Consider the following 196171-nt stretch of genomic DNA (forward strand, 5'->3'; position numbering starts at 1 on the left):
TGACTTTTTATTTGCAGGCTGAAGTAACGAGAATGCGACGCGCAGTTTTCAAAAACGCTCCCCTAGTATCTATAACGCAAGGGGAGCGTCTATTTTCAATTAGTTCGCTTGTTCTGATAATCGAGTTTTGCTTAAGCTCTCTCCCAGCGGCCTCCCGGGGCTGAAGATATAACACAATAAGCAATATTCAAACTTGAGGTTCCAGCTTTAATATACGAACGACAGGACCGTCCACACTCTAAAGTCGAATATGTAATCATCTGCGTATTATTTGGAGTATAGTGATATGGGGTTCCTCCAGCAGGATTTGAAATTGTTTTTGTAATATCATCATACTGGAATCCCACCTCTGGTGAATATTTGGATGTCTGCATTAAACTACTTGCTTTCATAGAGGTTCCGTAGTTCAGTGTTGTTTCAAACCAATTAATTCGTACCTTTAATGCCTGACGGTCATTTGTCACGGATACTTTCATGGTTGCATAAATGCTGTACTGGCTAAGCTGCCCCGTATTGCTTACAATATCAGTGATTGCTACTCTTTGCTGATGCTCGTCTACAATCAACAAACCCGTTGAAATAATATCCTGCTCGCTGCCATTTTCATCCACTACCTGTGTGATTGACAAATAATCATCCGGCTTTGCATCAATGGCGCGGGTCTTCATCTGTTTTTCCTGATATTGTTCAATTGCAACCTTAATTACGTCACTTTCATTCGTGATGTGATTGTTTAAAACCTCTTCATACACTCTGTTTTTTAATTCTGCATTTGTTTCTGCTTTTACTTTGGATTACAATTTCGCTTCCAAATCCTTCTTCACCTACCCCACCATTTACAACAACATCTCTTCCTACAAATCCTGATGGTGGTCAAAGTTAATCAAATATTTTATTTGTCTTGACATAACTTTCCATTAACTTATAATTTGTTTGCATCTTATATAATCTTAAAAGATCTAAATCCTGTTTAAAATATTTCTTGCACTTTACATCTTTTTGTGCTTCTAAAATACAAGCCTCAACCATTAATGAAGTGTGCAATGATCCTCCTTTTCCGGCAAATAATGTCTGTTGAATTCTTTTTCGACAGACACCTATTGCTTTTTCAAAATATCCCAATTCTTCCAACGCCATCCCATAATTTCCCATACTCATACCCCAATCTAAGATGTGAAATACAGGTTTAATAAAACTTTTTTCATATTGTCCCACTAAAAATTGATATATTTCCAATGCTACTTTATAATCCTGTTCACCCCAATAAATCAATGCCATTTCTGTCAAAATACTAACTTCCTCTGTATTTAAAACATATTCTATTTTTTGTCCTTCTTCAACTTTAAGTGACATAGCAAGTAATTCTTTTAATTGTTTTATAAATTGTTCCGTATATTCTGCATTTTCCTTATATTTTACTTTTACCCTTTCTGTTTCAATATATTGGTAATTTTTCATCAAATTACAGTCTAATTTTTCTTCAATTTTTGAAAGTACCTTTTCTGCATTTCCATACTCTTTTCGATGAATAAACTTCGAAAATTCAATCTTCAACTCCAGCGTCTCATACTCTTCCACTTGAATCCCCGTCTCAATTCTATCCCCACTCCTTCCCATCTTCTCCATCATCTGACGTAGATTTCCGCTTCGTGGTTTCTGATTTCCGTTTTCGATTCTTGCCAATGTTTCCTGCGCACAAATGTCTTCACTCAGTCCTTCCTGTGTAAGTTTTGCCGCATTTCTTGTTCGACGTATCAATTCTGCATCAATCTCGAAATTCCGAACCACATGGTCAAACAGACGGTAATTTTTAAAAGAAACTTTATAATCACTTTCCAATTCCAGAAGGCTTGCACGTTCCTGTCGCAGCAACCCAATAAATTCTGCGTTACTATTTTCTTTTTCCAGAATCTGCGCATACTGCTCCAGAATTTCCGGCATATAAAGCAGTTTCCCTTCTTCTCTCAAGTTTTCTAACGCCGTTTCTGTTATCAATTTTAAATAAGTATCCGCTTTTCCATCTCGGGCTGTTTTTTCTATTAACAATGCAGCATATGGAATTACTTTTACTCGTTCTGTCCTCTCAAAGTTTTTCTGAAAGATCTCCTCTACTAACTCCTGAAGTTCTTTCTCTCCTCGTTCACGATCTGTACCAAAACAGACTTCCCATCGAAATAGCAGAAGTTTGTATTCCTCTGCACTTAAAATCCCTGTCTTTCTCTGTATTTCCGCTTCTGGCATTGTCTGTACAATTGCCTTTTCCAAATGTTCACATACTGTCTCTACTGATTTACCACGAAGCCATGCAATCTGCGCATATTCCTGCTCAATGAACTGCTGATGCAGCGGCTCCTTTGCTCTTTTATTCTTCTCATATTCAAGCAGACATTGTTTTGCTTCTTCCCATTTTTTTTGACAAATTTTCTGTTGTATCTCCTGACGCAATTCATAGATATTGTAAATGTCCCTTGGCAATATATAAGTGAGCCTCTCCACCGATTTTCCCAACCGTCCCATAATTCGATCAATCAGAAAAAAATCAATTTCCTGCTGATCTGCTTCAATTCTTGCATATTTTGACACAGAAGAAATACCCAGGCATAATTGTTTTTGTCGTATTCCTTCTTTCTCTCGTAATTTCCATAGTAATTGACCAATTCCTTGCATCTGTTTCCCTTTACTGATTCCTTTTTCTATGTTATTTTTTGTGACTTTTATTATGATTTTAAAATTGTATTTACAGCAAGAGAAATTATCACCATATTTTAATTTGATTTTTATACAAATCCACGTTTTCTATTTTTATAAGTAAAAAAGTGTAATTTTTCCCTTTTTCATACGTATAATATACTTTGAATTTATTTTCATATTTTTCTTTTGTAAATGGTGAATAACCCGTCAACTTCCTGACATCTCCAAAATCTGGGATAATGGTGTGTAGAGTGTAAAAAGTGTGTTTCACACTTTTTACGAAAAACACCACAGGAGGTATTGATCATGAACACCAAGTTAGCCACCAGACAAATCCGATTGAACGAATGGGCTGCAATTATAAAAGACTGCAAAGCCAGTGGCCAGAAAGTTGATATTTATTGTGAACAGCACGGGTTATCCAGAGATGCCTATTATTATTGGCTGCGTAAAGTAAAAGAAGCAGCTTTAACACAGGCTGGTTTTGTAGAACTTCCTGCTCTGACATCAGAACAGATACCAGCCAAAACAATTGAAAAAGGAACCTCTGCATTTGAAACTCAGATGATTATTAAAATAAATGAGATTGAGTTCTATATGAACGAAAACTCGTCATCAGAACTGATATCCAGAATGCTGGAAATCATACGTCATGCTTAATGATGCTTCCGGCTTCCAACACGTTTACTTATGTACCGGATATACGGATCTCCGAAAAGGAATTGATGGATTGATCTCTATTGTTACCGGAACATTTGGCCTGGATCCAACCGAAGCGGGATCCATCTTTCTGTTCTGTGGACGCAGAAATGACCGGATGAAAGTCTTACTCTACGAAGGCGATGGCTGGCTTCTATGCTATAAAAGATTTACCGATGGAAAACTTCAATGGCCAAGAAGTGAAAAAGAAGCCAGAGACCTTACCCCTCAACAGTACCGATGGCTGATGGAAGGACTTTCCATTGAACAGAAAAAAGTAATACACAAGGTGAAACCAGAGCTTTATTAGTTCTGTTTTATATATGTACATTGACAGTTTTATAAGTTATCTAAATTTCCCTGAAATGCCTGAAATAAAGGGTTTTTCAGTGCCATCTGTGGTATAATGGATTCATGGAAAACATTACTTTAACCCTGGACGAACTGAATAAGATGCCGAAGAATGCCATAGCATTGCTGTACATACAGATGAGCGAAAGCTTTACGATTTTATCTGCACAGAGCCAGAAGATCCAGGATCAGAATGAAAGGCTGATCCATCAGATTGAAGATCTTCAGGAACAGATTGCAATCCTGACACAACAGCGTTTTGGAAAAAGAACGGAAACTGACAAACAGGTTATGGGACAACTGTCGTTTTCTCTTGAAAACATGTGTGTCCTGAATGAAGCAGAGGCACTTGTAGAAAACGGTATTCCTGATGAACCTGACATTGAAAAAGTCGTTGTCCGCAGAAAGAGAACCAAAGGAAAACGTGACCTGAATCTTCAGAACATCGAAGTTGAAGTGATCAACCACGATTGTTCCGAAGAAGAATTACGGGAACACTTTCCAAAAGGATGGCATCCTATGGAAGATGAAGTATATAAAGAACTTCAGTATATTCCAGCCAGATTTAAAGTATTGGAACATCATATCAAAGTATATGCCGGGAATTCTGATTGCGGCAGTTTTCTGCGTGCAAAAGCACCGGAACGTCTGCTGGCACATAGTATTCTTACCCCGGAACTGGCAGCTGCCGTGTTTAATGCAAAGTATGTAAATGCGGTACCTTTGAACCGTCTTTCTGAAGAATTCCTTCGAAATGATGTCAACATTCCGCGGCAGGATATGGCAGGATGGATGATCCGTCTCAGTGAGTATTATCTGCAGCCGGTTCATGATCTGATGAAAGCAGAGATTATGGAATCCCACCATATCCATTGTGATGAAACACCATTTATCATGCCTCAGCACAGCAAGGAATATATGTGGGTGTTCCATTCTCCTGGTGGAAGCGATACCCATCCACTCTTCCTATATGAATATCTGGGTGGCAGAAGCGGCGAAGTCCTGGAAAAATATCTATCTGGATATCAAGGGACACTCGTAACCGATGGTTACCAGCCGTATCATACGCTTATGAAAAAAAGTGATAGGATCCAGGTGGCCGGATGTTATGCTCATGCAAGACGGAAATTCACAGAGATCATAAAAGCTGTGAAGAAGAATACGCCGCTCACGCCAGGACAGGCAGTTGCTGCTGAAGCAGTCAAACGGATCGACGCGATGTATCATTTGGACAACATGTATAAAGAATCATCGGCAAAAGAGAGATTAGATAACAGACAGCGCTCTGTAAAGCCTCTTGTCGATGCCTATTTTGCGTGGCTGAAAACATTACAGGGAAAATCAAACGCAAGCTCCAAGTTAAAAGAAGCAATCAATTATTCGATCAATCAGGAAATATACCTTCGAAGATTCCTGGAAGATCCGCTTCTTCCGCTGGATAACAACGATGCAGAGCGTAGTATCAAGTCTTTCTGCGTTGGAAAACATTCCTGGCATATCATTGATTCTACAAAAGGAGCCAAAGCGAGTGCTCTCTTATACAGTATTGCAGAAAGTGCCAAGGCAAACAGCCTGAAACCATACGAGTACTTCTGCTACCTGTTGACAGAACTTGTGAAGTATCCACGAAACGATGTTCCAACAGAGGTGTTAAAAACTTTAATGCCATGGTCTGAAGAACTGCCGGATCACTGTCGAAAAACTAAATCAAGGTAAAGCTCAGTGCCAGCCTTCGGGCTGGCATATCTTTTTCGGGAGGACGAGTTATTTACCATATACTTTCTTTTAAAATAAAATATGGAATTGCCCTAAATCAAGGCAATTCCATGCATTATAATTTATCTTTAGTATGGAACCCTCCCATTCTTTACCCATAGCAAAGTAAAGCATCGGTGCATGCAGCAGCAGGCTGTCATATCCCATCAACGCCATCGTTTCTGTCAATGCTTTGACCTCATCGGATGTTATGAGCGGAAGCCGCAGCGCCATCAGCCCAAAGCAGAGCGAATATCCCAAAAACACAGCCAGAAAGCCGTCATTAACACATGGGAAAAACTATAAACGCTGCTATGTACCCGCGGTAAAATACAGTTGATATAATTTTTCTGCACATCCTCCCAGTAACTGAGCGCGAACGGCAATACGACAAGAATTGTATTCGTCACCAGAAATGCACTTACACCGCCGCGCGCATTCACCAGATAATAAACCGAGCAGTTTCCTCCTGATCCTGCTGCTTCAGGGTAAATGCTCAGGAAGGTAAGTACGGCAATAAAGGCAATTGCGAGATAAAATTTCCACGATTTTATCATTCTGCTGAAATCGGAATGCAGCATTCGAAAAAAGACCATTTTTTTGTTCACCCCCGTCTCGTATGAATGTTCCATGATACCATTTTTATATTTTCATGATAGCGTAAACGCCTGAAATAGTTTATGACGTTTTCTGAAACTTTGAACAAAAAACTTTTTATTCATTTTATCAAGTTGGAACTTTCTCCACCAGATCTTCTACCGTACATACTAATGCCCGCGCAATCTTCAACAAGGTCTCTGTCTGCGCCTTGTTAATATCCTTTCTTCGCTGTTCATACTGCTGAATGGTCCGAACCGAAACACCTGCCTGCTGTGCCAGTTCACTCTGACTTAGATTTGCAAAAGTACGCAATTCTTTCAAGTTTGTCTCCGGTTTTGCTTCACGATATAATTCATTCATTTTATCTACAAACTGACGAACATCCATTTCATGATATGGCGTGTAGAGCATTCGCACTTCAGTTACAGGAATAGCCTGGTTTATTTCCGCAAAAGACAAACTGGTACTCCACTGATAATAGGCCAACGCCCAGCCTGTCCAATATTCAGGGCTGCGATCGTAAGAATAAGAGGGGGCTTGTTCCGGCTTTGGTTCCCCTGCTTCCTGTAATACTTCATATGCAATTTCAACTCCCGACATTCCCGCTACCACAGAACAGTCACCTCGTTCAAACCGTGACGCTGTATTACTCATACAAAACCACTGCCATACAGTTTCCAACGGCCGTTTTAAATCATTGACCATATAATCCAGCATGCAGGCAAGATTTTTTTGTGCAACAGAAAGATATAATTTATCGTAAGCGTGGATCATCTGGTTTCATCTCCTCATCTAAAATTGTGGTGATATATAAATCACCCCGCTGACGGCGGTTTCGTTCCAGATCAAAATATTGCCGACGCGCCATATGATCACGGGATGCTTTCCTCTTATACCATTCCTGCACACTTGCAATCTCATACCCTGTAAATTCCAAACGTTCAAATGCTCTTCTGCTTTTTAAAACAAACTGCTGGCCCAGTTTTCCCAGACGCATTGCATTACTCAACTGACGGTAAGAAATTGCACCATTAATAAAATCCGCTGCAAAAGAAAAATAGCTGTCGTCAGCACGATATCCAATGATAATATCTGCCTTTTCATAATCAAGATGAAAATTTTGTAGCAAATATTCTTTTGCTTCTGCCGCCAACGGTGTGGATGCATCAAATTCTCGATTTTCCAACAAAATCGTAAGCCAATGGAGCATTGTATAGTCGCGCATATTCAAATTGAGAACTTTCAATCCATCACATTCAATCTCATATCTATTTGCGTAACCATTTTTATCCGCACTGACACCCCATTCTTTGGCCATATTTTGGTTTTCTGTACAGTAAAATCCAACACCATAATCATTATAAATTTTTCCATAACCATATTTCGGCCGTTCAATAATATGATCCGAACCATGATAAACTGTTTTTTTCATTTTACCACCTCTGCTTCAAATTATACTCCTAAAGGCGTATAAAAACAACAAATAGAAAAATTCGGATTCAGAAAATACGTTTGAAAGAACTTTTGACATTTTTACAAAAGCGTGATGCTATGATGTCGAAAAAGAGCTCTGCCGACAGACGGTCAGCCTGTTTACTAATTATGTCAAAAATGGTCGCCTAGTTTGCAGACAGGGGTGGCTATTTTTGCGTCTTACCCTTATTTTTTCTCCACCATACGCTTCCTACAACAACTCCTCCCGCCAGCACAAAAATTATTTGTTTTCTCGAAAGCCTCCATCCGAATAACTCAACTCTTACTTCCTTCGGCTGATACGAATACCCCATCAAAATTCTGTTATCATCCCCCGTCCCCACCGACGCATGGCAGTATGTGGTTCCCATGAATTTCATCGCAGATCTCGGTGTTCCCAGCTGGCTCCCGGAATAGCTGGCGCCATTTAGCTGTTGATTGTTTGCAATAAGATTCCCACTGACTTCCCAGTCGCTCATTGTTCTGTCCTTATACCATAAGGTTCCGCCAAATTCATACGGTCTTATCGCCTCTCCCAACAAAAACGAAAAGCTGTCGTTTCCACAGGGTTTTTTGTTCTCTGCAAATTCATAGGTCGGATAAATATAAATCGTCGAACCAATTTGAAAGGCTGATGCATAGAACTCAATCCATTCGAAATCTTCCTCTCTTCCATTCATCGCCTGTTTTCCTACATCGATTTTCATATACTCAAATTTTCCATCCCCATTTTTTAAATCATCGACGATAAACTGCTTCACATGCTCATCCAGCTTTTGTATCTCATTCTCTGGCATCCCTGTTTCCTGCAAATAAGCATCGTAATCAGAAGGAACCTTTTCCTCTGCCTTCACATAAGATACCCCCGCATACAATGACAGTCCGCAACAAAGTAAAACCAGAAATAACGTCCGCATTTTTCTCATACAACGCTCCTCCTTCCTGTTGTCATATTCGATAAACCCGTTCAAATATTCTCTCTTTATCATTATATTATCATAAGATTCAGAATCTTTATATGACGTTTTCCTTAACTTTTTAAAACGCAAAAAATCCCTCCCCACACATCACGCATGGAAAGGGATTTCTCTATTTACTCTATTTTTCTTTTAATCCATCAGCAGATCTCCGCCCCTGCCGGCATTGCTTTTTCCGGGGTCATGAGGCATACGTTGCCTTCGGCGTCTTCTGCGCAGAGGAGCATTCCTTCAGACATCATGCCTGCCAGTTTGGCCGGTTTCAGGTTGGTCAGGACCATAACCTTCATTCCGATGGTATCTTCCGGTTTGTAATATGCTTTGATTCCGGAGACGATCTGTCTTGTCTGGCTTCCGACTTTGACCTGGAAGCAGAGGAGTTTTTTCGATTTCTTCACCGGTTCGCAGGAGATGATCTCACCTACCTGGAACTGCATTTTTCCAAAGTCTTCGAACGTAATCTCTTCTTTTGGCTCTACATCTACAACAGCTTCTTCGGCTTTTTCCTCTTCTTCTTTTGCGGCAGCCATAGCAGCTTTCTGTTTTGCCTGGATCACTTCTACTTTTTCCATCACTTCTTTGACGTCGAGTCTCTGGAACAGGATCTGCGGCTGATCGGTTACCTGATTGCCCGATGTATACAGTCCGAACTGATCCAGCTCTTCGTAGCTGCGTTTCTCTGCATTCAACTGAGCCAGGATCTTCTCGGTGGTCTCCGGCATGAAAGACTCGAGCAGGCATGCGCCGATGGTGATGCTCTCTACCAGGTTGTACAGAACTTCTTCCAGACGGTCTTTCTTTGCCTCATCCTTTGCCAGTGCCCACGGCATCGTCTCGTCGATGTATTTGTTGCAGCGTTTGAACAGACCAAAGATCTCAGTCATTGCATCTGCCACACGCAGCTCTTCCATCTTTGCAGCAACTTTTGCTTTTGTTGCGGTAACGACTGCTTTCAGATCATCATCCACCTCTTCTGCTGCGCCGGTCTTTGTCACAACGCCGCCGAAGTATTTGTTGCTCATGGAGATGGTACGGTTTACCAGGTTTCCAAGAGTATTGGCAAGGTCGGAATTCATACGCTCAACCAGCAGCTCCCAGGTAATGACACCGTCGTTCTCAAACGGCATCTCGTGCAGAACGAAGTAGCGGACAGCGTCTACGCCGAACAGGTCTACCAGATCGTCTGCGTAAATCACGTTTCCTTTGGATTTACTCATCTTGCCGTCGCCCTGCAGCAGCCACGGATGACCAAATACCTGTTTCGGCAGCGGCAGATCAAGTGCCATCAGGAAGATCGGCCAGTAAATGGTATGGAAACGGATGATGTCTTTTCCGATCAGATGCAGGTCTGCCGGCCACAGCTTGTTGAACTGCTCGGAACTGTTTCCGTCACAGTCATAACCGATTCCAGTGATGTAGTTGGTCAGTGCATCCAGCCATACATAGGTAACGTGCTTCGGGTCGAAGGATACCGGGATTCCCCAGGTGAAGGAGGTTCTGGATACACAGAGATCCTGCAGTCCCGGAAGAAGGAAGTTGTTCATCATCTCGTTCTTTCTGGAAACCGGCTGGATGAATTCCGGATGAGTGTTGATATAATCGATCAGTCTCGGTGCATATTTGCTCATCTTGAAGAAATATGCTTCTTCTTTTGCCGGCGTAACCGGGCGTCCGCAATCCGGGCATTTTCCGTCTACGAGCTGGGACTCGGTGAAGAAGGATTCACACGGTGTACAGTAAAGACCTTCGTAATATCCTTTGTAGATATCTCCCTGATCGTACAGTTTTTTGAAGATTTTCTGTACCTGTGCCTCGTGATCGGCGTCGGTGGTACGGATGAATTTGTCGTAGGACGTATTCATCAGATCCCAGATTCTCTTGATCTCGGTGGATACGTTGTCTACGAATTCTTTTGGCGTGATACCTGCCTCTTCTGCTTTCAGCTCGATCTTCTGGCCATGCTCATCGGTTCCGGTCTGGAAGAATACATCGTAGCCCTGCTGACGTTTGAAGCGGGCGATGCTGTCCGCGAGTACGATCTCGTAGGTGTTTCCGATGTGCGGCTTGCCGGATGTGTAGGCAATCGCCGTGGTGATATAATATTTTGGTCTGATTTTTTCCATTGCTTTCATTTCTCCTTTCAAATAAAAAAACTGCCTTATTCCGCTCTCTTGTAGTCGGAAGAAGACAGGTTTGTTTACCCGTGATACCACTTCTTTTCGTCCCTGCCTCACGGCAGAAACCTCTGCAGGTACATGTGCTATACCTCTCCGCTGTAACAGGCGGAACCTGTCGCAGCCTTACCGTTTCAGATTGTTGTTCTCACGGTTCGGTGCGCCTCTCGGAAGCCATGTTCGATCTGCCGCTCCTCCTCCCCTCTCAGCCTGCAAAACCGGAATAGTTTTCGGGGGTGTTCTCTGTAAATTCGCACATGCAGATGTACTCTCTTCGTCACTGTGTTTTGTTTTTATGCACTGGTTTTATGCTAACACATTTACATCAATTTGTAAACCGCAAAAAAGCCCGCCGTACGGGGATTTTTTCATATTCTCCCCATTCGGCGGACCTTTCATTCATCGTAACAATTATCTGTGGTTTGCTTTGATCACAGACATTGCTGCTTCATCTGCTACAACTGTCAGATCGTTGTGAAGCTGCAGGATGGAAGCCGGAACCTGCGGAGTAACCGGTCCGTACAGAACTTTGTCGAGGATCTCTGCTTTTCCTTCGCCGCTGACGATCAGCAGAACTTTTCTCGCCTGCATGATGTTCTTGATTCCCATGGTGTATGCCTGGGTCGGAACATCCTCTACTTTTTCAAAGAAACGTTTATTTGCCTGAATGGTGCTCTCGGTCAGGTCAACGCAGTGTGTCTCTTTCTCGAATGCTGCGCCCGGCTCGTTGAATCCGATGTGGCCGTTGTTTCCAAGTCCAAGAAGCTGCAGGTCAATGCCGCCGACGCTGCGGATGATTTCGTTGTATGCTGCACATGCTTTTTCGCTGTCCGGCTCCAGTCCGTTCGGAACGAAGGTGCGCTCTTTGTTGATGTTGACATGATTGAACAGGTTGGTGTTCATGAAGTAACGATAGCTCTGATCATTCTCCGGAGAGAGTCCTTTGTACTCGTCCAGGTTTACGCTGGTGACATTTGCGAAATCAAGGTCGCCTTTGTTGTACCACTCAACGAGCTGTTTGTAAGCGCCGACCGGGGTAGATCCGGTTGCAAGGCCGAGCACTGCGTGCGGTTTCATGATCACCTGCGCGGAGATGATGTTTGCTGCTTTTCTGCTCATATCATTGTAATCTTTTGCTTCAATTAATAACATTTGTTTTTCCTCCAAATTTCTTCTATATAATAAATTACATAATAACCTGTTTCAGGTTCAGTTCGTCGTCCACCAGAAGTACATGCGCTTTTTTGCCCGGTGCAATGGATCCTACTTCATCGTAGATACCGATGCTCTGTGCCGGATTTCTTGTTGCCGCAAAAATGGCATCTGCCAGCGGAATATCAAACGAAACTGCTTTTCTCATGCAGTCGTACAGGTTCGTAGCGGAACCCGCGATGGTCTCACCGTCGGTCAGGGTTGCTTTTCCGTCTTTCATCCAGACAGCCTGTCCCCCGAGGGAATACGTTCCGTTCGGCATTCCCGTTGCCATCATGGAATCGCTGATGAGAACCATGCGCTCACTTCCCATCATGGAGAAGGTCGCGCGGACAACCGCACCGTGAATGTGATAGCCGTCACAGATCAGCTCCATGCGGCACTCCGGATCGTCGAATGCGGCGCCGATGACACCAGGGTTACGGTGTGCGAACGGCGGCATGGCGTTGTACAGATGGGTGACATGGTGTGCTCCTGCTTTCATGGCAGCCAGCGCGGTGTCATAATCTGCTGTTGTATGGCCGATGGAAACCATGACTTCATCGGAAACCTCTTTGATAAATTCCAGTGAGCCAGGCATATTCGGGGCCAGGGTTACGAGACGGATTTTTCCGCCGCTCGCCGCATTGCATGCGCGGAAGAACTCAGCGTTCGGAGCCACGATGTTCTCCTCTGCCTGTGCGCCTTTTTTGATCGGATCGATGAACGGTCCTTCCATGTTGACGCCGGCGATCACTTCTGCTTCCGGCTCATCTTTGATTGCTTCGATGGTTCCGAAGATTTTCAGCAGATCGTCTTTTGGCAGTGTCATGGATGTCGGGCAGTAAGAGGTAATGCCGTGCGCTTTCTCGTAGCGCAGGATCTCTTTTAAACCTTCCACGTCTCCGTCTGAAAAATCATGTCCGGCAGCGCCGTGGCTGTGTACGTCAACCAGTCCCGGCAGAACCATCATGCCTTTCGCATCGATCACTTCCTGATTGATCACTTCTTCTTTTGTGGAAACGAAACGTTTTCCTTCTATATAAAGATCTTTTTCCGCAAACGTTCCGTCTTCCTGAAATACACGTCCGTTTTTGATAATCATTGTCTTGCCTTCTTTCTTTGATCTGTTCTGATTATAATTTATGTTGATTTTATTTTCAACTATTTTTATATTTTAGAAATTACTTTCACGTCATTAAAGTTCTTTCCATTTTTCCGCCCGCTTTCCCGTGCAATTCACACACAATTGAAAGTTGATTCACCACTCTGCCTGTGATACAATAAAACAAGAACTGATCTGAATTTTTTTCAGATATTTACAGATACCAGGAGGACTTACGTTCCATGGAACACTTTGAAAAATCGATTATTCCTGTCATTGAGTCTGTCTATCCCTCGTTCACTCCCCTGGAACGGACGGTAGCAGATTTTTTTATTCATAATACCGACGAGTCGGATCTGTCCGCGCGCCACGTTTCGGAACTACTCTATGTTTCGGAGGCTTCGCTCTCCCGCTTTGCGAAAAAATGCGGCTACACGGGCTACCGCGAATTTGTCTACCGTTACCAGGAAGGTCTGAACGCCGCACTGCCCGGTACGGACGATCACATCAAACAGGTGCTGAATACGTATCAGGAGCTGCTGAATAAAAGCTACTCGCTCGCCGACCGCGCGCAGATTGACCGCATCTGCCATATTCTCACTTCGAAGCGTCGGGTGTATGTCTACGGTCTTGGAAGCTCCGGACTTTCCGCCCAGGAAATGAAGCTGCGTTTTATGCTTGCAGGCGTGGATATTGAAGCAATTACCGACATTCACATCATGAAAATGAATGCCGTTCTGCTCAATGAGAGCTGCGCTGCAATCGGCATTACCGTCAGCGGACAGACACCGGAGGTGCTGCGTGCGCTCGGAGCCGCAAAGGAAAAGGGAGCCTCTACCATTCTCTTTACTTCCCGCAGCTCCAGCGATTACGATGCCTTCTGCGATGAAGTCCTGCTGCTTGCGGTCAAAGAGCATCTGAAAAACGGCGGCGCAATCTCTCCGCAGTTCCCGATTCTCGTTATGATCGACGTTCTGTACTCGCATTTTCTCACGACCGACAGCGAGCGCAAGGAGGCTTTATATGAATACGCCGTCACCAAACTCCATGAAACGTGATCCCGGCCGCGGCAGCGCGTATCTTTCTTTTCTGAGGAAACGCTGCCGCGATTTCTTTTTCTTCTGCCTGCTCCTCGGCGTTTACGTCGCCCTCATCACCCTCACAGGCATCGGCTGTCCGATCCGTTTTTTCACAGGCATTTCCTGCCCGGGCTGCGGAATGAGCCGCGCGGTACTGTTAATGCTCTCCGGTCATTTTCAGGCGGCGTTTCGGATGCATCCGCTTGTCTATGCCGTGCTGCCCGCAGGTGTCTGGCTCTTCTTCGGGCCGGAACAGACGGCGGGACTTCGGCGTTTTAAAAAGGGGATCATTACGGTGCTTGTCGTACTGCTTCTCGCCGTTTATGCCTGGCGCATTTATTACCACGACCCGCTCCTTTCTATTGACCCCTCTCTCGGGCGCGTGCTACAATGGTTCTATCTTAATTAAAGGGGGTATTTACAAATGAATGTAAAAGACAACCGCAGTTTCTGGGTCTATCTTCTGCTTTCGATTGTCACCTGCGGACTCTACTCGATCTACTTCTGGTATGTTTATGTGGAAGACCTGAACACCATCTTTTACGGTGACGGCGAAGACAGCCCGAACTACATTATTGTGCTGCTTCTGTCTTGGGTTACCTGTGGAATTTACGGCGTTTACTGGCGTTACAAACAGGCGAACCGCATGTACCGCGAATCCTACGACCGCTACGGTGTGACGATTGAGGAAAATGGTTCTGCCATTCTTCTGTGGACGCTGCTTGGCTACCTGACCGGCGGCATCGGCCAGCTCGTTGCCGACTATTTCATGATCCAGAACCTGAATAAGACGGCGCTCGTTTATAATTCACGTGCATATTAAGCAGGGGAGGCGTTTTTTATGGCAACATCTATGGTAAAGGGAAATCCGGTAAAGCTGATGCTCTCGTTTGCCTTTCCGCTTCTCATCGGAAATCTGCTGCAGCAGACGTATAACATCATCGATGCGGCGATTGTCGGCCAGGCACTTGGCCCGGAGGCGCTCGCCAGCGTCGGTGCAAGCAGCAGTGTACAGTTTCTGGTGCTCGGCTTCTGTATGGGAAGCTGCACGGGATTCAGTGTTCCGGTTGCCAAGTATTTCGGCGCCGGAAAGCTTGATAAAATGCGCGATTATATTTTTAATGGTGCTGCACTTGCTGTCCTGATTGCGGCCATTCTGACCACACTCTGCAGTTTACTCTGTGCACCGATTCTGCACCTGCTGTCGGTTCCGTCCGATATCTTCGCGGATGCCTACGCATATCAGCTTGTGATTTTCCTCGGGATTCCGTTTTCGATTCTGTACAATTATCTTTCCAGCATCCTGCGTGCCGTCGGGGACAGCCGCACGCCGTTTCTGTTTCTGGCATTTTCGGCAATCCTGAATATTTTCCTCGACCTGTTCTATATTATCATTCTGCATCTGGGGTGCGCAGGCGCGGCGATTGCGACGATTTCCGCCCAGGCGATCAGCGGACTCTTATGTCTGTTTTTTATTTCCCGTAAGGTAAAGCTCCTGCTTCCGACAAAGGAAAACCGCACTCTGCGAAAGGATGCCGCGCAGGAACTCCTCGCAATGGGCATTCCGACGGGACTGCAGTTTTCGATCACGGCGATCGGCAGTATGGTAATGCAGTCAGCGAATAATGGGCTTGGCAGTGTTTATGTTTCGGCGTTCACAGCTGCTATGAAAATCAAACAGTTTATGATGTGTCCGTTTGATGCGATCAGTACCGCGGCTTCCGTCTTCTGCAGTCAGAATCTCGGAGCCGGCCAGTCAAAGCGAATCCGTCAGGGACTCCGCCAGGGTGTGCTTGTCGGTGTCGGCTATGGTGCGTTTGCAGGTGTCATCATGATTCTGTTCGGACGGCCGCTGACAAAGCTCTTTATTGTCAGCTCTGCTTTCGAAGCAATCAACGCTTCGGCAAAATATCTGCGCTGCCTCGGATTTTTCTACTGGATGCTTGGTATTTTGAATGTCTGCCGTATGGTAACGCAGGGACTTGGCTACTCGGGAAGAGCCGTTTTCTCCGGCGTAATGGAGATGCTGGCACGAACGATTGTCTGCCTGGGATTTGTCGGTGCGTTTGGCTTCACCGCAATCTGCTTTGCGGACCAGGCTGCATGGCTCGCCGCCTGCTGCTATATCGCACCGACATGTCTGTACTGCGTGAAGAAATCCACGAAAATGATTGCGGATCGCGGTGCGAAATAATAACGTTATTTTCTGTCTTACAGCGGCTTCCAGATACTTCTCAGGTTATCGCGGCAATCACCAAAAACTTGTTCCATCACAGATTTTGGTTCATTGCCCGCAAAATCAAGAAAAAGATACTGTTCTGCATGGAATCATCTTCCCCTCAAAACAGTATCTTTTTTCTTGTTTTTTCATCGTTACCGCTCGATTCCATCTCTTGCCGCAAGACCCTTGTCAAACGGATGCTTGATTTTTTTCAGCTCCGAAACATAGTCCGCCCGCTCAATCAGCGCCTCCGACGGTCCCTGCCCGGTCAGAATCACTTCCAGCTTCTCCGGCTTGTGATCCAGAAAATCCAGAAGGAGCTGCTCATCAAACAGTTTGCTTCCAATCGTATAAACCAGCTCGTCCAGAAACAGTACATCGTATTCTTCCTGAACTGCTTTTTCTGTCACTTTCTGAAACTGCTCTTCATAATACCGTTTCTGCTCTGCCTTCTCCTCCGGTGTCATCAGAAACGAAAACTTTATCTTGTCCTGCCCCGGCACAAACGTCACATTCGGCGACAGTAAGAGCACCTTCCGCTCGCTCGTGCTGTTATCTTTCATAAACTGATAAATCAAAACACGGTATCCATACCCTGCCGCACGCGTGCAGAGTCCCATACCACAAGTCGTCTTTCCTTTTCCATCCCCACAGTAGATGTGGACACAGCCTGTCTGTTTTTCCATGGTGAAAACCTCGCTTTTTCTTTCTATGTTCATTTGTAAACAACAGGTAATTCGAAACAAGTTCGCAATCCCAAGTAAAAATTGTAAACAACGGAAAAAGGAGGGCAGATTTTATTCCGCCCCCCAAAAAGGTTTCCTGATTATTTACCGAAATATCTAGCCAGCAGACCAGCGAATGCTTTTCCGTGTCTAGCTTCGTCTCTTGCCATCTCATGCACGGTGTCATGGATTGCATCGAGATTCAGGGCTTTGGCACGTTTTGCAAGATCTGTTTTGCCAGCGGTTGCTCCGTTCTCTGCCTCTACACGCATCTGCAGATTTTTCTTGGTGCTGTCGGTTACGACTTCGCCGAGAAGCTCTGCGAATTTTGCTGCGTGCTCTGCTTCTTCGTAAGCTGCTTTTTCATAGTACAGACCTACTTCCGGATATCCCTCGCGGAATGCTACTCTGGACATTGCCAGGTACATACCAACCTCGGAGCACTCGCCCTCGAAATTGGCTCTCAGGTCTTTTTTGATATCTTCCGGAACATCGGATGCTACGCCAACTACATGCTCTGCTGCCCAGGTCAGATCCTCGCCCTGCTCGATAAATTTCTCTTTCGGTGCTTTACAGATCGGACAGACTTCCGGTGCTTCTGCTCCTTCATAAACATATCCACATACGCTGCATACAAATTTTTTCATAGTCTTTCTTTCCTTTCTTTTTGTTGTGTATTTAATTTTATCATTTCCAATTTTGTGGTTTATAACAGTTTTTTATTTTTGATATTAGTAACTGTTACTGATATTACTTTAACATAAGCTTCCCTTTTTGTCAATGCCTATTTTTAATTTTTTCTTTCTTCCTGGGGATGCTATACGTTCCCCGGGTGATTTTTGCAGTTCTCGCAGATGCCGTAAAAATTCACAGAGTAATCTTCGATCGTACCTCTGAAATTTTCCGCTGCTACGTTCTTGATTTCGCTGATGTCACGCATTGTAAGGTCTGTCACGCAGTGACATTTTCTGCAAATGAAATGGTGATGCGTGGAAGTATCTCCATCGAACCGGTCCGGGCCATCTCCTGTTGTAAGACGCTTGATCTCTCCTAATTCAGAAAGAAGAGACAGGTTCCGGTATACTGTGCCAAGACTGATATTGGGAAATTCTTTCCGTACATCGGTATAGAGCATATCTGCGGTCGGGTGATCCTTTCGCCCCTGAAGGCAGACTTTGATGCTTTCTCTTTGTCTGCTATACTTGAGTGTTGACATAGTTTTTTTCCTTTCGTATCTTTCGATAACAGTAATTGTTATTATATTTATACTATAAGGCTGCTTCTCGCAAAAGTCAAGAAAAAGATCACTACCCTGTCTACACAGATTTCCGTCTGTCCCAAGATCAAAAATTCCCCAAAAACGAGGAGTGCCCAGGAACCTCTCGGTGCCTGGGCTATTATTATGAAAAAATCTTAATTGTGTAGTGATTGCATACACGCTGTTCCTTTGGAACTGAGATAACTATACCAATTAATTATGAACAGATTATGAACGTGCAGTGAATCTTCTGTGAATTTGTACATTTTTTAGAATTATTTTATACTTTCTTTGTGTATTTATCACATATTTTATTTCTAATTCTGTCCCTTACTCTCTACTCTGTCTAGAAATCGTTTTTCTCCGTTAATTTTTCTATTCGTATTGCCCATCCCCGATTTTCCCTGTCATTTCTCTCTCATTTATGTTAAGATTGATGTACAGCCAATGCGGCAGAATGGAGGATTTTTTATGAGTACCGGAAATCAGGAATATATACGAGACATGAACCGCGCCCTGGTTCTCGAGGCAATCGCCAACCATCCGCCGCTTTCCCGCGCAGATCTGGCGAAAATGCTGCATCTGACAAAAGCAACCGTATCCACCATCGTCCAGGAACTGCTCGACCGCCAGCTCGTCATAGAACTCGGCAGCGCCGAAAAAACTTCCATGGGTCGAAAACCGATTCTGCTTACTTTTAATAATCGCTGCGGTTCCATCATCGCCGTCGATCTCGGCGTAAAAAAGATCACCATTCTCACCGGAGATCTGAAGGGAAAATCATGTACTGTAAAAGAATACCCGATTGATCCATCCCTCTCACTGGAGGAATACCTGATTTCCCTCCTCCACAAAACCAAATCCGACCTCCCCAAGACTCCGTGCGGCCTCGTCGGAATCTCCATCGGAATCTACGGCGTCGTCTGCGACGACCTCGTTTTATTCACACCCTACTACGATCTGAAACACTCCAACCTGAAAAACTACCTCGAAGAAGAATTTCAGGTTCCTGTCATCGTAGAAAATGAAGCCAACCTCTCCGTCATCGGCGAAGCCGCCTGCGCAGAGCACTTTAAAAATATGATCTTCCTGAACATCCACGAAGGCGTCGGCATGGGAATCCTCATTGACGGCGAACTCTACACCGGCCAGAACGGCTACGCCGGCGAATTCGGCCACACCATCCTCTTCCCCGATGGCCGGCCCTGCCCCTGCGGCAACCACGGCTGCCTCGAACAGTACATCTCCGAAGCCTCCGTCCTAAACGATTTTGCCGCCGCCGAAGGCTTAGAAAACGTCTCCGTCGAACGCTTCATCCAGTATTACCAGGAAGGCAACCCCAACGCCCTCAAAGTAATGCAGGATTTCACCCACTACATCGGAATCAGCCTGAACACGGTTCTCCACACCTTCAACCCGGACGTCATCGTCATCAACAGCTCCTTCACCAACTACATCCCAGGTCTGATCGACGAAATCACCTCCGGAATCCAGAACCGCCTCCGCTGGTACCTCCACGTCCTCCCGGCTCACCTGCAGGATGTCTCCGTCCTCATGGGCGGAATCAGCCTCTGCTCCCGGAACTTCCTCGGAATTTCCACCTTTAAGCTGCTGGACCTGTAACTCAGAAATAAGTCCCTGTTCAGAGCCCCATCTCGATTCCGCTGCGCTGCATCTTGATGTGGCTTCTCGCCATATGAAATTTCAGAAAAAAGTACTCATTCATGCAAGCATGATTCGCAATTTGTTCTGAAATTTCGCATGGCTCTGAATAGTCACAATTTGTTCATGATTTTTTTACAACATGAACACGCTTTCAACATAATTTACCCGTATACTAAAAGCATAAATAATGAATGCCAACATTATTTACACAATTTTCTTTTTCATATTGCCGATTAGAAAATCGGCTCTCCTTCCTTTAAAAATAAAAATGAAAGAAAGCACTGTTTCGCCAACGGTGCTTTTTTTCATGCCTTTTTCTCATTTTCTCCCATCTTCCTCACAACAATCTCACGCCGATCCGCCCATCCGGGCGGATCCAGACCTCCCCTCCCGCCCCCACTACCAGCCTCGCCGCCGCCCGTCCGTCCTTGCGTGATGCGGCATGGCAGCATTGGAAAAGCGGGCAGGAAAAACCAGAAAAAATGGAGGCCTTTCGAGAGACTGAAATCTGGTGCTCAACACCAGATTTCAAGGCATTCTGAGCTGGGAAAGCATCAGGCTTTCCTGGCGAATAATGCCGGTGTCTGTCGAAAGACCTCCATTTTTTCTACGTTTTTCCCCCGCTTTTCCACCGCTGCCATGCGCATCACGCGAGGGCGGACGGGCGACGGCGAGGCGTCCCCTCTATTTACACAATTCATCCGTCAACCGCGCAAACTCCTGTAAATTCAATGCCTCCCCACGAATCGTAAGCGGCCAGCCGCAGGCTGTGATTGCAGCCTCAATCTCCTCTTTCGAAAAATGCAGCAGCTCCGAATTTTTCAGTCCGTTCGCCAGCGTCTTCCGTCTCTGATTAAACGACGCCCGAATAATGGAGAACATCAACTTCTCATCCTTCGTCTCCACCGGCATCACCTCATGACGCGTCAGCCGGATCACCGCACTTCCAACCTTCGGCCGCGGCATAAAACAGTTCGGCGGCACATTCGCCACAATATACGGCTCCGCATAATACTGCACCGCCAGCGACAGCGCCCCGTAATCCTTCGATCCCGGCCCCGTCTGCATCCGGTCCGCAACCTCCTTCTGAACCATAACCGTAATCGAATCCACCGGCACATGATTCTCAAATAATCCCATAATAATCGGCGTCGTAATATAATACGGAAGATTCGCCACAACCTTGATCGGCCGTCCGTTGTTCTTCTCCTTCGCCAGCGCCGCCAGATCCACCTTCAAAACATCATTGTTGATAACCTCAACATTATCATAATCCGACAGCGTATCCTCCAGAATCGGGATCAGATTCTTGTCAATTTCCACCGCACACACACTCCGCGCAGCATACGCAAGATACTGCGTCAGCGTACCGATACCAGGTCCGATTTCCACAACAAAATCGTCCGGTCCGATACCTGCAGCGGCTACAATCTTATCCAGCACATGTGGATCGATCAGAAAATTCTGACCATACTTTTTCTGAAATACAAAGCCGTACTTCTGCAGTACGGCTATGGTATTCTGCGGCTCCCCGAGCCACGGTTTTACTTTCTCCATAAATTCTCCATGTATTTAGAACTCAAAGTCTTTCTCGTAAAGAATCACGCGGTCGTCCGCATCGGTATGCTTTCTGGACATGCGTCTTCCGAATTTACGGGTTCCCTTTTCTGCATGGGCGATGGCACGATCCACCATATCTTTGACCTGTGAAATCGTCATCGGCTCGCCCTCCTTCTGATTGTTGCCAATCTGTGTATACAGAGCAAGCACACCCATCTCGTCCATCTTGTATCCATTCTCACGCGCATACGTGCGGGCAAACGTAACCAGCTCGTCGTTCGTGAAAACAGGAATCGAAATGACCGTCTCAAACTTCTTCGCAAAATCAGGGTAATTCCGCAGAAGACCTCTCATGCTGACCTTCTCATCCTCGATGATCAGAACCAGACTGTCTGTACGGAAATCCATTGCCTGCGACAGCTTCTCGATCGTCTCCGGGTACATCAGACCGGCACGCTCGATCAGGAGGAAACCTCCCGCCAGCTTTGAAACAATCTGCGCACAGTCCTTTTTGTTCAGAACAGATGCATCCAGACGGGCCATCTTCGTTGCCGGAAGTTTTAAGTCAGCACAGATTGCACGGACGAGATCCTCCGACAGCTTCGTTTTTCCAGTACCGTATCCGCCCATAATGGCAATGTTTCCATGACGGGAAGTACGGTCGCCTGCGTAATGATAAACACCATGCATTGCATCCAGAATCTGGATATCCATGCCTGGAACTTTCGCAAAGTAAGTAAACAGCGCTTTCTGCTCATCACTCAGCTTATCCGGCTGGGTGTCGTTCAGGATGCGGAGTCTTGCCTCCTCCGGCGTCTCCTCGCGGAGCACCTCTTCAATCGATTTCGCAACAGTTCCTTCCGGAATGTTGTCGCGGATCAGCTGAACGGTGGCATCCGTTGTTTTTTCGATGCTCATGTTGATCGTCGCATCGGATACGCGCTCACGCTTTGGCTCGGTCGGAACTTCGATTTCGATTTCCTCCGGGGTAATCTCGATCGGCTGGGTTCCTGCCGGCTCAAACGGATCGGCTGGCTCAGTCTCGGCCGGGGTTTCCGGCTCTGTTTCGCTTTCCGGCTCATCAGCAGGTTCTGCTTCCGCAGTTTCCGGCTCGTCCGGCAGTTCGATTTCCGATGCTTTTTCAGCTTCCTGCACTTCTGCGTTCAGCGCTGCCTGAAGCTCACTAAAATCGATGGTCGGCCGTGTCTCCTCTGCCGGTTTCAGATCCGGGATGACAACCGTTGCATCCATGGACGGCGTCTCCGCCGGTTCTACGGTTTCCTCAATTTCGGCTTCCGCCTGAGCCTTCTCGGCTGCTTCTGTTTCAGCTTCCACTGCTGGTTCTGTAACTTCTGCTTCTTCGATTTCAGCCTCGGCTGCCGGTTCTATAATCTCTTCGATCTCAGCTTCATCCATCGGCTCTGCAGCTTCTTCGGTTTCAGCCTCATCCGCCGGTTCTGTGATCTCTTCGGTTTCCGCTTCATCTGCCGGTTCTGCTGCTTCTTCCGGCTCAGCTTCCGCCTGCGGCTCCTCAGCCGCTTCCCGTGCCTCTGCCTCGGACTCCGGATCCATCGGCTGCTCTGCGGTTTCGGCTTCTGCTACCTGCTCAGCCGGCTCTTCTGCTTCTTCCTCCGCAACTTCCTCCGACAGGTTTGCTGCGGTCTCCTGGAACAGTGCTTCGAGGTCCGGCTCTTCGTATTTCTTCTCCGGCTTCGGTGCTTTCGGCATTACCGGCTCGGCTTTTTCCTTCGGTTTTGGCTGCGGTCTTGTCTTGATCGTCGTGTTGGCATCCGGGGATACCTCTACGTTTACATCAAGCTGCTCCGGCTCCAGATCTTTTACTTCGTACTGTACCGGCTCTTCGCTTGTCTCTTCCTCGACTGCCGTCTCTTCCTGTTTCTTTCCGCGGAAGGAGAAGACATCGCGGATGCTCTTTGCAAGCTCTGCGTGAAGATCGATCGTATTTCCAAGGTACGTCGGCGTGCTGTCTGCATACGCCTGCTCTTCCGGAATCTCCTCGATCGGCTCCTCTGTCTGCTGCAGTGCTTCGTACTCCTGCACCTGCTCTGCATCTGCCTCGGCCTGCTGTGTTTTCTCATATGCTTCGTACGGCGAACCGGCTTCTTTTTCTTCTTCACCGGCCACATACTGGCTCATCACACCGCCGTTTACCGGTTTTACTTCCGGCGTCTCTGCCGGCTCTTTCGTCGCAGCCATTTCACCGGCTCCGCTCTCTCCGGCTAACCGCACTTTAAGTGCTTCCGGATCCTCGGACGGCTCTTCATTCTTTTTGTAGTCAAAACGATGCTCGTATTTGATCTGCTGGGACGGTGACAGCGGCTCGTACTTCATTTTCAGATCCATTGCCTTTGTCACATATTTGCCCTCGCTGAACCACAGGATCAGCTCATCACAGGCATCGATGCATTTCTGCGTCTCTCCGGCTTTGCTGTAAAGGTTTGCCAGTTCATATGCCCATCTCTCGGTAAATTCCCGCTCTTTGTATTCCTCCAGAAGGGAAATCTGCTCCTCAAGCGGCGCTTTCTGTCCTCTTAAAATCTTGTATTTCAGCAGATACCGGGAATTATCGTGACGTGCGACTGCTTCAAACTCGTTGTAAAAGTCAATCGCCTCATCAAAGTCTTTCATTTTTACGGAGACCTCTACCAGGCGGTACAGAATGCCCTTTCCGATGGAGGAACGGTCATACGCCATCAGCAGAATCTTCTTCGCCTCCGGATATCGTTTGTTCGCCTCATAGACATCCGCTACCATGCCGAGCGTGCGCAGACTCTTGACACGCCGCCAGTCAACGGCTTCTACAACTGCAAGTGCCCCCTCATAGTCCTCTTTTTTTACCAGACTGTTCAGCTCTTCCAGCCGGCTTTGATATTCAGCTTTATCCAATCTTTTCACCTCAATACATTTCAGATTGTTTTAGTTCATAGACACGAACAGTGTACCACACTCCCCGTAGAATGTCAAAAGAATGCCTGTTTTGCAGGCATTTTTCGGGATGCAAATCCTTCCAGCGGGCATTAAAAAAAGAACACCCGCCCCTCCGGTTTTTCCCGGAAAAGCAGGTGTCCCCTAACTACTTATATTTGATTCCGATTACTTTCTGACAGTAATCTTGTCCAGATGCCAGATATCATCTACATACTGCTGGATAGTACGGTCGGATGTGAATTTGCCGCTGTGTGCGGTATTCAGGATCGCGCTTCTTGCCCATGCAGAAGTATTTCTGTATTTATCCTCAACACGCTCCTGTGCTGCCGCATAGGACTTGAAGTCTGCCAGGGTAAAGTACATATCCGGGCGCGGAGCATTCTTCGGTGTGAGCAGGGAGTCATACAGATCACGGAACATCATGGTGTCGCCGTTTGAGTATCTTCCGCTGATCAGATCCATCACTACGTTGTGGATGTCCTGATCGTGGATGAAGTAGCTCATCGGATCGTAGGTGTAGTTGTTCTCATATTCGATAACCTGATCTGCGGAAAGTCCGAAGATGAAGGCGTTCTCTTTTCCAACTTCCTCAACGATCTCTACGTTTGCACCGTCCATGGTTCCAAGAGTCAGGGCACCGTTCAGCATGAACTTCATGTTACCGGTACCGGAAGCCTCTTTACTTGCGGTGGAAATCTGCTCGGAAACATCAGCAGCGGCAAAGATCAGCTCTGCGTTGCTGACACGATAATCCTCGATAAATACGACTTTGATCTTTCCTTTGATGGTCGGATCGTTGTTTACCACATCACCAACGGAATTGATCAGTTTGATGATCGCTTTTGCACGCTCATAACCTGCGGATGCTTTTGCTCCGAAGATGAAGGTTCTCGGGTAGAACGGCATATCCGGGTTCTTTTTCAGGCGGTCATACAGATACATGATGTGCAGAATGTTCATAAACTGACGTTTGTACTCATGCAGACGTTTTACCTGAACATCGAAAATGGAGTTCGGGTCTACATCGATACCGTTATGCTCTTTGATGTATTTTGCCAGGCGGACTTTATTTTTATATTTGATTTCCATAAATTCCTTCTGTGCCTGGGTGTCATCTGCCAGCTTAGCGATCTTTTCGATCTTCGGCAGATCGGTGATCCAGCCGTCTCCGGCGTACTCGGTTACCCAGTCAGCCAGGAGCGGGTTTCCGTGAAGCAGGAAACGACGCTGTGTGATACCATTCGTCTTATTGTTGAACTTCTCCGGAGTCATCTCGTAGAAGTCTTTTAAGGTCTGTTTTTTCAGAATCTCGGTATGAAGCTGTGCAACACCGTTGACAGAATAGCCGCCTACGATAGCCAGACGGGCCATATGAACCTGTCCGTCGTAGATGACTGCCATCTGGCGGACTTTCTCTTCATCACCCGGGTACTGCTCTCTTACCTGGATCAGGAAGCGGCGGTTGATCTCTTCTACGATCTGATAGATACGCGGAAGAAGTCTGGAGAACAGGTCAACCGGCCATTTTTCAAGTGCCTCTGCCATAATCGTATGGTTCGTGTATGCACAGGTCTTTGTCGTAATCTCCCATGCCTCATCCCAGCCAAGGCCTTCCACATCCATCAGAATTCGCATCAGCTCCGGAACAGCTACGGTCGGGTGGGTATCATTCAGCTGGAAGGTAACCTTCTCATACAGCTTCGTAATATCATCGTGCTGTTTTTTATATTTTGCAACTGCTCTCTGTACGCTTGCAGAAATAAAGAAATACTGCTGTTTCAGACGCAGCTCTTTTCCTTCGTAATGGTTATCGTTCGGATACAGAACCTCTACGATGGTCTTTGCAAGGTTTTCCTGCTCAACAGCTTTGTGGTAATCACCCTTGTCGAAGGAATCCAATGAGAAGTCCTGAATAGCCTCTGCATCCCAGATAGTCAGAGTATTTACAACGTCGTTGTCATATCCTACGATCGGCATGTCGTAAGGAATTGCATTGACAGACTGGTAATCCTTCTGCACAAAGTTTACGCGTCCGGTAGCCTCATCGTACTCCTGCGCCACATATCCGCCGAATTTTACCTCTTTTGCATACTCCGGACGTTTCAGCTCGAATGGATAGCCGTTTTTCAGCCAGTTATCCGGTACTTCTACCTGATAACCGTCGCGGATCTGCTGTTTGAACATACCGTACTTGTAACGGATACCGCAGCCGTACGCCGGATATCCAAGAGTAGCCAGAGAATCCAGAAAGCATGCTGCCAGACGGCCAAGACCGCCGTTTCCAAGAGCCGGATCTCTCTCCTGATCCTCCAGAAGGTTCAGGTTCAGTCCCATTTCCTCGAGAGCTTCCTGTACCTGTTTATATGCAGTCAGGTTGATCAGGTTATTTCCAAGTGCACGGCCCATCAGGAATTCCATGGACATATAGTACAGAATCTTCGGATCCTGTTCTTCCATTGCCTTCTGGGTTTTCAGCCAGTTATCAATAATAACATCTTTTACTGCATAGCAGACTGCCTGATAAATTTCCTGCTGGGAAGCATCTTCCAGGTTCTTTCTGTACAGCATTTTTACATTTTCTTTCACACTGTTCTTAAAAGTTTCTTTTTTGAACTCGGCGTTTAACATCTGCGTCCTCCTTAATAGCAGTCTGCGAGCGGAGAGCTTGTTTTTCTCCCCGCTCGCAGGCCAATTTCATATTAATGATCGTCGTGAAAACACATCCAAAAATAATCTTAGATACGTTCTACTGCCATGGTAACCTTTTCGGAGTTGATATTCCACTCCTTCTCATAGCCCTTTGTCTCTCCGGTCACGATATCTTCTGCCAGAACTTCAGATTTAATTTCATCACCATGGTTTTTCATGATGTCTACAATCTTATCGTTGTCTTTTGCGTATACACGGATCTTGTCCATAACCTCAAAGCCTGCCTCTTTACGCATAGTCTGGATTTTGCTTACCAGCTCACGTACGAAGCCTTCTTCGATCAGTTCCGGAGTCAGATTGGTATCCAGAACAACAGTGATTGTATGGTCGGATTCGGAAACATAGCCTTCCATCTGTGCCATGTCGATCAGCAAATCCTCCTCTAATAATACAATTTCCTGTCCATCGATGTCAAGTTTAAGTTCGCCGGTGCTCTTCAGCTCTGCCATTGCCTTGTTTCCATCGAGCTCGGACAGTACGGTTTTGATCTTGTTCAGGAGTTTTCCGTATTTTGGTCCTACGGTACGCATCTGCGGTTTGAAGCTGTAGCTGATGAAATCTGCGATGTCATCTTTGAATACAACTTCTTTGACATTCAGCTCGTCCTCGATGATCTCTTTGTAGAATTCGGAAAGCTGGAACTCGCTCTTCACATACATCGTTCCGATCGGCTGACGGTTCTTGATATTGGCGGTGTTTCTTGCGGCACGTCCCATAACGACGATCTCCAGCAGGTCGGCCATATCCTCTTCCATCTTCGGATCGATCCAGTTCTCATGTACCTCCGGGAAGTCACACAGGTGGATACTTTCCGGTGCACTTGCATCGATGCTCTTTACGAGGTTCTGATAGATGTCCTCGGTCATGAACGGAATCATCGGCGCTGCTGCTTTTGCAACAGTTACAAGTGCGGTGTACAGAGTCATATAAGCATTGATCTTATCCTGCTCCATGCCTTTTGCCCAGAAACGCTCACGGGAGCGGCGTACATACCAGTTACTCATATCATCCACGAAGGACTGCAGTGCTTTTGCTGCCTCCGGGATACGGTAATTTGCCAGGTTGTCGTCTACTGCTTTTACAGTGGATTCCAGACGGGACAGCAGCCATTTATCCATAACAGCCAGCTTGTCATACTCCAGACTGTATTTTGTTGCATCGAAGTTGTCGATGTTTGCATACAGAACAAAGAACGCGTAGGTGTTCCACAGGGTTCCCATGAACTTTCTCTGTCCTTCCACGACCGTCTTGCCTGCGAAACGGCTCGGCAGCCACGGAGCGCTGCTGGTGTAGAAGTACCAGCGGATCGCATCGGCACCGTAGGTCTGCAGTGCGTCAAACGGATCTACCGCATTTCCTTTGGATTTACTCATCTTCTGTCCGTTCTCATCCTGTACCAGACCAAGAACGATAACGTTTTCGTATGGTGCTTTGTTGAACAGCAGAGTGGAAATTGCAAGCAGGGAGTAGAACCATCCACGTGTCTGGTCTACAGCCTCGGAAATAAACTGTGCCGGGAACTGTTTCTCGAAGGTTTCTTTGTTCTCGAATGGATAGTGATGCTGTGCGAACGGCATGGATCCGGAATCGAACCAGCAGTCGATAACCTCCGGTACACGGTGCATCTCTTTACCGCATTTCGGGCACTTAATGGTCACTGCGTCGATGTATGGGCGATGAAGCTCGATGTCATCCGGGCAGTTGTCGGCTTTTTCTTTCAGCTCTTCGATGCTGCCGATGCAGTCCTGATGGCCGCATTCACACTGCCATACCGGAAGCGGAGTTCCCCAGTAACGGTTTCTGGAAAGTCCCCAGTCCTGAACGTTTTCCAGCCAGTCACCGAAGCGTCCTTTTCCGATGCTCTCCGGAATCCAGTTGATGGTGTTGTTGTTGCGGATCAGATCCTCTTTTACTGCAGTCATGCGGATGAACCAGGTCTCACGTGCGTAGTAGATCAGCGGAGTATCGCATCTCCAGCAGTGCGGGTAGCTGTGCTCGAACAGCGGCGCATCAAACAGAAGATCCTTGTCCTCGAGTGCCTGCAGAACGGCCATATCTGCTTTCTTACAGAAAGTGCCTGCCCACGGAGTTTCCTCTGTCATCTCACCTTTTTCGTTTACTAACTGTACGAATGGAAGATCGTATCTGTGGCCGACCTTGGAGTCGTCCTCACCGAATGCAGGAGCGATATGAACAACACCGGTACCATCGGTCAGTGTTACGTAGGTATCGCAGACTACATAGTATGCTTTTTTGTTTCCGATTCTCTTCTCAGCGTACGGGAACAGCGGCTCGTACTCTTTGAACTCGAGATCTTTGCCCTGATAATGCTCCAGAACCTCGGCGCCTTCTCCAAGAACGGTATCTACCAGAGCGGCTGCCATATAATAGGTATATCCTTTGCTTGTTACTTTTACGTAATCCTCATCCGGGTTGACGCAGAGTGCAACGTTGGACGGAAGGGTCCACGGTGTGGTGGTCCATGCCAGGATGTATGCGTCCTCGCCTTTTACTTTAAAGCGGACAACGGCAGAACGTTCTTTGACATCTTTGTATCCCTGTGCTACTTCGTGGGAAGAAAGCGGGGTACCGCAGCGCGGGCAGTAAGGAACGATTTTGTGTCCTTCGTACAGAAGACCTTTCTTCCAGATCTCTTTTAATGCCCACCACTCGGACTCGATGTAGTCGTTATGGTACGTAACGTATGGGTTTTTCATATCAGCCCAGAAGCCAACGGTATGGGAGAAGTCTTCCCACATTCCCTCGTATTTCCATACGCTTTCTTTACACTGCTCGATAAATGGCTCTACGCCGTATTTTTCGATCTGGTCTTTTCCGTCCAGACCGAGCTTTTTCTCAACTTCCAGCTCTACCGGCAGTCCGTGGGTATCCCAGCCTGCTTTTCTCGGTACCTGATAGCCTTTCATAGTACGGTATCTCGGAATCATATCCTTGATAACACGGGTCTCTACGTGGCCGATGTGCGGTTTTCCGTTTGCGGTCGGCGGTCCGTCATAGAATACGTAGGACGGATTTCCTTCACGCACTTTCATACTTTTCTCGAAGATCTGATTGTCTTCCCAGAACTTCTCAACCTGTTTTTCTCTCTCGACAAAGTTCATGTCGGTTGAAACTTTCTTGTACATGCTTGTACCTCCTGAAACTTAAGTTTCTCGTTTTATTTGTTCGCGTAAAATAAGAAAAAGCTCCCGCCCTGTAATAGGACGAAAGCTGTACTTATCGTAACCACCTGTTACATACTATCATATGCATTTCCTGTAACGGGGAACGGCCGGCAACTTCTTACCACTGCTCTCCGGCTTTCTATATTTTATGCGCCGGGTACGCAGATTCAGAACTGCAACTTGGAAGTGATGTTCACCTGCCGCTACTTGTACCGGACTCCCACCATCCCCGGCTCGCTTTCCACAGACCGTTCACGCGCAGACTACTGTCTTCGTCATCGTTTTTCATGCCTTATTATAACTAGGGGCTGTAAGCGTTGTCAAGAGTGGAAAGCATATTTTATCGGTTCTTTTCCGCGATTTTACGGGATTTTCGGGGGTGTGCGTTGCTATTTGGATGGGGGAATGGTAAAATCGGGGTATAATCAAAAAACGGAAGGGAAGTGAAATCATGGGAAGATTTGTGAATCCGGACAACAGTGCATTTCAGGTTGCTCTCAATTCCGAAATCTATGTGGACAAAACAGGACTTTTATCGTATACCAACAAAGTTCTGGACACCATGCAGGGCTATATCTGCAACAGCCGCCCGCGGCGGTTTGGAAAATCATTTGCTGCAAATATGCTGGCGGCCTATTACAGCAAGGGCTGTGATTCCAGAAAGATGTTTTCTGGCCTTGCGATCAGCCAGACGGCAGACTTTGAGAAGCATCTGAACCAGTACGATGTGATTCATCTGGACATCCAGTGGTTTCTTTCGAATGTCAGCGATCCGGAACAGATTGTGGCCTACATTACAGAATGTACACTGGCCGAGCTGCGTACCATCTATGCAGATCAGCTTCCGCCGGAAGTTTCCACCGTTCCCGACGCTCTGTCCCGGATCAAAGAGGCGACCGGACAGAAATTTGTGATTATTATTGATGAATGGGATGTCCTGATTCGTGATGAGGCCTCCAACCAGAAAATTCAGGATGATTACATTAATTTTCTTCGTGGAATGTTCAAAGGGACGGAACCGACGAAATATATCCAGCTTGCGTTTCTCACGGGTATTCTTCCGATCAAAAAATTGAAAACGCAGTCTGCCTTAAATAATTTTCATCAGTATTCCATGCTGAATCCAGGCCCGCTGGCTTCCTATATTGGATTCACAGAAGATGAAGTTTCCGCTCTCTGTCAGAAATACGGACAAAATTTTGAGGAAGTCAGACGATGGTACGACGGCTATCTGCTTGGAAATTACCATGTATACAATCCAAACGCGGTAACAAGTCTGCTTCTGGATGGGACATTCCAAAGCTATTGGTCGGAGACGAGCACATACGACTCGATGGTTCCTTTTATCAATATGGATTTTGACGGATTGAAAACAGCAATTCTGGAGATGCTCTCCGGCGCCGCAGTTCCTGTCATGGTTACCTCTTTTAAAAATGACATGGTCAGCTTTGTAAATAAAGATGATGTTCTGACGCTGCTGATTCATTTGGGCTATCTTGCCTACAATCAGCAGACACAGATGGCATATATTCCCAACGAAGAAATCCGCCGGGAGTTTCTGACTGCGGTGACTTCCAATCATTGGAATGAACTTTTCGCTTTCCAGCAGGAATCTGCGGATCTTTTAGATGCTACGCTCGATATGGATGAAAATGCTGTCGCTGCCGGAATTGAAAAGGTCCATGAGGAATATACTTCCGTGATTCAGTATCATAATGAAAATTCGCTCAGTTGTGTCCTCACGATTGCTTATTTAAGTACGATGCAATATTACTTCAAACCCACTCGTGAACTTCCGACCGGGCGCGGTTTTTCCGATTTTGTCTTTCTGCCAAAGCCGGAATACCGATACGATTTTCCGGCGCTTGTAGTAGAACTGAAATGGAACAAGAATGCGAAAACGGCACTGGATCAGATTAAAAGACAGCATTACCCGGCTTCCATTGCATCTTATACAGGGGATATTCTGCTGGTTGGTGTTAATTATGATAAGAAGACGAAGGTGCATGAGTGTCGGATTGAAAAATATTTGAAATCAGGAGAAAAATGATGAAAGTTGTGATTGCAATTGATTCTTTTAAAGGAAGCCTTTCCTCTCTGCAGGCTGGAACAGCGGCCGCCACCGGGATTTATCGTGTCGATCCGAAGGTGGAGACGGTTGTGCGCCCGCTTGCCGATGGCGGTGAAGGTACCGTTCAGGCACTGACCGAAGGTCTTGGCGGACGGCTTGTCTCCGTTTCGGTGACCGGTCCTGCCGGAAAGCAGGTTATCTGCCCGTATGGCATCATCGACCGGACGCAGACCGCCATTATCGAGATGTCGGGGGCTGCCGGTATTACGCAGGTACACGGCGATGAGAAAAATCCGCTGTACACCACAACGTACGGTGTCGGTGAGGTTATCTGCGATGCCATCCGCAATGGCTGCCACCGCTTTATCATTGGAATCGGCGGAAGTGCCACAAATGACGGCGGTATTGGTATGCTACAGGCACTCGGTTTCGGACTGCTCGATGCAGAAGGAAAACAGGTTCCTTTTGGTGCTGTCGGACTGGAATCTCTTACCGCGATTACGGCAGATCACGTTCTGCCGGAACTTTCGGAATGCACCTTCCGTATTGCCTGCGATGTAACGAATCCGCTCTGCGGTTCCAACGGCTGCAGCGCCGTTTTCGGACCGCAGAAGGGCGCGGATGCTGTCATGATCAAACGTATGGACACATTGCTTGCCTCCTACGCCGCGCTCTGCCGGAAAACATTCCTGAACGTTGACGCGGAATTTCCCGGAACGGGTGCTGCGGGCGGACTTGGATTTGCTTTTCAGACGTTTCTTTCTGCTTCACTGGAACCCGGCATTCAGATCATACTGGATGAAACCCGACTTCGTGATGATGTGAGAGACGCTGATCTTGTCATCACCGGTGAGGGACAGCTCGATGGGCAAACCGTGATGGGAAAAGCGCCGATTGGAGTTGCAAAACTGTCAAAAGAATACGGCAAACCTGTCCTTGCGTTCTCAGGCTGTGTTACAAAAGATGCATCCACATGCAACGCCGCCGGAATTGATGCCTTTTTCCCTATTATGCGGAGCGTCGTTTCACTCGAAGAAGCTATGGATGTGAAAAATGCGGCAGAAAATATGGCCGATACGGTAGAACAGGCTTTTCGGCTATTTTTGCTTCAGTAAAGCGGATATTCGCAATCCGCTTCGCTACTTGCTTGATTCGGTTAAAACACAAGACCGTTTTCTCCTGCTTTAATTTTTGCAGGAAGGACAGAAAGCACGCCGCGCTCTCATCGTCTTAATTCCAGCAGATATTCTGTCGTTCCTGCTTCCAGCTGTTTCGTTCCTGCCCACCGAAATCCGTGGCGGTTGTAAAACGCAATGGCACGCGTATTTTTCTCCAATGCCCATAGATGGTCTGCGTCAAACTTTTCAATTACAAAGGTAATCAGCGCGTGGCCGACCCCGTTGTTCTGCAGACATGGATCTACGTATAGTTTACAGATTTCGGTTCCGATAATCGGACTCACTATGTGTTACTACATACAAATCCGACATCTCGACCCATCTTCATACAGAACATTTCGTATTATGCAATCCTGCCCATTTTTCAAAATTATGTTTTCTTTATATTTCATTTTACCGTCCCTCTATCCTCATGTTTTTTGCTATCTGCAGCGCCAGAAACAGCTTGTCCAGATCGTGGTTAGCGGCAGATAATCCATCCGTTTCATAGTTTCCTTCGATCAGCACATCTCCCGCAACAAGAAAATCATACAGTTCAAATCCATAAAAATCACTGATCGCCTGAACGCCTGCGAGTTCCATTTCCACGGCAATGCATCCTTCTTCTTTTCGTTTTCTTACAAGATTTACCGTTTCCCGAAGCATACTGTCTGTCGTCCATACGCGCCCCTGAACGTATGGCAGTTTCCTTTCTTTGAAAAATTCCGCCAGTTTGTCCGTGTTTTTTATTTTTATGTAGTCCTGCGGTTCTGCAAAATAATAGGACAGTCCTTCTCCCCGGTATGCCTCCGTTGGGAGAATAAACTTTCCATCGGTTGCTTCTTTGTCCAGACTGCCGCACGAGCCAAACATGATAAAGACGGATGCTCCTGTTAAATGATTGACTTCGGCAATCATTCCGGCTGCAAGAGCGGAACCAATTGGTGTCAGGTAGAAAGCAATCGTTTCTTCCTCATATGGCAGAGTCCAAACCGGTATATTTCCATTGCATGCTCTTACTTCTGCAATCTGTCGGCATGGGAATTTTTCAAGCATGTATTCATATATTACTTTTGAAAAAATTACCATACATTTTTTTACCAGATGCTGCTTCTCCCCATAAAAATTCTCCAGCTTTACAATCGGCTCGCTGTTGATATCATAAGAATCAATAATCATTCTGTTTCCTCCATAAATTTTATTTATCTTTACCAAAAAGTCCCATATCCACCACCCTTACTGCGCAGACATGAGACTTCCGTTTTTATTTTTGCATTACTTCAATAACACATTCATGTTTCTTCGTTTTTTTATTATAATTGATACCGGCAAGCATTCGAACCACAGAATCTTTCAGGCCATCCATATCCATTTGAATATAAATTTTTAAGGCCTCATACGTTTCCGTCTGGTTCCAATAGGTTCCGAATTTGTGGCGCAGCATGGCTTCTACCACAGATTTCGGGCTATACATGGAATAAATTTCGTCTCCAGTCTGCCGATGCGTAATCAACTGATAACCATCGTACCACGTTTTTGCTTCTTCAAAACTCATCTCATATTTTTCACAGAGGGCAGATATCTCCTGCTCTGTGAAGCCAAAATATTCCGCCAGATCACCGGGATCTGTCATGGAATACTCGGTAAATATATTTAGTGCAGAATAAGAACCATTTTTGTTTGTGAACTTTTCTTTTTTCAGACTTTTCAGCAATACCTTTCGATTATATACATGCGTATTCCACAGTATTTCCATGCTTCTGAATTATTTTCATTAAATCATCAGCCTGCATCCAAACGGTTGCTGTATTATCATTTGGATGAACACCAATTTTATTTCCGACAAATTCCACGTCCATGAAGACTTGAACTCTGTGTTCGGCATCGTTTAGAATACCAAGCGGCGTAACGGCACCGGGTATCAGTTTCATAATATCAAATAATTCCTCCGCAGATGCAAAAGAAAGTGCACGCAGACCACGTTGCCTGCGAAACGCTTTCAAATCTACTCGCTTGTTCCCTTTCATCGTTATCAAATAATAATTACGTTTTTTATCGTCGCGAACAAATAAATTTTTAGCGCCCCACTCTGGATATGGCAAATCAACAGCATCTGCTTCTTCCATATTGAAAACTGCCTTATGTTCCGTAATTTCATACGCTATATTTTGCCTTTTTAAATAATGATATATCTCTATCTTATCCATACTCTTTTATCTCTGTAAACTGAAATTGAAATATGCCCTTATTTTTCATACTTTTCAATCCGGCATTCATGTTCTTTTGTTTTTTCATTGTAGTTAATTCCCACCAGCAAAAGCTCCCCTGCATAGCATGCAACAGACTCCGGATATTTTCTGTCTCTGATCTGATCTAATGCTGCTCTGACGCTTTTGTCCCATTTCAGTTCCACAACAAGCGCCGGGTAATAATTCTGAAACTCCGGCTTTGGAATAAACACAAAGTCTGCAAATCCACGACCCGCGGGAAATTCGCGGATTGGTTTGAAATAGTATTGCATGGAACTCAAATAGGCAATGGACAGAACACTGCTGAGTGAGTTTTCATTGTTATACTGAATCACAGAAGTATATTCCCTGTGAATTTTTTCAATTTCTTTTGCTACTGCGTTTCCATTCATCTGAATTGTATCTTTCAGAAGCTGCTCTGATTCTTTTTGAAATACAATCAACTCATTCCATTTTTTCCTTTTCGTTGCCAGAATCAATTCCTGACGGATTTCCTCATTCGGAATAAAAGCAGTTCTAAATGTCCGGTCATAGGCCAGATATCCAAGGTGAATCAGATACGTCAGCACATCGTCTTTATTGGCGAAGCTAACGGTATCGTTCTGAAAAGAGGTAACATCAACCGGAACATGATCTCCTGAAAGCATTTCGATTACGGCACTTTTCAGGCCATCAAAATCCATATTGATCAGCGGAACAATCGCCTCATAGGATGCGGTTCCGGACCAGTAGCTCTGGAATTCGCCTTCGAGCATCAGGTTCACAACGGCATTTGGATTGTATACATGATATTTCCCAATCTGATAACCGTCGTACCATCGTTTGACTTCTTCAAACTTCTGACCATATACTTCACATAGTTTTTGAACTTCTGTTTCTGTAAAACCTACATATGGTGCAATCGGCCCGGCATGCAGCATCGAATAATCTTTGAAATTGTTCAGCGCCGACTGTGTCTTTTCTTTTTTTACAGGCAAAATACCTGTCAGATATGCCAGTTGAATATATTTTGTCGGCTCCGTCCCTTTGAACATCGCCCGCAGAAAATTGATATATTCTTCCTGTGTTTTGAGATCCGCCGCCTCGTCACGAATCAGAACATCCCATTCGTCTATAATCACAATAAATTTTGTCCCGGATGCCGCGTTGATCCGCGACAGCGCCTCCGGCAGTGACCGGATTTCTTCTGGAAGTATATGGGGATAATATTCTTTTAACTCCGAAATCGTTTTTTCTGAGATATAAGAAACAATCCGCTCCGGTCCGCCTGCCGGTTCCATACACCATTGGATATCCCAGTGGAGCACATCATACTGATTCAGATGTTTTTCAAAATCCTTTGCCCTGCTGATTTCCAGCCCGGAAAACATTTCTTTCGAACTGCAGCCCTTGCTGTAATACGCGGTGAGCATATTTGCCGTAATTGATTTTCCAAACCGCCGCGGGCGGCTGTTGCAGATATATCCCTGCAGAGTGTTCATGACTTTATTCGTATAAGTCAGCAGTCCTGTTTTATCAACATAAATCTCAGAATTTAATGCAACCGCAAATGCTTCATTTCCCGGATTCAGATAACTTCCCATGTAAATCCCTCCCGTCAACATTTTATATGACTCATTATACTTGATCCCTCTGACTATCACAAGGACAGGATTTTCCCACGCAGCTTCCGGTTTTTCACTTTCGTCCTCCTGTGAGAATCCCATACAATTCCGGTCTTCTGTTTTTCAGTCCGCATTTTTCCCGCTTTCTGCATTTCCTGCATTTCGTTGATACTAAAATCAGACATGTTATTATCCTTCATCCTCGTAAATAATGATTTGAAAATATTGTAACTATTCAGAGCCATGCGAAATGGAAGAAAAATCGCGAATCATGTTTACATGAATGAGCTATTTTTCTGGAATTTCATATGGCGAGATGGGACTCTGAATAGTTACAAAATATTATACCCTATAAATGCTTCAATGGTAAACTTTCATTTTGCCGCATAAAAAATACGCGCCGCATTTCTCATCAAAATCATGAGTATGCGGTGCGCAGTTTTTATTTTGCTTTTTTCTTCTCTCTTTTCACAAAAAGACAGACACATACAACAACAAAAACAGCCGTTGCAGCGATCAGTACCGGCCATACCGGCAGTGGACAGACGCCTGCGCTGATCAGTTTCAGTCCCTGGTAAAGTGTGTATACACCGAAAATTGAAAAGATGACAAACGCCAGTGTATTCAGCAGCCCATCCGGTGTCTTGCTCTTTAAGAGATAGCCGACCAGCATTCCGAGAATATCCGCTGCGAACAGTCCGAGAGAACATCCGATCCATACAACGAATGCGGATCCCATACCTTCATTTGCACCAAAGGTGATTGCGGTAAGCTGTGTTTTGTCTCCGAGCTCTGCTACGAAGAACGTACAGAAAACGGCGAGCGGTGCGAACCGAATTTTGGATTTGCCGCCTTCTTCCTCTTCCTCGTCATCATCACCGGAAATGGTGGATGCTGCGAAGTAAAGAAATGCGAGTGCTGCAATCGTCTTAATCAGCCAGTCCGGAATGAATTCGCTGACGAGGCCGCCTGCGAGAACCGCCATTCCATTCAGTACCAGAATCGCGGCTGCGGTTCCCAGGATAATGTCTTTCAGCTTGTACTTCGAAGTAAGCGCAATCAGCATGAGCTGCGTCTTATCGCCCATCTCTGCGATGAACTCGGTAAGAAACACCTTTAGAAATAACACCATTTTCCATTCCCCTTATCTTATAATGATATAAATGGCATATGCGGCATAAAATGCGACCATACAGAAACCTTCGACTCTTCCGATTTTCTTTTTGGTTCCTGCAAAAATCCATACACATACCGTGAATACGATCAATACACACAAATCAATTATATTTTCCGTAATGATGGCCATCGGGCTGATTGCGGATGCAATGCCAAGTACCATAAGAATGTTGAAGATATTAGAACCGATCGCGTTGCCAAGTGCCATATCAACTTCATTCTTTCTCGCAGCAACGATAGAAGTTACGAGTTCCGGAAGGGAAGTTCCGATGGAAACAATGGTCAATCCGATCAGAGTCTGGCTCATTCCGAGATCGCCTGCGATTCTCGCTGCGGCATCTACGGTCACATCTCCGCCGACTGCAATGGCGACTGCTCCGCCGACGATGAACACGATACTCTTCGGAACGGAAAGCAGTTTGATATCCTCATCGGAACCGCCTTCAATTTCGACTTTTTTTCCTTCCCTGTTTGCCTTTAACGCAATCTGAACCATGTAGACAATATAGCCTGCGAAAAAACCAATTAAGATCACGCCGTCCAGGTGACCGAGCATCATACCGGATTTATCGCCGAGTCCGCTAATCCCCAAAACCATTAAAAGTCCGGCGCAGATCAGGGACAGCGGGATGTCTCTTTTGATGGTTTCCTTTGCAACTTCTACAGTAGTCAGTACGGCACAGACACCGATGACAACCATCAGGTTAAAGATATTGGAACCAATGACATTACTGACGGCAAGCTCGTTGTTGCCGGTAAGTGAAGCTGATACACTGACCGCGGTCTCCGGAAGTGATGTTCCCATGGCAACAATGGTCAGTCCGATGATGATCGACGGAACGTGCAGTCTCTTTGCTGCGCTTGAGCTTCCTTCTACGAAAAAGTCCGCACCTTTGATCAGCAGGACAAAACCGATGACGAGACAGACAAGCACAAGAGCAAACGGGGCGTTGTTGATGAAATTTTCCATGTTTTCCTCCTTTGTTTTCCAAGCATATATTCCAAAATAGTATCGTTAACAGAAGCAGGTTTTACTCATTATCCGCAAAAAAAGACTCATGTATATCAAGGAACATCCGATATGCGATACACCGGTGATTCATCGATATACATGAGTCTCATTATTTAAGATTTGCCAGATTATACTCTTTTCTTATAATCAGAATGTTGACAAATCACACATTCGTGCTAACTACTCCCTCATGGAATATTACATTACTTGATAAATACTATCAAATGTCTTCGGGGTTGTCAACAAAATTTGACTTTTTTATCCGAAAGATTTCAGCCCCGCTTACGAATGCATACCAGTCATGGGTGCAGAATACTTTACAAAATATAACAAACCGAATATCCTAAAACGAGAAAAACTTCATTTTCATGATAGTCCATTTTTAGACTGATCTATCTTTTCTATGGTACTCACCTCTCTATTCGTCCTGTGTTTCCATCTCTTCGAGTTCCAGTTCCGTTTCCATCATGCGTTCCAGCAGGGATTCCTGTGTCTGATTTTCTTCGTCTATTTTCGTCTGAAGCTCCATCAGCCGTTCGTAATCTGCGGAAAGTTCCGGGTCCATCATTTCCAGTTGAAGTTCTGACATTCTGCTCTCACTCTCCGCAAGCTGCTCCTCGTATTTTTCGAGCTGCCGTTTTAAGCGGGACAGAATTTTTCCCGGGTTATAATATTTCTTTTTGTCAAACACATCATCCAGCGTCGGAACGTCGGCCGGTTTTCGTACAGCTCCTCCCGCATTTCCCGTTTCTCTGCCCGGCGTCTGCCGTTTGATTTCTTCGAGATACTGTGCATAATTCATTTCGTAAAATTGTACGTCGCTCTCGCCGAACTCCAGAATACCGGTTGCCACCTGGTTGATGAAATAACGGTCGTGCGATACGAACAAAACGGTTCCCTCGTAGCTGGTCAGCATTTTTTCCAGCGCTTCTTTTCCCGCCAGATCCATGTGATTCGTCGGCTCGTCCAGGATCAGGAAATTCGGTTTCGTATAGAAAATCCGGCAGAGCTCCAGCCGCACTTTTTCACCGCCGGAGAGCTGCCCCATTTTCTTTTCGACATCCTCACCGGAAAACAGAAAGGCTCCCAGTGCGCTTCGGACATCGTTGCGAAGCAGGTTCGGATAAAGACTCCAGAAATAGTCGAGCACCGTCTGCTCCGGGTCGAATTTCTGGTTGACTGCTTTGTGCTGATCGAAGTAGGCAAAATCCACGCGGTTTCCAAATTGATAACTTCCGCCCAGTGGATTGATTTCGCCCACAACGGTTTTCAGAAGCGTCGATTTTCCTTTTCCGTTTTCTCCGATGATCACAATCCGTTCTGCTTTTTTGATGACGGCCGAAACCTCGCTCAGGACGGTATCGTATCCGATTTTCAGTTTCTTCATCGTGAGCACATCCGTATAGCTTTCGCGTACCGGATGGAATAAGGCGTGGAATGTCCTCGTGTCAAACCGCCGCGGTTTCTCAATTTTTACCATGTGCTCGATCGCCATTCGTTTCGAACGGGTGGCCGCAACTTTTGTCGGTGTGTTTTTCCATTTTTCAATCCACGCCGTCAGACGCTCGATTTCCTTCTGCTGCGCTTCATAGTCTTTTTCCTGTTTGATCTGTGCTTCTTCTTTTTGTTTCACAAATGCCGAATAATTTCCCGGATACCGTTTGATGTCACCGTATTCGATTTCATACGTCACATCAATCACGCGGTCCAGAAACATGCGGTCATGTGATACAATGATAACGGCATTTTCGTAGCTTTTCAGATAATTTTCCAACCACTCCACTGCAGCGATGTCGAGGTGGTTGGTCGGCTCGTCCAGAAGCAGGATGTCCGGGCGCTGTAAGAGGAGCTGAATTAGGGCAATTTTTGTCTGCTGTCCGCCCGAAAATTCACCGATCGGTTTTTCCAGATCTTCGAGCGCAAAACCAAATTTCTGGAACATCGTTTCCATATCTTTTTTCCAGCTGTACCCGTGCAGACTCTCGATTCTCCGCTCCAGAAAATCGTACTCCGCCAGCAGCTTTTTGTGATCTTCCGTCTCGGCGAGCAGCTTTTCGATTTCCTTTTTTCGTGCCTCGCACGCAAAGACTTCTGAGAAAGCCTTCTCCAGCTCCTCTTTTACCGGCACATCTCCATCGGTAAAATTAATCTGGCGCAGAAAACCGATGTTCTGTTTTCCGCTCATCGTAATCCCGCAGGTCTCGTCGCTGTCCAGATTACTCATCTCAATATCCCCGGCAATCAGCCGCAGCAGCGTCGTTTTTCCACAGCCGTTTCTACCGACAATTGCAATTTTTTCTGTATCGTGAATTTCGAAATTCACACTGTTTAAAATCGTATCCGCGCCAAACTGTACTTTTGCATTTCTGATCTGATATCTCATGTTTTATACCTTTTCTGTTGTGTGAACCTCACAGTCGGTATTTTCACGGAGTCTGACATGTCGAAAATAGTTCGACTGTGACTTACCTCATGTCAGTGGAGGATACCGATTTCTCTCCGCCCGCCACTGCTGTTATGTTTCTTTTAACAATTCATCCCACCGCTTTAGAAGCGGGGGACTTCTTGTCTACTGATGTTAAAATTCTGCTTCCATTATACCGTCTCCGCCCTTCGTTCTCAATGCCAAAAATTTTTCGAATCAAATTTGGTACGCCTGCGGCATAAAAATATCTCTGTTTTACTGATTTGCTCCAGTAAAACAGAGATATTTAACTTCCTATATATTCCGAAAGTCCCTTACGCAAAAATACTACTCATGAGTAGTATATAATATTCTTCTCTTTTTTTCAATGCTGTCTCTTAACAGATTTTCCCAACCAGCACTACAATCCCAGCTGTCACAAGTGCAATGATCAGATACAGAATCGTCGCCAGGCCTCGTTTTGTCAGCACGGTTTTCCATGGTTTTATGTACGGAATCCCTTCCATTCCTTTGATCTCCCATATTTTACTGTGTCCAACCCACACCCGGTCAAGCATAATTCCGTCGAACCAGTTCATCACCACAAGGAAGAGGTAGGATTGGAGATATGCCGTCTTGAAATCGGTGACTTTATTCCAGACAAAAATGATCGCGATCAGCACCACGAACAAAATGATGCAAAATGGAATCATAACCTGCTTTCCTTTTTTCATGACCGCATCTTTGTCGATCAGTCCACGTTTATCGGCTTCTTCTATATATTCCTTTGGATAAAAATAAACACAGTTCATTCCATCATTTCTTACCAGACACTTTACCATCAGAATAAACAGAAGACAGTATAATATGTTTTGCAACAACAGCATCTCACATTCCTCCTCAGACTACCGTTTATGTTTCTTATAGCTTCATGTTAGTTCAGGCTAATCACATTGTCAAGAGGACTTGCTGTTTTTACATTAACACTGCCGCAATGGATAAATTATAATCGTTTATAAAGCAAAAAAAGAAACGAGCAAGTCCTGTCAGGCATAAACCTTACCCAGTGAAAACCCATTTCTTTTTTAGACAATGTCAAAGATACCATACTTCTTTCTCCCATCGAACTTTCTTTACACTCGTCCCTCATTTATTTTACAATTTCTATTTCAGATTGCAAAACTCATCCGCCGTCAGCTCATAGTCGACAGAAGATTCCATTTCCCCCAGCTGATTTTTCCAGGAATTGTAATGGACTGCGGTTTTGCGGAAGCCGAGTTTCTCGTAGACATGCTGTGCTCTTGTGTTTTTGAGGTTGGTATCAAGAAAAATAACGTTGGCTCCCATGCGGAACAATTCTTCTATGAGCATGCTCAGTACAACTCTTCCAATGCCTTTTTCCTGGTAATCGGATTCGCAGATTTTGATTCCGATTTCATATCGATGATTTTCGAATACATAGAAACTCATTTCGCCGATTCGCACATCGTTGTATTCTATGATGAGTCTTCGTCTTGTTTCATCGCTGTCGTCGGCAATCTGTTTTTCAATTTCCGCTGCGCTTGTCCCAAGCCCGTTTGGAAATCCGGCGTGGGCCATGACGGTTCCATCGTTCCACCAGACGGCTAATTGTTCACAATCTTTCTTTTCGGCATTTCTAATGCACAGCTGATTGTATTTTATGTTCATTTCTTCTCTCTTTCTCTGCAATCACTTACAGCTTAGACTCATACCATTCCTCCGCCGTTTTCTCAAATCCGACCGACTGGAACATGCGCTGGCTTTGTCCATTAAAAGAATAAATATTGGCTTTTACCCGCTCCATTCCCTTTTCTCTTGCAAGCTTCAGCATCTCCAGAACGCACCGTCTTCCAATATGCTGATTCTGGTATTCTTTACAGACAACGACAGCGATTTCACTATTCTCTCTCAGCGAAACATCTCCCACCAGCACGCCCTTATATTCTATATAATAGCAGTCACCGTGCGCGGTAAGATAATCATACATCCGATGCAACAGCTCCACATCATACGGCTTCTCCCGGTTGTCCACCTGCCTACACACGTCCAGATCCTGATACCACGGAAGAGAGGCCTCGTCATTCCTGTAATATGGGATCAGCCGGAGTTCATTGTCTATGATTCGTTCGGTCATTTTGGTTTGGCTCCTTGTTTTTTGATCTTAAAGTGCTGCAATTTCCTCTGTAATTTCACAGACACTCTTATTACTCGTATCAATTTTTACCGTATCAAGTACCTGATACATCTGAATTCGTGCAATGCTTTTGTCCATAATCTCTTCCGTACGAATCTTATTTGCGATGTCGGATAATAACCGCTTCCGCAAATTTGCTTCATCCACGATCAGCGAAATTTTAATCACTCTGCATTCTTCCGTGTCCAGCTTACTGACGATTTCATCAACAATACTCTGCTCATGCATCACCCAGCAGAAAATAACGTTTTCATAAGCGCTGCAATGCAGAAAGTTATTCAGCAGATAACAGATGTTGTCCATCACCATCTCTTTCGTCTCATCCGTCACCTGAAACGGATCGGCGTCCCAGCACCAGTCGCCGTCAAGAAAAACGCTGTTCGCCAGATCTTTTTTCAGCTGCTGACTTACCGTCGTCTTGCCAACGCCCATCGTTCCGCCGATCAAATATAATGTTTTCATTTTTCTCTCCCCATAACACGAATGTCCGAAAAAATATCGTTTTCAAAAAGGATTTCAAATCCATCTGCCGGCTGAAATCTGCCATTCAGGATTTCTTTTCCATGGAAGGATATTTTTCTTACTTTGTTTTCCGCATCTTTCACTTCAATTTCACAGTAAGAAAGCAAATATGCACAGATCGCCGTCGCATGAGAAACCACGAGTGCTGTTTCTCCTTCTTCCATCTGTCCGACGATAGAATCGATCGCGGTTTTCATCCGCACCTTCACTTGATTTAACGATTCCCCGCCCGGATTGCGAAAATCGTGATCTTCATACTGTTTCAGCCAGAAATCCTCCCTGGCATCCCCGATCGTTCTTTCATGCAGCTCCTTCACAATGACCGGGTGATCTGCGATGAATTCAGCCGTTTCCATTGCTCTCCGATAAGGTGAAGAAAAGCATCTGTCCACATTTGAAAATATATTTCTTTTTGATACAGCAAGCGCTTTTCCCTCTTCCGATAGAGGAATCTGCTCATTCGGTATATCCCCTTTTTCCGGGATGGAATGCCTCATTAAAAATATTTTTTTCACTTCACTCTCCCCTGCTGTTATTCCTAAAGTTTTTTAATCAAAAACATCTCCATCGGCTTTTTTCCATATCCTTTTTCTGATGTTCCCCAGCGATAAAAAGCATGGTGCAAAACGGAGTATTATCCCAGAAAAGATTATATTGCAGCAATCAAATGTTTCCAGCGGACCTGCTCTTGTGGATATTCTTGATAAACTGATACGAATGGATGTTGTTGCAAAAGAAGCTCCTATTAACGATGAAAATGATGTGTCGCACGGACGGAAGCTTCCCACAGTTCCACCAGCGTTTCCATCCGCGGCATTCTCTCCTGTACTTCATATATTGTTATCTTACTCATCTTCCTTCCACAGCTTTCCTTCTTTATAATGTTTCCTGCAAAGCGCCACATAACTCTCGTTCGATCCAAGGAAAATCTGCGCGCCTTCCCGAACGATTTTTCCGTCTGCGTATCTCGTATTGCACTGCGCCCGTCTTCCGCACCAGCAGACCGTTGGGACTTCCTCGATGATGTCAGCGATTTCCATCAATCTTCTCGAACCCGGAAACAGATGTGTCTGGAAGTCCGCACGCAGACCGTAGCAGAGAACCGGAATCCCATAAAAATCCACGATGTCCGAAAGCGTATCAACTTCCTCCGGAGAAAGAAACTGCGCCTCGTCGATAAGAACCGCATCCACTTTCTTTCCGTGATACCGGTATTCCCCGCTGTCTGCACTCCAGGTCTCTGAAATTTCTTTTAAAAATTCATCCACATATTCCGCCGGTGCCTCCAGCCCGATGCGGGACTTGATTTCATGTTCTCCGTCGCGGTTGTCCGTCCGCGGCTTCAACAGGACAGCATACTGCCCGCGCTCCTCATAATTATAGCGAACCATCAAAATATTAGCAGATTTCGAACTGCCCATCGCGCCGTAGCGGAAATATAATTTTGCCATTGTTTTTCGTCCTTTTGTCTTTTCTTATTCTTTCAGTTCTTTCCGTAAAAACGACTCCTCATCAAGCCAAGTCTCTTAAAAATCATCGCCTTCTATTCCTTCCTCATTTTTCTTTGAATCACCCACCGAACCGCCAGCGTCACCGCAATCAGAACCGCCGCAATTACGCCATCCCGCAGAATCCCTGTATACCACGGTGCAGACCACGTCTCATACAAACCGGGGTGTGCTGTGTAGTCATAATACGTATAAACGCTCTTTCCAAGAAACACGCCAACGACACACCACAGAAAAATTCCGGAAATTTTATGGATTGTTTTCATTGCTCTGCCCCCATTTCTTCTCTATAACAGAAAACTACCGACAAACCTGCTTTTATCGATAGTTCTCTTACCTCTCAAGCACTCAATTTAAGCTTTCCACTCTACACCTGTGCTTTTTCTCCGTCTTTTCATACCCAATTCCCACAGCCAGTATTTTTCCTGTATACTTTTTCTGTTCTGCAAGCCGCGGCACAAATTTTAATGCATACTTCCTGTCTTTGATCTGCTGAATTGCTTCTTCCGGAGTGTGGTCTACTTTTAGTTCAAGAATAATTCCATCTGCGGTCAGATCATATGGATAGAAAATAAAATCCACATACCCAACTCCCGCCTTATCCTCACGCTCTACCCGGTAACTGTCACGCGCAGCCAGGTATACCAGATTGACAATGGCTGACAATTCTGTCTCATGGTTGTACGACAGCAGCGGAACTTCCGTATCGTGCACCAGTTCCAGAATTTTTTCCATCGTATGCGTATCTCCCGCCAGAGTCGCTTTCAGCATTTTCTCGGACTCTTTCGCCAGACGATATACATATCCCAGAGATTCATTCTTCATCAGCAGCTCATCAAACTTCTCCATCAATTCCCTGTTCGGAATAGACACTTTTCCATTCAAATAGCTTAAAAATCCATACACCACCATCGCAGAGTAAATTTCATCTCTCGTAGACAGGTTCATGGAAGTGGCCGCATATTCCTGTATTTTTGCCGAAACTGACTCTCCTGCTGCCATCAGTGCAAGGTCATCCCTGACGTCGGATACATTATTTCGAATGTAATAATAAATTTCATCATATGGACCTGAGCTGGTCCAGTAATTTGCCAGATTGTTAAACTGTAGTGCAAAAACAACGGAGCGTGGATTGTATACCCGCTCTCCCGATTTTGTATAATAACCGTTATACCAGTCTCGCAGACCTTTTCGCGTCACATTTTTTATTTTTCTCTGTTTTTCGCATTCTCTACAGTACCTTTCATACAAATCATCCACTTCGTCATCTGTAAATCCAAAGTATGTTCCGAACATTGGTGAATTTACCATCGTGAACTCCGCAAACATATTCAGTTCCGATCCGCTGGAATATTTCGCAATCGGCAAAATTCCCGTCATATACGATAAAATCACATAGGGACGGTCCTTCAGCAGATTACTTAAAAATGCCACATACTTTGCTTTATCCGCTTCTGTTATAAATCCCCTGTGAAAAATAAAATCCCATTCGTCCAGAACAAAAATAAATTTTTCGCCATGATACTGTTGAAAGATCTCTTCCAGAATATCTCCAATCGCATCTGTTTCACTGGTTTTTGCATCCGGATACGCTTCCCGCAGATCACTGATCAGAAGTTCTTCCACACGCTCGATATACTGTCGGTAAGATTCACAGTTTCTCGGCATTTTACTGAAATCAATCCGAATGACGTTATACTTGTTTTTGTATTTCTGGCAGTCATCCGCTTCTGAAATTTTAAGCCGGTCAAAAAGTTCACCTGAATCAATACCCTTCTGAAAAAACGAGCTGATCATATTGGCCGCAATTGTTTTTCCAAATCTGCGCGGCCTTGTGACGCAAAGATGGCGATTCCCTGCAGCCACATAGGGAAACAGTTCCTGCAGCAGCATTGTTTTATCCACAAAATACGGGCTGCGGCTCTCACTCTGATACAGGGTATACGGTGTCTGACTGTTTAAATAAGCTCCCATTCTGCGCCTCCTCTTTTCATACGTTCCATTATTTTTTATTATAACCGATCCCGCTCTGTTTTCCAATTAAAAAGGCAGAAGAAATGAAACCTTTTATCCCGTTTCCATTTCCTCTGCCTTTCTTACATTTCTTTCCTCTTCTGATTCCTCTTCTTCCGCAGGTTCTCTTTCTTCTGCCGGATTTCCCCCGCCTCCTGTTCGCTGCTGATGCGGATGGTTTTCACGACGAAGAGTTTTCCTTCATCCGAATGTTTCATGCGGGCTTTGCCTTTCAAATATCCGTGCTCCGGGCACCAGGCTACGCAGTAGTAGTTTTTCCCGCCGGCCGAAAACCAGCGTAAGCGTTTTCTTGCCGTTTTCCCGCAGATGCAGCAGTGCGTGCTGCAGACCTCGCGGTCGTGCATGACTTCTTCTTTTGTGTCGAATTCGCGGGAGATGAATTTCGTGTAGCCATTATAGACGGCGTGGATCTCCTCTTTTTTCGATTTCGGGTTCTGATATACGTCGATCGAGTCGTACGCCAGCACAACATCCATATCGATGCGCGCAAAAATGTCGGCCGTATATTTTGCATCCGAAAGCGCCTGATGAAAATGCTCGTCCTTCGGGAGATGGAGGAAGTCGGCGGCGTACTCGAGCGCCCGGCGGCTCTTCATCGTTTCGTACTGGATCGCGAACAGTTTCTGTACATCGTAAAAATGAATCGGCCCGCGGATCAGCGACAGGAGGTTATAAAATTTCATGTTCCGCTGGAGCTCCGTCAGGTCTCCCGGTCCCCAGGTGCCGAACATGCACGCACCGCCGGAGAATGCAAAAAATTCCTGCACGGCCTGCGCAAATGGGATTCCGTTCTGCAGATCCTCTTCTGTCAGTCCGACGACCTCGCGCGTCCGGTGATGGAGATGCTGGTAGACCACCGGTTTTACAATCCGGTGAAACGTTCCCAGCACATTCCGCTCACCATCCATCTTCACCGCGCCGATCTCAATAATCTCAAATGGCAGCTTCGGGTTCTCTTTTCCTTTTCCATAGGGACACTGGTTCCATTCCAGGTCAAAAATCACATAGTCCATTGTATTGTCAATCCTTCATTCTGTGTCGTCTGTCCCTATTATAAATGATTTTGATATAATGAGCAACTATCTGGCAATTCCATTCTCTGCCCATTCTGGCAATTTTCTTCCTGTGCATTACATTTCCCATTCATTTCATCCTGTTCTCTTTCAAACTTAACGCTTCTTTTATTGAAATCCCAGGGTAAATCCGATATAATATTTTTAACTCCGGCCTTCGTTTTTACTCAAAAAAATCACCTGAAAAAGCCGGAAATATTACGAATTTAGATGAGCATCCGATATGAAAACAAAATTAACGCAAAAACAGATTCGATTTCAGGCGCTTCTGCTGTTTTTTATTACATTTTTTCTTGTCGAGCTCTGCGCCGGTTTTCTGTATCAGAATCAGTTAAAGGAAGCAAAGCTGAAAGCTGACTATACCGCACAGACGACCATCGGCCGCGTGAAATCGCAGTTAAACCATTATCTTGCCGAATCCAATCTGATGAAACACATGATTGAAGCCGGTTATACCGTCAATGACGAAGAGTTTTCCGTCCTCTCCTCGCTGATGCAGGACGACCAGAATGTCATCAAAGCACATGAGCTTGCAAAGGACGGCATTGTCACACTGATTTATCCGATGCGTGGAAACGAAGCCGCTCTCGGACTCAATACGCTCGAAAATCCTGCCAGACGGCAGGAGGCCACTCTTGCCAAAGAGAGCGGTGAGTACACCATCGCAGGACCATTTGAACTGCAGCAGGGCGGCATCGGCGCACTGCTTTTTGACCCGATCTACACAACCGATGACAGTGGAAACAAGACCTTCTGGGGCTTTTCGCTTCTCGTTCTCGACTGGGAATCCTTTCTGGATGAAATCGAACTGAATACGCTGGAAGAAGCCGGCTATACCTACGAAATCTGGAAAATTTCTCCGGCCACCGGCGAACACGTTTCCATCGCACACTCCGGTAATTCCCGGCGTTCCGATGCCATGGAAGTTCTCTGCACCGTGCCGAACGACACCTGGCATTTTGAAATTGTACCGAAAAACGGCTGGCTCAGTCTGCTGCAGGTTTTTGTTTTCTTTGCACTCGGGCTCATCCTTTCCCTGCTTGCCTCTATTGGTTTTCTGCAGTTCCAGATGCGCCGCTATAAAGACGAGATTCACGCAGCAGAACTGGAAAAAGCCGTACAGGAAGCACAGTCTGCCAACGAAGCAAAAACACGTTTTCTGTTCAACATGAGCCACGACATCCGAACCCCGATGAATGCCATCATCGGTTTCTCGGATCTGCTGGAAAAGCACATCGACGAGAAGGACCGCGCGGTCGACTACATTGCAAAAATCAAGTCCTCCAGCAGTTTTCTGCTCTCCCTGATCAACTACGTGCTTGAGATGGCGCGCATTGAGAGCGGTAAAGCCTCGCTGAAAATCGAGCTCGGCAGCTACAGCGAGCTGATCAATTCCCTGAATGCAGTGTTTGAGCCTTCGTTAAAAAGCAAAAATCTTTCCTATCTCTGTTACAACACGGTGGAACACGATGCCATCCTCTGCGACCGGACAAAAATACGGGAGATTCTGCTGAATATCATCAGCAACTCCATCAAGTATACGCCGGAGGGCGGAAAAATTTCCGTAAAAATCGAAGAGACACCGGCACCAAGGAAGGGCTTTGCCTCCTACCGCATCACCGTGAAGGACAACGGCATCGGCATGAGCAAAGAGTATCTGCCGCATATTTTTGAAGAATTTACAAGAGAACATTCCTCCACCGAAAGCCACATCACCGGAACCGGCCTCGGCCTTCCGATCGTAAAATCCCTCGTGAATCTGATGGGCGGAACGATCGATGTGGAAAGCGAACTCGGTGCCGGAACAATAACTACGATCTGCCTCACGTTTGAACTTCCGACCGAAGAACAGCTTGCGGCTCACCAGCATAAAGACGAGATTCTCGAGCAGTCCCTGCAGACGCTTTCCGAAAAACGCGTGCTGCTTGCCGAGGATAATGACCTGAATGCAGAAATTGTACTCACCGTTCTGGAAGAAAACGGCATTCACGCCGAGCACGTAAAAGACGGCGCCCTCTGCTTAAAAGCAGTCCAGAACGCACCAGAAGATTATTACAATGTTATTCTGATGGATATTCAGATGCCGAACATGAACGGCTATCAGGCCGCAGAAGCGATCCGTGCACTCCCGGGAAAACGCGGGGAAATCCCGATTGTCGCCATGACGGCAAACGCGTTTGAAGAGGACCGCCGAAAAGCACTGGAATCCGGCATGAACGCCCATATCGCGAAACCCGTTGACGTTTCGGTTCTTCTCGAAACACTTTCCAGGTTTTCATGACCTTTACAGATCCCGATGCACCGCGCCTCTTCTATGGAATTTTAACTTCCATCGACGATCAGAAACCCAAAAACAAATAATATGCATGAAAAAAGGAGCGTTCCCGTAAAGAGAACAGCTCCTTTTTTCATGCGCCGCAGCGGACGCTTTTATTTCTCGTTTTTCAGCAGCTCCAGGTTTTTGGAGATCAGCTCGCATCTCTGTTTTACGCAGTCCGGGGATCTGTGCGGATCCTGCGGTGTGTTGAACAGATAGTCCTCGAGTTTGTCGATTGTGGTAGTTGCTACATGCATTCTTGTATCGCAGGATGCATAGTAGATGTAAACCTCTCCGTTCTCACGCGCAATCGCGCCGTTTGTAAATACAACGTTGGAAACGTCTCCGACTCTCTCTTTTCCAAGCGGAACCAGGAATACACCGGACGGCTCTGCAATGACTTTGGACGGATCGTTCAGATCGGTACCGAAGACATACAGAACGTAGCGAAGGCCTGCTGCTGTATTTCTTACACCGTGTGCAATGTTGATCCAGCATTTCTTACCTCGGATCGGCACTGCTCCAGCACCGTTTTTGGACTCGGTCAGGGTATGATAAATACGTTTGCTGATGATCTTCTCCTCGTCGATGACAGCGTGTGTGATATCATCGCAGAGTCCGAAGCCGATTCCTCCGCCGCTTCCGGTCTCAATGAAACCATCCATCGGACGGGTGTAGAAGGCATATTTTCCGTCTACGAACTCCGGATGCAGAACAACGTTTCTCTGCTGCGGAGAACGTAAGGTTTTCAGGTTGTCCAGACGCTCCCAGGTCTTCAGGTCTTTCGTTCTTACGATACCAGCCTCAGCAACAGCCGCGGACAGATCCGGATCGTTTTTGTCCTTGCTCTCAGAGCAGAACACTCCGTAAATCCAGCCGTCCTCGTGCTGGGTCAGACGCATGTCATAAACGTTGGTTTCCTCTGCGCAGGTATCCGGCAGCACAACCGGGTAATCCCAGAAATGGAATCCGTCGATACCAGTATCACTCTCTGCAACAGCAAAGAAAGATTTTCTGTCATTGCCCTCCACGCGGACAACGAGATAATACTTTCCATTCAGATAAATCGCGCCGGAGTTCATCACAGCGTTGATGCCGAGACGCTCCATAAAGTACGGATTCGTCTCCTCATCCAGATCATATCTCCAGTGAACCGGAGCGAACTCTCTTGTCAGCACCGGATACTCATAGCGGTCATAAATACCGTTGTAAAAATCTGCTTTTGTGTTCTTTCTTGCCACAAGGCGGTCTACCTTGGCTTTTTCCACATAATACTGTTTATTCAGCATCTTTTAACCTCCCAATTACTTCCATACACATACGTCCATTGTGATACGGGCATTTCCACGGTTCTACAATCGGCTCATGAATCGGGCTTCCGTCTGCATTCACGCACCAGAACCACTCAGACCCCTCTCGTTTGTCGATCACATATTCCTTGATGTAGCCCCAGATGTCTTTTGCCGCATCGAGATACTTTGTTTCCTCCGGTTTTTTCTGCCATGCATTTAAAAATCCAACGACTGCTTCTGCCTGTACCCACCAGACTCTTGTGGTATCATCCACACCGCGCTCGCACTCATTCATCAGCGAATGATTTTTGTATGCCGTGTTGTAGATATTTTCCGCAATCTCTCCGGTGATCGGCAGCAGTTTTTCCCGGTAAGCCGGATCGCCGAGCACTTCTGTACCCCGGTCGATCAGCCAGGAAGTCTCGATATCATGGCCATAAGAATACAGATCAATCAGCGTATTCCATGTCCGGTCGAAGAATACTTCCTGACGGCCTTTTTCTTTGTTATATACTTTATCCGCGAAGAGATCCATCATAAAGCGGAGACGGTCACCGGTAAACGGATCCTTTGTCACGCGGTACAGCTCGGTATATGCTTCGAAAACATGCAGCAGCGTATTCATGGTCTTCTCTGCCATGACGCCGTTCTCCGAGAGCTTTTCATTGCTCTCCGGCTTGAAATCGCGGGTAAATGCCTCGAGATAACCGTACTCGTCGGTGCAGTGTGTCTCGATGATCTGCTGCAGCGATTTTGCCAGCTCCAGCGCCTCGGTGTCGCCCGTCGCATCAAAATACGTAGACAGCGCATAAATTGCAAATGCCTGATTGTACGTATGCTTTGTCGTATCGAGCGGTTTTCCGTCGTAGGTGACAGACCAGAACACGCCACCGTACTCGCGGTCCACACACGCCTGTTTCATAAAGCGGTACGCATGCTCCGCATCGGCGCGCAGCTTCTCGTCCTTTAAGGTCAGGTACGCATTCGAGAAAAACCAGAGAATTCTGCTGTTTAAGATGCAGCCCTTCTCATACGTTTTCTGCACGTTCAGATCAAAGTCCTGATAGCCGTAAAATCCGCCGTATTCCTCATCTCTTAAGCCCTCCCAGAACGGAACGATCCGTCCAGTAAGCTCCTGCTTTACTTCCTTTGCCAAAGACTGCATCTTTTCTTTCCTTCTTTCTTATCTTCTTCCAATTTCGGTGTCAGACTCGCGTACGACACTGTTTTTCTTGATATAATCTACAATCAGATCTACGGTTGTGAATGCCAGTCCTACATACGTATCGGCTGCGCCGTAGTAGATCGCGATCTTTCCGGTCTCTGCATCGTGAATGGTTGCGCACGGGAAGGTTACGTTCGGAACGAAGCCTCTCTCCTCATACCACTCTTCCGGTGTCAGAAGGAAGTTCTGGCAGCGGTATTTTACGATGGACGGATTCTCTTTGTCGAGGATTGCGCCGCCGATGCTGTATACATAGCCATTGCAGGTGCCGCTTACACCGTGGTAGAACAGCAGCCATCCTTCGTTGGTCTCAATCGGAGCTGCGCCGCCGCCGATCTTTAAGGACTCCCACCACTCCGGGCTCTTGCTCATGACGTGGCGGTGTTTGCCCCAGTACAGCATATCCGGGCTCTCGGACAGGAAGATGTCACCGAACGGTGTGTGGCCGCTGTCGCTTGGACGGGACAGCATCACGAAGTTGCCGTTGATTTTTCTCGGGAAGAGAACGGCATTTCTGTTGAATGGAAGGAATGGATTCTCCACACGTACGAAGGTTTCAAAATCTTTTGTTTTTGCCATTCCGATGGCTGCACCGTAGAAGTCCTGGCACCAGATGATGTAGTAGGTATCTTCTACTTTTACAAGACGCGGGTCATATGCGTAAACCGGCATGAACGGTTTGCCTTCTTCGTCAACGAACTGGATTTTGTTCTCATCGAAATTCCAGTGGATCGCATCTTTGCTTCTTCCAAGGTAGATGTACGGGATTCCGTTTGTCTGCTCACCACGGAATACTCCGATGAACTCGTCGCCGTACGGCATAACGGCGCTGTTGAAGATTCTTGCTACTTCCTTCACCGGATTTCTTCCGATGATCGGATTCTCGCTGTATCTCCATACCGGTGCACCGGAAAACTCAGCCGGGCCTTCCTGCCATGGCATATTTTTGACAGCATCTCCAATAATTTTAACTTCGCTCATTTTTTGAAACCTCCATGAAAAATATTGTTTGTTTATGAGTTGTACTTTGTTTTTTTAAGTTTCTGTTAGTGGACAGAATCTTGTTTTTTAATTCTTTTTTCTCCGAACCGCCGTGTTTTATCACCCTCACGCCCAGTCCTTTAGCTTAATTTTAACATAGATGATTAATTTTTCAACTGGAAATTACTTAAAAAATAAGTTCCGTTAGATACTGTCAATTTTTAAGTGACTTTGTTGTGTAATATGTACAAAAACGGGGCATTTCAAAATGCCCCGTTTCTTAATTTATAATTCAGTTATAAAAATCAAAGCTTTACGCTCTCTTTCGGCACCAGCTGTCCGGAGACAATTTCCATATTTTTGCCGGATGCCGCGCCGCGGATCTGCTTCAGCGCTTTTTCGAGCGCTACTTTTACCATCGCCTTCGTATTGATCTCATACGAAGTGATCTTGAGATCCGGGAAACCCGGATACAGGTAATTATCGAAGCCGACAACGGAAACGTCCTCCGGCACGGAGATGCCGCGTTTTTCCAGCTCGAGCATCAGAAGGCCGGCGGTCAGGTCGCAGTTGCAGACGAACGCTTCCGGCATCTGTTCCGGGAGATGAATTTCGATCTGGCCCCGCTCATCACGGTCCTCCAGAATCCATTCCGCCGGTGTCACATCGCGGTGTTCCAGAACAGCCTTAGAAAAACCGCAGTACCGATCCATGATACTGCTGGAAAAATGAATCGAACCGACAAAAGCCAGCTTGGTAAGGCCATGCTCATACAGGTATTCCGTCATCAGATACATTCCGTGAAAGTTATCTGCGATCACGGCATCTTTTGCCAGCTCATTGTCGTAGAAATCCAGAAATACGATCGGAAGATCCACGTTTTTCTTCAGATAGTGGATGTAATCGCGGCTCGTGTCTCCCATAAGGATCAGTGCATCGACGGTCTGCTCCTTGGCGATGCACGGCACGATCATCTCATCTTCCATCTCCTGTTTCAGGATCTCCACGGTCACCATACAGCTCTTTTCCGTCGCCGCCAGTGCCATCTCCTGATACATTTTCCAGTAAAATGTCGTATACTCTGCCAGATACCGTTCCGGAATCACCACTCCGATGCAGCGCAGGCTTTTTCCCTGTGTATTTCTCGCTCCGCTTCCCGGCTGGCGGTACCCCATTTCCTTTGCAATTTCCAGAATCCGGGCGCGCATCTCATCGCTGACCCCTTTCTGTCCTGTAATCGCGTTATGCACGGTGACGGCGCTGACGCCCGCCACCTTTGCAATATCTGCCAATCTTACTTTTGCCATATCCGTTGCTCCTTAGTCTACTGCAACAAAGTGATACAGTCTGCTGACGAAATCACCCCAGAAATCTTTCATCCGGAAACCGGCATTCATCAGCATCTCGCCGCTGTAAACCTCATCGGTTCCCTCCAGACAATATTTTTTCGCCGGATCAAAGCCGCGCAGGCGAACCTTGCGGGACGGCATATTTACCTGTGCCAGCACCTGTACGTAAGTTACAAGCACTTCGTTTTTATCCTCAGAAGCTACTGCCCAGCAGTCGGATCTGTGGTTTTCACGGTAGGAAAGAATACGATAATACTCTCCATCGCGGATCAGTTCATGATATTTGTGATACATCGCGGTCTGCTCCGGAATCAGTTTTCTCTCCTCCTCCGGCAGCTTTGTGATATCGAGCTCATAGCCAAATGTTCCGGCCAGTGCCACATGGCCTCTCGTTGTAAACGGAGTTACACGGCCAACCGTGTGGTTCGGGCATACGCTGACGTGTGCACCCATTGAGCAGAGCGGGTAAATGAGGGCGGTTCCCTCCTGGATTTCCAGACGCTCGATCGCATCGGTGTCATCGGAGCACCAGATCTGCGGGCTGTAGTAAAGCATTCCAGGATCGAAACGTGCACCGCCGCCGGAGCAGTTCTCCAGAAGCAGATCCGGGAACTCCTGTACCAGACGCTCCTGCATCGCATACATACCGAGCACGTAGCGGTGGAACAGCTCCTGCTGGGAATCTTTGTCCAGGTAGGTGCTTCCCAGGTCGCTTAACTGACGGTTCATATCCCATTTCACGTATTTGATGTTTGCACTGCGCAGGATTTTTGCCACACATTCATACGCATAATCCTGCACCTCCGGGCGGGAGAGATCCAGCACGTACTGGCAGCGGATCTCAGTCGCTTCTCTTCCCGGAATCTGAATCGCCCATTCCGGGTGCTCTCTGTAGAGATCAGAGTCCGGGGAGATCATCTCCGGCTCGAACCAGATACCGAATTCAAGACCGATTTCATTCACTTTGTCAACCAGATTTTTCAGGCCGCCTTTGATCTTCTCTTCGTTGACAACCCAGTCACCGAGGGAAGAATCGTCTTTATTTCGTTTTCCGAACCAGCCGTCATCCATAACAAGCATCTCGATGCCGTCTTTTTTTGCCTCTCTTGCGATATCGAGGAGTTTATCGGTATCAAAATCAAAGTAAGTTGCTTCCCAGTTGTTAATCAGAATCGGGCGTTTTTTGTGGTTGTACGGGCTGCGGATCATATGTCTGCGATAAAATGCATGGTAGGAACGCGTCATTTTGCCAAGTCCCTCGGCAGAGTAGACCATAACAACCTCCGGCGCCTGGAATTCATCGCCGGCTTTTAAATTCCAGCAGAACTCCTCCTGGTTGATACCCATGACCATACGAACGGTATCAAACTGGCATCTTTCCACCTGTCCGATAAAGTTGCCGGAATATACGAAGTGCATTGCGTAAACCTCGCCGCGCTCCTGATCCGTTCCCGGTGTTACCATTGCCACGAACGGATGCTCCTGATGGCTGGACTCGCCTCTTCCGGAGGAAACGAGCTGTTTTCCGTAACGGAGCGCACCCTGCTGGATGTGGCGTTCTCTTCCCCAGGATCCATGAAGAGAAAGCATCTCAAAGTCTTCGTTGTCCATATCGAGGCAGGCACTGTAGATTTTCTCTACCTTCAGCGCTTCACTGCCTTCATTTTTCACGCGGACACTTCGGGTGATAACGTTTTCTTTTGTAAAAACAGAGTAGGAAAGGACAACAACAAGATCAAGAACAGGATCTTTGCAGGTGATTTCCAGAGTTTCTACTTCGTCCTCGGTTCCAAAAGAAGCCGGAAGACCGGTCAGCGGGCGTTTTCCTTTGAAAATTTCATAGGAATCAAAGAAAATCTCACATCCCATACGGCCCTGTGCATTTCTTATATTCAGACAGCTCTCACGGTAATCGCCGACTCCTCCGGTCGGGTATTCCATTGGAAAACGGTCGAGGAACGAAGATTTCTCTCTCTTATTGACGGACGGGGTGAACGGCGGCTCATCCATGCGGAGCGGATACAGATCCGGCTCTCCGTGCAGAAGGGGTCCGTAGTAAACATGTCCGACGTAGCCTTCCGGGCTCAGGCCGATCACATACGTCGTATTCTCTGTATTTAACTGAAAAAGCTTTTTCTCATCATAATATAAAATCGCCATTTTCTTCTCCTTAGTTCAGGTAAGCTTGATCCGCCGGGCCGATTTTTGTAAAAAAAGACCTCACCCGCCGGGCAAGGTCTTTTTGTATTCACACAGCGTTTAAGCAGTTACCATTGCATTTTTTAATTTTTCCAGTTTCTCGGCTGCATCTTCAAGGGATGTGCCTTTTACGCCGAAATAGAATTTGATCTTCGGCTCAGTACCGGATGGGCGCACACAGCACCATGCGTTGTTTTCCAGCTCATAGTAAAGAACGTTGGAGGACGGAAGTCCGGTCGCGCTCTTCTCTCCGCTTACGAGATCCACTCGTACATCTGCTTTGTAATCGCGTACGGCAAGAACCTGGAAACCGCCCAGCTCTTTTGGCGGGTTCTCACGGAAGTTGGTCATCATGGTCTGGATCTCTTTTGCACCGTCGATACCTTTTAAGGTCATCGTTGCAAGACCCTCTTTGTAGTAGCCGTACTCCTCGTACATATCCACCATGGCATCCCACAGTGTTTTGCCCTGCTGTTTGTAGTATGCAGCAACCTCGCAGAGCATCATAACTGCCACGCAGGCATCTTTATCTCTTGCATATGTCCCGGCCAGGCAGCCATAGCTCTCTTCCAGACCAAATACATAATTGTGTGCACCGCTCTGCTCAAAAAATTTGATCTGCTCGCCGATGTATTTGAATCCGGTCAGAACCTCGATCAGTGCCACGTTATAAGCTTTTGCGATTGCTTTTGCCATATCGGTCGTAACAATCGTCTCAACGAGTGCCGGATTCTCCGGCATGGTTCCGTTCTTGGTGCGCTCACGCAGAATATACTCTGCGATCAGCATACCGGACATGTTTCCGGTGAAGCTTACGTACTCGCCGGTCTTGCTGTCTTTTGCATAAACGCCGAGACGATCTGCATCAGGGTCGGTTGCAAGGATGATGTCAGCGTCTACTTCTTTTGCCAGTGTCAGCGCCAGTGTCCATGCTTTCTCGTCTTCCGGGTTCGGGTAAGCCACCGTCGGGAAGTTTCCGTCCGGCATTTTCTGCTCTTTTACAACGTAAACCTGATTAAAGCCAAGCTCGCGCAGAACGCGGCGTACCGGCACATTTCCGGTTCCGTGAAGCGGTGTGTAGACGATCTTCATATCTTTTGCCGCATCTTTGATGATTTCCGGATGAATGCTCTGCTCTTTTAATTTTGCGACGTAACTGTCATCAAAATCGGTTCCGATGACCTGGAACAGGCCTTCTGCTCTTGCATCATCTTCTTCCATCGTTTTAACGGCAGAAAACTCGGTTACTTTTGCTACCTCTGCGAGAATGTTTTTGTCGTGCGGCGGTGTAATCTGTGCGCCGTCCTCCCAGTATACTTTGTATCCGTTGTACTCTCTCGGGTTGTGGCTTGCGGTAATGACGATACCGGAAATACAGCCGAATTCACGGACAGCAAAAGAAAGCTCCGGTGTCGGACGCAGGGACTCGAACAGATACGTTTTGATTCCGTTTGCATTCAGGCAGAGTGCTGCTTCGCGTGCGAATTCCGGAGACATTCTTCTGGAATCGTGTGCGATGGCTACGCCTTTTTCCTGTCCGTTCTGGGAAATGATGTAGTTGGCAAGGCCCTGGGTTGCCTGGCGTACGGTGTAGATGTTCATGCGGTTGGTACCCGCTCCGATGACACCGCGGAGTCCGCCGGTACCGAACTCAAGCTGACGGTAGAAACGGTCTTCGATTTCTGCCTCATTTCCTTCGAGTGCTTTCAGCTCTTCTCTGGATGCCTCATCAAAATATGGATCATTGCACCATTTTTCATATACTTCTCTGTAACTCATGTTTGTTATCCTCCCTGTCTGTTGTACTTTATTTAACTTAAGACAGCAGACTTTTTCTGGATTTAAGCTCGTTTCATCACAGCTTAAAGTTACCATTTGTTTAGTCTGCTGTCAACTTAAAAATTAATTTATTTTTTCTAATTCTCTTGGTTCCTGATAAAGCTCTTTTAGATCACTGAGAACCTGTACTTTTCCTTTGCGGTCTGCGGTGCTCCAGGCTTTTCGTCAGTTCCATGACAGCCTTCATATAGCAGGCATGATCCTCTCTCAACCGGCCATACCTTCCGCAGCGTTCCGCGCAGACGGTACATCATATTTTTCAGTGCTCCGTACGGATTTTCACTCTTCTCATCCGTCCAGAGTGCTTCGGTTAACTGTTCCAGTGTTACGATATGGTTTTTGTTGCAGATCATATAAACCAGCAGCTTTGTGATTATCGGGGAATGAATCGCTTCCTCGTTGAGGCAGCGTGTTTCATCGTACATGCGGAATCTTCCAGGCAGCTGTACGCGAATCATAAAACATCGTCTCCTTCTAAGAACTCAAGCTCTTTTTCGGTCTGAATTGCCGGCAGTGCACTGTATTTCAGATTCTTTGCCCAGCCTTTTTTCTCCTCGGAGAAGCGCTCGCTGATTCTCTTGTAGACGAGTTCGCATCCTCTCTGGCTGCCGCCCTGCAGCAGAATCACATACTGGGACGGGCTGTATTTTGCAAAGAAATCGGAATGACGCAGGCTGCGTTTCATTACCTCAAGCAGCTTTTCGGACATACGGTCAAGGCGCGGACCGCCTTTTGCCGGGTAACCTTTTCCGTCTGTAATGGTGCACAGCATCAGCCACGGCATCTGTCCGTTCAGCTCGGACATACGGTAAACAAGTCGGTAGCAGTCACGGAATCCGGCGAGGGAACAGAAGAATGCTCCGCCCTTTTCTCCCGGGCTCTCCTGAAGATCTGCCTGTACCTCTTCGATCACGCGGTGTCTGCTGCCCATGCGGCTTCCCAGATAGCGGTACTGCTCCACCAGTTTCTCGCTCGGTGTAACGCCAAGCTCTTCAAAGTAATGTTTCGAGGTCTGCTCGTACAGTTTCATGGCCTCTTTGTATCTCTCCAGGCCGATCAGCGCCTGCATCTGGACTGCCTGCCACTCGTCGAACGGATACAGTTCGGAAGCAACAGAAGTCAGTTTCTGCAGCTCATCGAACTCCTCATTTTTCAGAAGATACTCACTTACTTCTTTCAGTGCATCGGAATATACTTTTTTCAGCTGCGCGCGCTCCGCCTGTACCCACTCTTCCTCGCCGAAATCTGCAAGGAACTCTCCGGTGTACAGCTCCAGCGCTTCGATCATCTGATCCATGCGCGCTTTCTCGTCTGTCTCTTTTCCTGCTTCCAGGATCTTATTTTTGATATCAATCGCATCTACCTCGACCGGCATCGGGCTGGTCCAGTGGTAAACGCCTTTCTGTGTATAAATGTACTCAAACTGCGGAAGTCCTGCCTCGACAAGGCTTCTTTTCAGGCGATGTACGCCGACACGCAGGCTGTTTGCCGCGTCCGCCACATCTTCTCTTCCGTATGTGCTCTCCAACAGTCTTCCTCTGGAAATTCCATTGTCCTTGTTATAGAGGAAAATCTGCAGAAGTCTCATCGATTTTGTTGCCATTGTTTTCCGGAAGGAAATCGGCTGGTCGCCGTACTCCAGGAAAAAACTTCCCATCATGTGTACTTTTAAAAGCGGTAACTGTTCTGTTTGGTTTTTCATTTCTTCGTTCATACTAACTCCTGTATTGCCTGTTGTGCTCTAATCTCTGTTGTCGGTTGCGCTGCGCTCCGCAATCGGCTGCGGTAACGGGCCGGCGGTTCCCTGTTCGTTCATTTCAAAAACAATTACGGACGCCGGATTTCTGTTTTCTATTTTACATCATTTTAATCAAAAATCCTACTATAAAATGTATAAAATATTAACTTTAACACCGAAAAATTCCTGCTTTTTCTTCTTTTGTCTTGTTATCTTTTTGTCAATCCCATCTCATCCGTAAATTGCCCGCATGATTTTAGCCATCAGCCGCCCTGCAGGCGCCGAGAGCACCAGTACTACAGCAAGAGATACCATGCCGCACCCGAGCAGTGCGCGGTTCACAAGTCCCCGTGCTGAGCAGAATCCGAGGCAGAATCCCTTCTTCCAGGGCCAGAACAGCTTTTCCGGTTTCCGGTTGAAAAAATCGAGCACCAGATGGGACAGAAATCCCACGGCAAAATAAGCGGACGCATCCGGGTAGATGATGTCCACGCACGCCGTCAGCAATGCCAGCGCCGCAAATGAATGCATGAAGGAGCGGTGCGGCTGCTGTTTCCCATAGGCGCAGATCAGCAAAAATGCTGCCGTTCCGGCGAGGAGACGCAGCACGCTGCTGTCGCTTGTGAGGCGGCGGTAAATTCCAAGATTCAGTTTATACTCCGCAAGAATTGTGAGCACTGCAACTGCAACTGTTGCCGTAATGATCTTATCGGCATCGCGGTGCGCCTGTGAAGTGCCGACATCAATGTCACTGATCAAACCGCCGATCGCGGCAGCCCCGGCACCGGCCACAAGCGCGGGAACCGTCTGCGGCTGTAAAACAGCAAGTGCCGCTGCTGTTCCAATAAAAAAATGTGTTCTTCCAAGCATTTGTCTGTTTTTTCCTTTCGTAAAATTTCCTTTATCATAGCACATTCCCGCCCTTTTATACAACCATTTGTTCGATTCTTTTACAACCGTATGGTCCTATCAGAATCAAAAAAGAACCTCCTGCGACCGTTCATCGCCGCAGGAGGTTCTCCTCTGTTTCTGCCTTTATTCCATACTATTTTCAGGTTATCTTATTTCACGTTTTTCCCTTCATTGTATGAATTTTCATTTGACATTTATTACTCATTTGAGTTATATCCTTATACTTCATATACCAGTTCACCAGCAAGATACGTCCGGCACACCGGAATGTCTTTGATCGCGCTCTCATCCACCTCAAACGGATTCTGACCCAGTACGACGAAGTCTGCCATCATGCCTTCTGCGATCTGGCCTTTCACGTTCTCCTCGAAACTTGCCTCGGCGCTGCGGATTGTGTAACTGTCGAGTGCTTCCTGTACGGTGAATTTCTGATCCGGCAGGTACGGGCCGACGTGGTCGCGCAGCGTTGTTCTTGTGACAGCGCACTGCATGCAGGCGAGGGCATCCGGCAGCTCTACCGGGCAGTCGGTTCCGTTGCTGACGGAGACGCCGTTGTTCATCAGCGTCTTCCAGCTGTAGCTTGTGCTTGCAAGCTCTTTGCCGACGCGCTCCTCTACGATATGGTTATCGTAATCGAGGAAGATGCTCTGTGCATAAACGTGAAGATGCATTTTCGCGATTTTTTCAAGCTGATCGGCTCTTGTGATCTGGCAGTGCACGATGCCGTGGCGGTGATCTTCTCTCGGGTTTTCAGCAAGGGCTTTTTCATAGGCACTTAACACGCGGTCGAGGCACGCATCACCGATCGTGTGAACTGCAGCCTGCATGCCGTGTGCATTGGCGTAGCCGATCATCTCATCCATGGTTTCCTGGGTGAATACCGGGATTCCGCAGGTGGACGGGTCGTCTGCGTATGGGCGACTGAGGAATGCTGTTCTCGCACCGAGTGCGCCGTCGCCGAGCATTTTCAGCGGTCCGATTTTAAAGCGGTCTGTGCCGATGCCGGTCACATTTCCAGCCTCAACGAAACCTTTTAAGGATTCCAGATCGGTAAAGTTGCTCTGCTCGTAAACGCGGACGGTCAGCTCGCCGGAATCCTCGAGTTCTTTGTATGCCTCGTTGACGGTCTGCCACGGAACGGCGCGGTAAACGCAGTAATCATCACTCTGGCTGCTGGTGACGCCGTAGCTGTTCAGGGCTTTGCAGGCGCTGCGGATCATATCTTTGATTTCCTCTTTGCTCGGCACCGGAATACTGTCGTAAACCGGTTCCATTGCATTGTCGAAGAATCTTCCGTCCGGCTCACCGTTTTCCATACCGATCTCTCCGCCCTCCGGCTGCGGGGTATCTGCGGTGACGCCGAGGAGTTCCAGCGCTTTGCTGTTGACTACGAGGCAGTGGCCGCACGCTCTCGTCGCGCAGATCGGAACTTCGGTTGATACGCGGTCAAGATCGTAGCGGTTCGGCATGCGGTCCACGTCCGTGAAGTAATCCTGATTCCAGCCGCGGCCCATCAGCCATGCGCCGTCTTTTCGCGGATGCTCTTTCTGGAAGGTGTCGAGACAGGCGAGCATATCTTCCAGGCTTTCGGTATGTGCGGCAAGCTGCGCTTTCAGCAGGGAGCCTCCATAATTTAAAAGGTGCATATGGCTGTCGTTAAAACCGCTGCAGACGAATTTTCCGCCGAGGTCTACAACTTTGTCGCCGGCTGCTGCAAGGGCATCTGCCTCTGCGCTGCTTCCGGCGAAAACAAATTTGCCGTCTTCTACTGCAAACGCTTCGACAAGCGGCAGTTTTCCGGTGTAGACAGCTCCGTTTTTGTAAATTGTTTTCATATCATTATCCTCCTACTGTCATCTAAATTTGATTCTATTCTTTTCTGCCCATTTGCGCAATATACAAATTCAGACACGCTATTCTCTTGCGTGTCTGGATTCGCTTTTGAATATTTTTTATTTCGTTTTCTCTTCGTAGAACAGGCAGGCGTTCTTGTCTACCGTGCCCTGGCCGAAGTTTCTTGCTTTGTAGTCTTTCAGCAGTTTGAAATACTGGTTCGAGAGAATCAGGATCACTGCTACGTTGACGAAGGTCGGGATCGCAGATGTGATATCAACGACAGTCCAGATAAAGCCCTGGTTGTTGGTCTTTACCAGATAGATCGTCCACAGTACGCCCGGCAGAGCGCGGACTGCATAGAAGACTTTCATGACGATATCTTTCATCTTGCCTTCTTTTTTATACAGATGCTCCAGAATTGCCAGATAGTAGGTGAACCATCCGCCGGAAGTCGTTACAGTGAAAATGACCATGATGACTGCCAGAAGGATGCTTCCAAATTTGCCGAATCCGCTTGCAAATGCACTTAAAGCAAGTGTTCCGCCGTTCGTTCCGTCGGTCCAGTTTCCGCTTAAGATAACGGAAAGTGCGGTGATCGTACAGATAACCATGGTATCAAAGAATACCTCGAAAGATCCCCACAGACCCTGCTCTACCGGATGCGGTGTTTTTGCGGAAGCATGGATCATTGGAGAAGTACCCCATCCAGCCTCATTGGAGTATACGGAACGCGCCATACCCACACGGATAATCTCGCTGACTGCGCAGCCGGCAAAACCGCCGATCGCTGCTGTTCCGGTAAATGCGTTTGTTACGATGGCTGCAAATACGCCAGGAACGCGGTTGATGTTGATGATGATCATGCCAAGTCCCATCAAGATATAAAGAACGCTCATAAATGGAACGAGCTTGCTGAACAGACTTGCGATTTTCTTCGTACCGCCGCTTGTAACGACATAGGTCAGAATGCAGAGCAGAACGCCCATCACGATAACGCCTTCTACTTTGAAGCTTCCAAGATTGATATTCTCAATACCGAACGCACCGGCTACGACCTGAGATGCGGTCAGGTTGGAAGAGGTTACGAAGAAGGTGGAGAAAATACCGATGCCGAAGATGAGCGCCGGGATCAGCCACAGCTTGCCCCAGTGGCGCTCCTCGCCAAGTCCGCACTCCATGTAGTAAGTCGGACCGCCGTAGTACTCACCTTTTTCGTTGGTGTGACGGTAGTAGCAGCCGAGGGTAACCTCAACCTGTTTTAATATCATACCAAGCAGAGACGAAAGCCACATCCACATAATGGCTCCCGGGCCGCCTGCTGCAACTGCAGTTGCAACACCGGCGATATTACCGAATCCTACGGTACCGCCGATAGCGGTCGAAATCGCCTCAAACGAGGAAAGCATACCCTTTCCTTCACTTGCTTCGTCTTCTTTCTGGAACAGTTTTCCGCCGGTTCTCTTCATAATCCAGCCAAAGTGACGGAACTGGAAAAATCCAGAACGAACGGTAAAGTACAGACCGGTCAGAATCATCAGCGCGATCAGCGGCACGCCCCAAAGGACACCGTCCAGCCAGTTAAGAAATGCTATCATGTCAAAATCCTCCCTTTTTTCTTTTCCGGCAACAGTTTTCTTCAGACGTATCCTGTAACACCCGTTTCGTCTTTCGTTCTCCAACCAAACAGATTTCCACCCCTGGAACCTTTTGTCACGGTTCCAATTGCAGTACAATAAAAAGAGCAGCGGTCTTCACCACTGCTCCATTAAATCTACGTTCATGAAGCAATAGCTCCTCCACCAGTACGGTGAGAGTGCACAGCCTGTTCGACTGTACCCCAACGCAGACAGTTTTTCGGGAACTGCCCCGTTTCGGCGAATGCTCCTTTCCCTGCCCGTCCCAGACCCCGTTGTCTCAGGACAGCTACTCTTAGCCTTCGCGCCTCTATTGCCGAATATGTATATTGACAGGTATTATCATATGTTTCTTTTCGCTACTTGTCAATCGTTTTTTCGACATTATTTTACAAAAATTTTATATTTTCGAAATTTGTCCTGATTTATTTGACTTTCTTGTCTCCCTCTGACGGCTTCAGCTGGTTGAACTTCCACAGACGCTCCATATAGCCGGACTGCTCTTTGGCCAGCTCTTCCACATTCGGGTTGTAAATGATTCCTTTTACCATTCATTCTCTGTCTGTCATACTGTCCTCCTGTCTGCTGTAGGATCTAAATAAGTATCCCTTCCAGATGATCCATCTCATGCTGGCAGATCTGGGCTGGCCAGCCGGTGAATTTCTGGCGTTGTTTTTTCCAGTTCCAGTCGTAGTATTCGATTTCGATGTTCTGGTACCGCTTTGTTTTCCGCACGCCTGGCAGGGAAAGGCAGCCTTCTTCTGTTTCGTAGGGGCCGCTTTTGCGGACGATCACCGGGTTGAACATGATGATGTCGCGGAATCCGGCGTTTACGATGATGATGCGTTTTTTCACGCCGATCATATTTGCCGCCATGCCGACGCATGCCTCGCGGTTTGCTGCCAGTGTGTCCTGCAGATCTCTTCCCACCTGCAGATCTTCCTCTGTCGCCGGGACGGATTTCTGTCCGAGGAAGAGAACGTCTCTCATAATTGGTTTTACCATTTGTGTTTCCTTTCTCTTTCGGCCTTAAAGGCCAAAATCGTTTAATTTTCTATTTGAATCCACATATCGCACGATGTGCATCCGATTACGTTTTTTCCGCCTTTCTGCTCCAATCGTTCTACTGTTCCGCTGCAGAACGGACAGATCCAGTCAATCTGTTTTCCGGCTTTGACGGCCTGCATCATGTTGACGAATTTTGTCGTATCTACATTTTTCGAATTGCAATTCTGCGTCCAATCACCGGAGAGTACTTTTCGCAATTCGCCGTTTTCATTCAGAATAACGGTGTCGCCCTCCTCGATGTTCCAGTCATACAGCATCTGATCCTCCTGGCGGATGCGCGATTCTGTTCCGTTTTCATCTTTCAAAACAACAACTGCCATGACAGGCTCGTCGGCACCGCGCTCCTCACAGCCGAAATCAAGGTCTTCCTCAATTCGCATTACCTGATATTTCATAAAAACGCCCTTTCTTCAAATATAATTCATGCTTTTTTGTATTCCACACGGTTTTTGCTGTTACAAAACTTTTTATTCCTGAATCGTAAAAATCACAACCCGCTCCCGGCTATCCCCGCCCGGAAACAGATCCATACAGTCGATCTCATCGAGAAATTCCAGTTCCGGCACCGTCATCAGATACGAGATATAAGCATCCGACGGGTAATAGAAAAACAGCTGGATCTCCCGCGGATTTTCGTAGTACGATTCCAGCAGTCTTGCCATCGCTTTTCTTAAGATTTCAAGCGAAAACGGGTTAAAAAAATACACCCGGTCCACTTCCGCAGGAACGGGAAAATTTTCGGCGCTCTCCAGCACAAACTCCGTCCGCGCACCAGAGGCCGCCGCCTTTTTGTTTTCCATTGCCTTCGCATAAATCCGCTCATCATACTCCACACCGATGGACTGGCACCGGGTCTGCGCCGATAAGAAGAAATCTACGCGGCCCTTTCCGCATCCGTAATCGAGCAGCGTATTTCCCTTTCGGATCATCCCCGTGTTTGCCATCCGCTCCAGCACGCAGTACGGGGTCGGCTCATACGGATACCGGTACAGATCCGACCGGCTGTCGTCCCGCCCCATTGTGTGGATCTGAAGCAGCTTGTCCCAGCGGTTTTCGTTTTTATCCTCTCTCATCGCCCGTCTCCCGATACTGTTCGAATAATTCCAGATACTCCTGTTCCACCGCATCAAACGGCCGCACCGCGTAGTCCAGCGTGATGTGAAGCTTCGGTGCATCCCCCTCCTGCGGCTCCTCCAGCAGATTCGTCAAATCGTACCACAGCAGATCATTGTCGATCTGTTTCATCATCCGCTGCTCCTCCGCCGTCAGATCACTGCCAAGATATTTCTCATAAATCACCGAAAGCAGATGGTCCTCGATCTCGCGGTACCGCGGCATTTCCTGTTTTAATGGCCGCGGCACGTCCGACATGTAACACTCGCTCGCGTCATGCAGAAGGCACGCCAGCACCAGCCGCCGGGAATAGCCGCGCGCGGCCGCCTCTTTCGCACAGCAGATGCAGTGCTCTCCCACTGACCAGAACGTCGTCACATGGCCGTTTCCGCGGCAGATCATCGGCAGCGCATGCGCAAAATCCTCCACACAGAGCAGTTCCGGAGCGGGATGCACAGGGTCAAAATGTTTTCTTGTATACGTTGTTATTGTGCTCATTCTTTTATCTCACTATATGATTTTACTGCCGGCTGTCCCGCGTGCGGCTCGCCGATGATTTTTTCCATCCAGACCATATCGTACCAGCGGTCGAATTTGTAGCCGCAGTTGTGGAAGGTTCCCACGAGTTCGAATCCGAGATGCGCATGGAACTCGGCGCTGTTTTTCGTCAGATATTCATCCTCGACCTGCGGATAGCCGATGCAGGCGTAGAGGTTCAGAATGCCCATTTTTTTCAGGCGGTCCGCCAGCTCTTCATACAGTCTCCGGCCAAGGCCTCCTTTTCTTGCATTGTGATCGAGATAAATGGTCAGCTCGCTCGACCAGTCGTATGCGGCGCGGCCGACAAAGGCATGTGCGTATGCATAACCTTCGATTTTTCCATCCTGCTCGATGACGAGGTATGGATATTTTTTCATGATATCACGCATGCGGTTCTCAAATTCTTCCAGAGACGGCACGTCCCACTCGAAAGAAATGACGGTGTATTCTACATAGTAAGCATAAATCTCCAGAATGCGTGCGGCATCCTCTATTTTTGCATCTCTGACAGTAATTGTACTCATAATAAACTCCTCCTCTGACCGTACTGCTTGCGTTTTCTGAACTTTATCTTATCACTCCGCTGAAAAATGGACAACATGATTTCCAGATTTCCTTTTTTTCTAAATTTTTCTGTGCTCTTTGCTTTCTTTCCTGTATAATAAAAGAAACAAGACGGATCACTATTTTTCTTCTTAATGAAAGAAAGGAACGTGCCTATGAAAATTTTAAATCTCGAAAACGAAAACCGGAAATTCACCAAGTCCATCGAAAATTTCCACGTCATGGAATATCTCCAGGATTCCAGCGTCTCGCCGATGACTGCCATGGAGGAGTATTACATGAGCAAAATGAATGTGCGCCGCCGCCAGGTTGTCATTGAACTGGACAAGGAGCACTCCGCGATTATCCAGTCCGGTGCGATGCAGTGGATGGGCGGCCATGTACAGGCGACCGCCGGAATCAAAGGGATCGGCGACCTGTTCGGAAAGGCCATCAAAGGCGCCATGACAAAGGAATCTGCCGTAAAACCGGAGTACGTCGGCGACGGATATCTCGTGCTGGAACCGACCTACAAATACATCATTCTTGTGGATGTCGAGAAATGGGGCTCCTCCGGAATGACGATTGAGGACGGCATGTTCCTCGCCTGCGACGGCAGAGTCAAAACCAAACTGACCGCCCGCAAGAGCATTTCCTCCGCTGTCCTCGGCGGCGAAGGCTTCTTCAATCTGAGCCTCGTCGGCAGAGGCGCCGTTGCCCTCGAAAGCAACGTACCTGAGGACGAGCTGATCGAAGTCGAACTCGAAAACGACGAACTGAAAATCGATGGAAACCTCGCCGTCTGCTGGTCCTCCAACCTTGATTTCACCGTAGAGCGCTCCACCGGAACCCTCGTCGGATCCGCCGTCAGCGGTGAAGGCCTCGTCAACGTCTACCGCGGAACCGGCCGCGTCCTCATGAGCCCGGTCGCCCCGACAGATTCCCTGCCGACTGCAACCAACACGACCCAGGCGAACCCCGCTGTGAAGAACAACCTTCCGCCGGAAAATTAAATTCGAATCCTCTCCGCCCCTATGCCTAATACGCATAGAAAAAAGTCAAATTAAACCTCGTTTTTGATTGACACTTTCTTCAAAACATGTTAGCGTAAAATACGCATTTATCTTTACATTCTTAAGAAAAACCATACGATAAAATACATGTTCTGGAGAAAATGATGAATAGAATAAACTGGACTGAACTGAAACCGCAGATTCAGCAGGTCGGGCGATTAAGTCTGCCTGCGATTCTTACACAGATTACTACGATTGCGATGCAATACATTGATTCCGCGATGGTCGGCGCGCTTGGGGCGAATGCTTCGGCGGCGATCGGACTGGTTTCGTCGACGACGTGGCTCCTCAGCGGTACGATTTATGCGGTTTCAGCCGGTTTTTCTGTTCAGGTAGCGCATCAGATCGGGGGAAATCATGACAAGAAGGCAAGGGATGTTGTGCGGCATGGCATCGCGTCCGCGCTTGTTGTGTCGGCTGTTTTGTGCCTGATCGGGCTTCTGATCAGTCATCCGCTGCCGGGGTGGCTCGGCGGTGCGCAGGAGATCCGGCGGAATGCCACGCTCTATTTTATGATGTTTGCCATCATGCTTCCGTTTTCCCAGCTCAACTCGCTGATGTCGTCCTTCCTGCAGTGCAGCGGTGATATGGTGACGCCCAGTATTTTAAATGCCGTCATGTGCGTGCTCGATATCATTTTCAATGCTCTTTTGATTCCGGTTTTCGGTGTCATGGGTGCCGGTATGGGAACGATGCTGGCCTGCGCCGTCATCAGCCTCACGGGTGCCTGGTTCTGTTGTGTCCGCAATCCGCGGCTGCGTCTCCGCCGGAAGGAAAAAACGGTTTTTGATACGAAAATTCTGAAAACTGCATTCAAAATCGGTGTGCCGGTTGCCGTACAGGAAATCGCGATGAACAGCGCCATGGTTGCTGCCACCATGCTGATTGCCCCGCTCGGCTCCATTGCGATTGCGGCCAATTCGTTCGCCGTCACCGCCGAAGGCCTCTGCTACATGCCAGGCTACGGCATCGGTTCCGCCGCGACAACGCTCGTCGGCAGAAGCTACGGCGCCGGAAATTACAAGCTGGCGAAACGCTACGGAAATATCTGCATTGCCATGGGCGCAGTCCTGATGGCCATCACTGGAGGTCTGATGATGATCTTCTGTCCGTTCGTCTTTAGCATTCTGACTCCTGACCCGCAGGTGCGCTCGTTTGCCGCCGAGGTACTCCGCATCGAACTGCTCGCCGAGCCGTTTTTCGGCGCTTCCATCGTTGCCGCCGGAGCCCTCCGCGGAACAGGCGATACGTTTGTGCCAAGCCTTCTGAACCTTGGCAGCATCTGGGTCATCCGCCTCGGTCTCGCGGTGCTTCTCATCACCCCGCTCGGCCTGCGCGGCATGTGGATCGCCATGGCTATCGAGCTCTGCATCCGCGGATTGCTGCTGCTCTACCGCCAGCATACATCGAAATATTATAAACTGCCCGCAGCCTGACTTGGCGGCAGCGTATAGAAAAAGCGCTTATTTGAGATTTCATTCCCGCCTCAAATAAGCGCTTTCTATTTTACCTTATCCCTTGTTTCAATTCACAGTCGGTATTTTCACGGAGTCTGACATGTCGAAAATAGTTCGACTGTGACTTGCCTCATGTCTGTGGAGGATACCGATTTCTCTCCGCCCGCCACTGCCGTTATGTTTCTTTTAACAATTCATCCCACCACTTTAGAAGCGGGGGACTTCTTGTCTACTGGTATTAAAACTGAATCACTTCCGGCTCATCCGTAAAGGAGCTGATCATTGCCGTTGCGTTCTGGAAATTTTAAACGTCTCAACCTCCACAACCCGCTCTTTCCCTCTCGTTCCCCAGATCATCAGATGGACCTTATATTCCACCGAATCCCGTGCATAAAAGAATGGCTCCTCGCGCAGCAATGATGCGCGTTTTCCTTCGGCTTCCAGTATCTTTTTCCGTTTCATTGCCTGCTCCTGGATTTTTCGGATCTGGGTTCCTTCTTCGCCGGTGAAGCGTCGTTTCGGATAATTCTGTGCTTCGCGGGCCAGTTTTTTTTCCAGTAAATCCACGACTTTCGCGTGGCGGCTCGTATGCAGCAGTTTTGCGATCTGTTTTGCGAGGAGTTTTCCCTGCCATTTTTCATAAAGTGCAAGATACCACAGCAGCACTTTATCGCCTGCCTCCGATGCCAGTTTTTTCATCTCCGTAATTGCCTCTTCCGTCGCTTCCCACCACGGGCATGACGGTACGAGATACTGATCCGGCACGGCCGGGTAGCAGCAGAAATTGAGCGGCGGGAAATTGGCCAGCGATGCCAGACGCATTTCTTCCTCGGTGCAGAACGCCTCGCCGAGGTATTCCAGCTTGTCCCGCAGGATCGCAATACGGAACTCAATCTGCCGCAGATACTCGTATCCGTCCACCCAGAAATGACCCGTTTTTCCGTAATCAAACAGATGCACTTCCAGTGAAAGGCGGCTGAAAAACAGCGTGCACACCGTCTCTCCCTGCCGCACGATCAGAACGTACTGCTCCCCGTCTTTTTCCAGTGCAGCATCTATTTCTCCCTCGTATTCCTTCTGATACGTTCCCGTCAGCTCCGCGTCATGAAAAACGAGAAAGCTCTCTGCCGCATCGTTCATCAGATAGACAAGCCAGATCTCCTTTTCTCCTCCACCGTACCGCTCACCCGGAAGCAGCAGCTCGAACTGCCCCTGCGAAAGAAGCACATCCAGCCTTTCCAGTTCCTCGGTCCATGTGATATTTTCTGCAATTTCCATTCCGTGATTCTCCCCTGTTTTCTTTTACTTCCTATGATACACCATAAAAAGGCTCCACTGCAATCCAAAGCAGTAGAGCCCCTTCTCCAAATTTTTCTGTTATTAATCCGTCCCGTTATCCGGCGCATGCCGTCCGCACTTTCTCGTCCAGCGTCGTCTGAATCTCTTTTAAATTCACCGGTTTCGGAATATGCCCGCGTCCGCGCACCGCTTGCGGTCCGTTGCAAAGGTATTTGCTGTCATCGCAAAAATCGGAACATCATTGTCCTCACGCACACTGTTTCGAATTTTTTTCGTCGCCTCGATGCCATCCATCACCGAAATGTTCCATATTTACGCAGCTGGCTGCCATTTTACAGGCCCTGTAGCTTTGCGTCACAGCCTTTCGACTGCTTTGCCGAGATTCTTTTTTTATTTTAATTCATTGCTGTAAGACTCTCTTCTCCTTTCCCATCGGAATATGATATAATGACCTCTGGATTTTGGCAGATTACTGTTTTTAACATTGGAGGTGTACGATGAAATACAGACTCATAACAGAAAACGATTTAGAATATGTTGTCGAAAAAAATAATGAATACTACAACAATGTCGAAGGCTGCTGGACCTATGAAAAAGCCTATAAGAGAATTTATCAGGTACTCACAATGGAAAATTCCTGAAGTAAACTGCGGAATCGCAAGTATGTGTTTCGTCTTGAAAAAGCAGCAAAAATATAGTATAATATTTTTGTTTCTGACCTGGCTGAAACATTTATAATTCTTGTTTCTGTAGCTCAGCAGGATAGAGCGTCCCCCTCCTAAGAGAAAGCCGAGGCATTCCCCAAAGGGAAAAAATGAAAAACAACTTTCAGTTCGAATCTATTCTGAAAAATGCCAAAGGTGACAACAAAGCATTCCCCAATTTGGGGAACGTTCTAATGTTACCAAAGTAAAAAAATCTGTAGATTGACAACTCGAAAAAGAGTTGATAATCTTATATATGGCCGAAGGGAAAAATCCCAGAAACCCAGTAAAATCAAGGGTTTGCGGCATGTGTCGTCATAGCTCAGCTGGATAGAGCACTCGCCTCCTAAGAATATGTTATAACGACCGCCTTTCGGGCAAAGGCGATTGACATTGAGTAAGTTTAAGACTAAAATTGAATAGATTTTAAAGATGTTTCCGTAGCTCAGCTGGATAGAGCGACCGCCTCCTAAGCGGCAGATTGTTCGATTCCTTCGAGCAATGAAAATTGCATAAATCTTAAAAATGTCTCAGTAGCTCAGCTGGATAGAGCACACGCCTCCTAAGAGAAAGCCGAGGCATTCCCCAAAGGGAAAAAATGAAAAACAACTTTCAGTTCGAATCTATTCTGAAAAATGCCAAAGGTGACAACAAAGCATTCACCAAATTGGGGAACGTTCTAATGTTACCAACTCAAAAAAATCTGTAGATTGACAACTCAAAAAAGAGTTGATAATCTTATATATGGCCGAAGGGAAAAATCCCAGAAACCCAGTAAAATCAAGGGTTTGCGGCATGTGTCGTCATAGCTCAGCTGGATAGAGCACTCGCCTCCTAAGCGAGGGGTCGGAGGTTCAAATCCTCTTGGCGACGGGCTTCAAAGCGTTCGAAAATGTTAGCTGGATTAGCTGACAACGAACGCTTTTGTTATTTTCAAATCACGTTCGTGACACGAAATTCCATTCAAAATGATCAATTTCCAGCTAACGCAATCTGATTTTTGTTAGCTGACAGCTAATCAAAATTACCGGTTTGCAAACATGGGTTTTAGGAAGTTCAGCTAACATTTGGGTTCCGCTCTGTTGTCACCCCTTATTCGGGGATGTAAATCAGAGAAAAGGCGGGAAAAGAAACAATCTCTCCCAAACCTGCAAACATGAATTAGCTGAAACAGTATTCAATTCTATTAGCTACAGCTAATGGTCAAACAGCAATGTCTGTTTGGAACTTTACTATCTATAAAAGTTCCAGGCAGGCATTTTTTATTTCCTGAATCCTGGAGGAAAGGAGTCAAGATGACTGAACCAAACAGACAATCAGAAGAAAACGAAGAAAGAATCATAGAAATTGAGATTGAGCGTCTTCGACCGTTCAAAGAGCATCCGTTTCAGGTGAAGGATGATAAGGAAATGTTTCTTCTGCAGGAAAGCATTGAAAAGTATGGAATATTAAATCCGCTGATCGTCAGACCGGTACCGGATGGATACTATGAGATCATATCCGGCCACAGAAGAAAACATGCTGCGGAGAAACTGGGATACCGTAAAGTACCGGTAATCATCCGGGTATTAAGTGAAGATGATTCCATCTTGAGCATGGTAGATTCCAATCTTCACAGAGAACGGATCAGCTACAGTGAAAAAGCTTTTGCTTACAAACTGAAGAATGACGTATTAAAAAGAAAAAGTGGTCGAAAAAAGAGCCAAGTTGACCACAAAACACCAAGAAAGCGGGCAATAGAAATCATCAGTGAAGATTGTGGTGATAGCCCAAAACAAGTGCAGCGTTATATCTCACTGACAAAACTGATACCGGAAATGTTGCAGAAACTGGATGATGAGATCATTTCTTTTTGTCCGGCTGTAGAGATAGCTGCATTAAGTGAAAAAGAACAAAGAGAACTGCTTGTAGCAATGGAGTATGCACAGGCAATCCCATCACTCTCACAGGCCCAGAGGATCCGGCAACTGAGTAAAGAAAAACAGTTGTCACTGGAAAAGATGGAAGAGATCATGTGTGAAGTGAAAAAGGGTGAGATCACAAGAGTGGCATTCACAAACGAGCAGTTGCACAAGTATTTTCCAAATTCTTATACACCGGCAATGATGAAACGGGAAATACTGGCACTGTTGAAATTATGGAAAAAAGAATCATGGGATAGTTAAAGGAGGAAGAAATCATGTGTAAAGTTATATCCGTAGTAAACCAGAAAGGTGGCGTCGGAAAGACCACCACAACCGTAAATGTAGGCATTGGACTGGCAAGAGAAGGTAAGAAAGTGTTGCTGATCGACGCGGATCCACAGGGAAGTTTAACCGCAAGTCTTGGATATGAGGAACCGGATGATCTTCGCATCACACTGGCAACGATTATGATGGATGTCATTAACGAAGAAGAAATCTCTCTGGAAGATGGTATCTTACATCACCAGGAAAATGTAGATCTACTTCCGGCAAATATTGAGCTTTCTGCCCTGGAAGTAACGATGGGAAATGTTATGAGCAGAGAAATGATCATGAAGGAATATATCGATGCGATAAGAGGCCGATACGATTATATCCTGATCGACTGTATGCCAAGTCTTGGTATGATGACAATCAATGCACTGGTCTCTTCCGATTCCGTGCTGATACCTGTACAGGCCGCATATCTGCCGGTGAAAGGACTTCAGCAGCTGATCAAGACCATTCTTACAGTAAAGAAAAGGCTGAACCGGAAACTGGCGATTGAGGGCATTCTGTTGACTATGGTTGATTTCAGAACCAATTACGCAAGGGACATTGCATCGAGAGTACATACAACATACGGAAGCCAGATAGAAGTATTTGAAAATGTGATTCCGATGTCTGTAAAAGCAGCTGAGACCAGTGCAGAGGGAAAAAGCATCTACATGCACTGCCCGAAAGGAAAAGTTGCCGAAGCATATAAGAACTTAACACAGGAGGTTTTGAAAAATGAAAAATAGAAGTGGCGAAAAGATTAAACTGGCAAGCATTGATGAACTGCTTGGTGTGGTAAATGAAGAATCTGCAATGGAGATAGAGATCAGTAAGATCCATCCGTTTAAAAATCATCCGTTCAAGGTGCTGGATGATGAAAAGATGCAGGATCTGGTTGAAAGTGTAAGGATCAATGGAGTACTGACACCGGTACTGCTTCGAATGGATGATAATGAAGAATATGAAATGGTATCCGGTCACAGAAGAATGCATGCAGCACAGCTTGCAGGACTTACAACTATTCCGGCAATCGTAAGAGAATTATCGGATGATGATGCCATTGTGGCTATGGTGGATGCTAACATTCAGCGAGAGGAATTGTTGCCGAGTGAGAAAGCATTTGCTTATAAGATGAAACTAGAGGCAATGAAAAGACAGGGAGTTAGAACAGATTTAACTTTGTCTCAAAATGAGACGAAGTTGAGATCTGATGAAGTCTTGAGCAAGCAAGTTGGGGAAAGTAGAGCTCAGGTTCAAAGATTTGTACGATTAACAGAACTTATTCCGGAACTTCTTGATCTGGTAGATAACAAGAAGCTTCAGTTTACGGTTGCTGTCAATATCTCCTACATCGATAAGGAAGTACAGGGATGGATCTACGAATATATCAGCGACACCGGATTCATCAAACCAAAACAGATTGCAGCACTCAGAAATCAGCTGAATGATGGACCAATCAATCAGATTCAGATGTTATCGATTTTCAATAACTGTGTGATGGCAAAGAAAGTATCCCGGTCTCTTACTTTCTCAGAAAAGAAACTGACAAAGTATTTTCCGGATGATTATACAGCCAAAGATATGGAGCAGGTGATTGAATCATTATTAGAAAAGTGGATGCAGGAACAGTCCTGTTAAGGAGAGAAAAAGCTAAGAAAACAATGTCAAAGAAGTTTAAAAAGAGGACTTCTTAGCAGAAAATGAAAGGAGGAAATTATGGAGAAAAAAATGACATTTAATTATTTTTACGGTACCGAAGCTGATCAGTTCAGCTTCTACCGCATACCAAAAGCATTATTTACAGACAGCTACTTTAAAGATTTATCAAGCGATGCCAAAATTTTATATGGACTGATGTTGGATCGAATGTCTCTTTCCATCAAGAATCAGTGGTTTGACGACAAAAACAGAGCATATATCTACTTTTCCATCGAAGATATCATGGAATTACTGAACTGTGGCAGAAATAAAGCCATCAAATCCATGAGAGAACTGGATGACGAAACAGGAATTGGTCTGATTGAGAAACGTAGACAGGGATTTGGAAAGGTGAATGTTATCTACGTAAAAACCTTTATGCCTGAGAAAACAGATGAGAAAAAATTTGGAGAGGAATTAGAGAAGTTTAAAAAACAAACTTCTGTGGAAAATGAAGAGACTGCAGAAGTTTACAATTTAAACTTCATGAAGTCCCAAAATCAAACTTCTAGAAGTCCCGAAAACAAACTTCAAGAAGTTTACATTTCAAACCCTAATAATACTAATCTTAGTGATACTGAAATGAATGATAATAAATCTAATCATATCATATCTGTGGATGAGAAAAGATGTGATAGCGATAATCGCTCTGAGGATTATCAGGCTTATGAAAACCTTGTCAAGGAGACCATTGATTATGAATCACTGGAAGTAACCCATCATGACGATATGCGACAGGTAGATGAAATCGTGAACCTGATCGTAGAAACTGTGATGTGTAAAAATGACAAGATCTTGATTGCCAGCAACTGGTATCCGGCATCACTGGTGAAGAAAAAATTTCTGATGCTGACCTATTCACATATCGAGTATGTCTTACACTGTATGCGTGGTAACACCACCAAAGTGAAGAACATCAAGAAATATTTATTAGCAGCCCTGTTTAATGCACCGTCTACGATGAACGGGTATTATCAGGCAGAGGTGAACCATGATATGCCAGGACTGGTAAGATAGGAGGTGCACATGTTTATTTTAAAACTTGCTGGGAAAATATTATTACTGCCGGTATGGCTGATCCTTTTTGTGATCGGACTGGCAGTAAAGATGACAGTACAGACTTATGCGGTTGTCAGAGGGATCCTTGGGTTTATATTCACTTTGTTGATTATAGCGACTGCATACTGTTACCATGACTGGGTACAGGTTGCATTTCTGTTTTCGCTGAGTGTAATTCTGTATCTGATCCTTTTTGCAGGAGTCTTCGTAGATACTGTATTGGACATGACAAGAGAATCTATTATTGATTTTATTTTATCTTGAGGAGGATATGAAAATGAGCGAAAAGAATGATTTTATTCAGTTACCACCGATCAAAAAAGACACACCTTCCGAAGTGGTCTCAATGATCTGGCAATATTTGAAATTACCCGAGGAATCCAGAAAGAGGGTGAAAGCAGAGCTGATTAATGTACATGAGAACTGTGGGAAAGAAGATTTTCAGATTCCTAATCTCTATGACATCGTTCCAAAAGAGGAAATCGCAGAATTTGAGGACATCATGCGTAAGATCATAACAGGAATTATTTCTGAGGCCAGTGGTATAGCCACCTGGGTGTATGTGCAGAAATATGTAAAACACAAGACCTTGGATGAGATGCTAGAAGAATGGGCAGGAGCAAGTCAGTTCATCCTTGCTATGGACACTTGGTTTGAAAGATTGATGGCGGATCAATAGAAGCTGTGATAGAATAAAGAAAACGATTTGATGTTCAATTCCACTTATGCTACCGTAATTGAGATGGTAGCTGATATACAAAATAATCAAGAAAATAATATAAAACTTGACACAAGTATCACAAATATAGAAGTAGGAAATTATATAAAAGCATTAGGTTTAAATGGAAATATTATTTATGAAAATAATAATAAAGTTTTTATGCAGAATGTTATGATAAATAAAGTAGAATTAAATATAAGAGTACATGTTTATAATAAAACAAATGCTGATATAACAATTGAACAATTAGTTGCTGGTCTTGACGAAAAGAATAGTAATGAAGTTAAAGTTTTAGATGAGTATACAAAGTGGTTTAAATCGCCGGATGATGTTGGAATGGCTGGAAAATCAAAAGTAGAGGAGTATTTGGGAGATTTAAGGAGTATTATGCAAAACTATGCGAATGAACACCCTGAAATAAAGCTTACAAATCTGGAATCACTTTCGGAAGAACAGTTAAGGGAATTGATAAAGAAAAAAGAAAATTCGTGGTATGTTATTAAGGATTCGATAATGGAGGATTGATTATGAAAAAAATAGTGAAAGTTGGTGTGTTAATATGTTGCTTTATAGCAATAGGCTCTATTTTATATCTGCGATATCTGCAATTTCAAAAGAAGGAAGCGGAAGAAAGAGAATGGGAGATTTGTATAGCTTATAGAAGACAAAATGATGCATTAATTCGCAAGGATGGTCCGCTTCATTTATATGAATATAGTTCATATGAACATATTGATGAAAAGGAGTTGTTTGTTGCGTTACATGTTTATAATATGTCTGACCGTTGTAAAGAAAAGGTCACATTAGAGGATGTAAAAAAGTATTTATCAAGTGAGTTTGATGAGGAAGGGAATTTATATGTCCTAAATAAAAATAATAAAGTGCATGATTACATTGAATGGTATCGTAAAAGAGTTATTACAGATACTGGTATGGACTTTGAAGGCGAACATCAGATAGAACGGTATTGGACACGCCTATCAGAGATTGTGCTCAATTATGTTAGGGAGGGGAATGACTTTCCAAATCAGGATGTCAAGTCATTTTCGTACGAAAAGCTAAAAGAAATAATGAAAAAAGCAGACGATCCATCATATCAAATCAATGATGATATTATGAAAAAACCAATTAATGAGGCAGAATAAAGAAGAAAGTAGGATCATGAAATAGATATGAAAAATTGAATATCTATGGAATTGTATCATCTGTACTTTTGGCAGTTTTATTTAGTGTTGCTATATTTGAAGAAGCTGTAGATGGTTCAATGGAGATGCTAAATTAAGTCCTTTTTTATAGGACTTTCTAAAAAGATATTCAGAAATAACAGCGGTTATTGCTCAAAGTAGAATGTTAGATTATATGAATCAGGAACAAGAAAATCTAAAGAATCATTGTACGATTTCTGCTATTATCTCCTATATTTGTAGAATGAAAGATCTGGGAACAATGATGCATGGAAAATATGTTACTATTTCTTGGGAGGAAGAATGCAAAAAGTATATTGTTAAGTTAACACATACAGATTTTATTAATTATTACAACCCGTTAGGTGTTGTAATTGAAAGTAACCAGAATGCTAAAAGAAATCAAAGATTTGAAATACTATCGTGGAGAAATTCTTATTTTATAGAACACAATTTAGGTAAAAAAACTATTTTAGAGATAGCTGGAGAAAAGAAAACTGATGCAGAAGTACTACAAGAAAAAGTGGCTTCATCTTTACTACTATCTGGGATTGAGAAGGCAATAAATTCGACTTATGCTACTATAATTAAGGTGATAGCAGATATACAGAATAATCAAGAAAATAATATAAAACTTGACACAAGTGTCACAAATATAGAAGTAGGAAATTATATAAAAACATTAGGTTTAAATGGAAATATTATTTATGAAAATAATAATAAAGTTTTTATGCTGAATGTTATGGTAAATAAAGTAGTATTAAATATAAGAGTGCATGTTTATAAATTTAGTAAAGGAGATGGTGACGATGTCAAAAGGAATAAAAGTAAATAATGGGCATGTAAACGAAGTTGCAACTCAAATTGAAACGGCTAAAAGTTATTTTCGTCATGTTCCGTTAGTTCCACAGGATTCTAAGACAACAATTTCAGCGAACAGTAAAAGTAAAGAGGCATACGGATATGCACAGCAAGGAATTGAATTATTAGGGCAGACCTTAGATGGTGATGTTCACAATATAAGAAGTCTGAATCTTAGTTTTTCGCAGTTTGATGAGATGATGGGGAAACTTGCACAACATGGAACTAGATATCCAGTGATTAAAGCCGCCGATGACTAGGGAGGAAAGTTTATGAAAGAAAGTGATTATTTAAACCCGAATGATATAAAAAGCCAATGTGATCAGGCAATCCATAAGCTCGAAAATGATAATGAGACTCTGGATATTGTTTCTAAGAGTGTAACTGCATTTTCTACAGATAATGAAATTAAAAGCGTTTCTTTTGAGAATTTAAAGCAACAGTTGGCCGATTATATAACTGTAATTGATGCAATAAAGTCGGCGAATGCGTATGATATTGCAGAATTTTCAACACTAAAAGATTTGGTAGGAGATGAAGTTCTTGATGGGGCGAATATTCAAAGCCAAATGAAAAAAGCACTTGATAACAAGGAGTTTTATTTGGAAAAAGCAGATGAGTATGAAATGAAAAAAGAGACTTCTAATTCTATCATAGATTTATATTATAGTTGGAAGGTAAATGACTATAAACGATTGGCTGAATCTAGTCAGAAGTTGTATGATGAATGGAAAAGCAAATCAGATAAATATGATGAAATTGAAGGTAGTACAAGTATATTGTTTTCAACGACAAGTAGTCTGCGTGAAGCTATCACAACTGCACTTAATAGTATGAGCGGACGATTTCAAAGTGGAACATACATACCCAGAACAGGTTTCGATTGGAAAAAAATTATGGAGGTGGAATGCTTAAAGCTGGAATCGTGGTTGAAAGCTAAAGAGGAATTAAAATTAAGCGAATCAGAAACTGAGTATTTGAAACAAAAAGGAATTGTTTTAACGACAATGGATATTGCGTGTATAAAACGTACAGAAGGAACAGAATTAGTATTTCTTTCAAAAGATAAAAAAGCGTTGTTTTATAAAGGAGAGATATATACTATTTATGTTCCAGATAATGAAATATCTTTTCAACCTATTTGGAAGTTGGATGGGAAAAAAGAAATCTCAGCAATGGAGTTTGATGCATTAGAGGGAATTTTAGGATTTAGTTTGGAAGAAATACCTAAAGAAGATATATATACAACATCTGGACATAAGGTATTATCAGGAGAATTATCTTCAACAGATCCAAATGTAAAGGCAGCAGCAGGTTTGAGTGCGTTATTAGGGTTAACGCAATTTACACTTTCTTCATTATCCAAAAGCGAAGTGACAGTTATTTTCCAGTCTTCAGAAGGTGGAAATAGAGGCACTATTTGTGTTGGAAATTCAGAAGATAGAGCAACTTTTCAGAACTGGAATTATAATATTCCAATGGATACATATAGAGACTCAGAACCTGGCATTGGAAAAATATGGGCATCAGATTATGCAGCAGGAATATATAAAATAGCTTCGGGAAAAGATGTTCCAAATCCAGACGGAACTTATACGATAACGGGCACTTTGGATGAAAGACATAAAGATACAAATATTTCGGGTTATTTATCATATTCAACGGATGGAAAATTAATGTATACACCGTTAACCTATTCTGGTGATAAAGCATATATTGAATCTGTTGATGGGTTTATGGAGTTTGGCCGAACACAAATTTTAGATTTTAGTGATAAATTATCTACACCATCTTTTGCGGACGAGGATAGTCAGAAATTATTAGAAGAATTATTGAAAGGGGAAAATGAATGATGGAGAAGAATAAAGATATTTTGATTGTAATAATTGCAACGCTTATTTTCGGAGGTGCTTCTAAGATATTAGTTGGAGTTCCATATATGGCATGGGGATATTTTGATCAATTGTTTATAGCAGCATTTATTTTGTGGACATTTTATAGTGCTGCGCTGTATGTAGCTATTAAAATAGAAAACAGAAAAAATGAAAATTATTTAAAAATTGGATTTGTTGGAGTAATGTTTGGTTTAGCGGTAGCATGTTTAAAAATGGGTGTAGATGCTATTATAGAACAATTTGCAAAGTCTGCAAGTAATTTGATTATTACAGCCTTTATGATGGAAATGGGAATCCTTATTTTAGGGAGTATCATTATCTTTGCTTTATATATTTATGTAGCGAAGAAAGAAATTTTATGGAATAAATCTATGAAAAATTATACTTTGGGATTAGGCGGAATTATAGGTATATATTTTGCTGTAATTGTCTATTATTTATGGCAACTCAAACATTGGATGGAAAAATTTTCTGGTTTGGATGTGGTAAAAGAAATTGGGAAAGAGCAGGGTATATTAAATTTGTCAACAAAGTATGCTAGGGAATCGACTATGATGGGGATGGTTGTGTATGTGGCTTTTTTTATAGTTTTATGGATTGCTTTAAAAAAGAATACAGAAAATAAGGAAGCTTAATAAATTGTTGCAACAAAAATAAAGGAGGTATTATGTGAATGAGGTTAATTGCATGTCTGAGGAAGAACTTCGGGCACATTTGAAGAAGATGGAGAAAAATAAAGAGGAATTAAAGTTTCAAGAACAGAGGATTTGGAAAGAAGAAGAGGAGGAAGATGAACAGATTTACGCTGCACTGGTAGGACTAGAACATATGCGGGAATATGCGGGAGAAAATGAGAAGATAATACTCTTGATTGATGAGCAAAAGAGCATTTTAGATAACATAAGATTGAGAAAATCGTTAAGGAAAGAATCGAAGGTGGTGCAAACGAAAAATCTCAAGGCTGCTTTTTCGTTTACACCAACTCCGATTGTTTCCTTAACAGTTTGTATATATCTTTTAAAAGGTATATGATTAAGAAAAACGGCAGGAGGTATCTGAATGAAAGCACATAAATATTGGTCTATCGGTGCACTGATTACAATGCTTGGAACTTTTTATACAGGTTATAGGGGATCAAAAGAAGGCCATAAGTACTTTGCAGCAAGTTCTTTGCTTTGCATGATTATGGCTATTTATACAGGACACAAGATGATTTCTGGTAAAAGTAGGAAAAAAAAGAAGTTTCAGTAGAGAGTGTTGAAGATTAAAAAACAAAATATTTTAATAAATAACGCCGGTGCGGGATTTTTGATATCCAGTACTGGCGTTATTTATTCTACAGGGGCTTGGGGGTGTAGCCACCAAATATATTATTAATTTTGTTCTTCGGTAAGTTTGTTAAGGATCCACTCCCTATTGATAACAATATCCTCATCATCGCGGAGATCTTTGAAATCAGTGCAGTGTGAAGAAGCAAATTCATACATATTGTCAATGTCAACTGCACCAGTGATCTCACCCTTATTAATGATTACAAGAATATTTGTTCCGTCGTCGTCGACAGCAAAGCGCAGTTCATCAAATTCTTTATCAGGATTATTCTCGTGAAGAGAATCTGTCACAAGTAATTTAACAAGTTCCATTATCCTGTCATCTTTACCTGCATCAAAAATCTGTATCTTTTCAACGAGCTGATTTGGTGACGTTACGATTCGGGATAAATATTTTTCAGTACGAAAATCAAACAAAGCATTTTCACCATAAAACATTTCATATGTCTTTTCTACTTCTGATTCAGAAACCAGATAAATCATGATAAGATCTTCCATCTGGTGATAGAGTGTAGGATAGTTTAAACGAAAGGTCTCTCCACAGCTCGGGCAAGTATAAAGGAAAATAGATTTATTAAGTACCTTCTCTTTCATTTCAGGATCCAGTGCAGTATTAATACTGTCCCAGAGCTCAAAATCCCCCTCATGATGGCAGGAAGGACAAGTTACTTTTTCAATATGATGTCTTGACATAAATGTTCCTCCTTTCAGTGAGATAAATCTATAGTTTTCTTATTGTAGAATGCGCTTATCCTTTATTATTTTGCCAGGAAATTACTCTGAATCTCCATCGGCATATGATAAGCCTGGCCTCGTTTTGTCAGGCTGTATAGTTTAAAGCTCATGAGTTCCGGAGTTGCATTCAGAGAACTGCAGAGTCCGAAGTAATCCAGGTCTTCGTTCTGAACCATATCTTCGATCTCCTCATCATCAATCAGAAGATCGGCAGCAAACAGATTGGCCTGGTATTCTGTATTATCCGTCATATTGTAGAGTGTATCATCTTGCATCGGAGCCATTTTCAGCTGGGAACGATGCAGGATGATATGCCCTAATTCATGGGCGGCAACGATCATCTTTTCTTCTTCTGAAAGGAAACTGCTGATCATGACATAGATCGTCTTGCAGCTCATAAAACAATATCCTTTCAGTGTCTTATATCTGGAAGTTTCCCCGACAACAATGTTCATCTGATCCATGATCTCAAAGGGATCCCTGGTGCCATATTTCTTGATTAATTTCTTTGTTTCTGTATATATGTAAGTGTTTCTCAAATAAATCACCTCAAAAGTAAAAAATAAAAAGGGCAGAAATATCCTTGTAACTATAAGGTAACAGATTAGGTGTACAATAATCCCGCCTTCTATTATTTTTCCTCTTGGTTTTTCAGATATTTTTTCGGTGTAAATTTCTTTGCACGTCTTTTGGAATCCAGATAAAGGCTCTGGATCTCATCCATAAAAGCTATTTTATCTTCGTCTGTCAGTGATCCACCAGCAAACATAGCTGCAGCCTGTTCCAGGATCTGCTGAGCCTGTTTGGCACCACGGTTACCAAACTGTTCGGATGCTTCTGTGATAAAAGCTTCATCCTCACTCATGAGATAAGAAACGTCACACTGTAATGCATCTGCCAGTTTCTGATACAGAACATTTTGTTTTGGAAAACGTCCTTCTACTTCCCAGGATCGAATGGTCCTATATGAAACACCAACCATACTGGCCAGTTCCTGCTGACTCATCTTTTTTTCTTTTCTTAATGATCTTACTTTTTCACCGAATGTCATAAACATACCTCTTTCTAAGCCTTGTCTTATAAGTTTCATTAGCCGCCTCAAGGCAAAACGGGAAATGTGTCTCCTGAAAATTAAAAATTAATCTTGACAAAGGGAAATATCTCTCCTATAATGTGAATCACAGATAAGGGAAACATCTTTCCTATAAGATACACAATATTTCCTCTTTTGTCAATGGATATGTGAAATGAATTTCCTGTAATTCAATGAAAACAGGAAGGATAGACAATCATTGATAGTCAAAATGGGATACATGTTACAAAAAGAGGAAAGACGTATGGGAGGTGGCAATGTGAGTCAGGATCAGACTTCTATTATCTGTATTGATCTGAAGTCCTTTTATGCTTCTGTAGAATGCGTAGAACGTGGGCTGAATCCATTTAAAACAAACCTGGTGGTTGCAGATCCGACCAGATCAAAGTCAACAATCTGCCTGGCAATCACTCCGGCTATGAAGTCTCTTGGCATCAAGAACCGGTGCCGAATCCATGAGATACCGGATTGTGTGAAGTACATTACAGCCATGCCGAGGATGCAGTTGTACATGGATTATTCCGCAAAGATCTATGGAATCTATCTACGGTATGTCTCAAAAGAAGATATCCATGTGTACAGTGTTGATGAGTGTTTTATTGATGTGACAAACTATCTGCAGCTTTATCATCTCACTGCAAAAGAAATGGCGATAAAGCTTATGCAGGAGGTTATGGAGGAAACAGGTATCACTGCAACCGCTGGTGTGGGAACCAATCTGTATCTTGCTAAGATCGCAATGGATATCGTAGCAAAGCATGTGGATGACCATATTGGAATCCTGGATGAATTCTCTTACAGAGAGCAGCTATGGGATCATAAACCATTAAGTGACTTCTGGAGGATTGGATCCCGGACTGAAAAAAAACTGGCTGGTTACGGGATCCATACGATGGGCGATATTGCAATGGCTTCTTTAAGATCCGAAGACTGGCTGTATAAGATGTTTGGGATTGATGCAGAGCTGTTGATCGATCATGCATGGGGATATGAAACGTGCCGGATGAGTGACATCAAGAACTATCATTCGGAGGAACACAGCCTTTCAAATGGTCAGGTGCTGATGCGAAATTATTCTTTTGACGAAGCACTTGTGATCGTAAGGGAAATGACAGATAATCTGGTCCTGGATCTGTTTGAAAAAGGACTGGTAACAAGCTCTCTCACCTTATGGATCGCCTATGACCACAGGTATGAGCATGAGGCATCCAAAGGAACCGTAAAACTCGAAAGAGAAAGTAACAGTTCCAAAAAGATCATAGATGCAGTGGAAGATTTATATCTCAGGATTGCAGACAGATATACCGGAATCCGAAGAATCGAGGTGTGTGCGAACAGGGTTGCTCCTGAAAGTTATGTGCAGTACAGCCTGTTTGATGATCCCAAACAGACTGATAAAGAACGGCATTTACAGGAAGCAGTATTGAATGTAAAGCAGCGTTATGGAAAGAATGCGATCATGCGTGGATCCAATCTGCTGGAGTGTTCCACCTATAGAGAACGCAATGAACAGGTTGGAGGACACCGTGCTTAGAGGAGGTGCGAATAGTGCTGGCAAGTGCATATCAACCGTATTTATATTTACCAAGACCGGTTTCCAGGAGACATCCCATGGATGTAGGACGCAGGGCAAAACAGTTTGCTCCATTTGCGGCACTTCGTGGACTGGATGAAACGATCCGGCAACAGGAAATCATTTACGAACCAAAAAGAGATTTATCTGAGGAAAAGAAAAATGAGCTGGATATGAAATTAAGGATCCTGGCATATGGAATGAAGATACAGGCAACTTATTTTCAAAAGTCATGGAAGAATCCATTAATTGGTCAGTACCATACATTATCTGGAACCGTAGAATTTTTTGATCCATCAGTCCACTTACGGATTGATGATACCGAGATCCAGATCCAGGACATCTGTGATCTGACTGGTGATGTATTTGAAACTATTGAAATATCATGTTAATTAATCACAGCGGAATTTTTTATACCGGAAAGAGTGTGTGGTAGCTGGTGGAAGGATAAAAAAAGATGCACAGATCGACAAAGCAGATCTGATCAGAATAAAAATCGTGCTGTTCGTGCAGCTTTGGCACTTACGGAATGGATGGCATGATGCTCATAAGGCGGATTTGATTTCCCTTTGGTCCGTTGAGTAATAAATGGAGAAATATCTTATTGCTTAAAGGAGGAAGCCTATATGGGATCAGGTGCTATTAAATGGCATGTACACTGCTCTGTATGCGGAGCATTTATTGAAAAGAGCGCACAAAGCGATTCAGAAGTGGAGTGCAAAAAATGTCGCAGTACATTGGAGATATTTGTAAAGGATGATATGGTGTCGGTTCGTCCGATCCACATCAGAGATGAACAATTAAAGTCCAGGATGCGGACGTATTCCCGAAAGATGATGAATCAGGGATCATAACAGAATAGAATGAGCTGTCTGTAGTAAGCGTTGGATTTGGCAAGAACCATCAAGAACGCACCAGACAGCAAGAGTTTGTCAAGGAGCTGAACCTGACTGGAATCACTAAGAGCCCGGCAAAACATTTACGGATACACTGCAAGATCAGAAGTATTTTCTGGTTTTGGAGATTGTTGAAGTATTTGTTTTGTCGGGCTTTTTTGACGTATTTCGAAAAATTTTTAAATTTTTTTGTCGTACACCACTGTAAAACAGGCTCTCAGCATTTCGTTATATAGAGGTTGAATTCTTTTTTGCAAAAATAATTGTAAATAGAGATTTTGATAATATGACACAAAGGAGGAAGCAAAGATGACTGAAATCGAATACCAGGAATTTGTAAGGCGTTGTCCTTACGATGCTATGGGCGATTATTCCATGTTTCGCAAACAGCAAACAGAGAATAAATCAGAAGATGCACATAGCAACTGAATAAGCCAGGCAATCTGGCAAACTTAATCTAAACGCAGATATATGCGTTACAAAGGAGTCGCGGACTCCCGTTCAAAAAAAACGGGTGAGTTCGTGACCTCTTGTACTGCAGTTCTTTATGTCTGTGCAGGATTTTTATAAAAGATGGAATGGACCACCCGGAGCCGAAAGGCAGAAAGGTGGTCTTTATGTTGACATTAAAAGAACTGAAAAAAATCGTGAAAGTTGCTGATGTGGAGAAGAGAATCCCAAGCGTGAAATCCTTGAAGGAACACAAAGTTGTAGTAAAGGAAATGATCAATGCAGATACAACAATCTCTGTTTATGATCACGGATATGTACTTTATACAGCAGGAAATCAATCAACCGTATTTCCACTTCATAGTTGTGATGACTATGAATATGTGAGTGTAACTGGCGATAACAAGGAATTCAATAAAGAGTTCTTTGATAATGAAAACTGGTATATCCGTCTGCTGATAGAGGCTGAAGACCGTATGGCATACAGCCAGAGCAAAATCAGCACCAATCATGGTGTATTTTCTAACAGCGATGTTACAGATGATGCGGAGATTATGAGAGGATCTTCAAAAGATTTTGTTGACGATGTTATCGACAGAGAAATTCTGAATGCTTTGATCAAAGAGTTAACAGAGAGACAAAAGACGGTACTCAATCTGGTTTATTTCGAGGAAATGCGTCAGCAGGATGTTGCAGATTATCTGGGAATCAAACAGCAGAGTGTAAATGACCTCCTGAACAGGGCATTAAAAACGATGAAAAAAAAGGCGGAAAACGAAGAATTTTAAAAAAATTTCAAAAAAATTGAATTAGACCACTGTAAAACAGGCTCTGAGCGTTTCGTTATATGAAGGGTTTGCATAGAACACCTTCATGTACCTTGAAAAATGAATAGCCTGCCCGGAGTGATATTTGGTTTGAACATGCATAGAGCGAAAAGCTGCGTGTCTGCCAGAAGAAAACGTATCAGAGATGGAAACTGATATAGGAACGGATCCGGGAAAGAAAACAGGAAAACGCTTAAATCTTAAATCAAAATAAAATGTCTGAATCTAAAAAGAGGATGACAGTAGAAATCATGTGGCGGTATTTGTGACAAACAAGTACCGCCATATATTTGTGCTGTTATCTCAGCTTGTGCTGACTGTCCCAAATAGCGCAAATTTCAGGAAAGGAGGCGATCATCTTCGTATAAAAGATAATATGCAGAAACTAACAGATAACCATACACAAAAGAATCAGAAAGGAAGGATTTAAGAGAATGAACGTGAAAAAGAAAGCACGCAGGGTGATGTCCGGTTTACTGACTGCAGTAACGGTTCTATCGACGGTACTCTCTCCCGCTGTTGCCTATGCTTCTGATGATGCAGGATCTGTAAAAAAGATTCCGTATTATGAGGAGATCAAGGATCAGCTGGATGAAGATGAAGTGGTAACTGCAAAGGATTATGAGATCAAGGTTGGAGACAATTTCGATGTAAAGAGTGATTATACCGGTCTTACGATCCAGGATGACAGCAAAGTAAAAGTTACATTTCAGGAAGCAAAAGATACGGACGGGAATGACTTTTCTACCGATTATGCCAATTCCTATAAGGCAGTCTATTATGTAGAACCACAGACAACGGATCACCCAACCTACCAGATCAATCGAAAGATCGTGGTAAAAGAAGCGGATCAGCAGAAAGATTCGCAGTCAGAAAGTTCTTCTGATCAGGATGCTGGTTCTTCCGATAAGACAGAAACAGAGGATTCTGAGGCTGACTCGTCTACAGAGGAAACTGGTGCTGCTGAAACGGAGAGCAAAACAGAACTGACAGAAAAAGAATTTGATGCAGAGATCGAAGCAACGGAGAATCAGGAGACCGTTGATCCGGAAACAGGGATCACACTCTCAGAGGTTATGCAGGAAGCTGTTGACCAGGAAGTTGCTCTTGCAGATCTTGAAGCAGGCGAAAGTATTACTTTTGATATGCCAATGATGCTTGCTTCCGGTGAAACAGGAACAAAATCAGTCACAGTCACAGCCGGTTCCTGGTACTATTACGCAGATTATGGATTAGGTTCTTATCTGACTTGTCCATATTATGTGAAATGGGGAAGCATCAATGCGACAGCATACTGTGTTGAACCATCGAAAAAAGGACCGGGAAATGGAACTTATACGATCCAGAAACTTGCCGATGGAAAGACACTTGCAAAGGTCTGCTATTACGGAACAAAAGCAAGTGATGAGAATGGTTTCTTCGATGAGAAACATCCGGATTTTCCGGCAGGAAAGAGATTCATCATTACCCATCTTGCAGCAGCTTATGCAAATGGATCCAGTGACTGGGCATCCGGAACTAATGCAACAGGAAAGAACCTGGCAATGGAGCTTTACAATTATTGTGTAAATATGCCGGACATTCCGTCTGTAGATATGAGCTTTTCCGAATCTAATGTAAAGGCTTATGTGGAAGGAAACAGCCAGCGAACAAGTGTGATCACATTCAAAGCGGATAAACTGCAGACGATCACTTTCAAGCTGCCGAAAGGTGTAAAACTTGTAAATGTGACAACCGGTAAAACCAGTGCTGCAGGGGCTAATGTGGAGATTTCCGGTGGTACAAAGTTCTATTTGACAGCACCACTTAATCAGGCAGAAAATGTCAGTGCTACTTTCTCTTCTAAGATGAAAGGAAGTATTGATAAGGAATATTCAGCCTATAAGATCACAACAGGATCTGGAACACAGGACCTGGCTCTTGTTTTCGGTGAAGGTGTCGGAAATGAGAAATATGTGGATTTTAAAGTAACCTGGACAAAAGAATGCAAAGTATCCATTGTAAAGAAAGATCAGGATACAGGAAATGCACTGGCTGGTGCAGTGTACGGGATCTATTCCGATGCTGCATGTACAAAGCTGATCGCAGAGATGCCTGCAACTGATCAGAATGGTGCTTCACAGCTCACAATGGAAAAGACACAGGAAGTTGTTTATCTGAAAGAAATCTCTGTTCCAACAGGGTATCAGATCGATACAAAGTCTTATAATGTGACTCTTGCTATCGGAAAGACAACGACTAAAAATGTAACAGACAAACGTGTAAATGCAAAGCTCAACATTGCAAAACAGGATGCTGAGACAGGCAATGAAGCCCAGGGTGATGCAACACTGGAAGGTGCGGTATATGGTCTTTATGCAAGGGAAGATATTGTTCATCCGGATGGAAGAACCGGAACAATCCATAAGAAAGACAGCCTGATCACATCTCTGACAACGGATAAGAATGGCGAGGCTTCTGTATCGGATCTCTATCTTGGAAAGTATTATCTGAAAGAGCTTAGTGCTCCGGTTGGATACGTACTGGATCCGACAGAACATGATGTGGACTGTACTTATGAAGGTGCTACTGTTCCGACAGTAGAAAGAACTTCTGTATGCAAAGAAACTGTCATCAAGCAGCCGTTCCAGATCATCAAGGCAGCAAACAACGGAAAGACCGATGCAGATCTACTTAAGGGAGTCGGTTTTTCAGCATGGCTTGTCAGTAATCTGAAAGTAAAAGCAGATGGAAGTTATGATTTTGATTCAGCCAGACCGGTCGTACTGACTGCAGATGGCCAGACAGAAATGTTTACCGATGAAAAAGGATATGCAAAATCAATTCCGCTTCCATATGGAACTTACGTGGTAAGAGAAACCACAAGCAAACACAACTATGCACCGGTTGATGATTTTGTAGTGAAGATCACAGAGAATCATCCGGATACACCGCAGACATGGCGAGTGCTGCTGGATAAAGAATTCAAAGCAAAATTAAAGATCATCAAAAAGGATGCAGAAACACAGAAATCTGTACTCTTGGCTAATACTGAGTTCAAGGTATACGACCTGGATAATCAGAAATATGTGGAACAGACAACATCCTATCCGAAGCCAACGGTACACAAATCCTATTTCACAAATGAGGAAGGATACCTGGTACTGCCGAGAAATCTGAAACCTGGTAACTACAGGATTGAGGAAGTGACGGCACCCGATGGGTACACAATATCCAAAAACTATGTGACAGTAAAAGTTGATTCAGATACAGCATATCTGACCGATCCTGTTACAGGAGATGCAGTCATTGATGTGGAATATACCAACGTGCCAGTCAAAGGTCAGTTAAAGATCTATAAACAGGGTGAAGTATTAAAAGGATTTGATAAGGACTTTCAGTATGAAATGACTGGACTTGCAGGAGCAGAATTTGAAGTCTATGCGGCAGAGGATATCTATACTGCCGATCATCAGGTAGATGCAGATGGACAGAGAACTTTGTATTTTGCAAAGGATGCACTGGTGGCAACCGTCACAACCAATGCAGATGGTTATGCAACCGTAAAGAATCTTCCGCTTGGCAGATACTATGTCAAAGAGAAGAATGCACCGGACACTTATGTGTTAAATACTGTGCCGGAAAATGTCGAATTTGCTTATGCGGATCAGGATACTGCAGTGATCGAGAAAGAAATCTCTGTCACAGATGAACGACAGAAAGTATCAATTACTGTCGAAAAACAGGATGTCGAGACAGGCAATACAGTAGCCGGAGCAGTATTCGGTATTTATAACGCAAAAGACATCCAGACAAAAGATGGAAACGTGATTGTCAAAGCAGATACTCTTTTACAGGAAATGACTTCTGATGAAAAAGGTCAGGCAGCTTGTACGCTGGATCTACCACTTGGAAGCTATTATGTAAAAGAACTGAAAGCACCAGACGGATTTGTATTATCTGAGGAAGTATTGAGATTTGATGCTTCTTATCAGGGTCAGGAAGTACAGATGGTGAAATTGAAATCTGCAGTGAAGAACCAGCCAACAACTGTTGAGATCACAAAATCAGATGCAACAACCGGTGTAGAACTGGATGGAGCTTATCTGAAAGTAACGGATAAAGATGGAAATGTAGTAGATAGCTGGACATCTTCCAAAGATGCACCGCATGTGATCAAATATCTGAAAGTGGGTGAGACTTATACCCTCCATGAAGAATTTGCACCACATGGCTATCTGGTAGCCAATGATGTGACATTCACAGTCAAAGATACCGGAGAGGTTCAGAAAGTGGAAATGAAGGACGAGGTACCGGTTGGTGAACTGATCATCAACAAAAAAGGAGAATTTCTGGATTCTGTTACACTGGCCGATAAGGTCAAAGGTGTGGTGGAACACATTTTCAACTATGTAACCGGAAAGCTGACAGATGTTACGTTTGAAGTCTATGCTGAGGAAGACATTAAGGCTGCCGATGGCGTCAGTGACGATTACTATAAAAAGGATGAACTGATTGCAACGATCAAGACAGATGAAACCGGTATTGCAAAACTGGAAAATCTTCCACTTGGGAAATACTACGTGAAGGAAACAGGAACTGCTTACGGTCATGTGCTGGATGGTGAGATCCGTCATGTAGATCTGACTTACGTGGATCAGAATACACCGGTTGTAGTCTATGACAAAGACTGGCAGAACAACCGTCAGAGAGTAGAAGTCAGTGTACTTAAGAAAGAAAAAGATTCTGACCGTACACTGGAAGGTGCTATCTTTGGATTATTTGCCAAAGATGACATTAAGTCTGAGACAACTGGTAAAGTCCTGATCGAAGCCGATGAGATCATTGAGCTGAAATCTACAGATGAAGAAGGAAAGATCACATTTGTTGCAGATCTTCCAATAGGAGCAACTTATTATGTAAAAGAGCTCTATGCACCAGACGGATTCGTAACCAACGATAAAGGAAAAGCATTTACGTTTGAGTATGCAGGTGAGGATCAGCCGACTGTAACCTATGATTTTACCTTTGAGAATCAGCCAACCATTGTAGAATTTACCAAATCCAGTCTGACAACCGGAAAAGAACTTCCAGGATGTAAGCTGAAAGTGGTAGATGCTGATGGAAATATCGTGGATGAATGGACTTCCGGTAAAGAAGCACATGTGATCCGTGAGCTGACTGTCGGAAAAGAATACACACTGGTTGAAACAAAACCTGCTGATGGTTACGTGACAGCTGAAAGCGTGAAGTTCACGATCAAAGATACTGCCGATGTGCAGAAAGTTGAGATGAAGGATGATGTAACGAAGGTGAAAATCTCCAAACAGGATATCGCCGGAAAAGAACTTCCGGGAGCGAAACTCACAATCCTTGATCAGGATGGAAAAGTTGTGGAAAGCTGGACCAGTACAGAGAAAGCACATTACATCGAAATGCTTCCGATCGGAAAATACACTCTCCGTGAAGAAACAGCACCGGATGGCTATCTGGTTGCAAAAGATGTGGAATTCGAAGTAAAGGATACCAGTGTAGTACAGCATGTAACCATGGTGGATGAGGAAAAACCGGCAGAAAAGACACCGGAAGGTGGAAAACCTGTCAGTGATTCACCAAAGACTGGGGATAACACCAATCTGTGGCTGTGGTTTATGCTTCTCGGCATTGGTGCGACTGGTACAGGAGCCCTTGCATTTATGAGAAAAAAGAAACACTAATTAAATAAGAATGAGCGTTCATGGAAACCGAAAGGAATCTGTGGACGCTTTTTTAGATGGGAGAAACCATGAGAAATATCATTATTTTTGTTGCTCTTCTGGGAGCAGCGGCAATATTTACAGTTTTGTATTGTCTCATTGCTGCCGGAAGTCAGGCAGAGAAAAAACTGACAGAAATCATGAGAAAAGAGGAAGAACAGAATGAAGACTAATAAAGATCTGATCATAGAACCAAATGCAGCTATTGAGGGAAGAAAGTACAGCGAAGAAAAGCCATGGTCCTGCAAGTACTGTTACTGGTGGGGAGGCAAAAAGAAAGGCTGTAGCTTGAAACAGTGCCACTATCTGCTTCCGGAAAAGAAAAAAGCAGTAAAAACAACACCATGTGGTGGCTGTCCGTATGGAAAACATGTTCCATGCATCGGATATTGTATTGCCCGTCTTTATTCTGAGATGAAAGGAAAGAAAGGACGTGGGTAATTGCAGGAAGAAGTAAATCAGAAAGTGATCAGCCTGAGCATCCAGGGAGTCAAGATCACTGCCAGTGTGCTAAAAGCAGCCCTTCGGAAGTTCCTGGAAATGGACAACCGCAGGAAACAGAAAGCAACGCAGGTGAAAATGGCAGAAAAGACCGGACGGGCTCAGGAGAAAGGAAGGGAAAAAGCCCGAAAAAAGATTGAAAAGAAAAAGCCACATGGAAAGCAGACTATCAAGCAGCTGAATGCACAGGGAGTACAGCTTTCCAACTTAAAGATCACAGATGAAAATATCAAATCCTTTGACCGTGTGGCAAGAAAATACGGCATTGATTACAGCCTGAAGAAAGAAGTCGGTGCTGATCCACCGAAATATCTGGTCTTCTTTAAGGCAAAAGACGTGGATGTGATGACAGCGGCTTTCCGGGAATATGCCGGAGTAGAACTGAAAAAGAAACAGGTGAAGAAACCATCGGTCAGAAAGAAACTGCAGAAATCTGTAGAAAGAAAAGCAAAGCACCGCCAGCGTGTGAAGCAGAGACAAAAATCCAGAGGTCAGGAACGATGATGCGGGAGAAATTACAGAAGATCCAGGTCAAACGGTTGGTGATCTTAAATCTCCCATATTTCTTTATCTTCTATGTAGCAGATAAAGGATCCTGGCTGTACCGGCATTGCCTGGGAGAAAGCATGGTACAGAGACTTGGCGTGATGTTAGTCAATTTCCGACTGGCATTTTTAAGCTGGCTGCCAAGTATCGCTTTGCAGGATCTTACAGTAGGTGTTCTGGTTGCAGGTGCATTAAAGCTGGTGGTCTACTATCGTTCTAAAAATGCAAAGAAGTTCCGACAAGGTGTGGAATATGGCTCTGCAAGATGGGGAAACAGAAAAGATATCGAACCCTTTATGGATCCGGTTTTTGAAAACAATGTCATCCTCACAGAAACAGAACGTCTGACCATGAACAGCCGACCAAAAGCTCCGAAGTATGCCAGAAATAAGAATGTGATCGTTATCGGTGGTTCCGGATCTGGTAAGACAAGATTCTATGTGAAGCCCAACCTTATGCAGATGACGGATCACGTATCCTATGTGGTCACTGATCCGAAGGGTACGATCATCGTCGAATGCGGGAAGATGTTGGTAAATGGAGGATACCGGATCAAGGTATTAAATACGATCAACTTTAAAAAGTCCATGCATTACAATCCGTTCCATTATATCCGGAGTGAAAAAGACATCTTGAAGCTGGTCAATACCATTATCGCAAATACCAAGGGTGAAGGCGAAAAATCAACTGAAGATTTCTGGGTGAAGGCCGAACGTCTTTTGTATTCTGCACTGATCGGATACATCTGGTATGAGGCACCAGAGGAAGAACAGAACTTTTCTACTCTGTTGGAATTTATCAATGCCAGTGAGACCAGGGAGGATGATGAAGAATTTAAAAATGCAGTGGATGAATTGTTTGAAGAGCTGGAAGCAGAAAATCCAGAACACTTTGCAGTAAGGCAATATCGCAAGTACAAGCTTGCTGCCGGCAAAACTGCAAAATCGATTTTGATTTCCTGTGGTGCCAGACTTGCACCATTTGATATTCAGGAACTAAGAGAAATCATGTCCTATGACGAGATGGAACTGGATATGATCGGTGATCAGAGAACAGCTATGTTTGTCATCATCAGTGATACAGATGACACATTCAACTTTGTGGTAGCAATCATGTACACCCAGCTCTTTAACCTGCTTTGTGATAAAGCGGATGATGAGCATGGAGGCAGGCTTCCCTATCATGTACGACTGCTTCTTGATGAGTTCAGCAATATCGGACAGATCCCAAAATTCGACAAATTGATTGCTACGATCCGAAGCAGGGAAATCTCCGCTTCTATCATTCTGCAGTCACAATCTCAGCTGAAAACAATCTATAAGGATGCGGCTGAGACGATCACGGGTAACTGTGACACCGTTCTTTTCCTGGGTGGAAAGGAAAGTTCCACACTGAAAGAAATATCAGAAACCCTGGGAAAGGAAACCATAGATCTTTACAACACATCAGACACCAGAGGCAGCAACCGGTCCTATGGGCTGAACTATCAAAAGACTGGAAAAGAACTGATGAGTAGAGATGAGCTGGCGGTCATGGATGGAGAAAAATGTATCTTACAGCTTCGAGGAGTCCGGCCATTTTTAAGCAACAAATATGACATCACAAAGCATAAACGGTACAAGGAACTTGCCGATTTCAATAAGAATAATGCGTTTGATGTCGAAAAGTATCTGGCACACCAACTGGTGATGTCGGAAAATACAGAATTTGAAATGTATGAAGTAACCGTAACACAAGAAGATGTATCAGCGATTGAAGCTGAGGAAGGAGAGGATTGATATGAAAGAAAGAATTCGAGCACCCTGCTATTTCAGGTAAGGGTACAAAAAAGGTCTGAATAAAAGGGAAAGGAGTAGAGCCAAACGCTTACAGACCATAAGAAAAAGCGTTTGTTCACACATGATTATGGCTTTTTTTAGCAGTGCAATCAATATCCTTCAGACACTGGTCGTTGCAATCGGTGCCGGTCTTGGTGTCTGGGGCGTAATCAACCTGATGGAAGGTTATGGAAACGACAACCCGGGTGCAAAATCCCAGGGAATTAAGCAGCTGATGAGCGGTGGTGGTGTTATCCTGATCGGAACACAGCTGATTCCGCTTCTGAGTGGATTATTTGGTTAAGAGAAAGGAGTAGAGATCCATGTTCAGTCAGATTTTTGATGCGATTGAGGAATGGATGAGGGAACTCTTAACCGGGATGATCACTTCCAACCTGGACACGATGTTTACTGATGTTAATCAAAAGACCGGTGAGATCGCTACCCAGGTTGGACAGACCCCGCAAGGGTGGAACGGCAGCATATTCAGTATGATCCGGAACTTATCGGATTCCGTGATCATGCCGATCGCAGGTATTATTATCACACTCGTACTCTGCTACGAATTGATTTCTATGCTGACCGAGCGCAACAACATGCATGATATTGATACCTGGATGTTTTTCAAGTACTTCGTAAAAATGTGGATTGCTGTATATCTGGTGAGTAACACATTTACGATCACAATGGCGGTATTCGATGTGGGCCAGCACGTAGTTAATTCTGCGGCCGGTGTTATCACAGGAAGTACCGCCATTGATATTTCTTCGGCATTGACGGATCTTTCCGCAACACTGGAAAGTATGGAAATCGGAGAACTTGTTGTATTGGCGCTGGAAACCCTTATCGCCGGCTTCTGTATGAGAATCCTGTCTGTACTGATCACAGTGATCATGTATGGACGTATGATAGAGATTTACCTATATACCTCAGTTGCGCCGATTCCATTCGCAACTATGAGTAACAGAGAATGGGGACAGATCGGCACGAATTATTTCAGAGGACTCTTTGCCCTGGCTTTCCAGGCATTTCTGATGATGGTATGCGTTGCAATCTATGCAGTGCTTGTTGCAGGTATCCAGTATTCAGATAATCTGAGTTCTTCATTATTTGGCGTTATGGCTTACACAGTGATCTTATGTTACAGCCTCTTTAAGACGGCATCCTTAAGTAAGTCGATATTTAACGCACACTAAATTACAGGAAGGAGTGAAAATCATGGCATATGTCAGCGTACCGAAAGATTTAACAAAGGTAAAGAATAAAGTAGCATTTAACCTGACCAAAAGACAGCTGATCTGTATTGGTATAGGTGCTGCAATGGGAATTCCAAGCTATTTCTTCTTGCGCAATGTGATGGGAAACAGTAATGCAGCAACGGTCATGGTGCTTTTGATGTTACCGGCATTTTTATTTGCCATGTACGAAAAAGACGGGATGCATCTGGAAGATGTTCTGATGCATATGATCCGGGTGAAGTTTCTTCGTCCACCCGTCAGAAAATATGAAACTGAAAACTATTATGAAACAGATCCGGAACAGATCAAGCAGTCTCCGGATACAGGAAAACCGAAAGGAGGAAAAACGGTTGCGAAAAAAGAAAAATAAGAAAACTGTCGCAGATACCGGGTACAAAAAAGTAGACAGAAAAGAGAAAAAGAAAAAAGAAAAGCAGGAAGAGAAACGCAGGCAGAAAAAACTGTCCGTTCAGCAGTCGATCGCTTATAAGGAAATGGGAAAGGATGGAATCTGCAGGGTACAGGGAAAAACGTATTCTAAGTGTATCCGCTTTTATGACATCAACTACCAGCTGGCTCAGAACGAGGACAAAAATGCGATCTTTGAAAACTGGTGCGATTTCCTCAATTACTTTGATGCCAGTATCCATTTTCAGCTGAGCTTTATCAATCATAAAAGCAGCATGAAAGAATTTGAACAGGTCATCCGGATCCGACCACAGGAGGATGCTTTTGATGATGTCCGTATGGAATACGCAAAGATGTTGAAACAGCAGCTGGCAAAAGGAAACAACGGTCTGGTGAAGTCAAAATATATCACCTTTTCCATCGAAGCGGATAATATCCGGGAAGCAAAGCCAAAGCTGGAACGTATTGAATCAGATATCCTGAACAACTTCAAGATCCTTGGAGTTCCGGCATATCCGCTGAATGGCGTGGAACGTCTGCAGATACTGTATGAGACTTTCAATCCGGATATCATGACAGACTTCCAGTTTGATTATGGTTCCATGATCCGGACAGGACTCAATACAAAGGATTATGTGGCACCGACCAGTTTTGTATTCCGAGACAGAAATACGTTCCAGATGGGAAATACTATCGGGGCTGTCTCTTATCTGCAGATCCTGGCACCGGAGCTTACGGATAAGATGCTGGCAGAATTTCTGGATATCGATAAGAACCTGATCGTCAACCTGCATGTCCAGTCTGTGGATCAGATGAAGGCAATCAAGCTGGTAAAAAGCAAAGTGACGGATATCAACCGTATGAAAATCGAAGAACAGAAAAAAGCAGTCCGGGCCGGATACGATATGGATATCATTCCATCGGATCTGAACACGTATGGCGGAGAAGCTAAGCGTCTGTTAGAAGACCTGCAGTCACGAAATGAGCGTATGTTCCTTGTAACAGCGCTCTTTTTAAATACAGCAAAGACCAAACAGGCACTGGACAATGCCATCTTCCAGACTGCCGGAATTGCACAGAAATACAACTGTGTACTGAAACGTCTGGACTATCAGCAGGAAGAAGGACTGATGAGCAGTGTTCCGCTGGGAGTCAATCATATCCCCATCAAACGTGCACTGACCACGACCAGCACTGCTATCTTCGTACCGTTTACCACTCAGGAACTTTTTATGGCAGGAGAATCCCTGTATTACGGATTAAATGCACTCAGCAACAACATGATTATGGTGGATCGTAAAAAGCTGAAAAACCCGAATGGACTAATCCTTGGTACACCTGGATCCGGTAAATCCTTTGCTGCAAAAAGAGAAATCACCAACGCTTTCTTTGTCACGAAGGATGACATTATCATCGGAGATCCGGAGGGTGAGTATTATCCACTGGTCCATGCACTTGGCGGACAGGTCGTACACATTTCACCGACCAGTAAGGATTATATCAATCCGATGGATATCAATATGGATTATTCCGATGATGACAATCCACTTGGAGTGAAATCCGATTTTGTCCTGTCTTTATGCGAGCTGATCATGGGAAGCAGGGATGGAATTGAAGCAGAGGAAAAATCAGTGATCGACCGCTGTCTTCCACTGGTGTATCAGAAGTACTTTGCAGATCCAAAACCGGAAAATATGCCGGTTCTCGGTGACCTGTATGACTGTCTTAGAAAGCAGAAAGAACCGCAGGCCCAGAGAATTGCAACAGCGTTGGAAATCTATGTAAATGGATCACTGAAAGTATTTAACCATAGAACCAATGTGGAATTGAATAACCGTATTGTCTGCTTTGATATCAAAGAACTTGGAAAGCAGCTGAAAAAGATTGGAATGCTCATCGTTCAGGATCAGGTATGGAACAGAGTTACGATCAACCGTGGCATCAAATCTACCAGGTACTATATCGATGAGTTTCATCTTCTGCTCAAAGAAGAACAGACAGCAGCTTATTCCGTAGAAATCTGGAAGAGATTCAGAAAATGGGGAGGCGTACCGACTGGAATCACACAGAATATCAAAGATCTTCTTGCCAGCAGGGAAATTGAAAATATCTTTGAGAACAGTGATTTTATCCTGATGCTGAACCAGGCTGCAGGTGACAGACAGATCCTTGCAAAACAGCTGAATATTTCCCCATATCAGTTGTCTTATGTGACGAATTCCGGGGAAGGAGAAGGACTTCTTTTCTATGGAACAACAATTATTCCATTTAAAGACAAGTTCGATAAGAACTTGAAGCTGTACAGTTTGATGACTACAAAACCGGAAGAAGTTGAAAAACGAGAGAAAGAAATGGAGGCGGAAAAGCATGAAGGAAATCGATAAGATCCGAATCAGGCAGTGGAACCAGGATAATCCTTACATTCAGATGAAAAATCTGGAAAATGCACAGCCTGGATACCGTGTTCATACAGTCAATGATGATCATCATCTGTATGAACTTCCGCTGGAAACACAGAACATTATCCTTGACTGGGTATTCTGGAATTTTTATCCGGCACAGAAAATCTATCCGCATCTTACCAGTGATGATCTGAAAGAAGTTTTGTATAAACGTACCCAGATCCATCTGCACAACAATCAGTTCAAGGAGGCTATGCTGATCAATGGTTTCTGGCCGAGAGATCCGAGTGAATTGAACTGGGTATTTCATATCCAGGCGAGCTCTCCAGCAATCAGGACACAGGCAGATGGTTATCCTGGTATCCCGATTATAGGACGCCAGGAACTGAATGAGTACAGAAAGAAAAGTTGTGCCAGGAGGTGATGACCTATAGCTGGAAAAGAATTTAAAGGCAAAGATAAAAAGGTCGCAAAGATGACCAGGGATGGTCTGACAGAAGAAAATCTTCGTGATGGTAGTGTAAAAGATATCAGTCACAGGAGTCGAGGACGACCGGAAAATAAGGAAGAATTTGTTCCTGAACGGGAACGGAAAAAGGCTGAGAATGAAGATTCAAAATCAGGAAAAGGAAAACGACTGCAGATGGAGAAAATCCGTAAATCTTCTGTCCGGCAGGAAGCTGTTGAGGATACAGTTGAAGTTACACCGGAAGAAAAAGTATCCGGATATCGAAAGAAACTGCATCGTTATGAAAAAATCCCGGATGATAATAATCTGAACAGCCAAAAGAAATCCATTCGGAAGAAACAGCTGCAAAAACAGATGACCAAAGAACAGGCAAAAGCCGGAAGATTATCCTTTGATGATGAAGGAAATCAGATGGTGAAAGGTGCTGGCATGAAACCGGGAGGGACAGCCGGGAAGTACATTGCCACACAAGCTGTTATATCTGGCATGAAAGCAGTCACTTCCGAAGAGGAAGAAACAGATGAAAATGCAGGTGTGGAAAGTGCCAGGCTTGTAGAGCGTGAAACAGAAGCTGCGTTACGTGGTCTGCGTCATGCTCAGATCCGAAGCAAACGAACGGATGTGAAAACCCATCGCAGAGGTTATCGTGAGGCTACCGTAGAAAAGAAACTGAAATTTGGTTCTGCAGAAAGTATGGAAGGAGTCAAGAATGCAGAAACGGTAAAGAAAGCCGAACAAAAGAGACATTTCTATAACCGCTTCTTCCAGAAAAAACGATATAAGGATGCTTACCGAGCAGCCAGAGCCGGAAAATCCGCTGGCAGTCTGGGTGGAGCAACAACCATTGCCGGTGTCGAGAACATGACGGTAAAAGCAAAGATTGCCTTGAAAGAGATCATAAAGCGTAATCGTGCCATGTTCGCAGGCATCGGTATTTTTGCGCTTCTTTTTCTTGTCATAGCGGTATCTCTGGGGAGCTGCAGTGCTTCTATCGAGGGTGCTGGATCTGTGATCGGTATTACAACGTATCCAAGTTCAGACGAGGATATTTATGCTGCCGAAAACAGATATGCTGCTTTGGAAAGTGCCTTGAATCAGCAGATCAATGAGATGGAACGAAGACATCCAAATTATGACGAGTATCAGTACAACATTGCTGAGATTGGTCATAATCCATACCATCTTATCTCGTATCTTACCGCAAAATATGGGGACTGGACGTACTCAGATGTTGAAAATGAACTGCAAGCTCTTTTTGAAGCACAATATCATCTGAATACAGAAGGTCGAACAGAAACAGTGACAGAAACCAGAAATGTTCGAGTCGGAGAATCATTAGGACAGGTAGTGACCAGCGGATATTGTAACTGTCGAATCTGTTGTGGCGTATGGTCCGGAGGTCCAACTGCCAGTGGGGCATATCCTACTGCAAACCATACCATTGCTGTAGATGCATCCAATCCATTTGTGCCGATCGGAACTAAGGTAGTAATGAATGGTGTGGAATACACGGTTGAGGATACCGGAGCCTTTGCACGATATGGTGTGCAGTTTGACGTTTACTATGATAACCATGCTGCCGCTTCTGCTCATGGACATCAGACCTGGGAAGCCTATATCGCAGATGACAATGGCAGTCAGGAAGTAACCGTTACCAGTACAAGCACCAAGAAGATTCTATATGTGACACTGACAAATGGAAGCTTTGATGCTGTGGCAAGAGCCAATCTGAATGCAGAACAGCTGATTATTTACAATGCGTTAAATACGACCTATGGAAACAGAAATTATCTGTGGGATGTAAACAATGTGACCAGTGGATCAGGCGGTAATGGAATGAGCTATGAGATTCCACCGGAAGCACTGCAGGATGAAGAATTTGCCCGGATGATCCGAGAAGCGGAAAAATATCTGGGAGTACCTTATGTATGGGGTGGTTACTCTCCGTCCGGATTTGACTGCTCAGGATTCGTATCTTATGTCATTAACCACTGTGGTAATGGCTGGAACTATGGACGATTGACCGCAGATGGATTAAGAGGCGTATGTACTTATGTATCACCGCAAGAAGCAAAACCAGGAGATCTGATCTTCTTCCAGGGAACGTATAACACATCCGGTGCAAGCCATGTGGGTATCTATGTCGGTAACAATATGATGATCCATTGCGGGGATCCGATCCATTACTCAAATATCAGCACATCCTACTGGCAGCAACATTTCATGTGCTTTGGAAGACTGCCATAAAGGGGTGAACGAAGGGAGGTGAAAGTTTGAATAAAAAGATTAAAAAATATCTGGATGAGATTGTCAAGACAGAGAAAAAGATCGCGGATCTGCAGCAATATCTTAGGGGTGTCCAGGCTGCATTAAAGCAGGAAGAGGACAATGAGATGATCAGGTGCATCCGTGGTATGAAGATGGATAATGATCAGTTATATGATCTTTTGGATGGCATCCAGAATGGAACAGTTAAATTTCAGGTAAGCAGGGAGTCTGACGATGAAGGTTCAGGCTCCTTTGTATTCACAGAAGAAAATAAGGAGGAATATCAGAATGGTGAAATGGAAGAAAATGAATAAGAAAATGGCAGGACTGCTGTTGGGAGTCATGATGCTTTTTACAGCATCAACCACAGCATTTGCCTATGTGGATGAATCGGCAGAGGCATCCAAAGTAGAGACAATTCAGACGGAACAGTCAACAGACAAAGAAGAGAAAAAGGACGAGGCGACAAACACAAACGAGGTGCTGCCGGAAGATGGAACAGACAAGGGAACTGCATTTACGACACCTGGCAATGGTGAAGTCAAGGATGACATTACCGATGATTCCACAAAGGAATTTCTTACGGTTACAACGAAGAATAACAACACTTTCTATATCGTGATCGACCGTAGTGCCACATCACAGAATGTCTATATGTTATCCCAGATTGATGAGAATGATCTGTCCGAATTTCTGGATAAAGACAGCACTGCTACTGTCGTAACACCACAGCCAGATAAATCAAAGGTAGTGCTGGATGAAACAAATAATGAGGATATAGACAAGGAAGCTACCATTGATCCGGAGAAAACAGCATCTGCAAAAACCAATATGGGTGCAATGGCAACAATCCTGATTTTGGCTCTCGGCGGTGTGGCAGCTTACTACTACTTCAAGATCTATAAACCTAAAAAAGAGGAAGATGAGGATGATCAGCCGGAAGGTTTGGAAACAGGTGGACTGGAAGAAGTTCCGGATGAGGAAGAGTCTGAAGACGAAGATTTTGAAGAAAATGAAAAATAAATAAACTTTTTTAGCGGAGGGGGCTGTAAAACATGCTCTCTCCGTTTCGTTATATGAAGGAGGTAATACATCATGTATTTAGTAATTGCAGAAAAACCAAGTGTATCAAGAGCAATCGCAGAAGTGATTGGAGCACAGGAACGAGAAGACGGATATTTAAGAGGAACCGACTGTATGGTCAGCTGGTGTTTCGGACATCTGGTCGAGTATGTTTCACCGGATGCTTACGATGAGAAATTTAACCAGTGGAGATATGAAGATCTCCCGATCATCCCGAAAGACTGGAAAGTTACAGTCTCAGAAGATAAGAAAGATCAGTTCTATATCTTAAAAAGACTGCTCAACAGTCCGGAAATTGAATACGTCGTAAATGCCTGTGATGCCGGACGTGAAGGAGAATTAATCTTCAAACATGTCTATGACTTATCCGGAAGTAAAAAGCCGGTGAAACGATTATGGATCAGTTCTCTGGAAGATTCAGCAATCTTTGATGGAATGCAGCATCTGAGATCCGCAGAGGAATACCGACATCTGGCCGAAGCTGCTGTATGCCGTTCTCAGGCTGACTGGCTGGTAGGAATGAATGCAACCAGAGCTTACACCACAAAGTACTTCAAAAAGCTGACCGTTGGAAGGGTTCAGACACCGACACTTGCCATGTTGGTGGAACGTGCCGGACAGATCAGCAATTTCCAAAAAGAAAAGTATTTCAATGTGGAACTGGATTGTGACGGAATTCCGGCAGTAAAGTCAAAGATCTTTGATCCGGATGAGGCGGAACAGTTAAGAAGCAGATGCCAGGGAAGTGAAGCTATTGTCACTGCTGTAAAAGAAGCCGAAAAGAAAGTAAAAGCCCCAAAGCTTTATGATCTGACCACACTGCAGAGAGAAGCAAACCGTATCTATGGAATGACAGCCAAACAGACATTAGATACCGCCCAGAGCCTGTACGAAAAGAAGCTGATCACTTATCCAAGAACGGACAGTCAGTATCTGACCGAAGATATGGAGCAGACCGCAAGAAATGTGGTACGTCAGATTTATGAGAAATATCAGCTGACAGGTCCTTTCGATCAGCCGGAACAGCCAGATGTGAAGAAAGTCATGAATAACAGCAAAGTGACAGATCACCATGCAATCATCCCAACGATGGAACTTACATCCTGCCATATGGATGAACTGAAATCCTGGGAAGAAAAGATTCTGTTTCTGATCGCAGTCCATACGGTCATGGCAATGAGTAAAGATCACATTTACCAGGAAACAGAGATTGAAGTGGAATGCCAGGGAGAAGTCTTCAAGACAAAAGGAAAAACTGTCCTGCAGGATGGATGGAAAATCTTTGAAAACTGCTTCAAAAATAAGGACCGCATGGCAATAGCAGATCCAGATCAAGAAATGAAAGAGAGGATTCCGAAAGTAACCAAAGGACAGACTTTCTATGCTGTAGCTGCAGAAAAGACAGAACATTTCACATCACCGCCAAAACCATACAGTGAAGATACGCTCCTTGCGGCAATGGAAACTGCTGGGAATAAGGAATTCGATGAAGATACAGAAAAGAAAGGATTAGGAACTCCGGCAACAAGAGCCGGTATCATCGAAAAACTGATCTATTCCCAGTATGCCACCCGAAAAGGAAAACAGATCATTCCAACAGATGATGGAAAAGTCCTTGTTGAGATTCTTCCAGACTTCCTGAAATCTGCAAGTATGACTGCAGAATGGGAAAATCAGCTGCTCTTGATGGAGCATGGAGAAATTGCACCGGAACAGTTTATGACTGGGATCAAAAATATGCTCACCATGATGCTGAATGGATGTGATGCGATCTCCGAAGAAGAAACAAGAAGATTTCAGACCAGAGAAAGCATTGGAACCTGTCCGGTATGCGGCAGCCTGGTATACGAAAGCAAGACCAACTTCTATTGCAGCAACCACGATTGCCACTTTGCTCTCTGGAAAGATAACCGCTATCTGCAGAGCATGGAAAAAACCATGGATAAAAAGATGGCTGCAGAACTTCTGAAAAACGGAAGTGTGCATGTAAAAGACCTGTATTCCAGAAAGAAAAATATGTACTTTGAGGCAGATCTTCATATGGATGCAGATGAAACCGGAAGGGTGAATTTCTCTTTATCCTTTCCACAAAAGAAACCAAAAAACAAAAGCAAAAAGAAATAAGAAAACAGATTAGAGGAGAAAACGAAGAATGAATTTTAATGAATTTGTAAATGAAGTAAAGGACAATATCAAACTCTTTTTACCAAGGGATTATGAGAATGCAGAGGTATCAACGATGGAGTGTCATAAACTGAACCGTGCCTATACGGGACTGATGGTGAGAAAAGAAGGTGAGATGCTTACCCCGACGATCAATCTTAACCGGCTGTATGAAGCATATAAAGCACAGCCTGGCGTAACAATGGAAACTGTATGCAGAAAGATTGCAGATATAGTTATTGAGGCACCGATACAGGTTGATCTGAAAGCTATTTTAAACTATGAAGATGTGAAGGACAAGCTGTTTATCCGTGTGTCATCAGCCGAAGCAAATAAGGAAGTCCTCGAAATTGTGCCACACCAGTTAAAGGAAGATCTTGCAATTACCTATCATGTGGCAGTAGGCAAGAATCAGGATGGATTAAGTTCCATGCTGATTACAAATGAAATGATGAAGGAATATGGAGTGACACAGGAGCAGATTCATGAAGACGCTATGAAAAGTTCACCGCGTGTCATGGTCCCAGAGGTATTAAGTATAGGTGTACTGATAGATGAAATATATCAGAAAAATATTCTCATGCTGACACCAGATGAACGTGAAATGCTGCTAGAAACATTGCAGGAGTCAAGCGAGATGCCGACATTCTTTGTTGTTACGAATACAGAAAGAATTGATGGAGCCGGTGTGATCTTTTATCCGGAATTCATGGATAACATGGGGGAACTTCTGGGAAATGATTTCTTCATTTTGCCATCATCCATCCATCAAATGCTGATCTTGCCGGATGACGGTCAAGTGGATGCGGAAATGTTAAGAGATATGGTAAAAGAAGTTAATGCCACTCAGGTAGCACCAGCAGAACGCCTTACCAATGATGTATATCACTTTGACACAAAGGATCACGTCTTTGAAAAGGCAGACAGGTTCACAGAACGTCAGAAAGAAAAAGAAGCGCAGGTTGCAAAAACAGAGAAAGTTGGAAAAGAACAGCCGGATCAGAAACCGAAAACAAAGAAGCACGATATGGAACTCTAATAAAAAATAATCATCTCATCAACTAATAAAAAGCCCTGCGGCATAAGCACAATGTCGTAGGGCGTTTTTGGAAAGGAGTATTATGACAGAACCAAAAAAAACTACTACTATTCCACTGCCGGTCCAGGGAAAAGATATGGACAGCATTATGCAGTCACTGGAATCCGGTGTGGAAGAACTTTTTACAAGTAACCGCTATCAGGAATTTCTTAAAACCATGGCAAAGTTTCACAATTATTCCTTTAATAATACAATGCTGATCGCCATGCAACGACCGGATGCCACACTTGTTACCAGTTACAAAAACTGGCAGTCCATGGGTAGACAGGTCATGAAAGGGGAAAAAGGAATTACAATCATTGCACCGGCACCATATAAGAAAATGAAGGAAAAAGAGGTTCTGGATGAAAATCAGCGACCAATCATGGGAACTGATGGAAAACCTAAGACTGAAAAAGTGGAAGTTACAGTTCCACATTTTAAAGCAGTTACCGTCTTTGATATTGCTCAGACATCCGGGGAACCAATCCAGACACTAGCACCGGAATTACTGACTGCAGCTGTACAGGATTTTGATTCTTTCATGCAGGCTATTCAGAAAATATCCCCAGTGCCGATTCGATTCGATGAGATCGATGGCAATGCCAATGGATATTATCACAATGCAGACAAGGAAATCGTGATCAAAAAAGGGCTCAGTGAAAGTCAGACCTTAAAGACTACTATTCATGAAACAGCCCATGCTAAACTGCATGACAAGGAAATCATGGAAAGCCTGGGTGTAGAAAAAGACCGTCTGACAAAAGAGGTTGAAGCAGAATCCGTTGCTTACTGTGTGTGTTCTTCCTTTGGTTTGGATACATCGGATTACAGTTTTCCTTATATTGCAGGTTGGAGCAGCAGCCGGGAAATGAAGGAAATGAAAGCATCTATGGATGTGATCCGCAAGACAGCCGGTGAAATGATCGATCAGCTTACAGAAGAACTGGAAATCATTCTTGAAGAAAAACAAAAAACAGAATTACATGAAAAATACGGCATTCTGGTAGATGCACTGGAAGCAGCCGGATACCGCTATGATTATCGGGAAAGCAAACCGGGACATATTGTACTGGCACCGGATGGGACACATGAAATTGCTGGGTATTTGCAGTTTGAATCATGGGAAGATATCAAAGATTGGCTGGAAGATACGATTGCAGAAGGAACGGATATTTCGGAAAGAGTTGATCGGGCTTTGTATCCATTTAAGTTTGATTATACCCTAGAGGAAGAAATGTTCAGAGGGAATGGTGACCGCTATGCGATTTACCATGTGGATGAAGGCACACCGGGAAAACAACATTTATTTATGAATATGACAATGGTCAAAGAAGATGGCATTACAATCGATGCGGACAATTATAAATGTGTCTATTCTGGCAGATTACATGAAAATGAAAAGCTGGATGATTTGTACGCTATGTTCAACGATAATCCACCGGCAGATTATAAAGCACATTCTATGTCGGTCAGTGATGTTATCATTACAAACCGTGGTGGGGATATGCAGGCATATTACGTGGATCGATTTGGATTTGCAGAACTTCCAGACTTTGCAGCACAAAGAGAAAAAATACTCGATATTGTCCCGGAAATAGAAAATGTGGATTATGAAAATGATCTTACATGTATCAGCTTTTATGCGGCTGAATGTGCTGAATTTCCTGTAATGGGTGAAGTACATTATGACCTGACATTACCAGAAGCCTTGGAAGCTTATGAGAAAATCCCATCAGAACGTATGCATGGACTGAAATGTGTTGGCTTTGATCTGAAAGACGGAAGTGATTATGAAGGAATGCAGAGTCTGATGATTGAAGGAAAAATACAGAAAGAATTTTTGAATTCGATTCCTGGATTTAGAGAAAATTCTTATGTGCAAAATGCAATCAGTCGTGTGGAAAAATACTTGGAAGAAAGACATCCAAATGTGGAAAATCCTCTGGAATCCAATAAGAAAGTGGATAACGAAAAAAATATAAGCGAAGAAAAAAACGAGAAGGAGCTGAATATACAGATGAAACCAATACCGAAAAAGAAAAGGGGGGAAATGAGCCTATGAGAAATGTAAACCTGGAAGAAAACGAACTGACTATTACTGCTATCTTCCAGCAGCACACAAAGGAAGAAACAATCCAAACACTGAAAGAAGCTTTGGAAGTTTTGGAACAGGAAGAAAGTGATTCTGAGAATGATGAAATAATTGAGATCATCAATTCTACAGTTGGAAAATTACAGCAGATCGAAGACAAATACTACTATTCTCTGGATCTGAATTATTATCTGAATAACTTGGAGGACGATGCCTATGAAGCTTAATCAATTTGCAGTCTACCGAGTAGATCAGCAGACAGCAGGAAAAGCACTGTGGCATCTGCCATATCAAGAAGCAAGACAGCAGAATGTGTCGATTACTGTCGAAAATTACCGAGTAATCTCGATTCATGAAATGCAGGAAGAAGAAAAAGTCGCTGACATCTGGAAACGAATGAAAAAGCAATGCGAAGTCAGTGACGTACTTGTACTGAACAGGGATGGAGAAATCAACTGCTACTATGTAGATGAGAACTATCCACAGTATCTGGCCGGATTCATTCGTATCAATACATCGGGCGCACTGATCACTATGGAGACTGAGAATTATCAAATTGACGGAAAAAAAGGGAACTGGATTGCAACAGACACCATCATCATCAACGGGAAACAGTTTTATCTGATGGAGCATCAAGTATACCGGGATCAGGCTCAAGGTGTTATCCTGGATGCCTATGGAAAAATGGTTGTCGAAGAATGTAAGAAATTCGACGAAAAAACAAAACAAAAGATCCATAATTACATTCAACAGCAGGCACCGCTAAATTCAGTCGAACAGTTAAAACAAGATGGTAAAATCCGTCTGGAACATTACCAGAAGTTCTACCAGAACGGCACTTATGAACGAAGCAGAGAATCCGGTACCGAAGCCAATTATGATATGGTGGACGGTCTGGTAAATAATCAGAAGAAGAATCCAGAAAAGATCTCTAATGCCCGCAGCAACAAACAGACTCCCAGAAATCAACAGGATGGCAAACCTAAGAAACGAAGATCCGTGATTAAACGACTGCATCAGAAACAGATTGCTATTGCTCGTCGGTCCGGAAAGCCGATACCAAAGTACCTGGATCAGGAAATGGAAAGAAAGCGGGGGTAGAATATGCGAAGGTTAAAGTGTGAAAAAGAAACGATTATTCTGACCAATGAAGATGACGGATTCTATGATGTGTATACCTTCAATCAGAGCTTGCAGAAACGGTTGAGATCCTTTGCTGAGAAGTGTCCGGATGATTGCTGGTTGAAAGGAGCTTCGGAAGATGGCAGTGAAACGTATATGATCAGAAAGGGACGGTTATCATTGAATTTAAGACCACCCTATTCCAAGGATAGGATTCATAAAGCAACCGAACGAATTATTGAAGAACAGAAAGAACAATCAAAGGATTCATAGAATGCGATTTAAGAGAAAAAAGCCTCATGACCATGAGGAAAAATGAAAGCAAAATACGTTAGTTGATAAAGTGTATAGGCTCAAAAGGGAAAGTGCCCTTTTGGGCCTTTTTAATTTAAAATAGTTCTAAAGAACAAGTTAACAATCTGTAGATTCTGTATGTTTTAAAGATCAATCGTTATACTAGTTTTAGACCGAATTATCGTTCTAAAGGAGGTGTCACAATGGATTTAAAGGCGGTTGGTCAGAGAATAAAAGCTGCAAGGGAAGCTAAGAATCTTACACAAGAAGAATTGGCAGCACTGGTAAGCTTAAGTCCAACTCATGTAAGTGTTATAGAGAGAGGACTGAAAGTAACAAAACTTGATACCTTTATTGCGATTGCAAATGCATTAGATGTTTCAGCAGATACACTATTGATTGATGTTGTGACACATTCGGTTACTGGCGTTACGAATGAATTATCTGAAATGATAGAGAAACTACCTAAAGAAAAGCAACAGAGAATTATCAATGCGGTGAGGGCATTGGTGGAATAAATACATGAATAAGAAGATGGAAGGGCTTATTGCTCTTCTTTTTTATTTGGTTTAACGTGAAAATATGATATAGTAGTTCTAAAGACTTATATATAATTCTGAGGAACTTAATAAAATGAAGAAAAATAATATAACACTTGTATTTGTTGCTATCGTTTTTTCGATTATTGTTGGAATGATAATTGGAAAAAGCTTATTAAAGTATAAAGAAGGTGAGCCAGATGTAGTTGGCAGTTTTTCTATGAATAGAGATGAAAATCTTACAGTAGTTGCTAACAGAAAAAATATTTCTGATAAAGAAGCATTTGCAAGACTGCTTTTAAAAATGTACAAAGAGAATTCATTTCATTCAATAAAATTTTCTACAGATCATGGATATGCAACCAGCCTTGATATGACCGTATATTCTTGGAAAGAAGATATCGAAAATGGAAAATCCATTATGCAGATAGAATTTAGACCGATTGAATATGGAAAAGATTATGATATTGTTCATAATCTAGATAAATATGTGCTTTTTATCGATGGAACAGAAATAAAATGAAATATATAGATATGCAGATAAAGCGCAGAAAAAGAGGATTGCTCAACGCAGGATATTTTCAATTATTACCCCAAAAAATGATAAGAGAGAGGCAGCGGAAAAGCCGTTGCCTCATTTCAGTATTATGACACTTAATCTAGTTCTGCCCCTAACTCATACCTCCAATACTCCGCTGCCTCATACTCCCTGGGTTCTGAGAGTACCGGTACGGTAAAGAGTTCAACCGGAACACCGAGTTTTGATGCGAAGAGTTTCATAAGATCCTCTTTCGGTGTTCGGACATCGCTTTCATACTGAGAAATCCGGACATCAGCACAGCTTTCTGGAAATCCAACAGCCATGCCGAGTTCTTTCTGGGTGAGATGATTTTTCTGTCTTAAGTGTTTTAATTTTCTTCCAAATGTAATCATAGTATTATTCTCCTGTACTTCCAAAAGCCCCGGTTCCTCGTTCATTACCAAGGTCCAGGACAAAATCTGCGATCACGACTGGTGTAATCACCAGCTGACCGACGCGTGTGTCTTTATGAATGGTCTGAGAAGATGTGCTTACGTTGCTGATAATGGCATGGATCTCACCACGGTAACCGGAGTCGATCGGTGGAAGTTCGCATACCAGTCCTTTTGCTGCCATGCTGCTTCGTGGAAAGACATATCCGGCAAATCCATCGGGGATGATGAGACCAAATCCAAGTGGAATTCTTGCAACCTCACCTGGTTTTAATACGCAATCATAAGGCATGAATACATCAGCACCGGCATCATTTTCATGTGGCCGGAAGGGATAATGATCTGCTTTCAGACCAAAGTCAATCAGTTTAATCTTTATGGCTGCTCACCTCCCTTCTGATGAGCAATGGATAATCTGCTTTTAAGATATCTGACGGTATCCAAAGTTTTGAAATAGGATTCTGGCAGGACATCTGTTTTTCCATACAGCTTCCTCTCTGACAGAATGGACCGGTCAGATCCGGTGCAAAAAGAATCGGGCTTAATTTGTACAATCTCTGCCAGATCTGTAGCATCACAATCCTTGTTTCATCCGTATTTCTTCTGCAGGTTCTCTGACCGATCATATGCTTCCACTGGTAAGGCGTTGCACTGATGATCAGTACGTTTCGAAGTCCCTGAGGTGTGGCATATCCGGCTGAATCATGATCAATGCCTAAGGCACAGAGTTCTGTATAGTGGTCCAGATCTGACTGACAGCTTTTTTTGTAAATATCCTGGATTTCTTTATCTGCTTTCATGATCCCATATGGAATAGCAAATGCAGCGTGACCGGAATAATTGCTGTACTGCAGAGATGCACTCATGTACTTTACTTCGTTCTGATGCCTTGTGATCTGTGCCAGGAAGCGTCTGCTTGCACCAACAACAGCCACGGTAATGACCATGAATTTCTGTACGGTTGGATGTGGAAGCCCCGCAATGTTTTCTACGGTCTTCTGACTGTAGGATTGATGGTAAAGGTCCATCAGATCTGCCATGCTCTGAATCGTATGACCGTGTTGTGTGAGCCTGGCAGCAAAGACCATATTTTGTTCTGCTTCCCGGATTCCATAGCAGTTTAAGATAGCTGTTTCAATGTGATCCATAGGCCTGTTCCTCCTTTACCAGAGCTTTTAAAAGGATCAGATAATTGATGCAGTCTGTGATTTTTTCATCCCACTGTTCCATGTCAAAATGTAACAGAGTGGAATAACACATATCGTAAAGGGATACGACATGTTTCGACATCATGCCGGCCAGTGCTGCTTTTGGATCACAGTTCTGTAAAGCGGCAGCAATCTTGAATGCACTGAGGCGGTCAATATTATCACCGGTATATTCTTTCTTTTTATGTGCCAGAATATCGGCACACTTTCTCATCTGAAGTTCAAATACAACATTAAATTCTTCTTGTGTCATGTGATAGTTCCTCCTTTGTTTTGTAATAGTTATCGTTCGAGATCTTTGGTTTTTGATTTCACTGGTTCTGGAATCTGCATCTGAAGAATGGCATCAACATTCTGATCGGCAGTGTCCAGATCTTTTAATTTTTCTTTCAAGCTGCTTATTGCTTCTTCTTCGGAAGCTATCTGCTGTTGCAGTTTTTCTTTTTGTAAAGTCAGGGTTTTTAGGCTTGTCATCTTTCCATCCTGATAAAAGGATCTCAGCCAATCTCTGGCTTCTTCATATTTCTGAATTTCTTTCGCATGTTCTTTCCGGTACTTTCCTTTGTACTTTGCATTTGAAAATTGGGAATAAACTTCCTTGTTTGCATAGTACTGTCCGGTGTAGCGGATCTGATCATTGAGAGTCCTTAGATTGGACCGATGCTGAGCAAACTGTGTCTGCATTTCTTTCAATTCCTGCTTTGATGCAAGCAGTGTGTTTTTCAAATCTGACTGCGTATCAAATCCATGTTCCTGCACATAGATAATGGTATTTGCCATTTGCTGCAGATTAGAAAGTTTTACCCGATGAGCATAAGCCGGGCTCTGCATTGCTTTCACATTTGTCTGGAGATTTACAACCAGGCACAGGTGAGATCTGACGTAGAGAATGGCCAATGGATCCTTGCGTAAGAAGGTCTGTTCCAGGTGTTCTTTTCCATATCGTGTTCCAAGTGCACGTTCAGAAATCCGCTTCTGTCGATCAGGATGAAGATAGCTGTATCTGCCACGATGCTCAATCACAGAGATCTGAAATAGTTCCAGAAGTTTAGATTGGAATTCATCAAAATTACTGGAAGTGACAGCACATTCATCAATCGCTTGTCGCAAATATTCTTTCTGCGTAAGGAATACGGTGGATGTTGGTTTGAGACCATCTTCGATAATTTTCCGATTGATCTCATCTATTGTTTGCTGGCCGTGTTTCTGTGCCATATACTCTTTCTGAGTGATTTTTCTTTCAGCCGGAGCAAGAAGATCTATCTGGTGAAGTCCTTCCTGTAGGCAACGATCCATGACAGTTTTCTTAAAAGTGTTCATGAATTTATCCGTGGAACGATGCTTGTATCCGGCAACTTCTTCATGTGGTTTATCCATATAAGGCTGCCTTTCCACTGCAGTCTTCCTCACACTGTTGATGACGATGTGAGTATGGATATTTCCGGATTCATTGTGGCCATCGGTGTGAGTAACTACCAGTGCCTGATATCCAGGAAACATCTGCTTTGCAAGTTCCAAACTGATTGCTTGTGCTCTCTCGCCGGTAAGTCCATTTTCTGTAACATCGGCTGGATCGTAGCTGATAATGTAGTGGTGACTTTTGATATCTTCACGTTTCTTATTTTTGTGAAAATGAGCATTTGTCAGTTCGCATTCCTTGTCAAAAGACATCGGATCACAGTTCAGTCCATCCATATAAAACTCTTTTCGCAGGATGCTTCGTCCGGATTCATCTACAATCTTTTTCCCGGTTTTTTCATCATGTTCAAACAGAAGATAATTGATAGCAGCCGAGTAATTTGCATTTCTGCTTTTAATGTGTTTTACGATTGCCATTCATACCACCTGCCAGTTTCAGTACCTCTTTTCTTAATAGGAATAAGTCCGTGATGCACTGATGAATCTCATTTTCTATAGCACGTGACTGACTGCCACCACTGTTAAAATGCTTGGCAATCTGATTGAGATTCGATCCAATCTTTCCATATTCACTGACCAGTTTTCTGAGATCGTTCATGTCTGCAACAACTTTAATCTGATGATTGATTTGCTTCTCAAGCAGAAGTTTTCTCAGATATTCAGATCGTGAGATTGAAAAACAAGTAGCTCCTTGATCCAGCAAATTGAGTTCGACATCTGTCAGTCGTACTGCAACAAAATGTCTGTGATTTAGTTCTTTATCTTTGTTTTTTGTTCTCATACTCCTCCTTCCGTTGCTACTATTCCGCCCACTGGGAGTCCACGTATTTCAATATCGGCTGTCCCTTCCGATATTAGAAATAGTGCTGTGAACACCTTTAGGTGAAACCAACAGACAAGTGAAACGTCTGTTATGAAGAGGGTATGGGGAGATCCCCATCAAGATAAAACCCATAGGAGAACAGGATGCCAAGTGGCAATACTGTTAAACACGGGTGGATCTTGCTCTGTATGTGTACCCCTCTATATAACGAAACGCTGAGAGCCTGTTTTACAGTGGGGGAAAAGAAAAAATATCAAAAAAATGATGATTAATGGTGAGCTTGTGATAGAATGAAAAAAAGAGAAAAGCATAAAGGATGTAGTTGTGGAGAAAATTTGTTATGATTAGAAAGTTGCTGAACGGAGATATCGATAGAATTGCTGACATATGGTTAAAGACAAATCTGAAAGCCCATTATTTTATTTCCAATCAATACTGGAAAAGTAATTATGAATTAGTAAAAGAAATGATGTCACAATACGAAGTTTAAGTGTTTGAAGCAGATAAAATGATACAAGGATTTGTAGGACTAAATGATAAATATATAGAAGGTATTTTTGTCTCCGATGAAATGCAGTCATGTGGCATAGGTAAGCTTTTATTAGATTATGTTAAGGATAAAAAAGTTAGCTTACGATTAAATGTATACCAGAAGAATGCCAGAGCAATTTCTTTTTACCAAAGAGAAGCGTTCATTATTCAATGTGAAGGCTTGGATGAAGCTACTGGTGAAAAAGAGTACACTATGCTATGGAAACGAAAATAGAAATCGAAATTTGGAGGATTGAATTATGTGGAATGAATTAGGTATAAGTGGAGGAACCGCAATTGTTATTTTGATTGCGCTGTATTTCGTTATCAAATGGGCAGTGAAAAATGGCATCAAAGAAGCCTACAGTGCTATCACTGGAAAGAAAACTGTTGAAGATATCCAAAACGAAAAAGAGCTGAAAGAACTTGGATTGGATTCAGAAGATCAATAACTTCCAGTTTTTGAAACTGAGAAATTGGTATTTTAAGAGGAGGTATGTATTATGAATATAGGATTTTGGTCATGTATAATTTTGGTTATACCATTTGTAATTATAGGTGTGTTATTTGCGATTTTTAAGGAAAAAGCAACTAAATTTGTTTCAGGATTTAATTCATTTTCTAAAGAAGAACAAGCAATGTATGATAAAGCTCAGATCTCTCGTGATATAAGAAATCAGTGCTTCATATGGACTGTTATAATGTTAGCAGGAGCGACATTATCCTGCCTTTTAACCCCATATATGGCTATACCAACCTATATTATTTGGTTAGTTCTGTTTTTTAGAGAAGTCCACTTTGATAATCATAAAGCGTTTAAAAAATATTTATTAAAATAAATTATTGTTTGCAGGAGATGCTTATTTATGAAAAAAGGGATAAACAAATCAATCTTATTTTACATTGCATCAGTTCTGTTTTTCATAGCGTCAGCTATTGGCTTTACGAGTGGAAATGAAAGTTCTATGGCTATAGTATGGTTATGTCTTGGTTCTTCATTTCTTTGCTTGGGTTCGACTCATAAGAAAAAGGAAAACAATACAGATGATAAATAATTTCCTGCTTGTATTGTTGGAAAATCGGTAGTTATGGAGGTGAAAAATGTATTTCACAGACGAAAAAGACTATATTATGCGAATGATAAAAGAAATGGTAAGAGTATTATTTTCTTTAATGTTTGGGAAAAAGTATGTTTCTGTTGAACTTGAAAAAGAAAATAAATATGAAGTATCAGGGAAAAATTTGAAAGATTTTCTTGATATGATTGATTCTGGGAAAATTAACGAAGCAGAGAATATACTTTTAGATAGCATTGATTATACAGACAGAAATGAGGTAATGGCAGCAGCTCTTTTCTACCAATACCTTAGTGAGAAGGATAGTGAGTTTTTGAAAAATAACAATTATACAAAAGAAGAAGTGCTTTCTGGTTTTAAGCAATTACTTATGCAGTCAGGATATACTGATTTGCTATGTTTGGTCAAAGATGAGGAGTAATGTAGAAAATTCAAAGAGATAAGAGTGATTGGCTGAAAGGAGAAATTGTATTATATGTTCTATGATTATATGATCTATATTGTTTTTGACTTTATGATGGCAGTGATTATGTTTTTGTTTGGAATGTGGTTTTATAAATCAGAAGGAAAAGCTGCTAATTTCTTGTCGGGTTATAATATGAAATCAGCGGATGAACGAAAGAAATACGATGAGAATGCTATGTGTAAGGCATATGGAAAAAGAATGATGTTTATGTCAGTTCCTTTTATTATTGGAATAATCATAGATATCCAATATCTAGGAATTGGTTGTTTGATTGCATGGGGGATATGGTTTATTATGTTTGTTTTGTTGCTTATTGATAGGCATAAAAGAGAACGTTAAATTCCCATTTATTGGGAAGTCGCTGAGAACGAAAAATCGGAATTTATAAAGGAGAATATTGATGAAACTATTTTTATGTTCGCACTTTTCAAGTGTGGGAAGTCTGATAAAGGAAGAAATTGAAAATAAGAAAGTCGCATTTATTCCAACAGCTTCACTGCGTGAAGGCTACACCGGTTATGTCGGCTCGGCTCGAAAATTATTCAATAAGTTGGGAGCAATCGTAACTAAAATTGATATTTCAACGGAGGCTTATTCAACGATACAGTCTGTTTTTGAAGAAGCAGATGTGATATATTTTACCGGCGGAAATTCTTTCTTTCTTATGGACCAGCTCCGTAAAACGGGAGCTGATGGGCTACTGAAAAAGGAATTGGCAAATGGAAAATTGATGATCGGCGAGTCGGCAGGCGCAATTATATGCGCTCCAAGCATCCAATATATCGAGCAAATGGATAAAAAGCCAGAGGACTACTCACAAGAAGATGATGCAGGGCTTGATTTGATTGATTTCTATGTTCTTCCGCATTATCTTACAGCACCATTTAAGAAAGTTACCGAGAAAATAATGACTGAGTTTTCGGATTTGAATCTATGCCCAATTAACAACCGTCAGGGAATTGTAATTGATGGTGAAGGTTCAAAGGTTATTTGCAAAGACTAATTTGAAAATTCAAGTTGATATTGCACTTATTTTAGGAAATTTAATAACTGTTATATTTGATTATCAAATTCTTCGCAAACCCTTGAAAATACTAAGTTTGTAGCAAGTGAGCTTTCCCTTACTCTTTCCTTTGTGTTATATTCTCCCATTAGCTTTCATGAATCTTAATATGGGAAAAAATAAGGGAAAGAAAATTTCATAACACAGTATAACAATAACGACATGGTGAACTGATTGAAATGTTTTCGATATTTAACTCTATAACTGATTATTAAAAGAAAATAGAGATAAGATACGATGAGAACAATTTATGCATAATACAACATAAAACACGATAGTATTGATGTTTACACAAGTGTTGGATATATGCTTCGCATTGATTGCTGGGGAGCTGAAAAAGATTTAAAAACCACATATGGATCAGAATGTGCGCTTACTTCATTGGCTGTGGATGAGCCTTTAGAATATGCAAGATTATATCTCGATGGCAATTTACAGATGTGGATAGATTCAGAAGATTCACTTGAATTATAGAACAAGAATAACGGGTAGAAAACTTCTGATGCCCATTTTACAAGGGGTTCGAGTTTTTTATGTCTGCTGGCGCTATTTCTCTGCTGGAGTACTATTTTCGGGATAATGGCGAAAGGCTTTAGCGGTATAGTTAGAAGCACCGTTTCCATATTTTGTATTGGTTATGGTTTTTATATAATCGCTGGAATAATAGTCAATTGTAGAGCAAATGAAATAGACACAGGGGATTAAGGAAGAGTTGAAGGCAGATAAACAGATGGAATGGGTAGCAAATAAATACTATACAAGAGTGTGAAAAGGGAATTTTGAATAAGGAGATGATTTGGCAATAAGGTGCAGTAATCTGGTGGAAAGCAAGTCTGAAAATGGCTTGCTTTTTGCTTTACAATGTGGTTAGTTGATGTATATAATTATGATAAAGAGATAAAATTGATTTTTATATTTTGGTTCGATATTGTGATGCAGTTTTTCTATATTAAAAAATATACGAGGTTATAATGAAGAATAAAAGTTATGATTATATCTTTGGAAATGGAAAATTTAATACTTGGTTCAACATTATAGTTAGTATTATTAGTTGTTCAGCAATATCGTTTTGTTTAACCGAACTTTTGTTTTCCTTTGATTTTAAAGTGAGTTTTCAAAAAGCACTGATTTTTACCATACTTTTTGTGATTTTTTTATTATTGTTTTATTACTTTATAAAACAACGTACTTATAAACTATTCGATCAAAAAATAACATATGGATTTAGGGAACGAAAAATTTTGTATGCGGATATCCATTCATTAGTTTTTACACTATCCTCCAGACCTAAAGGAATATATGATATTGGACTGGGAGAACCATACCTATACATAAAAGAAAATGGGAAGAAAAAATATATATGCAATATTACAATTTATTTGGCATATCCAAGTGTTATACAAAAAAGATATGATATCAATATAAGCAATGGGCAGATAGGAATGTCTCCTGCCTACAGTTTTAACTGTTATGATATAAAAAGTATTTTCAATTTAATACATCATTCAAAAGCAAATATTTATGTGACGAAGAGTTTTCTTCTCTTTAATAATTGGACAATAAACAGATTTTGCAAAGAATACAATATCTCTATGGAAATGGTTCAGCTTATAAATGATGGAAACTAATGTAAAAAATTTGTATTGTATTGAACTTTAGAAAACCTTTTTATGAGAAAGGAAAGCATATGCAAGAATATTATAAAATATATTTTCCTTATTCCAAAGAATATTTATTGGAACAGATTAAGAAGACTACAAAACCATTATGTATTTCAAACCAGGCTTATAGAGATATGGCACTTGCAGCCTACAAAGAAGAGGATAATACCTTATGTATCGGATATGCAGCAGGAAGTATGACAGGCGGTGGCTGGGAAATGCTCCAGACACATATAAAAAGCTATGGGGGAGATGTAATGCTGGAAGGTACGTTTGTGCTTTTGCCATACATAAAAAAAGCTGCACTATTTTTTCTGCTCATAGTGATTTTATTTGCATTGTTTTTTTCTCAGGGAGATTTATTGATTTTAACAGAATGTCTGATTTTATTTATGTTTCCATTATATCTGCTGTATAGGAATATTTCTAAGATAGGAAAATGTGAAGAAGGGCGACGGCTTGTTTTATTATATCTGGAAAAGGTGCTTCATGCAAATGTGGAAATATCCGTAGAGGAAGAATAAAGAAATGATAGGGGAAAACGAGAATGAAAAAGATTAATGAACAAACAAAAAGTTTTTTACTATACGGTATAGAAGATGTGATTAAGCCGAAAGAAATCTACAAATTAGATGGAGCAATCTTGTTTCTAGTATTTTTATTTTTCTTTTTATCTGAATCAGCTCCATCACCGTTTTTTTCAAAAGTATTTTTAGTTATTGTTTATCTTGGATTCGTGATTCTTAGTTTTTCAAGAACAGAAGTGACAGGGAAAAAGGTTTTTTGGATCATTGGAATACAAAGTCTGACGTTTTCTATTTTGTTCTGTTGGGCAGCAACTATCCTCATGCTGACAACTATGAAAGAAGAATATTATAAGAGGTATCTAACCATACTCGTTATCATTTACATACTGGTAATCGCTGCATACATTTTTCTTATAATAACTTTGATTAAAAAAGATATCTACAATCCATCTTCTTCCAAAAAGCTGGCTGGAGGATGGTGTATTACTAGTTTTGTATTGCTTGGAATGGGTGTCGCAAAAGTACTTAGTAGCAGCGTTGAATATACAGCCATGATTAGAATTGCAAGCCTTTGTTCCTATTTTTGTTCTTTGGGTTCTATCTTAGGAGTTTTTCACCTGGTAAAGTATTTTGCTGTCAAAAAATGGGAGGTTGAAAAATGAATATTTTTATGAAAAGAATATAGATGAAAATAATTATAGCATCCAGGAAGAAGGATGGCTGGGAATTTTATTTTTGGTTGGAACTATATTTTTCTCAGGATTACTTTTGTATGGTTTTATAGACGGACAGGCGGATTTTTCAGTTATAGTGGCGTATGGAATATTGATTGCTTTTTCTGGAATCTGTACCCTGCATTTGTTCCTGTGGAGAGTCAAGGTAAATCATGATGTAATTGAATACCGGTCGTTTTTTGGAAAAAAATATTATAAATTTTCAGATATAACAAGAAGTGTACATAAAGAAAATGGTACATTGGAAATATATGCAGGGGACAAAATAATATTCAAATTTGATGAAAACATAAGCGCATCATTGTTTGCAAATAGTCTGTCTAAGCATAAAATTTCACAAGAAACATGGTTGAGTTGTAGAGATAAAAAGTGCATCATAAGACCAAAAGAAAGCCACTATGTTCTGCCAGGCATTTTCTTTTTATATTTGGTTTACAATAGTGTGATACTTGTATTCAATGCAAAAGAAACAGCTTTTGTTTTCCTTTTATTCTCTCTTGTACCGGGAGGTATATTTTTCTATTTTTATCCCAAAAAGAGTAAAAATCGAATTATCCGCATAAACACAGGGATTTTAAGCAATATGAAACAAAAAATAAAAGAATTTTACCACTAATTTACTACGAATGAAAGAACCTTGATACGACAGAGAAAACAGCATAAATAAAGGCAAAATTGGCATTTCATACAGAATATGAGATGTCTTTTTTGTTGCTGTAATACAGTATAACTATTCTTTTTCTGCTTGATTATTAATCATTTTTTAGGACATGAATTGTCAAGAGCTTGTTGCGTAGCAATGTTTACACTCTTGATAATTTATGGAATAAAAAATATTCTGACAGATACTAGAAAAGTGATGACTACTCAATTTTCTAATGATATAATATGATAAATAATAATGGATAAACTTGAAGTGATTAAGGAAGTGTATGCCATGAAAAAATTTTTGAAAATAATGTTAATCATAATTGGAGCGATTTCTTTGATTTTTGTAGCTCTGATAGGGATTGGGTTATTTGTTGATGTTGAATATGATGACCATATTGAAAATGGTCGTTATACTTATGTTCCGGAAGAAGAAAATAAAGATAATGAATACGTGGAATTTACGATAAATGATTATGATAAAAATAATGCCAAGCTTGTATATTATGACACGATTGAAGAAGCTATTCAACTTTCCACTTTGAATGCTGAAAATGAGGAACTTTCGGTTCCTGCTGATTTTCTTAATCATGTTGATGAAACCTTGCATATATGGCAAGGCAAAAAATATGATACGATTTTCTATCGGGCTGGAAATGATAACGATGATATTCAAGGCTTAGTAATGGCTCGTTGTAAAAAGCAGATACAGAATGGGCATACACAATACGCATTTATAAATGCTACACCGGTTACAACGAAACGAGATAGAATTTTGTTAGATGATATTACAGAGCTTATTCACTCTTCTTTGAAATTAAGTGATTTCCAACAAGACTTAAACCCCGATTATCCAAGCAAGCGTTTTGTTTACGGCTATGCACATGATAAAGAAATCTATTCATTGGAAGTAGAAGGACAAAAACCGGACGGTGTAATTGAAATCAATGTATATGACAGAGTCATGTATCTATGGTATTACAATGACTTACAAAGTAACAAAAGAGGTGACTGTTTAAGCTATTCGGTAGATGTACCTAAATAAAATGACATTTTTACATAATACTATATTATTAGTTAGGCAGACGGAGTGATCCAGACACGGTGGCAGGAAAATCTTTCAGATTTTTCTGCCATGTCTTGCAAGTGGCTGGTTTACTTCGTCTGTGAGCGAGCCTGTGGCGAGCGAAGATTAAGCCCCCGTTATCTAACAAGGGGGGCACAAAAAACAAAAGACACTATACACTAACAGGCGGAAAACGCTGTATTTACAAGGCAAAACCGCATTTTATAAGATGTGATATAAAAAGTATCTATTTCACAAAAGAAAAACAATAAATTTAAACATTATAATATTTTAATTTTTGTGGTAATGATATGCAAACTTTTTAGGAGGGAAGATATGGATTGTAAAATGACTGATATTATTGCTATTATTTCAAGTATCATTGCTATTGGTTATTCAATTTATTCCATAATTACTAAAAGTTATATTCGTCAATACAACCTTGAAAAATTTGAACATTTTTCTTTAAATCAGAAGAAAGTTTGTATTGTTTTCAATTTTATTATGACACTTATAATTGGGATAAGTGGGGTGTATATATTGCTATTATACTTATTCTAATGGGATTGAAAGCATTTATGTAGCAAATAGCAAAATTTTTAATGGACAAAACAATTGTCAAGGATGGATGGCTATATAGAAATGGATTTTTAAGGAAGAACTGTAAAATAAGATTAACGGATATTACCCAGATGAAAAGAAAAAAGAATTTATTTGGAGAAGCTCTTATTTTATATAAAAATCAGAAAAAAATCGCTAAAATTTCTGCCCGGAATAGAAATGTGGACTGGCTGCAAGTAAAGATTGCAGAAATAAAAAAGGATAAGAAGAAATTAGAACGTAAAAAATGAAAAATGTGAATCATATAGGGAGATTGAGTTTATGGATAATGTCATTAGATTAAGTAAATTTGTAAAAAATTTAGGAATAGTAACAACAGTTCTTTTTTTAATAATCGTACTGGTAACATTTGTTACAGGAAATATGGGGGTTGCGATATGTTTTATGCCTTTTGTATTTTTAGGTATTGCTTTAATTTTGGCATACAAGAAACAAATAATTGTAGTAAATGAAGATGAAATTGTATTTAGCTATCTGGTTAAGAAAACTCAGCATATAAAATATAATGATATTCGTTGTATTTTAATGATTCCATTAAATGGTAGAACAGATGTCATATTAATTGATAAGATGTACAATAGACTTGTTACTCTGGAGCAAGTGTATGTAAATTATGATATTTTATATGATACACTTATAAAACATGAAATAGATCTTGTGGATTTTGGTGAGTTAGTTGAACAGAACAAAGATGTATCAAAGTATGTACCTGCTTTAAACTGGATAGAAAAGAATTTCTATAAATCTATATGTAATGAGAATACAACTATCAAAAATATGTCAAAAACAATAGAAAAAGAAAAGCGTAAAAAAACAAAGCAATTTTTAAAAGCTTTAGGTTGGATTCTAATAATTGCTGATGCGGTAGCATTTTTTATTGGTGGCAAAACAATGTTAGTTATATTTATAATGGTTTTGATGATTACATATGCAGTGTATATAAAATATTATCCATATATATTTATAGAAGTCACCACAAAAAAAGGACAAGAACTGGCGTATCAATTACCATTTATGGGTGCAGCAATAGCAATGCTTTTATCCCTGAATACGAGTAAACTCTTTAATTATGAATTTGGAAACTATATGAAGATTACGGCAATTATTACTGCTTTACTTGCACTGCCATTTATTATTAAATCTTTAAAAACAGATGTACCACAGAAATTTGGACGTAAACTTTCAGTTGTATTTGCTGCTTTTATAATCGCATTTACAATTAGCTTCCCAATAAATTTTTTATTTACATTTGATGGGGCAACTCATGAAATTGCAATTGTAACAGACAAAAAGATTAGCAGTGGTAAAACTAGAGATAGAGAGTTATATGTAAGTTGTAATGGTAAAAGAGAAATATATACTGTTTCAAACAGTGAATATGAAAATACATCAATAGGCGATAGTAAAAGAATTTGTAGAAGAAAAAGTGCATTAGGATTGGAATATAGTACGATACATGATTAATATTTATTTAAAGATAAGGAAGGAATATATAAGATGAAAATATTGTTAGCAGTAGTTGGAGGATTATTATTACTGATATTCCCTTTTATAGTTATGAAAAAAGCAAAAGTAACAAAAGAAGAAAATACTGATGAAGCAAGGAAAAAATTTAATGTGTTTCTCATTTGTATGATACCTGTTCCTCTAATAGGCTTCATATTTCTTTTAATAGGGCTTAGAAGTTTTTTATAAAATTAAATAAAGGAGAAAAATGTTAAAAAACAATGATATATCAATACCAGAAGCCTGCTATGCAGATTTATGTAAGGTGGGTTTTTTTGAAAGAAAACAGGTTAAATTAACAATTATATGGAATGAAAAAATAAGCAGAAATAAACAAATACTTACACTTAAGAAGTTATATCCTGAATTAAATAAAGTGTCTACAGTTGAAAGCTATAAAATTACAAAAAAACGAAGAAATGGCAATTTGCAGAGATGGGATGGGGATTTGCTGTTGACTTTTCGCATAAAGCAGAAAAAGCGGGGATAAAAATATTGTTAGAAGAATAACTAAAAATCTTGCTAATGTATAAGTTAAGTAAAAAATAGAATGAAAAATAATCATATAGCAGAGGAGATTGGGTAATATGAAGGAACAAAAGAAATCTTCTTGGGGAGCGGTTCTGGTGTCATTTTTAAAGGAATTTCTATTAAACTCATTCGAAGCCCCAGGTCATCTTTATTATGATGAAAATTTAACTAATGAAGGAAAAAGAAAGAAAAATTATATTTGGAGGGTGCTTCTACTGGTGACTGCGGTAGGAGTAGCTTTGCTTCCTGTTATAGCTTGGAACATGTTTGTTCCAGATGTGCTATGGGCAAAAATAGTTACCGTTGTAGTGTGTGAAGGCTATGTTGTTTTTATAGTAAGTATGGAGATTATCCAAATAAAGGATGAGCTAAAGGAAGATATGTTAAAAATAGGGGGATATAAAATTACTCCCAAAGGAAGTATTTCCCTATTTAAAGAAATTGATTTTAAGATTGCTCAAACAGAGTATTCTTATACAATATTGATTTCTAAGAAACCTTTAAAATGGCTTTATAAGAAGTTTTATGTTACAATCTATGGAAGACATGGAAAAGTAAAAAAGATTGAATTGGTTCGAGCAGACAAAAAGTATTCTACGAAATATGAGACAATGAATGGTACAGTCTTAGAAAAGTTGCAAGAAGAAAATAATAGGTTTTTAAGGAAATGCTTAGGTACTCCCAGTAAAAAGAGTATGACAGGCGTCGAATATTATTATGAGTGGGGACAAATACAATCCTTCTATGATGATCGTTCTTGTCAAACAGGAATTGTAATTATGTTTTAAAATAAGGAATATTGTATCTCTTGCTTCCGTATGCAGAAAGATTACATCGGTACAGAGAAATGTGGTAGTGATACACCAAAGAACACAGGCGAAACCTTATATCTCGGTTCCACAAGTAGCGAATCTTTCAAAAGAGAGAGATGGGTAAAACTTCGCTGTTTATATAATAGTAGGGGACGATGTTTTATCCCCTGCTATTATACGTTTTTTAGCATGTTTTCACCAATATTGCTTGGTACCTAACCGATTTTTCAAATAACATCTGATTCCAAGATATACTCCCTGAGAAAGTACGAAAAGCAATAGAAGATTTACGGAAAGTGCTTTTTTAATTGCTTCTCCAAAATAAATGATGACAGCAGTACTTGTCAGTATCATCAGTAGAGTAATAACATCCCAACAGTTTTTCTTATATAATTCTATAACCTTTATTTCTATCAGTATCGCCAGTATCCCTGTCCCTGCCACACATATTCCGACAACCAATATCAGAAATAACCAATATACCATTCCGGCTATAAAAGGATTTGGAATTTTTGTGCTAATCTGTGCCACAGATTGCCCGGCATCAATTGTCCAACCGATAAAAGTTTGTAGGAATGACGCTGCATCATGGAAGAATGATTTACAATCGGAAAGGAACACATCGGACTGTACTGCCTGAAAAAGAGTGGTTGTCAGCGAATACCATGCAAGAAGGAACAAGGTTGTTTGGAACATTACCGTTTTTGCTTTATACTGTCCGGCAAGTCGCTCTTTTTGTGTTCCGTATTTCGCTTTTTCATTCTGATAGGCTGTCCGGTCACAGGATTCACATTTTTCATAGAGTACCGGCTTTTCTACCGGTATCTCTACGATTTTCTGATGTGTCCGGGCATAATCCCGTTGTTGTGTTAAACAGCGTATTTTATTTTGATATTCCCCGATCATGACGTTTGCGCTTCGCAGCTTCTCTTTCTCGTTCCGCAATGCTCTGTCTGCCAGCTTCAAGTCGTTCTTTAATGCTTGAATATTCCCGGCTCTGTTCTCTTTGTTTAATTTCTCGTTCAAGATCAGAGATTCGTTGAGCTGCGTCTTCAGTTCCACGATAAGCTGGTCTTTCTGTTCCAGTTCTTCTTGTATCTCCTCGGTCAGGAGCAGAAGCTCTTCCAACTGTTCGGCGTTCTTTAATTCTCTGGATTCGTTCATCTATATCACGTCCTTTCTCTATCTGCTGTTCCAGTTCAGCAATTCGGTGTTATCCTCTGCTGATTTGGTCGTTTCAATCAATACGCTACATTCTTCCATCGTAATTCAGCCCTTTCTTTTTAATTTTGAATATGAAAAAAGCAGTCGATCATAAATGAAAGGCTGCTTTAAATCATATCCTTTATTGCTTTGTGTGGAGATTTAACTGATTGTCTATGTCCCGTCCGGCATACATTACTCTAAGTATTGTTACAACTTTTTTATCGCTGTCTGGAATATAAAGTACCACATAATTGTCTACTGGTAATACACGAAGTCCACGACTTTTCCACGGTTCTTTTTCATATTTTCGATAACGCTCCGGCATCGTATCCAGACTTAATATCTGTTCTTCCAGACGGTCAAGCTGTCCGCTTGCATTTTCCGGCGATTGTAATTCAAAAGAAATATATTCAAAAATCCCTCTCAAATCACTGTCAGCCTGTTCGGATAATTCTACTTCATATATCATAAGCCATAATCCTTGCGAATGTCAGCAAATGCTTTCTTCGCATTTTTTGTCCGTCCAGCCTGCATATCCGCATATCCTTTCTCCAATTCTTCATTGAACTCTGCTTCTGATAATGTGCTGATATCAACAGGTCTGTCAGATGGTATTTTTACTTCAAACGGAAGTCCTCTCTGTAAGATAATCTGTTTATAAAACATATTGATAGCACTGGAAGCAGGGATACCAAGTGTAGACAGGATACTTTCTGCTTTTTCTTTGACATCTGGTTCAATCCTTGCATATAAATTTGCTGATTTTGTAGCCATATAAAACATCTCCTTTCGTGAGTAGTATTTCCATCTATCTTTATTATATGCAAATGTCCGCACAATAGCAATACTAATTTTATGCTCCAATAATCTTATTGAATAACTGTAACAATACATCTTTTACGCCGGACGCATTGAATACAAGACCAACGGCTACTAAGGCAACTACCAAGAATCCGATAAGTTTGGAAAACTCACGCTTACAGGATAATCGAACTACTGCATACTAACCGCCACAGGGAACTCCTAATCCCTTGCTCATGAGGGGAAGAATAGTTTATCATATTGTAAAAAAATATAAAAAAATATAAAAAGTTTTTGTGTTTTTAAATGATTTGTTAAGGTTAGTTGTTTATATATAGAGAAGAATAATTAAGAGAAAAGTGATGGATATGATACAAGACTGGATGATAATAAACAAAATTAAGATGGGAGATCCTGATGCATGGGATATTTTAGTACATAAATATTATGATAGTGTGTATTTTTATTGTGTTCGCAGATGTTATGGAGACTGCGATATAGCTTCTGATTTAACACAGGATATTTTTTTAAAATTGGTAGAAAGTTTACCTAGATACCGATTCATAGGAAAATTTCAAAATTATCTATACACTATGGCTGTCAATACTTGCAATAATTATTTGAAAAAAAGACATATTGAGCAAATAGAACTCACAGATAATTTTACAACTGATTTAGACACTTCATTGATTGATGAAATATTACATGATGAGAGAAAAGAAACGGTTCAAAAAGCACTTGATTTACTTCCTGAAATACAACGAGAGGTTGTGATACTACGGTATTATCACGATTTAAAGGTAAAAGATATTGCGACAATTACTGGCGTGGGGGTATCTACTGTACAGTCACGTATTTATCAAGGCCTTAGAAAATTAGAAAAAGTTTTAGAAAGAGAGGAATTTTATGATGGATAAAAAAGATATTATATCGAAATTGGCTGGTTATAAATTAGAAGGTGATATAGAAGGACGTGAAAAAACCATCGAATTAGGATATGAAATAATGATTAGACTTGGAATGAGTCGACATTCTTACTTTGAGCTATTCCTGTCAACTTTTCGCTTCATACATGTTCATACTTGGATAATTCAATTATTCATCTTTCTATCAGGGATAACTATGGCATTAAATTTTAAAAATTTACAGCCGATAAGTGAAATAATGTTATGCATTACAGGTGTAATATTCATTTCGGCTTTATTTTTTTTAGATGAATTATTCAAAAGTTTTACTACAGGAATGTGGGAATTGGAACAGACATTCAAATATGATTTGCGACAACATATTATGATGAAATTATTGATTTTTGGCATTATTGATATGGTAATTGTTATTTTGCTTTCTCTTATGACTAAATCTATAGTATCTTTGCCTTTGTATCAGATATTAGTCTATGTACTTGTTCCATACAATATTGTTTGCATTATTTTATTTTCGCTTATAACTATATGGAGAAAGCAATTACATAATTATTTCCTATGGTGTATATCGGGAAGTATTTGTGTCGCAGTTATTTTAATTGCAAATATCTTTAAAATATATGAAATCCGAATGCTTTATTGGGGAATAGCATATTTCATTACAACGACAATATTAGGGATTATCTTATATTCTCAAACTAAAATAATCAAATGGGAGGTAGCTTCAGTATGGAATTAACTATTAATAATATAACAAAACAATATGGGAATGTAACTGTGCTTGATGATGTGTCGTATCGATTTACTCCTGGAATTTACGGAATATTAGGTGCTAATGGGGCGGGTAAAACAACTTTATTTCGTATTATTTGTGGACTGATGAGAGCAAATTGTGGAAATATACAATATGACCATAAAGATATTGCTCTGCAAGCAGAATATTATCGCTCGATTCTTGGATTCTTACCACAAGATTTTCGATACTATCCTGATTTTACAGGATTAAATTTTATGATGTATATCGCTTCATTGAAAGGCTTAAATGGGAAAATAGCAAAAAAGAGATGTTTAGATTTATTGATTCAGGTTGGCTTAGATGATGTGAAAAATAAAAAAATCAGAAAGTATTCTGGCGGAATGAAACAGAGACTAGGTATCGCTCAAGCAATGATTAATAATCCGGAAATTTTAATATTAGATGAACCTACGGTAGGGCTCGATCCCAAAGAGCGAGTTAAATTTAGAAAACTGATAAGTTCGTTTGCATCAGAAAAAATAGTATTATTGTCTACACATATTGTATCAGATATAGAATATATAGCAGATGAAATCATTATTCTAAAAAAAGGTAGAATTGAAAATACAGGCACAATAAGATATTTGTTGAAAGATATTAACAAGTGTGTATGGGAATGCCTGGTTCCAGAAAAAGAAGTAAATCGAATTGAGCAAGTATATACAGTAAGTAATCGTAAATATGGAGAAGACGGAGTTGTTCTTCGACTTATTTCAAGGGAAAAACCTTTTGCAAATGCGAAACAAGTTGATCCGGTTTTAGAAGATTTGTATTTGTTTTATTTTAGAGAGGGGGAATGAGAGTATGACATCGCTAATTAAGTTTGAACTTGGGAAAATATTGAGAAACCGAACTGTATTTGGTGGGATTGTTGTAGGATGCTTAGTCCTTCTGGGGATTTTTTTTGTTGGGTATCACTATTCACAGCTATCAATGAGTGAAGCGAGTAATAAGAAAAAGGGGTTTGAAAAGAGCCTCGATGTAATAATAGATGAAAAATATTCTGGAGAGTTTACAGATGAAAAAGTTAAAATGATTCTGTCTGATTCTATGAATAATTTCCAAGAGAATGAAGAGAAAAAAGTTGTTAATAAGCCTTTTTATCCATTTTATTGGGAAATGGGAGATACTTTTTTTTCAAAAGATGCCGAAAATGTTTATTCAGAAATGATTGAACAGGTTAATAAAGGCCAAAGATTAACAATAGAAGACGTGGATTTATATTCATTGGACGAGGTTGGATTTAAAAAATTTGATACTCCTTTGACATTAGGAAATTATGTTCCATGGACAGACTTATATCGAGTACTTGGATATATATATGCTCTTTTGTCCATAATTACAATATTGGTATCTTCCATAGTGTTTTCAGATGATAATTCTAAAAATATCAATCAGATTCTGTTAGTTACAAAATATGGAAGAAACAAAATGATATTTGCTAAATTGATTGCGACAAGTATTATTACAGTGAGTTTATTTATTATTTTTCAATTGGTCAACATAGGTGTTTTCTCTACAATGTATGATATGAGCGGATGGAATTCAGACATACAAACAAATTTGTCGTTGGGATTATTTGACTTCCCTTTGCAATATAACCATATTCAAATATACTTTTTAATTCTTGTCATGCAATTAGTTGGTATTGGATTTGTTGAGAGTGTAACATTGTTAATATCAGCTCTTATGCATTCATCTATGTCAGTATTAGCTGTTTCATTAGGGGTATATATATTACCATTATTGCTGGTGCAAATGATAAAAACAGGGGTAGGTAACAAAATTTTGTATTTGTTTCCAATAAATAATTTGAATGTACAAAATATATTAGGTATTCTATATTCAAAAGATGCTTTTTTCTTCCATTCCTTCTTCATTAATATAGGATTTATATTTATTTTTCAGCTCTTAATACGAGTAGGGATGCAACTATATTGCTTTATTTATATTAAACATTGGAAGTTTTAATGATTTTTTCAATGAAAATGCAATTGAAGAAAAAATATGATATCATGTGAGTAACAAATCGGGATTGACTGAGTTCTTTGAGTGAGATACACTTCTTGGACGAAGGGAAGGAAGAAGAAAAAAGTACTTTAGAGGTATTATGGAATGAGTAATAAATTGGTTAAGCACCAAGAACCAAAAGAAATATTAACTGGAAATCAAAAGAAAATTTTGTTTTGGATTTGTTTCATTATTTTAAGTATAGCTTTCATTACAGTCTGGATAAATATACTTTTGACATCTAAAGCATTTAATACACAAATGGAAGAGATGGTACTGGGAGAAGATTACTATATGGAGGATATTGTGATTACAGGTAAAAGGGCTGAAGCTGCTTCGGCTGATACGATATCTCGGAATTATTTCTTCTACTACAACAATGGAAAAGTGAATGATTATCACAAGCGAATGCAAGTACCGGGATTTGTATATTCGGAATATAATGTAGGAGATTCCATAGCTGCATATACCACAGACCATGTTAGTTATTCTTATTACAAGTATGGGATTCTTCCGGATACAGAGTATACAAACAATGAATTAATGAAAGTGGCTGGCGTATTGCTTGGAATTGGAATATTTTTATTGGCTTTGTTTGGGGTATTAAGTAAGAAAATGAATTACAAGAAGTAACCAACTTCCCGTTTATTGGGAAGTCGCAGAGAACGAAAAATCGGTATTTGTGGGGTGGTGAATATGAAAAAGAAAATTTTAAAAGCAGTTTTAGGTATTCTTATTTGTTGGGGGATTTTTGTTGCTATTGAGGGATTTCGTTTGATTGGAAGCACTGACCCAGGAAAATGTCCGCTTATAACACTTGGAAGCACACAAACTGCGGATGAAATTGCTGATTATGGAAGTTTAGGATTTTCACAAACATATCATCTGACAAACGGCGATGCATTTGTATATGGTGAATTTCGAGTTTGGGGAATCAGAATTGCAAGATGGGAGAGTTAAATTCTAGTTTGTTGAATTTAAAAATGAAATAAAGTTCCAGTAATCATAGAGTGTATGGATTCAATTCCATATGCTCTTTTTCTTTACTTAATTTCATGAAAAATGTAAAAATCTAATGTTACGAGTTGCATTAAAGAAAACTCGTAAGAAAAAAGTAAAAAAATTTGCTTTTGACCACTGTAAAACATGCTCTGAGCGTTTCGTTATATGAAGGGATAATTTTTCTTTCATATTTCAAAGAAAAGAGGATAAAGAAATGTCAGAAAAAAGATGTTATACAGTTCAAGAGTTACAGGAAATCTTAGGAGTCAGCAGACCTACTATTTATAACCTTTTAAAGAAAAAGGAATTCCGGTGGATCCAGTTGGATGGCGGAAAGTATCGCATCTCTAAGAAGAGTTTCGATGACTGGCTCGATAACTTGGAACAATAAAAAACAGGGTGTTGATCAGGCAGATTTTGTCTGCAATCGACATCCTAAATTTTTATCTGGATTTGAGATATGATATAAGAAAAAAAACTAACACTAAAAAAGACAGGAAGTGAAGAATAAATGGCAACAGCAATTATGAAACAAAAAGAAGTTCCGGAAATGGACGATGTTGAAGAGATCATTTCAAAGATATCAGAAGACAGTCCTTACAAACGGCGTCCGACACAAAAGAGAACCTGGATGACCGTGCCGGAAATGGGAAAGCTGCTGGGATTAAAAAAGACAGATCGATACTGGCTGGTGCATAAAAATGTTTTTGAATCTAAAGAGATTGCTGGAAAGATACGAATCAATATTGCCAGCTTTGAAAAATGGTACGCCAATCAGATTAAATACCATAAAGTTACCGGAGAAGAACCAGGGAAAGAATTGAAATCCTGGTCCTATTCCGTTAAGGAAGTTGCGGATCTGTTGGGTGTTGATGAGTATCTTGTTTATGATTTACTCAAGAAAAATCAAATGGAAGCTGTTATTGTCGATTACTGGAAACGAATACCAAAAGAATCTTTTCAGAACTGGTATAAAAGCCAGTCCCGGTATCGAACAAAGGAAGACAGAAAAAAAGACGCTCTTCTGGAAGATGCAACAATTACGATGCCTGAGATGGCACAGCTGCTTGGAACAACCAGAAGCGCAGTATATACAATTCTTGATAATCCAAAGTATAGTCATTTTTTTGAATTCATTGTGATTGCAGAAAAGAAAAGGATCACAAAAGAGAGTTTTCGAAAATTCCTGGAAGGTCAGGATCGGTATAAGCTGGATCCATCGAATGATTATGAAGAACTTGCACAGGAACAAAATATTGCCCTGGCTAATTTCCGGCGGAAGAAATTATCACAGACCGGAATACGAGGAAGCAATGGAAATATAAAGTATCTTACTTTTGATGAAGCTTCCTATCTGGCAAAGGTCAGCAGAAGCATGATCAACAAGTGGGCGGATAAAGGAAAGTTCACAGTAATAAAAGTTGGCAGTCGAGTTAGGATCCGTCGGGATGAATTTGAGGACTGGATGGAGCAAAGAGATTTGGAAAGGAGTATGCAATAATATGGCATCTATAAGAGAACGAAACGGAAAATTTAATGTAATCTATTCTTATACGAATGAAAAAGGTGAGAGGAAACAGAAGTGGGAAACCTATGAAACGAAAGCCGAAGCAAAGAGAAGAAAAAAAGAAATTGAATATAAAAAAGAGATGGGATCATTTGTCGTCCGTAAATGCAAAACACTGGACGAGCTTATTACAGAATATGTTGCACTTTATGGCAAAGAAAACTGGGCGCTTTCTACATATGAAGGAAATGTCTCTCTTATCAATAACTATATTCTTCCGATCATTGGTGATACGAAACTCTCAGAGATCAATACCCGTTTCATCGAAAGATATTATCAGAGTCTTTTGAAGAGACGTGCAGTTATCAATCCATTGAATAAAACCAGTCGAAATGAATTTGTATCTTCCAGTACGGTCAGGGATATTAATAAGCTGCTTAGAAACTGTTTTGAACAGGCAGTGAAATGGGAGTTGATGGAGAAGAATCCTTGCACCCATGCGACTGTACCAAAACATAAATCACAAAAAAGAGACATCTGGACAGCGGATACATTGATGTATGCGCTCAGTGTCTGTGAAGATGAACGATTAAAGCTCGCAATTAATCTATCTTTCTCATGTTCCCTGCGACTTGGTGAGCTGCTTGGTCTTACCTGGGATTGTGTAGATATTTCTCATGAGGCAATTGAAGAAAACCGTGCATATGTCTTCATCAACAAAGAATCACAGCGTATAAGAAAAGAATCTTTAAATGCATTGGATGGAAAAGATGTGTTGTTGGTATTTCCGACAAATCATAAGAAGAATTCTACGGTCCGTATTCTGAAAACACCGAAGACAGAAAGTAGTGTACGTAAGATATTCTTACCGAAGAGCGTTGCTAATATGCTTGTAGACTGGAAAGCTGAGCAGGATGAAATGAAAGAAATCCTGGGTGACGAATATATGGACTATAACCTGGTTATGGCAAGTACCTTTGGTCTTCCTCTTGGTGATGGAGCAATCCGTGGCCCTTTAAAGAAATTGATCGAGGACTATAATCTCCCACCGGTTGTATTTCACAGTTTTCGTCATAGCAGTGTTACTTATAAGCTGAAACTGAATGGTGGAGACATCAAGGCGGTACAGGGTGATTCTGGCCATGCTCAGGTCAATATGGTTACAGATGTGTACTCTCATATTCTGGATGATGACAGAAGGAAAAATGCAGAGCTTTTTGAAGAAGCATTTTATGAGAAAAAGAATCTGGATCCACAGATGCATGTACAGCAGGAAAATAATAATACTACTGTTGCTGATGAAGTCGATCCGGAACTTCTGGCAAAAGTATTGGCGAATCCAGAGATGCGGGCATTGCTCAATTCACTGGCGAAGACGATGAAGTAATGAAAAATAGTGAAAAAATAGTGTAATTTTAGTGAAAAAACGATTCATAAAACGATATAATATATGGATGAAATGAGGATATTTATTGTGTATATGGATATTCTATCTCCATCATTTGATGATAGAATGACGGAGATAAATCTGAAATGAAGGAGATTCCTATGAGAGACTTTGATTTTATTGTAAGTCCTGCGAAGTTGTTAACACCTGAAATTGTTCAGATGGTTAGCAGCATCCATGAACATAAAGGCAAACAGGAATTATTTCTCGAAGCCAATGTAGATGAATTGAAAACACTCTTAGAAGTTGCATTGATTCAGAGTACGGGAGCATCCAACCGAATCGAAGGTATATCTACTGGTTATGTCCGTGTTTAAAAATATGAAAGCAGCTTATAAATTTGCCAGTCAAAAACGCATGGACAAACCGTCTCGTATGCGTTATATTATTTATAGACAAGAAAATATCTTGTACTTATGATAGGAAAGTTTAATTGAATACTGTTTACCATGATCGAACGTACGAAGCATGGTGGTCATATAACAGATGTCGATGGTAATATCAAGGCATTCCCCGATTATTAGCTGGGGCAAACAATCAGCTAACTTTCAGAGCTTTACAGAGCTTGACAGAGGGGGTATTCAGAATAACTCGAATTGAATCGGAAACAGTTTTATATAGTGTCCCATATGGGTTTACCTTACCTCAGATTGACAGAGAGTGACAATAGGTTGGAGCTCTCCTAAGCGAGGGGTCGGAGGTTCAAATCCTCTTGGCGACGGGCTTCAAAGCGTTCGAAAATGTTAGCTGGATTAGCTGACAACGAACGCTTTTTTTGTTTTCTAATCACGTTCGTGACATGATTTTCCATTCAAAATGATCAATTACCAGCTAACGCAATCCGATTTTTGTTAGCTGACGGCTAATCAAAATCACCTGTTTGCAAACATGGGTTTCAGGAAGTCCAGCTAACATTTGGGTTTCGCTCTGTTGTCACCCCTTATTTGGGGATGGATACCTGGTTTGAAAAACTGATGGAGAAATAATCTGGGAAAATAGTTTAAAGTTTACATGTTATGATCATGTATGAAGTTGGAACAAAATAAAAGAATTGTGCTATACTATTGTTCAAGAAAAAACTCATTGACATATTTCAATCTATTTAGGAGGATAACAGCATGATATTAAAGTTATTGAAATAAAAGATTATATAAAAAATCCAAAATCGAATGGTTATCGAAGCTATCATATGATTGTTGAAATACCAGTATTTTTTGCTAAGGGTAAAACACCTATGCGTGTAGAATTACAGATTCGAACCAATGGTATGGATTTCTGGGCAACATTGGAACATCAACTTCGCTATAAAAAAGGAATTGAAGAAATGCCTGGCTATGATGAGATAAGTGAAGAATTACTTCATTCTGCAAGAGCTATCATTGAAGCAGATAATGAAATGCAGAGAATAAAAGACAAAATTGGTATGTTACACGAAATTTAGGGAGAAAACTGAGCAAGTAGGAAGGTGGAATATATATGAAACAAGATACTTTAGAGGGCAAAGCAAAAACAAAAAATGGGGTAAAACGGCTGTGCTTTTCCATAATCTGCATTCTTCTGGAAGTGATTTTTATTATTACTATCGTAACACGCTTGAATGAATATGCAGAAATCATAAATTTATTTACAAGGATTTTGAGTGGGATCTTGGTTTTGGGATTGTACGCATCAAATAAGACATCCTCTATGAAAATGCCTTGGGTCATCTTAATTCTAATTTTCCCAATTATGGGTGTAGGCCTGTATTTGTTGATTGGTTTGAATGGCGGCACACATAAAATGCGTGAGCGATATGCAGAAATTGATAGCAAATTGTTACCAATGCTCCCGGACAGTCAGGAGTGTTTGAGCAGAATAAAAGAAACAATTCCGAAAGCAGGAAATATAGCAAGTTACATACAAAGAAATTCGCAGTATCCAATCTATCAGAATACGGATATTGTGTATTTTGATGAAGCAGTGAAAGGATTAGAGGCACAGCTTAAGGATTTGGGGAAAGCACAGAAGTTTATCTTTATGGAATATCATGCGATAGAAGACGCTGAAGCATGGCATAAGATTCAAGATGTTCTGGAAGAGCGAGTAAAAGCAGGTGTGAAAGTTAGAGTATTCTACGATGATATGGGTTCTATAGGCTTTATTAACACAGATTTTGTGAAAAAGATGGAGGCAATAGGAATTCATTGCCGTGTATTCAATCCGTTTATGCCAGGCTTAAATCTGTTTTTGAACAATCGTGATCATAGAAAAATAACAGTTATTGATGGAAAAGTCGGATTTACAGGTGGATATAATCTAGCAAACGAATATTTTAATTACACACACCCGTATGGACAGTGGAAAGATACAGGTATTCGTTTAGAAGGAGATGCTGTTCAGTCGCTTACGGTGACATTTTTGGAAATGTGGAATGCAGTAAGTGATAAGGATGCTAATGATTCTGATTTTAGTAAATACCTTTTCCACTATGATTATGCGGCACAGCAAACTGGGTTTGTTCAACCTTATGCAGACAGCCCTATGGATAATGAGCAAGTAGGAGAAGAAGTTTATATCAGTATGATAAATAAAGCTGAAAAATATTGTTGGTTTATGACTCCATATCTAATCATAACAGATGAAATGACGCATGCGTTATGTCTGGCTGCTAAGCGAGGGGTAGACGTAAGAATTATCACACCTGGTATCCCTGATAAAAAATTCATTTATAATATAACTCGTTCTTTTTATCATGGATTGGTTAAACATGGTGTTCGTGTTTATGAGTGGACTCCTGGTTTCTGTCATGCAAAAATGAGTGTGGCAGATGACTGTATGGCAACTTGTGGAACAATTAATCTGGATTATCGAAGTTTATATCACCATTTTGAAAACGGCTGTTTTATGGCAGATTGTCAGGCAGTTGTGGAAATAAAAAATGATCTGATAAGAACGATGGGAGAATGTCGTGATGTGACAGACCAATATCAAACCGGACGAAGTGCATATTTGCGACTGGGACAATTATTTATGAGATTATTTGCTGGATTGCTATAAGAATCTGATGAAACGACCTTTCAAAAAACAGTTGATTTAGAAGTTAACTGTTTTTGAAAGGCCGTTTTTACTATATCTAACAGTCTGTTGTACAAAGAAGATTTTGCATTGATGAAAAAACAAACCTTGTTGAGGTTAAATTGAGATTGACTTTGTATTGTATAAGTATGAAATAAAAAGGAATCAGGTGATGTACAATGAAAAAGTATAAAATATGTAAAATCCTTCTTGTTATACTGGCAATTTTTTTATGTGTGGCTTTTTATGAATTGCTCGGAATCCGCGTTGCATATAAAAAGCAGCCGGAAGTGTCCAATACAACCAAAAAAGAAACAAAAAATGTGTCATGGAACGAATGCAGTGAAAATACAGAACGGGCAGTAATCATAGAAAAGAATCCAGAAGCGCTTTTACAAAGAGTGCGTTTGATCAAGAATGCAAAAAAGGAAATTATTCTTTCTACTTTTGCATTTCAATCCGATGAAAGTGGAAAATTGATTTTAGGAGCACTGCATGATGCGGCAGACAAAGGTGTACATATTCGTCTGTTAATAGATGGAATGGAGAGCTGGATTGATATGGAAGGAAATCCGTATTTCTATGGATTATCTTCCCATGAGAATGTTGAAATTAAACTATATAATAAGGCCAATCCGTTGAAACCGTGGAAAATGATGGGTAGAATGCATGATAAATATTTGATTGCAGATGGAAAAAGATATATTCTTGGGGGAAGAAATACATACAATTATTTCCTGGGTGATTTTCCGGGACATAAGAACTATGACAGAGACGTGTTAGTGGTTTGCGATGAACCTGAGAAAGAAAATTCAGTTAACCAGTTGTTAGAGTATTTTGAAACGATATGGGAACAAGAAGACAGTGGTTATTTTCATGACAATAAAAAACTGGCAAATAGAAAATCTGTAAAGAACGCAGTTTTAGAACTGCAGAACGGCTATCAGAAATATTTTGAAGAGAATAAGGAAAGAATCTGCGATACCGATTACACGGACGAAACTTTTGAGACAGAAAAGATTGCATTAGTGTCAAATCCTATCCACACAGGTTCCAAGGAACCAGTAGTCTGGTATCAACTGGGAGAACTAATGAAAAATGCAAAAGAGCGCGTGAAAATTCATACACCATATATTATTTGCAATGATATGATGTATAATACATGGAAAGAGATTGCGGAGAGAGTTCCGGATTTTTCTATCATGACCAATTCGGTTGCCAACAATGGAAATCCGTTTGGTTCTGCTGATTATGCGAGAAACAGAAACAGAATTTTAAATACAGGAATTGATATCTGGGAGTATGAAGGCGGCTATTCTTACCACGGAAAAAGCATCCTGATTGATGATGATCTATCCGTAATCGGTTCCTTTAACATGGATATGAGAAGCACGTATCTGGATACGGAACTGATGCTTGTAATACGTAGCAAAGAGATTAATAAACAGTTGGAAGAAGGCATGATGGAATATGAAAGAGTGTCCCGACAGGTATTGGAAGATGGAACCTATCGTGATCCATATCATGTAGAGCCAATCGAATTAACAAAGAAACGTCAGAGAAAAATATTTTTGGTACAGCATCTGCTTGGATGGGCAAGGTATCTGTTTTAATAAGGAGGAAGGAAAACGTGTTTCAAATATTGATTGTAGAAGATGATAAAGAATTAAGCCAGCTATTCCAAAAAGTGCTTGAGAAGAATGGATATCAGGTCAAAAGTGCATCGGATGGAGCACTGGCATTAGAAATATTGGATAAAGAGTATATTGATCTGATCATTTCCGATATTATGATGCCGGTTATGGATGGTTATGAACTGGTGTCGGAACTCCGTTCAGCAGGATATCAGATACCGGTACTTATGATCACTGCGAAAGGTTCCTTTGATGATATGCGCCAGGGATTTCTTTCGGGAAGTGACGATTATATGGTAAAACCGGTAAATGTGAATGAAATGGTTTTAAGAGTTGGAGCACTGCTTCGCCGTGCACAGATACTGAATGAACACAAAATTGTGATCGGTTCAACAGAGTTTGATTATGATGCAATGACGGTTACAACTGATAAGGAAAGTCTTGTTTTGCCTAAAAAAGAATTCCTGCTTTTATATAAGCTTGCAGCTTCGCCAGGCAGAACATTTACAAAACAACAGTTGATGGATGAAGTATGGGGATACGAGACGGAGGCAGACCCACATACGATAGAGGTACATATAGGAAGAATCAGAGAGCGTTTTAAAGATAACCCTGATTTTGAAATCGTAACAATGCGTGGAATTGGATACAAGGTGGTGAAAAAATAATGGAACAAAAGAAAGAAAAAGGATTGCGGATCCGATCCTGTCTGACTGGTGCAATCTGGCTGGCACTTGTATTTTCAACAGTCATATCTGCTTTATTATTTGCTTTTTTGAATCATTTTTTTTATCTGCCGGGCAGCATATCTGTGCTTGGCTGGCTTTTGATTTTCAATACATTGATTGCCGGGCTGATCACTTCCTTTATTAATGCAAAGTTACTGGAACCAATTACCAGACTTAGTAAAGCAATGAAGGAAGTTTCTCAGGGAGATTTTGAACAGCATTTGGAAACGAACAGCCGTATAGCAGAAGTTGGAGAATCTTATCAAAGTTTTAACGTTATGACAAAAGAACTTCGTGCAACAGAGGTGCTGCAGATGGATTTTGTATCTGATGTTTCTCATGAGTTTAAGACCCCGATTAATGCCATTGAAGGATATACAATGCTGCTTCAGGGAGAAGAACTGTCTCCGGATCAAGAGGAATATGTAGAAAAAATCTTATTTAACACCCAAAGACTTTCCGGATTGGTTGGTAATATTTTGCTGTTATCCAAGTTAGAGAATCAGAATATACCAATGAAAAAAACAGAATATCGTCTGGATGAACAGATCCGCCAGGCATTTCTTTCATTGGAAACAAAATGGACAGAAAAAGAAATTGGTTTTCAGGTAGAATTGGAGGAAGTTAAATATACTGGGAATGAAGGACTTTTTATGCATATCTGGATAAATCTTTTGGATAATGCGATTAAGTTCAGCCCTTCAAAGGGGACAATTACGATGTTTCTGAAACAAGAACAGGATTCTGTTAAGTTCATTCTGGAAGATGAAGGACCAGGAATAGAGGATGATGTAAAATCCAGAATATTTGACAAGTTCTATCAGGTAGATGGATCTCATAAAGCAGAAGGAAATGGCCTAGGTCTTGCACTTGTAAAACGGATTGTAGATAGTGCCGGAGGAACAATCAAAGCAGAAAACCGTGAATATGGTGGATGCAGATTTGTTGTAGAGCTTCCAATACAGAAAGATGAGGCCATATAAGTTTAAGAAAAACAGATAGAGGAGGAATTACATGACATTTTATCAGGAGTTGCAGTTAAATCAGGCAGGTTCTAAAAACCTGTTGAAAAAGAGTGAAACACTAAAAGAAAAATCATATCATATGTGGGTATATCTGGTGAAGATAGCTGCTACAATGGCATTTTGTTTTTGCTTTGTTAGTATTTTCAGTATCCTATTTGGAAATGAGAACAGCATTGTAGGTGTAGTAGTCTTATTATGTCTCATGGTGTTTAGAAATGCGGATCTGGGGATCCACACCGGACAATCTACGATGCTTTTGGCTTTGTTCTTTGTAATTATGACTGTATGTCCGCATTTAGCAAATCAGTTTTCACCGGTATTGGGAATGCTGTTAAATATTGCGGCACTGGCTGTGTTGATTCTGTTCGGATGCCATAATCCATTCATGTTTAATCAATCTACATTGGTTCTTGGGTATCTGCTGCTATATGGTTATGATGTTACGGGAAAAAGCTATCAGATGCGATTAGTCGGAATGGCTTTAGGTGCAGCACTTACCTGCCTCGTATTTTATCGAAATCATAAAAACAGAACTTATAAAAGAAATCTGAAAGATCTGATACAAGAATTTGATATCACTTCTTCCAGAACAAAATGGCAGATATGTCAGATTTTATGCGTACCGATTGTCCTTTGCATTGCAGAACTTTGTAATATGCCACGTGCAATGTGGGCTGGTATTGCGGCCATGTCCACGATTTTGCCGTTTATGGAAGATATGCACTACAGAGTCCGTAAAAGGATTGTCGGAAATATTGCAGGTGTTATATGTTTTACAGTATTATATTTTCTGCTTCCTTCGTCAATCTATGCATATATAGGAATTCTTGGTGGAATCGGTGTAGGATTTTCAGCACAATATGGCTGGCAGGCAGTATTTAACACATTTGGTGCTTTAGCCATTGCAGCAGAGACTTATGGACTACAAGGAGCGGTTAGTCTTAGAGTGATTCAAAATGTTTTTGGTGTTGTGTTTGCTTTAGCATTTTGTGTTATATTTTATTGGTTTATGTCTAAAAAAAAGGAAAGTAAGGTGACCGTACATGCAGAGTGAAGTGAATCAGGAAGAAAATTTGAATAGAATTATTACGGTTCCTAATCTTCTTTCTTTTTTTCGGCTTTGTCTGATTCCGGTAATTATATGGAGTTATTGTGTAAAGAAAAATCCTCTGTTAGCTGGTGAAATCTTATTGCTGTCTGAGCTTCCCGATATGTTCTGGTAAAGACTTGGACCATGGCAGAAGCTCTGTTAGAAAATCAGTTTTTTTATCCTCCACATGTTTAGGGATTTCTCTGAGCAGATGTCGAACTTTCCTATTATATAAGAAAATTCCGCATAGCCGCTGATGATAATGAGCTACATATCTTCCCGGATTTTTCTCAGCACCGAGCAGACTTCCAGTTCAAGTTCTTCCCCCAGGATCCTACCTTCCATCCTTTCTTTTCTGTCATACCCTGCTGTAAGTATAGCATAGACTTTTGTTTCCGACATTAAAAATTCCATCGACATCCGTTTCTGCACACGGTATAATAGGTATCATGTAAAGAAAAAGGAGGTTGTTTTCTTATGTTATCCTGCACCTACGAAGTAGTCGCCATCGATGGTGATTACGCGCATTTACGCCGCAATGACATCGAACCGGAGGACAATGAAATGAAACTGGTTGCCCGCGCACTGCTGCCGCCGGAAATTATGGAGGGCAGTATTTTGAAATACGAGATGCTGCAGTATGAAATCATTGGCTGATGCTGTTTTTCCGGCCGAGGTGTTTTCTCTCCCGCTCTTTCATGGCATCTCGGAAACCGGGCGGACGGCTCTTGTTTCGAGCGGGTGGCTGCGGACGTGTTCGTTTGAGAAAAACCAGACCATTTATCACATGGGTGACCGCGTGTCCGAACTGGGGATTGTGCTGTCCGGCAGCGTTTTCGTGGAGAATACGGATCTCTGGGGCAACCGCAGTATCTTAAGCAAGATCACCCCCGGCCAGGTATTTGCCGAAACGTATGCCTTCTGTCGGGAGCCGATGATGGTGAATGTCACGGCAGCCGAAGCCTCGACGGTTCTCTTTTTCAATCTTCGAAACCTCGACCAGACCGCCGATGGTGATGATGCATGGCTGTCCCAGCTTCGCAGTAACATGCTCCGCATCTCCATGCAGAAAAATCTTACCCTCTCCAACCGCATTTTCTGCACTACACCAAAGACGATCCGCGAGCGCGTGCTGGTCTACCTCGCCGCGCAGTCTGCCAAAACCGGCACCGACACCTTTACGATCCCCTTCGACCGCCAGGGCCTCGCCGACTACCTGAACCTCGACCGGAGCGCCCTCTCCAAAGAACTCGGAAAAATGCAGAAAGAGGGAATCCTCGAATTTCATAAAAACAAATTTACGCTGCGTCATCCGTCTCTCTAGGCGGTACCGCAACGTAAATTTTTTACCGTTTCATCGTTTCAAATGCTTATTTTTCATAAACGAATATACACAAAAAGTATTTTCCGTGGTTATAACCACATACTTTTCCTGTTATATCCGATATTCTGTACGTGTAAATTATGAAACTCCGCGCAGATCTGTTTTTCCCTCTGCGCTTAACCCCTCGGAAATACCCTACAGGAGGAACTATTTTTATGGAACAGAATATGTTTTGCTACCAGTGTCAGGAAACTGCCGGCTGCTCCGGCTGTACAAAATCCGGTGTCTGTGGAAAGCGCCCGGAGACAGCGGCGCTGCAGGATCTGCTGATCTGGACGACGAAAGGACTTTCCGCCGTGACGACACAGCTCCGCCGCGAAGGAAAAACCGTCGATGCCAGCGTCAATCATCTCATCACCGAAAACCTGTTTACGACCATCACAAACGTGAACTTTGATGATGATACGATCCGCGCACGAATTGAGGCAACGCTTGAGACCAAAGCGCTTCTCGCTCAGCTTGCCGACTGCTCCGCTCTGCCGGAAGCCGCCCTCTGGAACGGCACAACCGATGAGTTTGCCGCAAAAGCAGTAACCGTCGGCGTACTTTCCACGGAAAATGAGGACATCCGCTCTTTACGCGAGCTCATCACCTACGGTCTGAAAGGACTTGCCGCGTACACCAGCCATGCCAATGTTCTCTTAAAAGAAAACGAGGAAATCGATGCCTTCCTGCAGCGTGCTCTCGCCGCAACGCTCGACGATTCCCTCTCCGCAGAGGAACTGACGGCACTCGCACTCGAGACCGGCTCCTACGGCGTGCAGGGAATGGCACTGCTCGATGAGGCCAATACTTCCGCTTACGGCAATCCGGAGATCACCACCGTCGATCTCAGTGTCGGCACCCGCCCGGGTATTCTCGTCTCCGGTCATGATCTGCGCGACCTCGAGATGCTGCTCGAGCAGACCGTGAACACCGGCATCGATGTTTACACCCACTCCGAAATGCTGCCTGCACACTACTATCCGGCGTTCAAAAAATATGAACATTTTAAGGGAAATTATGGTAACGCCTGGTGGAAGCAGAAAGAAGAATTTGAAGCCTTCAACGGCCCGATTCTGATGACGACGAACTGTATCGTGCCGCCGAAGGACAGCTACAAAAACCGTATTTACACAACCGGAGCGGTTCGTTATCCGGGATGCCCGCACATCGACGGCGTCATCGGTGATACAAAAGATTTCTCTCTGCTCATCGAACAGGCAAAGCACTGCGCACCGCCGACGGAACTCGAGCAGGGAACCATTGTCGGAGGCTTCGCCCATGCACAGGTACTCGCCCTGGCAGACCAGATCGTCGATGCCGTGAAATCCGGCGCGATCAAAAAATTCGTTGTCATGGCTGGATGTGACGGCCGTGCAAAGAGCCGCAGCTATTACTCTGATTTTGCACAGGCACTGCCGAAAGACACCGTGATTCTGACCGCCGGCTGTGCAAAATACAAATACAACAAGCTGAACCTCGGCGACATCAACGGCATTCCGCGCGTCCTCGATGCCGGCCAGTGCAATGATTCCTACTCTCTTGCCGTGATTGCACTGAAATTAAAGGAGGTCTTCGACCTCGACGATATCAACGATCTGCCGATCATCTACAATATTTCCTGGTACGAACAGAAAGCTGTGATTGTTCTTCTGGCACTGCTGTCTCTCGGTGTCAAGAACATCCACCTCGGCCCGACACTCCCGGCATTTTTAAGCCCGAATGTTGCAGCTCTTCTCGTTGAAAACTTCGGCATCGCCGGAATCGATACCGTTGAAAACGATATGGAATTGTTTTTCGGGAAATAAAGAAAACCCCTTGCTTTCTTTCATTTTTCCACGTATACTGTATATGTTCAGACAAAAATATCTTTGAATTTGGGCATATCAGAAAACGGACCTCAGATTCCATTTCTATACACGCCCGACACCGATGAGTCATCTCATCTTAATCACACATTTTTAGAACGTGCCTGGGAATTTTTTCAGACACGTTCTCATTCTATCACGGAGATTTATAAACTATGAGCATCATGAAAAATATCAATAAAGCCAAGGTTATGGTCTTAAAAGATCAGGTTTCCTACCAGGAAGGCCAGATCGTCAGCAAAACACTGGTACAGAATGAATCCGTCAGCATCACCTTATTTGCCTTCGACAAAGGCGAAGAAATCAGCACCCACGAGTCCGGCGGCGACGCCTTCGTCACCTGCCTCGACGGAACCGGTGAAATCACCATCGACGGCGTAAAATACGAACTCCACGAAGGCGAATCCATCGTCATGCCGGCAAAACATCCGCATGCAGTGTATGGCAAAGAGCAGTATAAGATGCTTCTGGTAGTGGTATTCTAACGTATCCTTTTTGAACCAATTATTGATATGCCTGGCAAAATAAGGCAGCATGCCTCAGGATTTCCTGTGATATGCTGCCTTGCCTTTTTATTCATTTACGCCTTTTCTATCAGGCATTCATTCTTTTTGGTCTTTTTATCATAATTAATTCCAACCAGTAGAATATCTCCAATATGCGGTTCCAATGATGCAATGTACTTTTTCTCTTTGATCTGATCCGTCTCCACCCACAGATGGGCTATGAGCTCCTCAGCAAATGGGATTCCACAAGACCATACGCCGAGGCGGCGCTCTACCACCATCTCTGGTACGACGAAAAAGGCGGCTATCCGCGCGAGTATACCCATAAAGGCAACGACAACGCCATTCTCTACCAGATCCTCACCTGCGCCGATTGTCTCGGTGCGGCAACCGATTCCGTCGGACGTGCCTACAGCTCCTGCAAGAACTTTGCCGATATGCTTGCAGATCTTCACTGCAACGCAGGCCGCATGTTCAATCCGGATCTCGTACAGCTCTTCGACAGTGAACAGCTCCAGCAGGAAGCCGGGCGGCTGATCGCCGTGGAACGCGAACAGTTATACCGCGAAGTCTTCTGTAAAAACGTGGAGCTGGTTCTATAACTTTGGTTTCTGTTTATGGCGTTAATTCGTATATCCGTATATTGTAGTTCTTTTCAAGGTTCTGTCCATCTCGCGTGGACACATTGTAGAATGCACAAATTTCATTCAGCTCACATGTTCATTTCGTTAATTTATTAATGAACGTGTTTTTTCAATTTTATGTTTTGTGTTAATTTATGTTCATTTATTATTCATCATTTTGTGAACATTAAGTTGACATCATCAAAAGAAAATAGTTTACATTTTGGAAAAAATATACTAAAATAACAGAAACGGTCAAATCTCCGCCAAAAAACGGCGGAGATTTTTCTGGAAAGAAGGGCGAAAAACGTGTTGGAAAGACGATCGAAAAATTTCGAAGAAAATGCGTAGAAAATCCGCCCGAAAAGGTGAAAAGCCAAGCATAAATCACAGGGAGGAACTCATACTATGAAAGAAATCATCCAGGGCTTCTACCAGAAGAAACATTTCTGGACCCGCCTGATTCTGGTCATCGCTGCCGTCATCCTGATGGGCTTTGCGCTCTCATGGCTGCTTCTCGTCGATCTCGGCACCGATCCATGTACCTTGTTAAACCAGACCATCTCCACCCGCCTCGGCATCAGCATCGGAAACTGGCAGGCGCTCTTCAATACCGTCCTGCTCATCTTCGTTATCATTTTCGGCGGCAGAAACTTAGGCTTCGGAACCCTCGCAAACATGTTTCTCGTGGGATATTCCATCGACTTTTTCTCCTGGATCTGGGCGAAAGTCCTTCCGGCAGACCTCTTCACCTCGATGGGTGTGCGAATCGCTGTGCTGATCCCGGCGCTGGTCCTGTTTATCCTTGCCGCATCCTTCTATATGGATGTTGATATGGGAACTGCACCGTACGACGCAGTATCCTTCATTATCTCCACCCACCTGCCGAACGTTTCGTTCCGTGTGATCCGCATCGTCTACGACTTCGTTGTCACCGCGATCGCCGTTCTGCTCGGCGGAAAACTCGGCATTGTCACCGTGCTGATGGTTATTACCCTCGGTCCGGTCATTGAATGGCTGGGAAATATCATGAAACAGCATCTGAATATTTTTGATGACTGAAATCATTGCTTTTCCGCGCTTTCTATACTACAATAGAACTACCAGATGATCTTTTTTCTAAAAGAAAAGCCTGCCTCCGGGACTCACATCTCTGTGGCAGGCTTTTCTTCCCTAAAAATAGCCGAAAAAAGACTCAAAAAGCAGAAAATCATTTATATTAAGGAGGTTTTTCCTATGAGCAACACCCCAAACCCTGTTTACGAAAAACTGATGAAATGCTACGAGAGCTTCCGCTCCCAGATCGATTTCCAGCCGGAAGTCGCACTGATTCTCGGTTCCGGCCTCGGTGATTTTGCGAATGATATCCGCGTTACCGCAACCCTCGATTACCACGATATCGAAGGCTTTCCGGTTTCCACTGTTCCGGGCCACGCGGGCCGTTTTATCTTCGGCTACGTCGGCGATGTGCCGGTTGTCTGCATGCAGGGCCGCGTTCATTATTATGAAGGCTATCCGATGACCGACGTCGTTCTCCCGCCCCGCCTCATGAAGCTGATGGGCGCAAAAGCACTGTTCTTAACCAACGCCGCCGGCGGCATCAAACAGGGCACAAAGCCAGGCTCTCTGATGCTGTTAAACGGCCAGATCGCCTGCTTCGTTCCATCTCCGCTTATCGGACCGAACGTCGACGAGCTCGGCACCCGTTTCCCGGATATGAGCCAGATCTACGACCTTGAATTCCAGAAAATCGCACGGAAAGCCGCAGCCAGCCTTGATATCGACCTGATGGAAGGCGTTTATCTGCAGCTCACCGGCCCGCAGTACGAGTCCCCGCAGGAAATCGCCATGTGCCGCACCCTCGGCGCAGACGCGGTCGGCATGAGCACCGCCTGTGAAGCCATCGCTGCACGCCATATGGGCATGCGCGTCATCGGTATTTCCTGCATTACCAATCTTGCCGCCGGCATCTCCCCGCAGCCTCTGTGCCATGCGGAAGTTCAGGAGGCAGCTGACATGGTTGCACCGCAGTTCAAAAAACTCGTTGCCGCAACGATTCAGGGCATCGCAAAGACACTGTAAACACACAGCGGCCGGGGTCTGTCAAAAAAACAGGCCCCGGCCGCTGAAAACAGCACGTAAAATAAAGGAGAGATCTTTTTTGAATACACGTTTTTACAACGCCAAAATTCTCGTACTCGACGCTGAAAACCATTTTTCCATCGCCGAAGACGAACTTCATGTCACCGGCGACACCATCACCTATATCGGACCTGGTAGAAAAGCAGATCCAGATGCCGCAGAGACCACTGTCTTCGACCGCGAAATTGACGCCCGCGGCAATCTCCTGATCCCGGGCTTTAAAAACGCACACACGCACACCCCGATGACCTTCCTCCGCTCTTACGCGGACGATCTCCCGCTCCACGAATGGCTCGAGCGCCAGGTCTTCCCGAACGAGGCAAAGCTCGCCGGGGACGACGTTTACTGGCTCAATATCCTCGGCATCATGGAATATCTGACGAGCGGCATCACCTCCAATTTCGACATGTACATCCAGCAGAAAAACAGCATCGCTGCCACGGTCGACACTGGATTCCGCACCGTTCTTACCAGCGGTCTCAACAACTTCGTCGACAGCCCGGAAATTCTCGAAGAGATGTATAACTATGTCAACGAACTCTCCGACCGCACCTCGTATCTGCTCGGTTTCCACGCCGAATATACGACCGGCGGCCCGCTTCTTGAAGCCGTTGCCAAACTCGCCGAAAAATACCATTCCCCTGTCTGGACACACAACGCCGAAACAAAAAGCGAAGTCGAGGGCTGTAAAGAGCGCTGGGGACTCACCCCGACACAGCTGATGGAACGCTTAGGCATGTTCCAGTACGGAGGCGGCGGCTACCACTGCATCTGGATGGAGGACCGCGATTTTGAGATCTTCCGTGACCGGAAACTGACGGCCGTTACCAATCCCTCCTCAAACCTGAAGCTCGCCTCCGGCATCTGCCCGCTGAAGCGTTTTTACGATAACGGCATCAACCTCGCCATCGGCACCGACGGGCCGGCCAGTAACAACTGCCTCGATATGTTCCGCGAAATGTTCCTGACCACCGGCCTTTCCAAAGTCCGCGAGATGGATGCCGCAGGAATCCCGGCCGACGCCATTCTCTACATGGCAACCGCAGGCGGCGCGCACGCCATGCAGCTTACTGACTGCGACCGTCTCGCTGCCGGCAAAAAGGCCGATCTCGTCATGATTGACCTCCATCAGCCGAACATGCAGCCGGAGAATAATCTGATCAAAAACCTCGTTTACAGCGGCAGCAAACAGAACGTAAAGCTTACCATGGTAAACGGTCAAATCCTCTACGAAAACGGCGAATTCCATATCGGCTTTGACCCGGAAGAAATTTATGCAAGATCCAACGCCATTATCCGAAGAATTTCCGGCTCGCATGCAGATAATTAGTGGATTTCACGCAGTTTTTCCTTTGCTTGACATACTTTTTTCTTTTATATTATAATGTAGCCATACACGCAAAAACGCTGTACCTCTTGAAAGGAGAATACTATTATGAAAAAGAAAGTAGTTAGCTTACTGCTTGCAGCCGCCATGACAACTGCTGCACTCGCAGGATGCGGTTCCTCCAACGGCTCCTCTTCCTCCGACGCATCCACAGGCGCCGATTCCACCAGCGCAACTTCCGCTTCTGCTTCCACAGACGGAGAAAAAAAAGACGCCGCAGGTGAGAAAATTGCCATGATCACAGACTCCGGAGATATCACCGACGAATCCTTCAACCAGATCACCTGGGAAACTGTATGCGCCTACGGCGATGCAAACGGCGTAGAGTACGAGTACTACAAACCGGCAGAGGATACCGATGAAGAGCGTATCAACTCCATCGATCTTGCTGTTTCCGAGGGTGCTACCGTTGTTGTAATGCCAGGTTACCTGTTCGGACCTGCCATCGCTGAAGAGCAGGACACCTATCCGGATGTAACCTTCATCGCAGTCGATGTTACCGAAGGTGATATTGTAAAAAACGGCAAAGCTGTTGATCTCGGAAAGAACGTGTACATCTGCTCCTTCGAAGAAGAGCAGGCCGGCTACCTGGCTGGATACGCTGCAGTAAAAGACGGCTACACAAGTCTTGGTTTCCTCGGCGGTATCGCTGTTCCGGCCGTTATCCGTTTCGGTTACGGTTATGTACAGGGTATCAACGCTGCTGCTGAAGAAGACGGCGTAGATGTAAACGTAAAATATTACTATGGCGGCCAGTTCTACGGCGATGACTCCATCACCGCCCGTATGGAGGGCTGGTATGCAGACGGAACACAGGTTGTATTCGCCTGCGGCGGCGGTATCTGGACATCTGCTCTGGATGCAGCTGAGACACACGACGGAAAAGTTATTGGTGTAGACGTTGACCAGCGTTCCAAAATCGGCGAGCGCTGCCTGACTTCCGCTATGAAAGGTCTTCCAAGCGCCATCAACAACGCTCTGGATTCCTACTTCAGCGGAAACTTCTCTGAACTTGGCGGAACTGCTCAGCAGCTTGGACTGAAAGACGGAGATTACATCGGCCTTCCTACCGATTCCGAATCCTGGGGATTCACAACCTTCACACAGGATCAGTATGAAACTGTACTGGCTGGTATCCGCGATGGTTCCATCGAAATCTCCAGCGATACAGAAAATCAGCCGGAAGTAGGTTCTCACGTAACCGTTGATTACATCAGCTAATGTGCATACTGTTTCTGTAACAATATGCCTTTTGGGGAAGAGAATATTATTTCTCTTCCCCTTTTTTTCTGTCACACAAAATGCTATACTAGACATAATGAAAGCCCGCAGTTCTGCCCTGTTTTCCATGCCTTCGGCAGTCCTGCAAAACCACGCTTGAAAGGGAATATGTATATGGAAAATGAGTACATTATTGAGATGTTGAACATCACCAAAGAATTCCCGGGTATCAAGGCGAACGACAACATTACGTTACAGCTCAAAAAAGGAGAAATCCATGCTCTGCTTGGAGAAAACGGTGCAGGAAAATCAACCCTGATGAGTATTCTTTTTGGTCTGTATCAGCCTACCTCCGGAATCATCAAGAAGAATGGGCAGGAAGTCCATATCAACACGCCGAACGACGCCAATGATCTCAACATCGGTATGGTGCACCAGCACTTTAAGCTGGTCGAATGTTTCTCGGTTCTCGACAACATCATCCTCGGCGTAGAGCCGACCAAAGGCCTTTTCCTCGAGAAAAAGAATGCCCGTGCAAAAGTCATGGAACTGAGCGAGAAATACGGTCTGATGGTCGATCCGGACGCTCTGATCTCGGATATCACCGTCGGCATGCAGCAGCGTACCGAAATTCTGAAAATGCTCTACCGTGACAACGAAGTCCTGATCTTCGACGAGCCGACCGCGGTTCTGACGCCGCAGGAAATCGACGAGCTGATGAAGATCATGAAGAACCTCGCAAAAGAAGGAAAATCCATCCTCTTCATCACCCATAAACTCAACGAGATCATGGAAGTTGCCGACCGCTGTACGATTCTCCGCAAAGGAAAATACATCGGAACCGTCAACATCAGCGAAACTTCCAAAGAAGAGCTCTCCCGCATGATGGTCGGAAGAAACGTCAGCTTCTCCGTCAACAAAAAGCCGTCAAAACCGGGCGACACCGTTCTGAAAGTAGAGCACATGACCGTACCGAGCAAGGTGCACGGAAACAACGCCGTCAAAGATGTTTCCTTTAATGTAAGAAAAGGCGAGATTGTCTGCATCGCAGGTATCGATGGAAACGGCCAGTCCGAGTTCGTTCAGGGCCTCACGGGACTGGAAAAAGTATCCGGTGGTAAAATTCTGTTCAACGGACAGGACATCACGAAAGCTTCCATCCGCGACCGCTCCAAGATGGGCATGAGCCACATCCCGGAGGACCGCCATAAACACGGCCTCGTGCTGGATTACTCCATCGAGCAGAACATGGTGCTGCAGCGTTACTGGCAGCCGGAATTTGAATCCTTCGGCTTTATCAAATCAAAAGCCGTGCGCGAATATGCCGAGCGCCTGATCGAGCAGTACGATGTCCGCAGCGGCCAGGGTCCTGTGACCATCACCCGCAGCATGTCCGGCGGAAACCAGCAGAAAGCGATCATCGCGCGCGAGATCGACAAAGATCCTGATCTTCTCGTTGCGGTACAGCCTACCCGTGGTCTTGATGTCGGAGCCATCGAATACATTCACAGCCAGCTCGTTGCACAGCGCGACAAGGGAAAAGCCGTTCTTCTGGTTTCTCTGGAACTGGATGAGGTTATGGATGTTTCCGACCGTATTCTTGTTATGTACGAAGGAGAGCTGGTCGGCCAGCTGGATCCGAAAACCGTTTCTGTCGAAGAACTCGGTCTCTACATGGCAGGTGCAAAACGGGATCCGGTTCCCGAAGAAGTATAAAAGAGAGGTAAGAAAAGCATGAACGAAAAAACGAAAAACGCTCTTCTGTCCATTGTCGCTTCTCTTGTATGTATTGTGATCGGTCTTCTTGTGGGATTTATCATTTTATACTGCATCAACGCGGAAAACGCAGTGGATGGATTTACACGAATCATCAAAGGCGGCTTTTACTTAAAGCCGAAGGGAATCGGAAGTGAAATCGCTCAGTCCGCTCCCCTGATTATGACCGGACTTTCGGTTGCATTTGCTTTTAAAACAGGTCTGTTCAACATCGGTGCTGCCGGACAGTACACCGTCGGTGTCTTCGGCGCCCTGTATTTTGCCATCATCCTCCACATGCCATGGTATGTATGCCTTCTGGCTGCTATGGTCTGCGGAGCCATCTGGGGAGCATTTCCTGGTATCTTCAAAGCATACTTCAACGTAAATGAAGTTATTACTTCCATCATGTTCAACTGGATTGGTCTTTATCTTGTCAATGAGCTGATGTACAACACCATCCCGGGCATGTATGATCAGAAGACCACACGTACTTACAAATTAAGCTCCGCTTCTCCAAAATCCCTGATTCCGGACTGCGGCATGAACTCCATTTTCCGTACCAGTTCCACAACGATTGCGATTTTCATTGCGATTGCCATTGCGGTCATCATCTACATCGTTCTGAACAAAACAACCTTCGGCTATGAGCTGAAAGCCTGCGGATTCAATAAGGATGCTGCCAAATACGCCGGCATCAACGAGAAGAGAAACGTTGTTCTCTCCATGACCATCGCAGGTGCGCTTGCCGGAATCGGTGCAGGCCTCTACTTCCTCTCCGGTGCATCCGAGTGGAACCCGCAGGTATCGACAGCACTCCCGGCCATCGGATTTAATGGTATCCCGGTTGCGCTTCTTGCACTTAGCAACCCGATCGGCGTTATCTTCGCTGCTCTCTTCGTTGCTCATATTTCGGTCGGCGGTGCTTACCTGCCTACGAAATATTATCAGCCGGAGATCGCGGACCTGATCGTTGCCGTTATCATTTACCTTTGCGCATTCGTTACCCTGTTCAAGGGCATCGTTGCAAACCTGTTCAAGAGCAAAAAAGAGCAGAAAGCAAATGCCAATGCAGACAACGGAAAGGAGGAGAAGAAATAATGTTCCTTTTAATTAAATTTACCTTACTGTACGCCGTTGTTCTGATGCTCGTTGCGATGGGCGGTATGTTCTCCGAGCGAAGCGGTGTCATCAACATCGCGCTGGAAGGAATCATGGCGATCGGCGGCCTTGCCGGTGTCTTCGTCCTGGTTCTGTTCCCGGACCTCCCGGCTCCTGCACTTGTGGCACTTTCCATTCTGGCGAGCGCCGTATCCGGTATGATCTACTCTCTGCTGCTTGGCTTCTCCGCCATCACACTGAAAGCAGACCAGACGATCGGCGGAACCGCGCTGAACATGCTGGCTACTGCCATTGCCATCGTCCTGGTAAAAGCATTCAACAACGGCTCGGATGCCGGAAACGGTGCAGCTTCCGCAAAGCTGAACTACACCAACGCCGCTTTCATTTACAAGATCGGACCATTTACCGTGAACATCTTCCTGTTCATCGGCATCATCCTTCTGATCTGCAGCTACGTGTTTCTCTTCAAAACGAAATGGGGACTGCGCCTGCGTGCCTGCGGTGAGCATCCACAGGCAGCCGACTCTGTTGGTATCAACGTATACCAGTGGAGATACACCGGTGTTATCATCTCCGGTGCACTCGGCGGTATCGGCGGATTTGCCTACATCGTTCCGTCCGTTACCACCTGGAACTTCGAAGTCGGCGTAGCCGGTGCCGGATTCCTTGCCCTCGCTGTTATGATCTTCGGTCAGTGGAAACCGTTCCACATTGCCGGAGCAGCCGTATTCTTTGCGGTATTCCGTTCCCTGGCAAACATTGCGGACTCCACCGTCCTCTCCCATCTGGGACTGTCCAAGAACATTTACAACATGATGCCGTTTATCGCATCCATGATTATTCTCGCCTTCACATCCAAGAATTCCCAGGCTCCGAAAGCCGAAGGTATTCCATACGATAAGGGCGCAAGATAATATGTAACTATTCAGAGCCATGTGAAATGGAAGAAAAAATTGCGAATCATGCTTGCATGAATGAGCGGTTTTTTCTGGAATTTCATATGGCGAGCAGCCACATCGAGATGCAGCGCAGCGGAATCGAGATGTGGCTCTGAATAGTTACAATTTTTAAAGGCAGAGCCGTTAAATCCGAACTGTGTTTTTTCGGCTCTGCCTTTTCTCTATCATTCTGATTTATTTTTCATAAAAGAAAGGAAAAAATTATGCTGAACACCAAATTATTTGACCACACTATCTTAAAAGCAGACGCAACCGAAGCACAGGTTGCAAAGATCTGCGACGAGGCACTTGCACATGATTTTGCTTCTGTCTGCGTCAACCAGTACTACACCAAATTCGTTGCTGAAAAGCTCAAAGGATCTGACGTCAAAGTCTGCACCGTTGTCGGCTTCCCTCTGGGCATGTCCGATACCCGTGTAAAAGCGTTTGAGACCCGTGCGGCCATCGAAGACGGTGCACAGGAGGTTGATATGGTCATCAACGTCGGAGCCCTCAAAGACGGCAAATACGACTTCGTACGCTCCGATATCCAGACCTTAAAAGAAGTATGCGGCAAGGACATCGTTCTGAAAGTCATCATCGAGACCTGCCTTTTAACCGATGAAGAGAAAGTAAAAGCGTGCGAGCTCGCAAAAGAAGCCGGCGCTGACTTCGTAAAAACCTCCACCGGATTTTCTACCGGCGGTGCAAAAGCGGCTGATGTTGCCCTGATGAGAAAGACCGTAGGCCCGGATATGGGCGTAAAAGCTTCCGGCGGAATCCACAACGCAGACGAGGCACAGGCTATGGTAGATGCCGGCGCAAGCCGTCTCGGAACAAGCGCAACACTGGCTATCATCGGATAAAAAGGAGTTTCTTATGGATACGATACTGATAGGAATTGCCGGAGGAACCGGCAGTGGAAAAACGACACTGGCAGATAAGCTGGTAGAAAGTTTTGGACGCGATGAAGTGAGCATTCTGCGCCATGACAACTATTACAAACGCCATGACGATATTCCTTTTGAGGAGCGTGCCAAATTAAATTACGATCATCCCGATGCCTTTGATACCGACCTGTTATGCCAGCACATTCTCGAGCTGAAAGCCGGAAAATCCATCGAGATGCCGGTTTACGATTATGCCATGCATAACCGCTCGGATAAAACGATTCTGGTCCATCCTGCCCCGGTTATCGTGCTCGAGGGCATTCTCCTCTTCGTTGAGAATGATCTCTGCGATCTGATGGACATCAAAGTCTTTGTCGATACCGATGCGGACGTGCGGATTCTCCGCCGGACCCTGCGCGATGTAAAAAGAGCGCGGCCGTTCCCTGGACAGCGTTGTAACGCAGTACCTGACGACCGTAAAACCGATGCACGAGCAGTTCGTAGAGCCGAGCAAGCGCCGTGCCGACGTGATCATCCCGGAGGGCGGACAGAACACCGTTGCTCTTGAAATGCTGATCGAGCGGGTACGTAAGCATCTGAATCTGGTGCAGAACCAGTAAACATCCGTTTATCGCTATAAAAATCTGCAAAAAAAGAACGAGGACTGAATTTTCTCTTTTTCCGCCCTCGCTCTTTTTATTTTTCCCTTACAGATGTTCCAGCATTCCCTGCAGCCAGATCTGGCCTTTGAAACGTCTTCCCACTTCCGGTACTCCAAATAAATCCTTTTCGTTGATACAGATGTCTATCGGCACATCGTTGCAGACGAGGCCGAGCTCATACACCCGCTCGCCCGTTACCGCGTTCTTCGTTGTATTCATCTCCGTAATTTCACCCATCACGCTGTACTGGTCACATTCGAGACCGCTCGGCATAAAAAAGCTATCTACAATAGAAAAGACATCTTCCTTCGTCAGACGCTGGGAAATCATGGCATATGTGTCAATATCATCCATGGTGAGACTTTCCATCGCATCCTCATCCCCGTTTCTGGCAGCCGAGATCAGTGAATTCTTCTGCTGCGTGCTGCGGCGCTCCTTCTCGACCTGTTCCGGGTCTTTCTGGATCGGAAGCAGAATTGTTCCTTCCGCTGCAAGACCGGAGACAGAAAGCGGGAGCGGAAGCGGCTGCAGCGCATTTTTCTGTTTCATCTCAAGATATTCCGCTGCATGCGTCAGATAAAAGATCATCGTGATGCCAAGCCGCATATCGTCGCAGGCGCCTGCAAACGATTCCTTATCGACGTGGCGCTCCACCGATACCTCCTCGTAGGAGCTGATCTGCCCGCCCTCGAAATAGGGATAATAATATTCCATCTGGAAACGGTTGTTCTCATCAATTTCCCCACAGACCGTGATACCACAGTCATATGCATATTCTTTCGAAAATTCAGCAAAAAGGTGGTGTTCTTCTGTTTCCACAATCTTTTTACGGTCGTAGTTTTCTACTACATCACGAAGAATCTCCTGGAGTTCCTTCGTCGTCTTGATCTTTGAAAATCCAATGGTTTTCAGGTAAGCGTGCATAAGAACACCTCCTCTCATTCCTTTGTATTTCTTATGCGATTAGTGTTTCGGAACCAGTTTTTCTTTTCCGCCCATGTACATACGAAGAACTTCCGGAATGCTTACGGTTCCGTCTGCATTCAGGTTGTTCTCCAGGAATGCGATCAGCATACGCGGCGGAGCAACTACGGTGTTGTTCAGGGTATGTGCCAGGTATTTCTTTCCGTCCTCGCCGTTGACACGGATTTTCAGACGTCTTGCCTGTGCATCACCAAGGTTGGAGCAGCTTCCTACCTCGAAGTATTTCTTCTGACGCGGAGACCATGCCTCAACATCGACAGATTTTACTTTCAGGTCAGCCAGGTCACCGGAGCAGCACTCCAGAGTACGAACCGGGATATCCATGGAACGGAACAGGTCTACGGTGTTCTTCCACAGTTTGTCATACCACATCATGCTGTCTTCCGGTTTGCAGACAACAACCATCTCCTGTTTCTCAAACTGATGGATACGATAAACACCACGCTCCTCGATGCCGTGTGCTCCTTTTTCTTTACGGAAGCACGGAGAGTAGCTGGTCAGGGTCAGAGGCAGTTTCTCCTCCGGGATGATGCTGTCGATGAATTTACCGATCATGGAGTGCTCGCTGGTTCCGATCAGGTACAGATCCTCGCCCTCGATTTTGTACATCATGGACTCCATCTCAGCGAAGCTCATAACACCGTTTACGACGTTGCCGTGGATCATGAAAGGCGGTACGCAGTAGGTAAATCCGCGGTCGATCATGAAATCTCTTGCATAAGAAAGGATGGCAGAGTGGAGGCGTGCAATGTCGCCCATCAGATAATAGAATCCGTTTCCTGCAACTTCTCTTGCTGCGTCCAGATCGATTCCGTCGAAGGACTCCATAATGTCGGTGTGATACGGGATTTCAAAATCCGGTACAACCGGCTCGCCGAAGCGCTCTGCTTCTACGTTCTCGCTGTCATCTTTTCCGATCGGTACGGAAGGATCGATGATGTTCGGGATCACCATCATGATCTTCTTGATTTCTTCTTCTACTTCTTTTTCTCTTGCAGAAAGAGCCTCGATGCGGGAACCGTCAACAGCTACCTGTTTCTTTACTTCCTCAGCCTCTTCTCTCTTGCCCTGGCCCATCAGTGCGCCGATCTGTTTGGAGATTTTGTTTCTTTTTGCACGAAGTGCTTCTACTTCCTGTTTGATGTCACGGTTTTCTTTATCCAGCTCGATGACTTTATCAACCAGCTCCAGTTTCTGATCCTGGAATTTATTTCGGATATTCTGTTTTACAACTTCCGGGTTTTCTCTTAAAAACTTAATGTCTAACATAATTTCCTCCTAGTAGATCTTATCCCCTCATTTTGGCGGGATTCTTTTTGTTCTTTCCAGCCCGGAACCACTGCCGTTTTTCCAGCATTTATGCGGGTTTGGCGCGTTCCAGTACCATCATATAACAGTATATGCATTTTTTCAAGCGTTCTTTCATGCTGTTTTTCTGCGGTCCGCTTTTACATCAGATCGATCGAATTCATCGTAATTGCCTGGCGCAGCGCGTCGATTTCCTCGGCGCTCAGCATGATATAGGACTCGCCTTTTACGATCTCTTTCAGATATAAAAAACAGTTGTCACGGCTGTGGATTGCATTCAGGATAAAACCTGTGTTTTCTTTGTCGAGCATTGCCAGCGCAAAACTCATCTTTCCGCCCACATCGTCAAACGCATCATATTTTACGATTCCGTATTTGTTCAGCGTCATGCCCTGGATCTTTTTCAGATCCGCAAGATTTTTTTTCGTCAGCTCATTCTGCTTGTTCAGTTTGTCAATTTCCTTGAACCGCTGATGAAACAGCTTTTCGAGTGACTGGGCGTCTTTTCCCTTCATAAAGCTTCTGTACTTCTGGTTCAGTCTGCTCAGACGCAGCGACATGCTGACCGTCATAATCATCATCACGATAATCAGTACAATCAGAAGAAGTACAACAACGCCAAGGTCAATTCCTACCTTACTAAATAAATCGCTCATTATTCTACCTCTTACTGTATTGATTCAAACAGATCCATGATTCTCTCGAGCTCTTCCTGGGAATAATACTCGATCTCGATCTTTCCTTTGTGCTTTGCCCCGCGGTGAATGGAAACCTTCGTACCAATGATGCTCTTAATTTTCTCTTCCAGACCTTCGTAGATGGCTTCCTCTTCCAGATTGACTTTCTTTTCTTTCTTCACCTTCGGATTCAGGATCTCTTTGACCAGGCGCTCGGTCTCACGGACACTGAGCTTTTCATCGAAGATTTTCATTGCCGTATTGTACTGGAGCTCTTTATTCTCCAGCGCCAGCAGCGTACGCACATGACCGGTTGTCAGCATTTCATCGACAACCATCTGCTGTACCCTGTCGTCCAGTTTCAGGAGACGCATCGAGTTTGTAACCGCCGTTCTGCTCTTGGAAACGCGCTCTGCGATTTCATCCTGGCGGAGATGGAACTCTTCCATCAGGCGTTTGTATGCATGTGCCTCCTCAATCGGGTTCAGGGATTCTCTCTGAATATTTTCAATCAGGGAAATCTCGACAACTTCCTGCTCGGTAAAATCTTTGATGATGACCGGTACTTCTTTGATTCCGGCAAGCTTTGCAGCCCTCCATCTCCGTTCCCCTGCGATGATCTCATAATAATCATCTTTTTTCTGCACCAGAATCGGCTGTAGAACTCCGAACTGTTTAATGGATTCCGAAAGTTCGATCAGGCCGTCCTCGTCAAAGGATTTTCGCGGCTGTTCGCGGTTCGGTTCAATTTCGGAGATTTTCAGTTTCATCTCAACTGGTTTTTCGACAACTTTTTCAACAACCTTCTCGACTACTTTGACCTCCGGTTTTACCGGTTTCTCTTTTGCTTCTGCTTTGGCCGAATGTCCCGGTGAAATCAGGGAATCCAGGCCCTTGCCTAATCCTCCTCTTCTCGCTGCCATTACTCTTCATCCCCCCTGTGAATCACTTCGTCTGCCAGGAGACGGTAGCTCTCTGCACCGGTGGACCGCTTGTCATAATAGTTGATCGGCATACCGTAGCTCGGTGCCTCCGCAAGGCGGACATTTCTCGGAATAATGGTTTTGTAGATATTCTGATCCAGGCTGTCTTTTACGTTTTCTACTACCTGCAGAGAAAGATTCGTTCTCGCATCGTACATGGTAAAGACAACGCCTTCCATCTCCAGTTCCGGATTCAGACGCTCCTGCACCAGCTCAATCGTGTGCATAAGCTGGGATAAGCCCTCCAGTGCGTAATATTCACACTGAATCGGCACCAGAACGGTGTCCGCGGTGGTCATCGCGTTGATTGTCAGCATATTTAAGGATGGCGGACAGTCAATAATAATGAAGTCGTACTGATCGCGGACTTGATCAATTGCGTTTTTCAGAATGAATTCTTTGTCTTCCATCCCGATCAGCTCGATCTCCGCTCCGGCCAGATTGACATTGGAAGGGATAAGGGAAAGATTGTCAAAATTCAGAGGAATGATGCAGTCCTCCAGTTTTGACTCTCCAAGAAGCAGCTCATAGATGGTATTTTCCACTTCATTTTTCTCTACTCCCATTCCGCTGGTGGTATTTCCCTGCGGGTCCATATCAATGGTCAGAACTTTTTGTCCCATTTCTCCTAAACAGGAAGAAAGGTTAATTGCGGTGGTAGATTTACCTACGCCGCCTTTCTGGTTTGCAATTGCAATTGTTCTTCCCAAAATATGTATTGCCTCCTTTCATCTTTTTGTTTTCCATTTGCAGTTTTTCCTTTTTACAGGAAATGACCTGCCGGCACTTCTTTCAAAAAACTGATTCATGCGGCAGGTGTTTTGGCATATAGATAGGAAAAATCTCCTTTTCTATGCCAGTCTATCTGAGGAATTCTTCAGATTCTATCTCAAAATTGCCCCAATTTGGGACAAAGATATTTTATCATACTACGCCGGATTTTACTACTGGAAATGTTTCACGTGAAACATTTTCTGCATTTTTGCATGATTAGACGGTGTGAAACATAAGAAAATTGGAGATTTTTGGCGATGTTTCACGTGAAACATTTTGAAAAGCACTGTTTTACAATAATTTTTCTCGGTTTTTACGCTGTTTAAAGGCTTTTTGGAATTTTTTCAGCGATGATTTTGCATTTTTTGATGGTTTCCAAGTAATTCTACGATGTCAGAACATTTTTTTCTGTTTCACACAGTTTTTATGAAATGTTTCACGTGAAACATTTTAATTTTTGACGTTTTGAGGTACAAATATACTGGAAACGTTATTTTAATCGTGTGATGCTCTTTTTCAAGGAAATCTCATGTGATTAGAAAGAAAAAATCAACTTATCAGGATATTATTGATACATAGATCAGGAATCAAAACTGTTTATGGTTGTTCGGTGATCGTAAATGTCTCTTTTGTATATAAAATGTATTTTTATTCACCAGGGCTCTGTTTTTTCATCGTTCTTCCTCGCTTTTTTCAAATTTTCAGCATTTTTCTCTTTATTTTCATCAGTAAGAGGCATAATCCGTGAGACATCCTCTTTTTCATTTTTTCTCAATTTTTTCTCTTTTCGGGCGGTTTTTCTTTGATTTTTTTATTTTACAGGCCAGACTGCACATTTTCTGCTTTTTATCGATTTATTTGATTTCACTATAATTTTTCTGTTTTTATGGTTTTAATATTTTTCTCTCGCTGCCACGTCTTTTATCCTCTTTTCCATCTTTCTGGCTTACCTTTCTCTTTTTTTTTTGTAAACAATCTCACTTTTTCTCTTTTATCAACATTTTTTTATTCCTTCTCTCCGTTTTTTATCCCTCATCGCCATTTCACACCATTTTCTTGCCTTTCACTGCCTCTCCCTCCCGTTTTTATTCTTTTCGCCCATGTCTATACTACATTTTCCCCTTTTCAGTCGTTTTTTGCCTTTTCTCAACTCATTTTTATCTTTTTTGCTTTTTCCGCCTCTTCCATCGTTTTACACCCTCTTTTTGCCATTTTTTTAGATCGTCCTTCATTTTTTCGTTTCTACTTATGTCACTTTCCCCGTCTCATTTTTCACGTTTCACGTCTCTCAAAATGTTTCACGTGAAACATCGTTTTTTACGATTTTCGGTCTTCGGCGATCAGCGAGAAGCGATTTGCTTCCCGGCTTTCCGAAAATCACTCTCATTTTTCACCTCTCTTATTTTTAAAATAATCGTATTTTCTATTCTATTTTTGATTTTCTCCGTTTTTTCTACATTTTCCTGTATTTTCGCGTGTTTCACGTAGTTTTTCGTCTCTGTTTTCTTTCTTTTATTAAATTATTTAATTACATTTTTATATTTTCGTATGAATTGAACTTTTACATTCGTTTTTTCGGATTTTCCAAACCATTTACTAAACGCATTTTGGGACCATTTTTTCATGGATTTTTACCAATCTGGAAGGATTTTATCCCATAGTGCCGTTTTCATGCTTTTATGTGTATTATTGCATCATTTTTTCTCTGTTTTTTGCAGTTATGTAAACTATTTAAATATGCCATTCGCCAGTAGTTGACATAACGTAGTTTTCCTGGAATTGTCTACGCTTTTCGTCAAATTGCGTCTTATTTTCGTCTCTTTTTCTCATTTTTCCCTTAATTTTTGCATTGTATCTTTCCCTTTTTTCGCTTATAATAAGCTCAACACAACGTTTCGAACCGATTCCTCCCCTCCGGGAGACCCCTGAAAGGAGTTTTATCATATGAAACACAGCAAAAAACTGGTCACCTTGAGTGTCCTCACCACGATGTCCGGCGCAGCGATTTACTTTCTGAATAAAACGCTCGATACCGCCGCCGTACGGAAAAACCTGCTCGCCTCGGCTGAAAAAGAGATCTTTTCCTGGCAGTTCGGCGATATTTTTTACACAAAAAAAGGCACCGGAACCCCGATGCTCTTACTTCATGACTTACATTGTGCCTCCAGCGGCCGCGAATGGCAGTATATTGAGGATACTCTCGCAAAGGATCACACCGTCTACACACTCGATCTTCTCGGCTGCGGCCGTTCCGACAAGCCGGCAATCACGTACACGAACTTTTTATACGTACAGCTCATCGTCACCTTCATCAAGCAGGTCATCGGATGTCCAACCGACGTAATTGCATCCGGTTTATCCGGTTCTTTCGTCGTAACCGCCTGCAATACAGCCCCGAAATGCTTCGGCCGAATCATGATGATCAACCCGACCGACCTTGCCAAGCTCAACAAAATTCCGGATAAACGCAGCCGCTTCCTGAAACGCATGATTGAGCTCCCGCTTGTCGGCACGCTGCTGTACCACACGCTCACCGGCCGCTCCAACATCGAGCTTTTATTCACCGAGAGCTATTATCACAACCCATTTCACCGCTCACCGGAGGACGTAGACGCCTTCTACGAGTCCGCACACCTCCAGAACAGCGCCGGAAAGTACCTTCTCGCAAGCCTCGTGGGCAATTACGTGAACCTCAACATCGGCCACGCCTTAAAGCACATTGACAACAGCATCTTCCTCATCGGCGGCGAGGAAGAGCCGGGTATCGCAGAAACCTTTGCGCTGTACACGGCACTCAACACTTCCATCGAAACCCAGATCCTGCCAAAAACAAAGCACATGCCGCAGATGGAGGCCCCACAGGCCCTCTTAGACCAGATCCAGATCTTCTTCGCACCGGTACAGTAATACCCCCTTCTGCTCCCGGCCTCGAGCGAAAAAATGAGACAAAAAAAACGGAGGATTTACTGATTTTTTCACTCTCAGTAAATCCTCCGTTTTCAATTTTAACCAGATTTTAATGACTCTTTATTCCGCTGATTCTGACGTGCTGTCTGAAGAACTGTCATCTTCCGTCTTTGCCGCAAGCAGTTTCCCGTAATTTTCCAGCATGGTCTTCACGTTATTTTTATTCACAAGAGACGGCACTCCGTCCTCATCTACCGTGTAATAGAAGCTCGAATCATACGGGCTGTAAGCAAATGTCAGGTCGCCGTCTGTCATATGGAAGACTGCGGTAAACTCGGCATTCTTGGCCTGTACGAGGCTCTCATCCTTCGTCTGCGCCTTCAGGCCAATGAGTGAAGAATAGAATGTGGTAAACGTTGATTTATCAATCGTTTCATCGCCGCAGATGTAACTGATTTCCTGTGTTGTGGAATCGCTGTCGTCATCCTTTTTCTCTTCCACATGGCGTACATACGTCTTCGTCTCGCCGTTATACGTAATATCAAGGCTCGTCAGATCCGATACATTTTCCATGCCGATATACATGTTCCAGAAATCAGATGCCTTCTTTCCGGTGAAGGTTTCAACATTCGAAGCCGTCATCAGATGAACTTCATTCGAGCCGTCCAGCTTCACGTAATAAGAACCGCCGTCCTCATTTGCATTGCCGACATACAATACCAGATCTTTCTCCACCGTAACGGTTGTCGTTTCGGAAGAAGAGCTCGTTGCAGTGCTGTCGCTTGATGCAGAATCTGTTGTGGAATCCGAAGAAGTATCTGCCGTTGTTGTATCGTCAGCCTCAACCTCCTGCTCTTCCGTGTAATGCACGCGAATCGTCGTCTTTGGCTGATCCAGTCCGTACTGGGAAAGATCCGATGCGTTGTACGTAACAAGATCTCCAAAGCTAAGAGATGCCACTGCACTTGTCATGGTGCCGATCGAATCCGCATCACCGCCATGTGCCGCTCCATCTGCGTCCACAACCTGCCATTCATCCGTCTGGAGTGCCGAATCAGCAGCGCTTACTTCTTTTGTCAGCGTATATCCGTTCTCACCCTCCACCTGCAGCTTTGTAATGTTTTCCGCCGTCACAGATGGCATGGATTCCGTTGTCGCCCACTCCATCATATCGGACGGGAACATCGTTCCAAGCGATGTGCTTACCAGATAAACCTTACTCGTATCATCGTTCAGATAAATATAGTATCTGCCCGAGCTGTTCTTATCTCCGACATGAATCGTCGTTTTCTCGTCTCCCGCAGTCACTGCAACCTCCTGAGGCGGCGTCTCGAGTCCAAAATCGGCCATAGAATCGATTTCATCGCCTTCAATGACTCTTTCTGCTGTCATGCTGCTAAGAGAGCTTAAAACGCTCGTTATCTTGCCCTCATCCAATGGGAATCCATCCTCCTGGTCATATGTCCAGATATCGGTATCATCGTCTCCTGCTGTTTTCGTAAAGGACACCGTCTCTCCATCGATCTGGAACGAAAGCGCTGTTACATCATCTTTTGAAAAATCAACCACTTTTTCGGCGTCTGCACCAGAATCCGAACTGCCGCTGTCCGCATCGGCGGTGCTGTTTTTCTTCGTCAGCACCGCCAGTACGGCAAGAAGCAGTACCAAAAGGATCAGGCAGGCCGCCATCTTTCCTTTTTTCTTCATCACTGTTTTCTCCTCTTCATCCAGATCATCACGCCAATCACAACAAGTACCAGCGGAATTCCCGCAATGGTAATAATAGACCAGGTGTTAACTGCTCCCTGTGTAAATACCAGGTTTGTATAGCTTGTGCTCTTGCTTGGAATAACAACGGTCTGCTCCACATCACACATGGAGGTCAGTGCAGTCGCTGCCAGCTTCGAGTTCGCACCGCTGATTGCCTGGTCAATCTGGCTGCTCAGCATCGATGCACTCGAGAAATAAATGATCTGTGTCTCTTTATCATCTACAGTTTCTGTAATGGAAACGCCAAGGTCAAATGCGCCCGTCTCACTGTCCGCACTCTTCGACCAGGTGCTGTTCTCCGGGTCATTTTCAATATAAGCGTCCTCGGTGGTCGTCAGAAGGCTCTTGATCGTAATGGTATCACGATAAGAATCGAGCTTCTGAATTGCCTGTGCAACCGGCATCAGAATGTAATTACTCTTTACTTCGGTTGTAATGTCATCACTCTGAATGTTCGGCAGCAGATAATACGGCATCTGCGGATAATAATGCTGGGAATCGGTCTCCACAACAATTCCTCTGGAGCGTTTCACGCCGTAATTTTCCAGAATGGAATCCAGATTTGGCATATCCGTTCCGGTATAGCTGGTGAACATCAGAAGTTTTCCGCCGTTTTCCAGGTAGGTAATGACTTTATTTGCCTCATCCTCTGAAAAATCGGTGGTCGGGGACATGATTACAAGCTCCTCGGCATCCTCCGGGATATCGTCTGTCATCAGGGCAAGATCACTGATTTCCACATTGTTTTTGTTAATGGCATCACTAAAGTTTGTAGAGAGATCACTCTCGGAAGCCTCGCCGTGGCCGGTTACCCAGTAAACCTTCGGGTTGTTTTCACTCGTCACATACGTGATGGCGCTGGTAATCTGACCCTCGCCGTCAAAGCCGGTTGTCTGTGTCTGATAGGTCTGATAGTTTGTGGAAGTCTCCCACATATCACTGTTGCTGACCACCTTGCTCTTATCGCCGCATACGACAATTACACTGTTTGCAGCTACCGTCTGATCGGTATACTGACTCGTAAATTTCGGATACAGATCCGGGTCTTTTGTCTCTACTTTGATATGGTCAGAAAGCTCATCGTAGTGCTCCAGCAGCTTCTCGATGGTGTCATCCTCACTGCCCTTCTGCACAATATAATACATGGTAACGTCTTGATCGAGATCCTTTAATGCCGTTTTCGTCTCATCTGTAATGGAGTACATTTTCTGCGTACTCAGGTCAATCTGTGTTTTGCTGGTCGGAATCTGCGCCACAATCAGGTTAATAACTACAATCACAGCCAGAACAATCACCGTCATCATTGAAGAATAAGAGCCCTGTTTCAGGTGCTTTTTCTGTTCCTCGCCGGTAAACACTTCCTTCAGATGTTCTTTGGAGAACGTCTTTTTCAGCTTTTCTTTGATGTTGAAATTCATTTTATGCTGTTTCTTTTCTTTCTTTTCGCTGCTCATCGTCTCCACCTCCTAATTCCAGCGTTTCTTCTGCAGGGACTGCATTGCAAGGAAAGTGCAGATTGCAATGACGGACAGGTAGTAAACAACACCGCCAATGTCCAGAATACCGTTCACAAAGTTATCCATATGGCCTGCCATGTTGAATACACCGAGCAGATCCTGGATTTTGCCCTCGAGAAGGGTGGATTTTGTAAAGTAAACTGCCGTCAGCGCGCCTTCGCCGATCACGGCAATCACACCTGTAATGATCGGGTTTTTAATCATACTGCCGATCCAGAGGCATACCAGTGCAATGATGATAAAGAAAGCAAAGAAAGAGCTTCCGGCTCCTTCCGGGAAGAAGTTTGCGATACCGCTCTCCACGTAGCACAGGAACAGGATCACAAAGCCGACAACGGCTGCGATGACCTGGCTCTCGGTGATGGAGGAAACGAACACACCGACCGAAATATAGGCTGCTCCCAGCAGGAAATAGCCAAGGATCGAAGTGTAGGATACAGCGTAGGAAACTGTTCCGTGGGTTCCAAGAAGCAGCGGATACAGGCACATAATCAGCACTGGAATCACATAAATGGTGAGAAGTGCCAGATATTTTCCAAGGATAATATCGGAAATTTTTACCGGTGCGGTAAGGAGCAGCTGATCCGTCTTATTTTTCTGCTCCTCCGACAGGACACGCATTGTCAGAACCGGTACTGCGATCAGCAGAATAAATGCGGAATTCTGCAGCGCGTATCCGATCTCCGGGTAACCCTGCTGCAGGTTGATGGCCGTAAAATACAGGCCGAACAGCGCCAGAGTAAACGCCATAAACAGATATCCGATCATGCTTGTCAGATAGCTTTTTAACTCTTTTTTATAAATCGCCGTCATTGTGCGTCTCCCTCCTCCTGTTTTGTTTCAGCGGCTGATTCCGCTGCATCTGTGCTTTTTTCTTCAGACGTTTCCCCGACAGCCGTTTTGTCTGCTTCTGGTTCACATTCTTTTTCACGTTCTTTTTGCTTCAGCTGTTCTTTCTCTGCTTTTTTCAGCTTTCTTGCAGCCATTCCGGAATCATCGGTCAGCTCCAGGAAGACATCTTCCAGAGACATCGAGGAGGAAGTCAGCTCGAGGATCGGACAGTTGGCCTTTGCCAGTGCATAGAACAGCTCCTCGCGGATATCCCTATCCTTTTCAGTGGTAATTTTTACCTTAATCTGCTCCTCATTCGGCGTATTTTCATATTGGATCTCTTTTGCATCGAGCGCACTAAGCGCCGGAACCAGCTGCTTTCTCGTTCCGTGAACGGTACATGTAACCGTGTTCGATCCAAGCATCAGTTTACTTAAGTTTTCCGGGGTGTCGCTCGCAACAAGCTGTCCCTTTGCGATAATCATGACGTAATCGCAGACGGCGCTGACCTCGGAGAGGATGTGGGAACTTAAGATAACGGTATGTTTTTTACCCAGTGATTTGATCAGGTCGCGGATCTCAATGATCTGCTTGGGATCCAGGCCTACCGTCGGCTCATCGAGGATGATGATCGGCGGATAACCGAGCACTGCCTGTGCCAGTCCGACCCTCTGTCGGTATCCTTTCGACAGATTCTTGATCAGACGGTTCTGCATATCGGTGATCTTCACCAGATTCATGACCTCAAGAATCTGTTTCTTTCTCTGATCCTTTGGAATTTTCTTTAATTCCGCCACGAATTTCAGATATTCCAGAACGGTCATGTCCGTGTAGACCGGCGGCAGCTCCGGCAGATAGCCGATGCATTTTTTTGCCTCCTCCGGCTCCTCCAGGATGTTGTGCCCGTTGATCAGCACCTCGCCCTCCGTAGATGCCAGATAACCGGTGATGATGTTCATGGTCGTTGATTTTCCGGCACCGTTTGGGCCAAGGAAACCATAGATCTGGCCTTCTTCTACGGTAAAACTCAGGTTGTTGACAGCTACGTGGTCGCCATAGCGTTTCACCAGGTTTTTAACCTCTATCAATGTTCCTTCCTCCTTGTTTCTTAAAGCAGTCCCAGCCCGCCCTTGGGGGTGAAAGAGCCGGAGATGCTCTCATTTTCTAAAGACACTTTATCTTATTCTGAAAATGTGATAATTTGCTGGAAAATTTGTGAAAAAACGGTGAAGCCATGGAGCAGTTTGTTTGTTTTTCGACGAAAAATCAATTTCTTTTACCATAAGAATCATGTATACTATAACGTATCCGCGGACGGACGCTTTTCCATTTTTGTTCCGCCGCGAAACATTACGCCGGACTTTTCCCGTCCGGGACTGGAGATTTTAGGAGACTCTATGAATAAAAAAGACTACTACTGGGCCAAGTATATGCTGATTTTCAGCTTTTTCTGCATCTCTTTTGGCACCTCGATTTTCCTGAAAACCGAACACGCCCCCGATGAGGCGATGCGGATGCTGATTCCGGAATACATCGTCTCACACCACACACTGCCGAACGGCATGGAAGAATCGGTGCGCCATCCGCTGTGGGGATTCTCCTATGCGCTGTATCCGTATCTGACCGCGATCATCAGCTCCGTGTTTATGGCCATTACATCGCTGTTTACGAAAAGTGCAGCGGCTCTTTTAACTGCCGCTCGCCTCACCAGCGTCCTTTCCGGCACCGGCACACTGATCGTTGTGTTTCTGATCGGCGAAGAGCTCTTTGAACGGCGCGAATCCGCACTGCTCGGCGGTATTTTCGTCGGTTTTCTGCCGCAGTTTGTGTTCCTCTCCTGCTATGTGAACAACGACTCGTTCGCCGTTTTCACGGTCGCACTGATCATCTATTTCTGGATTCGCGGCATGAAAAGCGCATTCTGCAAAAAAGACTGTATCGGCCTGGGAGCAGGCTGCGGACTCTGCGCGCTGTCGTACTATAACGCCTACGCGTACCTGCTGTGCAGCATTCTGCTGTTCTTCGCGCTGATGATTCATTTCCGGAAACCGGCAAAAGAAATTTTTGTCAAAGCGCTGGCTGTTTTCGCTATCGCCTTCCTGATCGGCGGCTGGTTCTTCATCCGCAATGCCGTCATCCACGACGGCGATCTGCTCGGCATGCGCACCTCGAATGAATCCGCAGCGCTGTACGCAGCCGATGAATACAAACCAGAGAATCGTCAGACCCCGGCATCCGAAGGCTGGAACTTCCAGCAGACGTATTTACAGACCCCGGAGGGCCGCACCTCCAACTGGCTGTTCTCGACCGTCAGCAGCTTCATCGGCTCGTTCTCCTACATGACCGTCCATCTCCCGATGGTGCTTTATCTGCTGTACGGCGCCCTGATGGCATTCGGATTCCTAGTGTTTTTGTTCCTCGGCATGGTTCCGCACTGGTTCCACAAAAAGCCGCAGCTTCTCCTCTTTGTGATGCTGTTCCTCGCCTGCCTGGTCACGCTGTTCATGGACATGTACAACACGTATTTCAGCGACTACCAATCGCAGGGCCGTTACCTGATGCCGGCGCTCGTCCCTCTGATGATCTGGATCGACGACGGCTACTCTTCTCTCACCGCGAAACTTCCCGCCGAGTGGAAGCGCGCCTCCTGCCATCTGACACTCCTGCCTGGAACGATCTGGCTGGTACTGTTCCTCATCAGCTACATCGGATTTCTGATTCCGGGCTGCTGTGTATAAAAAATTTGTAACGCAGTAATTCACGTTCTGCCGTGCTGAATTTTTGGCATTATTTTCCGGAATTTCTATAAAAAACAGGTGCTGTCTCTTTTTCTCAGATAGCACCTGTTTCTTCGTTACAAGCTTTTCGTTTTTAGATATGTTTCATCCGGGCTTCCCTTTCACTTTCTTTGTTTCCTTTTAATTGCCAAACCAGCTATAATACCAACTGCCAGAATCCCAATTCCTAAAATAATTACCAACATCTTATTTTGATGTTTCACCGGCTGATTTGCAACATCAAGGACAATATTGGTTCCTCCTTGTGCATCGTCAGTTTCGATATAAGACGAATCAGCAACTGCGGCAACAACCGCAGCATAACTATATGCATGGAATTCTTCTTCACCATCAAGTCTATCTTCCGCTATTTCCGAACTGTCTGTAAGACACGCTGCAGCATCTTCACGTCCCGGTATCAGATACTCCACTTGCGTTTCATTTAATGCAATCCAGACCGGAAAACGAATCGGATCTACTCCTCCAACAAGTCGAAATTTATAATTGTCCCATACAATATCTGAATTTGCAGCAAGTGAAATATTTAATTGTTCTATATAGGTCGGCGTATCGTCTAATTCATATCCTCTGGCTCCACTTATGTGCCATTGATCAATCGGTTGTCCATCTTCCCCATTTGCCCTTACCGCACATGCTTCATACAAATGTCCATATGCTCTAATCGGGATAATCCAAATATAATCGCTTTGTTCTAACGCGCTTTCTACTTCGGACACAGAAAGAAGTTCTGAGGTCAAAAGTGGCGTATCAATATACTCTTTTAATGCATTATCAAAATCAATATCCGATACACGGATTCCCTCCTCAAACGGATCCTCAACAGGTCCTCCATTTGTAACAGACACAATTTCATCAGCCAGCTCAACTATTTTTTCATAATCTTCAGATTCCGATAGTATTTCAAGTTTAGATGCCGATACAGTAGATGCTGATATCATAATTCCAATGAAGCAAACAAATATTTTTAATATTTTCCTCATGCCATTCCCCCCTATCATATTTTCTTTTACGTTTCACAATTGATCTATTTATCTCATCATACACTGATATAATTTTTTTAACAATTATCATATTTTCACAAAATATTCAGCGCAAAATACTGCAAATAGGAGAATTGTTTTTTTGCTCAAAAGTGTAATTTTCCAGACATTTAATCGTATATATACATAAAAAATCAGAAGAGGTTATTATGCCAACTTACTCGGCATAACAATCTCTTCTGATTTCACCTTTTACACTTTTGTTTCTTTTTTAGCTTTCTCAAAAAATCTATTCTTTACTGAATCGGCTCCTTCGCCGGTGTTCCCGCTTTTCTCGGATACTTCTTCGGCGTTGCCTTCCCCTTCTTGATGCAGACAAACGATCGCTCATCCTCGGTTCCCGTAAGCTGGAAATAGACCGGCTCTTTTGCTTCGCCGCCGAGCACATGAATCGCTTTTTGAGCTGCGGCAAGCTCCTCATTCAATTTGCCCGATTTATACGAAACAAACCGTCCGCCCACCTTCACATACGGCAGACAGTACTCCGAAAGCGAGCTTAAATTCGCCACCGCGCGTGATACCACGAGATCAAACTGCTCCCGGTAATCCTTCTGGCGTGCGAAATCCTCGGCTCTTCCGTGAACCGCCGTGATTTTCGAAAGGCCAAGCTGTCCGATCACCTCATTCAGGAATTTCACTCTCTTATTCAGTGAATCCAGCAGTACAACTTCCACCTCCGGAAACGCGATTTTCAGCGGGATTCCCGGAAAACCGGCTCCCGTTCCCACGTCGAGAATGCGTCCCGCCTGTGCCACATCACAGACCTTCACCAGCGACAGACTGTCGAGAAAATGCTTCGTAATCACCTGATCGAACTCCGTAATCGCCGTCAGATTCATAAACGAATTCCACTCCACCAGCAGCTCGTAATACTGCAGAAACTGCGTCTTCTGCTCCTCGGAAAGTGTGATTCCAAGCTCAAAAAGGCCGCGCTCAAATCCTTCAAGATTGTATTCTTTCATGTTGTTCTCCGTTCTTCTCTATTCTTCCAAGTGCCCGCTGCACTTTTTGTTACGATCCACGCAGCGCGAAAGCACTTGCTGTTTCGCTGCATAAGAACGTAATTCAGGCATGCATATCTGCCATTTATTTATGTCCCAGATACACCAGCAGAACCGAAATATCCGCCGGGGAAACGCCTGAAATACGGGACGCCTGGCCGATGTTGATCGGGCGGTACAGGTTCAGCTTCTGTTTCGCCTCGATGCGCAGGCTCTGGATCTCGTCGTAATTGATGTTCTCCGGGATCTTCTTCTCTTCCATCTTTTTAAACTGCTCCACCTGCTTCATCTGGCGCTTAATGTAGCCGTCGTACTTGATGTTGATGTTGACCTGCTCCTGCACATCCTCCGGCAGCTTGGGTCTTTTCGGATCTACTTCCGCCAGCATCTTATAATTCAGCTCCGGTCGGCGGATCAGCTCTGCGAGCGAACTTCCGCCGGAAAGCAGCGTTGATCCATACTCTTCCAGAAGCTCATTGATGTTCGAGCTCGTTCCCACATACGTATTCTCCACGCGCTCAATCTCTTCCTGAATCCGCTGTTCTTTTACTTTCAGTGCCTCATACTGCTCCTCGCTGATCAGACCCACGCGGTAGCCGTATTTGCGCAGACGCAGATCCGCGTTGTCCTGACGGAGCAGCAGACGGTATTCCGCGCGGCTCGTCATCATACGGTACGGCTCATGGTTCTCTTTCGTCACAAGGTCGTCGATCAGAACGCCGATATACGACTCCGAACGGTCGAGCACCAATTTCTCTTTTCCCTGTACGCAAAGCGCTGCGTTGATACCTGCGATCAGACCCTGTGCCGCAGCCTCTTCATATCCCGAACTACCGTTAAACTGGCCGCCGGAAAACAGATTTTTGATCGCCTTGAACTCGAGGGACGGCAGAAGCTGTCTCGGGTTGATGCAGTCGTACTCGATCGCATACGCATTCCGCACGATTTTCGCGTGTTCCAGGCCCGGCACGGTGTGATACATCGCAATCTGCACATCCTCCGGCAGCGAGCTTGACATGCCGCCGACGTACATCTCGTTCGTGTATCGTCCCTCCGGCTCCAGGAACACCTGATGGCGGTTTTTATCGGCAAATTTTACAACTTTATCTTCAATGGATGGACAGTACCGCGGGCCTGTTCCCTCGATCATGCCGGAATACAGCGGCGACCGGTCGAGGTTTTCGCGGATAATTTTGTGCGTTTCTTCATTCGTATACGTCAGCCAGCAGGATTCCTGATCGATCTGTACGCTCTCCGGATCGGTCGAGAATGAGAACGGCACAACGCGCTCATCGCCAAACTGCTCTTCCATTTTCGAAAAGTCAATGCTCCGCTTGTCAATACGCGCCGGTGTTCCTGTTTTAAAACGCACCATCTCCACGCCGTTCGCTTTCAGGGAATCCGTCAGATGCGTCGCCGCCTGCAGGCCGTTCGGGCCGGTATACGTGCTCACATCGCCGTAAATGCACCGTGCATTCAGATAAACGCCGGTACAGAGGACGGCAGCCTTACAGTGGTAAACCGCGCCGGAAACGGCCTTTACACCCGTCAGAACACCGTCTTCCACGATCAGCTCCGCAATCTCCATCTGGCGGATCGTCAGATGATCGGTATTTTCAAGAACCTCGCGCATCGACTGGCTGTACGCCCGCTTATCCGCCTGCGCACGCAGCGAATGCACCGCCGGTCCCTTCGATTGATTCAGCATTTTCGACTGAATAAACGTTTTGTCAATATTTTTACCCATCTCGCCGCCGAGCGCATCGATTTCTTTTACGAGGTGTCCCTTCGACGTGCCTCCGATATTCGGGTTGCACGGCATCATGGCGATGCTGTCGACACTTACCGTAAATACAACCGTTTCCAGCCCCATCCGCGCTGCCGCAAGCGCTGCCTCGCATCCCGCATGGCCTGCGCCGATGACGGCAATATCAATTGTTTCTTCTAAAACTGCCATTTTTCTTTTATCCTCTTTCTCTATCTACAGCTTTGAATTTTGCCTTAAGCTTTTTCTACTCTGTCAAAATCCGGCTGTCGTTCCTTGTAACTCTATTCCGGCAGATCTTCGTAATCTGCATTTGCTGCCTTTATTTACCTGTACAGAACTTGCTGAAAATCTCATTCACAAGGTCCTCTCCCACCGCTTCACCGATGATCGAACCCAGCTCCTCATACGCATTCATAAGATCAATGGAAAAGAAATCCTCCGGCATACCCATTTCGATGCTTTCTGCCGTCAGTTCCAGACTCTTTTTTGCTGCAAGAAGCGCCTGCTTGTGGCGCGCATTCGTGATGTAAACCTCATCGTTGAACGAAATTTCGCCCTGGAAAAACATCTTTTTCATCTGTTCCTCCAGCTCTTCCATACCCGTCTCTTCCCGCGCGGAAATGCTGATGACCGGAGCGCCTGTCTTTTGCTCCATCTCCTCTTTTTCGATCACCGCAGTCAGATCCGACTTATTCAGCAGCACAATCGCCTTGCGCCCTTTCAGGATTTCCATGATTTTTGCATCATTCTCATCGAGCGGCACGGATGCATCCACCACATAGAGAATCAGATCTGCGTCCTTTGCATGCTCCAAAGCACGATCCACACCGATTTTCTCGACCGTATCCGCCGTTTTTCGGATCCCCGCCGTATCCAGAATCCGAAGGGAAATGCCCTTTAAGACCAGATTTTCCTCGAGCACGTCGCGTGTCGTTCCGGCGATATCCGTCACAATCGCTTTTTCCTCGCCTGCCAGCAGATTTAAAAGCGATGATTTTCCGGCATTCGGTTTTCCAAGGATCACCGTCTTGATGCCCTCCTGGATCATCTTGCCCTCATCCGCAGATGCAAGCAGCTTTTCCACCTGCTTTTTCTGCTCCGCAACAACCTGGGCCAGCCGCTTTGGATACCCGTCCAGGCTGATGTGCTCCGGGTCATCGAGCGCCGACTCAATAAATGCGATCTCGTAAATCAGCTTCTTGCGGATTGCCCGGATCGCCTTTTTCACCGTTCCGCGAAGCTGGCTCTCGGAGCTTTTTAAGGCATAGGCACTTTTCGCCGAAATGACATCCATGACCGCTTCGGCCTGCGTCAGATCCATTCTTCCGTTCAGAAACGCCCGTTTCGTAAACTCGCCCGGATCTGCCGCCCGCGCGCCCGCATGTAAGACTGCCTCAAGCACCTTTTTTACCGCCAGCACACCGCCGTGACAGTCGATTTCGACGGTATTCTCACCTGTATATGTTTTCGGTCCTTTCATTACCATGACAAGAACCTCATCAATCACTTCCTCTCCTTCGGTAATCCAGCCATAATGAATGGTGTGCGATTTGACCGTAGAAAGCTGTTTTCCTTCTTTTTTTGCACGGAATACGCGATCTGCCACTTCGAACGCATCGTTTCCGCTGATTCTTACAATACCAATTCCCGCCGGCGCCATCGCTGTGGACACTGCGGCAATTGTATCATCCAAATGAAATCCTGCCATTGTTTCCAGTCCTTTCTAAAACCTCTCTTTTTGGGGATCCCAATATTCAGATCCACATTTTTTCTTTCCTTTCGCATGGCTCTGAATAGTTCCATTTTATCAGAAAACCAGAAAAGACGGTACCCCGTATTTTACACAGGTACCGTCTTTTTGCATATTTTTTACGCTTTCTTATCGTTTCGGCGCTACAACAACGTGACGATATGGCTCGCTGCCCTCGCTGTAGGTCTCCACAAATTTATTTCCCTGCAATGCAGAGTGGATGATTCTTCTCTCATAAGGATTCATCGGCTCCAAAGAAACCGGTCTTCTGGTCTTTTTCACTTTGTAAGCGATGTTTCTTGCCAGGTTTTCCAGTGTTTCTTTTCTGCGCTTGCGGTAATTTTCCGTATCAAGTTTGACACGAACGTAATCCTTCTGCTCTTTATTGACTACAAGGCTGGTCAGATACTGAAGGGAATCCAGCGTCTGTCCTCTTTTTCCGATCAGGATGCCCATATCCTCACCGGCAAAATCAACTTCAAGAGAACCATTCTCGGCATTGTACTCCATCTGGATCTCAACCGGGAGCTCCATGGCTTTGAACACGCCGCTTAAGAACTCAAGTGCCGTTGCCTTGATCTGGGCGATTTCCTCGTCTGTTCTCTGAACTACTTCACGCTCTTCTCTTGGCTCGGAGCGTCTTGCAGTTTCTGCCTGACGCGGAGCAGATTTTCTTTCCGTTTCTTTCTTTACAGCTTCTTTTTTCGGCGCTTCTTTTACCGGTGCAGGAGCTGCCTCTTTTTTCTCTGGTTTCTGGGGTGCTTCCGGTTCTTTTTCCGGTGCGGCTTTTACAGCGGCACGGATCACAGCCGGTTTACTTCCGATTCCAAAGAATCCGGAACTGCCTTCGCTGATGACCTGGATCTCCAGTTTATCGCTGGCAGCCTGAAGCTCGATGCAGGCTTTTGTAATGGCGTCGTCCACGGTTTTTGCGGATACTTCGATAAACTCCATAAAGATTTACCCCCTATTTTTTCTTTTTGCTGTTCTTTTCATCAAACTGTTTTACCATGTTTGCTTTCGCAGCGATGCTTCCGGCGCGGTATTCCTGATTGCTGTTGTAATACTCAGTCGAAGCCTTTCTTGCTGCCTCTTTTTCCTCAGCAGACGGCTCTTCGTTCTCCTGTACCTGAATATTACGCACACTCTGCGTTGCAGCCTGTGTGATTTTCTGCGGCGGAAGGCCGGCTTTTTCTCTCTTCTTTGCAGCTTTTTCCTGGTTTTTGCGGATCACCTCATCCATGTCGATCGAGGACATATGGCGGTTGATGATAACCTGCTGTACACTTCGAACGAGCGCACCGGCGATCCAGTAAATACCAATACCGATGGAGAATGATAAACACATAAATGCGGAGAAAACAGGCATTACCGTGTTCATGGTCTTCATGGAATTTTCCATGGAGTTTGCTGTCTTATTTCCGTTGTTGGAAGATGGTGCCTGCGGCATCAGCTTGTAGTTCAGCCACTGGGTAAACCATGCCAGAACCGGCACCAGAATTGCTCCTGCAATCAGAAGCGCAGATCCGTTTGCCATACCCTCGCGGATGACATCCATCGGAGACTGTGTGATATTAAATCCAAGGAACATGTTGATATGCTTGGACTCCGCGGCGGTTTTTGTAATGGTATCCGCAATATCGGAGAACTCGCTGATGTCGGCCAGCTTCGTCCACTGGGACGGTTTCAGCACATAAAACATGTCCAGAAGGTTATTTTCGGTTAATGTTTCACTTACTTTACTGTACATGGTAACACGGTTATCTGTGATAAACTGTGTCAGGATATCAGAATATCCTGATACACCCATCATCTGTGTTGTCAGTCCCTGGAATACATTGCGGACACTTCCGATATATCCCGGAATATGATAGATAACCTGGTACAGTGCAAGCAGAATCGGCATCTGAATCAGCAGTGTACTGCAGCTTCCTGTCGGGGAGACACCGTATTTCTGATAAACTGCCATGGTTTCTTCAGATTTTTTCATCTGAGAAGCCTGGTCTTTTTTGTTCTGATATTTCTTTTCAATTCTCTGCAGATCCGGCTGCATTACGCTCATCATCTTCGACATCTTCTGCTGCTTGATCTGAAGCGGCGTCAGAACGAGATAAATGATAATCGTATACAGAATAATCGCAATACCGATATTCGGAATTCCAATTTTTTCCAGACAAAAATAAATTCCATTGATCAGCCAGCCGAGGATCTGGCATACCCACCCGATAATCGGCCACGTTGATTTACTCAGTACGATATCCAAAACGTCTTTTCCTCCTTATTTATCTACGGCACAGGGTCGTAACCTCCGTGTGAAAACGGGTTACATCTCAGTATTCTCCATAATGCCAGCAGACTTCCTTTGAAAGCACCATATTTCTGAATCGCTTCCAGCCCGTACTGCGAGCAGGTCGGCGTATAAGGGCAGTGCACCCTCTTCAGAGGAGACAGGTACTTCTGATAAAACCGGATACCTTTTATCAATACCGTCTTCATTTTTCTGTTTCCTTTAATATATGATGCAGTTTTCCCAGATGCAAAAGTGCTCCCTCTATCTCGAAATACGTACAGTTTTTTGCATTAACTCTTGCGATCACAACTACATCCATTCCACACTGAAATTCCTCTTCATGCAGACGATAACTCTCCCGGATCAGTCTCGCCAGATGGTGGCGCACAACGCTGTTTCCAACCTTTTTACTTACTGAAATTCCAATCCGGTTCCGTCCCAGCTGATTTTTCTTCACATACATGACCAGAAATCGGTTTGCAAACGATGTTCCCTGCTTATAAACCAGCTGAAAATCTCTGTTTTTTTTCAGGCTTTCCGAATATTTCATGAATCCATTCTTTCCTTCATGATTTGTCTAAATTTTCTTTTCATTGAATAGCTTTAGATAGAAGAAAAGACCACATAAATTTTATGCGGCCTTTGGTTTTATGCTGATAATTTTTTTCTTCCTTTTAATCTTCTTGCAGCTAAAACTTTTCTTCCACCTTTTGTGCTCATTCTTGCTCTGAATCCGTGAACTTTAGCTCTGGATCTTTTTTTCGGCTGAAATGTCATTTTCATAAGATAAGGCACCTCCTTTAAATTCTAATCAATAACTGCCTGCAAGGCAGTATTTCACTACATGTATGACAGAAAACATCATTTCAATTATATTCATAAACCCCCATTTCGTCAACCCTAAAATCAATAATTTTCGCAGTTTTTTCGGGAAAAATGCCGCTCTGACGCGGTTTTCCGGTCTGCCGCTGCCCGTGCCTTCCGTGTGCTGATTTTCGGTTTATCCACAACTTATCCACACTGTCCGCCGCACGCGTACAAATATCAGTTCGATTTTTGTGCTTTCCACACGATATCTTGTAACCGTAATCAACATTATCCACAATCTGTGGATAACCTTGTGGATAACTTTCGGTTTTGCTGTGTACAACCTGTGGGCATTTCCAATTTTTCCAGTATTTACGCCATGTATAATGTGTATATAAATTTTCCAGACTTTACACATTTCGGTTTTTCCAGCCCTCTATCCACAATTTTATCAACATAAGATTCCCTGTTATCCACAAACTATCCTCCATTTCATCAACAGGAAAATTTTTTACACATTCTGTGGATAAAAAAATAATTATCCACATTTTTGGGTTGAATAAAACGGCATTTTATTATATCATATAGAAGTAAAAATGCGACTATTCGGGGAAAATTTCGTTTTCCAGACAGAAGTTATCCCCAAAAAGCAATGATTATAGAAGCGGAGCGACAGAAAAAGCATGGAAATCGTACAAGATAAATGGAAAGAAATACTGCAGAGAGTGCGGGACGAGCACGAATTATCTGAGATCTCCTTTACTACATGGATTGAACCACTTACGATCCATTCGGTTGAGGACAATCTGATCACAATCCTGGTTCCATCCGAAAAAATGGGTCTCGATTACGTGAGCAAAAAATATACTCTTCCTATTAAAGTGGCAATCGCGGAAATCACAGGTGTCAACTATGAGATCCGCTTTATTCTTCCGGAAGAAGTGAAACAGGAAAAAGCGCCTGCTCCCGTCCAGAAAAATCTCTATGTGCCGAACCTGAATCCAAAGTATACCTTTGATACCTTCGTGGTCGGCAGCAATAACAAATTTGCCCATGCAGCTTCTCTCGCCGTGGCCGAATCCCCGGGAGAAATCTACAATCCGCTGTTTTTATACGGTGGTGTTGGACTGGGCAAAACCCATCTGATGCACTCGATCGCACATTTTATTCTTCAGAAGAACCCGTCTTCGCGGATTCTCTACGTAACGAGTGAAGAATTTACCAATGAAGTCATCGAGGCTATCCGAAACAGCAACAACACCGCAATGACCAAATTCCGTGAGAAATACCGCAATATCGACGTACTTCTCATCGATGATGTGCAGTTTATTATAGGAAAGGAATCCACGCAGGAAGAGTTTTTCCATACCTTCAATACGCTGCACGGCGCCAACAAACAGATCATCCTTTCTTCGGATCGTCCCCCGAAAGACATGGATATCCTGGAAGACCGCATCCGTTCCCGTTTCGAATGGGGACTCCTTGCCGATATCCAGAGCCCGGATTATGAGACGCGAATCGCCATTCTCCGAAAGAAACAGGAATTAGACGGCTATTCCGTCAGCGACGATGTGATCGAATACATCGCTTCCAATATTAAATCGAACATCCGTGAGTTGGAAGGCGCTCTCAACAAAATCATTGCATACGCAAACCTTGAAAAACGTGAAATCAACATTGATCTTGCAGAGCAGGTGCTGCGCGACATCATCTCCCCGAACGAGAAGAAGGTCATCACGCCGGAATTTATCATCGACACCGTTGCAGATCACTTCGATATTACGCCGTCCGACATTGTCGGCAGCAAGCGGAGCAGCAAAATCGTATTCCCGCGCCAGATCGCAATGTATCTGTGCCGCGAAATGCTCGATGCCCCGCTGACCGGAATCGGAAAAATGATGGGCGACCGCGATCATACCACTGTCATGCACGGCATTGAGAAGATCGAAAAGGAAATGAGTGCTAAAGACAGTGTCCGCAACACGGTAGACATCTTAAAGAAGAAGATCAACCCGTCGAAATAGGCGGAGCCTTTGTAACTCTGTCAAAACGGTTAAAAACGATTTACATTTATATAAGAAGAAACTCATCGGTTGACAGGCCCTTATTTATACACAAACCGATGTGGAAAGCCTGTGGATGAATTGTGGACAAATTTGGGGCCTGAAGTTATCAACATTTCATACACAGGTTCACGTTCGATTATTCACAGAGTTATACAGATCGATTTTTCCAGTATTTCCGCATTCTTGACGGGGTTTTCCACATATCCACAGCCCCTACGACTAAGACTACGGATTTTTACTATATTTTTTCTTTATAAGCAGACTCACCAAGCAGTGAGGAAAGGAGAGTTATCCACAATTATGAAATTAGTGTTTGACAAAGCAGACCTTGTAAAAAGCGTTGGTATCGCTATGAAAGCTGTCTCCGGTAAAACAACCATGCCGATTCTGGAATGCATTCTGATTGATGCATCTTCCAACGTGATCAAATTTACCTCCAACGATATGGAACTCGGAATCGAAACCATCGTCACAGGTATGATTTTGGAACGCGGTATTGTTGCTCTGGATGCAAAGATTTTTTCTGAGATCGTAAGAAAACTTCCGGATAATCAGGTTACAATAGAAACAGATGAAAATCTGGTAACTACGATTACGTGTGAAAAAGCAAAATTCAGCATTCCGGGACAGTCAGGAGAAGATTTTTCCTATCTGCCGATTCTCGAAACTTCCGATTGTGTTTCCATTTCCCAGTTCACCTTAAAAGAACTGATCCGTCAGACCATTTTCTCCATTGCAGCCAATGAGAACAACAAACTGATGACCGGTGAGCTTTTTGAAATCAAAGATAACACACTTCGCGTCGTATCTCTGGACGGACACCGTATTGCGATCCGCAGAATTGAGCTGAAAGATTCGTATCCGGACCGAAAAGTCGTTGTTCCGGGAAAAACCCTGAACGAAATCAGCAAAATTCTGTCCGGCGAGATGGATGATCAGATTGATATTTACTTCTCGGAAAACCACATTATGTTCAAGTTCGATGATACAACGGTCGTTTCCAGACTGATCGACGGTGAATATTTCCGCATCGACCAGATGCTTTCGAGTGATTACGAGACAAAAGTGACGATCAACAAAAAAGAATTCTTAAGCTGTATCGACCGTGCGACGCTTCTTGTCAAAGAAGGCGACAAAAAACCGATCATCATCGACATCCAGGATGGAGCGATGGAACTGCAGATCAACTCCGCGATGGGTTCCATGAAAGAAGAGATCGATATCAACAAAGAAGGCAAGGATATTATGATCGGTTTTAACCCGAAATTCCTGATCGATGCACTTCGTGTTATTGACGACGAGGAGATTTCGATTTATCTGGTCAACCCGAAGGCTCCATGTTTTATCCGGAACGAAGAAGAGAGCTATATCTACCTGATTCTGCCGGTAAACTTCAATTCCGTGAGATAAGTCACATAAGTTTGAAATCTGCCGGAACCTTTTCTGAAAGAACTTTCAGCGGTTTTACAGCCACACAGGTTGAAAACTGCGAACTTACGTGAGGAAAAGGCACGGCAGTGCAGGAGGAAAAAATGGAAATTATTACGCTGCGTGAAGATTACATCAAACTGGGCCAGGCATTAAAAGCTGCTGCTCTGGTAGAAGACGGCGTGGAAGCAAAGCTCGTCATCAAGGACGGCGAAGTGACCGTAAACGGTGAAGTAGATACCCGCCGCGGCCGCAAGCTCTATGACGGAGATGTTGTCTGCTACAATGGAAATGAGATACAAATTAAAAAATAAGGCTTAAAAACTTAAGCTGATTTTTCACGGACGAGTGCTCATGTATATCAAATCTTTAGAACTGAAGAACTATCGGAATTATGAAAACTTATGCATAAATATCAGCCCCGGAACGAATATTCTCTACGGTGACAATGCCCAGGGAAAGACGAATATTCTCGAGGCTTTATATCTCGCGGGTACGACAAAATCGCACCGCGGCAGCAAGGACCGCGAAATCATCCAGTTTGACCGGGAAGAAGCCCATATCCGGATGATGGTGGAACGGAACGGCAGCACGCATAAAATCGATATGCATCTGAAAAAAAATAAATCCAAGGGAATCGCCATCGATGGAGTTCCGATCCGCAAAGCGTCGGAACTTTTTGGCATTGTAAATATTGTGTTTTTCTCTCCGGAGGACCTGAATATCATCAAAAACGGTCCTGCGGAGCGCCGGCGTTTCCTCGATAGCGAAATTTGTCAATTGTCAAGACTATACATGATCGAGCTTGCCAATTATAATAAAGTGGTGGCACAGAGAAACAAGCTGCTTAAAGAGATTTCGTTTTCCGGCAGAATGGCGGATACGCTCGAGATCTGGGATGAGCAGATGGTCCGCTATGGAAAAAGCATTATTTCCGAGCGGAAAAAGTTTATCAGCCGCCTGAATGATATTTTATCCGAGATCCATCAGAATCTGACCGGAGGAAAGGAGCAGATTCTGATTACCTATGAACCGAATGTGTCCGAGGAAGCGTTTTCCGAAGAGTTAAAAGCCGGAAGAGAGCGTGATCTGCGTTTCGGACAGTCCTACACCGGGCCGCACCGGGACGATTTCTGTGTGCGGGTCAACGACATTGATATCCGTAAATACGGTTCCCAGGGGCAGCAGAGGACGGCGGCGCTTTCGCTGAAATTGGCGGAGATCCGTCTGGTCGAGGAGGAAATTCACGATACACCGGTTTTACTGCTGGATGATGTTTTGTCGGAGCTGGACGGCAGCCGGCAGAATTATCTTCTGCAGAGCATTCACAGCATACAGACACTGATTACCTGTACCGGACTGGACGAGTTTGTCGAAAATCATTTTGAGGCAAACAGCGTATTCCAGGTGGTCGAGGGATCTGTGTTTCACAAAGAAACAGGAGGAATCTAAATGAGTACAGAGAACATGGAAAAGACAGAGTATGGTGCAGACCAGATTCAGATTCTGGAGGGTCTGGAAGCCGTACGGAAGCGCCCAGGTATGTATATCGGCAGTACCTCCGCACGGGGACTTCACCATCTGGTCTATGAGATTGTCGACAACTCGGTAGACGAGGCACTGGCAGGATACTGCAAAAATATTGACGTTACGATTAACCCGGACAACTCCATCACCGTCATCGACGACGGCCGTGGTATTCCGGTCGGCATCAATCATAAGTCGGGCCTTCCGGCCGTTGAGGTTGTCTTTACGGTGCTGCACGCAGGCGGAAAGTTCGGCGGCGGAGGGTACAAGGTATCCGGCGGTCTGCACGGCGTTGGTGCATCCGTTGTAAATGCGCTGTCCAACTGGCTTGAGGTGCGCGTTTATCACGATGGAAAGGTTTATTTCCAGCGGTATGAGCGCGGAAAAACCATGAATAAGCTGGAGGTCATCGATACCTGTCCGATCGAAAAAACAGGTACCGAGGTCCGTTTCCTGCCGGATGATACGATGTTCGAGGAGACGGTTTATGATTACGACGTTTTAAAAACAAGACTCCGCGAGACCGCATTTCTGACCAAGGGACTGCGCATTGTTCTGCGCGATCTGCGCACGGATCCGGTAGTGGAAAAAGCATTCCACTACGAGGGCGGTATCAAAGAGTTTGTCAGCTACCTGAACAAGAGCAAAACGGCGCTCTACCCGGACATCATCTACTGCGAGGGAGAAAGAGACGGCGTTCTCGTTGAGGTTGCGATGCAGCACAACGATTCCTATCAGGAAAATACGTACGGTTTCGTCAACAACATTACGACGCCGGAGGGCGGTACCCATATCGTGGGCTTCCGGAATGCGCTGACGAAAACCTTTAATGAATATGCAAGAGCAAATAAACTGTTAAAAGACAGCGAACCGAACCTGACCGGAGAGGATATCCGCGAGGGTATGACGGCGATTGTCAGCATCAAAATCGAGGAGCCGCAGTTCGAGGGCCAGACAAAGCAGAAACTTGGAAACAGCGAGGCGAGAGGAGCAGTCGACAATATCGTGAGCACTCAGCTCGAGCTGTTCCTGGAGCAGAACCCGGCTGTCGCAAAAACGATCGTTGAAAAGTCCCTGCTTTCCCAGCGTGCGAGAGAGGCTGCAAGAAAAGCGCGTGACCTGACGAGAAGAAAATCCGCACTGGACGGTATGTCCCTGCCTGGAAAACTGGCAGACTGTACCGACAAGGATCCGAAAAACTGTGAGATCTTCCTGGTCGAGGGAGATTCCGCGGGCGGTTCCGCAAAATCCGCGAGAAGCCGTGCAACGCAGGCGATCCTGCCTCTGCGTGGAAAAATCCTGAATGTAGAGAAAGCACGTCTCGATAAAATTTATGCCAATGCCGAGATCAAAGCGATGATTACGGCATTCGGAACCGGAATCCACGACGATTTCGATATCACCAAACTGCGCTACGACAAGATCATCATCATGACCGATGCCGATGTCGACGGCGCGCACATCGACACACTGATGCTGACGTTCCTGTACCGCTTCATGCCGGAGCTGATCAAACAGGGCCACGTTTACCTGGCACAGCCGCCGCTGTTCAAGATTGAGAAAAACAAAAAAGTATGGTACGCATACGATGACGATCAGATGAATCAGATCCTCAATGAGATCGGACGCGGAGATAATAAGATCCAGCGTTACAAAGGACTGGGAGAGATGGATGCGGAGCAGCTCTGGGAGACCACCATGGACCCAGAACGCCGTGTTCTGCGCCGCGTTGTGTTCGATGAAGAGTATTCTTCTGAAATTGATCTTACCTTCAATACGCTCATGGGCGACAAGGTAGAACCGCGCCGTGACTTTATCGAAGAGAGAGCAAAATACGCAAACAACCTGGATATCTAAAAAGTCCTGTGAACTGAAGTGGAGGAAAAGATGGAAGATAATGTTTTTGATAAAATTCACGAGGTCGATCTGAAAGACACGATGGAGGAATCCTACATCAACTATGCGATGAGCGTAATTGCATCCCGTGCACTTCCAGACGTCCGCGATGGCTTAAAGCCGGTACAGAGACGTATTCTGTACTCCATGAGTGAACTGAACAATACGCCGGATAAGCCGCACCGTAAGTGCGCGCGTATCGTCGGTGATACGATGGGTAAATATCACCCGCACGGCGACAGCTCTATCTACGGAGCACTCGTCAACATGGCACAGGACTGGGCAACCCGTTATCCGATGGTGGACGGCCATGGAAACTTCGGTTCCGTCGACGGCGACGGCGCTGCGGCTATGCGATACACCGAGGCACGTTTAAGCAAAATCTCGATGGAGATGCTGGCGGATATCAACAAAGACACCGTAGACTTCGCCCCGAACTTTGATGAAACCGAAAAAGAGCCTGTTGTTATGCCGGCCCGCTACCCGAACCTTCTGGTAAACGGTACTTCCGGTATCGCAGTCGGTATGGCAACGAACATCCCGCCGCACAATCTGCGCGAGGTGGTAAGTGCCATTGTAAAAATTATTGATAATATCATCGAGGAGGACCGTACGACAGATCTCGAGGAGATTCTCAGCATTGTAAAAGGCCCTGACTTCCCGACCGGAGCAGAAATCCTCGGCACCCGCGGCATCGACGAGGCCTACCGTACCGGCCGCGGTAAAATCCGTGTTCGTGCGGTATCAAACATCGAGACACTGCCGAACGGAAAGAGCGAGATCATCGTAACCGAGATCCCGTACATGGTAAACAAGGCGCGCCTGATCGAGAACATCGCCGCGCTGGTAAGAGATAAAAAGATCGACGGCATCACCGGCATTGCGGACCACTCCAACCGTGAGGGTATGCGCATCTGTATCGAACTGCGCCGCGACGCCAATGCAAACGTCATCTTAAACCAGCTGTACAAACATACCCAGATGCAGGATACCTTTGGTGTGATCATGCTTGCACTGGTAAACAATCAGCCGAAAGTCATGAACCTTCTGGAGATGCTGACGTATTATCTGCAGCACCAGGAAGAGGTTGTGACGAGAAGAACGAAATACGACCTGAACAAAGCGCAGGAGAGAAGCCATATTCTGGAAGGACTCTTAAAAGCGCTTGACCATATTGACGAAGTGATCCATATCATCCGTGCATCCGCGAATGCGGCAGAGGCAAAGAAGAACCTGATGGAACGCTTCGATCTGAGTGATGCCCAGGCCCAGGCAATCGTAGACATGCGTCTGCGCGCTCTGACCGGTCTGGAACGGGAGAAGCTCGAGAACGAGTACAAAGAGCTGATGGCGCGCATCGAGCAGTTAAAAGCCATCCTCGCAGACCGCAAGGTGCTTCTTGGCGTTATCCGCAGGGAGATTCTGACCGTATCCGAAAAATACGGCGATGACAGAAGAACTTCCATCGGCTTTGATGAGTACGATCTCTCCATGGAGGATCTGATTCCGCGCGAGAATACCGTCATCACCATGACGAAACTGGGCTATATCAAACGTATGACCGTTGACAACTTCCGCAGCCAGAACCGCGGCGGCAAGGGAATCAAGGGCATGCAGACCATCGAGGACGACTACATCGAGGAGCTTCTGATGACGACGACCCATCATTACCTCATGTTCTTTACGAATACGGGAAGAGTCTACCGTCTGAAAGCATACGAGATTCCGGAGGCGTCCAGAACCGCAAGAGGAACGGCGATTGTCAACCTTCTCCAGCTGCAGCCGGGAGAGAAGATTACCGCTGTTATTCCAATGCGCAAATATGAGAAGGGCCATTATCTGTTTATGGCAACGAAAAAGGGACTGGTGAAGAAGACGCCGCTCGAAGAGTACGAGAACGTCAGAAAAACGGGTCTTGCTGCCATTGCGCTCCGCGATGATGATGAACTGATTGAAGTTAAGACAACTGATAACGAGAAAGAGATTATTCTGGTAACGAAATTCGGCCAGTGTATCCGCTTCAAGGAAAACGATGTGCGTACGACAGGCCGTGTTTCCATGGGTGTACGCGGCATCAACCTTCTGGACGGCGATGAAGTAGTCGGCATGCAGATCTGCACGCAGGGAGACTATCTCCTTGTCGTATCCGAAAACGGCATGGGCAAACGGACGCCGATGGCAGAGTTTACCGTACAGCTCCGCGGCGGCAAGGGTGTCAAATGCTATAAGATTACCGAAAAGACCGGAAACCTGATCGGTTCCAAGGCAGTCAATGAGGATAATGAGATTATGATGATTACCACAGAGGGAATCATTATCCGTACACCATGCTCCGGCATTTCTGTTATGGGACGTATCACGTCCGGTGTCAAGCTGATGGATGTGGACGGTGAAATCAAGGTTGCCAGCATTGCAAAGGTAAGAGACAAAGAGGCATCCGAGGAGACTCCGGTTTCGGTGGAAGAGACCGAAAGTGCTTCTGAGGAAACGAAGGAATAATACAGCGTCGCAAAACGTGTCTGAGAGAAAAAAGCTCAGGCACGTTTTTCTCGTTTGGGGAAGGGGAGAAAAATATGAAACGAATTTTACTGATGGTGCTGCGGAATCTGCTTCTGGTTCCGTGGATGTGGTGCCGGCTCTGTTACCATGCAGCGCATCCGGACAAGTACAGTCTGGAAGAGCACTTTAAAATGCTGCGCTTTATTGTACAGCGGGCGAACAAAGGCGGAAACGTCATTGTGGAATCCTATGGAGCAGAAAATCTTCCGGAGCAGGACGGTTTTGTGATGTATCCGAATCACCAGGGACTGTACGATGTGCTGGCGATCGCAGGAGCGTGCTCGCGTACCTTTACAGTTGTTGCCAAAAAAGAGGTAGAGCATATTCCGTTTTTAAAACAGGTCTTTGCGTGCATCCACGCGCTGTTTATGGACCGGGAGAATCTGCGGCAGTCAATGCAGGTTATCAATGAGGCGGCCGATGCCGTAAAAGAAGGCAAAAACGTCATTCTGTTTCCGGAAGGAACGAGGAGCAGAAAGGGAAACCAGCTGCTGGAGTTTAAAAGCGGCAGCTTCAAGATCGCAGTAAAAGCAAAATGCCCAATCGTGCCGGTTGCGTTAAAAAACTGTTTTGTTCCGTTTGACTCCAATACCGTCCGTCCCGTAACGGTAGAAGTCCATTTTCTCGACCCGATCCCATACGAGGAATACCAGGGAATGAAGACAACAGAGATTGCCGAGATGGTAAAGAAGAGAATTGAAGCCGTCGTAACCGCGTAGCGGTTTCAGAAAAGAGCGTGATATGCGCTCTTTTCTGCTATTCTGGGGGCTGATTTGGGTTCTGTAAGGCATATTTTCTATAATAGTAAGAAAAAAACAAAAAATTCGAAAAAACGGGTTGACAAGAACGTAAGGTTTTTGTATAATAAACCATGCGTCACGAATGAGTGACTGCACATATCATTTTATATTTAGGCATTTGGAGAAGTACTCAAGTGGCTGAAGAGGCGCCCCTGCTAAGGGTGTAGGTCGGGTAACCGGCGCGAGGGTTCAAATCCCTCCTTCTCCGTTTAAAAGCCAAAAACAAAATGATATTTTTTGTGGAAAAAGTTCTTGACAAACAGTTTCACATCTGATAAGATAGCAGAGTTGGTGATAGGTTTGAAAAAACTAATCCAAAAAATAAATTAAAAAAGTTCTTGACAAAAGCGAATGAGTTTGATAAAATAAACGAGTTGCTGATCGAAAGAACAGCGAAGAAGTTAAAAAAACTTCAAAAAATAAATCAAAAAAGTTCTTGACAAACGAAAAGCTCTGTGGTAAAATAAATGAGCTGATCCGAGTCGGAACAGCAAAGATCCTTGATAATTAAA

191 protein-coding genes, 2 tRNA genes, 5 pseudogenes and 2 riboswitches are annotated in these 196171 nt (G+C 43.8%); of the genes and pseudogenes, 113 read left to right on the forward strand and 85 right to left on the reverse strand.

Annotated features, from left to right (window positions below; all coding sequences use genetic code 11):
* Positions 1–131: 131 nt before the first annotated feature.
* Together DXD92_RS10085 and DXD92_RS10090 are read right to left on the reverse strand one after the other, a co-directional pair.
* Positions 132–752 (reverse strand): hypothetical protein, encoded by a 621-nt coding sequence (locus DXD92_RS10085; protein WP_055268443.1) that lies wholly within the window; start codon positions 750–752, stop codon positions 132–134.
* A 127-nt stretch (positions 753–879) separates the two neighbouring features.
* Positions 880–2667, reverse strand: a complete 1788-nt coding sequence (locus tag DXD92_RS10090; protein ID WP_118640491.1) for a helix-turn-helix domain-containing protein — start codon at positions 2665–2667, stop codon at positions 880–882.
* A 330-nt stretch (positions 2668–2997) separates the two neighbouring features.
* On the opposite strand from DXD92_RS10090, the gene tnpA reads away from it, so the two are divergent.
* The 3 genes from tnpA to tnpC all read left to right on the forward strand — a co-directional run bounded on the left by tnpA (position 2998) and on the right by tnpC (position 5457).
* Complete coding sequence (gene tnpA, locus DXD92_RS10095; protein ID WP_118640492.1) at positions 2998–3351, forward strand: IS66 family insertion sequence element accessory protein TnpA; 354 nt, start codon at positions 2998–3000, stop codon at positions 3349–3351.
* The gene (gene tnpB / locus DXD92_RS10100) at positions 3344–3700 is read left to right on the forward strand and encodes an IS66 family insertion sequence element accessory protein TnpB (RefSeq protein ID WP_118640493.1); all 357 of its coding nucleotides are present in this window, start codon (positions 3344–3346) and stop codon (positions 3698–3700) included. The genes tnpA and tnpB overlap by 8 nt, the downstream gene beginning before the upstream one ends.
* A gap of 104 nt (positions 3701–3804) precedes the next feature.
* The gene (gene tnpC, locus DXD92_RS10105; protein ID WP_118640494.1) at positions 3805–5457 is read left to right on the forward strand and encodes an IS66 family transposase; all 1653 of its coding nucleotides are present in this window, start codon (positions 3805–3807) and stop codon (positions 5455–5457) included.
* 69 nt (positions 5458–5526) lie between these two features.
* Here tnpC and DXD92_RS18555 read toward each other — a convergent pair whose 3' ends face one another.
* From DXD92_RS18555 to nagA, 8 genes are all read right to left on the reverse strand, one after another.
* Entirely contained in the window at positions 5527–5685 is a 159-nt protein-coding gene (locus DXD92_RS18555) for a hypothetical protein (protein ID WP_158579565.1), read from the reverse strand.
* A gap of 44 nt (positions 5686–5729) precedes the next feature.
* On the reverse strand, positions 5730–6053 hold the full coding sequence (locus DXD92_RS10115) for a hypothetical protein (protein WP_147399300.1): 324 nt from the start codon (positions 6051–6053) through the stop codon (positions 5730–5732).
* Positions 6054–6222: 169 nt separating this feature from the next.
* Positions 6223–6870, reverse strand: coding sequence for a helix-turn-helix domain-containing protein (locus tag DXD92_RS10120; protein WP_055220951.1), 648 nt, complete (start codon positions 6868–6870; stop codon positions 6223–6225).
* Complete coding sequence (locus DXD92_RS10125; protein ID WP_082426280.1) at positions 6851–7528, reverse strand: DUF3990 domain-containing protein; 678 nt, start codon at positions 7526–7528, stop codon at positions 6851–6853. The genes DXD92_RS10120 and DXD92_RS10125 overlap by 20 nt, the downstream gene beginning before the upstream one ends.
* Positions 7529–7736: 208 nt before the next feature.
* Positions 7737–8495, reverse strand: coding sequence for a hypothetical protein (locus DXD92_RS10130; protein WP_118595657.1), 759 nt, complete (start codon positions 8493–8495; stop codon positions 7737–7739).
* A gap of 191 nt (positions 8496–8686) precedes the next feature.
* Entirely contained in the window at positions 8687–10669 is a 1983-nt protein-coding gene (gene metG / locus DXD92_RS10135) for a methionine--tRNA ligase (RefSeq protein ID WP_117510577.1), read from the reverse strand.
* 462 nt (positions 10670–11131) lie between these two features.
* Positions 11132–11872, reverse strand: a complete 741-nt coding sequence (gene nagB, locus DXD92_RS10140; RefSeq protein ID WP_117761352.1) for a glucosamine-6-phosphate deaminase — start codon at positions 11870–11872, stop codon at positions 11132–11134.
* 34 nt (positions 11873–11906) lie between these two features.
* A complete protein-coding gene (nagA, locus tag DXD92_RS10145) occupies positions 11907–13016 on the reverse strand; it encodes an N-acetylglucosamine-6-phosphate deacetylase (RefSeq protein WP_117805110.1) in 1110 nt (369 codons plus the stop codon).
* 242 nt (positions 13017–13258) lie between these two features.
* Here nagA and DXD92_RS10150 point away from each other — a divergent pair, with 242 nt between their 5' ends.
* From DXD92_RS10150 to DXD92_RS10165, 4 genes are read left to right on the forward strand one after another with little or no spacing between them, the layout of a single operon-like run.
* Positions 13259–14074 (forward strand): MurR/RpiR family transcriptional regulator, encoded by an 816-nt coding sequence (locus tag DXD92_RS10150; RefSeq protein WP_022462919.1) that lies wholly within the window; start codon positions 13259–13261, stop codon positions 14072–14074.
* Positions 14040–14504 (forward strand): DUF2752 domain-containing protein, encoded by a 465-nt coding sequence (locus tag DXD92_RS10155; protein ID WP_199692286.1) that lies wholly within the window; start codon positions 14040–14042, stop codon positions 14502–14504. Before DXD92_RS10150 ends, DXD92_RS10155 begins: the two co-directional genes overlap by 35 nt.
* Positions 14505–14519: 15 nt before the next feature.
* Positions 14520–14918 carry a DUF4234 domain-containing protein gene (locus DXD92_RS10160; protein ID WP_118640498.1) on the forward strand — a complete coding sequence of 133 codons (399 nt, stop codon included), beginning with the start codon at positions 14520–14522 and terminating at the stop codon, positions 14916–14918.
* A gap of 18 nt (positions 14919–14936) precedes the next feature.
* Entirely contained in the window at positions 14937–16289 is a 1353-nt protein-coding gene (locus tag DXD92_RS10165; protein WP_118640499.1) for an MATE family efflux transporter, read from the forward strand.
* A gap of 179 nt (positions 16290–16468) precedes the next feature.
* On the opposite strand, the gene DXD92_RS10170 is transcribed toward DXD92_RS10165, so the two are convergent.
* The 3 genes from DXD92_RS10170 to DXD92_RS10180 all read right to left on the reverse strand — a co-directional run bounded on the left by DXD92_RS10170 (position 16469) and on the right by DXD92_RS10180 (position 18257).
* Complete coding sequence (locus tag DXD92_RS10170; RefSeq protein ID WP_022462915.1) at positions 16469–17002, reverse strand: cob(I)yrinic acid a,c-diamide adenosyltransferase; 534 nt, start codon at positions 17000–17002, stop codon at positions 16469–16471.
* Positions 17003–17142: 140 nt separating this feature from the next.
* Positions 17143–17688 carry an NADH peroxidase gene (locus DXD92_RS10175; protein WP_022462914.1) on the reverse strand — a complete coding sequence of 182 codons (546 nt, stop codon included), beginning with the start codon at positions 17686–17688 and terminating at the stop codon, positions 17143–17145.
* 170 nt (positions 17689–17858) lie between these two features.
* On the reverse strand, positions 17859–18257 hold the full coding sequence (locus DXD92_RS10180) for a Fur family transcriptional regulator (protein WP_022462913.1): 399 nt from the start codon (positions 18255–18257) through the stop codon (positions 17859–17861).
* Positions 18258–18770: 513 nt separating this feature from the next.
* Between DXD92_RS10180 and DXD92_RS10185 the strand changes: the two genes are divergently transcribed.
* Entirely contained in the window at positions 18771–19922 is a 1152-nt protein-coding gene (locus DXD92_RS10185) for an ROK family transcriptional regulator (RefSeq protein ID WP_118640500.1), read from the forward strand.
* Between the two features lie 726 nt (positions 19923–20648).
* On the opposite strand, the gene rsmA is transcribed toward DXD92_RS10185, so the two are convergent.
* The 4 genes from rsmA to ileS all read right to left on the reverse strand — a co-directional run bounded on the left by rsmA (position 20649) and on the right by ileS (position 30328).
* The gene (gene rsmA, locus DXD92_RS10190) at positions 20649–21521 is read right to left on the reverse strand and encodes a 16S rRNA (adenine(1518)-N(6)/adenine(1519)-N(6))-dimethyltransferase RsmA (RefSeq protein WP_022461748.1); all 873 of its coding nucleotides are present in this window, start codon (positions 21519–21521) and stop codon (positions 20649–20651) included.
* Positions 21522–21536: 15 nt separating this feature from the next.
* Positions 21537–24431 carry a hypothetical protein gene (locus DXD92_RS10195; RefSeq protein WP_118640501.1) on the reverse strand — a complete coding sequence of 965 codons (2895 nt, stop codon included), beginning with the start codon at positions 24429–24431 and terminating at the stop codon, positions 21537–21539.
* 207 nt (positions 24432–24638) lie between these two features.
* Entirely contained in the window at positions 24639–27101 is a 2463-nt protein-coding gene (locus DXD92_RS10200; protein ID WP_118640502.1) for a glycogen/starch/alpha-glucan phosphorylase, read from the reverse strand.
* Between the two features lie 107 nt (positions 27102–27208).
* On the reverse strand, positions 27209–30328 hold the full coding sequence (gene ileS, locus DXD92_RS10205) for an isoleucine--tRNA ligase (RefSeq protein WP_118595651.1): 3120 nt from the start codon (positions 30326–30328) through the stop codon (positions 27209–27211).
* A gap of 490 nt (positions 30329–30818) precedes the next feature.
* Between ileS and DXD92_RS10210 the strand changes: the two genes are divergently transcribed.
* The gene (locus DXD92_RS10210; protein ID WP_118640503.1) at positions 30819–32417 is read left to right on the forward strand and encodes an AAA family ATPase; all 1599 of its coding nucleotides are present in this window, start codon (positions 30819–30821) and stop codon (positions 32415–32417) included.
* On the forward strand, positions 32417–33553 hold the full coding sequence (locus DXD92_RS10215) for a glycerate kinase family protein (protein ID WP_118640504.1): 1137 nt from the start codon (positions 32417–32419) through the stop codon (positions 33551–33553). The genes DXD92_RS10210 and DXD92_RS10215 overlap by 1 nt, the downstream gene beginning before the upstream one ends.
* Positions 33554–33660: 107 nt before the next feature.
* Here the strand turns inward: DXD92_RS10215 and DXD92_RS10220 are convergent, their stop codons facing one another.
* The 17 genes from DXD92_RS10220 to DXD92_RS10305 all read right to left on the reverse strand — a co-directional run bounded on the left by DXD92_RS10220 (position 33661) and on the right by DXD92_RS10305 (position 49332).
* Positions 33661–33900, reverse strand: a complete 240-nt coding sequence (locus tag DXD92_RS10220) for a GNAT family N-acetyltransferase (protein WP_242991196.1) — start codon at positions 33898–33900, stop codon at positions 33661–33663.
* Between the two features lie 109 nt (positions 33901–34009).
* A complete protein-coding gene (locus DXD92_RS10225) occupies positions 34010–34774 on the reverse strand; it encodes a nucleoside phosphorylase (protein ID WP_118640505.1) in 765 nt (254 codons plus the stop codon).
* Positions 34775–34859: 85 nt separating this feature from the next.
* On the reverse strand, positions 34860–35351 hold the full coding sequence (locus tag DXD92_RS10230) for a hypothetical protein (RefSeq protein ID WP_330426809.1): 492 nt from the start codon (positions 35349–35351) through the stop codon (positions 34860–34862).
* Positions 35320–35802: a prolyl-tRNA synthetase associated domain-containing protein gene (locus DXD92_RS10235; RefSeq protein ID WP_118595646.1), complete on the reverse strand. Its 483-nt coding sequence runs from the start codon at positions 35800–35802 to the stop codon at positions 35320–35322. Before DXD92_RS10235 ends, DXD92_RS10230 begins: the two co-directional genes overlap by 32 nt.
* 38 nt (positions 35803–35840) lie before the next feature.
* The gene (locus tag DXD92_RS10240) at positions 35841–37427 is read right to left on the reverse strand and encodes an AAA family ATPase (protein WP_117761360.1); all 1587 of its coding nucleotides are present in this window, start codon (positions 37425–37427) and stop codon (positions 35841–35843) included.
* A 463-nt stretch (positions 37428–37890) separates the two neighbouring features.
* A complete protein-coding gene (locus DXD92_RS10245; RefSeq protein WP_118640506.1) occupies positions 37891–38580 on the reverse strand; it encodes a TMEM165/GDT1 family protein in 690 nt (229 codons plus the stop codon).
* Between the two features lie 12 nt (positions 38581–38592).
* Complete coding sequence (locus tag DXD92_RS10250; RefSeq protein WP_117510557.1) at positions 38593–39594, reverse strand: calcium/sodium antiporter; 1002 nt, start codon at positions 39592–39594, stop codon at positions 38593–38595.
* Positions 39595–40054: 460 nt separating this feature from the next.
* Positions 40055–42019: an ABC-F family ATP-binding cassette domain-containing protein gene (locus DXD92_RS10255; RefSeq protein ID WP_118640507.1), complete on the reverse strand. Its 1965-nt coding sequence runs from the start codon at positions 42017–42019 to the stop codon at positions 40055–40057.
* Between the two features lie 419 nt (positions 42020–42438).
* Positions 42439–42927 (reverse strand): hypothetical protein, encoded by a 489-nt coding sequence (locus DXD92_RS10260; RefSeq protein ID WP_117510553.1) that lies wholly within the window; start codon positions 42925–42927, stop codon positions 42439–42441.
* Between the two features lie 277 nt (positions 42928–43204).
* A complete protein-coding gene (locus tag DXD92_RS10265) occupies positions 43205–43729 on the reverse strand; it encodes a GNAT family N-acetyltransferase (protein WP_055225836.1) in 525 nt (174 codons plus the stop codon).
* Between the two features lie 25 nt (positions 43730–43754).
* On the reverse strand, positions 43755–44195 hold the full coding sequence (locus DXD92_RS10270) for a GNAT family N-acetyltransferase (RefSeq protein ID WP_117510551.1): 441 nt from the start codon (positions 44193–44195) through the stop codon (positions 43755–43757).
* 27 nt (positions 44196–44222) lie between these two features.
* Positions 44223–44717 (reverse strand): AAA family ATPase, encoded by a 495-nt coding sequence (locus DXD92_RS10275; protein ID WP_117510549.1) that lies wholly within the window; start codon positions 44715–44717, stop codon positions 44223–44225.
* On the reverse strand, positions 44714–45274 hold the full coding sequence (locus DXD92_RS10280; protein WP_117805117.1) for a histidine phosphatase family protein: 561 nt from the start codon (positions 45272–45274) through the stop codon (positions 44714–44716). Before DXD92_RS10280 ends, DXD92_RS10275 begins: the two co-directional genes overlap by 4 nt.
* A gap of 348 nt (positions 45275–45622) precedes the next feature.
* Positions 45623–46228, reverse strand: coding sequence for a thymidine kinase (locus tag DXD92_RS10290; RefSeq protein WP_117761365.1), 606 nt, complete (start codon positions 46226–46228; stop codon positions 45623–45625).
* A 92-nt stretch (positions 46229–46320) separates the two neighbouring features.
* Positions 46321–46551 carry a hypothetical protein gene (locus DXD92_RS10295; protein ID WP_117510543.1) on the reverse strand — a complete coding sequence of 77 codons (231 nt, stop codon included), beginning with the start codon at positions 46549–46551 and terminating at the stop codon, positions 46321–46323.
* Positions 46552–46633: 82 nt separating this feature from the next.
* Positions 46634–48259 (reverse strand): AAA family ATPase, encoded by a 1626-nt coding sequence (locus DXD92_RS10300; RefSeq protein WP_117761366.1) that lies wholly within the window; start codon positions 48257–48259, stop codon positions 46634–46636.
* A gap of 122 nt (positions 48260–48381) precedes the next feature.
* On the reverse strand, positions 48382–49332 hold the full coding sequence (locus DXD92_RS10305; RefSeq protein ID WP_118640508.1) for a 3'-5' exonuclease: 951 nt from the start codon (positions 49330–49332) through the stop codon (positions 48382–48384).
* Positions 49333–49615: 283 nt separating this feature from the next.
* Here DXD92_RS10305 and DXD92_RS10310 point away from each other — a divergent pair, with 283 nt between their 5' ends.
* Positions 49616–51673 (forward strand): ATP-binding protein, encoded by a 2058-nt coding sequence (locus DXD92_RS10310; RefSeq protein WP_118601459.1) that lies wholly within the window; start codon positions 49616–49618, stop codon positions 51671–51673.
* Between the two features lie 149 nt (positions 51674–51822).
* Here DXD92_RS10310 and DXD92_RS10315 read toward each other — a convergent pair whose 3' ends face one another.
* The 17 genes from DXD92_RS10315 to DXD92_RS10395 form a co-directional block, all read right to left on the reverse strand.
* Positions 51823–52998: a glycoside hydrolase family 130 protein gene (locus tag DXD92_RS10315; RefSeq protein ID WP_022461807.1), complete on the reverse strand. Its 1176-nt coding sequence runs from the start codon at positions 52996–52998 to the stop codon at positions 51823–51825.
* The gene (locus DXD92_RS10320; protein WP_055221154.1) at positions 52988–54166 is read right to left on the reverse strand and encodes an AGE family epimerase/isomerase; all 1179 of its coding nucleotides are present in this window, start codon (positions 54164–54166) and stop codon (positions 52988–52990) included. Before DXD92_RS10320 ends, DXD92_RS10315 begins: the two co-directional genes overlap by 11 nt.
* 18 nt (positions 54167–54184) lie before the next feature.
* Positions 54185–55207: a glycoside hydrolase family 130 protein gene (locus DXD92_RS10325; RefSeq protein ID WP_117510535.1), complete on the reverse strand. Its 1023-nt coding sequence runs from the start codon at positions 55205–55207 to the stop codon at positions 54185–54187.
* A 305-nt stretch (positions 55208–55512) separates the two neighbouring features.
* The gene (locus DXD92_RS10330) at positions 55513–56514 is read right to left on the reverse strand and encodes a substrate-binding domain-containing protein (RefSeq protein ID WP_055266843.1); all 1002 of its coding nucleotides are present in this window, start codon (positions 56512–56514) and stop codon (positions 55513–55515) included.
* Positions 56515–56526: 12 nt separating this feature from the next.
* A complete protein-coding gene (locus tag DXD92_RS10335; RefSeq protein ID WP_118640509.1) occupies positions 56527–58716 on the reverse strand; it encodes an alpha-galactosidase in 2190 nt (729 codons plus the stop codon).
* Between the two features lie 99 nt (positions 58717–58815).
* The gene (locus DXD92_RS10340; protein WP_118640510.1) at positions 58816–60534 is read right to left on the reverse strand and encodes a phospho-sugar mutase; all 1719 of its coding nucleotides are present in this window, start codon (positions 60532–60534) and stop codon (positions 58816–58818) included.
* 167 nt (positions 60535–60701) lie between these two features.
* On the reverse strand, positions 60702–61052 hold the full coding sequence (locus DXD92_RS10345) for a winged helix-turn-helix domain-containing protein (protein WP_118640511.1): 351 nt from the start codon (positions 61050–61052) through the stop codon (positions 60702–60704).
* On the reverse strand, positions 61049–62308 hold the full coding sequence (locus DXD92_RS10350) for an AfsR/SARP family transcriptional regulator (RefSeq protein ID WP_055266837.1): 1260 nt from the start codon (positions 62306–62308) through the stop codon (positions 61049–61051). Before DXD92_RS10350 ends, DXD92_RS10345 begins: the two co-directional genes overlap by 4 nt.
* A 255-nt stretch (positions 62309–62563) precedes the next feature.
* On the reverse strand, positions 62564–63202 hold the full coding sequence (locus DXD92_RS10355) for a metal-dependent hydrolase (RefSeq protein ID WP_158579817.1): 639 nt from the start codon (positions 63200–63202) through the stop codon (positions 62564–62566).
* Positions 63203–63462: 260 nt separating this feature from the next.
* Positions 63463–65079, reverse strand: coding sequence for an amidohydrolase (locus DXD92_RS10360; RefSeq protein WP_118640513.1), 1617 nt, complete (start codon positions 65077–65079; stop codon positions 63463–63465).
* A 117-nt stretch (positions 65080–65196) separates the two neighbouring features.
* The gene (locus DXD92_RS10365; protein ID WP_118640538.1) at positions 65197–66675 is read right to left on the reverse strand and encodes an alanine/glycine:cation symporter family protein; all 1479 of its coding nucleotides are present in this window, start codon (positions 66673–66675) and stop codon (positions 65197–65199) included.
* Positions 66676–66860: 185 nt separating this feature from the next.
* Positions 66861–67035: riboswitch (Lysine riboswitch) on the reverse strand.
* A gap of 104 nt (positions 67036–67139) precedes the next feature.
* Positions 67140–67265 (reverse strand): maltose acetyltransferase domain-containing protein, encoded by a 126-nt coding sequence (locus DXD92_RS10370; protein ID WP_117510523.1) that lies wholly within the window; start codon positions 67263–67265, stop codon positions 67140–67142.
* 43 nt (positions 67266–67308) lie between these two features.
* Positions 67309–67719, reverse strand: a complete 411-nt coding sequence (locus DXD92_RS10375; RefSeq protein WP_117805125.1) for a peptide deformylase — start codon at positions 67717–67719, stop codon at positions 67309–67311.
* A gap of 41 nt (positions 67720–67760) precedes the next feature.
* Positions 67761–68177 (reverse strand): hypothetical protein, encoded by a 417-nt coding sequence (locus DXD92_RS18730; RefSeq protein WP_173827430.1) that lies wholly within the window; start codon positions 68175–68177, stop codon positions 67761–67763.
* Between the two features lie 72 nt (positions 68178–68249).
* The gene (locus DXD92_RS10385; protein WP_117805126.1) at positions 68250–68855 is read right to left on the reverse strand and encodes a class I SAM-dependent methyltransferase; all 606 of its coding nucleotides are present in this window, start codon (positions 68853–68855) and stop codon (positions 68250–68252) included.
* Positions 68842–69393: a hypothetical protein gene (locus DXD92_RS10390; protein WP_117805127.1), complete on the reverse strand. Its 552-nt coding sequence runs from the start codon at positions 69391–69393 to the stop codon at positions 68842–68844. The genes DXD92_RS10385 and DXD92_RS10390 overlap by 14 nt, the downstream gene beginning before the upstream one ends.
* A complete protein-coding gene (locus tag DXD92_RS10395) occupies positions 69390–69959 on the reverse strand; it encodes a GNAT family N-acetyltransferase (protein ID WP_117510517.1) in 570 nt (189 codons plus the stop codon). The genes DXD92_RS10390 and DXD92_RS10395 overlap by 4 nt, the downstream gene beginning before the upstream one ends.
* Before the next feature lie 195 nt (positions 69960–70154).
* Between DXD92_RS10395 and DXD92_RS10400 the strand changes: the two genes are divergently transcribed.
* Both DXD92_RS10400 and DXD92_RS10405 read left to right on the forward strand, forming a co-directional pair.
* Positions 70155–70991, forward strand: a complete 837-nt coding sequence (locus DXD92_RS10400) for an AIM24 family protein (RefSeq protein ID WP_117805128.1) — start codon at positions 70155–70157, stop codon at positions 70989–70991.
* 164 nt (positions 70992–71155) lie between these two features.
* Positions 71156–72487 carry an MATE family efflux transporter gene (locus DXD92_RS10405; RefSeq protein WP_242991195.1) on the forward strand — a complete coding sequence of 444 codons (1332 nt, stop codon included), beginning with the start codon at positions 71156–71158 and terminating at the stop codon, positions 72485–72487.
* A gap of 300 nt (positions 72488–72787) precedes the next feature.
* On the opposite strand, the gene DXD92_RS10410 is transcribed toward DXD92_RS10405, so the two are convergent.
* Together DXD92_RS10410 and DXD92_RS10415 are read right to left on the reverse strand one after the other, a co-directional pair.
* Positions 72788–73786, reverse strand: a complete 999-nt coding sequence (locus DXD92_RS10410; RefSeq protein WP_117805129.1) for a DUF3878 family protein — start codon at positions 73784–73786, stop codon at positions 72788–72790.
* A 174-nt stretch (positions 73787–73960) separates the two neighbouring features.
* Entirely contained in the window at positions 73961–74101 is a 141-nt protein-coding gene (locus DXD92_RS10415) for a response regulator (protein WP_117805130.1), read from the reverse strand.
* A gap of 18 nt (positions 74102–74119) precedes the next feature.
* A riboswitch (cyclic di-GMP riboswitch) is annotated at positions 74120–74195 on the reverse strand.
* A gap of 109 nt (positions 74196–74304) precedes the next feature.
* Here DXD92_RS10415 and DXD92_RS18560 point away from each other — a divergent pair.
* From DXD92_RS18560 to DXD92_RS10495, 16 genes are all read left to right on the forward strand, one after another.
* Complete coding sequence (locus DXD92_RS18560) at positions 74305–74448, forward strand: hypothetical protein (protein ID WP_158565922.1); 144 nt, start codon at positions 74305–74307, stop codon at positions 74446–74448.
* An 862-nt stretch (positions 74449–75310) separates the two neighbouring features.
* Positions 75311–75384, forward strand: a tRNA-Arg gene (locus tag DXD92_RS10420).
* A 326-nt stretch (positions 75385–75710) separates the two neighbouring features.
* On the forward strand, positions 75711–76676 hold the full coding sequence (locus tag DXD92_RS10430) for a ParB/RepB/Spo0J family partition protein (RefSeq protein ID WP_005334872.1): 966 nt from the start codon (positions 75711–75713) through the stop codon (positions 76674–76676).
* A gap of 14 nt (positions 76677–76690) precedes the next feature.
* A complete protein-coding gene (locus DXD92_RS10435) occupies positions 76691–77476 on the forward strand; it encodes a ParA family protein (RefSeq protein ID WP_005334870.1) in 786 nt (261 codons plus the stop codon).
* Positions 77466–78368 (forward strand): ParB/RepB/Spo0J family partition protein, encoded by a 903-nt coding sequence (locus tag DXD92_RS10440; RefSeq protein ID WP_005334867.1) that lies wholly within the window; start codon positions 77466–77468, stop codon positions 78366–78368. The genes DXD92_RS10435 and DXD92_RS10440 overlap by 11 nt, the downstream gene beginning before the upstream one ends.
* A 78-nt stretch (positions 78369–78446) precedes the next feature.
* Positions 78447–79445, forward strand: coding sequence for a DUF6017 domain-containing protein (locus tag DXD92_RS10445; protein WP_117739581.1), 999 nt, complete (start codon positions 78447–78449; stop codon positions 79443–79445).
* Between the two features lie 9 nt (positions 79446–79454).
* Complete coding sequence (locus DXD92_RS10450; protein WP_015514766.1) at positions 79455–79751, forward strand: hypothetical protein; 297 nt, start codon at positions 79455–79457, stop codon at positions 79749–79751.
* A gap of 13 nt (positions 79752–79764) precedes the next feature.
* The gene (locus tag DXD92_RS10455) at positions 79765–80166 is read left to right on the forward strand and encodes a hypothetical protein (protein WP_181977218.1); all 402 of its coding nucleotides are present in this window, start codon (positions 79765–79767) and stop codon (positions 80164–80166) included.
* Positions 80167–80196: 30 nt separating this feature from the next.
* Positions 80197–80733: a hypothetical protein gene (locus DXD92_RS10460; RefSeq protein ID WP_117739580.1), complete on the forward strand. Its 537-nt coding sequence runs from the start codon at positions 80197–80199 to the stop codon at positions 80731–80733.
* 2 nt (positions 80734–80735) lie between these two features.
* Positions 80736–81353, forward strand: coding sequence for a hypothetical protein (locus tag DXD92_RS10465; RefSeq protein WP_004614753.1), 618 nt, complete (start codon positions 80736–80738; stop codon positions 81351–81353).
* Positions 81354–81567: 214 nt separating this feature from the next.
* Positions 81568–82227: a hypothetical protein gene (locus tag DXD92_RS10470; RefSeq protein WP_044988162.1), complete on the forward strand. Its 660-nt coding sequence runs from the start codon at positions 81568–81570 to the stop codon at positions 82225–82227.
* The gene (locus DXD92_RS10475; RefSeq protein WP_158551238.1) at positions 82202–82513 is read left to right on the forward strand and encodes a TIGR04197 family type VII secretion effector; all 312 of its coding nucleotides are present in this window, start codon (positions 82202–82204) and stop codon (positions 82511–82513) included. Before DXD92_RS10470 ends, DXD92_RS10475 begins: the two co-directional genes overlap by 26 nt.
* Before the next feature lie 12 nt (positions 82514–82525).
* Complete coding sequence (locus DXD92_RS10480) at positions 82526–84106, forward strand: hypothetical protein (protein WP_118640514.1); 1581 nt, start codon at positions 82526–82528, stop codon at positions 84104–84106.
* Entirely contained in the window at positions 84103–84783 is a 681-nt protein-coding gene (locus DXD92_RS10485) for a hypothetical protein (protein WP_004614749.1), read from the forward strand. Before DXD92_RS10480 ends, DXD92_RS10485 begins: the two co-directional genes overlap by 4 nt.
* Before the next feature lie 34 nt (positions 84784–84817).
* Complete coding sequence (locus tag DXD92_RS10490) at positions 84818–85180, forward strand: hypothetical protein (RefSeq protein ID WP_117739579.1); 363 nt, start codon at positions 84818–84820, stop codon at positions 85178–85180.
* Between the two features lie 27 nt (positions 85181–85207).
* Positions 85208–85399: a DUF6219 family protein gene (locus DXD92_RS10495; RefSeq protein ID WP_117739578.1), complete on the forward strand. Its 192-nt coding sequence runs from the start codon at positions 85208–85210 to the stop codon at positions 85397–85399.
* A 122-nt stretch (positions 85400–85521) separates the two neighbouring features.
* Here DXD92_RS10495 and DXD92_RS10500 read toward each other — a convergent pair whose 3' ends face one another.
* From DXD92_RS10500 to DXD92_RS10510, 3 genes are all read right to left on the reverse strand, one after another.
* Positions 85522–86172, reverse strand: a complete 651-nt coding sequence (locus tag DXD92_RS10500) for a CpXC domain-containing protein (protein ID WP_117739577.1) — start codon at positions 86170–86172, stop codon at positions 85522–85524.
* Between the two features lie 65 nt (positions 86173–86237).
* A complete protein-coding gene (locus tag DXD92_RS10505; RefSeq protein ID WP_005423556.1) occupies positions 86238–86678 on the reverse strand; it encodes an ImmA/IrrE family metallo-endopeptidase in 441 nt (146 codons plus the stop codon).
* A 167-nt stretch (positions 86679–86845) separates the two neighbouring features.
* Positions 86846–87304: a helix-turn-helix domain-containing protein gene (locus DXD92_RS10510; protein WP_005334845.1), complete on the reverse strand. Its 459-nt coding sequence runs from the start codon at positions 87302–87304 to the stop codon at positions 86846–86848.
* Positions 87305–87551: 247 nt separating this feature from the next.
* Between DXD92_RS10510 and DXD92_RS10515 the strand changes: the two genes are divergently transcribed.
* The 25 genes from DXD92_RS10515 to DXD92_RS10630 all read left to right on the forward strand — a co-directional run bounded on the left by DXD92_RS10515 (position 87552) and on the right by DXD92_RS10630 (position 115334).
* On the forward strand, positions 87552–88841 hold the full coding sequence (locus DXD92_RS10515) for a Y-family DNA polymerase (protein WP_330427582.1): 1290 nt from the start codon (positions 87552–87554) through the stop codon (positions 88839–88841).
* A 77-nt stretch (positions 88842–88918) separates the two neighbouring features.
* A complete protein-coding gene (locus tag DXD92_RS10520) occupies positions 88919–89272 on the forward strand; it encodes a hypothetical protein (RefSeq protein WP_003864619.1) in 354 nt (117 codons plus the stop codon).
* A 234-nt stretch (positions 89273–89506) separates the two neighbouring features.
* The gene (locus DXD92_RS10525; protein ID WP_005334838.1) at positions 89507–89734 is read left to right on the forward strand and encodes a hypothetical protein; all 228 of its coding nucleotides are present in this window, start codon (positions 89507–89509) and stop codon (positions 89732–89734) included.
* A gap of 620 nt (positions 89735–90354) precedes the next feature.
* On the forward strand, positions 90355–91014 hold the full coding sequence (locus tag DXD92_RS10530) for a sigma-70 family RNA polymerase sigma factor (protein ID WP_117739575.1): 660 nt from the start codon (positions 90355–90357) through the stop codon (positions 91012–91014).
* A 473-nt stretch (positions 91015–91487) separates the two neighbouring features.
* Positions 91488–96749 (forward strand): SpaA isopeptide-forming pilin-related protein, encoded by a 5262-nt coding sequence (locus DXD92_RS10535; RefSeq protein WP_118640515.1) that lies wholly within the window; start codon positions 91488–91490, stop codon positions 96747–96749.
* Between the two features lie 68 nt (positions 96750–96817).
* Positions 96818–96961 carry a hypothetical protein gene (locus DXD92_RS18735; protein ID WP_164492145.1) on the forward strand — a complete coding sequence of 48 codons (144 nt, stop codon included), beginning with the start codon at positions 96818–96820 and terminating at the stop codon, positions 96959–96961.
* Complete coding sequence (locus tag DXD92_RS10540; protein ID WP_005423569.1) at positions 96951–97229, forward strand: hypothetical protein; 279 nt, start codon at positions 96951–96953, stop codon at positions 97227–97229. Before DXD92_RS18735 ends, DXD92_RS10540 begins: the two co-directional genes overlap by 11 nt.
* Positions 97230–97793: a PcfB family protein gene (locus DXD92_RS10545; protein WP_114100248.1), complete on the forward strand. Its 564-nt coding sequence runs from the start codon at positions 97230–97232 to the stop codon at positions 97791–97793.
* Complete coding sequence (locus tag DXD92_RS10550; RefSeq protein ID WP_118640516.1) at positions 97790–99613, forward strand: VirD4-like conjugal transfer protein, CD1115 family; 1824 nt, start codon at positions 97790–97792, stop codon at positions 99611–99613. The genes DXD92_RS10545 and DXD92_RS10550 overlap by 4 nt, the downstream gene beginning before the upstream one ends.
* Before the next feature lie 127 nt (positions 99614–99740).
* A complete protein-coding gene (locus DXD92_RS10555; protein WP_005334815.1) occupies positions 99741–99956 on the forward strand; it encodes a Maff2 family mobile element protein in 216 nt (71 codons plus the stop codon).
* Positions 99957–99975: 19 nt separating this feature from the next.
* Positions 99976–100848, forward strand: coding sequence for a VirB6/TrbL-like conjugal transfer protein, CD1112 family (locus DXD92_RS10560; protein ID WP_015514791.1), 873 nt, complete (start codon positions 99976–99978; stop codon positions 100846–100848).
* 22 nt (positions 100849–100870) lie between these two features.
* Positions 100871–101260, forward strand: coding sequence for a PrgI family protein (locus tag DXD92_RS10565; protein ID WP_118640517.1), 390 nt, complete (start codon positions 100871–100873; stop codon positions 101258–101260).
* A complete protein-coding gene (locus DXD92_RS10570) occupies positions 101175–103682 on the forward strand; it encodes a VirB4-like conjugal transfer ATPase, CD1110 family (RefSeq protein WP_243023835.1) in 2508 nt (835 codons plus the stop codon). The genes DXD92_RS10565 and DXD92_RS10570 overlap by 86 nt, the downstream gene beginning before the upstream one ends.
* A complete protein-coding gene (locus DXD92_RS10575) occupies positions 103666–104124 on the forward strand; it encodes a hypothetical protein (protein ID WP_003864573.1) in 459 nt (152 codons plus the stop codon). The genes DXD92_RS10570 and DXD92_RS10575 overlap by 17 nt, the downstream gene beginning before the upstream one ends.
* A gap of 51 nt (positions 104125–104175) precedes the next feature.
* Entirely contained in the window at positions 104176–106416 is a 2241-nt protein-coding gene (locus tag DXD92_RS10580; protein WP_118640518.1) for a C40 family peptidase, read from the forward strand.
* A gap of 26 nt (positions 106417–106442) precedes the next feature.
* Positions 106443–106751 carry a DUF4315 family protein gene (locus DXD92_RS10585; protein WP_029471608.1) on the forward strand — a complete coding sequence of 103 codons (309 nt, stop codon included), beginning with the start codon at positions 106443–106445 and terminating at the stop codon, positions 106749–106751.
* The gene (locus DXD92_RS10590) at positions 106726–107460 is read left to right on the forward strand and encodes a CD1107 family mobile element protein (RefSeq protein WP_029471609.1); all 735 of its coding nucleotides are present in this window, start codon (positions 106726–106728) and stop codon (positions 107458–107460) included. The genes DXD92_RS10585 and DXD92_RS10590 overlap by 26 nt, the downstream gene beginning before the upstream one ends.
* 72 nt (positions 107461–107532) lie before the next feature.
* Positions 107533–109644: a DNA topoisomerase 3 gene (locus DXD92_RS10595; RefSeq protein WP_029471610.1), complete on the forward strand. Its 2112-nt coding sequence runs from the start codon at positions 107533–107535 to the stop codon at positions 109642–109644.
* A 28-nt stretch (positions 109645–109672) separates the two neighbouring features.
* On the forward strand, positions 109673–110722 hold the full coding sequence (locus tag DXD92_RS10600) for a DUF5688 family protein (RefSeq protein WP_118640519.1): 1050 nt from the start codon (positions 109673–109675) through the stop codon (positions 110720–110722).
* An 82-nt stretch (positions 110723–110804) separates the two neighbouring features.
* The gene (locus DXD92_RS10605; protein WP_118640520.1) at positions 110805–112826 is read left to right on the forward strand and encodes a YodL domain-containing protein; all 2022 of its coding nucleotides are present in this window, start codon (positions 110805–110807) and stop codon (positions 112824–112826) included.
* Positions 112823–113083 (forward strand): transposon-transfer assisting family protein, encoded by a 261-nt coding sequence (locus DXD92_RS10610; protein ID WP_029471612.1) that lies wholly within the window; start codon positions 112823–112825, stop codon positions 113081–113083. Before DXD92_RS10605 ends, DXD92_RS10610 begins: the two co-directional genes overlap by 4 nt.
* Positions 113073–113957 (forward strand): DUF4316 domain-containing protein, encoded by an 885-nt coding sequence (locus DXD92_RS10615; protein WP_117788201.1) that lies wholly within the window; start codon positions 113073–113075, stop codon positions 113955–113957. The genes DXD92_RS10610 and DXD92_RS10615 overlap by 11 nt, the downstream gene beginning before the upstream one ends.
* 3 nt (positions 113958–113960) lie before the next feature.
* A complete protein-coding gene (locus tag DXD92_RS10620; RefSeq protein WP_029471613.1) occupies positions 113961–114251 on the forward strand; it encodes a hypothetical protein in 291 nt (96 codons plus the stop codon).
* 224 nt (positions 114252–114475) lie between these two features.
* Entirely contained in the window at positions 114476–114790 is a 315-nt protein-coding gene (locus DXD92_RS10625; RefSeq protein WP_029471614.1) for a helix-turn-helix domain-containing protein, read from the forward strand.
* Between the two features lie 115 nt (positions 114791–114905).
* A complete protein-coding gene (locus tag DXD92_RS10630) occupies positions 114906–115334 on the forward strand; it encodes a hypothetical protein (RefSeq protein WP_029471615.1) in 429 nt (142 codons plus the stop codon).
* A 131-nt stretch (positions 115335–115465) separates the two neighbouring features.
* On the opposite strand, the gene DXD92_RS10635 is transcribed toward DXD92_RS10630, so the two are convergent.
* Genes DXD92_RS10635 through DXD92_RS10660 form a run of 6 tightly spaced genes read right to left on the reverse strand, consistent with a single transcriptional unit; the run spans position 115466 to position 119191 of the window.
* On the reverse strand, positions 115466–115744 hold the full coding sequence (locus DXD92_RS10635) for a helix-turn-helix domain-containing protein (protein ID WP_029471616.1): 279 nt from the start codon (positions 115742–115744) through the stop codon (positions 115466–115468).
* 4 nt (positions 115745–115748) lie between these two features.
* Positions 115749–116162, reverse strand: coding sequence for a dUTP diphosphatase (locus tag DXD92_RS10640; RefSeq protein ID WP_029471617.1), 414 nt, complete (start codon positions 116160–116162; stop codon positions 115749–115751).
* The gene (locus DXD92_RS10645; protein ID WP_029471618.1) at positions 116152–116931 is read right to left on the reverse strand and encodes an FAD-dependent thymidylate synthase; all 780 of its coding nucleotides are present in this window, start codon (positions 116929–116931) and stop codon (positions 116152–116154) included. The genes DXD92_RS10640 and DXD92_RS10645 overlap by 11 nt, the downstream gene beginning before the upstream one ends.
* Entirely contained in the window at positions 116918–117244 is a 327-nt protein-coding gene (locus DXD92_RS10650) for a hypothetical protein (RefSeq protein ID WP_029471619.1), read from the reverse strand. Before DXD92_RS10650 ends, DXD92_RS10645 begins: the two co-directional genes overlap by 14 nt.
* Positions 117245–117273: 29 nt before the next feature.
* Positions 117274–118827 (reverse strand): relaxase/mobilization nuclease domain-containing protein, encoded by a 1554-nt coding sequence (locus tag DXD92_RS10655; protein WP_029471620.1) that lies wholly within the window; start codon positions 118825–118827, stop codon positions 117274–117276.
* Entirely contained in the window at positions 118805–119191 is a 387-nt protein-coding gene (locus DXD92_RS10660; protein WP_029471621.1) for a plasmid mobilization protein, read from the reverse strand. The genes DXD92_RS10655 and DXD92_RS10660 overlap by 23 nt, the downstream gene beginning before the upstream one ends.
* A gap of 382 nt (positions 119192–119573) precedes the next feature.
* On the opposite strand from DXD92_RS10660, the pseudogene DXD92_RS19510 reads away from it, so the two are divergent.
* The 18 genes and pseudogenes from DXD92_RS19510 (at position 119574) to DXD92_RS10760 (ending at position 130451) form a co-directional block, all read left to right on the forward strand.
* Positions 119574–119999, forward strand: a pseudogene (locus DXD92_RS19510) (GNAT family N-acetyltransferase).
* Positions 120000–120024: 25 nt separating this feature from the next.
* Positions 120025–120216 carry a DUF6019 family protein gene (locus tag DXD92_RS10670; RefSeq protein ID WP_008373533.1) on the forward strand — a complete coding sequence of 64 codons (192 nt, stop codon included), beginning with the start codon at positions 120025–120027 and terminating at the stop codon, positions 120214–120216.
* 51 nt (positions 120217–120267) lie between these two features.
* The gene (locus tag DXD92_RS10675) at positions 120268–120603 is read left to right on the forward strand and encodes a DUF3784 domain-containing protein (RefSeq protein WP_023923463.1); all 336 of its coding nucleotides are present in this window, start codon (positions 120268–120270) and stop codon (positions 120601–120603) included.
* Positions 120604–120630: 27 nt separating this feature from the next.
* The gene (locus tag DXD92_RS10680) at positions 120631–120819 is read left to right on the forward strand and encodes a hypothetical protein (protein WP_005342828.1); all 189 of its coding nucleotides are present in this window, start codon (positions 120631–120633) and stop codon (positions 120817–120819) included.
* A 46-nt stretch (positions 120820–120865) separates the two neighbouring features.
* A complete protein-coding gene (locus DXD92_RS10685) occupies positions 120866–121261 on the forward strand; it encodes a DUF6483 family protein (RefSeq protein ID WP_117570147.1) in 396 nt (131 codons plus the stop codon).
* A 54-nt stretch (positions 121262–121315) separates the two neighbouring features.
* Positions 121316–121645 (forward strand): DUF3784 domain-containing protein, encoded by a 330-nt coding sequence (locus tag DXD92_RS10690; RefSeq protein WP_330415344.1) that lies wholly within the window; start codon positions 121316–121318, stop codon positions 121643–121645.
* Between the two features lie 61 nt (positions 121646–121706).
* Positions 121707–122309, forward strand: coding sequence for a Type 1 glutamine amidotransferase-like domain-containing protein (locus DXD92_RS10695; protein ID WP_118640521.1), 603 nt, complete (start codon positions 121707–121709; stop codon positions 122307–122309).
* Positions 122310–122633: 324 nt separating this feature from the next.
* A complete protein-coding gene (locus DXD92_RS10700) occupies positions 122634–122843 on the forward strand; it encodes a DUF6061 family protein (RefSeq protein ID WP_176815408.1) in 210 nt (69 codons plus the stop codon).
* A 497-nt stretch (positions 122844–123340) separates the two neighbouring features.
* Positions 123341–123997: a hypothetical protein gene (locus tag DXD92_RS10705; protein ID WP_019161966.1), complete on the forward strand. Its 657-nt coding sequence runs from the start codon at positions 123341–123343 to the stop codon at positions 123995–123997.
* 59 nt (positions 123998–124056) lie between these two features.
* Entirely contained in the window at positions 124057–124554 is a 498-nt protein-coding gene (locus DXD92_RS10710; protein WP_019161965.1) for a hypothetical protein, read from the forward strand.
* 23 nt (positions 124555–124577) lie between these two features.
* Positions 124578–125219, forward strand: coding sequence for a hypothetical protein (locus DXD92_RS19000; protein WP_029471593.1), 642 nt, complete (start codon positions 124578–124580; stop codon positions 125217–125219).
* Complete coding sequence (locus DXD92_RS10725; protein ID WP_243104883.1) at positions 125209–125907, forward strand: DUF6560 family protein; 699 nt, start codon at positions 125209–125211, stop codon at positions 125905–125907. Before DXD92_RS19000 ends, DXD92_RS10725 begins: the two co-directional genes overlap by 11 nt.
* 321 nt (positions 125908–126228) lie before the next feature.
* Positions 126229–126984 (forward strand): hypothetical protein, encoded by a 756-nt coding sequence (locus DXD92_RS10730; RefSeq protein ID WP_040015611.1) that lies wholly within the window; start codon positions 126229–126231, stop codon positions 126982–126984.
* A 623-nt stretch (positions 126985–127607) separates the two neighbouring features.
* A complete protein-coding gene (locus DXD92_RS10740; protein ID WP_005334776.1) occupies positions 127608–127856 on the forward strand; it encodes a hypothetical protein in 249 nt (82 codons plus the stop codon).
* A 31-nt stretch (positions 127857–127887) separates the two neighbouring features.
* Entirely contained in the window at positions 127888–129090 is a 1203-nt protein-coding gene (locus tag DXD92_RS10745; protein WP_005334774.1) for a hypothetical protein, read from the forward strand.
* Positions 129091–129123: 33 nt separating this feature from the next.
* Positions 129124–129321 (forward strand): hypothetical protein, encoded by a 198-nt coding sequence (locus DXD92_RS10750; RefSeq protein ID WP_005334773.1) that lies wholly within the window; start codon positions 129124–129126, stop codon positions 129319–129321.
* Between the two features lie 19 nt (positions 129322–129340).
* Complete coding sequence (locus tag DXD92_RS10755) at positions 129341–129622, forward strand: hypothetical protein (RefSeq protein WP_055057068.1); 282 nt, start codon at positions 129341–129343, stop codon at positions 129620–129622.
* A gap of 97 nt (positions 129623–129719) precedes the next feature.
* Entirely contained in the window at positions 129720–130451 is a 732-nt protein-coding gene (locus DXD92_RS10760; RefSeq protein ID WP_005334769.1) for a hypothetical protein, read from the forward strand.
* A gap of 219 nt (positions 130452–130670) precedes the next feature.
* Here DXD92_RS10760 and DXD92_RS10770 read toward each other — a convergent pair whose 3' ends face one another.
* The 4 genes and pseudogenes from DXD92_RS10770 to DXD92_RS10785 all read right to left on the reverse strand — a co-directional run bounded on the left by DXD92_RS10770 (position 130671) and on the right by DXD92_RS10785 (position 132455).
* Positions 130671–131381 carry a DUF6040 family protein gene (locus tag DXD92_RS10770; RefSeq protein ID WP_008369915.1) on the reverse strand — a complete coding sequence of 237 codons (711 nt, stop codon included), beginning with the start codon at positions 131379–131381 and terminating at the stop codon, positions 130671–130673.
* Positions 131359–131688: pseudogene (locus DXD92_RS19355) on the reverse strand (MobA/MobL family protein); the annotation flags it as partial. The pseudogene DXD92_RS19355 and the gene DXD92_RS10770, both read right to left, overlap by 23 nt.
* Before the next feature lie 132 nt (positions 131689–131820).
* Positions 131821–132150 carry a type II toxin-antitoxin system RelE/ParE family toxin gene (locus DXD92_RS10780; protein ID WP_005334765.1) on the reverse strand — a complete coding sequence of 110 codons (330 nt, stop codon included), beginning with the start codon at positions 132148–132150 and terminating at the stop codon, positions 131821–131823.
* A complete protein-coding gene (locus DXD92_RS10785) occupies positions 132147–132455 on the reverse strand; it encodes a type II toxin-antitoxin system RelB/DinJ family antitoxin (RefSeq protein WP_029471590.1) in 309 nt (102 codons plus the stop codon). The genes DXD92_RS10780 and DXD92_RS10785 overlap by 4 nt, the downstream gene beginning before the upstream one ends.
* Positions 132456–132844: 389 nt before the next feature.
* Between DXD92_RS10785 and DXD92_RS10790 the strand changes: the two genes are divergently transcribed.
* The 31 genes and pseudogenes from DXD92_RS10790 (at position 132845) to udk (ending at position 162136) form a co-directional block, all read left to right on the forward strand.
* Positions 132845–133399, forward strand: a complete 555-nt coding sequence (locus tag DXD92_RS10790; protein ID WP_005334762.1) for an RNA polymerase sigma factor — start codon at positions 132845–132847, stop codon at positions 133397–133399.
* The gene (locus tag DXD92_RS10795; protein WP_092073367.1) at positions 133389–134144 is read left to right on the forward strand and encodes a hypothetical protein; all 756 of its coding nucleotides are present in this window, start codon (positions 133389–133391) and stop codon (positions 134142–134144) included. Before DXD92_RS10790 ends, DXD92_RS10795 begins: the two co-directional genes overlap by 11 nt.
* Positions 134135–135001, forward strand: a complete 867-nt coding sequence (locus DXD92_RS10800; protein WP_005334760.1) for an ABC transporter ATP-binding protein — start codon at positions 134135–134137, stop codon at positions 134999–135001. The genes DXD92_RS10795 and DXD92_RS10800 overlap by 10 nt, the downstream gene beginning before the upstream one ends.
* Positions 135002–135005: 4 nt before the next feature.
* The gene (locus tag DXD92_RS10805; RefSeq protein WP_005334758.1) at positions 135006–136172 is read left to right on the forward strand and encodes an ABC transporter permease subunit; all 1167 of its coding nucleotides are present in this window, start codon (positions 135006–135008) and stop codon (positions 136170–136172) included.
* A gap of 144 nt (positions 136173–136316) precedes the next feature.
* Positions 136317–136844, forward strand: coding sequence for a hypothetical protein (locus tag DXD92_RS10810; protein ID WP_029471585.1), 528 nt, complete (start codon positions 136317–136319; stop codon positions 136842–136844).
* A gap of 63 nt (positions 136845–136907) precedes the next feature.
* Entirely contained in the window at positions 136908–137171 is a 264-nt protein-coding gene (locus DXD92_RS10815; RefSeq protein WP_029471584.1) for a hypothetical protein, read from the forward strand.
* A 256-nt stretch (positions 137172–137427) separates the two neighbouring features.
* Positions 137428–137604 (forward strand): helix-turn-helix domain-containing protein, encoded by a 177-nt coding sequence (locus DXD92_RS10820; RefSeq protein WP_003864535.1) that lies wholly within the window; start codon positions 137428–137430, stop codon positions 137602–137604.
* Positions 137605–137724: 120 nt separating this feature from the next.
* On the forward strand, positions 137725–138714 hold the full coding sequence (locus tag DXD92_RS10825; protein WP_044954635.1) for a helix-turn-helix domain-containing protein: 990 nt from the start codon (positions 137725–137727) through the stop codon (positions 138712–138714).
* A gap of 1 nt (position 138715) precedes the next feature.
* Entirely contained in the window at positions 138716–140107 is a 1392-nt protein-coding gene (locus DXD92_RS10830) for a tyrosine-type recombinase/integrase (protein ID WP_171027973.1), read from the forward strand.
* 161 nt (positions 140108–140268) lie between these two features.
* Entirely contained in the window at positions 140269–140484 is a 216-nt protein-coding gene (locus DXD92_RS10835; protein ID WP_226977413.1) for a hypothetical protein, read from the forward strand.
* Positions 140485–141281: 797 nt separating this feature from the next.
* A pseudogene (locus DXD92_RS10845) lies at positions 141282–141608 on the forward strand (GTP pyrophosphokinase); the annotation flags it as partial.
* Positions 141609–141643: 35 nt separating this feature from the next.
* Complete coding sequence (cls, locus tag DXD92_RS10850) at positions 141644–143203, forward strand: cardiolipin synthase (RefSeq protein ID WP_055225912.1); 1560 nt, start codon at positions 141644–141646, stop codon at positions 143201–143203.
* A gap of 197 nt (positions 143204–143400) precedes the next feature.
* Positions 143401–144834: a phospholipase D family protein gene (locus tag DXD92_RS10855; protein WP_117805236.1), complete on the forward strand. Its 1434-nt coding sequence runs from the start codon at positions 143401–143403 to the stop codon at positions 144832–144834.
* Positions 144813–145523: a response regulator transcription factor gene (locus DXD92_RS10860; protein ID WP_044024695.1), complete on the forward strand. Its 711-nt coding sequence runs from the start codon at positions 144813–144815 to the stop codon at positions 145521–145523. The genes DXD92_RS10855 and DXD92_RS10860 overlap by 22 nt, the downstream gene beginning before the upstream one ends.
* Complete coding sequence (locus tag DXD92_RS10865; RefSeq protein WP_118640522.1) at positions 145523–146566, forward strand: sensor histidine kinase; 1044 nt, start codon at positions 145523–145525, stop codon at positions 146564–146566. Before DXD92_RS10860 ends, DXD92_RS10865 begins: the two co-directional genes overlap by 1 nt.
* Before the next feature lie 31 nt (positions 146567–146597).
* Positions 146598–147662, forward strand: coding sequence for an FUSC family protein (locus DXD92_RS10870; RefSeq protein WP_118640523.1), 1065 nt, complete (start codon positions 146598–146600; stop codon positions 147660–147662).
* Positions 147652–147822 (forward strand): annotated as a pseudogene (locus DXD92_RS10875) (CDP-alcohol phosphatidyltransferase family protein); the annotation flags it as partial. The gene DXD92_RS10870 and the pseudogene DXD92_RS10875, both read left to right, overlap by 11 nt.
* Before the next feature lie 353 nt (positions 147823–148175).
* The gene (locus DXD92_RS10880; protein WP_055225919.1) at positions 148176–148355 is read left to right on the forward strand and encodes a hypothetical protein; all 180 of its coding nucleotides are present in this window, start codon (positions 148176–148178) and stop codon (positions 148353–148355) included.
* Complete coding sequence (locus DXD92_RS10885) at positions 148339–149022, forward strand: Crp/Fnr family transcriptional regulator (RefSeq protein ID WP_118640524.1); 684 nt, start codon at positions 148339–148341, stop codon at positions 149020–149022. Before DXD92_RS10880 ends, DXD92_RS10885 begins: the two co-directional genes overlap by 17 nt.
* Before the next feature lie 215 nt (positions 149023–149237).
* Positions 149238–150872 carry a hydroxylamine reductase gene (gene hcp / locus DXD92_RS10890; protein WP_118640525.1) on the forward strand — a complete coding sequence of 545 codons (1635 nt, stop codon included), beginning with the start codon at positions 149238–149240 and terminating at the stop codon, positions 150870–150872.
* Between the two features lie 215 nt (positions 150873–151087).
* Positions 151088–151417, forward strand: a complete 330-nt coding sequence (locus DXD92_RS10895; protein ID WP_022462474.1) for a cupin domain-containing protein — start codon at positions 151088–151090, stop codon at positions 151415–151417.
* A 233-nt stretch (positions 151418–151650) separates the two neighbouring features.
* Positions 151651–152040 carry a hypothetical protein gene (locus DXD92_RS10900; RefSeq protein ID WP_118640526.1) on the forward strand — a complete coding sequence of 130 codons (390 nt, stop codon included), beginning with the start codon at positions 151651–151653 and terminating at the stop codon, positions 152038–152040.
* A gap of 429 nt (positions 152041–152469) precedes the next feature.
* Positions 152470–153123, forward strand: a complete 654-nt coding sequence (locus DXD92_RS10905; RefSeq protein WP_118595967.1) for a YczE/YyaS/YitT family protein — start codon at positions 152470–152472, stop codon at positions 153121–153123.
* 174 nt (positions 153124–153297) lie between these two features.
* Positions 153298–154143: a purine-nucleoside phosphorylase gene (locus tag DXD92_RS10910; RefSeq protein WP_118640527.1), complete on the forward strand. Its 846-nt coding sequence runs from the start codon at positions 153298–153300 to the stop codon at positions 154141–154143.
* A gap of 79 nt (positions 154144–154222) precedes the next feature.
* Entirely contained in the window at positions 154223–155533 is a 1311-nt protein-coding gene (locus tag DXD92_RS10915; RefSeq protein WP_118595966.1) for an amidohydrolase family protein, read from the forward strand.
* A gap of 105 nt (positions 155534–155638) precedes the next feature.
* Positions 155639–156811, forward strand: a complete 1173-nt coding sequence (locus DXD92_RS10920) for a BMP family lipoprotein (protein ID WP_055225931.1) — start codon at positions 155639–155641, stop codon at positions 156809–156811.
* A gap of 168 nt (positions 156812–156979) precedes the next feature.
* Positions 156980–158527, forward strand: coding sequence for an ABC transporter ATP-binding protein (locus tag DXD92_RS10925; protein WP_373141908.1), 1548 nt, complete (start codon positions 156980–156982; stop codon positions 158525–158527).
* A gap of 18 nt (positions 158528–158545) precedes the next feature.
* On the forward strand, positions 158546–159667 hold the full coding sequence (locus DXD92_RS10930) for an ABC transporter permease (protein WP_118640528.1): 1122 nt from the start codon (positions 158546–158548) through the stop codon (positions 159665–159667).
* Positions 159667–160602: an ABC transporter permease gene (locus DXD92_RS10935; RefSeq protein ID WP_055225933.1), complete on the forward strand. Its 936-nt coding sequence runs from the start codon at positions 159667–159669 to the stop codon at positions 160600–160602. Before DXD92_RS10930 ends, DXD92_RS10935 begins: the two co-directional genes overlap by 1 nt.
* 248 nt (positions 160603–160850) lie before the next feature.
* Positions 160851–161492 carry a deoxyribose-phosphate aldolase gene (deoC, locus tag DXD92_RS10940; RefSeq protein WP_022461750.1) on the forward strand — a complete coding sequence of 214 codons (642 nt, stop codon included), beginning with the start codon at positions 160851–160853 and terminating at the stop codon, positions 161490–161492.
* A gap of 13 nt (positions 161493–161505) precedes the next feature.
* Positions 161506–162136: pseudogene (udk, locus tag DXD92_RS10945) on the forward strand (uridine kinase).
* Between the two features lie 87 nt (positions 162137–162223).
* Here the strand turns inward: udk and DXD92_RS10950 are convergent.
* The 6 genes from DXD92_RS10950 to DXD92_RS19190 form a co-directional block, all read right to left on the reverse strand.
* Complete coding sequence (locus DXD92_RS10950) at positions 162224–163102, reverse strand: DUF3881 family protein (protein WP_117510628.1); 879 nt, start codon at positions 163100–163102, stop codon at positions 162224–162226.
* Between the two features lie 39 nt (positions 163103–163141).
* Entirely contained in the window at positions 163142–164431 is a 1290-nt protein-coding gene (gene serS / locus DXD92_RS10955; protein ID WP_022461753.1) for a serine--tRNA ligase, read from the reverse strand.
* Between the two features lie 179 nt (positions 164432–164610).
* Positions 164611–165126: a DUF4446 family protein gene (locus DXD92_RS10960; RefSeq protein ID WP_022461754.1), complete on the reverse strand. Its 516-nt coding sequence runs from the start codon at positions 165124–165126 to the stop codon at positions 164611–164613.
* A gap of 11 nt (positions 165127–165137) precedes the next feature.
* Complete coding sequence (locus tag DXD92_RS10965) at positions 165138–166070, reverse strand: ParB/RepB/Spo0J family partition protein (protein ID WP_117510630.1); 933 nt, start codon at positions 166068–166070, stop codon at positions 165138–165140.
* Positions 166070–166840: a ParA family protein gene (locus DXD92_RS10970; protein WP_118640529.1), complete on the reverse strand. Its 771-nt coding sequence runs from the start codon at positions 166838–166840 to the stop codon at positions 166070–166072. Before DXD92_RS10970 ends, DXD92_RS10965 begins: the two co-directional genes overlap by 1 nt.
* Positions 166841–167556: 716 nt before the next feature.
* Positions 167557–167679 carry a hypothetical protein gene (locus tag DXD92_RS19190; protein ID WP_270492431.1) on the reverse strand — a complete coding sequence of 41 codons (123 nt, stop codon included), beginning with the start codon at positions 167677–167679 and terminating at the stop codon, positions 167557–167559.
* 1169 nt (positions 167680–168848) lie between these two features.
* Between DXD92_RS19190 and DXD92_RS10980 the strand changes: the two genes are divergently transcribed.
* Positions 168849–169811: an alpha/beta fold hydrolase gene (locus DXD92_RS10980; RefSeq protein WP_118640530.1), complete on the forward strand. Its 963-nt coding sequence runs from the start codon at positions 168849–168851 to the stop codon at positions 169809–169811.
* A 120-nt stretch (positions 169812–169931) separates the two neighbouring features.
* Here DXD92_RS10980 and DXD92_RS10985 read toward each other — a convergent pair whose 3' ends face one another.
* Genes DXD92_RS10985 through DXD92_RS11000 form a run of 4 tightly spaced genes read right to left on the reverse strand, consistent with a single transcriptional unit; the run spans position 169932 to position 175017 of the window.
* Complete coding sequence (locus DXD92_RS10985; RefSeq protein WP_118640531.1) at positions 169932–171518, reverse strand: DUF4340 domain-containing protein; 1587 nt, start codon at positions 171516–171518, stop codon at positions 169932–169934.
* Positions 171518–173035, reverse strand: coding sequence for a GldG family protein (locus DXD92_RS10990; protein ID WP_243104885.1), 1518 nt, complete (start codon positions 173033–173035; stop codon positions 171518–171520). The genes DXD92_RS10985 and DXD92_RS10990 overlap by 1 nt, the downstream gene beginning before the upstream one ends.
* 12 nt (positions 173036–173047) lie before the next feature.
* Complete coding sequence (locus tag DXD92_RS10995; RefSeq protein WP_022462025.1) at positions 173048–173911, reverse strand: ABC transporter permease subunit; 864 nt, start codon at positions 173909–173911, stop codon at positions 173048–173050.
* Positions 173908–175017 (reverse strand): ABC transporter ATP-binding protein, encoded by a 1110-nt coding sequence (locus tag DXD92_RS11000; protein ID WP_118640532.1) that lies wholly within the window; start codon positions 175015–175017, stop codon positions 173908–173910. Before DXD92_RS11000 ends, DXD92_RS10995 begins: the two co-directional genes overlap by 4 nt.
* A gap of 309 nt (positions 175018–175326) precedes the next feature.
* Here DXD92_RS11000 and DXD92_RS11005 point away from each other — a divergent pair, with 309 nt between their 5' ends.
* The gene (locus DXD92_RS11005; protein ID WP_158581776.1) at positions 175327–176667 is read left to right on the forward strand and encodes an ArnT family glycosyltransferase; all 1341 of its coding nucleotides are present in this window, start codon (positions 175327–175329) and stop codon (positions 176665–176667) included.
* Between the two features lie 161 nt (positions 176668–176828).
* Here the strand turns inward: DXD92_RS11005 and DXD92_RS11010 are convergent, their stop codons facing one another.
* From DXD92_RS11010 to rpmH, 9 genes are all read right to left on the reverse strand, one after another.
* A complete protein-coding gene (locus DXD92_RS11010; protein WP_118640534.1) occupies positions 176829–177707 on the reverse strand; it encodes a hypothetical protein in 879 nt (292 codons plus the stop codon).
* A 296-nt stretch (positions 177708–178003) separates the two neighbouring features.
* Positions 178004–178729: a 16S rRNA (guanine(527)-N(7))-methyltransferase RsmG gene (gene rsmG, locus DXD92_RS11015; RefSeq protein WP_117802683.1), complete on the reverse strand. Its 726-nt coding sequence runs from the start codon at positions 178727–178729 to the stop codon at positions 178004–178006.
* 124 nt (positions 178730–178853) lie between these two features.
* Positions 178854–180725 carry a tRNA uridine-5-carboxymethylaminomethyl(34) synthesis enzyme MnmG gene (mnmG, locus tag DXD92_RS11020; RefSeq protein ID WP_118640535.1) on the reverse strand — a complete coding sequence of 624 codons (1872 nt, stop codon included), beginning with the start codon at positions 180723–180725 and terminating at the stop codon, positions 178854–178856.
* 130 nt (positions 180726–180855) lie between these two features.
* The gene (gene mnmE, locus DXD92_RS11025) at positions 180856–182244 is read right to left on the reverse strand and encodes a tRNA uridine-5-carboxymethylaminomethyl(34) synthesis GTPase MnmE (protein WP_118640536.1); all 1389 of its coding nucleotides are present in this window, start codon (positions 182242–182244) and stop codon (positions 180856–180858) included.
* A gap of 171 nt (positions 182245–182415) precedes the next feature.
* Positions 182416–183240 carry an RNA-binding cell elongation regulator Jag/EloR gene (gene jag, locus DXD92_RS11030; protein WP_022462269.1) on the reverse strand — a complete coding sequence of 275 codons (825 nt, stop codon included), beginning with the start codon at positions 183238–183240 and terminating at the stop codon, positions 182416–182418.
* A 13-nt stretch (positions 183241–183253) separates the two neighbouring features.
* Positions 183254–184549 (reverse strand): YidC/Oxa1 family membrane protein insertase, encoded by a 1296-nt coding sequence (yidC, locus tag DXD92_RS11035; protein WP_118640537.1) that lies wholly within the window; start codon positions 184547–184549, stop codon positions 183254–183256.
* 23 nt (positions 184550–184572) lie between these two features.
* Positions 184573–184782, reverse strand: a complete 210-nt coding sequence (gene yidD, locus DXD92_RS11040; protein WP_022462271.1) for a membrane protein insertion efficiency factor YidD — start codon at positions 184780–184782, stop codon at positions 184573–184575.
* Positions 184779–185126, reverse strand: a complete 348-nt coding sequence (rnpA, locus tag DXD92_RS11045) for a ribonuclease P protein component (protein WP_022462272.1) — start codon at positions 185124–185126, stop codon at positions 184779–184781. Before rnpA ends, yidD begins: the two co-directional genes overlap by 4 nt.
* A 98-nt stretch (positions 185127–185224) precedes the next feature.
* Entirely contained in the window at positions 185225–185359 is a 135-nt protein-coding gene (rpmH, locus tag DXD92_RS11050; RefSeq protein WP_005952426.1) for a 50S ribosomal protein L34, read from the reverse strand.
* A gap of 707 nt (positions 185360–186066) precedes the next feature.
* Between rpmH and dnaA the strand changes: the two genes are divergently transcribed.
* The 8 genes from dnaA to DXD92_RS11090 all read left to right on the forward strand — a co-directional run bounded on the left by dnaA (position 186067) and on the right by DXD92_RS11090 (position 195867).
* Positions 186067–187407 (forward strand): chromosomal replication initiator protein DnaA, encoded by a 1341-nt coding sequence (dnaA, locus tag DXD92_RS11055; RefSeq protein WP_022462273.1) that lies wholly within the window; start codon positions 186067–186069, stop codon positions 187405–187407.
* Positions 187408–187749: 342 nt separating this feature from the next.
* Positions 187750–188859, forward strand: coding sequence for a DNA polymerase III subunit beta (gene dnaN / locus DXD92_RS11060; protein ID WP_055225966.1), 1110 nt, complete (start codon positions 187750–187752; stop codon positions 188857–188859).
* A gap of 122 nt (positions 188860–188981) precedes the next feature.
* A complete protein-coding gene (locus DXD92_RS11065; RefSeq protein WP_022462275.1) occupies positions 188982–189191 on the forward strand; it encodes an RNA-binding S4 domain-containing protein in 210 nt (69 codons plus the stop codon).
* Between the two features lie 40 nt (positions 189192–189231).
* Positions 189232–190329, forward strand: a complete 1098-nt coding sequence (recF, locus tag DXD92_RS11070) for a DNA replication/repair protein RecF (RefSeq protein ID WP_117802688.1) — start codon at positions 189232–189234, stop codon at positions 190327–190329.
* Positions 190330–192261, forward strand: a complete 1932-nt coding sequence (gene gyrB / locus DXD92_RS11075) for a DNA topoisomerase (ATP-hydrolyzing) subunit B (protein WP_022462277.1) — start codon at positions 190330–190332, stop codon at positions 192259–192261. It begins immediately after the preceding gene.
* Positions 192262–192291: 30 nt separating this feature from the next.
* Positions 192292–194799: a DNA gyrase subunit A gene (gene gyrA / locus DXD92_RS11080; protein WP_117762033.1), complete on the forward strand. Its 2508-nt coding sequence runs from the start codon at positions 192292–192294 to the stop codon at positions 194797–194799.
* A 74-nt stretch (positions 194800–194873) separates the two neighbouring features.
* Positions 194874–195578 (forward strand): lysophospholipid acyltransferase family protein, encoded by a 705-nt coding sequence (locus tag DXD92_RS11085; protein WP_117762034.1) that lies wholly within the window; start codon positions 194874–194876, stop codon positions 195576–195578.
* A 201-nt stretch (positions 195579–195779) separates the two neighbouring features.
* Positions 195780–195867, forward strand: a tRNA-Ser gene (locus DXD92_RS11090).
* Positions 195868–196171: the final 304 nt, after the last annotated feature.

The sequence above is a fragment of the Blautia sp. TM10-2 genome (genome assembly GCF_003480845.1).
In the GTDB taxonomy this organism is placed as follows: Bacteria; Bacillota; Clostridia; order Lachnospirales; family Lachnospiraceae; genus Fusicatenibacter; species Fusicatenibacter saccharivorans.

What these genes read in the sequence shown, in the direction of transcription:
- DXD92_RS10555 (WP_005334815.1), top strand. Translation starts at nt 99,741, where the DNA reads ATGGCTTTTTTTAGCAGTGCAATCAATATCCTTCAGACACTGGTCGTT.
- DXD92_RS10295 (WP_117510543.1), bottom strand. Translation starts at nt 46,551, where the DNA reads ATGAAAACAATCCATAAAATTTCCGGAATTTTTCTGTGGTGTGTCGTT.
- DXD92_RS10805 (WP_005334758.1), top strand. Translation starts at nt 135,006, where the DNA reads ATGACATCGCTAATTAAGTTTGAACTTGGGAAAATATTGAGAAACCGA.
- DXD92_RS10305 (WP_118640508.1), bottom strand. Translation starts at nt 49,332, where the DNA reads ATGGACTATGTGATTTTTGACCTGGAATGGAACCAGTGTCCCTATGGA.
- DXD92_RS10755 (WP_055057068.1), top strand. Translation starts at nt 129,341, where the DNA reads ATGTTAAAAAACAATGATATATCAATACCAGAAGCCTGCTATGCAGAT.
- DXD92_RS10960 (WP_022461754.1), bottom strand. Translation starts at nt 165,126, where the DNA reads ATGAGCGATTTATTTAGTAAGGTAGGAATTGACCTTGGCGTTGTTGTA.
- DXD92_RS10370 (WP_117510523.1), bottom strand. Translation starts at nt 67,265, where the DNA reads ATGGTAAAAGGAATCATTTACAACCCGAATGTGGAAGAGCTGGCCAAA.
- DXD92_RS10900 (WP_118640526.1), top strand. Translation starts at nt 151,651, where the DNA reads ATGGGCTATGAGCTCCTCAGCAAATGGGATTCCACAAGACCATACGCC.
- DXD92_RS10430 (WP_005334872.1), top strand. Translation starts at nt 75,711, where the DNA reads ATGGTCAAACAGCAATGTCTGTTTGGAACTTTACTATCTATAAAAGTT.
- nagB (WP_117761352.1), bottom strand. Translation starts at nt 11,872, where the DNA reads ATGTTATTAATTGAAGCAAAAGATTACAATGATATGAGCAGAAAAGCA.
- DXD92_RS10475 (WP_158551238.1), top strand. Translation starts at nt 82,202, where the DNA reads ATGTCAAAAGGAATAAAAGTAAATAATGGGCATGTAAACGAAGTTGCA.
- DXD92_RS11065 (WP_022462275.1), top strand. Translation starts at nt 188,982, where the DNA reads ATGGAAATTATTACGCTGCGTGAAGATTACATCAAACTGGGCCAGGCA.
- DXD92_RS10680 (WP_005342828.1), top strand. Translation starts at nt 120,631, where the DNA reads ATGAAAAAAGGGATAAACAAATCAATCTTATTTTACATTGCATCAGTT.
- DXD92_RS10590 (WP_029471609.1), top strand. Translation starts at nt 106,726, where the DNA reads ATGGTGAAATGGAAGAAAATGAATAAGAAAATGGCAGGACTGCTGTTG.
- DXD92_RS10600 (WP_118640519.1), top strand. Translation starts at nt 109,673, where the DNA reads ATGAATTTTAATGAATTTGTAAATGAAGTAAAGGACAATATCAAACTC.
- DXD92_RS10540 (WP_005423569.1), top strand. Translation starts at nt 96,951, where the DNA reads ATGAAGACTAATAAAGATCTGATCATAGAACCAAATGCAGCTATTGAG.
- DXD92_RS10320 (WP_055221154.1), bottom strand. Translation starts at nt 54,166, where the DNA reads ATGCAGTCTTTGGCAAAGGAAGTAAAGCAGGAGCTTACTGGACGGATC.
- DXD92_RS10790 (WP_005334762.1), top strand. Translation starts at nt 132,845, where the DNA reads ATGGATATGATACAAGACTGGATGATAATAAACAAAATTAAGATGGGA.
- DXD92_RS10685 (WP_117570147.1), top strand. Translation starts at nt 120,866, where the DNA reads ATGTATTTCACAGACGAAAAAGACTATATTATGCGAATGATAAAAGAA.
- DXD92_RS10695 (WP_118640521.1), top strand. Translation starts at nt 121,707, where the DNA reads ATGAAACTATTTTTATGTTCGCACTTTTCAAGTGTGGGAAGTCTGATA.
- DXD92_RS10290 (WP_117761365.1), bottom strand. Translation starts at nt 46,228, where the DNA reads ATGGCAAAATTATATTTCCGCTACGGCGCGATGGGCAGTTCGAAATCT.
- DXD92_RS10690 (WP_330415344.1), top strand. Translation starts at nt 121,316, where the DNA reads ATGTTCTATGATTATATGATCTATATTGTTTTTGACTTTATGATGGCA.
- DXD92_RS10330 (WP_055266843.1), bottom strand. Translation starts at nt 56,514, where the DNA reads ATGGCAAAAGTAAGATTGGCAGATATTGCAAAGGTGGCGGGCGTCAGC.
- gyrA (WP_117762033.1), top strand. Translation starts at nt 192,292, where the DNA reads ATGGAAGATAATGTTTTTGATAAAATTCACGAGGTCGATCTGAAAGAC.
- DXD92_RS10980 (WP_118640530.1), top strand. Translation starts at nt 168,849, where the DNA reads ATGAAACACAGCAAAAAACTGGTCACCTTGAGTGTCCTCACCACGATG.
- DXD92_RS10525 (WP_005334838.1), top strand. Translation starts at nt 89,507, where the DNA reads ATGGGATCAGGTGCTATTAAATGGCATGTACACTGCTCTGTATGCGGA.
- DXD92_RS10335 (WP_118640509.1), bottom strand. Translation starts at nt 58,716, where the DNA reads ATGGCGATTTTATATTATGATGAGAAAAAGCTTTTTCAGTTAAATACA.
- DXD92_RS10565 (WP_118640517.1), top strand. Translation starts at nt 100,871, where the DNA reads ATGGCATATGTCAGCGTACCGAAAGATTTAACAAAGGTAAAGAATAAA.
- DXD92_RS10660 (WP_029471621.1), bottom strand. Translation starts at nt 119,191, where the DNA reads ATGAGAACAAAAAACAAAGATAAAGAACTAAATCACAGACATTTTGTT.
- DXD92_RS10150 (WP_022462919.1), top strand. Translation starts at nt 13,259, where the DNA reads ATGGAACACTTTGAAAAATCGATTATTCCTGTCATTGAGTCTGTCTAT.
- DXD92_RS11010 (WP_118640534.1), bottom strand. Translation starts at nt 177,707, where the DNA reads ATGAGGAAAATATTAAAAATATTTGTTTGCTTCATTGGAATTATGATA.
- DXD92_RS10650 (WP_029471619.1), bottom strand. Translation starts at nt 117,244, where the DNA reads ATGACACAAGAAGAATTTAATGTTGTATTTGAACTTCAGATGAGAAAG.
- DXD92_RS10400 (WP_117805128.1), top strand. Translation starts at nt 70,155, where the DNA reads ATGAAAATTTTAAATCTCGAAAACGAAAACCGGAAATTCACCAAGTCC.
- DXD92_RS10390 (WP_117805127.1), bottom strand. Translation starts at nt 69,393, where the DNA reads ATGAGCACAATAACAACGTATACAAGAAAACATTTTGACCCTGTGCAT.
- tnpA (WP_118640492.1), top strand. Translation starts at nt 2,998, where the DNA reads ATGAACACCAAGTTAGCCACCAGACAAATCCGATTGAACGAATGGGCT.
- DXD92_RS10405 (WP_242991195.1), top strand. Translation starts at nt 71,156, where the DNA reads ATGAATAGAATAAACTGGACTGAACTGAAACCGCAGATTCAGCAGGTC.
- DXD92_RS10625 (WP_029471614.1), top strand. Translation starts at nt 114,476, where the DNA reads ATGGATTTAAAGGCGGTTGGTCAGAGAATAAAAGCTGCAAGGGAAGCT.
- dnaN (WP_055225966.1), top strand. Translation starts at nt 187,750, where the DNA reads ATGAAATTAGTGTTTGACAAAGCAGACCTTGTAAAAAGCGTTGGTATC.
- DXD92_RS18560 (WP_158565922.1), top strand. Translation starts at nt 74,305, where the DNA reads ATGAAATACAGACTCATAACAGAAAACGATTTAGAATATGTTGTCGAA.
- DXD92_RS10255 (WP_118640507.1), bottom strand. Translation starts at nt 42,019, where the DNA reads ATGAGATATCAGATCAGAAATGCAAAAGTACAGTTTGGCGCGGATACG.
- DXD92_RS10655 (WP_029471620.1), bottom strand. Translation starts at nt 118,827, where the DNA reads ATGGCAATCGTAAAACACATTAAAAGCAGAAATGCAAATTACTCGGCT.
- nagA (WP_117805110.1), bottom strand. Translation starts at nt 13,016, where the DNA reads ATGATTATCAAAAACGGACGTGTATTTCAGGAAGACGGAACGTTTGCG.
- DXD92_RS10495 (WP_117739578.1), top strand. Translation starts at nt 85,208, where the DNA reads ATGAAAGCACATAAATATTGGTCTATCGGTGCACTGATTACAATGCTT.
- DXD92_RS10830 (WP_171027973.1), top strand. Translation starts at nt 138,716, where the DNA reads ATGGCATCTATAAGAGAACGAAACGGAAAATTTAATGTAATCTATTCT.
- DXD92_RS10325 (WP_117510535.1), bottom strand. Translation starts at nt 55,207, where the DNA reads ATGAGCGAAGTTAAAATTATTGGAGATGCTGTCAAAAATATGCCATGG.
- DXD92_RS10450 (WP_015514766.1), top strand. Translation starts at nt 79,455, where the DNA reads ATGTTTATTTTAAAACTTGCTGGGAAAATATTATTACTGCCGGTATGG.
- DXD92_RS10575 (WP_003864573.1), top strand. Translation starts at nt 103,666, where the DNA reads ATGAAGGAAATCGATAAGATCCGAATCAGGCAGTGGAACCAGGATAAT.
- metG (WP_117510577.1), bottom strand. Translation starts at nt 10,669, where the DNA reads ATGGAAAAAATCAGACCAAAATATTATATCACCACGGCGATTGCCTAC.
- DXD92_RS10090 (WP_118640491.1), bottom strand. Translation starts at nt 2,667, where the DNA reads ATGCAAGGAATTGGTCAATTACTATGGAAATTACGAGAGAAAGAAGGA.
- DXD92_RS10395 (WP_117510517.1), bottom strand. Translation starts at nt 69,959, where the DNA reads ATGAGTACAATTACTGTCAGAGATGCAAAAATAGAGGATGCCGCACGC.
- DXD92_RS10965 (WP_117510630.1), bottom strand. Translation starts at nt 166,070, where the DNA reads ATGGCAGCGAGAAGAGGAGGATTAGGCAAGGGCCTGGATTCCCTGATT.
- DXD92_RS10355 (WP_158579817.1), bottom strand. Translation starts at nt 63,202, where the DNA reads ATGCTTGGAAGAACACATTTTTTTATTGGAACAGCAGCGGCACTTGCT.
- DXD92_RS10310 (WP_118601459.1), top strand. Translation starts at nt 49,616, where the DNA reads ATGAAAACAAAATTAACGCAAAAACAGATTCGATTTCAGGCGCTTCTG.
- DXD92_RS10270 (WP_117510551.1), bottom strand. Translation starts at nt 44,195, where the DNA reads ATGACCGAACGAATCATAGACAATGAACTCCGGCTGATCCCATATTAC.
- DXD92_RS10315 (WP_022461807.1), bottom strand. Translation starts at nt 52,998, where the DNA reads ATGCTGAATAAACAGTATTATGTGGAAAAAGCCAAGGTAGACCGCCTT.
- DXD92_RS10275 (WP_117510549.1), bottom strand. Translation starts at nt 44,717, where the DNA reads ATGAAAACATTATATTTGATCGGCGGAACGATGGGCGTTGGCAAGACG.
- DXD92_RS10225 (WP_118640505.1), bottom strand. Translation starts at nt 34,774, where the DNA reads ATGATTATTGATTCTTATGATATCAACAGCGAGCCGATTGTAAAGCTG.
- DXD92_RS10155 (WP_199692286.1), top strand. Translation starts at nt 14,040, where the DNA reads ATGAATACGCCGTCACCAAACTCCATGAAACGTGATCCCGGCCGCGGC.
- DXD92_RS10435 (WP_005334870.1), top strand. Translation starts at nt 76,691, where the DNA reads ATGTGTAAAGTTATATCCGTAGTAAACCAGAAAGGTGGCGTCGGAAAG.
- DXD92_RS10910 (WP_118640527.1), top strand. Translation starts at nt 153,298, where the DNA reads ATGAGCAACACCCCAAACCCTGTTTACGAAAAACTGATGAAATGCTAC.
- rsmG (WP_117802683.1), bottom strand. Translation starts at nt 178,729, where the DNA reads ATGAAAGAATACAATCTTGAAGGATTTGAGCGCGGCCTTTTTGAGCTT.
- DXD92_RS19000 (WP_029471593.1), top strand. Translation starts at nt 124,578, where the DNA reads ATGAAAAAGATTAATGAACAAACAAAAAGTTTTTTACTATACGGTATA.
- DXD92_RS18730 (WP_173827430.1), bottom strand. Translation starts at nt 68,177, where the DNA reads ATGAAATATCAGGTAATGCGAATTGAGGAAGACCTTGATTTCGGCTGT.
- DXD92_RS10605 (WP_118640520.1), top strand. Translation starts at nt 110,805, where the DNA reads ATGACAGAACCAAAAAAAACTACTACTATTCCACTGCCGGTCCAGGGA.
- DXD92_RS10800 (WP_005334760.1), top strand. Translation starts at nt 134,135, where the DNA reads ATGGAATTAACTATTAATAATATAACAAAACAATATGGGAATGTAACT.
- DXD92_RS10510 (WP_005334845.1), bottom strand. Translation starts at nt 87,304, where the DNA reads ATGAAACTTATAAGACAAGGCTTAGAAAGAGGTATGTTTATGACATTC.
- dnaA (WP_022462273.1), top strand. Translation starts at nt 186,067, where the DNA reads ATGGAAATCGTACAAGATAAATGGAAAGAAATACTGCAGAGAGTGCGG.
- DXD92_RS10750 (WP_005334773.1), top strand. Translation starts at nt 129,124, where the DNA reads ATGAAAATATTGTTAGCAGTAGTTGGAGGATTATTATTACTGATATTC.
- DXD92_RS10930 (WP_118640528.1), top strand. Translation starts at nt 158,546, where the DNA reads ATGAACGAAAAAACGAAAAACGCTCTTCTGTCCATTGTCGCTTCTCTT.
- DXD92_RS10170 (WP_022462915.1), bottom strand. Translation starts at nt 17,002, where the DNA reads ATGGAAAAACAGACAGGCTGTGTCCACATCTACTGTGGGGATGGAAAA.
- DXD92_RS10810 (WP_029471585.1), top strand. Translation starts at nt 136,317, where the DNA reads ATGAGTAATAAATTGGTTAAGCACCAAGAACCAAAAGAAATATTAACT.
- DXD92_RS10635 (WP_029471616.1), bottom strand. Translation starts at nt 115,744, where the DNA reads ATGATTACATTTGGAAGAAAATTAAAACACTTAAGACAGAAAAATCAT.
- DXD92_RS10520 (WP_003864619.1), top strand. Translation starts at nt 88,919, where the DNA reads ATGGATGTAGGACGCAGGGCAAAACAGTTTGCTCCATTTGCGGCACTT.
- DXD92_RS10440 (WP_005334867.1), top strand. Translation starts at nt 77,466, where the DNA reads ATGAAAAATAGAAGTGGCGAAAAGATTAAACTGGCAAGCATTGATGAA.
- DXD92_RS10670 (WP_008373533.1), top strand. Translation starts at nt 120,025, where the DNA reads ATGTGGAATGAATTAGGTATAAGTGGAGGAACCGCAATTGTTATTTTG.
- DXD92_RS10120 (WP_055220951.1), bottom strand. Translation starts at nt 6,870, where the DNA reads ATGATCCACGCTTACGATAAATTATATCTTTCTGTTGCACAAAAAAAT.
- DXD92_RS10860 (WP_044024695.1), top strand. Translation starts at nt 144,813, where the DNA reads ATGGGCAAGGTATCTGTTTTAATAAGGAGGAAGGAAAACGTGTTTCAA.
- DXD92_RS10415 (WP_117805130.1), bottom strand. Translation starts at nt 74,101, where the DNA reads ATGGATGGCATCGAGGCGACGAAAAAAATTCGAAACAGTGTGCGTGAG.
- DXD92_RS10365 (WP_118640538.1), bottom strand. Translation starts at nt 66,675, where the DNA reads ATGATAGCATTTCTTAACTGGCTGGACGGTGTCCTTTGGGGCGTGCCG.
- DXD92_RS10530 (WP_117739575.1), top strand. Translation starts at nt 90,355, where the DNA reads ATGGACCACCCGGAGCCGAAAGGCAGAAAGGTGGTCTTTATGTTGACA.
- cls (WP_055225912.1), top strand. Translation starts at nt 141,644, where the DNA reads ATGAAACAAGATACTTTAGAGGGCAAAGCAAAAACAAAAAATGGGGTA.
- DXD92_RS10710 (WP_019161965.1), top strand. Translation starts at nt 124,057, where the DNA reads ATGCAAGAATATTATAAAATATATTTTCCTTATTCCAAAGAATATTTA.
- DXD92_RS10895 (WP_022462474.1), top strand. Translation starts at nt 151,088, where the DNA reads ATGAGCATCATGAAAAATATCAATAAAGCCAAGGTTATGGTCTTAAAA.
- hcp (WP_118640525.1), top strand. Translation starts at nt 149,238, where the DNA reads ATGGAACAGAATATGTTTTGCTACCAGTGTCAGGAAACTGCCGGCTGC.
- DXD92_RS10880 (WP_055225919.1), top strand. Translation starts at nt 148,176, where the DNA reads ATGTTATCCTGCACCTACGAAGTAGTCGCCATCGATGGTGATTACGCG.
- DXD92_RS10835 (WP_226977413.1), top strand. Translation starts at nt 140,269, where the DNA reads ATGAGAGACTTTGATTTTATTGTAAGTCCTGCGAAGTTGTTAACACCT.
- DXD92_RS10745 (WP_005334774.1), top strand. Translation starts at nt 127,888, where the DNA reads ATGGATAATGTCATTAGATTAAGTAAATTTGTAAAAAATTTAGGAATA.
- DXD92_RS10770 (WP_008369915.1), bottom strand. Translation starts at nt 131,381, where the DNA reads ATGATCGGGGAATATCAAAATAAAATACGCTGTTTAACACAACAACGG.
- DXD92_RS10780 (WP_005334765.1), bottom strand. Translation starts at nt 132,150, where the DNA reads ATGATATATGAAGTAGAATTATCCGAACAGGCTGACAGTGATTTGAGA.
- DXD92_RS18735 (WP_164492145.1), top strand. Translation starts at nt 96,818, where the DNA reads ATGAGAAATATCATTATTTTTGTTGCTCTTCTGGGAGCAGCGGCAATA.
- DXD92_RS10570 (WP_243023835.1), top strand. Translation starts at nt 101,175, where the DNA reads ATGAAACAGATCCGGAACAGATCAAGCAGTCTCCGGATACAGGAAAAC.
- DXD92_RS10500 (WP_117739577.1), bottom strand. Translation starts at nt 86,172, where the DNA reads ATGTCAAGACATCATATTGAAAAAGTAACTTGTCCTTCCTGCCATCAT.
- DXD92_RS10230 (WP_330426809.1), bottom strand. Translation starts at nt 35,351, where the DNA reads ATGGAAATACTGTGGAATACGCATGTATATAATCGAAAGGTATTGCTG.
- DXD92_RS10815 (WP_029471584.1), top strand. Translation starts at nt 136,908, where the DNA reads ATGAAAAAGAAAATTTTAAAAGCAGTTTTAGGTATTCTTATTTGTTGG.
- ileS (WP_118595651.1), bottom strand. Translation starts at nt 30,328, where the DNA reads ATGTACAAGAAAGTTTCAACCGACATGAACTTTGTCGAGAGAGAAAAA.
- tnpC (WP_118640494.1), top strand. Translation starts at nt 3,805, where the DNA reads ATGGAAAACATTACTTTAACCCTGGACGAACTGAATAAGATGCCGAAG.
- DXD92_RS10340 (WP_118640510.1), bottom strand. Translation starts at nt 60,534, where the DNA reads ATGAGTTACAGAGAAGTATATGAAAAATGGTGCAATGATCCATATTTT.
- DXD92_RS10950 (WP_117510628.1), bottom strand. Translation starts at nt 163,102, where the DNA reads ATGCACGCTTACCTGAAAACCATTGGATTTTCAAAGATCAAGACGACG.
- DXD92_RS10245 (WP_118640506.1), bottom strand. Translation starts at nt 38,580, where the DNA reads ATGGTGTTATTTCTAAAGGTGTTTCTTACCGAGTTCATCGCAGAGATG.
- recF (WP_117802688.1), top strand. Translation starts at nt 189,232, where the DNA reads ATGTATATCAAATCTTTAGAACTGAAGAACTATCGGAATTATGAAAAC.
- yidD (WP_022462271.1), bottom strand. Translation starts at nt 184,782, where the DNA reads ATGAAGACGGTATTGATAAAAGGTATCCGGTTTTATCAGAAGTACCTG.
- DXD92_RS10620 (WP_029471613.1), top strand. Translation starts at nt 113,961, where the DNA reads ATGCGAAGGTTAAAGTGTGAAAAAGAAACGATTATTCTGACCAATGAA.
- DXD92_RS10505 (WP_005423556.1), bottom strand. Translation starts at nt 86,678, where the DNA reads ATGGATCAGATGAACATTGTTGTCGGGGAAACTTCCAGATATAAGACA.
- DXD92_RS10260 (WP_117510553.1), bottom strand. Translation starts at nt 42,927, where the DNA reads ATGCTGTTGTTGCAAAACATATTATACTGTCTTCTGTTTATTCTGATG.
- DXD92_RS10740 (WP_005334776.1), top strand. Translation starts at nt 127,608, where the DNA reads ATGGACAAAACAATTGTCAAGGATGGATGGCTATATAGAAATGGATTT.
- DXD92_RS10985 (WP_118640531.1), bottom strand. Translation starts at nt 171,518, where the DNA reads ATGAAGAAAAAAGGAAAGATGGCGGCCTGCCTGATCCTTTTGGTACTG.
- DXD92_RS10515 (WP_330427582.1), top strand. Translation starts at nt 87,552, where the DNA reads ATGGGAGGTGGCAATGTGAGTCAGGATCAGACTTCTATTATCTGTATT.
- DXD92_RS10925 (WP_373141908.1), top strand. Translation starts at nt 156,980, where the DNA reads ATGTATATGGAAAATGAGTACATTATTGAGATGTTGAACATCACCAAA.
- DXD92_RS10760 (WP_005334769.1), top strand. Translation starts at nt 129,720, where the DNA reads ATGAAGGAACAAAAGAAATCTTCTTGGGGAGCGGTTCTGGTGTCATTT.
- DXD92_RS10855 (WP_117805236.1), top strand. Translation starts at nt 143,401, where the DNA reads ATGAAAAAGTATAAAATATGTAAAATCCTTCTTGTTATACTGGCAATT.
- DXD92_RS10610 (WP_029471612.1), top strand. Translation starts at nt 112,823, where the DNA reads ATGAGAAATGTAAACCTGGAAGAAAACGAACTGACTATTACTGCTATC.
- DXD92_RS10280 (WP_117805117.1), bottom strand. Translation starts at nt 45,274, where the DNA reads ATGAGGCATTCCATCCCGGAAAAAGGGGATATACCGAATGAGCAGATT.
- DXD92_RS10630 (WP_029471615.1), top strand. Translation starts at nt 114,906, where the DNA reads ATGAAGAAAAATAATATAACACTTGTATTTGTTGCTATCGTTTTTTCG.
- DXD92_RS10125 (WP_082426280.1), bottom strand. Translation starts at nt 7,528, where the DNA reads ATGAAAAAAACAGTTTATCATGGTTCGGATCATATTATTGAACGGCCG.
- DXD92_RS10385 (WP_117805126.1), bottom strand. Translation starts at nt 68,855, where the DNA reads ATGAGAGAGGATAAAAACGAAAACCGCTGGGACAAGCTGCTTCAGATC.
- DXD92_RS10535 (WP_118640515.1), top strand. Translation starts at nt 91,488, where the DNA reads ATGAACGTGAAAAAGAAAGCACGCAGGGTGATGTCCGGTTTACTGACT.
- DXD92_RS10485 (WP_004614749.1), top strand. Translation starts at nt 84,103, where the DNA reads ATGATGGAGAAGAATAAAGATATTTTGATTGTAATAATTGCAACGCTT.
- DXD92_RS10115 (WP_147399300.1), bottom strand. Translation starts at nt 6,053, where the DNA reads ATGATAAAATCGTGGAAATTTTATCTCGCAATTGCCTTTATTGCCGTA.
- DXD92_RS10470 (WP_044988162.1), top strand. Translation starts at nt 81,568, where the DNA reads ATGAATCAGGAACAAGAAAATCTAAAGAATCATTGTACGATTTCTGCT.
- DXD92_RS10360 (WP_118640513.1), bottom strand. Translation starts at nt 65,079, where the DNA reads ATGAAAACAATTTACAAAAACGGAGCTGTCTACACCGGAAAACTGCCG.
- DXD92_RS10825 (WP_044954635.1), top strand. Translation starts at nt 137,725, where the DNA reads ATGGCAACAGCAATTATGAAACAAAAAGAAGTTCCGGAAATGGACGAT.
- DXD92_RS10615 (WP_117788201.1), top strand. Translation starts at nt 113,073, where the DNA reads ATGAAGCTTAATCAATTTGCAGTCTACCGAGTAGATCAGCAGACAGCA.
- DXD92_RS10215 (WP_118640504.1), top strand. Translation starts at nt 32,417, where the DNA reads ATGAAAGTTGTGATTGCAATTGATTCTTTTAAAGGAAGCCTTTCCTCT.
- rpmH (WP_005952426.1), bottom strand. Translation starts at nt 185,359, where the DNA reads ATGAAAATGACATTTCAGCCGAAAAAAAGATCCAGAGCTAAAGTTCAC.
- DXD92_RS10175 (WP_022462914.1), bottom strand. Translation starts at nt 17,688, where the DNA reads ATGAAAAAATTTGTATGCAGCGTATGTGGATATGTTTATGAAGGAGCA.
- DXD92_RS10410 (WP_117805129.1), bottom strand. Translation starts at nt 73,786, where the DNA reads ATGGAAATTGCAGAAAATATCACATGGACCGAGGAACTGGAAAGGCTG.
- DXD92_RS10350 (WP_055266837.1), bottom strand. Translation starts at nt 62,308, where the DNA reads ATGAACGAAGAAATGAAAAACCAAACAGAACAGTTACCGCTTTTAAAA.
- gyrB (WP_022462277.1), top strand. Translation starts at nt 190,330, where the DNA reads ATGAGTACAGAGAACATGGAAAAGACAGAGTATGGTGCAGACCAGATT.
- DXD92_RS11085 (WP_117762034.1), top strand. Translation starts at nt 194,874, where the DNA reads ATGAAACGAATTTTACTGATGGTGCTGCGGAATCTGCTTCTGGTTCCG.
- DXD92_RS10210 (WP_118640503.1), top strand. Translation starts at nt 30,819, where the DNA reads ATGGGAAGATTTGTGAATCCGGACAACAGTGCATTTCAGGTTGCTCTC.
- DXD92_RS10455 (WP_181977218.1), top strand. Translation starts at nt 79,765, where the DNA reads ATGAGCGAAAAGAATGATTTTATTCAGTTACCACCGATCAAAAAAGAC.
- mnmE (WP_118640536.1), bottom strand. Translation starts at nt 182,244, where the DNA reads ATGGCAGGATTTCATTTGGATGATACAATTGCCGCAGTGTCCACAGCG.
- DXD92_RS10250 (WP_117510557.1), bottom strand. Translation starts at nt 39,594, where the DNA reads ATGGAAAATTTCATCAACAACGCCCCGTTTGCTCTTGTGCTTGTCTGT.
- DXD92_RS10990 (WP_243104885.1), bottom strand. Translation starts at nt 173,035, where the DNA reads ATGAGCAGCGAAAAGAAAGAAAAGAAACAGCATAAAATGAATTTCAAC.
- DXD92_RS10905 (WP_118595967.1), top strand. Translation starts at nt 152,470, where the DNA reads ATGAAAGAAATCATCCAGGGCTTCTACCAGAAGAAACATTTCTGGACC.
- DXD92_RS10675 (WP_023923463.1), top strand. Translation starts at nt 120,268, where the DNA reads ATGAATATAGGATTTTGGTCATGTATAATTTTGGTTATACCATTTGTA.
- DXD92_RS10240 (WP_117761360.1), bottom strand. Translation starts at nt 37,427, where the DNA reads ATGGGAAGTTATCTGAATCCGGGAAATGAAGCATTTGCGGTTGCATTA.
- rnpA (WP_022462272.1), bottom strand. Translation starts at nt 185,126, where the DNA reads ATGAAATATTCGGAAAGCCTGAAAAAAAACAGAGATTTTCAGCTGGTT.
- DXD92_RS10795 (WP_092073367.1), top strand. Translation starts at nt 133,389, where the DNA reads ATGATGGATAAAAAAGATATTATATCGAAATTGGCTGGTTATAAATTA.
- DXD92_RS10560 (WP_015514791.1), top strand. Translation starts at nt 99,976, where the DNA reads ATGTTCAGTCAGATTTTTGATGCGATTGAGGAATGGATGAGGGAACTC.
- DXD92_RS10870 (WP_118640523.1), top strand. Translation starts at nt 146,598, where the DNA reads ATGACATTTTATCAGGAGTTGCAGTTAAATCAGGCAGGTTCTAAAAAC.
- DXD92_RS10200 (WP_118640502.1), bottom strand. Translation starts at nt 27,101, where the DNA reads ATGTTAAACGCCGAGTTCAAAAAAGAAACTTTTAAGAACAGTGTGAAA.
- DXD92_RS10705 (WP_019161966.1), top strand. Translation starts at nt 123,341, where the DNA reads ATGAAGAATAAAAGTTATGATTATATCTTTGGAAATGGAAAATTTAAT.
- DXD92_RS10595 (WP_029471610.1), top strand. Translation starts at nt 107,533, where the DNA reads ATGTATTTAGTAATTGCAGAAAAACCAAGTGTATCAAGAGCAATCGCA.
- DXD92_RS10375 (WP_117805125.1), bottom strand. Translation starts at nt 67,719, where the DNA reads ATGGTAAAACCAATTATGAGAGACGTTCTCTTCCTCGGACAGAAATCC.
- DXD92_RS10130 (WP_118595657.1), bottom strand. Translation starts at nt 8,495, where the DNA reads ATGAGAAAAATGCGGACGTTATTTCTGGTTTTACTTTGTTGCGGACTG.
- DXD92_RS10165 (WP_118640499.1), top strand. Translation starts at nt 14,937, where the DNA reads ATGGCAACATCTATGGTAAAGGGAAATCCGGTAAAGCTGATGCTCTCG.
- DXD92_RS10265 (WP_055225836.1), bottom strand. Translation starts at nt 43,729, where the DNA reads ATGAACATAAAATACAATCAGCTGTGCATTAGAAATGCCGAAAAGAAA.
- DXD92_RS10480 (WP_118640514.1), top strand. Translation starts at nt 82,526, where the DNA reads ATGAAAGAAAGTGATTATTTAAACCCGAATGATATAAAAAGCCAATGT.
- DXD92_RS10645 (WP_029471618.1), bottom strand. Translation starts at nt 116,931, where the DNA reads ATGGATCACATTGAAACAGCTATCTTAAACTGCTATGGAATCCGGGAA.
- DXD92_RS10995 (WP_022462025.1), bottom strand. Translation starts at nt 173,911, where the DNA reads ATGACGGCGATTTATAAAAAAGAGTTAAAAAGCTATCTGACAAGCATG.
- DXD92_RS10300 (WP_117761366.1), bottom strand. Translation starts at nt 48,259, where the DNA reads ATGGGAGCTTATTTAAACAGTCAGACACCGTATACCCTGTATCAGAGT.
- jag (WP_022462269.1), bottom strand. Translation starts at nt 183,240, where the DNA reads ATGGAGTTTATCGAAGTATCCGCAAAAACCGTGGACGACGCCATTACA.
- DXD92_RS10185 (WP_118640500.1), top strand. Translation starts at nt 18,771, where the DNA reads ATGAGTACCGGAAATCAGGAATATATACGAGACATGAACCGCGCCCTG.
- serS (WP_022461753.1), bottom strand. Translation starts at nt 164,431, where the DNA reads ATGTTAGACATTAAGTTTTTAAGAGAAAACCCGGAAGTTGTAAAACAG.
- DXD92_RS10820 (WP_003864535.1), top strand. Translation starts at nt 137,428, where the DNA reads ATGTCAGAAAAAAGATGTTATACAGTTCAAGAGTTACAGGAAATCTTA.
- DXD92_RS10445 (WP_117739581.1), top strand. Translation starts at nt 78,447, where the DNA reads ATGGAGAAAAAAATGACATTTAATTATTTTTACGGTACCGAAGCTGAT.
- mnmG (WP_118640535.1), bottom strand. Translation starts at nt 180,725, where the DNA reads ATGGCAGTTTTAGAAGAAACAATTGATATTGCCGTCATCGGCGCAGGC.
- DXD92_RS10935 (WP_055225933.1), top strand. Translation starts at nt 159,667, where the DNA reads ATGTTCCTTTTAATTAAATTTACCTTACTGTACGCCGTTGTTCTGATG.
- DXD92_RS10235 (WP_118595646.1), bottom strand. Translation starts at nt 35,802, where the DNA reads ATGGATAAGATAGAGATATATCATTATTTAAAAAGGCAAAATATAGCG.
- DXD92_RS10460 (WP_117739580.1), top strand. Translation starts at nt 80,197, where the DNA reads ATGTTCAATTCCACTTATGCTACCGTAATTGAGATGGTAGCTGATATA.
- DXD92_RS10730 (WP_040015611.1), top strand. Translation starts at nt 126,229, where the DNA reads ATGAAAAAATTTTTGAAAATAATGTTAATCATAATTGGAGCGATTTCT.
- DXD92_RS10865 (WP_118640522.1), top strand. Translation starts at nt 145,523, where the DNA reads ATGGAACAAAAGAAAGAAAAAGGATTGCGGATCCGATCCTGTCTGACT.
- DXD92_RS10580 (WP_118640518.1), top strand. Translation starts at nt 104,176, where the DNA reads ATGACCAGGGATGGTCTGACAGAAGAAAATCTTCGTGATGGTAGTGTA.
- DXD92_RS10180 (WP_022462913.1), bottom strand. Translation starts at nt 18,257, where the DNA reads ATGTCAACACTCAAGTATAGCAGACAAAGAGAAAGCATCAAAGTCTGC.
- DXD92_RS11005 (WP_158581776.1), top strand. Translation starts at nt 175,327, where the DNA reads ATGAATAAAAAAGACTACTACTGGGCCAAGTATATGCTGATTTTCAGC.
- tnpB (WP_118640493.1), top strand. Translation starts at nt 3,344, where the DNA reads ATGCTTAATGATGCTTCCGGCTTCCAACACGTTTACTTATGTACCGGA.
- DXD92_RS10885 (WP_118640524.1), top strand. Translation starts at nt 148,339, where the DNA reads ATGAAATCATTGGCTGATGCTGTTTTTCCGGCCGAGGTGTTTTCTCTC.
- DXD92_RS10920 (WP_055225931.1), top strand. Translation starts at nt 155,639, where the DNA reads ATGAAAAAGAAAGTAGTTAGCTTACTGCTTGCAGCCGCCATGACAACT.
- DXD92_RS10550 (WP_118640516.1), top strand. Translation starts at nt 97,790, where the DNA reads ATGATGCGGGAGAAATTACAGAAGATCCAGGTCAAACGGTTGGTGATC.
- DXD92_RS10160 (WP_118640498.1), top strand. Translation starts at nt 14,520, where the DNA reads ATGAATGTAAAAGACAACCGCAGTTTCTGGGTCTATCTTCTGCTTTCG.
- DXD92_RS10345 (WP_118640511.1), bottom strand. Translation starts at nt 61,052, where the DNA reads ATGATTCGCGTACAGCTGCCTGGAAGATTCCGCATGTACGATGAAACA.
- DXD92_RS10785 (WP_029471590.1), bottom strand. Translation starts at nt 132,455, where the DNA reads ATGGCTACAAAATCAGCAAATTTATATGCAAGGATTGAACCAGATGTC.
- rsmA (WP_022461748.1), bottom strand. Translation starts at nt 21,521, where the DNA reads ATGGAGAAAGTAAAACCGTGGCTCGGGGAGCCGCAGAATACCATAGCC.
- deoC (WP_022461750.1), top strand. Translation starts at nt 160,851, where the DNA reads ATGCTGAACACCAAATTATTTGACCACACTATCTTAAAAGCAGACGCA.
- DXD92_RS10465 (WP_004614753.1), top strand. Translation starts at nt 80,736, where the DNA reads ATGAAAAAAATAGTGAAAGTTGGTGTGTTAATATGTTGCTTTATAGCA.